Below are 230,686 nucleotides of genomic sequence, written 5' to 3'. Positions count from 1 at the left end.
TAAACGCACGGTAGAAAATCAAATTACTGTTGCTTTGAAATATATACGTGGTCACATTAAAGATATAGCCATGCTAATGGTGATACTTTTGCACTGGTAGCGCCTTCCTTCTTCTTTATCCTTGTTATAATTAACCAGGTTGTAACTAATAACGAACCTTTCTTTTAATTTCATTAAACCTCTTGGTAAAAAAGTCTCGTTTAACATTACAGCAATCTTCCATCCTGATTTTTTCATACATAGTTAAAAGCAACTCACTGTGCGGATTTACACGACGCATAAATTCATGATCAACATACAACAAATATTGCATGTAAAGTGTATATGCCTCATTAAAAGGAGTTTATGATTTACTTTTGGGCTTGTTTTTTTACGTTTGCTATACATCCGTTGTATCATTCGGAACAAATATGAGATGAAAGATTTCATTGCTCTTATACCTTTACCATCACCTAAAAAGAAGAAATTATTTTTTACTGACTGTATTGGCAGTAAGTTCAATCCGGTACATATCCGGTGAGGCTTATGGCGTTACTGGTAGATGAGAAATGAAAAGGATGAATCCTTTTTTTTTAACCACTAACTGCAATCGATTGCAAGTAGTTGAATTGACAACAAAACCAATTATAAATTAATATGAGAAACAAGTACTATTAACCACTCCAAAATTAGCTGTATACTACTGCACTTTCAGCATTGCTGGGTGCCTGCTGTTCTACAGCTCAGCCTAATTATTAAACCAATAAACAAAATTATTATGCAAAAAAACAGACTTACTATGTTATGGAAGTCAATGCTTATCGCCTTAGGGATTTGCTTTATTTCCATTCATATTTATGCACAGTCCAGAAACATTACAGGTACAATTGTAGACGAAAAAGGCGAAACTTTGGTTGGCGCAACCGTTAAAATAAAAAGCGGATCGTTAACCACCACAACAAATGTAAACGGCCAGTTTACGCTTAATGTACCACCAAGCGAAACCGCCCTTATTGTGACTTATATTGGTTATACCGATCAGGAAGTTTCTATAAATGCACAGAGTAACAATCTCCGTATCCAACTTACCTCCAATGCCCGTAATTTAAATGACGTGGTGGTGGTGGGTTACGGCTCACAGCGCAGAAAAGATGTAACCGGATCTGTTACCTCGGTTTCTGAAGCCACACTTGAAGAAGTGCCTGCACCTAACTTAATAGCCCAATTAAAGGGGCGTGCTGCCGGTGTGACTATTGTAAATAACAGTTCAACCCCGGGCGCTGCAGGATCTATCCGTATCCGTGGTAACCGTACCATTACCAGGGGCAGCAACAGCAGCAGTGACAATGCTGATGCTCCTTTGATCGTATTAGATGGTGTGCCTTATAATGGTAGCATAAATGACTTTAGCCCTGACGACGTTTCGAGCATTGACATCTTAAAGGATGCCTCTGCAACAGCCATTTATGGTTCTAGAGGTGCGGGTGGTGTTATATTGGTGACTACTAAACGCGGCCGCACCGGCAAAGCAGTTATTACCTATGACGGCTATTATGGTATTTCGAGCATTTTGGGTAAGTATAAGTTGTTTAACGGGCCTGAATTTGCCCAGTTTAAGGCAGATGCCGCTACTTATGCACAAACTAATCCTGGTCAAACCGGTTACGGCCTTACGCAATCGGAAAAGGATGCCTTAGCTGCCGGTATTTCTACCGATTGGCAAGATCTTATTTATCAGCATGGTTCTATAAGTAACAACCAGATCAATATTTCTGGCGGTAGCGAAAAGACCCAATTTGGTGTAGGGGCCGGCTATTTTACTGAAACCGGTATTATACCAAACCAAAATTTTAAGAGGGCAACGCTCCGCACTACTATCGATCACCGTATTAATGACCGTATCAAAGTAGGTGTTAACTCTATTACTACATTATCTTACTCAAACACGCCGGGTGGGGGTAACGTACCATTCAATTTGGCGCGTTTAACGCCGCTGGCATCGCCATACAATGCTGATGGTACTTTGAATTTACGTCCGGCATCCCAAACTCTTGATGCTACTCAAGTAAACCCTTTAACGCTCATTACCCGGGCCGATGATATTGTTGCCCGTAACAAACGCTTAAGAACCTTTAACAGCCTTTATGGGGAAGTAAACATTTTTGACGGATTAAGATACCGCCTGAATGTTGGTTTAGATTACCGTACTGAAAATGGAGATGGATATAACCCCGCAGGTACGCTTGTAAATGCAAATGATGGTCAAAGCTCAAGCAATGGTAGCTTTTCCTCAGGTTATAATTACTCTTACAACATTCAAAACTTGCTGTATTACGATAAAACCTTTGCCCAAAAACATAAGGTAAGCTTTACAGGCTTGTTTGAAATTAACAAAGAGCAAAACAGGAGCAACCGCTTTACAGTAACAGGTATACCTGCCGATTATATTGGTAATACCAACTTTGGCTTAGCCAGCGGTACTATCTTAAGCGATGTAAATAACAACTTCTTTTCAGAGCGCGGACTTGTATCTTATATGGGCCGGCTGAATTACGGTTTTGATGATCGTTACCTGGTTACAGCCACAGTGCGTGTGGATGGTTCATCAACCTTATCACCTGGTAATCAATACTTCACCTATCCGGCTTTAGGCTTGGGCTGGAACATTACTAACGAGCAGTTTGCAAAACCATGGAAGGTTGTATCTAACCTAAAATTGCGTGGCGGCTATGGTATATCAGGTAACCGTAATGTTGATCCGTATACTACATTGGGCTTGCTTTCGGCCTCTGCTTATAACTTTGGGCAAGCGGTTGCTGGTCAACAATTAGCCTACTATGTGTCTACACTGGCCAACAACGCGTTGGGCTGGCAGTCCACCGCACAGTGGGATGTTGGTTTGGACTTTGGTTTACTTAATAACCGTATTACTGGTGTTATTGACGTTTATGATCAAAAAACGAAAGACATATTACTGCCTGTAGCTTTGCCTGCTAGTATTGGTGCGGGTGAAACTGTTAAAAACCTTGGTAAAACACGTGGCCGTGGTTTGGAAGTAACTTTAACAACCGTAAACTTTCAATCTAAAAACGGTTTTAACTGGAGCACAGATTTAAACTGGTTTTTTAACCGCGAGGAGATCACGCAGCTTACCACGCCGCAAGAGTTAAATAACGTAGGTAATGGATGGTTTGTTGGACAGCCTTTAAGCGTTATTTATGATGTTAAAAAGATAGGCATCTGGCAAACTGAAGACAAGAATAACGGCACGCTTGCCCGGCAAACCTCTCCGGTGCAAATTCCGGGACAAATAAGGGTTGAGGATATAGATGGTAACAACAGAATAGACGCAAATGACCGTCAGATTATAGGTAATTTCCAACCTAAATGGGAGGGTGGTATCACTAACCGCTTCAGCTATAAAGGCTTTGATTTATCGGTTGTTATCAATGCGCGTATAGGTATGAAAGTGCTGGTTCCGTATCTTTCAAATGATGGTTCGACCAATGGTTATGCATTTTTCATGACCTCACGTTTAAATCAGGTAAAGGTGAATTATTGGACAGCCAATAACCCAACCAACGAGTTCCCCGCACCTGATGCAAATAATCAGGCTTCTAACTTTTTATCAACCCTGGCTTACCGCGATGGCTCGTTTATCAGAGCCCGGAGCATAAACTTTGGTTATACGGTGAGTCCTGCTTTTATTAAGAAAGCTGGTTTAAGCACCCTGAGATTTTACCTGAATTGTACCAACCCATTCATTATTTATTCGCCACTGGTTAAATCGGGCTTGGCAATGGATCCTGAAGGCAACGGTTATGGTGGTGCTGTGACTGGCTACAGTTCACCTAGTAATCAGGTTAGTGCTCCTACACGTCAGGTAAGTGTTAATATCAATAACCCGTCTACGCGTCAGTTCATATTGGGTGTAAACGCCAGGTTTTAATCAATTAAAAGAAAATTATTAAAGAATTCAGATATGAAAATTAATAAGATAGTAACCTACACGCTGTTGTTGTGCACAGCGCTTTCGGGCAATGGTTGCAAAAAATTACTCGAAGAGCATCCCCAATCTTCTGTTGTTCCTTCGTTTTTTAATACACCCGCCGGAGTTTTGGGTGGTATAGCTGGTGCTTACCAATTGTTAAGAGCCGGAACCTACGGTACTGAAGGTTTCAACACACAATTAGTAGCCGGTACAGACGATCACCTATCAGGTGCAGGATCAAGCAGCAGGTTAAACACCTATAATGGCTTAGTGGGAGACGATGCAAGTGCTGGCTGGAGTAATTTTTACCAGGCTATTAACACACTGAACGGTGTGTTGGAGTATGGTACAAGTATCGATTTGCCAGATGCTACACGCAAGAGCTACCTTGCACAAGCCAAGTTTATGCGGGCTTTCTGTTATTTTATGCTGGTACAGCAATATGGTGATGTGCCCTTACACACCACCTTTATTACCGTGCCTACTCAGGCCGATACACGTGCACCTGTAGCCGACGTTTATGCTCAAATCATTAAAGACCTAAACGAGGCGTCAGCAGATTTGCCGAATACCGTAACAGCGCCTTTTTTAGGCAAAGCTGCTACCAAATCAACTGCACTTTTCTTATTGGGCAAAGTATACCTTACCCGCGGCTGGTTAAATAACACACAATCTGACTTTCAGCAGGCTTATGACATTTGCAACGGTATTATTACCAACAAGGGCACTTACGGGCTTGATTTGTGGCAAGATTACGCTGATGCCTTTAACCCAGCGAATGACTACGGTAAAGAAACCATGTTTGTGAGCGATCATACTATTGATCCTAAATATGGTACTTTTAATTTGGGTGGCGCTGAAGCCAGCGGCCCTGTAAACCTGCAACCATGGTTTTACAACTTTAATTACCCTACCTTCAGCGCTGTTAATACCTTTAAAACAGCTGCAGGTGCTCTTTCAAGCAGCGGCTCGAGCGGTATGGTTAGAGATGTGCCCTACGGTCGTCCGTTCATCCGGACCCGGCCAAATACCGACCGCTTAACAACAGGCCCTAACGCAGGCAAACGTTATATTTTAGACCAGGCTTTTGTTAATCGTACAGCTGACGCCAGATATGATGGTACCTTTTTTAAGGCTTGGATATCTAATACGCCACTTACCAATGAGGCAAATGCAGCAAACAATACCCGTGGTATAACCTACAGTATGGTACCCGGTGTAGATACGGCCATTTATATGCCCGATTTTGAAGTAACAGGTGCACCTCAGTTCATTGGTACCCGTCCGTTTAAGGGCATTGTGATTCCGCCAAGTTTGTGGAACGCTAACTATTTTCCTTCGGTAAGGAAATTTATGGATCCGAGCCGTGCTCCGGCTAACTTTAATGATCCATCTTCACGTCCGGTTGTGATATACCGTTTTGCTGATGTGTACATGACAGCTGCCGAAGCAGCCTTTAAATTAAATAATTTAGGTAATGCTGCAGCAATGCTTAACGTGATCAGGCAACGTGCCGCCTTCCGTAAAACAAATACAGCTACCGAAAATGCTGCCGCTGTCACAGCTATGACTATTACGGCCGCTAACGTTACACTTGATTTTATATTAGACGAACGGACCCGCGAGTTTTATGCAGAAACACAAAGGTGGCTTGACCTTGTACGTACCAAATCATTAGTTAGACGCGTGCAAGCCTGGAACCCCGAAGCGGCTCCTTACATCAAAGATTTCCATGTGCTAAGACCCATACCTCAATCTACTCAGATTGACCGGGTTGTTGAAGGTGCTAAAATGCCTCAAAACGCTGGTTATTAATGATAAATAAGAAAGGCCTGTCGGTTAAGACAGGCCTTTCTTATTTTAAGCCCTTGGCCGCCTAGGCCTTTTTTCTTGTTCTTCGAATGGTTTTCGACCAGGTTTGTTATTGCCTGATGAACCAAAGGTTGGCGGACGGCTAAACCTGGGCTTTGGGGCCACTGGTTTGTCCTCGCTAATTTTAACAGTTAATTCTCTGTCGCCCATTCTTTCGCCATCCAGTGCAATAACCGTATTTTCTGCATCGTCAAGGCTTTCCATTTCTATAAAGGCATATCCTTTGCATTTACGGGTCTGTTTATCCCTAACAATTTTTATGGTGGCAATATCACCATGGGGCGCTATGAGTTTGGCAAGATCCATTTCTGAGATCTCTAACGGAAAACCGCTTATAAAAAGTTTTGTCATTTCTGATAAGGCTGGTAAACAATCCTAAAGTTAAATAAAATGTACACCGATTAGCATGAGTAAACAATTAGTTACATCGGTAAACCTGCAACGTCTGTTGCCTGGGTAGCTTGCTAGTTATAAACGTTGGAAAGTTCAAGTTATTCTGCAACTAATAAACAGCTTTATGTAAAACAATAACCTGAAGAATAGTTTTAATTATGTTACACTACTTAAATTGAAAACGCCTCGATGTTAGCATTTTGATACATTTCGAAAAAAATATGCATCATGCGTAGAGGGAGGATTCTCTTATAGCACTTAAAGGAAATTTGATATTATAAGGTACGTCTACAAACTAAAATAGTTTTGGTTGTAACCTGGCATTTATAGGACCGATACTTAGATGGTTTAGAAAATTGAAAGTTTTTAAGAAAACTATAAGTACCCTAACGATGCGAACTTTTATCGATCATAAAAAGGACTTATCCGTGATTTTTGGAGATATAGCAATGGAGGCCTAGTATTTGAACAATAAACGCATAGCGAGCCCATTACGGGTACCCGTGAGTTGTGCAAGGATTATTCTCAGCATGAATAGTTGGAGTTCATTTTAAAGGAATTGCTTCCGAGCATCCAGTATGCAACTGGAGGCGTTAGAACTCATTATGATTTGGTTTACGGCTATTAAGTGATATCTCCGTCAGGCGTTCATTTTGCCCCGTACATGCTCTTGAAAATTATTTCACAGTATTCGTCGTATGGAAACAATGATAGCAACGGTTAAGATTGATAATGTTGGTTCTGTTGCAATTCTTTATAGTTTAATTAGTCTTAGGCGCCTCATTAGCACTGCCGTTTTGGTAAAGTATAACTTTCGTCACATTACCACTTTTGTCTTTAATAAATTCTAATTGGGCATCTACTACCTTCATGAAAAACTTACTTGCAGTTTCTGGAAACAGTCCTATTATTTCCTGGCCGGTTAAGCGAACGTATAACTGTTTGTTTTCGGTAAAAATAGTCAAAACCGCCCCCGGGGCAAGGGTGTAATTGCCACAATAACTCTGTAGCGTGAAATCCTCTAATGCTATATTTTTTTCTGTCTTGGAGCGGTATAATCCTTTAAAGCCATAAACCTTGGCTACGCTGTTAATAATTTCAGGAATCAACCTTGTATTAACCGAATTAGTCATTACCACTACGCCATTACCATTGGTCAAGCTCCCAAAGTACTGACTATAAAAACCATAGGTTAACCCATCGTGTTCAAAGTACTTTTCGCCATCAAAGTTATCAATAAAAACGCCCAATGCCGCCCTTTGGTCTAGGTAAGGCGTTAACATTAATTTAGCAAAGTGTGAATTTAAATAAGTACCCGGTTTGCCTTTATAAGCTTCTTGAATCGCTATAATGTATTTTGCCAAATCCGTTGGCGTTGTCCACAATCCAGCCGCAGCTTTTTCAGGGTAAAGATGAAACTTGCCTTCGATCTGCTTCCCGTTATCATAATAACCCGTAGCGACAACATGAGTTCCTTTTTTATTTGGGACAGCAAACGTACTGTTTACCATATTTAAACGCTTCAACACCTCGTTTTGCATATATCGATCATAGGTCTGGTGAGTAACATCTTCAACTATCAATTGTGAGATAGTGGTTCCTCCACCAGAATATTCGTGCCTTTTGCCAGGCGCAAAAATCGAATGTATAGCTGTTGAATTTGCGGGTTTTACGCCTCGGATTACCTGCAAAATAGATGGAATAGCGTCATTTTCGCTGTAACCGACAAATCCTGGGACGTTCAACTCCGCCGTATGACTTAACAGGTTAGCGAGCGTTATACTATGCCCTTGCGACAGTGAATCATACGGGAATTTCCATGAGATTAGGTATTTATTAATATCGGTGTTTAGGTCAACACTTCCCGTTTGAACCAGCTTTAGAATGCCAATGGCATTTATAGACTTGCTAATTGAACCCGCTTGAAAAAGCGTCTGGTTGGTCACCGGTGATTTTGCAGCGGCATTGGCTAAGCCATAGCCTTTCGCCCATTCGAGTTTATAATTATTAATTACTGCAATGCTCACTCCCTTAACGTTATAATGCGCCATCCGTTGCCAGATCGTCCACCCCTGAGTGTCTTTTGATCTGACAGGGCCAACTAAGCTTCTTTCAACTAAATTTATTCGCTGCTTAATTGCCTTCGTTTGAGCACTGGCGGTTAAGCCCGCAAATGCTGTTAAAAGTATAGTTAGTGATAAAAGGTTCCTCATTTGATTTGTTTAGATTGACATGAACGCCGGTGCTCGCATAAGCAATACGACATTAAACATATAACAATCTAGTGAAGAGCTTGAGGCGTTTAACATCATTTAACATATTATTTGCTATTTGAAACATTTACAGGAAAACAGCAGAAAAAAATGCAAAGGGTGTACAAGTTGCAGCAACAAAAAGCAAACGAAGCTAGCAGAACTTAAAACCGCCCAACCTTAACAGGCAATGAAGCTGAAGTTTCACTAAAAGCGACTTTCACAAATGAGAGGTCTTAACATGGCAAACGATAACTAAACCTTGGAAAATCTCAGGCTCCGTTAGGCAATAGTTTGATATCGTTTATGCCATACTCTAATTTCCAGCGTTCTATTACTGGTTGTTCGAGTTGAATCTGCCGGTATTCATCCGGTGCCATAATGGGCACGCCGTATACGATCGGATATCGGCGTTGGCAGTGCAAGCAGCTCAATATGCCTTCCACAATGTTTTCGTTAAGGCCTTTAGCCAATACCTGTAATTTCAAATCCTGCTTATCGAAAGGGCAGCAAAGCTTTTCTATGGTTTTCAGTTGCATAATTATTGGTTGTTAATGCCCAGGGCATCTTTATAGATTTGTACTTGCTGTTGGGGTTCATCAGCGCTCAAAATTCCTGATATAACGGCTACCCCATCAAAAGGCGTTTCTTTCTTTAATGTTACCAGATTGGATGGTGTTATTCCGCCCGAAACAAAAATAGGTATGGTAGTAATAGAGCGTGCCTGCCTAACGGTGGCTGGCATTACAATATCACAGGTGCCTGCCGATGGCGAAGGGAACATGGCGCAGAACGAGACATAGTCCAGTTGTTGTTCGTTTGCCCATCTTACGGTGTCCAGGTCATCAGAACAGGTTATACCAGCCATGAATGGTCGCCCGACAGATGCTAGGATCGAATTGTAATTCGCAGGTATCGTATCAAAATGTACACCATCAATAAAGGAAGTCGTCATCAGTAGTTGCCAGTCTTCATTAATAAACAACGGTACATCGTAGGGCCTGCAAAGCGCTGCAATAGCTTCTATCAGCTTAAACTTGTCAGTCCCTTCGGTCCAATTATTCCATATTTGCAGGGCACTTAAGCCACCGTGTAGCGCCGCTTCCAACTTTTGTAGCAATAGGCTTTCAGGCATAGCCGGGTCCAGTACTAGGTATACGCCACCGGTAATCTTAAACTCTTTCTTCATCATTTCCATCCGTTTTTATAGGCTGAAAAGAAAGCATTCCAATAGGGGTCTGTGCTATAGTAAGGCATTTCCTCTTCTATACCGTTCTTCACCAATTTGCAGCCATGCTCTTTGGACGTAAACTCACCAACTATAGTTGCCTTGATATGATGCTGGGCCAAGCGTTTCAATACGTTTTCGGCATGATCGTTCTTGGTAGCTATGATCATGGATCCGGCACCTATGCAATAACGAACATCTACATTAAACAGGTCACAAATTTGTTTTTGAGTTTGACCAATTGGCAGCAGTTTATCATGTACAGTAACGCCATTGCCTGATGCTATGGCCATTTCGTATATCGCGCCCAAAACACCACCTTCTGTCACGTCGTGCATGGCAGTCACGTCCTGGTAGTGGTACTCGGTACCCGCAGCAACCAGGGCATCAGGCAGGGAAGAGGTTTGGTAGAACATCTCGCAGCCTTGATCATAAGCTTCCTTGCCGAGTTTGCTTTTTACCGTCTCGGGAAAACACATGGCCAGGAGTGCAGATGAGGAAACGGCGCATTCTTTAGTTACAATGATTACATCGCCTGCTTTGGCTTTGCTGCTGAGCAAAACCTGATCTGTGGGCGCTGTTAGCAGCATAGTGCCACCACCCGCAATAGTAGAGTTTTGCCCTTCAATGCTGCCTGTATGGCCGCCGGTAATGGCAACACCTATACGCTTACAATACTCATGTATGAAATTCCAATAGGTAGTAAAATCCTGTTCAGTTAAATACGGTGGAAGGTTTAGTACCATTTGTGCATACATGGGTGCAAAACCGGTGGTAGCCATGTCATTTGCCATCAGGTGTACCGATAGCCAGGCAGATTCTTGCAACCCCAGAGATGGTATAAGCGATAAGGGATCACTGGTGAGCGCTAAGCCTAACCCGGCACCCATATGAATGAGCGATACATCTACGCCAAAAGCTGGCCCGCTGATTACTTCACTTCGTAAGTGTCCGCAGTGCGGCAGTATGATCTGCTCAAAACCGCCACCTGATATTTTTCCGGATAAAGACATGGAAACTAAGGCTTAATCCAAAAATTTAACATACAGGCCAAAAAAGTCACCCACGGGCACACTCCATTGCTGCACCGGGAACCACTCTGGTAAGCCGGTACAAGTCCACTCCAAACTGTACTGTCGGCCTTTCAATGCCTCACTGATCTTTTCAATCAGCATAGCAGGTGTATAAAATGTAGCAGTAACATAAAAGGGATTTTTGCCAAACAGCTGTTGAATACGCCTGCGCAATACCTTGGGCGAATTGCGATTCATCATACCAAATGCAATGCCTTGCCTGCCTACGCGTGCGGCCTCACGTATAACCTGTACCGGGTCTCGGTAGTACTCAAAGGTGGTGATGAAGGCTACAGCATCGAAGGTATTATCTTTAAATGGCATAAAGTGCGAATCGGCATTAACCAGATCACCTTCAAAAAGGTGCACAGCCTGGCCTAACATGAAGGGGGAAATATCGCCACCGGTGGCTTCAATGCCTATTTCGTGCCACCAGCGAGTAAATCGAGTGGTACCGCAGCCAAACTCAAGCAGCTCTTTTACGCGCGGGTCCTTACCCAGCAATTGGGCCATCACCTTCTTTTGCCATACTTCGGCTCTTTTGTAGCGGCCTTCGTACCATTGTTCATAAGTGTCGGTGTGCTCGCGGTTAAAAAACCACTCTTTGCGCCCCTGCCAGTTTGTGAGGCTTTGGGTCATCAGGCCAAAGCTGTTGTTTTTCTCCAGTTCCATTTATTCAAAAGGTATAAAATGTAAAAAAGCCTTGCTTCCGGAGGCGCGCACAATAGCGGCAACAGAAACAAGGCTTTAATCTTATAGAATAAACGGCACTGTGGTGCCGAAAAGATTAGTAACTAGCCTGTGCATCCCTACGCCGGTATTATCCGTATCAGGTTTCTCGGGTATTATCTCAGCCTTTTATCTTTTGGTAAAAAGCACCCCGTGCAAGTATGTTAACAAACATAGCTAATTATTTCAAGGTTCCCCACTTTTCTTCATACTTTATCTGAAATGACCTAAGCGCCAAAAGAAAAGACTGCAATATTTGATTTGCAGTCTTTTTGCTTTAAAATCGACTGGGCAAGAAAAAGGTGGAAGACCTTATGTTTCCACCTCGTTTGATATTTGGATATAAGATTATGAGAATAGACCATGCTCCATGGAGGCCTACCGACTATCAGCCGTTAATGCTTTTTATCTTTATTCATTTTCGCTTTTACACCAGCTCTGTAATTGTAGGTTTTAGCATTGCTGGCTTTCTTTTCGTGAAATGCGGCTCCGGGAGCATCATCATCTGCTTTTGCTTTGGCAGCTTTCTTTTCGGCAACATCAGCCAATGTGCGTTCCTTTTCAACAATCAAATTTTCCGGTAATTCTCCTAAGGGAATTTTTTGGCCAGTGGCTTGTTCAACTTTTTTGACTAAGCTTAGTTCAATATCCGTAGCGAATGTGATAGCCATGGTTTCATTTTCATCATCTGGCGAATCTTTGATCATCCGGCCTATATAGGTTTCTTTTTCAGTCGGCAGTTCAAAATGAATCAGGAACGGGATCTCCTCCAGGTCCAGTTTCTGTTCTCCATCGTTAACCACAATCAGCACCCGGGTAGCGGCATTTTTAAACTCATGCAGCGATGTAAAGCCATCCATCTCAAAAAACCACGGGTTTAATAAAGCCGCTGTGCATCTCCGGTCGCGCAAGCTCTTGTAAAGTTTTTCTGCCGTTGGGCGGGTGTTTACAAACAGTACCACTTTGGTGAACAGGTCTTCATCCTGCATAAACAGGTTCAATAGATTCACTTTCGTGCCAAAGTTAGGCAGCAGGTATAATAGCTGCGAATGCATATCATACTGCGGCTCTCCTATTTCTTCAACCTCAACAGTGGCCGGTTGCCTCATGAAAGGCGTTATCATTTTGTTTAAGCGCTCATGTAGTACTTCAGTAAAAACGAGGTGCTGGCATTTAGGGATGCTATCAGCCAGTTCGGTAACGGGTAATTGCAAACCTTGCTTAACCATCAGTTCCGCATCATCAATAACCAGCAGTTCTATTTTATTGACATCCAAACCTAATTTAAGGTAAATGGCACGCGCTCTGTCGGGTGTTGCAACCACAATATCTGCACCATCGGTCAGGGCATTCATTTGGGCTTCCATGCCAGGAGCGGCAAATAGAGGAACTATAGAAAGCATTTTATTTTTGTTGAGCTGACCGATTTTAGCTATAACCTTTTCTACCTTTTCTTTATCAGGTACCAGTATCAAAACTTTCGGTACACCATCGGGCGTATAGTTAAACTTATTGAGCGTGGCTAATATATAGGTAGTGGTTTTGCCGCAACCTTCGGGGCCAACTGCAATTAGGTCCTGACCGCCGTTAATACGCGCCAATGTTTTTTGCTGAATCTCTTTAGGAGCTACGAAACCTGCTTCATTTAAAGATTGTACTAACCCTTTTTTTAGCTTCAATTTATCTAACCACGCCATATCTAGTATTTTAAAAATCCCGCAGGGGGCTACAAATCTATCCTTTTTAAGGCGCATTTTTAGGTCCGGGCTTAAATTGGCTTAAAAAGTAATTTAATATCAGTTGTCCTTTGGATAAGTCTATGGAGTGTTCGTTAGGTATATCAAAAATCCTGGTTACGCCATAAGCAACATCTCTACCCAGTCGATATTTTTCTACAAGTGTACGTAACAGCAAATCAATTTATTCCTAATTATCAAATAGTAGGTCGTGAGAAAGCTCGATAACGAATAGAATGGAAGTGGACCAAGTAAAGGAAATGACTTTTGAAGGATCTTTTAGTGTTTCATATGATGAATTGATTTTAAAGCGAGAATCATCAATATAAACTATATCAAATGTATCGTTTCCGTATTTCCATACTGGTTGTATTGAACACTTATAGAATAATAATTAAGTTTTAATCTATATGGTTAAAAGCGTTTTCTAATCATGCACTTTTTATATAAATTATGCTTAAATACTTGCCTTTATGTTAATATCGTGTTAAATTACCTGTGTTATTCGGAATGCTGTCCTCTACGGTTCCTTCTGAGTGGCTTTGTTTGATTGAGTGTTAACTATTAAATATGAATCCTAACATAGGAAATCTCTACAAAATTGCAAATCAACCTATACGCACTATTATCGGTTTGATGTCGGGAACATCATTTGACGGATTGGATGTTGCTTTATGCGAATTTACAGGTACCGGAACTAATACTTCTGTCAAAGTAAAAAACTTTATTACCAAAGAATATAGTGCTGAATTTAAGGAGGAAATCAAATCTATTTTTGCCAAAAAAGAGGTTGATCTGAAGAAGACCACTGTACTTAATGCTTTTATCGGATGTTATTATGCCGAACTTATACAAGAGTGTCTTACGGAATGGGAAATCAGCAATAAAGAGGTTGATCTGATTGCCAGCCATGGGCAAACCATCTTTCATGCTCCCAAACACCTTCATCCTCATGATGGTTACGGTAATGCTACTTTGCAAATTGGCGACGCCGATCACCTGGCGGTAAAAAGTGGCATTATAACCTTAAGTGATTTTCGCCAGAAACATATTGCAGCCGGCGGTGAAGGTGCACCGCTAGCAGTTTACGGAGATTACCTCATTTTTTCGGATGCTGTTGAAAATCGCATTATGCTTAACGTAGGTGGTATAGCCAATTTTACCTATTTACCAGCAGGCAAGGCCGACCAGTTTTTTTCAACCGATGTTGGACCTGGCAATACCCTGATGGACCAGTATGTGCAAGCAAACTATCCTGGGTTATACTACGATAAGGATTCAGAGCTGGCTTTACAGGGCAAAGTAAATCAGGTATTGCTGCATGCGTTACTGGATCACTCTTTTTTTGTTGCACCATTTCCTAAAACCACCGGCCCCGAGTTGTTTAACTTAGCGTATCTTGATAATGCCATGCATAAGTCCGGCCAGGTCAATCTTTCATCAAATGACATTTTAGCAACGCTGGCATGTTTTTCTGCAAACGCAATAATTAATGCCATCGAAACGACAATAGCAACAACCGGTAGCTTTGAAATTTATGTAAGCGGAGGCGGAATGTACAACCCGCTTTTGATCTCTTATATTGAAAAGCATTTTTCTAAGAAAATCAAATCAACAACGTATCTTGGTATAAACCCGGATGCAAAGGAAGCTGTACTCTTTGCCTTGTTGGCTAACGAAGCTGTTGCAGGTAATGCTGAAAGTTTAAAAAGCACGGTTGGTATCCCTCGAGTATTTATGGGAAAAATAAGCTTTCCTCAATAAAATTGCATGTATAATTAAAATTAACCACCCCTAATATGAAACAAATCTTACTATGTCTAAAAACAGCGAGAGTCCTGTCGGCTGTGTTTGTTATGCTCTGTTTGGGGCAAATTGCTTTGGCGCAAAATAGGCAAATTATAAAAGGCGTTGTTAGAGATGCCCGGGATAAAGAACCTGTTATAGGCGCGGTAATCAGGCTGAGCGGAACTAATCTGGGAACCGCAAGCGATGTTAATGGCGCATACACCTTAAATGCAAGTGTGCCTAATGGCAATTATGCTGTGGTCGTTTCATTTACGGGTTACCGGCCGGTTACAAGGCAAGTCACCCTCAACCAAAACCCAGTTACGATAGATATTGAGCTTTCTGAGGATGCATTAAATTTAAATGAAGTAGTAGTGACCGGTACCGGAGCCGCTACCAGCAAAAAGCAATTGGGTAATGCGATCTCCACCGTATCATCAAGAGATCTGGAAAATAGCACGGCTACTTCTATAGACCAGGCTTTGGCGGGTAAGGTTGCCGGCGCGCAAATATCACAAAACTCCGGCAACCCGGCTGGTGGCATAAGTGTGCGGCTAAGAGGAAACAGTACTATTGCAGGTTCAAGCGACCCTTTATATATAATTGATGGTGTGATCGTAAACAACAGTTCAAGCGAATTGATAGATTTGGGCGGCTATTCGCAAAACAGGCTGGTAGATATTAATCCTGCCGATATTGACCGCATTGAGATCATCAAAGGTGCCGCAGGTGCGGCTATTTACGGTTCAAGGGCAAGCAATGGTGTAGTGCAAATCTTCACGAAAAGAGGAAAATCAGGCGCACCAGTAGTGAATATTTCTACGCAGTTCCGGTCTAACTCGTTGCGTAAAAAACTGAAATATAATCAATATCCTTTCCGGTTTGCAAATACGACGGCTACCGATCTAACGCAGGTTCCTGTTGAACGTTACGACCTGCAAGACCGCATATTCCGCAACGCTTACGGTAACGAAACCAACGTGTCGGTTTCGGGCGGTACCGATAATACGCAGTATTACATGAGTGGAAGCTATTTAGGTAATCAAGGCATTATCGACAATTCAAATTTTCAAAGAGGTACAGCCCGTTTAAGACTTGATCAAAGGTTTAACAACTGGATTAAAGTATCCCTTGGCCTAAATTATAGTTTAAGTGGCAGCAAGGAAATACCTAATGGTGGTATTAATGAGGCATATGGCGCGTTAACAGGCTTTATTTTTGGTAATAATTTTGTAAATTCAGATCCGAACCCGGTTACCGGAATTTATCCAACACTGGCACCGGCCGGTTTGTTGCGTACCAATCCGCTCGAAGCGATTAACAGGTTTGATTTTAGTCAAAAAACCAGCAGGCTCATAGGCGATTTACAAGTGAATATGACGCCGGTAAAAAACCTGTCTATCAATTACACATTAGGTTACGACAACTCCACCCAACTGGCTACCGGTTTTATTCCTATTGGTAACACATCACCCTCGTTCAGCACAGGTTTTGCACGCAGGGCAGATCGAATTGCTTTATTATTGAATAACGACCTTAATGTAAGTTATAAAGGCAAACTCGGCGACTTTGAGTTTACCACAGCGGCGGGTGCCACAGCTCAAACCGAGCGCGTAAGCACTGCCGGTATTACAGGCACGCAATTAAGCCCCGGAAGTCGGGTAGCATCCAGTGGAACAAATCTGATTGTAACCGACATCCGGTCAACATTAAACATATTAGGTTTTTATGCACAGGAAACCATTGGTTTTAAAGGCAAGTTGTTTTTAACAGGTGCCATACGTAATGATGTGGCCTCCTCTTTTGGTAAGGACAACCGGTGGCAATATTACCCTAAGGTAAGTGGAGCTTATCTGTTGTCAGAAGAAGATTTTTGGAAGAACTCTTCAATCGGTTCGGTAGTTTCTACCTTTAAATTAAGAGCTTCCTATGGGCAATCAGGTAATTTAACAGCTATCAATGCCTATGATCGTTTAACCAACTATAATGCTGCTTTATTAGCAGGCCTTCCCGGCGTATCTGCGCCGTTCCAGTTAGGCAATGCTACTGTTAAGCCGGAACGCCAGATCGAAAAGGAGATAGGCCTTGATGCAAGTTTATTTAATAATCGTTTAGGTTTTGAATTCTCTTACTATGACAAATCGGTTAAAGATTTATTGCTGCTGGTAAATTTACGGCCATCAACGGGTTACCTTTCGCAATATCAAAATATAGGCAATATGACCAATAAGGGCCTGGAGTTGTTAGTACGTGGGATTCCTATTCAACGCGAAAAGTTCAAATGGAACACTTCTGTGATCTTCTCTAAGAACAAAAATAAGGTGTTTGATATTCCGGGAGGTTTGTTAACCTTCCCTGGTGGTTTTGGTCAGGTTGCTGCGGTCGAAGGTTATCCGCTAGGGGCTTTTTATGCAACAGCTTTTGCTCGCAATGCCGACGGATCGTTATTGTTAACGCCTGCAGGTCTGCCTCAGCGTGAAACTACAGGTCGTAATGCTGCCGGTCAGCCAACGGGAACTATTGTAAACCGGGTAATTGGAGACCCTAACCCGCAATGGACCGGCTCTTTTATTAACGAATTCAACGTTGGCAAAGACTTTTCGTTTCGTATGCAGTGGGACGCTTCTTATGGGGGTGAGGTGTTCAATTTCACTAAACGTGTAGGCGACCGTGATTTATATGGTGGCTTGGCAGGTTACGAGCCAGAGCTGAGAGGTGAAGTGCCCAAAGGAACTTCAGCAGCGCTATTTCCCATCATGGAAAACTGGATTGAAGACGGTTCGTATTTAAAACTCCGCGAAATATCAGCTTCTTACAACCTGCGATTCAGATTCCTGAAAAAGAGGATTTTAAGGGTTACGTTATCCGGTCGAAATCTTTTGTCTATTGACAAATATAGTGGCTGGGATCCTGAAACCAATGCCGCAGGCCAAAGCGGAGCCGTACGCGGCTTCGATTTTGTGGAAGTGCCAATCCCGAGAACAATTGCTTTAGGGTTCAACTACAGTTTTTAACGTTATCAAATGAATTTTATGAAAATCACCTATAAAATACTAACCGTTGTGATGCTCGTGTTGGCATCATCATGTAAGCTCGATCAGGTAAATCCTAATGCCGCGGCCGATGAGCAGGTTTTAAGTTCCAGGGAAGGTATCATTGCCTTAAGTATAGGTTTAAGGCAGTATTATTCAACTTCGGGGCTAAGCAGCATTATCCTGGCCCCAAGCACAACATCGCGCGAGATGAAAGGCTTTGCTACTTTTACTACTGTTTTGGAACTTGAAGCCGGTGGTTCGGCCCTGCCTACGGCCAATGCCGGTATCTTAAATTACTGGTCATCTATGCAGCGGGAAATGACCATGTGCGAAAATGTGATTAACAACGCCCCGCAAATCTCTTCTATCGAGCCATCGCTTTTAAGTGGCATAATGGGGCAAGCCTACCTTTTTAAGGCAATGGCTTTAGCAGAACTTGCCATGGCGTTTCCACAAGCAAACATCAATACCAGCACATCGGCTCCGGTACAATTTGTGCCCCGCGAACAAGTTTTTGCAGAAGCTATCAGGCTATTAGATCTTGGTGTTGCTGCGGTAACTGCAAATACGCCTAACGCGAGCTTTGGAACAACTGTGGCAGGACCTGATTTTGATTTGGTCAATACACTTTATGCCATGGAAGCCCGAATTAACCTTATGGCTGGAAATTATCAGAAGGCTTTAAGCAATGCAAATTTGGTAGACCTGACCAAAACATCGAGGTTTACTTATACCACACAAAGCCCTAATCCGCTTAATACACTATTCAACATAACCAAATCATACGTACCACGTGATAATTTTGGCCTGCCCGCCAATTTATATTACCCGGGCGATCAACGTTACAACTTTTACTTTAACGGTATAAAAACCACTATTGGCGGTGAAGTAACGGTTGGCTTAACCGGTTTTGCGGCCTCGCCGACTACACCTATACCGGTATATTTAAATGATGAAATTAAGCTCATCAAAGCCGAAACCATATTACGTTTAAACGGATCGGTAACCGACGCGCTGGCACAAATTAACGCGGTACGCACGCAAACCTCAGGTGATTTAAATGGTGTAAATGCAGGTTTGCCTGCTTATAGCGGCGCGGTAACAACTGATGCCTTGTTGCTTGAGGTGTACAAACAGCGTTGTGCGGAACTTTATTTAAGCGGCCTTAAATGGGAAGACACCCGTAGGTTCAACCGCCCGGCACCACCAACAGACTTAAGTGAGCGCAACCGAATATTTTATCCTTACCCAGACCAAGAGCGTTTAAATAATCCGAATACTCCGGCAGATCCGGCTATATAGTAACTGCTTACAAAGGAGAGAAGGGGGTTCCCTTTTCTCCTTTTATTTTTTGTGAAAATGAAAAAGGGACTTTTTGTTTATTTGGTGTTGCTCATCAGCGTTGCACAAGCGCAAGATCATCTTACTAACTTAAAAAAGCTTAATAAGCTCCATGAAGCAGAAAACAACATCGTGTTGTTTAATAACGGCTCGAATGCTATACCTGTTAAAGAGCTGCCTGACCTGAATATTGCCAGCGTACATGTAAACTACAGCGAGTTTGGCGTGTTTGATAGTTTGGCCAACAAGTACTGTAAAGTTACCGGCTTAACAGCCGATACGTTAAAAGATGCTGCCGGGTACTATGCACTGCACGATAAGCTTAAACTGTACAATATGGTGATAGTTACGCTATCAGATAGGTCGCCTTTTAACAATTCTCTCCGTAATCTTATAAAAGATATAGAAAGCTATACCCGAGTTGTAGTAGTTTTAACAGGACCAGGAAAAAACCTTGGGTATCTCGATCAAATCAAGTCGCCGGTAATTTGGTATAAGAACGATACTCCTGAGGGAGCATCTATTGCAGCCCAACTCATTTTTGGCGGGGTTGCGGTGCCCAACCGACTTACAGAAAATTTTAGTAAAAAATTTATTAAGGGCAGCGGTTATACGGCAACTAAAATCCGCTTAGGGTATTCGCTTCCCGAAGCGGTAATGGTGAATGCTGATAAACTGAATAAAATAGATTCCATAATTGCCGCAGGTATTGCAAGTCATTCGGCACCTGCAGTAGTGGTGTTAGTAGCTAAAAACGGCGAAGTAATATTTAACAAAGCTTATGGTAAGCACACCTATAACGGAAATGAAGTAACAAAGCTTACCGATATTTTCGATATGGCATCTATTACTAAAGTTACGGCAACCACACCGTCTATCATGCACTTATATGAGCAGCATACAGTGGGGCTGGATTCGCCTATAAGCAAGTACGTGGCTTTGCTCCGAAATATCCCTGATAAAAAAGATGTTACCGTACGCGAAGCTTTGTTGCACGAAGCCGGTTTTACGCCCTACATCAAGTTTTACGAAAAGCTTAAACAACAGGATCTAAGTACCGATTCTTCAGCGGCATATCCTACCAAGGTAGCCGATCATTATTATTTGCGGGCCAACTACTTCAATGAGGTTATGTGGCCGGTAACCCTGGCATCAAGCGGTAATACCCGTGGCAAGTTTGTTTACAGCGATCTGAGCATGTACATGATGAAGGAAGTTTTCGAAACCGTAAGCCATCAAAAATTAAACGAATACGTATTAAGCAATTTGTACCGCCCCTTAGGTATGCAAGCAAGCGGCTACTTACCACGCAACCGTTTTAATATAGATAGAATTGTGCCCACAACCGAAAATGATAATTGGTTTAGGAACATGCTGGTTCAGGGCTATGTGAATGATCCGGGTGCTGCTATGGCTGGAGGAGTAGAAGGCCATGCCGGGCTTTTTTCCAACGCCAATGACCTGGCCATTTATTACCAAATGCTGCTTAATAAAGGCACCTATGGAGGCAGTAGGTATTTTGACAGTACAACAGTTGATTTGTTTACTTCCCGTCAGTCAAAAACATCATGGCGCGGGCTGGGTTTCGACAGGACAAACAAAAGTTCGGCTACTGATAAACGGTCTGAACTGGCTTTTGGGCACAGTGGTTATACTGGCACCTACGTTTGGGTAGATCCTAAATATAACCTGGTTTACATCTGCTTAACCAACCGGGTTTATCCGGACGACGGGAAAACATATGGACCGGCAAAAGTGAATATCCGTTCACTGGTGCTGGATGCCTGTTACGATGCCATTACCGATAACGATAAAAAAGAAATACATAAATAGGCCAATTTAGCTAGGGTACATTTACCCTGAACCTCCGCTCTTATATAGCAGCGACTCGAGAAATATCTATAAACATGGAACTAACTACAGAAGAAGAATCTAAATACGATAATTTGGAGGAGTTATCCCTTGCTGAATTTTAGAAAGCATAATAACAAAGATCAAAGCATGCCTTTAGCTTTCTACAAATAGCAAAAGATGGTAAGGTTAGAGTTATGTCGTTGATGGTAAACAGCGGTTTCCAGAGTATTAGGTAACTCGGTGCATAAAATCGAATTTTAGCACCAAAATAAAAGCCTGCAATTATGTGATCTGCAGGCTTTTATTTGTTTTTAACACGGTTATCTGCGGAGAGGGCGGTTCAGAATTTTGTATGAAAATTGCCTCTAATAATGCTATAATGCAGGTTTTGCAAAATAGGTCTCGCTAAAAACCTGCTCAAATTATATTACTTCTTCACAATCTGATGATATAAGTTCAAATTGTTATCCATAAAAAGGTGAATCGAATTATTCAGGTTTGTGAATGAGCAGCTCAGAAATAAGCGAGCTGTTCATTGATAGAACAAGGGTTATATTGGTTAACTGACTAGCTATAAATGCAGTTTGCGTCGGTAGCAGTTAAGTTAAAGTCACCTAATCAATTCTTTTATAAATGTGATCAATTAGTTCAACTTCAAACGTAATTGATTTCAATATCGTTTCTATAACTCTTTTTAGCGCTCTCAATAGCTGTTACCAGACAGAGTTTAGCTCTAATGAGCAAACTTTTTGAGCAATACAGCAAATAATCAAAGCTAGCATCATCGTAATTTGCGCTCATAATCAGGATGTGTCGGTTTAGTCTTGTTTGCAGCTTACATATCTTGTCGTCAGGGGGCTGTCTGTTTGTGCATCGCAAAGGTTCTTACTATTGAACGTTATTGTGGTGAAGATTTGATGGGCAGCGACTTGGCATTCTAAGTTTAATATAAATTAAATCATAATGAAAAAAACGACGGTAGGTCTTATACTCATTTTAACAGCTTCCACTATTGCCTGCTCGGTTTCAAATCGGCTGCCCTCTGATAACAAAATGAACAAGTATCCAATGTGGACCGTGAATAATTGGAAAGGCGTAACCTGGGGAGGGGCGTGGGATAAATGGCAAAAAGAAGACGGCGGTTATGACGCTGCAGGTGTGAAGAGTGATGTTGATGACATGAAGTATGCCGGCGTGCATTGGGTGCGTATGACTTTTAATCCCAGCGAATCTTACGAAAAAACAATTGACCCTAAGGTTGATGCGGCTGTGAATGCAGGCATTAGTATATTGATGCGCTTTACTAAAGGCACCCCTGCCAAAACTTATGGCACCGAGGAACAGGAAGCTGCCAACGAAGCATTTTTAAAACAGACCGTTTTACGGTATAAAAACCGTATCAAATACTGGGAAATAAGTAACGAACCTAATTTGGCCGAATCCTGGGATATTGGAAAGCGGGTAGGTGAGGGATCGGGCGATCCTAATACGCCTTATAACCAAGGCGTACATAAATATGTGTTGCATTTGAAACGCTGTTATAAAGCTATTAAATCTGTATATCCTGAGGCGGTAGTATTGATGGGTGGCCTATCAGAATGGCATATGGAAACGTTTATGGATAGGTTCACTGCTGAAGAAGGTTACCTATATTGCGACGAGGCAAATGTGCATCCATACGGTCCAACGCCGGCTGCGGTAATTGATCGTTTAAACGCCTTTAAGCAAAAAATGAGCATATGGCCTGGAGCGCATCGCAATAAACCTATTTGGATTACTGAAATAGGTTTTCATACGCAAACTAATTGGCCAAACAACCCAGGCAGGGTAGCCAGTGAGGAAGATAAAGCAATTAACCTGACTAAAGTTATGCAGTTGCTCCAATCAAATCTATCGCCACGCAGACCTATATTTTGGTATTGCCTTAACGAAAAAACTAACAATCCGGGCTATGGCTTAACTTTTAAATATTTTGCCGATAGCAACCTTCAGCAGAAGCGGCTTCCGGCAATCGAGGCTTATAAAGCAATCTCGGATAAATAACGATTGGCATTATCATATGAATTAGCCCGGCGCCTTAGTGCCGGGCTTTTTATTTTAAAAAGGATCAATTTTTAAAATAGTGCTGAAATAGATTATTGTAACGAGAATAGGTTGGTTAGAGCAAGTATTAGGGTCGGTTGAGCAAAGGTTGTTTTTAAGTAATCATTTTATTTGCTCTGTTTCTTAACCAAATACTTAACCAGACATTTCAGCCCGGTTCTCAGCCCGGCTCTAATGTTAAACCATTTTAAATTATGAAAAAATTACTTCTACTATTGCTGGTGGCGGCTTGCCTTGTTGCATGCAAAAAAAACCTTACGTCATTTGAAACGGAAAATGCTGCCGAAAGCAAACGATTCAAGACGATGGATCTTTCCGGGTCAAGTTTTACAACGAATAATTGGAAGGGTGTTACATGGGGCGGACCATGGAACAAATGGGGAACAGACACTACCGGTACTGGATTACCAGACATCGGGCCGTACAATCTGGATGGAATCAATTCTGACGTTGATGACATGCATGATGCCGGTATACACTGGGTACGTATGAGCTTCAAAGTAGGACAGGATATGGAGCGCGATATCGACCCGAAAGTTAACGCAGCCGTGAGTGCCGGGCTCAACATACTAATGCGTTATATGAAAGGCCAACCATTTAGAAGTTACGGTACCGAAGCACAGGAAAGTGCCAATGAGACTTTTTTAAAAAATGTTGTAGCGCGTTACAAAAGCAAGATTAAATATTGGGAAATTCACAACGAGCCTAACTTGACTAATCAATGGGATTTAGGAGACCGTGTTGGTGAAAATTCTACCGATCCGAATACACCTTACAATTTAGGTGTGCACAAATATAATTCGCACCTCAAACGCAGTTACAATGCTATTAAAAGCGTAGACCCTTCGGCCACGGTGATAATGGGCGGATTATCTCACTGGACCAACCATTATCTCAACTTTTATGCCCGCATGACGGCTGATAGCGCTTACGCCTATACCGATGGCATCAATATTCACCCTTACTCAACCAATGCAACAGGTGTTATGAATGTCATACGCGCAACAAAGAGTGCAGCCAGCACCTGGGGGGCATCTCACAAATCGGTTTGGGTAACCGAGATTGGCTATCAAACATCCTGGACAACTTTAACCAGTTATGTAAGCAGTGAGGCCACTAAAGCCAGTTACCTTACTGAAACCATGGATTCACTTGTGGCTAATTTATCGCCTATGCGACCTATATTTTGGTACAATATTCATGAGCCATCATCAGCTACCGGTTTTGGCTTAGAGCAAAAAACCTTAAGCAGCGGCACGGTATCTGCTACTAAACTTGCTGCGCATACTAGTTATAAGGCCATGAGTGACGGTGCGACAGCCATTACATTAGTTAGCGAAGATTTTGAATTTGGTAACAGTCCTAACCCTCCAGATTTCTGGCAAATTACCAATGCCAGCAGTACCGCATCTGAAGTGCGTTATACCGGCAGTAATTTGGTGTTGCGCTTATCGGATAATAATTCGGCAGGAACCACAAAAGCACGCAAAACTTTCACTACATCAAGCGGTATAATTACATGCGAGTTTAAGTTTAACGAAGCTGATGTAAATAAATACACCCGTTACCGGCTTATGTATGGCGGTAACGACTTAATTGTTTTAGGCACTGTTTATAATGGTACCACTACCCAACTTAATTACATAAATGCATCAGGTACCAAGACTGGGCTGCAAAATATTAGTGCTAATACTTGGTACACAGTGAAAGTTGTGGCCAGCACCGCAACCGATCAAGCAGACATTTATGTGAACGGCGTATTAAAAGCGTCGGGGGTTGCTTTTAACAATGTTACTACCAACATTAACGCTTTCGAAGTGGAGACCGGTAATAGCTACACAGGCGCCGTTGCCATGGTTGATGACATTTACATCAGGAAATAGATAAATAAAACCGGGCAATTATGTTGTTTTCGGAGAGCTGTACGGGTGCCTGTAATTAAAATGTGAAAACGGAAGAACCACCTACTAGCAAATCATTCAAAACGACGTAATTGCCGGGTTTAATTGAATAAACTTATAAATCAAGAAACTTTATTCGACCCCTTACCCTCTAATTGCTGTTGAAATTGAGATGGCGTTACACCAAACTCTTTTTTAAAGATAGTAGTGAAATACGATTGCGATAGTATACCTACCCTGTACATTACCTCGGTAATCAATACATCCTCATGAGTCATGATCTCTGTGGCTTTTTTTAACCGTAACGATCTGATGAATTCGTTGATGGTTTGCCCTGTTATGTCTTTTATTTTTTTGTAAAGTTTGGTTTTGCTGATGCCTATCTCCTGGCATACCCAATCTACGTTCAAATCCGGATCTTCCAGTTTCTCTTCTAGCAAACTCAGCAGGTCATTCATAAATGCCTTGTCTTTAGAGGTGTGTACCAGTTCGCGCACTTCAACCTGGTAATCTTTATAATACCGTTCTTTAATTTTTTGGCGCTGCTCAAACAAGTTTTTAATGGTGATCAATAAAAGGTTGGTATTAATGGGTTTACTGAAGTAGTAATCAGCTCCCGACTCAACACCCTGTAAACGGGACTCAATAGCATCCTTTGCGGTAAGCATGATAAACGGTATGTGACTTGTTTCAAAATCAGCTTTAATGGCAGCACAAAATTCAATACCATCCATCACCGGCATCATTAAATCGCTCATAATCAAAGCAGGCGATTGTTCTTTAGCTTTATCTAGGCCCTCCTGTCCATTTCTAGCTTCAATGATTTGATAAAAAGGCTGTAATAGCTCTTTAATATAAGCACGCAGCTCTGCGTTATCATCTACAATTAATACTAACGGTGAACTTTGGAGTGTTTGATCAGTAGATAATTCTAAAGTATCTGATGCAATTTTGGGCTTATACAAAAGTTCTTTATACTTCATACTTTCCAACTGTACACCTCCTTCAGCAGGGTGTTCTATCCACATTTCGCTTTGGCTATAGTCGGCTGGGTGGCATGGCAAGGCTACAATAATATTAGTGCCCTGGTGGCGCTCACTGTTAACCAACAAGTATCCTTTGTGTAATAAGGTTAGCGTTTTAACAAAAGCCAACCCCACGCCCGAACCTAAATGGCTATCTGTAATGCGATAATAGCGCTCAAATAGGTAACTGATGGAATCTTTAGAAATGCCGATGCCCGAATCGCTTATGCTGATATACAGATACTTTTTTGCTTTGTAGTCGTTATCAATTTTAAAGGTGTTACTATAAGGTGTTGTAAAGCCTTCTAACGATGCTAAAACTTCGATATTGATATGACCTTGCTCGGGGGTGTATTTAAAGGAGTTGTTGAGTAAGTTGAGTAATATTTTTTCAACCACTTGCCGGTCAAAATAGGCGTTATTAAAATTAGCATGCTTTTTTACAGTGAATTGTATTTGATGCTGCCGGGCTAAATCTTCAAACTCAAGTGCAATCTCATCAATAAAAACCGAAAAATTGCTTTCCATAACCTTCAGCTTTAATGCACCTGATTCTGCCTTTCTAAAATCCATTAATTCGCTGATGAGTTGCATTAAGCGGTTTGCATTGCGATGTATGGTGTGGAATTGACGGGTAAATGCCGAGCCGGTATCTTGTTTTAAAATTTGTTCTAACGGTCCGAGTATCAAAGTAAGCGGCGTCCGAAACTCATGCGATATGTTGGTGAAAAACTGCAATTGCAACTGGTGCATTTCTTCACGCTTTTGCTCATGTATTGCCCTAAGTTCAGATTTTCGCCTGTAATAGAGGTATAAGAAGATAGAACCAGTAATGCTAAGCCCGGCTAGTAATTTAAACCACCAGGTAAGCCAAAAAGGCGGACGAATGATAACGTCAACCGAAGCGGGCTGCGTGTTCCATTTACCATCGGGCGTACTGGCTTTTACATAAAAAGTATATCGTCCCGGATCAAGGTTGGTATAAGTTGCCTTACGTTGCGTACCTACTTTATTCCATCCCTTGTCAAATCCTTTTAAAAAATAAGCGTACTGTGTTTTTGCCGGTGCTACATAATTTAAGGCCGCATATTCAAACGAAAATACAGATTGATTATAATCAAGCGTTACCCTTTCAGCTTCGGTAATAGACTTATCAATAATTTTATCTGATGTGCCAGCCTTGATGCTTTTGTTAAATATCTGCAAATCGGTGATATATATGGGATAGCGGTAAGGGTTGCTGGCTATACTATCGGGGTTAAAAACATTGAACCCTTTAAAGCCGCCAAAAAGCAATTGACCGTTTCGGGTTTTTAAGCAGGCATTTTGACAAAATTCCAATCCCTGAAGCCCATCTGCATCAGTATAGCGTTTTATATAACCGTTTGCCGAATTAAAGCTGATAAGACCATTGCTTGTACTTACCCACAGGCTGGCGTTTTTGTCTTCAATTATTGCCTGTATTTTTTCGTTCATTAAATATTGGTGGGTGGATGCTAAGCCAAATTGTTTTTTTGCCGGATTAAATAAGTAAAGCCCATTACTGCCTACCCACAACCGATGTTTGGTGTCTGTATAAATTGTGCGTATGCTGCCAGTCTGACCTTCTTTTACATTATAAAAATAGTGTGTGAATTGCCGTGTTTGAAAATTAAGGCAGTTCAAACCCCCGTCATCCGTTCCGAACCATAGGTTGTTTTGGTAATCTTGATTGATGCTTACTACGTTGTTACCAATAAATTCGGTTTGGCTGTTAAACGATTTAGTGATGCGGCTAAACTTTTCTGTTTTGGGGTTAAAGATGTTTAAGCCGCCATAGAAGGTAGCAACCCATAAATTTCCCTGTTTATCCTCAAAAATACGCCAGACATTATTTGAGCTAATCGAATTTGGATCACCATCGCGATGAACGTAGCGTTTAAAGGTTCCGTTAGCCGGGTTGTACAGGTTAAGGCCTCCACCCCAGGTGCCTACCCATATATGGCCCTGCCGGTCTTGCATAATATGCAAAATTGCGTCAGAGCCTATGGTGTTTTCTTGCTTTGCGTTGTACCGGTATTGTTTGAATTGATCGGTTAGTGGGTTCCATAAATTTATGCCGCCGCCATCGGTGCCTACCCAAATGGTTCCCGACTTGTCTTCAAAGAAAGTTTTGACATCCTTATAGGAAAGCATTCCTGATGCTGAACCCTGTGTATAGGTTTTAAATTTGTAGGTATTTGACCGGTAGATGTTAGCACCACCACGGTGTGTGCCTATCCAAATATTGCCTTGTCTGTCTTCAAATAAAGCCGAGGCAGTTTTCTGAGAAAGGCTATAAGGCTTGTTAGCGTTATTTTCATACCTGCTAAAAGTTTTCGAAGCCGCATTCCATAAGTTAACACCACCATTTTCGGTAGCTATCCAAACCTGGCCTTTACTGTCGCACAAAATACTTTTAACTACATTATTTGACAAGCTGGCCGTGTTATATTGCTGGTTAATATAATTGTGAATTTGATTGGTTTGGCGGTCATAAACAAATACACCATTACCAGTGGTGCCTATCCACAATTTATTTTGTTTGTCAACTTCAATAGTTTTAATGCGCAAGGTGGCTACCTCATTTAACCTCCCCGTTGGCTTTAGGAATTTTTTTGATTTTATGTCGAAGGATAATACACCGTTGCCATCGGTCCCGATAAGCAACCGGGCCAAAGTATCCGGATGTATACAGGTTACGGTAGGAGAGGATTTACCACTTGTTCGAGGCAACACATAGTATCGGAACGTGCCGTTTTTCCAATCAAACCGGTGCAGCCCCGCCGCAGTACCTAGCCACAAATAACCCCATTTATCTTCGCTAATACAATTAATGATATTACTAGTCAGTTGTCCTTTAGTTGTGTGACGCGTGTAGCGGATGAATGAATTAGAGTTTCGGTTATATTGATTTATGCCGTGCTCGGTAGCCACCCAAAGGCGTTGCTTACTGTCTTCAAAAATTTGAGTGATATTACTATTGCTAAGGGTATGTTCGCTGGTGCCGTTACTTTTAAAAGAGGTAATGCGGTAGCCATCGTAAAGGTTCAGGCCATCTTCGGTACCCAGCCAAATGTATCCCTTGCTATCTTGAAAAATACTGGTTACCGTACTGTTCGACAGGCCCTGCTCACGTGTCAGATAGTCAAATTTTATTTCAGGCAATTGAGCAACCACGCTTTTACTAGTGAGCATTACACAAAGCATAAGCAACAAGCCCACAATGCCTGCATTTTTAATGTACGCGTTCAAAAACATAAGAAGCAAGAAATTGGCAAATTGGCCAATAGCAGGTTTATAATTTGTAATAATGCAAATTACACAAAAAATTACGAATGTGTAATTGAGGCGTGTTACGTATCACTCAAATAGTGCCTTTATCGTATCAAAATGCCTTTTTCTGGTCATCAGGAATATCTTTTAGGTCAAATCAGCAAATAAAAGGCTCAACAGAGCAAGCTGGTTAATTTCGCAATAAGGTAATTTGCGACATAAACCAATTAAAAACGCGAACCTGCTAAAAGGTGCAGTATCTTACTTACCTATTTTGCATGCGTATGCCTTAACCCGATGAGGGCTATAAGCATGTTGCAGGCTCACTAAAAAAAATTATATGAGAAAAACTTTACCAGCGTTTTTTCCATCAGTTTTTACGGCTTTTTCGGTAGCCCTTTTTTTAACAGGTATTGGCGCATCAACGGCCTATGGCGCAGGCCGCTTTGCAGAGCACAATAAACTAGTTAAGGACGGCGGGGATACGAAAAAGGTGAAAAAGCGAAAAATGATTAAGCCGATAGCCGACACACCTTTGGTACTAACGCCTGCCTTAACAGATACAACTGCCTACTATTCTGTGTTGTTTCGCAGGCAATTGAAACGCACCAGTATTGAGTCGGTAGGCGAAGTTTATAATGCCGACATCCGTAAAACCATTGCCGCCAATTTTGGCACCATGATAACCGGCAGGCTTGCGGGCCTCTACACACAGCAAACATCCGGAGCACCTGGTGGGGATGATGTATCGCTGCAGTTGCGCGGTCGTAATCCGGTTGTACTAATCGACGGTACACCTCAAAGCTTTTCATCAATTAATGCTGAGCAAATTGAGTCGATTACCGTTTTAAAAGATGCGCTTTCTACCGCAATGTACGGCTTGCGGTCCGCAAACGGACTTATCTTGATCACTACAAAAAAAGGCGATTCCCGCAGTAACACATTCTCATTTAATGCCCTGCAGGGTGTAACCCAACCGGTAAGCAAGCCTAAATTTTTAGACGCTTATAATTATGCCACACTTTATAACGAGGCTTTGACCAATGATGGCTATGCTGCTGCATATTCCCCTGCCGATTTGGAAGCCTTCAGAACCGGGAGCGACCCCTTGGGTCACCCTAACGTAAACTGGCAAAATGAGGTTTTGCGCAGCCGGGCAGCCTTTAGCAGCTATGATTTATCTGCTTCAGGAGGTAACAAAAGTGTACGCTATTTTGCCGATTTAAACTACTGGAAACAGCAAGGCTTTTTTAAAACGGATGCTGATCGGAGCTACAACACCAACGCAGATTATAGACGATACATTTTACGCACTAATGTTGAATTTGATATCAACAGATACTTATTAGCCAGTGTAAATCTATTTGGCCGGATACAGGATTTTAATGAACCCGGCGCTACTACCGAAACCATTTTAACCAACCTGCGCAACACGCCAAACAGCGCTTATCCGGTTTTTAATGCCAACGGCTCTCTTGCTGGCAATCTGAATTTTCAAAACAATATTTACGGACAGGTTTTTCAGTCGGGTTACCGCCCCTCAAACAGCCGCGATTTTAAGTTTGATGTAGCGCTGAAGGGTAATCTCGACCCTTTAATTAAAGGTATGTGGGCAAAAGCACTGGTTGCCATGCGCTCATACAGTTTAGAAGATGTAAACCGCAGCCGCGCGCTTGTAGTTTATGAGCCGTTGGCTGGCGCTAATGGCACTGCCACCTATCGGCAATACGGAAACATTGCCGACCAGGTAAACACGGCTACCATCAACACTCAAAACAGATTGAATTACACCGAGCTATCATTAGGGTATGATAAACATACCGGTGTACACCAGTTTAACGGTTTGCTGCTGGCCAATAACGATGTTCGGTCCATTAATAGTGATGTTTCCATACGATATGTAGGTCTGTCAGGTAATTTGTCTTACAGTTATAATGTTAAATATCTGGTTCAGGTATCTGCCGGCTACAATGGCTCTAATCATTTTGCTCAGGGCAATCGTTATGGTTTTTTCCCGGCTGTAGGTTTAGGCTGGGTTATTAATAAGGAACAGTTTTTAAGCAATACCCGCTGGTTAAATAACCTGAAGCTGCGGGCAACGTATGGCAAAACGGGTTATGATGCTTCCGGCTATTATGAGTACGAGCAGTATTATACATCAGGCAGTAATTACAATTTGGGCACAACTCCCACAACAGCCACCGGTTTAACGCTGGCTAACCTGGCCAACCCAAACCAAACCTGGGAAAAAGCCAATAAACTGAATATCGGATTAGATGCCGCCATGCTTAATAATGCAGTTACGTTTACCGTCGAATATTTTAACAACAAATATTACGACTTATTAGTAACCCGCGGCGGCAGCAGTAATTTGTTCGGTATAACCTATCCGGATGAAAACCTGGGTCAAAACCGCTACAGCGGCTTTGAGTTTCAGGCAGCCTATCAAAAGCAAAGCAAGTATTTTGGATTTTATGTATCACCCAATTTGACCATACAGCGCTCAAAAGTACTTTTCCAGGATGAGGTGACCTATCCTTACAGTTATATGCAGCGTACCGGTCAAACTGTTGGGCAAATTTATGGCTACCTGGCCGATGGATTGTTTCAAACACAAGCCGAAGCCAATGCGGCCGCTAAACCTTTTTCAACTGCGCGTGCAGGCGACATTAAGTACCGCGACATCAATAGCGACGGCGTTATTAACTCGTACGACCAAACCGTAATAGGCAACAAAGGGCCGCTTATTTATTACGGACTAAACCTAGGCGTGAATTGGAAAGGCATCGATGTATCTGCCTTGCTACAGGGCGTAAGCAACAGAAGTTTGATTGTGGGTAATACTGGAGTGGCTGGTTTGCCGCAAGGGGTGCCCGCCAGCAGTTATTTAATACCAGCTAACCAGGTTTGGGAGTTTCAGACCAACGGACGAGGACAGGCGTACGAAAGCAATTTAAATCGTTGGACCCCGGCTACCGCCGCTACAGCTACATATCCCAGAGCATCGGTAGGCACTAATTTAAATAACAGTCAGTTATCATCGTTTTGGGTACGCTCCGGTAATTATATGCGCTTAAAAAGTGTTGAACTGGGTTATACCCTGCCTTTACAGCTTACTGGTAAAATAGGGTTAAAACAAGCCCGCATTTATATCAACGGCTACAATTTATTTACGGCCACCAAACTTAAGGACGTTGATCCGGAGGGTTTCTCGGGCCTGTATCCGGTGCAGAAAATGTTTAACGCTGGTATAAACGTAAAATTTTAAAGCATTCACATGAAAAAATTATATATAGCTATAGCTTTTTTAATGAGCTTAACGGCTTGCAAGAAAGCGCTTGACGAGCAGCCGCTTGAAAAGATTACAGAAGACTATGTATTCGATGCCCGCGATTCTGTAGGCACACAAGCGTTGCAGGTTCTAAATGATATTTACAGCAATCTGCCCAATGGGTTTAACCGCATTGATGGTAACTTTTTAGATGCCGCTACTGATGATGCAGTATCATCAAGGGTTAATGCTGCAATTGTTAATCTCGCACAAAGCCGAATATCACCCACAACAAACCCTGATGATGCCTGGGCAAAGTATTACACGGGCATACGCAAGGTAAATCAATACATCAGCAAAGTAACCGTTATCCCCAATACCAACGTTAAGTTTTGGGTAGCCGAAGCCAAAGCCTTACGCGCTATATTCTATTTTGAATTACTAAAACGTTATGGGGGAATACCATTACTGGGCGATAGAGTTTATACACTGGCTGACAACATACAGGTAAAACGTAACACGTTTGCAGAATGTATAAACTATTTAGTAGCCGAATGTGATGCACTGTCACCACAACTCAGAACCGAAGCGCAAATTAACGCCAACCCGTCTGACTTTGGACGTATTTCAAAAGGAGCAGTGCTGTCATTAAAATCCAGGGTGTTACTTTACGCCGCAAGTCCGCTATTTAACGGCGGCGTGGCAGCCGGCGGAAATGCCGAACAGCGTTTGGTAGCGGGTTACCCTACCTATGATGTTACCCGTTGGACTGCCGCCGCCAACGCGGCCCGCGAGGTGATCAATTTGGGTAGCTACAGTTTGGATGCCTCATTCACTAACGTGTTTACCGCACGTAAAAGCAACGAAACTATTTTATCTTACCTCAGGGCAGTTACCAACGACCTGGAAGTAAATAACGGACCTGTGGGTTACGGCGTGGGTAGTACCGGTCAGGGCATTACCAGCCCTTCACAGGATTTGGTTGACGCATATCCTATGCTTAACGGGCAGCCTATTAATGAATCGGCTACTTATAATCCGGCTAACCCTTATGCCGGCCGCGATCCGCGTTTAGCTAATACCGTATTAACTAATGGTACTCGGTGGCTTAACCGCAATGTAGAAACGTTTGAAGGAGGCTTGGATAAACCTAATCGTGGTAACCAGGTACAAACACGTACGGGCTATTATCTACGTAAATTTTTAGGCAATTTTACCAGTGCCACTCAATATTCTACCCAAAACCATAACTACCCTATATTCAGGTATACCGAAATACTACTCAACTTTGCCGAAGCTTTGAATGAAAGTGCTGGTCCTACAACTGAGGTTTATAAGGCCTTAACCGATATACGCAAAAGAGCCGGTATTACTGCAGGCGCGGGCAACCTATATGGACTAAAAGCAAATATGACGCAAAACGAAATGCGCAATGCGATTAAGCTTGAACGCAGGATTGAATTGGCGTTTGAGGAACACCGCTACTGGGACTTACGCCGCTGGAAAGATGCTGAAATGGTATTAAACCGCAACGTGAATGGAGTTTCTATCACATTGAATTCCTCCACAAGTGTACTTTCTTACCAAAGTATTGTTGCCGACAAAACCATATTCTCCGCTCCTAAAATGTATTTGTATCCTATCTCTTCCGCCGAAACTGCGAAGAATAACCTGTTGGTACAAAATATTGGATGGTAGTGCTTAAAACCAATTGTAAATTTATGAGAAGACTATATACATTATTGATTTTAATCATCTGCTCGGTGCAGGTATGGGCTCAGCAGCAGGTGAGCGGAACGGTAAGCGATGCAAAAGGCGCCTTACCCGGCGTAACCATATTTGAAAAAGGTATGCCGCAAAATGGTGCCATGGCTGATAACGACGGACGTTTTAAAATAACCTTGAAAGGTACAAGCGGTACGTTGGTTTTTAGCTTTGTAGGTTATTTAACCAAAGAAGTTAGAGTTACCGGCAGTAACCTTAACGTAACCTTAGCAGCCGATGCCAAGGGGCTTGAAGAAGTAGTAATTGTGGGCTATGGCACGCAAAAAAAGATAACCAACACAGGCGCGGTAAGTGCTATATCAGGTAAAGATATCAGGCAAACGCCTTCGGCCAGTTTGCAAAATACGCTGATGGGGCGGGTGCCGAGTATAACCACGCAACAACAATCGGGCAGGCCCGGTGCCGATGGCGCCAGCATTCGCATACGTGGTATCAGCACTTATGGCGAGGGCGGCGGTAACCCGCTTATCATTGTTGATGATGTAGAATATCCTGGCCCGATAAGCGAGATTGACGCCGACCAGGTAGAAACCATATCAGTTTTAAAAGATGCGGCCACTACCTCCGTTTATGGGGTTAAAGGTGCAAACGGCGTTATCCTGATTACTACGCGCCGTGGTAAAGCTGGCGGTGCTAAAATGACGTTACGGAGCGAACTGGGCTTTCAGGTGCCAACAAAGTTACCCCAGTATTTGGACTCTTATGAAAGCGCCCGTTTAACCAACGTCGCTTTAGTAGGTGACGGTGGTACCCCGCGTTTTACCAATGCCGATTTAGAAGCTTTTAGAACAGGAAGCGACCCCTACGGCCATCCCAATATTGACTGGCTTAAAGAATTGCTCAGACCCAACACCATTCAAAGCCGCACTAACCTCAACATACAAGGTGGTACTGAAAAAATGAAGTACTTTATTGCAGGTGCTTATTTGTATCAGAATGGTGTAGTAAAGGATTTCGGGTCACCGGATGATATTCAGAATAACTATTACTACAAGCGCTACAATTTCAGATCTAATATTGATGTACAGCTTACTAAAACGCTGTTGCTGAACTTTGATCTTTCCGGAAATTTTGGCGAGCAAAATGTGCCGCACAGTTTAGGTAAAAATGGTGCCTTTACCAATAATATATTTTTAGAGATAAAAGATTATACGTCATTGCCGCCATTTGCTTATCAAATTTATAACCCCGATGGAAGCTATAGTTATAATCCGGCTTATCCTACCAGTATCGTTGGCCGTTTGGCAACCGGCGGTTACGAGCGCGATTACAATACCGATATTTTATCGAACATAAAGCTTACACAAAAATTGGATTTCATCACCAAGGGATTATCGGTCAGAGCGCTTATTGCCTATAATTCGAGATACGGTTATGCTCGTGATTTGACTCGCACCTACTTTCCTTCTTATATCTACAATCCGGCAACCGGTAAATATACACCCTATAATAACGGGTCGGCTTATGTAACCCGGCTTGAAAATTTAAGTTTGGCTTACAGCGCCAATGCCAATGCTTATAAACGGCTTAATACACAGTTTTCATTAAACTATGATAACAGGTTTGGCGACCACCGTATCTACGGTTTAGCTTTATTTAATCAATACAGCAATGTGCCTACTAGGGCAACATCCACAACCACCTATTTAGATGTGCCTATTAACTTTAGAGGTGCCACGGGCCGTATCGGTTATGATTACAAACAACGTTATCTATTAGAATTTAACGGCGCCTATAATGGTTCGAGCCAGTTTCCGTCAAATAGCCGATTCGGATTTTTCCCGTCTGTTTCGGCCGGTTGGAACATTGCCGAAGAAAGCTTCATGAAAAACAGTAAGGCGTTGGATTTTATTGGTTTGCTCAAGTTAAGAGGATCATATGGTTTAGTGGGCAGCGATGCTTTTACAGTTAGTGGTGATTATGCCTATCTGCAAACGTACCCACGCAGTGGCAGCGCCAATATTGGCGAAACACCTAACGCCGTTACACCCATTGTAGAAGGTCCGGCCGGGTCTGACATTACCTGGGAAAAAGAGCGTCAGCTAAATATTGGTATAGATATGACCTTATTTGATAACAAACTTAACATTACGGCTGATGTGTTTAACCGTAACCGATATGATATTTTAACCACCCGGCGCGATATTCCGGCTTTATTTGGTAACACAACCAACGCTGTAAACATAGGCCGGGTACGTAACAGGGGTTTTGAGGTGGATGCCCGTTATAACGGAAAAGCCGGTAAAGTAAACTACTTTGTGAGTGCTAATATATCAGTGGCCAAAAACAAAATCTTATACCAGTCTGAACCTAACCCGGCATATCCGTGGTTATCGTTAACCGGCTATCCGGTGGGTAGTATTTTGGGTTATAACTGGATAGGGTATTATCAAAGTGCCGACGAAATAGCCAATCCTAGTGTGCCTAAGCCGGTAAGTTCGGTAGTAGTTAAGCCAGGCGATTTAAAATACGCTGACTTAAACGGAGATGGTATTATTGATGTAAACGATCGTACAGTACTGCAATATCCAAACCTGCCCAATACTATTTTGGGTATGACTTTCGGATTTACTTACCGTAATTTCAGCTTTTCCAGCACGCTGCAAAGCGGTCTGAATTATAGCCTGCAGGGCGGATCGGCCGAGGTAAACCCGTTCCAGAATAATTTCCGGAAACTGCACTTAGATTACTGGACGCCTGAAAATACGAATCCCAGTTATCCACGTTTAACCGCCGTTTCTAACAGTTTGAATAATGCGCTTAGCTACGTGTCCGATTATTGGTACCGCCGCAGCGATTACCTGCGCCTTAAAACAGCCGAAATTTCTTACAGTTTACCCACTGCATTAATTAAGAAGCTGCATGTACTGGAAGGCGCCCGTATTTACGCCAACGGTTATAATCTATTCACCGTAGCGCTAAAGGGCAAGAGCAAGTTTGATATAGACCCCGAATCGGTTTCGGGTACAGGCAACGAGGGTACATATCCTCAGCAAAAAATTTATAATCTGGGCATTCAGTTATCATTTTAAAATTGAGATCATGAGAAAATATCTTTTATATATAGCAATTGCCGGGGTAGTAGCGGCTTTTTTCTCTTCATGCAGCAAAACAGGTATTCTCGACCCGAAATCGACTACGGATCTGAATAACGAAACTGTTTTTGCAGACAGTAGCCGAACTATTGATTTCTTGTTTAACCTTTATGCCGATGCCGGTTACACCTTTTCGTGGCGGCGTTTCTCGAACACAGCAAGCCTGGCCGAAGGTTCTGATGAGGCACATGGCAGCTATAATGGCCCTACCATCGTATATGTGATGGTGCTGAATGGCTCATTAAATGCACAAAGCACCAGTCCGTACGCAGATGCATGGACCACTGCCTATGAACGTATACGGTCAGCTAACGTATACCTGGCTAATGTGGATAAAAGCCCCATATCTGCCGCTTTAAAAGCACAGTCAAAAGCCGAAGCCCGATGCTTACGGGCTTGGTATTATTCGGTACTCCTTAAAAATTTTGGTGGCGTGCCGCTATTGGGCGACAAAGTGTTTGGCGCAGCAGACGTAATAGACGTGCCGCGCAATTCTTATGATGAATGTGTTAAGTACATTGTTTCGGAGCTTGATGCAGCCAGTCAGGTATTACCGGTTAATTATACTGCGGCTATTGATTATGGCAGAGTGACCAAAGGTGTTTGTCTGGCTATCAAGTCGAGGGTATTGTTGTTTGCGGCAAGTCCGCTCTTTAATGGCGGTAATATAGGCAAAACGCCGGAACAGCGCCGCGTGGTTGGTTATGAGTCTTATGATGCAAACCGCTGGCAGTTAGCTGCCGATGCTGCCAAAGCAGTAATGGACCTGAATGTTTATTCGTTGTATGAGGATAACGTTACGGCACCCGGTTATGGTTTTTCAAAAGTATTCTTAATGCGCAAGAACAGTGAGTACATCTTCAGCGGTATGCAAGCGCTCAATAAACTACTCGAAACCAATTTTGCGCCCCGTACCCGCAGCACATTTTCGGCAACGCCACGGGCAGTGCCCTCACAAAATTTAGCTGAAGCGTTTGGTATGCGTAATGGCAAAGCCATTACTGATCAAACTTCGGGCTATGATGATAAAAATCCGTTTGTTAATCGTGACCCTCGTTTTAACTATACATTCATTTACAATGGGTCGCTATGGTATTTAGGAAGTGCAGCCAGCAAACAACCGGTTTACACTTACGTAGGTGCACCTACAGACGGGTACGGGCAGATTGTTTATTCCACCGGGTATTTCTGGCGCAAAATGATGGATGAGAATACCTCTGGATCCAGTGGTGCCAATACCGAACGTTGCCTGCCACTCATTAGGTATGCCGAAATTTTGATGAACTATGCCGAAGCCAAAAATGAATTGGGCGATGTAAGTGCCGCTTATGATCAAATTAAAATAATAAGAAAACGGGCCGGAATATTGCCAGGCGCTGACGGTTTGTATGGGCTTAAGCCTAACATGACGCAGGCAGAAATGCGCCAGCAGATTTATAATGAAAAGATGGTGGAATTTGCCTGGGAAGATCATCGCTATTTTGATGTACGCCGTTGGAAAATAGCGACTCAAACTCAAAACGTCGTGCTTAAAGCCATGAAGATTACCCGGGTAAATGCCAGCAGTTATACCTATGAAGTGGTACCGGTTAATGCTAACAGCCAACACATTTTTAACGAAGCCAATTACTTTTTTCCCATCATGCAGTCTGAGATATCAAAAGTTCCTCAGCTGATTCAAAATCCAGGTTATTAATGACAGCTTCTATACGAAATAAGAGTGCTATAATGATGGTCATGCTAGCATTTACAGTGGTAATAGCTACAGCGCAGGTAACCGGTGTAAACCAACCTCCACAAGGTAATATGGCGGGCTGGACACAAGTGTTTTTGGAAGACTTTAAAACAGATGTTCCGTTAGGCGCCTTTCCGGGAAACGCTTATGGCAACAAATGGAGTGTATACAAAGACGGAACTGGAGTAACCAACCTGCCGCCTACCGGCAAGTACTATCCTTCAAAGGTGATTAGTGTTAAAGATGGCATTCTACGAGAGGATCTGCATACCGAAGACGGTATCAGCATGTCGGCTGCAATAAGTCCCCTCAAGGATGGAGCTTACTTAAGTCAGTTGTATGGTAAGTACAGCGTGCGGTTTAAGTATGTAGCAGCACCAGGCTACAAGTATGCCTGGTTGCTTTGGCCCAAAAGCAACAACTGGAATGATGGTGAGATAGATTTTGCAGAGGGGCATGATCAAAACGCATCAGCAGCTTTTTTACATTTTGAAGGCGCGCCACGTAAGCAAGACGAATTCAAAATACCCGAAGTGGATATGAGCCAATGGCACACCTTCAGTTGCGAGTGGACGCCCGGAAAAGTAGTTTTCAAATTAGACGATAAGATATTCGGCACATCTGAAAGAGCGGAAGTCCCCACTAAACGCATGCGCATGACCTTGCAATCCGAGTCGTGCGTGGGTTCACCGTGTCCTGACGCAGGCGCACGGGGCCTGGTTGAAATTGATTGGGTTGCCATATATGCCAAACAATGAAAAAGCTGCTATTATACCTTTTCTTATTTATTCAATTGAGTAACTGCGCTCATGCGCAGGAATTGATGGTGATCAAATCAGCCTACCTGCACGTGAACGATACCGTTCGTTTGTATAAACCCAAACAGTACGCGCATGGTCAAACCTACCCTACCGTTATCTTGCTACATGGGCATGGCGGCAACTACAAGGCATGGGGATACCTGGCTAACTTACAAAACCTGGCCGACGAATACGGGTTTATTATAGCCTGCCCCGACGGTTTACGCAGCAGTTGGTTTATGAATGCGCCCGACAAAAACGGTATGCAGTGGGAGAGCTTTTTTATAAACGAGTTCTTCCCCGAACTGAAACGCAAAGCCAGCGTAGATACAGGTAAAGTTTTTATTACCGGTAACAGCATGGGCGGGCATGGCGCTATGTGGCTTTTTTTGAGGCACCCAAACTTGTTTTTAAGTGCAGGAAGCACCTCCGGCGTACTTAACCTGCGCTATTCATCTTACAAAAACAAAAGCCTATCCGAAATACTGGGTGCTTACGCCGAAAATAACAAGCAGTTTGATGAGTATTCAAGCATCAACCAGCTAACCGCAGAAAAGGTAGGGGGCAAATATTTGATTTTTGACTGCGGCACCGAAGACTACCTGTATCCAGCCAACAAAAAGTTTAGAGAGCGGTGTGACTCGCTAAAAATAAAAGCGCTGTTTAGCGCCCAGCCCGGACGCCACCAACCTAATTACTGGAAATATACTATCCTCAACCACTTCAGATTTTTTTCGGCACTGGTAAAAAAAGAATTGCCCGATCAGGACTATGTGAAACCGGTTAAACCATAAAATATACATGTCAGTAAACAGAAGAAAATTTATTGAAACATCTGGCAAAGCGCTGGCAGGTACTTTTCTGTTACCTCATGCCGCTCTTTCAGCAATAAAAGAACCAAACAATGGTATGCAAACGGATGCCTTGAAATCGGTAAAAGCCATTGCACCTAAACGTATTCTGTTGCGTTCGGCTTGGGCGGTTTCAAACATTGGTGATATAGGCCATACGCCTGGCACACTGCATATATTGGAAGAGCACCTGCCTGATGCTGAGGTTACCTTATGGCCGGTTATCATAAATGCCGAGGTTGAAAGCATGCTGCTCCGGCGCTTTCCCAAATTAAAGATTATCAAGGGTAATCTAACTTCAGGCGAGGGCGCTCCGCTGAATCCGGATATTTTACAGGCTTTTGAACAAACCGATTTCTTTTTATACAACTCGGGCATGCACTTTAATTACGGCCTTTTCAACTACGAATGGAATGGCTTGATGGGTTTAATGAGTCAGTTTTTCATTTGTCAAAAGCTTGGTAAGCCTTATGGTATGTTTGGCCATTCGTTTGATTTGTGGGCCCAGCCCAGCCCTTATGTATTTGCATCCGTGCTTAACAAAGCCGCTTTTATTTATTGCCGCGACGGGGAATCGTTAAAGTATATCAAGGAAAATGGTATTAAAGCGCCAGTAATGGAGTTTGGCCCCGATGGATGCTTCGGCATTGATACCCTCGACGAGCAAAAAGGTTCAGCCTATTTAAAGACGAATGGTTTGAAGGAAAATGATTTCATGGCGCTCATTATCCGAAGCTATACACCTAAACCCGAAGCTACCGCAAACAACAAGGATAAATTAAACCCCTACCAACCTACGCCCGAGCAGCAGGAGTTGGACCGTGCGCGATTTGCCAAAATTAATGCACTGGTTACCGCCTGGGTACGCCAAACAAAAAAGAAAGTTTTGTTGGCTCCCGAAGCCTTTAAAGAAATTACGGCAGCCAAAGCCTTGGTGTACGACCAGCAGCCTGATGACGTAAAGCCCTACTTGGTTCACCGCCATGAGTTTTGGAATGCTGATGAAGCACTATCGGTTTATAAAAGGGCCCGGGTAGTGATGGGAATGGAGCCGCATTCGCTCATTATGGCTTTGGCTGTAGGCGTGCCCGTCATACATACATGCCCGTTTAGCTTTGGTAAAAAGGGCTGGATGTTTAGAGATATTGGCCTGCCTGAGTGGCTGTTCGATATAGATAAGGACGACACCGCTACTATGCAGCAAGCCTTATTTCATATTCATAACAACCACACGGCAGCACGCAACAAAGCGGCCAAGGCCATGCAGTTTGTAAAGCAACGGCAAAAAGATGCCATGCAGGTACTCAAATTATCTATCAAATAAGGAAATGGAATTAGTAGAGGTTGAAACCAAAATAACAGACAAGCGCATATGGCCATTGCTATTGCAAGCGCCGGTTATAGTAGCGGCGCTGGGTTATTTTGTTGATATATACGATTTGTTGCTTTTTAGTATTGTACGTATCTCCAGTTTGCAAGGTATAGGTGTGGCCAGCACCAACATGATGCGCGACGGTATTTTATTGATAAACGTGCAGATGATAGGTTTGCTGTTGGGTGGCATATTATGGGGTATACTGGGTGATAAAAAGGGCAGGCTTTCTGTACTGTTTGGCTCTATACTTATTTATTCTGTTGCTAACATAATGAACGGTATGGTTACCAGCATCACACAATATGCCATATTGCGTTTTGTTGCCGGTGTGGGCCTTGCCGGCGAACTTGGGGCAGGCATAACGCTGGTAGCCGAAATTTTACCTAAAAAGGTGCGGGGTTACGGTACGGCTATGGTAGCTTCAGTAGGTTTATTGGGCGCCGTACTAGCTTACTTCGTAGCTAAGTATTTTGACTGGCGAACAACTTATTACATTGGCGGCGGCTTAGGCATGCTATTGCTGCTGTTGCGCATAAGCGTTGCCGAATCTCATTTATACCAGGCTACCCAGCAGGCCAAAGTAGAAAAAGGCAACATCCTGGTTTTGTTTACCAGTGCCAAGCGGTTTTTTAAATACATACGCTGTATTGCCATAGGGTTGCCTATATGGTTCGTTATTGGTATCCTGATCACCTTTTCGCCCGAGCTGAGCCACGCTATGGGGCTTTCCTTCACGGCAAGTTCTGGCACTGCTGTAATGTACTGCTATATAGGTATGGCCATTGGCGATATTAGTAGCGGGCTGGTTAGCCAGTATTTGAACAGCCGCAAAAAAGCGGTGGCGCTTTTTATGGCGTTTACGATAATCAGCATTGCGCTTTATCTCACTTTTTCATCAGCCAGCTCCACTTACTTCTATGCAATATGCCTGGTTGGCGGTTTTTCAATTGGTTTTTGGGCCATGTTTGTTACCATCGCGGCCGAACAGTTTGGCACCAACCTGCGATCAACCGTAGCTACTACGGTGCCCAATTTTGTACGGGGCGCTGTAGTGCCGCTTACTTACTTTTTTCAGCAATTGGGTACGGCCACTAACTTGGTTACCAGCGCCTGGATAGTGGGATTGGTAACCCTGGCGTTGGCAGCCTTGGCGCTATGGCAAATGGAAGAAACTTTTGGCAAAGATTTAAACTATACTGAATAATGGCACCACTAGTGAATAAAAGTCTTTTAAGCTTCTTAATGGTATTAGGGTGCTTCTTCTATGGGATCAATGTATCAGCGCAGGTGTCGGTGAATGAGGTGCCGTTAATCGGAGCTGAAGTGTTTATAGAGCCGGGCCAAAATGAAAACGATGTAGACACCTGGTTTAAGCGGATGAAAGAGTGTGGCATGACTATTACCCGCATACGCATGTTTGAAAGCTATATGCACAAGCCCGACGGTAGCTGGGACTATAGTTTGTTTGACAGAGCCTTTAAAGCCGGAGAAAAATATAATATTAAGATATATGCCAATTTATTTCCGGCTACTGATTTTGATGATGTGGGCGGCTTCAAGTTTCCGCGGAGCGAGGCGCACTTAAAAAGTATCAGCAATTACATCAAAAATCTGGCTGGGCATTTTAAACAATTTAAATCGCTTTATGGTTGGGTGCCCATTAACGAGCCTGGATGCGGGCATTACCCTAAACAGGAGTTTACCAATTTAAAACTGGCCGAGTGGAAGAAACTGCAGCCCGTAGCCGCTTTTAACAAAAACAGCTATGTGCATTTCGATTTTGCCGACGAACGTTTTTTGGTAGATTATAATACGTGGTTTTTAAAGTGGCTTACCGATGAAATACATAGGTATGATAATGGTCGCCCGGTGCATGTAAACAACCATGCCATTTTTAAAAATGCAGCCGAATACGACTTTCCGAAATGGCGTACTTTTTTAACAAGCCTGGGTGGCTCAGCCCATGCAAGCTGGCATTTTGATTACTTTAAACGCAGCCAGTATGCGATGGCTTTGTCAGCCAACAGCGAAATTCTGCGTTCAGGAGCGGGTTCAATACCTTGGTTGATGACCGAACTGCAAGGCGGAAACAATACTTTTAGCGGTAACCAAGCCATGTGCCCAACCAGTCAGGAAATAAGCCAATGGATTTGGACTACATTGGCAACAGGTAGTAAAGGTGCTATATTTTGGTGCCTAAACCCCCGTATGTCGGGCATCGAAGCTGGTGAGTGGGCTCTGCTCAACTTTCAAAACCAGCCGAGTGATCGTATGCTGGCTATTGGTCAAATCACTAGCACCATTGGTGCTCATGCACAGCTGTTTGCAAACGCACAGGTACAGGAGTCGGGCATCAATATCTTGTATGTTCGTCAAAGTATGTGGGTGGAAAAGAAACAATCGCTCGATTTTGCCAACGATTTTGAGGCCCGAAAACCCGGAGCGGTTATGAAATCGGCACTAGCCTATTTTGAAGCTCTAAGTCAGTTAGGCTTACAGGCCAATATGAAAGAGATAGCCGAGTTTGATTTTGGCAGCGATGATTATACCGGTAAAACAATCATTCTGTCTAACCAAATTGCTATACCCACCGCTTATTATTCCAAACTCAAAAGCTTTGTACAAAAAGGGGGTAAGTTAATTGCGGATGGCTCAACCGCTTACTACAATGAAAATGCTATCTGTGTAATGAATAATAAATTTCCGCTTAAAGATTTATTTGGAGGAGTGATTAAAGAGTACAAAATGCGCGACACCTTATACAATGTAAAGTTGAACGGTTACACACAGGATTTTAAAGCACATGCCTGGCAAGGTTACATTGAACCCGCTACGGGGCAGTCGTTAGGTAAGGTCGGAAACGAGGTAATCGCATTAGAAAACACTTACGGCAAAGGGAAAACACTTTGGATTCCCTCACTATTAGGATTGGGAAGCCGGCTGCAAAACGACTATAACAACTTAGGTAATTTGCTTTGCAATGAGGTTAACTTAAAGGATGTTGCTTTTCGTTTTCCAAACCTGGAAAAAGATATGATGATGAAAACCCTGAAGTCAGGCAATAGCTACTTAACGGTTATCATTAACAAATCAGGACAAAAAAAGGAGCTAACGCTGGCTGGTTCAAAAAGTGAGTATAAGTCTCAATTATTGTATACTAACTCGGGCGGTGCTGTAAACGGCAAGGTAGTTTCTATATTGCCCGAGGAAACTTTGGTCATTAAATGGGATAAGAATTAAGTTAATGCGCTTCAATTACTACTTCAAGCTGTTGCTTTGCACCCTGCTTGTCTGCATAGGGCAGGTAAAATTGCATGCTCAGGTTATTGAAAAAATAAACAGTAACTGGTTTTTTTACAAGGGTGTGTTTACTAACCCCAACCCCGCAATAGGTGAAATCAAGGCTGTTGCAAATCCTGTAAACTTGCCACATACCTGGAACCGCGAGGATGCTTTTGGTAAATACACAGCCATGTATAAAGGTGCAGGGTGGTATTTCAAATTCTTAAACATAGCAGTACTTCCGCAAGAGCGTATTTACCTGAAGTTTGACGGCGTATTGCTCACCGCCGAAGTTTATGTGAATGGTAAATTGGTAGGTAAACATGCAGGGGGCTATACAGCGTTTGTACTGGATATTACCGATTACGTCAATCATCAGCAAGAGAATGTAATTGCGGTAAAGGCGGATAATAGTCCAAACCCGCAAGTGGCCCCTCTGTCAGGAGATTTTACCCGTTACGGAGGCATATATCGTAATGTGTGGCTCATCAAAAAAAAGGCTTTGCATATAGCCTACACTTACGGTGCCGAAAATGTACAAATTACTACTCCAATAGTAAGTGCCGAGACAGCGCAAGTAACTATTAAAGCGCATATAGTTAACGAGGGTAAAGCGACAGCTAGCGTAAGCGTACGCAATTCTTTGTATAGTCCGGATGGAGAGCTTCTATCAACCCGCACTTCTAAGTTGAATGTTAAATCCGGAAAAGAAACTGGTTTTAGTACAAATATGCCTAATATAGGCAAGCCCAAACTGTGGCACCCCGATCATCCCTGGCTATATCAGGTAAAAACGGAGATTGTGCAAAATGGTGAAGTACGTGACGTAGTATCCAATGCTATTGGTATACGCTGGTTTAAAATTACGCCCGACAAAGGCTTTTTTCTGAACGGCGAACCGCTAAAACTAAACGGGGCCTGCCGGCATCAGGATGTGGAAGGTTTGGCCAGCGCACTTCCTGATGAGCGGCATGAACAGGATATGAAACTGTTAAAGCAAATGGGCGCTAACTTCACCCGCCTGGCCCATTACCCACAGGATAAAGCAGTACTGGATGCTTGTGACCGTTTGGGGTTGCTGGTATGGATGGAAACCCCCAACGTGGATTTTATTGATACGTCGGCCGCTTATGCTGCAAACAGTAAAAACCAGCAGTTGGAGATGATCAGGCAAAATTTCAATCACCCATCAGTGATATTCTGGGGTTTTATGAATGAAATTTTGATCGGTCTTTTCCGGCACTACACAGACTCGGTTTCGCAACACAAAGCTATCCGTCAAACGCAGATTCTTGCGAAAGAGCTTAATCAGCTCTCTAAAACAGAAGATCCTGCTCGATTAACCGCTATAGCCTTTCATGGCGATGAGGTGTACAACAAGTACAATCTGGGCAATATTACTGATGTGGTTGGATGGAATTTGTATTCGGGCTGGTATGGTAATGATTTTGCTGCATTTGACCGGTTTATTGACGAGCAGCACCAACGCTACCCCAAACGGTCACATATTATTAGCGAATACGGTGCGGGAAGTGATGGGCGTATCAACACTTTAGCCCCCGAGCAGTTTGACTTTAGCATGCAATGGCAGCAGCAGTTTGTAGAGTATTATCTAAACGCTATGCAAAAGCGGGATTGGCTTGCTGGTTCGGCCGCCTGGTTGCTGGCCGATTTTGGTAGCGAAGTGCGCGAAGAAACCATGCCACGTATAAATAATAAAGGCATTGTATTTTTTGATCGCCGTAAAAAAGATGTGTTTTATTATTACCAGGCATTTTTTCAAAAAAAACGGCCTGTACTACATATTGCCACCCGCGATTGGCCGGATAGAAAAATGCAGGCCCAAGAAGGAAATAATAATATAATAAACAACGAAATAAAGGTTTATACGAATGCCCTCAATGTGCAACTATATTGCAATGGGCGTTTAATAGGCGAGCAGCAGGTTAAAAACTGTTCGGCTGTATTTAAAGTTCCTTTGAACTCAGGCCAAAATCAATTGATGGCTCAAGCAGTATTCAACAATGAAAAAGTTGTTGATTATGCTGGTGTCGACATGCAAATCAGGCCGTTTCAGCTTAAACAAGACACAGCTTTTTCTATTGGCATTAACTGTGGGAGTAATGTATGGTACTATGATACGGACAGGAATTACATTTTTGAACCCGATAAGCCGTATCAGAAAGGTAATTGGGGTTATATAAACGGCGATGTTTACCGCCCGGTAGCCAACCGTATAGGCCACCAATTGCAAATTGCACAAACCCGGCAAGACCCCCTTTATCAAACGCTTAGGGTTGATGCGCAAGCTTACCAGTTTGATGTAGCCGACGGTGAATATGAGGTGACCTTGGAGTTTGTCGATCCCGGCGTAGCACGAAACACATTGATTAATGACATTGGTACGCAGGCTCAACAACAAAGCCAGAAGCGAATATTTAGTGTTGTTTTAAACGGAAAGGTTGTCATTAATAATCTTAACCTGCTGTACGATTTTGGAACACGTGTGCTGGTACAACGATCATTCCTATTACAGGTCTCGGAAAAAAAGGGAATTAATATTGCATTTCAAGCCTTACAAGGCAAGCCGATCATCAATGCTATACGCATCCAGCGCCGTTAAATATCGTTGTTTTCAGTTAAGCATGAGTTGACTGCAGAAAAATCTACTTCTTATTAGCATTAATTCGTTTCAGCAATAGATATGGTTAAATCAGCAAATGAGTCTTTTTTCAAAACAGTTTATTTGTTTAATCCGCTGCGGGTATAATCTGAGCCGGTAGCGGCAATTATAAACCAATCAACATTTTAAACAACTATGAAGGAATTATTCAGCATGCTGGTGGCATGTTGCTGCTTGGCAGTAGCGTGTAAAAAATCGGCAATTCCCGACAACAATGAAGAGGTTGCCGGCAATGGTAAAACTGTTGCAACCTTTACTCCTCCCTTAAACGACTTAACCAAATGGAAAGGCATGACATGGGGTGGCCCCTGGCAAAAGTGGGGTGGTGGTACCGATGCAGGCCCTTACAATGCCGCTGGTGTAGCCAGCGATATCGCTGACTTGGACGATTTAGGCGTTGACTGGGTGAGGTTAGCATTTAAAGTAGGCCAGTCTTATACCGCAACTGTAGACCCGAAAGTAGATGCTGCGCTTGAAGCTGGAGCCAGTATTTTAATGCGTTATTCAAAGGGCGCTCCTGAAGGAGATTACGGTACCGAAGCACAAGAGATTTTGAACGAAAACTTTTTGAAAGCAACCGTTGAGCGTTATAAGGACCGGATTAAATACTGGGAAATTGGTAATGAGCCCAACCAGGCCAATTCTTGGGATTTAGGCGATCGTGTAGGCGAGGGATCAACAGATCCAACTACACCTTACAACGTAGGCGTGCACAAATATATCCTACACCTGCAACGAAGCTATAATGCCATTAAATCGGTTGATCCTAACGCTGTAGTGTTACTAGGCGGCCTCTCTAATTACCATTTTGAAGCCTTTATGGCCAGGTTAAAAGCCGAAGGTGCCTACGCTTATATGGATGAGTTAAATTTTCATCCTTATGCTGGCAGTCCGGCTGGTGTAATCAGTACGTTAAATGAATTTAAGGCCCTACAGGCCTCGTGGCCATCGCCGCACAACCAAAAACCTATCTGGATAACTGAAATAGGTTATAACAGCAATCCTAACTGGTCATACACTTCTAATGTGCCCGATGAGGCTACCAAAGCCACTTACTGTACGCAAACTATGTATGCCTTGGTTAACAACCTCAATCCAATCAGGCCAATTTTTTGGTATAATTTGCATGAGTCGAGTTGTGTAAATGGCTTTGGCCTTACTCAAAAGTGTATAAGCGGCAGCACGCTCCAAGTAACCAAGTTTGATGCCTATAATGCCTTTAAAGCGTTATCATACACTAACGTGCCAGGCGGTACGGCAGCTACCGTGCCATTTACTGATGATTTTAACAATCAAACAACGAGCAACGCACCTGCTAACTGGTTGGTGTTAAATGGCTTAAGCACCAATGCGGTTATTGCTGATATTCCATCAGCAACTAATAAAAGTATATTGCTTACTGATAACAGCAGTTCGGGCACCGTATCGGTCAAAAGAAGTTTTAATGCGCAGTTTAATACACTTAATATTGAGTATAAATTTAACGAAAACAACACTAATAAATTCAACCGTTATCGCGTGCTGTGTAATGGCGTAGTACCTATAGAGCTGGCCACTGCGTACAACAGTACCAGTAATCAGTTAAGTTATGTGAACGCATCTAACACCCGCGTAGCCGTTCAGCCTGTTTCGGCTAATACCTGGTATACCGTTAAATTAGCTATCAACATTGTCGCTCAAACATTCGACATTTATGTAAACGGAACTTTAAAGGTTTCGGCAGTGCCGTTCAAAGCTAACGCAGGGTACATCGACTCATTTTCAGTCGAAACAGGCTCTAGCTACACAGGTATTTCTGCTTATATTGATGACCTGAGTATAACAAATTAACATCATGAAAAGAATCACACTAATCTGTACCGTCATTTTATTTGCCAGCTTATCATTTGCGATTGGTCAGGTGTCAGCAACAAAATCTATGGAAATATACCTGCTTATGGGACAGTCTAACATGGCTGGCCGAGGACCGATAACCGAGGAACAAAAAAATGAGGGTAACGATAATGTGTTTGTACTTAACCAAGACATGAAGTGGGTGCTAGCCAGGCATCCACTTCACTTTGATAAACCTAGTGTAGCCGGTGTGGGGCCTGGATTAACTTTTGGCATCCAAATGGCAAAGGCTCATCACGGCGTAAAAATTGGCTTAGTGCCTTGTGCAGTAGGAGGTACCCCAATTGAACATTGGATACCGGGAGCTTATGATACGGCCACCAAAACGCATCCTTATGATGATGCCGTAGCTCGTATAAAGGAAGCAATGAAGTATGGCGTAGTAAAGGGCGTAATATGGCATCAGGGTGAATCTAATTCGAGTGTTGATAAGGCCAGCCTATATTTACAGCAAATTGCAGAATTAATATCCCGTATCCGCGACTTAGTCGGCAACCCAAATCTTCCCTTTGTAGCAGGTCAAATAGGCGAGTTTCACAAAAATGCTGAATTTTTCAACGCGCAGATTGTTAAACTTCCGCAGACTGTAAAAGGTACGGCCGTTGTAACAACAGAAAGCTTAGCCCATAAGGGTGATCACCTACATTTTGATGGCCCGTCTGCACAAGAATTGGGAAGGCGCTATGCAAATAAGTTTATAGCTTTGGAAAATAACAAATAAGCTCTATCCAAGCAGAAGTATTCGTCTCAGCTATTAATGGAATTTCAGATATTGGTTGTTATTAGTTTTAGGGAAGAGTTAAAACTTCCAATAATACTGTTGTAGTATACTAAGTTCTACGCACTTCGCTTAGAGTGTACCGTATAAACAAAAAAACCGCTCGTTGGCGGTTTTTTTGTTTGGCGGAGAGGGAGGGATTCGAACCCTCGATACGCTTTTGACGTATACACACTTTCCAGGCGTGCTCTTTCGACCACTCAGACACCTCTCCCTAAAAAGGTTTGCAAATGTATAATAATCCGGCTGTAAACGCAATAAAAAAGCGAAGCCTTATAAAAGGCTCCGCTAGCAAAACTTCAACTAAATATAACCCTATGCACACCTGCAACCTTCAGGCAAACACATTAGTATGACTGCTCTCTATATCATTAGTTTAATGTGTCTCAAAATAACGTTGTTTAAACAGTTTCCTGAAAATAATTTTGCCTATGTTTGCGCCGGTATGCCCCAATGGCATGTGTAGTACAAACAGGTTGCTAAGTTTTCAATGCTGAACCTTAAAGAGATTAAAAAGCCTATTGCTGCCGAGATTGATGTTTTTGAGGAGAAGTTCAAGGCATCGATGCAAAGCTCTGTTCCGTTGCTTGATCGCATTACGCATTACATAGTAAAGCGAAAGGGTAAGCAGATTAGGCCCATGTTTGTATTTTTTGCAGCCAAGCTATGTGGAGGTATTAACGAAGCCACCTATCGGGGTGCCGCCCTGGTCGAACTGGTTCACACTGCGTCGCTAGTGCACGATGATGTGGTAGATAACTCTTACCAGCGCAGGGGCTTTTTTTCCATTAACGCTTTATGGAAAAACAAAATAGCCGTTTTAGTAGGTGATTATTTGCTTACTAAGGGCATGCTGCTTTCCTTGGATAATAACGACTTCGACTTGCTTAAAATTCTCTCTAATGCGGTTAAGCAAATGAGCGAGGGCGAATTGTTGCAGGTAGAAAAAGCACGAAAAACCAATACTGATGAAAGTGTTTATTACGAAGTGATTCGCCAGAAAACAGCGTCATTGATTGCCTCTTGCTGTGCTTGCGGTGCTGCATCTGCCGGCGCCGATGCAGAGACGATCGAGAAAATGCGTCTTTTTGGTGAAAAGATTGGTATTGCATTTCAAATTAAGGATGATATGTTTGATTTTGGTACCGATGATGTAGGTAAACCTCTGGGTATTGATATCAAAGAAAAGAAAATAACTCTTCCGCTTATTTATGCGCTTAATAACGGTCCAAAAGCCGAGCGCAAGCGCATCATCAGTTTGGTAAAGAACCATAAAGATGACCCGGAAAAGATTGCGCAAATTATCAAATTTGTGCAAGAAACCGGCGGATTGACCTATGCCGAAAGCCAAATGCAGAAATATCAAAACGAGGCATTCGACATTCTGAATACCTTTGAGCCAGGCGAGGCACGTACAGGGTTGGAGCAGTTAGTAAGATATACTACCGAGCGTAACAAATAGTTTTGAGAGCCAAAATGCAAGAGCAAGAAAACAAGTGTTTTCTGCTCTGTTCGCTTAAAATCTTATGAGATCCTGGCTCTGTCTCTTAGTTTTTCTCTCTCGCTTCTAAATAAATTTCAGCTTTCCTTCGGCGCATTAGCCTCATTACGAAAAGTATCTATCGTTGTAATATTTTCCAGTTTAACCGGTTTGCCGCTACGGGCCGATTCATAAATGGCTTCCATTATTTTATGGTCCTGAAGGCCTTCTTCACCAGGTGTGTAGGGTTCTTTGTTTTCCATAATGCATTGGGCAAAGTGGTCCATTTCCAGAGCAAACTGCTGCTTTTCGCCTACAATAATATTTTGCTTAATCTCTTGCTTACCCTGCGCTTGCGAGGCTTCAATTTTTAAGCCGTTATAGTTAAAGGCAGGGTCCATGCCAAACCAACCACCGTTATCGGCATAGCAGCGGTAATGCTTGGAGTCGTGCACACTGTAGGCAGCCGTATTATTGGCGATGGTACCGCTTGGGAAATACATTTGCCACATTATTTTATCTTCCACTTCTTTAAAGCGCGGATCGTTGGCATCGGTATGCATCATAGCCGATACCTGGTAAGGTTCCTCTCCTGTTAAATAACGGTTGGTATTAATGCAATACAAGCCAATGTCGGGTAATGAACCGCCGCCGGCAAGCGCCTTCTTTAAGCGCCACTGATTAGGGTCGCCGATGTTTTGCACGTTTACGGAGTTAATAACCTTTACCTTGCCAAAGTGCTTCTCGCGTACCCACTGCATCATCAGCTTATTATGTGGTTCGTATTGAATGCGGTAGGCAATCATTAACTTTTTGCCGGCTTTTTTACAAGCCTCAATCATGTTTTGTGCCTGCTTGCTCGAGTTAGCCATTGGCTTTTCGCAAAGTACGTGCTTACCCGCCTTTGCAGCTCTTACAGTAAATTCTTCATGCATACTATTGGGCAATACAATGTATACGGCATCTATCTCGGGGTTATTTTTTATCTCATCAAAGTTTTGATAGTTGTATACATTTTTTTCGGGGATGCCGTGTTGTGCGGCTACTTTTTTGGCTTTAGCCGCATCGCCGCTTACCAATGCAACCGGCTTAGCGTAGTTACAGGAACCAAAAGCCGGCATAATCTGTCCCATGGTTAGTTCGCCTATGCCTACAATAGCATAACCAATACGTTCTTTTGGGGGTAGCATGGTAGCGCCGCTTTCCTGCTTACGCTCGGTAGGGGCATGCTGACTGGGTACATCAACTCTTATGGTATCTGCTAAAGCTTTGCGGGTGCCGGCGCCACTCATATTTTGTGCCTCAGCAGTGCATGAGGCCAGCTCGCCAATAACAGTAGCTGCAACAAGGCCTTTACCGGCCGTCTCTAAAAATTCGCGGCGGTTACAACCGGCATCAATGCCGGTTAAAGACTGCATAAGTTGGTTAATGCTTTTCATTATAGCAATGGATATTTACTATTGGTTTTTAATATTGCTTTAATCACAAATTGAGTAGGGGCTTTGTTTGGATTGGATTATTTTTTAGGATGGTATAATTAAGGTGTTCAAACTTTAAGCGCAGGTACCCTGTTAGTAATGTTTCGGCGTATGCTTTGATTATAGGGTATGCTTATTAAATTTACCGTCTATGAGTATTTTTGTTGAGGGATTAACCAAGCTTTATGGTGAGCAAAAAGCAGTTGATGGTATAAGCTTTACGGCAAAGCCCGGAGTACTTGGGTTTTTAGGTCCTAACGGAGCCGGCAAATCAACTACCATGAAGATGCTAACAGGCTTTATACCGCAAACATCGGGCAAAGCAAGTGTATGCGGGTTTGATACGGCTACCCAATCTATAGAGGTAAAGCGTTGTATTGGCTACCTACCCGAGAGCAATCCTCTATATACGGATATGTATGTTAAGGAGGCATTAGGCTTTGTTGCTGATATTCATCATTTGAATGAATCGTCCAGGCGTATTGCACAAGTAATTGAGCAAACCGGGTTAGGCCCTGAGCAGCATAAAAAGATTAGTCAATTATCAAAAGGCTACCGGCAACGGGTAGGCCTTGCCCAAGCGCTTCTGCATGATCCTGAAGTTTTAATTTTGGACGAACCCACCTCGGGTTTGGACCCTAACCAACTCATTGGCATCAGGCAGCTGATCAGAGATTTAGGTGCAACCAAAACCGTAATCTTGTCAACGCATATTATGCAGGAGGTGGAGGCCACCTGCAGCAAAGTTGTAATTATTAAAAAAGGCAAAATTGTGGCCGATGATAGCCTGCCCGGCTTAAAGGAAAAGCACAGTGGTAAGAGCCTCGAAGATATATTTATCAGTTTAACCAATTAACAGCAAATTGGTAAAGAACTATAAAGAAAAAGGCGGTTATCAACCGCCTTTTTCTTTATACATATATTTTATTTGAATGTAAAACGTAGACCGAGTCCGAAGCGTGCAGCTTCAAAGCCGGAGCCGTGATTAAGCTGAGCCATTGGGCGCCAATCGAAGTTTAAGGCAATTGGTGCTTTAGGAATTTTGTAATCTAAACCAACCATAGGGCGTAACATAACTACAGTGTAGTTTTCATAATAGCCATCTACAAAGGCAAACTGAGGGCCTAAGCCTACATACCATTTCAATTCACGAGCTTCGGCAAAGGATTGATGATACTGATAGTAGCCACCCAGCCATACCGTATTGTCGCTAAACAACAAGTCGGCTTGTACGGCATCTTTACCGGTAAAAAAGTGCTTGTAAGTGGGGCCAACCAAGGTAGAGCCATCTCCAAAATCAATTCCTAAACCTAAGCTGTTTTTGTAGCTAGATTGTGCAAAGCTTTGCGCCGTTGATAGTCCAAGTGCTACTGCGGCTAAGAGAAAAATTTTTTTCATAATGTGTAGTGTAAGATTGAAATTTGGTTTCAATTAGCAAAATCTATACCACAAGCGCCTCACTTATTTAAATATTGATGACAATAGCTCATTAGCCATTTATGATAATATTTCTAAATTTGCCCCCCATTTAACACTTTACATTATCATCATGAAAAAACTATTAATGGTTGCTATTACAGCAGCCGGTTTATTAACCAGTGCATTCGCACAAACTAAATCAGCTTCAACAAGCGGTCCTAAATTAAGCATTGGTCTTGACTTTGGTGTTCCGACCGGAAACTTTGCCAACGGTACTAGCATAGGCTTTGGTGGTAGTGGTAAGGCTGAAATACCGGTAGCATCAGCATTCAACTTTACGGTTACTGCAGGTTATATTAGCTACTATTACGAAAAGCCTTATAAAGATGCCTTGAAAGCTTTAGGTGCTGATACTTACTTAGGCTTTGTTCCGGTAAAGGTAGGTGGTAAGTACTTCTTCTCGCCAAATGTTTATGGAGAGGCAGAAGTAGGTGCACGTATTGGTACTAACATGAGCACCGGCACTGCATTTTTATATGCACCGGGTTTAGGCGTTTCTTTCCCGGTTAGTGATAAGCATGATATTGACTTTGGCGCTCGGTACGAAGGCTGGTCAAAAGACGGTGGTAACATCGGTCAGGTAGCTTTCCGTATTGCATACAAATTTGGCTTATAAGTAATATAATGCTAGAGAAAAGGCCCGGCTGCAAATAAGTAGCCGGGTCTTTTGTTTTAAACAGATATGTGTTTAATTTGACCACTTATTTCCAGAGATAAACTTTACATGAAAAATTATTATTTCCTGCTGGCTTTGCTGCTTTTTAAATGCATGCCGGCCGCAGCCCAGGAACGCACCAACACTATGGCGCTAAGTATAGGGCCCGAACTCAATATTGCTCAACGCAGCGCTTACAATATAGGCTATGGTGTTTCGGCTAAGTTTGAATTGCCTGTGCTGGCCAAAGTAAATCTGGTACTTACGGGCGCGTATAATCGCTTCAGCTATAAAAGTTTTCTGATAGGAAGCGCTATTAAACCCGGGGCCGACAGCTACATTCCCTTAAAAGGCGGTTTTAAATACTACCTCGACCCTCGCTTTTATACCGAGCTTGAACTGGGAACCATTATTGCCAACAATACAAGCACTAACTTTAATGGCAGCGGAAACCTATTCACGTATTCTTTAGGTACCGGTTTCCTGATTCCGGTAGGAAGCAGTAAAAGCAATTTACTTGACTTGGGCCTGCGATATGAAGACTGGTCTAAAAATCGTTTGCAGCAATTTGCCATAAGGGCAGCTTATCGTTTTGGTTTTTAGAGTGGTAAGTGAAAATATGCCGTGTTGTCTTTAATTGTAAATATCTATTAATAAGCAAGTTGTGTTTTCAGGGAGAGACAGTTGGCTTTTTAGCAAACAACTTTAGGCGCTAAACTATTTTATATCCATATATGTTCAGCATCCTCAAAAAAGAAATTAGCTCATACCTTAGTTCGCTGGTGGCTTATGTTACCATAGGCGTGTTTTTGCTGGTGCTGGGCTTGTTGCTGTGGGTATTCCCCGAGTCGAGCATTTTAGAGTATGGATATGCCAGCCTGGAAAATCTTTTCAGCACTGCACCCTATCTCTTCATGTTTTTAATTCCGGCCATTACCATGCGGTCATTAGCTGAGGAGCGCCGCGAGGGTACGCTGGAACTGCTGGCCACACGCCCGTTAACCGATTGGCAAATTGTGCTGGGTAAATATTGGGCTTGCCTGTTGTTAGTTGTGTTTGCCCTGTTGCCTACGTTAATGTATGTATATTCGGTATCGGTGCTTGGCAATCCACAAGGCAATCTGGACACCGGTGCTGTAATAGGTTCATACATCGGTTTGTTTTTGCTGGGAGCGGCATTTGTAGCTATAGGGTTGTTTGCATCCTCAATTAGCAAAAACCAGATTATTGCTTTTACTATAGCTGTTTTTTTAAGCTACTTCTTTTACAGCGGCTTTAATTCGTTAAGCGGACTATTGTCATTACAAAATACTAACATACAAAACGCTGGTATAGCTGCACATTTTGATGCGGTGGGGCGGGGTGTTTTAAGCTCCGGCGATCTGATATACTTCATTATCCTATCGGGCATATTTTTAGGTTTAACCTTACTGGTAATAGCCATGCAAAGGCAAAAGCCGTTAAAGTATACGGCTGTACCAATATTAGCAGCAGTGTTGCTGGTGTTGGGCATACTATCGCAATTTATTTATACTCGTATCGATTTTACTGCCGATAAACGTTTCACCTTATCAGATGTGAGCCGTAACATCATGGGCAATTTAAAGCAGCCTCTTCATGTAAAGGTTTACTTGCAGGACAAAGAGTTGCCTGGTGGCATGCGCCGTCTGCAACAGGCTACGCGCGATATGTTGAACGATTTACGGGCCTATAGTCATAATGGTTTTACGTATGAATTTGTAAATCCGCTTGAGGGATTAAACCAACAGGAACAGGAGCAAACCATGCAGGATTTGCAGGCTCAGGGTGTTGAGGCCACCAACCTTAGTGTAAAAACAGACAATGGCGTATCGCAAAAGATTATTTTTCCGGCTGCTTCGGTTGGTTCTGGCAACAGGCAGGTAGGGGTAAAGCTGCTGCAAACACGCATTGGCCTATCGCCGGATGAAGTGCTGAACAACTCTATACAAAACCTGGAATACGCTTTTACATCGGCCATTAAAAAGGCAACCAGCGGTGGACGTCCGCGTATTGGATTTACCGACGGGCACGGGGAGTTGAACGATATGCAGCTCAATGATGCTTTAAAAACGTTATCGGATGGATTTGAAGTTGGCCGGGTTAATTTACAGAGCATTCCGTTTAACAACCTTAAATTGCTTAAACTGCTGGTGGTGCCCAAGCCTCAAAAGTCTTTCACAGAAGTGGAAAAGTTTAAGCTGGACCAATACCTGATGCAGGGCGGCCGCATTTTATGGGCTATTGACCAGGTAAGTGCCGAGTTGGACAGTATGCGCGGACATGGAGGCGAGCAACTGGCATTCAACAAACAGCTTAATCTGGATGATCAGTTGTTTCGTTACGGTGTACGTATTAATTATGACCTAATTGCCGACTTAAACTGCGCACAAATACCTGTAAGTACCGGTAATGTAGGTGGGCAGGCACAAATACAAATGCTGCCCTGGCTCTTTTACCCGGTGTTTATGCCGCTGGCAAAGCACCCGGTTGTTAAAAACCTGGAAGGGATACGCAGTGAGTTTGCCAGCACCATTGATTTATTGCCGGTTAAAGGTCAAAAGCAAACAGTGTTGCTAAGTTCATCACCTTACAACCAAAAAATTACTACTCCGCATGCCTTATCGTTACAGGCTCTGGAGCAAGAGCCTAATCCGCGCGATTTTCAAAGTGTGCCAAAGGTAACCGGTGTGTTGCTGGAAGGAAGTTTTGCGTCTAACTATACTAACCGGCCTGTGCCGGAAGGCGTAACGGAAAGTATCACCATTTTAAACACCAGCAAGCAGGCCAAAATGATAGTATTGAGCGATGGCGATATTTTCAAGAACCAAATAGGTAGCGATGGTTCACCTTTTCCATTGGGTTTTGATCGTTATAGTCAGCAAACATTTGGCAATAAAAACTTGCTCCTAAATATAGCAGATTACATGACCGATGACTCGGGCTTAATCAGTTTACGTAATAAAGAAATTAAATTACGATTGCTAAACCGTGCCCGGCTACGTAACGAAAAAGTTTACTGGCAGGTTGTGAATACCGTGGTGCCGTTGGCTGCTGTGTTGATATTTGCAATTTTTCAACATTATTACCGCAAGCGTAAGTATGCTCATTAAATTTTATACTTTTGGGTTGATTAAAATTGTTGTATGAGATTCATTGTTTCGACATTAACATTACTGAAGCAATTGCAGGCTGTAAGCGGTGCTTTAAGCAACAGTACCGTGTTGCCTATACTGGAAAACTTTTTATTTGAGATAAAAGACGGCAACTTAACCATATCGGCCACCGATTTGCAAACCAGCATGACCACGTCATTATCGGTTGAAGCTAAAGAGAATGGTCGTATTGCAATTCCATCGCGTATTTTACTGGATACGTTAAAATCACTACCGGAGCAACCTATTGCTTTTTCGGTTGATGATAAAACTTTTGCCATTGAAATAAGTGCCGGCGACGGTAAGTATAAGTTGAGCGGCGAAAATGGTGAGGACTTTCCTAAAATTCCGGTAGTTGAAAACGCTTCATCAGTTAACCTGCCTGCTTCTGTACTGGCCGAAGCTATCAATAAAACCATATTTGCCGTAAGCAACGATGAGTTGCGCCCGGCCATGACGGGTGTTTATTGCCAGCTGTCAACCCAATACTTAACCTTCGTATCTACAGACGCGCACAAACTGGTGCGTTACCGCCGTAAAGATGCGCAGGCTGCAACCAACACCTCGTTCATATTGCCTAAAAAGGCTTTAAATCTGCTAAAGTCTGCCCTCCCGTCTGATGATGTGAACGTATCGGTAGAGTATAATAATACCAGCGCTTTCTTTAAGTTTGGTAACATTAACCTGGTTTGCCGCTTAATTGACGAGCGTTACCCCGACTATGAAGCCGTTATACCGCAAAGCAATCCTAACAAAATGACTATTGACCGTCAGGCGTTTTTGGGTTCATTGCAGCGTGTGGCCATTTACGCTAACAAAACCACCCACCAGGTGCGTTTAAAAGTTAGCGGCAGCGAGTTAAACATATCATCAGAAGATATTGATTTTGCCAACGAGGCACATGAGCGTTTAAGTTGCCAATATGAGGGTGAGGATCTTGAAATTGGATTCAACGCCCGCTTTTTGATCGAAATGCTTAAAAACCTGAGCAGTGAAGAGGTTGCTTTACACATGTCGACCCCTAACCGTGCCGGCTTATTACTGCCGCAGGGTGGTGATGAGAATGAGGATGTGTTGATGCTGGTTATGCCGGTAATGCTTAATAGCTATGCTTAAGTTGTAAACTTAAATTATAAATCCAAAATGAAAGTCCGGTTATACAACCGGACTTTTTAGTTAAGCTTATATAACAAACTTTAAAAAAAGCAGTTATAAAACAAATGATCAGGAGGTTATATTTTATTGGTGCTCTTACAGTATTAACACTGGTATTAGCGGCCTCATGCGTAAAAAACGATCCGGTTGTGCCTGTACAAGCAACTGTTAACGTAAATGTAATTAATGCTATAAGCGATAGTGTTATTGTAAACTATTACCTGAACGGTACACGCCTGAGCAGCTTAACGGGTATTTTTCCGCTGGCAAGCAGTGGTAACACTTTACTGCCAAGGGGTAACCAGGTAATTACTATAAAGCGCTTGTACAATAACCGGCAAATAGATGCGCCTGATACACTTTTCACTTTTCCGGTACGGTTGGATTCGATTGGCAGCTCGCAACGCTACTCGTTGTTTTTGGGCGGTGTTAGCCGCAATACGGCCTTTAAGATAATTGATACGTTAGAGAGCGATCCCGCCAACGCCAAGTTAAAGTTTGTTGTAGCGTCGCCAGCGGCGCCGGCATTGAAGGTTTATTTGAATGACACTTTAAGGTTTACAACTACTACATTTAAATCAGTTAGTAAATTTATACCGGTAGGTAACGGAAAAAAGGAAATCAAGATATTTACTACTACCGGTACCGACCCATTATACAAGGGCACTGTTATACTTAATGTTAGCAACTCGTATACTTTATTTAGTTCGGGTAGTGGCAAAGGTTTCAGGGCCGGTTTACTCACTAACAGATAGCACTTGATGGCGATGTTTAAAAGTAAAAATATATTCTACAGCGTGTTTGCGCTGAACCTGCTGGTTTTGGTTTTGCCTTTGCTCTCCTCTTGCGGAAAGAGTGATACGGTTAATCCTACCGGTTTAAATGTGCAGTTGCAGGTAATTAATTTAAGCCCCAATTCATTTCCGGTTGAATTGAATATTAACAACCTGCGGGTAAACTCTTATTACCGTTATAATGCAACGCCGTCATACTTTTATTTAACCAATACAACGCAGCCCCTGCAAATACGTTCAACCAGGGCTGGCGATACTGTCTCCATCTTTAGCCGAGACACCATTCAATATCAGCCTAACACCCGTTACTCCTTGTTTTTTATGGGCTTATACGGCGACCCTGAGTACAAATTACGCTCGCTGGTAACTGCAGACGATACTGAACCACTGCCTGAAATTGGCAAAGGTGGAAAGGTGCGATTTATTAACGGTTCGCCACGCAGTGGTACCGGTTTTGATATTTGGGCCAATGGGGCCCCTGTTATTAAAAATGCTGCATTTGGTAAAGTGTCCAACTACGTGGTCCTCCCACCTGGAAATTATACCTTCAGGGCATATGCAACCAATACATCAAATAATAGCCTGGGCGAAATAGCAAACATTACTATACAGGACGGTCGGCTATACACATTATACTCACGCGGCATAATAGGCCGTGCACTTACTGATACGGCTGCATTTGGTATGGCGCTTGTCCCTAATAATCCTACAATTATAAGATAGTACCGAAGTTAGAGGCTAACGTTTATTTACGCTCTTGCTTCAACCAAGCTTGATAGGCAGCTTTTCCACGTTCAAATTCTTCAGCAGTTGAATAAAATCTATGAGACTTGTCTTTTTTCTCCACATTTAAAACGTAATAAAAATAGCTTGTGGTGGCAGGATAAAATGCGGCTTTAATGGAGCTTTCAGAAACCGACGCAATAGGGCCGGGGGGAAGCCCGGCAAACTTTCTGGTATTATAAGGCGAATTTGACTCCAAGTCGCTTTTGTTAATTATCCCATCCCAACGATTTTCCATCTTTGCTATATAAACAGCAGTCTGATCTATCCCAAGCGGCATTCCTTTTTCAAGGCGGTTATAGATTACTGAAGCTACCATAGGTCGCTCCTCGTTCAATCGCGATTCTGTTTCGATAAGAGAAGCAATGGTAATTATCTGGTGGGGTGTCAGTTTCAATTTGATGGCGCGAGCTGTGTACTCCGGCTTCCAAACCTTTTTAAACTCCCCAACCATTTTCTTAATGATAGCTAGAGTAGTAACAGAGCGTGGGAAATCATAAGTGTTTGGATATATATAACCTTCAAGGTTTTTAGCTTGCGGGGCTATATCCTTAATGAGTGAAACATCCTCCATAAGTTTCAATGCAGCATTTTCGCCTGCCTGTTGATTTTGGGAGAACTTCCCGGCTATTCTTTTAGCAATATCAAAGCGAGTAAAACCTTCCGGAATAGTTAATTTTATATTTCGAAGCTTTCCATTTTTCAGTTCTCTCAGTACTTCAAGCGGGGTAATTGGTGAATCGAATTGATATTCACCCGCCTGCATCTCATTGCCGGTACCAGTAAATTTCAGATATATTTTCAGCGGTGTTTGGGCAGAAAGAATTCCTTCGGAGGTAAGTTTATTGAGTATCTGACCGGGCGATGAGCCATGTGGGATTTGTATATACTGGTTATTCTTATGGTGTGCATGCGGAGCATTCAGAGATTTATGAATCCAGTACGAAAAAACAATGATTCCAAGAATCACTATAACACTAAGAATCTTTAAAACTTTCATTGAATAAACCTCAATTCGATTACCAACCGTGTTTAATATCGGCTCTAAGATAGGATAAGTGCCTTAAAATCCAAGGTTTCTACTATCACCTTCCCTTACGTGGACCTTTCTTCTATTTATGAGATAGCTTCTCATCTTAATATTGCTATTTTTGCTTCAAACTTTGAGCTTTGGAGATTATAAAAGACCTGATAGATTTTATTTTGCACATTGATAAGCATTTGGTGCAAATTACCAGCCAGTACCAGGCCTGGACCTACCTTATCCTTTTCGTAATCATATTTGCCGAAACCGGCTTTGTGGTAACCCCATTTTTGCCCGGCGACTCGTTGCTTTTCGCAGCTGGTGCATTGATTGCCACTGGTAACTCAGGTCTGGATATTTTCCTGCTCACCATCATCTTAATTGTGGCAGCATTTTTAGGTAATACGGTTAATTATCAGTTAGGGCAGTTTTTAGGCGTAAGGGTATTTAAGCCCGAAAACAAGGTGCTCAAGCTGGACTATTATCTTAAAACTAAAGCGTTTTTTGACAAGCATGGCGGCAAGGCTGTTATTTTTAGCCGCTTTATGCCTATTATACGTACCATAGCCCCTTTTGTGGCTGGTGTTGGCCGCATGCCTTTTGGTCGTTACAGCTTGTATAACATTGTAGGCGGCGTTGCCTGGATTGTTACCTTCCTCTTTTTGGGATATTTGCTGGGTAATGTGCCTTTCTTCAAAAAGAATTTTTCGTTGATTGCTTTGGGTATCGTAGCTGTATCATTACTGCCGCCAATATGGGCGGCCTTACGGAGCAGGTTTACCCGCACTGCTGCTTAAAGGCGGCACTGGTACCGGTTTGTTTACCAACCCAAGGTCAGGTAACTTTGTAATCTTACCGATTTTATACAGGGCAACTTCATGAGCTAATCTTTGCTTGGTAACGAGATTAGGTACTGGGTCTATTAGTTTGTAGAGATCAGGCTGGCCGGCATCAACCCATGCCGAATACCAGTAGCTGCCTATATTAAGCACAGCCACCCGCATACGGCGCTGTACCATCCCCTTAAGCAGTGCATGGTAGGCGCGGCAGTAAGCGGCCGAGTAATCTTTCACCTTCCGTTTACCTCTCTGTATTATCTCATACTTTTTATCGGCCGGAAAAGTCTTATCTAACTGGCGCTGTAAGCGTAATACGGAGTCGACGCTTTTGTAAGAGCTGCGGCACAGAATAAAGGCTTGCCAAAGTGGGTTTTCCAGGTACCGGGCTTTACCAACATAGTAATAATAGCTGTCGCTGAATTGTTCGGGCAGACGGCTTTCCCATAGCGAGTGTATGCCCTCCTGATGGGTAAGCTGCCCATCGTGGTTTTGCGTAGTATGTAGGGGCACGCAGGCATCGGCTACATAATGACCCAAATAGGCAGAGTAATGTAATATAGCACTGGTGTCTTTATTCTTAAAGGCATCAACCAGGCGGTAATAATTGTACTGGATGGTCCAGGGTAGGGTGCCATACTTATATAAGGTATCCGCTGTGTATTTCTGTATAGCATCATTCCACTTTTGCGGTACAGTGTGAAAAGGGTCTTTCCCAAAATGATCGGCGTCAAAATAGTGCCGGGGTATTTCAGTCGAGTCAACATACCGGCGTTTATCGGCACTGGTGGCATGTTCGGTTATGTAAGTGATGTTAGCCTCATAAAAACTGCTCATACCTTTGGGTAAGGTAAAAACAGCTAGCCGGTTAATGCGATAATGTGCATAAAAGCCCCATGATGCACACATAAAAACGAGTAGAACCGCTGCAAAAAATCGCACAAAGATTTTCAATTGTTAAGGCGCTGCTTTTAAAGGAATTAAATGCCTAAAGGTCGTTAAGATGTTATTTAAGCAGCAAGTTACAAAAAAACAATATACTACCACTTTAAGTTTTACGTATATATACAAGCACTATATGGCTCTTGAGCCTGTTTATTTTTACTTAAATTTCATCTATGAAAAGATTTCCTACTGCTTTAAAGCAAACGCTACGTTATGCATTTGTTGGTTTATTGGGCCTGTCGTTGCTATCATCATGTAAAAAAGACGATCCGTATGATTTTAAGGATACGATAACTGCAGATGTAAACCTGATTAACGCCAGTCCGGATGCCACCGCAGCCCGCCTATATGTTGATGATGTTTTACGTACACCTAATGGTGTAAATTATGGCGATGCTTCTGGCTATAATAAAAGCTTTCTGGGCGATCAGGACGTGGAAATCAGGTCGGTGTCGGGAGAGGCTGTATTAGCCAGCACCCACGGGCAATTTGATGCTTATGCTAGCTACACTTATTTTTTGGTTGGGCAAAACAGCGGCCTTGGGCTTGTTATAGTAACCGATGATTTAGCCGCACCAAGTGCTGGCAAAGCTAAAATACGTTTTGTAAATGCTGCGCCTAATGCGAGCAACGCAACACTAAATAATGGCAGTACGGTACTGGTAGGTCCGCAAAATTTTAGAGGCATTGCACCATCAACCGAAGTTGCCGCTGGTAGTTACACGTTAACTGTTGCAAGTGGCCTTGTGCGTTCTGCAACAACAACCGTTAATCTGGAAAGCGGAAAAATTTACACCGTTTATGCTAAAGGTTTGATCGGCACTGCTGGTGCTTCGGCATTTGGTGTAGGTGTATTTGTGAATAAGTAATACGTTAACCGGCTTTCAGTCAGTATATAGGCTTTTCTGGATATTAAACTGCTCTGTGAAAAAAAAATTAAATGACGCTTGATAGTTTTATTTTTTTGAAATATATTTGCAGTCCGAAAAATAATAAGACAATTAGCTAAAAATGGCAAATCATAAATCAGCAATTAAAAGAATCAGAGCTAACGCTGCGAAGCGTCTGCGCAACAGATACCAAGCTAAAACTACCAGAAATGCTATCAAGAAATTAAGAGGCTCTACTACAAAAGCTGAGGCAGCGCCTTTATTAACGACAGTAATTTCTATGCTTGACCGTTTAGCTAAGAAAAACGTTATTCACAAAAATAAAGCATCTAACAATAAGTCAAAACTGACTAAATTTGTTAACGGCTTACAATAATATTCATTTTTGTAATGAAGAAAGGGCTGCATTTATGATGCGGCCCTTTTTTGTTTTAAATTATTTTTTGAATAGCTTACAGCCGTGGATACATATGAAACTAAAATAAGTATAAAGGCTTGGGCAGAGGAAGACCGACCGCGTGAAAAACTAAACAGCCAGGGCAGGCGGGCCCTTAGCGATGCCGAACTGATTGCCATACTAATTGGTTCGGGCAGCCGTACCGAATCGGCCGTGGAGTTGAGCAAGCGCATTTTACACCACTACGATAACGATCTGCAAAAACTGGGTAAAGTTTCGGTAAGCGAGTTATCTAAATTTAAAGGCATCGGCGAGGCCAAAGCTATTTCTATAATTGCAGCCCTCGAATTGGGCCGCCGGCGGGATGACACCGAAGTAAAAGTGCCCGAAACTATTAACGGCAGCCGTAGTGTATACCAAGTAATGCGCCGCCACTTGGTAGATCTTAACCATGAAGAGTTTTGGATTCTGCTGCTTAGTCGCAGTTGCAAAATCATAGGCAAAGAACTTATCAGTAAAGGCGGCCTTTCGGGTACTGTGGCCGACCCCAAAATTATCTTCAGCATAGCTTTGCAGCATCAGGCATCGTCTATTATCATGGCGCATAATCATCCGTCGGGCAACCTAAAACCCAGCCAGCAGGATATAGATTTAACAAAAAAAATTCATCAGGCAGGCCGTATTCTTGATATTGGCGTACTGGACCATTTGATTATTACCGATGGCGGATATTTTAGCTTTGCCGATGAAGGTTTATTGTAAAGTATATAATTCTTTAGGGTAAATATATATTCTTGTGTAACAATATATTCTACCAACGGTGAGATATGCACAAATCTCGTTTTCGTTTGTTATCGTATGTTAATATCTTATAAGTTAAAAACTAACTCCTTCATGAAGTTTGGGGCTAGTGCTTTAAGTAATAAACAAGTTATGCAAGTTACGGAACAAGAAGTTTTTATACAGGTTGGAGAATTGTCAAAAGACGTTTATTTTATATACGATATTGCCCGGAAAGAATTTAATTACGTTAGCCCGGCCTTTTCAGCGGTTTGGGGTATTGGTGCGGCTAAGGCCGTTAAAAATCCGTTGGTAATGTTAAATGTGGTGCATGACGAAGATCGCGAGCATGTTTTGAATTGTTTAAATGATTTTAAAAATACGCTTAAAGAAACGCAATTCACCTTTAGAATTAATTACGACGACGAAGCTTTTAAACATCTATGCGTAAGTCTTTACCCCATTAAAGAGCAGGGTGGGTTAACATGTGTTGCCGGCATAGCTGAAGACATCACCATAACACAGCAAAATATTTTCTATACAGAAAAGATTAACGCACGCAAAAATTCAACATTGGAGATACTTGCGCATGATTTAAAAGGACCGCTCGGCACTATAAGCATGATGGCTTCTTCCATTAAACGGGAGGCGCAGCTCGATTTAAAAGATAAAGAGCGAATACTACAGGCTGCAATGTTCATACAGGATATGTGTGCCCGCAATATCGCTCTGATACGCAGCCTCGTTAATCAGGAGTTTCTGGAATCGGCAGAGGTGATGCTGCGTAAGGAAAGGGCCGACCTGGTTTGGGAAATACGCGATGTGATACGTAACTACCAGAGCGCAGAGCAGCATCTGGCCAAGCGTTTTATACTTACAAGTCGGCATGAAAAGTTGTTTATACAATTGGATAGTCTGAAATTTATGCAGGTTATCAATAATCTTATATCAAACGCCATTAAATTTACACCAGATAATGGTAACATTGAGGTGAGTATTGAAGACAATGCCGACAGTGTGTTGGTTACTATTGCAGACAATGGGATTGGTATACCCGGCCATTTGCAACCCTACTTATTCGATAAATTTACACGAGCCCGCAGACCCGGTTTGCGTGGCGAAGAACCGGTTGGTTTAGGTATGTCTATCATCAAAACCATTGTTGAACTGCACGGCGGCGATATAACTTTTGATAGTGAAGAAGACAAGGGCAGTCGTTTTTATGTAAAAATACCCAAAAAATAGATTTGCGCTAAACGCATTTTTTTTGTCTTAAAAGACAACTTTTTTCGTATTGTTTACGTAAAAAGACCAAAGTGATAGCGTATAGATACGTTCTTTGCTGATTTAACTACCTGATTTTTTCGCTGCTACATTAAACTATTACTCTTTTTTTCCATCTTGTATTCATAGTTATAAGTTGTATGTCAGTTATTTTTTTGGAAGATAAAATGCGTAAAGTAGCTGAACAGGAAAGCCGGGTTCGGAAAAGTGTTTTCAGGCATTGGGAGGCTGAGCGCAAGCGCATGGCCGACGTGTTGCAGGAAGATATTGCACAGCTGGTTGCTATTGCCAAAATAAAGCTATCTGAGAGTAACGCGGTTGATGTAGACAATTGCCTGGCTATGGCTTTAAAGCAACTGAACCGGTTGTCGTTTGAGATGAAGCCACAGATATTGGAGCATTTTGGATTAGCCGCCGCTTTACAAGAACTGATTGCCCATAACGTTAGCGCTGCAGCCGATTACAGCATTACGCATGTAACCGAACTGCCCGACGATATGGACCCGTTAATGGAGGCAGCGATTTTCAGGCTAATACAAGATGTGCTGGGTAACTTACTATCACTTAAATTGCGCACCCTGAATTTTGAAATCAACCGTGAGGACGAATGCATTGCTATTAAAAGTCTGATTACTGTTGATTCGTTCAACGGCGAAACATCATCCAGGCTAACTGAGCAGGCGCTCACAAAAAATATTGTACATATAATGTATTTATTTGATGCTGAAGCTACTTTCCTCTTCCACAACGATTATAAGGTCGAAATGACCATACATCTTAACGAAAAACATTTGCACTAACTTTAAAGAAAGTGTGTTAAAGTCAGATGTAAAGAGAGACAACAACTACAGCTCCGCATAAATTTCTTTACGCTAAGGGTAAGCTGAAGTAAAATGTTGACCCTATACCTACCTGGCTATCCACCCAAATTTGACCGTCGTGCCGCTGTATAATTTCGGCGCACAGGTAAAGGCCAATACCGAAGCCTGATATGGTTTGTGTGTGCTTACTATCAACCCTGTAATAGCGTTCAAAAAGCTTTTCGGTATCCTCAGGCCTTATACCCATCCCCTCATCTTTTACGCCTACACGTATATTGTTATCTATTACAAGGCAGTTTACTTCAATAGTTTTGCCTTTAGGTGAGTATTTCACTGCGTTGCTAAGCAAATTCGAAATTACAGATCCAATTTTGTCCCGATCGGCATTTATTGTAACTTCCTCACAAGGCAATAAAAATATTTGGTGACTATGAACCGTTAACCTGTTCTCATCAACTATCTCTTTTACCAGTTCATCAAGTCTGAAAGGTGCTTTGTCCAGATGTATTTTGCCGGCTTCTAATCGTGATACGTTTAGAAACCCATTGATAAGTGTTCCCATCTTTTTTACCTGCACATTTACCTTATCAAGGGCATTTGCGGTGAAAGCATCATCAGCCTTGGTTGCCCTGGCATGTAGCATTTGCACGTAAGCGCTGAGCGAGGTAAGCGGTGTTTTCAATTCATGGCTTACCATGCCAATAAAATCGTTTTTGCGTACCTCGTCCTGCTTTTGTTCGGTAATATCCATCAGCACTCCCGAAAAGTAAGCCGACTTGCCTTGCGTGTTCTGGTTTAATTTTCCGGCAGCCCGTACCCAGCGTAGCTTTTGATCGTGATAGCCAATTACCGGGTGTTCTACATGATAACTATCGCCACGGCTTATTGCCCTGTTAACGGAAGTTTCCACGTAGTGGCGATATTCATCAGGTATTTGCTCAATTATTGTGTGGTAGTTAATGGCATCGTTGGCATAAAAGCCCAGAAGTTCTTTGCATCTGGCCGATGCAGTAAACTCATTAGTTTCTATATTCATATGCCAGGTGCCTACCTTAGCTGCTTCTACCGAAAAGCGTAGCATTTCCTCGGTTTGCTCTACCTTTTTACGGGTCAGCACCTGTTCTGTAACAATATTAGCTACCAATACAATGCTGGTAGTTTTGCCTCCATCGTCCTTAAGCGGGTGATATACAAAGTTGGTATATACTTCTTCTATTACGCCTTTATGCTCAAGTAGCGCTTTTACCTCGTTACCATAATAAGGTTCGCCGGTTGTATATACGTTGTCAAGTATGTTTAAAAAGTCCTGTCCCTGTAGTTCAGGTAACGCTTCGCTTAACGGCATGCCAATAACCTCGCTGGTTTTGCCCCAGGCCTCCAGCACTTTATTGTTGGCGGCTTCTATAATTAAATCTCTCCCGGTTAGGAGTGATATCGCAATAGGTGCATCGGCCAGCATATAACGTAAACGTGCTTCGCTTTCTGCCAGCCTGCTTACAATCTCTTTTAAGCTATCACGTGTGGCAGCTAATTCTTCATTGGTCGACAACAACTCTTCATTAGCCGAGGCCAGTTCCTCGTTGGTCGACATCAGCTCTTCATTCAGGTTTTGCTGCTCAACGTAGCTTTTTTCGAGTAGCTGCCTGGTTTGTACCTTATCGGTTATGTCTTCAGCGGCAACAATAATTCCGGTTACATTGCCCTGATTGTCAAATATTGGGTCATAATAAAAGCTTACATACTTTTGCACAGACTTACCGCCAATTTGCAGGTAAAATACTTCTTCTTCTTGCCCGTAACCTTTTCCCGTTTCATAAACTTGCTTCAAAAGCTTAGGAAACGGCTGCCCTTCAAGTTCTGGCAGTACTTCCAGCAGGGTGCGGCCTGTAACTTCATCGATGGTTTTGCCCCATAAATTCACCAGTTGCTGGTTAGCAATTTCAATAAGCCAATCCCGGCCATGCAGTATCATCAGCGCGTAATGGGCCGACATGACCATGTTGCGCAGATTGTTTTCGCTTTCTTCGATCCGTTGGCGTGCTACTACCTGCTCAGTAACATCGACCGCTGATTGTATTACGCCGGTAACTTCACCATTCTCTAACAATGGTTTATAAAGTATATTAAAGTAACCCGTGCCCTGCTCGCCATTTCGGTTCAATAATACGGCTTGCTCATAACCTGTCCATTCTTTGCCATTCTGGTAAGTTTGCTCAAGGCGTTCAATGATTGCCTGCCCGGCTAATTCGGGCATAGCATCAAATAAGTTTTTGCCGATTATGGAGTTATCTTTGTCAATTAACAGCAGCATAGGCGGATTAACAACCTCTAACCGCATATTCGGCCCGCGGGTCACCATTGTTGGAACGGGGCTTTGCTCTATCAGGCTCCTGAAACGTGCTTCGCTTTCAGCTAAATCTTTAGTGCGGCTAAATACACGCTCTTCTAATTCTGAATTTAACGCAGCCAGATGAATCTGCGATAAATGCAGTTCATCATTAGTGGCGCTGAGCTCTTCATTAGTTGTAGCCAGCTCTTCATTCAAAATCTGCTCACGCTGCAGTGCGCCGCTTTGCTCATAAGCAAAACCGTTATTTAAAATAGTGCCCACATATATGGCCACTGAAGTTAAAAAGTGCCGGTAATCACTATCCAGTTTTTTACGGGGAGACAGGCCCATAACTAGGTAACCCGTAATTTTAGCTTCATCACGACTGATTGGCGCAATTAGCGCCTCGCGGCAGGGTTCGCCCCATATGCTTTGAACAGCGTGAGGCAAGTATTTATTCAGGTCGGGTATGTGTTCAGCATTGCCAGAACCGTTGCTATAATGATGAGGCCAGCTTACACTTAACCCGTCATTTTCTGCAATTCCGCCGCTTGCAACTAATTGAGGCTGAGTATTTTTGTTTTCGGTTGAAAATAGCAGGTAAAATGGAATGTCTTCCTGGCAATTATTTAAGATGTTTTCAACATCTGCAACAGCCTCCATAAGGCTATGCGACTGATTAAGCTGGTTTTGCAAACGTTGCAAATGTTGATTACGCCGTTCATTGATTACCTTGTAAGTAGTTTCAATTACAGCATTAAATACGCCGCCAATTGTACCGTCAGTCGCCATAATAGGCGATAGGCTGTAATCGAAATAGCATTCCTCGGTATAGCCATAGCGGTGCATGAGTAGTAAAGCATCCGGCTGGCGTATAGATTCGCCTTTGGTTAATACACTTTTAAACTGTGCGTCCAGGCCGTCCCATATTTCAGGCCAAACCACAGCCCCCGGCTTTCCTAGTGCCCATGGGTGCTTATCGCCGGGTATGGTGCTCCATGCATCGTTGTATAGTAATGTAAAGTCGCTACCCCAGTAAATAGCAATAGGGAAGCCCGAATTAAGACTGATGCTGACAGCCGCCTTTAGGCTTTCGGGCCAAGTATCGGGTGTACTTAAGACAGATACTGACCAATCAGTGGTGCGGATCAGTTCGCCCATTTGGCCTCCGCCCAGCAAAAATGAAGGTATGTTTAACACAAGTTAGTTGATGTAATTAATAAAACAGCTAAAACATAGTACACACAATTCAATTACAAACACCCGAAAATAAAAAATGTTGCATGGGGTTTTAAAACAAAAAAGGGTAACATTTTAACGAGGCCAAGCATTTAGTGGCTATCATTAATCAACGCATGAAGAAAAATTGCCTTAGAAATCTAACTTTAAGCCCCCAGCTTTAATTTTTTAAAGCAAGAATGTACAAAAGCAAATCAATCTTACTGTCTCATAAAAAAAGTCATTTCATGTACTCACAAAATGACTTTTTTTAAAAGATTAACTGACTACCGCCACGCCTTGTACTGGTTAATCAAACCATTGGTTGAGGCATCATGAGTGTTTACTTCATCGGCTGTACGCAACTCTGGCAGTATTTTGCCTGCCAGTTGTTTGCCTAGTTCCACACCCCATTGGTCAAAGCTATAAATGTTCCAGATGATGCCTTGCACAAAAATTTTATGCTCGTACATGGCAATCAATGAGCCTAAAGCTCGCGGTGTGATTTTTTTAAGCAGGATAGAGTTGGTAGGGCGATTGCCTTCAAAAACTTTAAAGGGAGCGAGCTTTTCAATTTCTTTTTCGCTTTTGCCGGCTGCTTTTAATTCGGCTACCACTTCTTCATAGGTTTTGCCATTCATTAATGCTTCGGTCTGGGCAAAAAAGTTAGACAGTAACAACGTATGATGCTCGCCTACCGGGTTATGGGTTTGTGCAGGTGCAATAAAATCGCACGGTATCAATTTAGTGCCCTGGTGTATCAGCTGGTAAAATGCATGCTGCCCGTTGGTACCCGGTTCGCCCCATATGATAGGGCCGGTTTGATAATCAACCACCTCGCCGTTACGGTCTACATACTTGCCGTTGCTTTCCATATCGCCTTGTTGAAAATACGCAGCAAAACGATGCATGTATTGGTCATATGGTAAAATGGCCTGGCTTTCGGCACCGAAAAAGTTATTGTACCAAACGCCTAGCAGAGCGGCAATTACTGGTATGTTCTGCTCAAATTCGGTAGACTTAAAGTGGTTATCCATAGCATGAGCGCCGCCTAATAAAGCTTCAAAGTTGTCGAAGCCTATACCCAAAGCTATAGAAAGGCCAATGGCACTCCATAAAGAGTAACGACCGCCAACCCAATCCCAAAAGCCGAACATGTTTTGTGTGTCAATACCAAATTTTTCAACAGCCGCAGCATTGGTTGACAGGGCTGCAAAGTGTTTCGCAATATCAGCCTCGCTGGCGCCATGGTCTAAAAACCACTGGCGGGCCGTATTGGCATTAGCCATAGTCTCCTGCGTGGTAAACGTTTTAGAAGCGATCAGGAAAAGTGTCGTCTCGGGGTTAAGCGTCTTTAGTGTTTCGGTAATGTGCGTACCATCAACGTTTGATACGAAGTGCAGGTTTAAACGTGTTTTGTAAGCTTTTAAAGCCTCAGTTACCATTACAGGTCCCAGGTCAGATCCACCAATGCCAATGTTTACAACATCGGTAATTTGCTGGCCGGTATAGCCTTTCCAGGTGCCGGCAATTACTTGCTGGCTAAAGGCTTTCATGTGTTGTAACACAGCATTTACGTCGGGCATTACATCGCTACCTTCTACCAAAATTGGTGTATTGCTTTGATTGCGTAAGGCAATATGCAATACCGGGCGCTGCTCGGTTGCATTGATTACTTCTCCGGCAAACATAGCATCAATTGCATCATTTACTCTACACTCTTTTGCTAACTGTATTAACAACGCTATACACTTATCATCTATACGGTTTTTCGAGTAGTCAAACAGCATATCTTCAAAGTAGATAGAAAACTTCTTAAATCGCTGTGTGTCAGACGAAAATAGCTCTTTAACATTAGTGGCCTCTAGGTCCTCAAAATGGTCGGTAAGGTACTTAAAAGCCTGGGTGGTGGTAAAATCAATATTTGGCAGCATAATTGATAGATTGTTTAAGCCAAAAGTAAGCTTTAAAGTTTGCTTTAACCAACCAAATAGTTTTTAATAATAAGGTACTTAACGTTTAAAATACACACTAATCTTAGTGTTTTAAGTACACCTTTTAATTAAGATTTTTTTAATTTTTTTCGATAAAAATTTTGATAATTAAAATATTTATTTATTATATTTGTTTAGTTCATAACCTAAGTGCCGAAACGTCATCATATTATTAATCTGCTTAAAAACATTATTTGCCATGTTTGAAAAACTTTTTTTGCTTGTTAAGAATAACGCCGGGGCGGCTGTTATCAACAATCCGGTAATTCCTGCCGGTTCACGCGAAGCTGTGATAAACGAAGCTTCAAGTTCAATTATCGAGGTTTTAAAAAACCAGATGGAAAATGGACGCATTGGTGACCTGATTAAATATTTTCAGTTTTCGGGTACCTACAATGAGTCATTAGTTACCAGCATTATTAACAAGTTTGCAAACAGGCTAAACAAATTTTACAGCATTGATATGCCATCTGCACAAGCGGCAGCTCATTCACTTATACCAACAGTGATGAGGCAACTGGTGCAACAATCAAAAACTCAGCAAACCAAAGAGTTTGCTTTGGGCAATATGCTGTCTCAGCTAAATGGTAACCGTGCCGATTTAAGCGGCCTGGTTAACCAACTGATGATTGCTTAAGCTTATTTGCAGATTTTAATAATAGAAAGGCTTGTCTTAAACCGACAGGCCTTTTTTATGTTTACGCTATTAGGTTTTAACTATATTTGCTACCATGACAAAAGAACAAGTACAGGATTTAAGGGATAGAACAGCTTCCCTGAGGAGGCATCTTTGACATCGATAAAAAACTTGAAGAATTAGCAAAAGAACAGGAAATAACAGTTAGTCCGGAGTTTTGGAATGCACCTAAGGAAGCCGAAAAGGTATTGGCATCTATAAAAGTGAAAAAAGTTTGGACAGACGCCTTTCAGAAAGTTGTATCAACGGTTGATGATACTGGCGTACTTTATGAATTTTACCAGAGCGGTGATGCTACTGAGCCCGAAATGCAGGAACAGTTTAATGCGGCACTAAAAGCTGTAGAAGAACTGGAATTTAAGAACATGCTATCGGCCGAGGAAGACCAACTGAATGCCGTTTTACAAATTACAGCCGGTGCCGGTGGTACCGAAAGCTGCGATTGGGCCAGCATGCTCATGCGTATGTACATTATGTGGGGCGAAAAGAACGGCTACAAAGTAAGTGAGCAGGATTACCAGGAAGGCGATGTAGCCGGTATCAAAACTGTTACCTTGCAAATTGAAGGTGATTTTGCCTACGGTTATTTAAAAGGCGAAAATGGAGTACACCGTCTGGTGCGTGTGTCGCCGTTTGATGCCAATGCCAAGCGCCATACATCGTTTGCCTCTGTGTATGTATACCCGTTGGTTGATGATACTATCGAAATTGAGGTAAACCCTGCTGATATTGAGTTTGAGACATTCCGCTCGGGCGGCGCAGGCGGGCAAAACGTAAATAAGGTAGAAACTGCCGTACGTTTGTACCATAAACCATCAGGCATTGTTATTAAAAACCAGGAGTCGCGCTCGCAATTGCAGAATAAGGAAAATGCGATCCGCTTACTAAAATCTCAGTTATATGAGATTGAAATGCGTAAGCGTATGGAAACCAGTAATGCTATCGAAGGCAATAAAAAGAAGATTGAATGGGGTTCGCAAATACGCAACTACGTATTGCACCCATACAAACTGGTTAAAGACTTACGTACCGATCACGAAACATCCAACGCACAAGCTGTGTTAGATGGTGAATTGGACGACTTTTTGAAAGCCTACTTAATGGAATTTGGCGGACCCAAAAGCTAAGCTGATTTAAGAGCAAAAAGTAAAAAAAGGGTGTCATCCCGAACGATAACGAGAAATCTTGTACAAGCAATTAGCGGTGTATTAGATATCTCGCTATTTGTTCTGAATGGCATTTTTTGTTTTATATTAGCCTCAACCAAATTCGATAAACCAACTATGCGAACCAAACTCCTAACTGTGTCTTTAATGATGCTTGGTACATTAACATTTGCGCAAAGTACTCAACCCATAAAGCTTTATCCTAAAGGTGTTCCAAACAGCAAGGCTGCACCAGCAGCTTATGCCGAAAAGAACGAGAATAGCAGGGTAAGCATGGTTACCGATCCGGTGCTTACACCATTTTTTCCGGAAAAGGGAAAAGCTAACGGCGCGTCAATTATTATTTGCCCTGGGGGCGGCTATTCCAGACTGGCTATAAATCATGAAGGTACCGCTGTAGCCAAAAAGTTTAACGAAATAGGAGTAACGGCTTTTGTGCTTACCTACCGCCTGCCCAGCGATGCCATAATGCTTGACAAAACTATTGGTCCGCTACAGGATGCACAGCGTTCTATACAACTGGTGCGCCAGCGTTCTAAAGAATGGGGATTAGATACCGGTAGGGTAGGTATCATCGGCTTTTCGGCAGGTGGCCACCTGGCTTCAACCGCTATTACGCATTTTAACAAAGCCGTTATTGATAATAAAGACAACGTTAACCTGCGGCCAAACTTCGCCGTATTAATGTACCCGGTAATCAGCTTTACCGAAATAGCTCACAAAGGCTCACGCGAAAACCTGATTGGCAAAACACCAACGCCCCAAATGGTTGACCTATACTCGAACGAAAAGCAGGTAACCGCACAAACGCCACCCACTTTTTTAGTACATGCGCAGGATGATAAAACCGTGCCTGTAATGAACAGCATTGCTTTTTACGAAGCCATGGTAAAAGCCGGTGTAAAAGGAGAACTGCACCTGTACCAGGCCGGCGGCCACGGCTTTGGGCTGGTAAACAAAACAACTAAAGACGAATGGTTTAACGGTTGTAAAAGCTGGATGGATGCTAACGGGTGGTTAGGTAAGTAGTGAAATTTACATTAGTTAATTTGATTACATTGCGGTATTCATGAAATCATGTTTATCCGGCAAGATTTTTAGTTTTTTAATTTCTCAAGCATGTTAGCCCCTAAAGATATATTAGTTGTTACTACTTCAACAATTGAAGGCAGATCTATTAAAAAGCACGTTAAACCTGTAACCGCACATATTGTTGCCGGAACGAATTTCTTCAGCGATATGTTTGCCGCTTTCAGCGATTTTTTTGGTGGAAGATCCTCATCATATCAGAAACAGCTTACCTCCCTTTATGATGAAGCGATACATAGCATTAAGTTGGCCGCTTATGAAATAGGTGCTAATGCAGTTGTAGGTTTGAGTATAGATATGGATGAGATATCGGGAAAAAACAAATCTATGTTTATGTTAACAGCTATTGGTACGGCTGTAGTTTTAGAAAATAATGTTGTTGTAACACCTGCATTTGAGGAGGATGAGAAATTTGAAAATGTGAGTTATGAGAAGCTCAATAATTTATACAGGAAGCGCGATTATTTGAAGAAAGCCCAGGAGGATAATTTAACCTTTAATGATGACAGTTGGAAGTTTTTTACTGATAACAGGATGGAAGAGATATTTCCATTCCTTATAAAGAAATATCAAACAATGGTTACGGGCGTACCTCAAAATGAGCTTAAAGATTTTTATGACAGATTGCTAATGTATATTGACGCTTTTCCAGAAGAAAAGAAAGTAGCATTAGTTTATAGTGCAATCTTGACAGAAAAGAATAAATATAATCTTGCTCTGCTTAGCAAAGTAGTTAATGATCTTAATTTGTTAGATCTAAATTACGCACATCAAGTGATTGGGCATGATGATTTTAATACTCAAAAAATAGGGTTGCAAATTACAACCTTTAACAAACCATTCTATAATCGTGAAGATATTGAACTTTTTAACGCGATTAAGGAACAGATAGCATCTAATTTTAAGGAACGCGGAACCCGTACAACTAAAAAACAATTGTTATCTTCTAAAGAGAGGGAAGTATGGATATGCGAATGTGGTAACACAAATGATGTTCCTGGCTATAGTGCTTACTGTGATGGTTGTTTCAATGATATTTTTGGTTTTAAGGCGAATGATGTCACTCCGGCTAAAGCAGCAACTAGCATAAGCACAAAAGTAGAACTAATATCAGAACTGGTAGGGTAAGTTCGCCTACGTTATTCAAAACCGTTTCAAATACACCGCACTTACCAATTCACCATATGGAATTTGAGCCGGCTTATCTAAACTAAACCAGGGTGAGCCGTTTTGCAATATTTGTATGTTTTGAGCAGGCATAAAGCTTTGTGCCAGTAAGAATCTTTTCTGATGATTGACCTTGTTTATCGCCACATTCATCACTATAAAACAATGGCCTGGCGAACCACCCTTGATGAACACATCACCTATATTCAAATCATTAGAATTAGTAACCGGATGCAGCTCTTTTTCGAGCGATAGGGTGCCGGCGTAGGAGAATACCAAATTCATATACTTCAAAAAACTGGCGTAACTGTAATCTTTTGCAGCCTGCTTTTTCCAAACACCGCTTTGCTGATAACGGTACCCTTCGGCAAAGTGAATAAAATCGCATTTAAACCCGCTGGTAAAATTAAAGCTGATGGCTTTGTAGTCTTTTTTACTGTATAGGTACTCTGCCCTTAAGCGCATCACGGCGTCGGCGCACTGCTGTAAATCCTGGTTGCCAATGCTCATGTTGAGCACAGCAGCGGTATAAGGGTTTGTACGGGCAATAGTGCCTGTGTAGGTGCGGGTAGGAGTACCTGCCGGCTTAAGCGTTCTGTTTTGAAGCCATTGTGCAAAAGAACCAGGTTGCACCGTTATCTGCTGATAACTTGCAGGTATTTTAAAATGGCTAACTACGGTGTCGATTTTTATAAATGCCGAAGTAATGAGTAATAACAGGGCAAGAACTAGATTTTTCATAAGCGAGCGGCTTGTGTAAGTGCTTGATAAGGGTTATAAGGAACCGGCAAATTGCCCGTTAAATTAAATGCTGAAAAATGCAAATGTGTAGGAGAGCGCTGTTTGTAAGCATTAAAACCCGTACGGCCTACTTCAGCAATTTTCTGCCCGCGCTTTATGATATCGCCCGGTTTTACAAAAACGTTGCGGTTGTGAGCATAATAAGTGATTATGTTTTGTTGCGGGTGGTATAGCCAAATGTACCTGCCGCCTCTCAGATCGCTTTCTGCATCCCAAGTATTACTACAGGCCAGCACTAGGCCATCCGCAACGGCCAAAACGTTTACCGGCAACTGGGTATGGTCGTCCAGGTCGTCATGATTGCGGTCATCAATAAAAATATCATGCGCGGGGTGGGCAGTATGTTTGTTGCCGTCAAAGTAATTATAACCTTTGTCATTGTATCCATCGCCATGAGTGCCACCAATATCACGTGCAGAGTATCCGGCGAGTGGGAACACCCATTTGTCGTCTGTTGAAGGGTTATAGACGGCTTTAATTTTTGTTATCAGGGAACTAAAGCTATGCGCTGCTTTGTTGCGATTAATGCTGCCGTTTGTTACCTGTGAGTTCAGCTTATCAAATGCGTTGCAGTACTTAAAAAGTTTGCCTTGCTGGCCGTAAGTATATCTCGACACTGAAAGTAATAGCAACAAATTAAGTAAGAAAGCTTTAGGCATAAGATATTGGTATGCCTAAAGTTACAAAATATCTTGCTTATTGCAATACCGCCAATAACTCGTTAAGTTCCTGCACTTTCTCTGCAGATCCGAGTTGTTCGTACGAGCTGATGAGATTGCGCAAAATACGGCGCACAATGTCAGTATTACTGCAGGGTTCGTAAAACTGTTTATCTATATTCAGGTTCAGTTGTTTCAGGAACATATCTACATCACGCCTGCCAAAAATGAAACCTTTATTGAAAGCATTAATATAAAACAGTACCCCGCTTTCAAACTCCGATTTGGCCGATTCATCCATGTAAGCCAGTATGAAGTGCTGCGGTAAATTGACGCCATAAATAGGTATATCCAGCTTTTGGGCCACTACCGAGTAGATAATAGCCAGCGAGATCTGATTGCCCTTCTTAGTTTCCAAAACCTGGCTCAGGTAACTGTTTTGGGGATCCTGGTGATTGGTGGTATTACCGCTAAAGCCATATAGGTTATATAACACGTGGTTAATGAGCTTAACCTGGTCAGATGGACTGCCCTCAAACATCATCTGCATCCATATATCACGTTTAATGGCTTCAATCTGGTTAATAACTTTTTGTTCATCCAGATCGGGATATTGGTATTTATTGATAATAAGTGCGCCGCGCAATAAATCAAAAGCACCGCTCTGATGCCAGAGTTCCAGATCGTTTTTCACAATGCTAAATTGTATCTCGTGCACCAGGTTGGCTATGCGATCTTGCTGTACGCTATCAAAAGCCTGTTCCCAGGCGCTTTCAAGGTAGGTGATAGCAGTAGGACCGTATGACAATAGTTTTTCGTGCACATGCTCAAAGACTTCCCGGTCCGGGTCATCCAGTAGTTTTATAAGTGAGTTTATTTCAGCTTCGTTAATCATGTTGCCTATTCCTTCCAAATAATAAAGCTTTCTTTATTTTTACAACCATGTTTAAGCTAAAGTTTGCGCTAAGCCATTTTTTGCATCAGCGTAAGGCTATTAACCGCCATAGGTTGCACTCGCCGTTTGTATATCGGCTGGTTGATGAAGTAATTTACGATTTTTCGAATAAAAAAGTATATGCTGAAATTGAAAAAGAATCACAAGGAAGCAAAAAATTAGACGCAACAGACAAACTCCTGTACCGTTTGATAAATGATGCTAAGCCTGCTACTTTATGGATAGCGGGGCGCCACCAGCGTACCGACAGCTCAATTATACAACGTGCGGCCCAAACAGTACTGATTAAAAAAATTGACAATGCAGCCGATTGGCGCGACACCATAGCGCCTGATGTAATTTTTTTAGATACGCAGCTCAACCCGCAATCAACCATGGATTATTTTAACAAGCTGCTACCCCGCATACATGCCGATACTTTGCTTATAGTGAAAAATATTAACGAAAATATGCTTACCAAAACATCATGGAACATTATGCAGTCGCACGCTAAGGTTACTGTATCTGTAAATCTGTTTTGGTTGGGACTATTCTATTTTAGGCCGGGCAAAGTGAAGGAAGATTTTCTGATTAAATTTTAATGGAAGACAAGCATCGGGTGTTTTAAGTGATAATAAAACTCAGCGGCATCTGGTGGCCGAATAACCTAAGTAACATGGGGCTTTTTAGCCAATCGCTTTGCAAGCGTATTTAGAACACCATGTTCGCCTCGCTCCGGCATCAAAAACCACAACTTATTTTTTAAAACGCTTCTCCCAAACTCAGGTAAAAGCCTTGCTGTCTTTTTTCGCCGGCGGGCTTTTGGCCCACACCGTAGTCTATACGCATGGTAAGGCCTTTTTCAGTATCAAAAAAGTAACGCAGTCCGCCGCCGTAGTTAGGTTTAAACTGGTCAAAATTCAAGCTGTTTTTAAATACGGTGCCCGTGCCTGCAAAGCCGGCAATGCCAAAGCGGTCGCTTATGCGGTAGCGTAGCTCAGTTTGGCCGGCCAGCATATTTTTATCGCGATAGCGCCCATTGTAATAACCGCGCATCATTTCATCGTTTCCTAGCTCGGGTAGTAAGTAAAACGGTGTTTGGCTACCCAGCAGGCTTTGGTCTTGTATGTTAAAGCCTAATACCAAACGTTTGCTCAATGCAAAAAACTGAGCATACTCTATATTTAATAAGCTGCCCTGATAAGCATTATCAGCAAACAGGCCATGCATTACGTTCAGGTAGCCGGTTATATGCATACCCTTAGTGGTGTAAGTGTTGTTATTGCGATTGTCGAACGTAAGGCTTGGGCCGGCGTAAACGCCCGCGCCGCCATTGCGGTCTTGCGGTGTTAAACGGGCTTCGAAACTTTTGCCGGTATTTTCTATGCGGTACTTGTAATCATAAGCGCCCAGCACATAGCCTATGTAAATGTGCTCACCTAAGCGCTTTTCTCCTAAAAAGTTTACCTTAAACCGTTTTTCACTAATTCGCTGCTCGTCGGTTTTCCGGGTATTATCGCCAATGCCATAAAAATTAAACGGAAAATTGATGTAGCTGATACCTGCCGTGTAATGATACTTGTTTCGCGGTGTCCAGTAGCTACTGCTTAAGCTTACACGCTGCTGGCCCTCGGTAGTAAAAGTAGCATAAGCAAAAATGTTAGATACCCTGGTGCGCTTACTGCTGTCTGTGTAAAAAGAATAGAGGGTAGATGCACCCACCTCCAGTCCGGTTTCCGGAGCTGAACTCAGTACCGGCAGCAGAAAGAAGCTGGCGCTGCGCGTGCTGTCTTTCTCGAACAACATTTTACGAACAAACCTGGGCGTTATCTTTTTGATGAAAGCGGGCTGTGCGTGTGCGCTAAACGTACCTAAAACGAGTATTAGAAAAGCTATAATATTTTTTTTCATGAACGGCGTAGGGTTGAATAAGTACAAAGGTAGGTTTATTGTTTGCAGATTAACAGTTACAAAGTGCGGATAACAGTTTTAAAGGAACCCGATAGTGCCATATTTTTTGCATACATTTAAATAACATGACCCTGTAACCCAATGCCTGATCCTCGTAAAATAAAAACGCCCGGTGTATACGTGCCCGAAAAGATGATCTTTCCAAATTCGGTGATTCAGGTAAGTACTGCTGTGCCTGTATTTATCGGATACACGCAAAAGGCCAACGATGGTAAGCAGTCACTTCTCAATAAAGCCACCCGTATTACGTCCTTAAAACAGTATGTGCAATTTTTTGGCTCCGGGCAAGGTGTTTTATTAAAGTTTGCTATAACCGCAGCACCCACATCTTGGCCTGTGCCTAACGCACCGCATGTAACCATTAACGGAGGCGAGCAAGCTGTTCAAGCAAATGCGCCATCTTTTTACCTGTACAACGCTATCCGGCTGTTTTTTCAGAACGGTGGACTCGCTTGTTACATTGTTGCTGTAGGTAATTATCATGAAACTATCCTGCTGGAGCATTTTAAAACCGGTTTGAGCATATTATTGGATCAGGCAGAACCTTCATTGCTGGTAATGCCCGATGCTTTATTATTACCGCATGATGATTTTTATGCATTGGTACAATTGGCTTTGCAGCAATGTAAGGAGATGGGCAGTATATTTTACCTGGTTGATGTATGGGGAGGTAGTACTATGGCCGATGTTAACGTTATTGGTTCCGGATCACCCTTAGATGTTATTACCGACTTTAGAACCAATATAGGCGCTGATGCCCTTAGTTATGGTGCTGCCTACTTTCCATGGTTAAATACCTCTGTTGTAAGTGCTGACGAAATAACCTTTGCCAACCTGCCCGATTTAGATACTTATATTGAAACAGATGCATCTCATCAGGCGGCCTATCATGCAGTTAAAACCGCATTACTCAACGCAGCCTATGCGTTGCTCCGAGAGGATAACGCTATGCATAATGAAGCTACTATAGCAGCGGTACAACAGGCGCATTTAGCATTGCTAGCCGTTAGTTTAAATTATAAGCAGCTTATTGCAGCAGCTACTGCTGCTGCCAACGTACAGCCTGCGGCAGGGGCTTTGGCCGGCGTATACGTATCTAACGATTTGAGCAAGGAAGTATGGAAAGCACCGGCAAATGTTAATCTTGCAGGGGTTATCAAACCAACGCTTTATATAACAGATGCTGTACAGCAAATATTAAATGTGAGCACTGCCGACGGCAAGTCGGTTAATGCAATACGCACATTCCCTGGGCGGGGCGTACTGGTGTGGGGTGCACGTACGCTTAACGGAAATAGTAATGAATGGCGCTATATAAGTGTTAAAAGAACGGTGATGATGATTGAGCAGTCGGCAAAACAGGCATTACTCCCTTATGCTTTGCAGCCCAATAACGCCGATACTTGGATGAAGGTTAAAGATATGATGTACAATTTTTTATTAGGCCTGTGGAAGCAAGGTGCATTTGTAGGTACATCGCCCACCGACGCTTTTCATGTAAGCGTTGGCCTGGGTACTACCATGACCGCAGCCGATATAAGCAATGGTGTACTGATGCTCGAATTGATGGTTGCTGTGACTCGTCCTGCCGAATTTATTTACATAAGGATTAAGCAGCAAATGCAAAAACCATAGCATTTTGGGCAATTGTAGCGAGTTATCGTAATCCTTTCAATTCTTAATCCCATCTTCTCAATCTTAAACAAATTACCTACTTTTGCGCCTGATTTTTAATTGATTGGATGATGGATATTACTAGAGGACCTATATCTCAGTTTATTGAGAAAAACTACCGGCATTTTAATGCAGCCGCATTAATGGATGCTGCCAAAGGATACGAAACCCACCTGCTTGAGGGTGGTAAGATGATGGTTACCCTGGCCGGCGCTATGAGTACAGCGGAGCTGGGTATTTCGTTGGCCGAGATGATTCGTCAGGATAAAATTGCGATTATTTCTTGCACCGGCGCTAATCTCGAAGAAGACATCATGAACCTGGTTGCGCACTCACACTACAAACGTGTGCCTAACTATCGCGACTTAAGTCCGCAGGACGAATGGGATTTGTTGGAGAATCATTATAACCGCGTAACGGATACCTGTATACCTGAAGAAGAAGCTTTCCGCCGTTTGCAAAAGCATATTCACCAGGTTTGGAAAGATGCAGATGACACAGGTGAGCGTTATTTTCCGCATGAGTATATGTATAAGATGCTGCTAAGCGGCGATTTGGAGCAGTACTACGAAATTGACCCGAAAAATTCATGGATGCTGGCTGCGGCCGAAAAGAACCTTCCAATTGTGGTACCAGGCTGGGAAGACTCAACCATGGGTAATATATTTGCTTCATACGTAATTAAGGGGCAAATTAAAGCAAGTACTATGAAGAGTGGTATTGAGTATATGGCTTGGTTGGCCGATTGGTATGTAAAGAATTCGGATGGCAAGGGCATTGGCTTTTTCCAGATTGGTGGTGGCATTGCCGGTGATTTTCCAATATGCGTAGTGCCTATGCTTTACCAGGATATGGAAATGGAAAACATTCCTTTTTGGAGCTATTTCTGCCAGATATCTGATTCCACTACATCATACGGGTCATACTCGGGTGCGGTGCCAAACGAAAAAATTACCTGGGGCAAGCTGGATATCCACACACCTAAGTTTATAGTAGAATCTGACGCTACCATAGTAGCACCGCTGATATTCGCCTGGTTACTAAAACAATAAAATAGATTTTCAAATCTGCAACTCCCCGTTGCAAGAAAATTTATTTAAATACAACGAAAATAGCCCTCTGATAAATCGGAGGGCTATTTTTTTAACTAGTTTAGACTGATTATAAATTAGAAACAAGTGTCACTAATTTGTCAGCCATAGTTTATAAAATTTTACTTTTGTGGACTGAAAAAAGCGGGATACCTACGTCTTTTCAGTTTATAAAGTATCACACACATACAAATTATCTAGCATAAATACGCTTTATGAGAAAATTCTCATTACTTCTTAAACAGTTTTCAAGGTCGGTTTTACTGGTAGCGGGCTTAACGGCCATGGGCTTTAATGCCCTTGCTCAAGGTGATGCTGCCAAGGGCGAAGCTTTATATAAGGCGAAATGTACCTCATGTCATAAACTCGATCAGCGTTTAACCGGTCCGGCTTTAGGCCCTGTGATGACGTCTGAGACTGACGACAAGTGGTTAACCAAATGGATTCAGAACAACCAGGCTTTAATTGCCGCTAAAGATCCAAAAGCGCTTAAGATTTACAACGAGTACAACCAGGCGGGCATGAACGTGTTCACTGAGCTGAGCGATGGTGATGTGGCTAACATTATTACCTACGTTCGCGATGAGTACAAGAAAATGCAGGCAACTCCTGCCGCTGGTGGTTCTGCCAACGCTGCAGGTGCCGGTGCTGCTGAGGGTCCAAGCAATGCATTGATTTTCGGTTTGATTGCCGCAGTTGTTGTAGCCTTAATCGTTATCCTGGTTCTTAACCGTGCCATCGGTACTTTAGAGCGTTTGATCTTAAAACGTAAAGATCTGCTTCCTGAAGAGGATGTAGTAGAAGAGGCTGTTGCTGTTGATCGTTTTGCTACCGTTAAAAGGTTGGCTAAAAATAAGAAACTGGTATTCTTCTTCGTATTAGCCGGTACCATCGCTTTAGGTAGCTGGAGCTGGGTAACCATGTGGAACACCAACGTTCATCAAGGATATCAACCCGTACAACCTATTAAATACTCACACGAGTTGCACGCAGGTGTGATGAAGATTAATTGTCAGTACTGTCACTCAAGTGCATATAAAGGTAAAAATGCAACCATACCATCACTAAACGTGTGTATGAACTGCCATAAGGTAGTTAAAACAGAATCTCCTGAGATACACAAAATTTATGATGCATTGGGTTATGATCCGGGTACGCAGAAATATGATACCACTAAGGCTCGTCCTATCCAGTGGGTGCGTATACACAACCTGCCTGATTTTGCTTACTTTAATCACTCGCAGCACACTAAGGTTGCAGGTATTCAGTGCCAGAAATGTCACGGTCCTATTCAAACCATGAAAGAGGTTTATCAATATTCACCTCTTACTATGAAATGGTGTATCCAGTGCCACAAGCGCACCGAAACCGGCTTTAAAGGCAATGCTTACTACGACAAAATGGTTGAAGTGCATGATGCTTTAAAACGCGGCGAAAAAGTAACCGCTGCAGCATTAGGAGGTTTGGAGTGTGCTAAATGCCACTATTAATAAATTAAGAAACTTAGCAATTTACAGTTTATAAAGCTTAAATGGAAAGCAATAAAAAATACTGGAAAGGTTTAGAAGAGCTGAACAACACGCCAGAGTTTGTTGAATTAAACAAACATGAGTTTGCTGAGCCTGTTCCGATTGAGGAAGTGCTGAGCGGTAACGGTTTAACCGGTAAAACGCCGCGTCGTAATTTCTTAAAAACAGTTGGCTTTGGTATAGGTGCCGTTTCACTCGCCGCCTGTCAGAAAACACCTGTTCACAAATCTATACCTTACTTAATTAAACCCGAGGAGGTAACTCCTGGTGTAGCTAACTATTATACATCCAGCTATAATGGCCATGCTATATTAGTTAAAACCCGCGAAGGACGCCCGATTAAAATTGAAGGTAACCCTGGTGATGTATTAGGGCAGGGTGGTGTTAACGCACAAGTACAGGCTTCAATATTAGACCTGTATAACGTTGCCCGCTTAAAAGGCCCTATGCAAGATAATGGCGACGTAGCCTGGAGCCAGCTTGACGATTATGTTAAAGCTGAACTGGGTGCCATTAAAGCAAGCGGTAAACAAATCCGTATCGTAACCTCAACAATTAACAGCCCTTCAACTTTAAGGGTGATCAGCGATTTTATCGCTCAATATCCAACTGCTAAGCACGTTACTTATGATGCGGTTTCTTTAACCGGTATCATTCAGGCTAATCAAAATAGCTTTGGCAAGGCAGTTTTGCCACGCTATAGCTTTGACAAAGCCGACGTGATTGTAAGCTTTGGTGCCGACTTTTTAGGCCCATGGATTTCACAAGCAGAGCACATGCGCCAGTATGTGTCAAACCGTAGCCACGAAGCTTTGGAAGGCAAGAAAATGTCACGCCACATCCAGTTCGAAGCCCGCATGAGCTTAACCGGAAGTAACGCCGATGTTCGTGTGCCAATTAAACCCTCTGAAGAAGGTGTTGCCTTAGTTAGCTTATATAATGCTATTGCCGGCACTACTTTACCAGGTACTAAAAAACTGACAGATAAAGCTACAGAGAACGCTGTAATTATAGCCGCTAAAGAACTGGTTGCTGCCAAAGGCCGTGCACTGGTTGTAGCAGGTACTAACGATGTAGCTTCACAAATACTGGTTAACGCAATAAATTCGTTGCTGGGCAGCTACGGTACTACGATCGATTTAGACAACCCATCATACCAATACAAAGGTAACGATGCCGAAATGGTGGCCTTTGTTGATGAGATGAAAGCAGGCCAGGTTGGCGCCGTGTTATTTTTAAATGCCAACCCGGTATATAATTATTACCAAAGCAGTGCTTTTGCAGATGCTTTGAAAAAAGTACGTTTACGCATTTCATTTGCTGAAAGCAACGACGAAACAGCTGCACAATGTAATATAGTAGCGCCTAACAGCCACTACCTGGAATCATGGGGTGACGAGAATGCTGTTGAGGGTTATTATACCATTGTACAACCAACCATCAATAAGGTATATGACAGCCGTAAAGCTGAAGAAAGCTTACTGGTGTGGTCAAACAACCCGGTTAAAGATTACTATACATACGTACGTAATACCTGGAACACTACTCTATTACCTCAAGGAGGCTTTGCCGGTCAGAACGGCTGGGAAAGCTTACTGCAAACCGGTTTTGTAAAGGCTGCTGCTAAACCAGCGGGCACTTACACTTTTAGCCGCGATTTGAACGCTGTAGCACAAACCATTTTGGGCCAGAGCGCCAAGTTAGCTGCTGGTGAAGGTAAATTGGAACTGGAAGTTTTTGAAAGCAATACAGTACGTGACGGTAAATATGCCAATAACCCATGGTTACAGGAGTTACCTGATCCAGTTTCGAAAGTTACTTGGGATAACTATGTTGCTATATCTCCTAAAACAGCTAAAGAATTAAAACTGGAAGAAGGAGATGTAGTAAAAGTTACGGCTAACAATTATTCAACAGAGTTACCAATACTATTACAGCCAGGCCAGGCGCAAGGTACTATCTCTATCGCTTTGGGTTACGGCCGTTCAAAAGCTGGTAAAGTAGGTGATGAAGTGGGTAAAAACGCTTTCCCTTTCTTAAGCTTTGTAAACGGTACTTTCCGCGGCACAGCAATTGCTAAACTGGAGGCAGTAGGCGGTGATAAAATTGTGTTGGCACAAACACAAACTCACCACTCGTATGAAGGTCGTGATGTAATTCGCGAAACTACATTACAGCAGTTCCTGAAAAAACCAGAAGGCGAGAAAGAAGAGAAAAAAGAAACCTACGATTTGTGGAATGATTACGATCGTCCGCAATATGACTGGGTAATGGCTATAGACTTAAACGCTTGTACAGGTTGCGGTGCTTGTGTTGTAGCTTGTAACGCCGAAAATAATATTCCTGTTGTAGGCCGTGATGAGGTTCGCCGTCGTCGTGAGATGCACTGGATCCGTATTGACCGTTATTATAGCTTTGACGAAAACGGCCATAACGTTACCGAGGAAAAAGAGATCAACAAACTGGAAAACCTGGATAACGTATCTGTTACCTTCCAGCCCATGCTTTGCCAGCACTGTGATCACGCACCTTGCGAAACTGTTTGTCCGGTTTTAGCTACCACGCACTCATCAGAAGGTTTAAACCAGATGACTTACAACCGTTGTGTTGGTACACGTTATTGCGCTAACAACTGTCCTTATAAAGTGCGTCGTTTCAACTGGTTCAACTACTGGAATGATTCACGTTTTGAGAACTATATCCAAAACGATTACACAGAATTGGTATTAAACCCTGATGTTACTACCCGTTTCCGTGGTGTAATGGAGAAATGTACTTTCTGCGTACAACGTATACAAGCTGGTAAACTAAATGCCAAATTACAAAAACGTCCTTTACAGGATGGTGATATCAAAGTTGCCTGTCAGCAAACCTGCCCTGCCAACGCCATCATATTTGGTAACAAAAACGATCCTAATTCACAAGTATCTAAAGCCTTGAAAAGTGAAAGAACTTACTATGTGCTGGAAGAGTTAAACGTTAAGCCAGGCATCGGTTACCAAACCAAAGTAAGAAACAGAGACGCAGTAACAGAAGCATAAATTATAAAAACACGAGATTATTATATACTATGGCATCTCACAGTGAAGCAATAATCAGGGAACCGTTAATTACGGGCAAGAACATTACCTATGCCCAAATTACTAACGAGGTTTTACTCCCTGTTGAAAATAAACCCAACTTGGCCTGGTGGATCGGCTTTGCCTTAGCATCTGCCGGCGCAGCATTATGGGTATTCTCTATTAGCTGGACTTTTTGGTTCGGTGTAGGAGAGTGGGGATTGAACAAAACAGTGGGCTGGGCCTGGGACATCACCGGTTTCGTGTGGTGGGTAGGTATCGGTCACGCCGGAACGCTTATCTCGGCTGTATTGCTGATATTCCGTCAAAACTGGCGTAACTCTATCAACCGTTCTGCCGAAGCAATGACTATTTTCGCGGTTATTTGTGCGGCCACTTACATCTTTGGTCACATGGGCCGCCCTTGGTTGGCTTACTGGACTTTACCACTGCCTAACCAGTACGGCTCGCTGTGGGTAAACTGGAACTCGGCGCTGATGATGGACGTGTTCGCGATCTCTACGTACTTCTCCGTATCGTTGATATTCTGGTACACCGGTTTATTACCTGATATTGCAAGTATCCGTGACCGCGCTACAGGCCTACGCCGCCGTATATACTCTGTTCTTTCTTTCGGATGGACAGGTTCAGTAAAAACCTGGCAGCGTTTCGAAACCGTGTCATTAATCCTGGCCGGTATTTCAACACCGCTGGTACTTTCGGTACACACCATCGTATCATTCGACTTTGCCACATCACTGGAGCCAGGATGGCATACTACCATCTTCCCGCCATATTTCGTTGCGGGCGCGATCTTCTCAGGTTTTGCCATGGTGCAAACCCTATTGCTGATTGCCCGTAAGGTTTTAGGTTTGGAGAACTATATCACCATGTTCCACATCGAGTCAATGAACAAGATTATCTTGTTAACCGGTTCAATCGTGGGTGTGGCTTATATCACTGAGTTTTTCATCGCCTGGTACTCAGGTGTTGAGTATGAGCAATATGCATTCATTAACCGTTCAACTGGTCCGTACTGGTGGGCTTACTGGAGCATGATGACCTGTAACGTAATTACACCTCAGCTCTTCTGGTTCAAGAAAATCCGTATCAACATCCCGTTAGCATGGATATTATCAATCATTGTTAACATCGGTATGTGGTTTGAGCGTTTCGTAATCATCGTTACCTCCCTGCACCGTGATTTCTTGCCGTCAAGCTGGGTAATGTTCTATCCAACCTGGACAGACGTAGGCATCTTCGTAGGTTCAATCGGCTTGTTCTTCACAATGTTCCTGTTATTCATCCGCGTGTTACCATCAGTTGCTATGGCCGAGGTTAAACTGTTGCTGAAAACATCGAGCGAGCAGGCTAAAAAGAAACTGATTGATGACGGCCACCTGGAGCCGGAGCAACAGGCAGATTATGTTAAAGCATTAGAGAAATACGACAGTGTTGATTTAACTCAATACCAAAAAGCATAACCATGAGCAGCACTAAATTTATATTAGGATGTTTTGATGACCCGGACAATATGATGCACGGGATTGAGAAACTACAAAAAAGCAGTATCCCTATTTATGACGTTTACACCCCAATGCCAATCCACGGTATCGAGGCTAAATTAGGCGTTAAGGAATCACGTTTAGGTTATGCAGCATTTTGCTTTGGCTGCCTGGGTGGTTCAGTGATCTTTAGTATATTATATTATACGCTGGTGCATGACTGGCCATTAAACGTAGGTGGTAAACCCCACTTTGCTATGCCAAACTTTGTACCCTTTACCTTTGAGTGGACTATCTTGTTCTCGGCCTTTGGTATGGTGTTTACATTTTATGCCGCAACTCACTTGTTTCCGGGCCGTGCTCCGCGCGTAATGGATTTGAGAGCAACAGACGACCGCTTTGTAATAGCCATTGATGCTAAAGGTAATGTACCGCATGATGATATAACCCGCTTACTGGAAGAAGCTGGTGCAGTTGAAGTTAAGCATAACGAAAGGAAATATGTTAGCTATGAGTAAAATAAGAATATTTGGTGCAACAATAATGGCTGTTGCTGCAACGATTGTAGCTACATCCTGCAAAGATAAAAGAAGCACCGGCTGGCAATATGCTCCGAATATGTATGAGCACATTGCACCTGAATACGATCAACCGAACAAAAACTTTAAAGACGGTAAAACCGCACAACTACCTCCTGCAGGTACAGTGCCTGTTGGCTTTACCCGTTTCGATTATCCAAATACAAGAGCTGGTTACGACCAGGCATCTGTTGAGGTGAAGAACATGCTTGCACAAACGCAGGCAAACTACGCCGAGGGTAAGAAATTATACGAGTCGTTCTGCTCACCTTGCCACGGCATGACCGGTCAGGGTGATGGTACAGTAACCCAGCACGGTTACCCGCCGCCGCCTTCGTACTCAAAAGGAACATCTTCTCGTGGTGGCGCCATGAAAGATCTAAATGACGGTAAAATTTACCATACTATTACTTACGGTGTAAACGCAATGGGCTCATATGCCTCGCAGCTGGCACCAGAAGAGCGCTGGAAAGTAATTATGTATGTTCACCATTTGCAAACCTTATAATTTTATAGCTTAAATGAGCACTCATCAACATAGTTTTAACGAACGTTTTGAATTTGCCGGCAAAGCTAAAACCTTCAGCCTTGTAGGTATTGTAATAGGCATTGTAGGTGTACTAGCAGGCTTTTTCGGAGGGGAAAAAGGCATTCAAAACACTTTCTCTAATCTACTGCTTTCAAGCTACTATTTTGTAGGCGTTTGCGTAGCTGGTGTATTCTTCCTGGCTTACCAGTACATGGCGCAAGCCGGCTGGTCTGTTAGTTTCTTACGTATTCCGCAGGCATTTGCCCGTGCTTTAGGTGTAGCTGTTGTCATATTATTAATAGTGGTTGGCGCCGGTTTGTTGGTAAAACATCCCGAAATGCACGAAGGCCATAAAGTTATGGCACCTTATCTGTACGCGCACTGGGCTACTCCAGGCTTGTCAGATCCTAAAAGCGAAATTTATGATACCATCATCGCTGGTAAGTCGGCTTTCCTTAACGTGCCTTTCTTTTTTGGTACTTTAATTGTATTGCTGGGTCTTTATACCTGGTTTGGTAGCCTGCTAGTTAAATATTCAAATAATGAAGACGCGTTAGGCGGCATGCTTAACTATAACAAAAGCTTCAAAATTTCGGCTATCTTCTTAACTATTTTCGGTTTTACCTTTCCCATATATGCCTTTGGTGCTGTTATGTCATTAGAAGCACATTGGTTTTCAACTATGTTTGGTTGGTATAACTTGGCTGCAGTGCACGTAAGTGGTTTAGCGGTAATTGCATTAACGTTAATTATCCTAAAAGAAAACGGTTACTTCTCTTGGGTTAATGAAAGCCATTTCCATGATTTGGGTAAACTGATCTTTGGTTTCTCCATCTTTTGGACCTATGTATGGTTTGCGCAGTTCTTCCTTACCTGGTATGCTAACATCCCAGAGGAAAGTGTGTACTTCTATAAACGTTGGGAGCCTGAGTACAAATGGTGGTTCTGGTTAAATATTATACTAAACTTCCTGGCACCATTGTTACTGTTGATGAAGAACGATAGTAAACGTTCAATGAACAGAATGAAAATTGCGGCCATCATTATCATCATCGGTCACTGGCTGGATTACTACCTGATGATTATGCCAGGCACTATCGAAAAAGAGCACATGTTCGATTTGGTAGAGTTTTTACAAGACATGGCAATTTTTGCAGGCTTTGCAGGTTTATTTACCTTCGTGATGTTGAACGCTTTAAGCAAGTTCGAATCGCTTATTCCTAAAAAACACCCGTTCCTGGAAGAAAGCCTTCATCACCACATTCAATAATTGCTTACCTTTGCAAATCATTATAGAATTCCAAATCATCGATAAAAATGGCATTCAAGCATCTAATAAATTATAAAAAGTTCTTATCGCTGGTAGCGATGGTGCTGCTGCTAGGTACTAACCTGGTGATGGCGCAAACTGCCAGCTCAAATGCTACCGCTACCGATAGCGGCGACACTTCATCGCAATCGGCTGGTATGTGGAGCACTGTTGGTTACTACGCGCTGTTATTTTTAATAGTTTGTATTGTTGTAGCTATTGTAGGCAAAATATTGAAGGTTTATGACCTCACCTTGCAAATGCAGGGTAAAAAGGGCATAAACTGGAATAATGTAATGGCCGTTGGCTTCCTGATTTTCCTGGTTGCAGGTTTGGTGGGTGTGTACTACTCATTTACCGTACATGGCAGCATGATTTTAGGTGATGCTTCCTCTGTACACGGTAAAACGCTGGACACAATGTTCTGGACTACCTTCCTGATCACCTTTGCGGTATTCCTGCTTACACAGTTCTTATTGTTCTTCTTCGTTTTCAAATACAAAGGGTCTGACAAACGCAAAGCTTACTATTACCCGCACAATAATACTATTGAAAAGATCTGGACTGTTGCTCCGGCAATTGTTCTGACCATACTTGTAGTATTTGGCTTCTTAACCTGGCGCAAAATAACCAACACGGTTGATGCCAAAGGTGAGCCAGCATCTTTAAATGTTGATGTAACCGGTCACCAGTTTGCCTGGGAGCTGCGTTACCCAGGTAAAGACGGCAAATTGGGCAAAAAGAATATTAAGCTGGTTAGCGGCACCAACAAACTGGGTCTGAGCTACGACGACAAGAACAGCTTTGATGATATACAGGCAGATACATTAATGTTACCTGTAAACAAGTCAGTTCGCTTAAACATTATTGCACAAGATGTAATACATAGTGTTTATATGCCAAACTTCCGTGTACAAATTAACGCTGTACCTGGTTTACCTACCTACTTCAAATTTACGCCAACTAAAACTACAGCCGAAATGCGTTCTGAGTTGGATCAGCCTGACTTTGACTATCGTTTGTATTGCAACAAAATTTGCGGTGGTAGCCACTTTAACATGCAGAAACTGGTTGTTGTAGTTAGCCAGGCCGAGTATCAAAACTGGCTTGCCAGACAAAAGCCTTACCTAAGCTCTGAATTGAAAAAGGAACTTAAGTTAGCTGACAACCCGCTTTACAAGCAATCACAATTACAAAACCGATTAGCGTCAATTAATTAATCAAGAGATAGCGATTATGTCAACATTAGCAGTTCAGGATCACGGCGTAGGACATCATGATCACGATCACGAACATCACCATAACGAAACTTTCCTGACGAAGTACATCTTCAGTCAGGATCACAAAATGATAGCCCGGCAATTTTTAATTACCGGTATCATCATGGCGGTTATTGCCATGATACTGTCTATCCTTTTCCGTATTCAATTAGCCTATCCGGAAAAAGCGTTCCCTTTACTGGAAACTTTATTAGGTCGTTTTGCTCCGGGCGGACGCTTGGATACCAACTTCTACCTGTCGTTAGTTACTATACACGGTACCATCATGGTATTCTTTGTATTAACTGCAGGTTTGAGCGGTACCTTTAGTAACTTGTTGATTCCATATCAATTGGGAGCACGTGATATGGCATCGCCTTTCATGAACATGCTATCTTACTGGTTGTTCTTTGTAGCAAGTGTGATCATGATGGCGTCTTTCTTTACCGAAAAAGGTCCGGCCGGTCCAGGATGGACGATCTATCCGCCGCTATCTGCCTTACCTAAGGCAATGCCGGGCTCAGGTGCCGGTATGACTTACTGGTTAATCAGTATGACCTTGTTTGTTGCTTCACAGCTTTTAGGAGGTATCAATTACATTAGTACTATCCTAAACATGCGTACAAAAGGTATGGATCTTTGGAAAATGCCTTTGACTATATGGGCTTTCTTCCTTACTGCTATCCTGGGTGTATTAGCGTTCCCTGTACTTGTTGCCGGTGTTGTTTTACTGATTTTTGACCGCAGCTTTGGTACTAGCTTTTATTTATCAGACATAGTTGTTCAAAACCAGCAAACTGCGTTTGAAGGTGGTAGCCCAATCTTATTCCAGCACTTATTCTGGTTCCTGGGTCACCCTGAAGTATACATCGTAATTATGCCGGCTTTAGGTATATCATCCGAAGTTATTGCAACCAACTCACGTAAGCCAATCTTTGGTTATCATGCCATGGTTTACTCCTTAATTGGTATTACAGTTTTGTCGTTCATTGTATGGGGTCACCATATGTTCGTAACGGGTATGAATCCGTTCCTGGGCGGTGTGTTCATGATCACCACATTGATAATTGCGGTACCATCGGCTGTAAAAACATTTAACTACTTAGCTACCCTATGGCGCGGTAACATCCGGTTTACGCCGGCCATGCTGTTCGCTATTGGTTTGGTTTCTTTCTTTATCTCAGGTGGTTTAACAGGTATTTTCCTGGGTAACGCTGCGTTAGATATTAACCTCCATGATACTTACTTCGTGGTAGCTCACTTCCACTTGGTAATGGGTTCGGCGGCTATTTTCGGTATGCTTGCGGGTGTTTACCACTGGTTCCCTAAAATGTTTGGCCGTATGATGGACACTAAATTAGGATACCTGCACTTCTGGTTAACCTTTATTGGTGCTTACCTGGTGTTCTTCCCAATGCACTTTATGGGCTTGGATGGTGTACCACGTCGTTACTATTCATTTACTGAGATTGAATCGTTGAAACAATGGGTGTCTGTAAATACATTCATCACTTGGGCGGCTATTCTGTCGGCGTTAGCACAAGTGGCTTTCTTATGGAACTTCTTTTACTCGATCTTCTTCGGTGAAAAAGCGCCTCAAAATCCATGGAACTCTACAACATTGGAGTGGACTACACCAGTTGAACATATTCACGGTAATTGGCCTGGCGAAATTCCAACGGTTTACCGTTGGCCGTATGATTATAGCAAACCTGGCCATGATGAGGACTTTATCCCTCAAACTGTGCCTTTCTCACAAACATTAAGCTCTAACTTGCCACACGATTTTGAAGACAATCCGGTAAAATTAGAGTCGCATAAAGACTGGGTTGAAAAACCAGGCGAAGTAAAAAAATAAGAATTTAACATTCTGATGATTTAGGGTATCTGTATCGGAAGTATTTCCTAAACAGGTACCCTAATTTTTTAGCACATAAATGAGTAAAACAACAAACAAAGCAAGATTCAGACAAACCTCCCTTATCGCTATTGTTTTGCTTTTTGTTTTGATACTTGCCGGAGGTGTTGTTCGCAGCTCCGGGTCGGGTATGGGCTGCCCGGATTGGCCTAAATGCTTTGGCCGCTATATACCACCTACCGATGCCAGTGAACTACCGGCTGATTATAAGCAAGCTTATGTAGCTAAACGAGCTGCCAAAAATCAGCGGTTTGCCAAAACGCTTGATGTGTTTGGCTACAATGAACTGGCTAACCGCATACGGCAGGACAAGTCGATACTGGTACCGGAGGAATTCAACGCCGCCCGTACCTGGACGGAGTATATTAACCGCCTTGTAGGCGCCTTATCTGGTGTGTTTTTGTTATTAGCTGCTGTATTTTCTTTCAGTTATGGTGCCGATAACAAATGGATACCTATACTCAGTATTGTAAATTTAGTTGTAATCATTTTTCAGGCTTGGCTAGGATCTATTGTGGTTTCAACTAATTTAGTTGATTGGATTGTGACCGTGCATATGCTGCTGGCGCTGGTTATTTTAGGTTTAACCATTTATACCTACCACCTGGCTAAGGTGCACGGTAAACCATACATTAACACTAAACCGTTAATCAAGATTATTGCCGTAGCTGCGGTTTTACTAAGCGTGCTACAAATAACCTTTGGTACCGAGGTTAGAGAAAAAATTGATGAGGTTGCCGATCATTACCAGGGTGTTTACCGCGAACAATGGGTTGAAAAAGCGGGGCAGATATTTAGTACACACCGCGATATGGCTTTGCTGGTTGTGGTATTTAACGTGATGCTTTATGCGCTCATTAGGCGCAACTTTAATAGGCATTCGGTACAGCAGCAGCTCATGAGCTTTATATTTTTGATGATTGTGCTGCAAATAGGCGTGGGAATAGCCTTATCATACTGGGCCTTGCCACCGGTTGCACAAGCGTCACACATTGTGCTGGCCAGTTTGGTGTTTGGTGCACAATTTTACTTATTGCTGAACTTTACACGTTCGGTTAAATATACGGAGGTACGTAAATGAGCTTTTGGAAAGACTTGATAAAGCTGGTTAAGTTCAGGCTTACCTTCCTGGTAGTATTCTCGGCGTCAATTTCCTTTTTAATTGGTAGCCAGGTAAATGGCTTTGTAAACTGGGTTAATTGGGCAAAATTAATTGTAGGCGGCTTTCTGATCACCGGTGCGGCCAACGGCTTTAACGAGATCATAGAAAAGGACCTGGATCGCCTCATGACACGTACGGCTGACCGCCCTCTACCGTCTGGACGAATGACTAACGGACAAGCACTAGTACTAAGTCTGCTTATGGGCATCTTTGGTACCTATTTGCTCGGAAGCCTTAATTTGTTAACCGGTTTTCTGTCGGTTTTTGCTATTATATTATACGCTTTTGCTTACACGCCGCTAAAGCAAAAATCGCCAATATCGGTTTTTGTTGGTGCTATACCCGGTGCGTTGCCACCGCTAATTGGCTATGTTGCGGCGTTTGTACATCCAAAGATAGACCAGGTGGCGTTGATATTGTTCGGTATACAGTTTATCTGGCAATTCCCTCATTTTTGGGCTATTGCCTGGGTGCTGGATGATGATTACAAATTGGCCGGGTTCCGATTGCTGCCTACCGGCAAGCGTAACCTTATCAGCGCAGTAATAACTTTTATATTTACACTGGTATTGGTGCCGGTAAGTTTACTGCCAACCTTCTATGGTTATGGCGGTTATTATGTAGGCGGCGTATCGTTAGTTTGTAGTTTAATATTTTTGTATCAGTCGTTTATGCTGATGCGTACACTCGAGATTAAATCGGCCCGGCAGTTAATGTTCGGTTCATTTTTATACCTGCCTGTGGTGCAGTTAATGTTTTTGTTTGATTTTATAGTGAAAAAGTAATGATGGCTCGGTTTCAACAAGATAGAGATAAGTTAGACTTAACCCCCAAACGGTTCAATATGTGGCTGTTTGTGTTTTCGTCGTTTATGTTCTTTGCAGCGCTTACAAGCGGTTTTATTGTTTATATTGGTGGTAAGGGGCATGCAATGCTCGTTAAACTACCTATTGAATTCCTGTACAGTACAATAGTTATTGTATTGAGCAGCATAACCATGTTTGTTGCTTCGAGAGCAGCAAAACGCCTGCAGTTTAAAACGCAGCAAACCTTCCTTTGGATAACCCTGTTCCTGGGGCTTGCCTTTTTAGGGTTGCAGGTTTACGCATGGTATGTACTGGCTTTTGTGATGAAGGTGTTTTTCGTGAACCCCAACGCATCGCAATCTTTTATATATGTATTCTCAAGCATGCACTTACTGCACATTTTAGGCGGATTGGTGTTGATTATTATAAGCCTTGTAAGTACATATCGCAAAACACCACAGGTGATAAATTTGTTCCGTATGGAGATGTCCTCAATTTTTTGGCATTTTCTCGATATTATATGGATTTATCTCTATGTTTTTTTACTTTTGAACCAGAATTAATCATCCTACACAATAAGTACAAATGAGTACAACAGCGGTTACATCACCTATAGATGAAGTGAAAACAACGCCATGGGCTGGCGGACGGTCGCCGTTTTCGGTTGAATACGGCAAAATGATGATGTGGTTTTTCCTGTTATCAGATGCATTTACTTTTTCATCCTTATTAATTGCTTACGGCGCATTGCGTTTCAGCTCAACCAGCTGGCCTGCTGCCGATCATATCTTTCAATCCGTACCCGGAATGATTGAGCACGGCGCTCCATTAGTGTTCGTTGGTTTAATGACGTTTATCCTCATTATGAGCTCGGTTACTATGGTACTGGGTGTTGAGGCCGGACACCGTGGCGCACGTAAAGAAGTTGCAGGCTGGTTAATTGCTACCGTTATTGGCGGTTTCATGTTCCTGGGCTGCCAGGCGCTGGAGTGGCAGCACTTATTCCATGAAGGTTTTAACTGGGGTAAAATTCCTCACGAGATAAAAGAGTTTTTCCCTGAAGGGGTAACACCATCAGCTGTTTACACACAACAGTTTGCAAACCTGTTTTTCACCATAACCGGTTTCCATGGTTTTCACGTATTTAGCGGTGTAATCATTAATATCGTTATCCTGATCAATGTGCTGGCTGGTACTTATGACCGTCGCGGAAGCTACCTGATGGTTGAAAAAGTAGGCTTGTACTGGCACTTTGTGGATTTAGTATGGGTATTTGTGTTCACCTTCTTCTATTTAGTATAATTACAATTTAATCTGATTTTAAACATGTCATCAGAAACACATACAGAACATCACGAAGATCATGCAGCGCATGATACCATGACCCGTAAAAAAATCTGGCAGGTATTCTTTGTACTGCTGGGTATTACGGCTATAGAGTTTTTTATAGCGCTTTACATGGTGCCTCATGAGATCATCAAAATAAATGTCGCTAACCCAATATACATCGTTTTAACTTTAGCTAAGGCGTTCTACATTGTTGCTTACTTTATGCACTTAAAGTTCGAAAAAGTGGGCTTAATGTATTCTATACTGGTGCCAACGCTGTTTATCATCGGTTTAATACTGGTGCTAACCAACGAGAGTCACCACTGGGTTGACTTAAGGTTTTGAGAGGTTAAATGAACGACCTGCCATTAAAGGTAAAAAAATTGATAATCCTGGTGCTCATTTTAGCGGTACCGGGATTTTTCTATTATTTACTAACCGTAAAAGGTAAAAACCGGTACAAACCTTTACCGCATTATGGCCCTAAACAAGTGGCCAAAACCGGTCATAAATTTCATGGTAAATATATTCCGGATACTATTTACCACACCATTGGCAACTTTAGTTTAACTAACCAACTAGGTAAGACCATATCATCAAAAGATTTTGAAAGCAAGGTCTTTGTGGTTAATTTCTTTTACTCCAATGGTCCTGCGTTAGTAGGTGCTATGGAAAAGAACATTGACCGCCTCGCCGGCGCTTATCGCAAAAACCGTATGGTTAAGTTTGTAAGCATCACGGTCGATCCTGATCGCGATACTCCGGACGTGTTATTAAAGCATGCTAAAAAGCTGGGCTATGCTGCCGATAAGTGGATCTTTTTAACCGGCGACACTAGTACTATTTACCCGCTTGCCCGCAATGGCTTTTTAGAGAACGCTGTTAAAAGCGGCGGCCAGTTCATATTCAGCAACAAGCTAATTTTGATTGACGCCGATAAACACATACGAGGTAAGTATGACGGCGCCTCACTACAGGATGTAGTTAAGCTGAATGACGAAATTAAAGTACAGATAGCAGAAGAACTGCGCAAGATAAAAGCTCCTAATTAATGAATGTTACTGATAAATTTATATTCCGGTTTGTAGCCGGCATATCCATATTTGTATTTGTTGTAGTTGTAATACTTAACCGTAAGGTACTGCCTGCCCCGGCCGTACCGGCCCATTGGCTGTATTTCTTTCCAAAACTCAATGCAGTGCTTAATGGTACATGTAGTATACTGCTCATGATCTCATTATATTTAATAAGGCATAAACAAGTTGTGTGGCATAAACGCGTTAATATATTAGCATTTTGCTTATCGGCTTTGTTCCTGGTATCGTACATATTGTTCCACTGGCTGGGGCACGATACCATGTTTGGTGATATTGACGGTAATCATGAACTGTCGGATATGGAAAAGGCGGCGGTAGGTAACCTGCGGTACTTTTATTACGCTATATTGATAACACACATTATACTGGCAGCGGTTGTATTACCTTTAATACTGCTTAGTTTTTACCGTGGTTTACAAATGCAGGTTGAAAGGCATAAGAAGCTGGTAAGATGGGCATTCCCGGTGTGGTTTTATGTAACCGTTAGCGGCGTAGTGGTGTATATGATGATTGCACGTTATTACAATTTTTAGACAAAGAATTAAGTAATTTTGGACCGATGAAGAGCGCAAAGATTTTATTCTACAGCTTGTGTTTGGGCTTGATGCTGTTAGGTATACAGCCGGCTGCTGCACAATGTGCCATGTGTTCGGCCACCGCCGAGGCCGGCGTTAAAGATGGTAATACCGAAGCCAATGGCCTCAACAAGGGTATATTATATTTACTGGCTGCCCCCTATATTGCCGTTGCCGCAGTAGGTTACGTATGGTATAAAAAGTACCGCCGTAAGAATGTGGAAATGAATATGGGCAAAGAGAAATTTCATTTAAACTAAAACAATCCGGTTAAAGCCGGATTTTTTTTATAAACCAGTTTACCTATGGCACAAACACCACAATTTACTGCAATGCTACAGGCAAGGTGCCCCCGGTGCCGAAGGGGCAAGATGTTTAAAGGTGCTATGTACAGCTTTGGCGGTAACAGCATGCTGGAAGAGTGCCCGCACTGCGGTCTGCACTTTGAGATTGAGCCAGGGTACTTTTACGCAGCCATGTATGTAAGTTACGCCTTTAACGTGGCCGAAGCAGTTACCATTGCTTTTATAACCTATTTTTTAACCGGAAATATGGAGTCGCCCTGGTTATACCTCAGTGTAATACTGGGTGGTGCGTTTTTGATGGCGCCGTTTAATTACCGTTATTCAAGAGTTATTTTATTATATTGGCTGTCGCCCAAGATACACTACCAGCCCTATTTAGATACTGATGATCTATCCTGATACTTTTAAATTTTTAACAGATCTGGTCCGCAATAATAATCGCGAGTGGTTTCAGGCTAACAAGGAACAGTATGATAAAGCACACGCAAATGTACTAACCTTTACCGATGAGCTGATTACCGAATTAGCAAAGGCTGATACCGGCGTCGATGCCAAACTCAACTCCAAAAAATGCGTAATGCGCATTTACCGTGATGTGCGGTTTAGTAAAGATAAATCACCCTATAAATCACATTTTGCTGTAGGCAGGTTAACCCAGCATAAGGTAGTTGAAATTGGTTTTTACTTGCAAATAGAACCCGGAAAATCTTTTGTAGCCGGTGGCTATTGGCTGCCTCAGGGCGAACACTTAAAAGCCATAAGGCAGGAAATTGACTACAACGCCGCCGAATTTAAAGAAATTATAGACGCGCCAACGTTCAAAAAAAATTTTGGTGAGTTCAGGGACCAGGAAAAGCTGAAGACCCTGCCGAAAGGGTATGATGCTGATAACGAAAATATTGAACTGCTCAAATTAAAAAGCTTCATCGCTTATCGCGATTTGACCGATAAAGAGCTTACCGGCCCTAATGCTGCAAAAAACATAGCTGCCTTATGCGCCCAAATACATCCGTTAAACATCTTTTTAAATAACGCTATTAACTAAATACGCAACATACCTGTATCATCATGAAAATTAAGTATCTTTTATTAGCCCTTACTATGGGGATGGCATTGCACTCGTGTAAGGTAATGTCGCCTAAGGCATATAAAGCGCTTGTAGCCGGTCGTGATTCGCTGCAAAGTCGCACCACAAACTTGGAAACCGAGCTGGCACGCCTGCAAAGTGATACCGCCCGCTTGCACCGCGAACTGGCCGACCTGCAACGCAACTATAATGCGCTAAACAGCAGCTACAATGCCAATTCAACTCAATTAAGCAAAGTATCAGGCGACTTGCAAAAGCGTGAGGCCCGCCTGCGTGAGGTTGAAGAAATTTTACGTAAACGCGATGAGGCTACAAATGCGTTAAAAAATAAACTGCAGCAAGCGTTGCTGGGCTTTCAGCAAAGCGGCCTTTCGGTTGATATCCGTAATGGTAAGGTCTATGTATCATTAACCGACAAATTGCTTTTCCCTTCAGGTAGTATTGTGATTGATGAGAAAGGTAAACAAGCTTTAAAGCAACTGGCTGCCGTTTTAAATAAGGAGGCCGATATTAACCTGGCTATTGAAGGTCATACCGATAACCAGCGTGTGGTAAACCTTGGCCAGATCAAAGATAACTGGGACTTGAGCGTACTACGTGCTACATCGGTAAGCCGCTACTTAACAGAGGTTGAAAAGATTGATCCGCATCGCATTACGGCTACGGGTAAAGGTGAGTTCCAGCCAATTGACCCGGCTACAACTACCGAGGCCCGCGCCAAAAACCGCCGTATAGAGATTGTACTGACACCGAAACTAGATGAACTGTACAATTTGATTAGCACACCTGCAACAAAGTAGGTACTTAAGAAAGCATAACCCTATGTCATTTCGAGCGTAAGCGAGAAATCTTTGTACAGCGACATTGCATCGATGTACCAGGCTTCTTATTACAGCTCGAGATGACATTTTTTTTGACACTGTTGCGAATAGAATCAAAAAATTTAATCCAGTAACCTATCGTTAATTATTTCGTGTAAAGAAAGCGACAAATTTCAACCTTTTTTGTTAGTACTTACATATGAAGACTTACGCGATCCTTTCCGATATTCACGGCAATTCATTGGCCTTACAGGCGGTATTGAAAGACATTCAATTAAAGCAGGTAGATACTATCATTAACCTGGGCGACCATGTTTTTGGTGCGTTAGAGCCTGAGGTTAGCGCAAAAATTATACAGCAGGTTAATATGCTGTGTATTAGCGGTAATACCGACCGCGAAATATTGGAGAGTCTGGATAAACCGTCGGAAAAGGAGAACATGGAAAGGGTTAAAGCCGACTTGTCGGTACAAACGATTAACTGGCTGAAGAATTTGCCCACAACCGCAATTTGCGATGACCTGTTCTTTGTTTGCCACGGCACGCCCGAAAGCGATAACGAGTACTTTCTGGAGAAAGTGACAGCCCATGGCGTATTTGTTTATAACGACGAAGAACTAATTGAAAAGACAAAGTACATTAAGCAACGCATTATTTTGTGTGGCCACTCGCATGTTAACAGGGTGGTATATCTTTCTAACGGAAAAATTATACTAAATCCGGGTAGTGTTGGGTTGCCCGCTTACTTAGGTAACGGGGAAAATCGTTTTGCCATGGAATCAATGACACCACATGCAAAGTACGCACTTGTAAGGGCTGATGGTGACTGTGTTTTTATTGAACAAGTGCTTTGCCATTATAATTGGCAGCGGGCTTCTAAGGCAGCGCTATTAAACGGCAGCGAAAAGTGGGCGCAGTTTTTATTGCACGGCCGTATGCCCAAGGATTTACGGGTAGCTTAAGGAGCAACAGCATGAGTAGCAGTAGCAGTTTGAAGGGTAAACCTGAGAAAAACTGCTGCTGCTACCCGAACTGCTACCGATTAAAACGGACTATTAAAGTCTTCGAAGCTTGGTAATAACTCGTCTTTGGGAGAAAGCAATACTTCTTTCGTATCTATACCCCAGCCAATAGCTAATTTGGGGTCGTTCCAAATTACACCAATTTCAGATTCTTTGTTGTAAAAGTTAGTTACTTTATAAGTGAAGATGGTATTATCTTCCAAAGTTACAAAGCCATGCAAAAAACCTGGCGGAACCCAGAACTGTAAATGATTGGTACCACTCAGTTCAACTGTTACATGCTGGCCATAAGTAGGTGAATTTTTACGGATATCAACCGCAACATCCAATACCCGGCCCTGCAGCACACGTACCAGCTTGCCTTGAGCAAAAGGATCGGCCTGCCCATGTAAACCTCGCAGCGTACCCTTTTGAGAGAACGACTGGTTGTCTTGTACAAAATCGGCTGTAATGCCGGCCTCTGCAAATTTTTGTTTGTTAAAGCTTTCGTAAAAGTATCCGCGGTCATCCGGAAAAATACGGGGTTCAATAATCAACAGTCCCTCAATGGCTGTGGTGGTAACTTTCATGTGATGGAAATATATATTTAATTGACAGATTTCATTAAGCTGTTAAAAAGCACATAGCGGTTTTCAAACTGCTGGTGGTGCCGGGTATGCAGATGGTGTAAATGCCGCTCTTTAAACAATTGATACTTTTGTATATCGTCGGTTAGATACTGTATGCAGTAAGTAACTCCCTCATTAGGCGAGTCGAGCACCTGTAGTATTTGGTGGCCGGTAAAATAGCCGGTGGCCAGGGCGGCAGGCAAATGTTCTGTTTGCATCCATTGCAGCCATTCCTGTTCGGCACTGGCTTCAACTACAAACGTTTCGTTATAAATAATCATCGGTAGCAAAAATATAAATTATGAAGCGCTATCAGCCTTATCGCCCCTTAATATTCTGAAATGTTTACGGGCGTTCCCAATCCATACACTGCCCGGGTAATCGGTAATAATTTTTTGAAAATACGTTTTGGCCGCTTCCTTGTCATTAAGCTGTTCTTCATAAATGGTGCCCAGCATGTACACCGCATCATCGGCCCAAAGGTCGGCAGGATGATTAGCCACAATCTCCTTTAAATTTACTGCAGCAGCCTGGTATTCCTTCTTTTGCAGAAATAACCGTGCCTTGGCCATCAATATATCATCCTGTAAGGCATTGCCTGGAAATTTCTTGTCAATACTATCCAGTGTAAGCATAGCTTTATTGGGCTGCTCAGCAAAAATCAGCAGATCGGCCCGTGCGTACATTTTTAAGGCGTTGCCAGCGGTGTCGGCCACCAGGTTATCGGCTATCAACAAGGATAAATTAAGGGCATCATTAGCGATTAGTTGTGAGGTGGCAGCTTTTAGAACGTTCAACTGCCCTTTAGCCCATTTAAAATCGCCGGTGTAGTAGGAGAGTTTAGCATTGCGGTAGTTAGCATCCTGCGCCATCGGCGTGCCGGCGTACGCCTTTTCTACCTGGCTGTAAATCAAGGTAGCTTCCCAGGGCTGGTTGTTTATCAGGTAAACATCGCCCAAATCCAGCTTGCAACCGGCCATCAGCTGCGGGCGCAGGGTTTTAATGTTTACCGCTTCTTCGAGCAATTTTTGCGCTTCATTAAGCTTGTGCAGTTTAAACGCTTGCAGGTTAGCCAGCTTTTGCATGGCAAAGGCCGTATTGGCTGTACGGCCAAATTCGGTCAGTAAATCAGTGTAATCTTTTTCCAGACTCAGCAAATCTTCTTGTACGTACTTGCCGGATGTTATCTTCAGGTTCTTGGTATTAACCAGTTCTATTTTTGAAGGTATATAAAGCTCATCGGTACGGGTGTTTTTAGTGAGGAGGTATTCATAGCCTCGTATAGCGGCATCATAAGCACCGTTAGCTACCAGCGTTTGGCAAAGGTCAAATATATCATTACCGTTATTGCTTTGCCTGCGGTTAAGCGCTATAGCCTGGTTTAACGCCTGGTCATATTCTTTTTGTTGCAGGTACTGCCAGGTAAGCAAATTGGTATAAATAATTTGCTGCGGGTCTTTTTGCAGGCGTTTTAACAGGGCCACACGCAGCAAGTCGTAATCGGCCTCGCCCTGGTACACGGTAGCCAGCGTATTTTGCGCCTGGTTAAAGTACATAGGATTTACCGTGAGCAGGTTCAGGTATTCTTCAGTTAAAGCGGCTTTATCGCGTTTTATGCGGTAAAGGCTGATAAGCTCCATGGCAAACAACTGCTCGTTTTGTAGTTGCTTGCGGCCTTGTTGTAGTATTTTTATGGCCAGGTCAAAGTTTTCGGCCTGGTAAAACTGGGTGGCCAGGGAACTGATAGCACCGGGCTGGGCGGGCAGCTTTTTAACCAGATCGCTGTATACATCGTTAGCTTTATCGGCACGGCCTTGTTCAGTATAAATTTTACCCAGTGTTATGGCATACTGATTTTCTGCGGGATATTTGCGCATCATTTTTTTAGCTGCGCTTTCGGCCTCATCAAACTTCTTTAAGCCAATGAGGTTATCCGTGTACAACGAAAAGTAAGTTTCGTTATCCTGCTTATAAAGCCGCTGGTAAATATCGGCCGCTTTCTGAAGTTCGCCGTTTGATGTATACTGCCTGGCCAACTGCAGATCATTATCCTGCGCATGCAGGCTTGTGGATAATGCCAGGAGTAAAACAATAAGCCAAAAGCTATACTTCATGTTACCAAAAATAATAAATTGCGGGCGTAGCTAGTTATATCTTTACCAATAGTTTATGCCTTTACTAACGGGTAAAATTATAGTGACATTGTTAAGCAGACAATATAATTTATCTAATTTGACCTGATTGAAAAAGCAGGAGACTGATTACACTATGTTAAGCCGTTCAAAGTTTGTGCTCATATTGCTGATACTCGCGCTGGCGTTTTCGTGCCGGCAAAAAGAACAGAGGCAGATTCCGATACGTGATTTTTTTAAAACGCCAGAGAAAAGTTTCTTCAAAATATCGCCTGATGGTCAGTACTTATCTTACCTAAAACCATATAAAGATAAGCAAAATCTGTTCATCCAGTCGCTGGCCGATGGTAAGGAGCGAATGGCTACCTCATTTACCGATAACTCAGTCCGCGATTACTTTTGGACCTACAATAACCAACTCGTATTTAACCAAGATTTAACCGAGGCCGATGAGTTTAAAATGTATGCCCTGGATGTAAACACACTGCAAACCCGTACGCTACTTACGCAAACCAAAACCCGTATTAAGTTGCTCAACCGTAGCCGTAAACAGCCAGATGTGGTTACCATTATTATGAATAAGCGCAACCCTGCCAATTTTGACGTTTATCATCTGAACATTAAAACCGGAGCGCTTGACCTGTATATTCTTAACCCGGGCAATATTACCGAATGGTACCCCGATAATGATGGTAAGATACGTTTAGCAAAAGCATCAGACGGGGTTGATGAAACCATATTATACCGGGCAAATGAGCTTTCGCCGTTCAAAGCCATTATTAAAAATAATTTCAAAAACCGGGTAGATCCTATAGCTATAACTTTGGGTGGAAAATCTTTCTACGCCGTATCTAACGTGAACAGGGATAAAACAGCGTTGGTTGAAATTAATGCCGAAAACGGCCGCGAAGAGAAAGTGGTTTATGCAGGCAGCAAGGCCGATATAATGGATGTTGGTTACTCGCGCAATAAGCACCGCCTGGAGTATGCGGGTTGGGAAGACGATAAACCACATAAGTATTTTCTGAACAATGAAGCCAAGAGCATTTATACCGATCTGAAGCAAAAGATCAAAGGCGGCATTATTCGCTTTGTTGACCGTGATACGGCCGAGGCCAAGTACATCATTAATAGCTATACCGATCGTAACCCGGGTACATATTATATGTATGAACGCAGCGGCGGCAAACTAACCCAGTTAAGCAACTTAAATACCAGCATAAAACCGGGCGAGCTTTGCGTAATGAAGCCCGTGGCTTACAAAGCCAGTGATGGGATGCTGATTAACGGCTACCTTACGTTGCCACTAGGTGATAAAGCAGAAAACTTACCGCTGATAGTGATGCCACACGATGGGCCATGGAGCCGTAATGTTTGGGGCTATAATGCCGAAGTGCAGTTTTTGGCCAACCGGGGTTACGCCGTGTTTCAAGCTAACTACCGGGGTTCTACCGGTTACGGCAAAGCGTTTATGAGTGCCGGTTTTAAACAGGTGGGTGGCAAAATGCAAAGCGATTTGAGTGATGGCGTGAAATGGCTTATTGACCAAAAGATTGCCGACCCTAAAAGGGTGGCCATCATGGGGGCCCGCTTTGGTGGATTTTCGGCCTTGTACGGTATCTCGTTTAATCCCAAACTTTATAATTGTGCGGTGGTGCAGTACGGGCTTATTAACTTTTTTACTTATCTAAAAGATATACCTCCGTTTTTTAAGCCACGCCTTCAAATGACTTATGAAATGGTGGGCAATCCCGAAACAGATGCCAAAATGTTCAGGGATATATCACCGGTTTTTCATACCGATAAAATTAAGGCTCCTTTACTCATCTTTCAGGGTGCCAAAGACCCACGGGCTAACATTAGTGAGATTAACCAGTTTGTGCGCGAGCTGCAAAAGCGTAACGTACCAGTTGAGTATGTACTTAAGGAAAATGAACGTATGTTCTTTAAAAGCGAGCATAACCGTATGGATATGTACGAAAGGATTGAAAAATTTTTGAATAGCAACATGAAAGTTAAGCCCTAACTTATCATGCCCATGAAAGCGCATAATACAGTTTATCAAAAAAACTTCTCGCTTATTGCAGCTTTTTTGATTCTTATATCCATTACTTTAGTTGTAGCGCTGGTTATTGCTTACAACTTTACCTACCGGTATGTGGAAAATGAATTCAATTCGCGCAAATTGGATGTGCTGGAACAAACTATTAAGCCCTATAACGATTTTTTTCAGAACCGCATACCCGAAATAACCTCTTATCAAGGCTTTTTGGATTCATCATCTGCGGCCAATTATGCCCGTTCGGTATTTCAGGATTATCCATTTGTGAAACTGATCAGGTATGATGAGATAGCTATTGGCAGCCGGGCTGGCAGCGGTATGGGCATATCGGTTAAAGCTGTTTATGAATACCAAACCGGTAAGAATGGTATAATTGGAGCCAGGCAGCGTGTAAATGCCGACGATGTGGATTTTAGAACCATGGCGGCCAAGTTTAATTACTACATCGTTCAGGCTGATACTTCACGCGTGCCCAGTCAGGATGAAGTATACCGTACCTTTTATGATGTAAGACCCAGCAAGATCAGCTACCTCAACATCCCGCGTCGCGAAGACATAAAAATTTACCGCGAACTGCAAAAGGGCAGAAATACGGCCGCTTACTATAAGCATAACATGATGACGTTTATGCTGGATGTTTACACCATAAAGCTCAGAAATACGCATCCGGAGCTGTATCAGCATATATCTGTGCAACCTGTAGTGTACGATCCGCTGAATAATGATAAAAATGAACTGCGAACAGAGGTAGCTTTCCCGGGTGCGTTTGCCGATTATAAGTTATACTTCCGGTCGGCTAAAGGGCATTTATCGGATGAGATTAACCGCCGGTTCATGCCAACCGGCGCCATTGTACTGTTGATTTATGTTTTTTTGGTTTTAATAGGCTGGCTTATTTACAGGAACCTTAACGTTAACCTCAAGCTGTTCAAGCTTCAGTACGACTTTATTAACAACTTTACACACGAGTTTAAAACACCGGTGAGCGTAATAAAAATAGCCGGCTCCAACCTGCGGGGCGAAGGCGAACTAACCGAGCGGCAACGCAAGCATTACGGTAAAATACTGGATGAGGAAGCCGATAAGCTAAATGAGCTGATGAACAAACTGCTTTCGTTTACGCAGATCGAGAACCGGTCTATCAAGTTGAATAAGGAGGAGATTAATCTGGACCAGTTTGTTCAGAAATACATCAATACTTTTAGCATTAAGTATCCTGATTTTGAAATGGGGTACAAGGTTGAGGGTATTTATAACTTTTATACCGACCCGGTGCTGATGGGTAGTATTTTTCAAAACCTGATAGAAAATGCTTATAAATATTCTAATCCCGGGCAAAAAGAGTTATTTATAAGTATTGGTTACGAAAAGCGTAATATTGTTTTTTCGTTTGCCGACAAGGGTATTGGCATACCTAAAGACGAGATTAACAATATATTTAAAAAGTTTTACCGCATCGAGAATCAGTATAACCAGAACGGAAGCGTTGGCCTGGGTTTGGCTTTTTGTAAAGAACTGGTTAACTTTATGAACGGAGATTTGCAGGTAAAGAGTAAAGTAAATGAAGGCTCAGAGTTTATAGTAACCTTGCCTTACGAAAATTAGATCATGAACACAGAAATTAAGATTGCCCTGGTTGAGGATGACGAGAACTTACGCTTTTTGGTAGCGGAGCGTTTAGAGAGCGAAGGTTACAAAGTACTGGAGGCTGCTAATGGTAATGATGCCGAAAAGATAATACTCGAAAATACACCTGATATTGTATTGCTGGATTGGATGCTGCCTGGCATACAGGGTTCTGAAGTTTGCAGCAATATACGCCAAAAGGGTTTTGATAAGCTGGTAATTATGATGACGGCCAAGGCGCAGGATATCGACAAGATCGAAGCCTATAATTTCGGCGTGTCCGATTATATCACCAAACCATTCAATATGGATGTACTGGTGGCCATGATTGATAACAAGATCAAATTCTCACTGAACAACGATAAATCCGAAGTGCACCGCTTTGCCGATATGGAGCATCATCCTAATACGCACTTGCTGGTAAAAGCCGGTAAAAAAGTTGAGCTGACCATTCTGGAAAACCGCATTTTGCTTTACTTTCTGAAAAACAGAAACAAGGTAATTAACCGCGAAGAGCTCATGATGGAAGTATGGGGCTACAACGCTGATGTAAATACCCGTACGCTTGATATGCACATTGTTCGCTTACGCAAAAAGATAGAAAACAACCCCGATTCGCCGCAGTACCTGCAAACTGTTAGAGGAGTAGGGTATAAGTTTGCTTACGAATAGGGGAGGTTCCGTGAGAGATGATTGATCATCTCTCACAGAGCTGTAACGTCTACTTAAAAGCGCTTATACACACTGCTCAATATAAACTTTCCGTAAAAAGTTTTCTTATCTATCGCTTCATACTCATAGCGCTTAAAGCATGCTTTTACATTGGGGAGTTGCCTTACTTCTACGGCACTCCATATTTTAAAAAAAACATACATCGTTGTTAGCATTAACCTTTGCCATAAAGGGCCGGTAAGCTGAAAATCGGTGTTCAACCATAAGCCCCGTGGCTTTAGATGCTGGTGTATCTTGGAGAAGGCAAACGATAAATCCTGTTCAGAAAAATTATCAAAAAGAAAGGCTGTTATCACAACGTCAAAAGGTCGATCAAGACTATAGTGCTGTATATCTGCTTCAATAAAATGCACCTCGTTTTGGGCGGTATTTCTTTTACGCGATAGCGCTAACATATTGGCCGAAATTTCGATGTAAGTAATCTGTAAACCTGCAGGGTGTAAGCGGGTAAGGCTTTCCAGTATTTCGCCTGTTCCGCCGCCAATGATCAGGATGTTGCTTTGAGGTTCGATGAGCTTCAGAAAATATTCTTGCGCGCTCATTTGCGCCTGCCCAAATACCAGTTTTGATAAGCGCTCGTAAAACCAGGTAGTGTTATCATAGTTGGCAGCCATATTAAGCAAGCTTAAATACTACCAGCGCTACGTATTGCAGTATTAGTACGCCATCCAAGTAAAAAAAGTAGTAGTACTCGTTACGTTTCCAGGTCGATTTAAAAATAAGCCAGCCGGTTAATATGGCTACAGCTGTTAATGCGTAAAAATCGCTCGTGATCCGGTAGTTGCGAAGCAGTAACAGCAACAGGATGTGCCCGGCCAGTAGGAACTGGCAAAATAAATAAGCCTTTTTTTCGCCAAAAGCTACCGGGATGGTTTTTAAGCCGGCTATACGGTCCTGAAAGAGATCGCGTATGTCAAAAGGAACCGTAAGGGCGGCAATGAACAGGAAGCGTTTGGCTAAAATGATCCAGGTGCTGCCGGCCGGTATGTAGGCATGCGTTGTATCTTGTGCCTCAAATATAGGCAACAGCACACAGCTTAATGTCCAAACCAGGGTAATTAATATAGCCTTTAAGCCCGGTACATTTCTAAGGCCAGATTTACGCCCTTTGTTGGCAAATAAAGGCAAGCCATACCCAAAGGATAATGCCGCCAAGCCTATCAATAATATTTTTGATGAAGTGGCTAACAGGAAGAACAATGGAATTAAAGACAGCAAAGCAGCAATGGTGATAGTAACCATTAAGTGATGATGCTTGAAAAACCAGCGCACTCGCTTATAAGGTGAGTTTTGTGGCTGCTTGGGGCGGATAATTAATATGCAGAAATTATACAGCCCTAACGTAGACGCAAAGAGCAAGGCCAGTACAGGGTACACCGGCTTGGCGCCTACAATATGAAAAGTAACCAGCCCCTGCGCTACGGCACAAAGCGCCATAAACACATTGCTAAACAGCAAAGCATCAAAGGCGGCTTGTACAAACTTTTTCATTATTGATGCAATGATAAGCAAGCCGCTTTTGTTTAGAAAGAAATTAAGGCGAAAAGTATCTTTTATTAAGATTTATGTTGTTGTGGATCAGGTCCGGCCTTTAATTCAAAAATAGTAATCTCCGGCAAAATACCTACCCGGCCCGGATAACCTAAAAAGCCGTAACCAACATTTACGTACAACTGCTGGTTGCCCTCATGGTACAAGCCGGCCCATTCTTTATAAACAAACTGGATAGGGCTCCACTGAAAATGTTCGGTTTGTACGCCAAATTGCATGCCATGCGTATGGCCCGAAAACATCACGTCGACCTGCGGATAATGTGGTAACACCTGTGCTCGCCAGTGCGAAGGGTCATGCGAGAGGAGGAGCTTAACCGGTAAATCGTCGGTATTTTTCAGCGCCTCGTCCAACTTGCCGTATTTAGGGAAACGGCTTAAGGCTCCCCAGTTCTCTACTCCTAAAATGCCAATTTCTTCGCCATCTACTTTTAGCCGGCGGTTTTCATTTCGCAGCAAATCCCAGCCCATATTTTTGTGAGTAACCAGCAAATCGTTAAAGTTTTTTTGCTTTGCGGCTAAGCTTGGCCAGTCTTTGTAATCACCATAGTCGTGGTTGCCCAGGCTGGAGTAAACGCCCAGGGGAGCTTTCACTTTGGCAAAAATGTCTTGATAATTACGCATTTCACTGCTCACAGTATTGACCAGGTCGCCAGTAAAGAAAATAAAATCTGGCTTTTCGCCTAATAACATTTCCACTCCGCCTAAAACAGCTTTTTTATTGTAAAAGCTGCCCGAGTGGATATCTGACAGTTGCCCCAGCTTTATGCCGTCGAAAGCTTTAGGCAAATGAGGTAAGTAGAGTGTGCGCCGCTTTACCTGGTAATTGTATACACCGTTCACAATGCCATAAGTTAAACCAGCCAGCGGCAAAGATCCGGCAATTAAACCGGCCTTCAACAAAAACTCCGACCGCGTTATATTATCGGGCTTAGGCTGGCTTGCCGGAAACTCGGGCTCGGGCTTATGGCGTTTGTGTGCCCACCAGAGCGATAAGCGACGTATATCGTCAACCAGTAAAAATGGTAAAAAGCATACTTTGCAAAACAGGGTTAAAAAGAAAAGCAACAGCACAGCACCTTTAAAGCCTAAATTGAATTTTAGAAACACACTGGCTATTACACCTGCAACCAGCAGTAATGAGAATACCCAGTATAATACTAAAAAGCTTTTAGCCTGTATAAAGCGCCACTTTTTAAAGCCCTCGCGCAAGCCATTGGTGATATAAATATCAGCCAGGAGTAGGCCAATGCAAATTATAATTAAAGTAGGGGCTTGTCCCTGCATGTGATGGTATGAAATTATAAGTATCAAAACAGCCCCCTGCCTTTGGCAGGGGGCTGTGCAAATGTATTAAATTCTCGCTTCAGGAATACCTCGTAAAGAGGTATTAATAACGATCGTCATCCTGATCCAGATCATCTTCATCAGGCTGCATGTTAAACAGGCTGTCGAACATATCTGAAAATGCAAAACCGTTATCCAGAAAACCTTTGCTTACTTGTGAAAACTCAGCCAAGCCATGTAGAACAAATTCCATCAGCAGTAATTGCTGATTTTCGCTCAAACGCGGGTGGAACTGTTTGATGATATCTTTTAAGCCGGTTACTGAATTTAATGCTTTTTTGTACTCGGCCAGTGGTAAATCATCTACCAGCGATAGCGTATTGCCACTTGCAAACCAATTGATCACTTCGGCGAACGGATTTGCTTTTTTGCTCTTTTTTGCTTTCTCCGGATCCGGGAAATATTGCAGCAAGAGTGTTTTTACCGCTTTGCCTATCAGAATATTAGCCACTTTTGCAGGGCCTTCCAACTCACCCTCATACACCAGTTCTATTTTACCGGTTATGGCAGGTATAACGCCTAAAAAATCGGATATGCGTACGAAGGTATTCTTCTCCCCATTGATAATCATGCGCCGTTCGGCGTTGCTGATCAGATTCTCGTAAGCTGATATGGTTAAGCGTGCTGATACGCCCGACTTTTTATCAATGTACTCCGAGTTACGCGCCTCAAATGCAATTTGCTCAACTAGGTCTTTAACCAGTCCGTCGGCTTCTACCAAATTGCGCTGTTCGGCTGTAAGCAAAGCTTCCTGCTGGGTTATTTTGCGCGATATCTCAACCGTACGGGGGTAGTGGGTTAGTATCTGGCTTTCAATACGGTCTTTTAACGGCGTAACTATGGAGCCACGGTTAGTATAATCTTCCGGGTTGGCTGTAAACACAAACTGCAAGTCTAACGGCAGGCGCAGTTTAAAGCCACGAATTTGGATGTCTTTCTCCTGCAATATATTAAATAGTGATACCTGTATACGCGCTTGCAAATCGGGCAACTCATTTATTACAAATATGCCACGGTGCGCACGCGGTATTAACCCAAAGTGAATAACGCGCTCATCAGAGTAAGTCAGTTTTAAGGTAGCTGCCTTAATAGGGTCAACGTCGCCAATTAGATCGGCAACGGTAACATCTGGAGTGGCTAGCTTTTCGGTATAGCGCTCTGAGCGGTGTACCCATGCAATAGGGGTATCATCGCCTTTTGTTTCTACCTCATTGTGGCCGTACCATGATATAGGTGCCAGTGGGTCATCATACAATTCTGAACCGGCAATGTAAGGCACATATTCATCCAGCAGGTTTACCAGCAAGCGTGCAATACGGGTTTTGGCTTGTCCGCGTAAACCCAGTAGCAAAATGTTATGACGCGATAAGATGGCAGTTTGCAGATCTGGAATTACAGTATCTTCATAACCTATAATACCCTCAAAACCACCGTCTTTTTTTTGTAGCTGTGCTATTAAATTCTCTCTCAATTCTTCCTTAACCGACCGGCTGCGATAGTCTGTCTGTTTCAGCTGGCCAAGGGTTGTTATTTCAAGTAATTTGCTCATTCGTTTTGTTGTACGGAAGACCGTGAGTCGGCAGGTCCGTTTTGCTTGTATGTTGTTATTTTGTCTTCGGACTAACGGACTCACCGACTCTCCGAACACTTATTATCTTACCGTTTTGCGGCGGTTTTTAATGTAATCTTCAAATATGTATTCGCCCAACCCGGTTAGCGAGCTGTAAAAAGCCCGGCCACCGTTGGTTTCGGTAAACTTGCGTACAAATTGCTGCAGGTAAGGGTCGCGCGCAATCATAAACGTGGTGATAGGTATTTTAAGGCGTTTACACTGTGCAGCCATATTTAAGGTCTTGTTTACCACTTTACGGTCCAGGCCTATGCTGTTCTTGTAATATTTTGTACCCTCCTTTAAACAGGTGGGTTTACCATCGGTAATCATAAAAATTTGCTTGTTGTGCGTTTTGCGTCGGCGCAGCAAATCGGTAGCCAGTTCTAAACCAGCATAAGTGTTGGTATGGTACGGGCCAACCTGCAGGTATGGTAAGTCTTGCAAGGTGATAGGCCAGGCATCATTACCAAATACCACAATATCTAATGTGTCCTTAGGGTACTTGGTACGAATAAGCTCGGCCAAAGCCATAGCTACTTTTTTAGCCGGCGTAATACGGTCTTCACCGTACAAAATCATTGAATGCGAAATATCGATCATGAGCACTGTTGAGGTGAGGGTTTTGTAATCCATTTCCTCCACTTCAAGGTCGCGCTCGGTCATCATAAAATCGCCAATGCCATGATTAACTTGGGCGTTATGAATAGACTGCGTCATGTCAATCTGATCCAAACTGTCGCCAAATTCAAACTCACGGCGTTCAGAGTTCTTTTCATCGCCCTGGCCTGACTGCGGGGAACGGTGGTTGCCTTTGCCCGACTTTTTAAGCTTGCCGAAAATCTCTTCGAGCGCCGACTGGCGAATGCTTTGCTCTGTTTTAGCCGTAATGTTAAACTCCCCTTTTTGCTGATCTTCTGATAAGTAGCCTTTTTGTTTCAGGTCATCAATAAAGTCACCCATGCCATATTCGTCATTAGTGATATTGTATTGCTTATCCAGTTCATTCATCCAGGTTAAAGCTTCGCCGGCATCGCCCGATGTATAATTGAGCAACTCCATAAAAAGCTTTAATAACTCATCAAACCCGCCTTTCGGAATTTCACGGGGTGTATATTTTGAAAACCCAAAACCACGCATAGGTATACCTTTCTTAGAATAAATTAACGGAAAAAAAGTGGTTAAAGTTTACCAATAATAACCGCAATCGTCAGAATTTGTGGAATTAACAGAATTAAATGACAATAGGTGATAAAGACGGGAGCTAAGAAACAAGATACAGGAAACAAGACTTGACCAGTGTAGCAGATCTTACGGATTGGCTCATGTCAACCTTGGCTTCCGGTTTTTGTTTTCCTGCCCTTATCTAAAACAGGTTATCAGGGTAAACTGGATTGGCACCGCGCTGGCTGGCTACAAAGGCGCCTATTTTGCAGGCTTTTTCCAATATTTGCGGAATGGGCTGTGCTAACAGTAGGCCGGCTACCAAGGTGGCCAGAAAAGAGTCGCCCGCGCCTACGGTATCTTCTACCTGCACCTCAAAACCCGGGTGTTCGTAAAACTCCTCATCATGCCATATAATAGCGCCGTTCTGGCCGCGGGTAACACAAATGGTATTAGAGTGGAACTTCTTGTGAAATTCTACCATTTTATCCTTCAGGCTACCATGCGTGCTGTGGATAAGTAAGTTGGCTTCATCCTCATTCATTTTTACAACATTGGCCAGGGCCGCCAGCGTTTCAATAGTATCTAAGTCATAATGAGGCGGGCGCAGGTTTACATCAAACACTCTTAGCGGTATAGTAAATTCACTTAGCAAATTCAGTAGCGTAGTGCGGGTAGCCTGTTCACGGCTGGCCAGGCTGCCAAATACAATGGCTGCCAATTGCCCGGCGTCGTTCAATAATTCGTCAGTGGGTTGTATGTTATCCCATGCTACCGGCTGAGGGATTGTATAGGTAGCCTGGCCGCTGGCATCAAGCGAAACGGTAACTTCACAAGTAGGCAAATGCCTGTCCCTTTGTATGTACTGAAGTGGTACGTTAGCTTTCTGAAGTTCAAGCAAAAGCTCATCACCCGAGGCATCGGCACCTACACGGCTTACGATGTAAGTAGGTATGCCCTGTTGCGTTAAATGTTGCGCTACGTTGAGCGGTGCGCCACCTATTTTTTTGCCGTCTTCAAAAGTGTCCCATAAAACCTCGCCGAAGCATAGTACCTGTTTGCTCATAAATTTTTAGCAGATGAAGTGTAAATCTAAAAGATTTGGCGGTGAAATTTGTTTACTTTAGTTTTTATGAAAACACGGTTGCTTTTGGGGTTTTTGCTAATGCTTGCCTTAAATGGTTTTGCGCAAGACAGGCCGGCCATTTTAAAAGTACTGGAAACCCAACGGCAGGCCTGGAACCGCGGCGATCTGGAAGGCTATATGCAAGGTTACTGGAAATCAGATTCGCTATTATTTGTAGGAAAAAGCGGTCCCAAATACGGCTGGCAAACTACGCTGGATAATTATAAAAGCGGCTACCCTGACAAAGCCGCGATGGGCCAGCTTGTGTTTAAGATATTAAAAGTGCAGTTACTGGATAAAACCAACGCCTTTGTACTCGGCGGCTGGCAACTACAACGGGATAGAGATGCACCCGGCGGCTACTTTACACTCCTGCTCCGTAAAATAAACGGTGAGTGGAAAGTAGTGGCTGACCATAGCTCTTAGTAGAGCTAAGAAGCAGGACTTTTCCGTCATAGTGAGACTGAAGTGATCTTAGTAAAGAGATTTAAGTCTGACGGCCTAAACTTTTTAAGGTACGCAAGGTTTTTTGTGAATGAATGAAGTTCAGAAAAAGCCTTTTGATATAAACGGCATGCTCAACCGTATTGCGGAGCTTATGGTGCAATATCCTAAGGCGGCTATGTTTCAGTTATACGAGGAGGGTTTTACTTCACTGTTTGAACAGTTACTGTCCTGCATTATTAGCATCCGTACCTTGGATGAGGTATCTATCCCCGTATCAAAGCGATTGTTTGCTAAGGCCCGAACGCCGCGGGAACTGCTTAAACTATCACCGTTGGAGTTAGAAGATGTATGCATGGGTCCTCCTATAACGGACAAAAAGCTTATACTATGCTGAACATTGCTCAAACGGTGATTGACCAGTACAACGGCCAATTGCCAGCCGATTATGAACAGCTTACCAGCTTAAAAGGTGTTGGACCGAAGTGCGCCAACCTGGTTTTAGGCATAGCTGCCCAAAAGCCAGCCATAAGCGTGGATAGCCACGTGCACCGGGTGGTTAACCGCTGGGGATACATTCAAACCGCTCAGCCCGAAAAAACTTTATCGGCTTTAGAGAAACTAGTGCCGCAAGACCGCTGGATTGATATAAATCGCCTGCTAATGCCCTTTGGTAAGTTTCATTGCACCCATAACCTGCCTAAATGCTCAATTTGCCCGGTGTTAGATTATTGCCGGCAGGTTGGGGTAACTCGGCATCGCTAAGCTTAATCGGCAGCATTAATCAACATCGGAACTAATTGGTTGTACCGTCCGTATTGTGCCATATCGGCTAATAGTTTGTAGTACAGTGAGCTGTCTTGATTGATGAAAAATTTCTTGTTTTTGCGGATGGACGGAATGGTACCTATCAAAGTACCAATGGTAGCGCCGGTAAACACATAGGCAGCGTTGTCAGAAAGGGTCGAAGTTTTATAACCGTAGTTACTGCTAGCAGGATTGGTTTTATCCTCGTCAGCCTGGGCAGCCAAATTGAGTGCAGTGATACTACCTATTAACGCCGTACCTAAAATTTTTGACCCTAATGAACCAGTGTGTTTTTTAACTTTAATTTCTTTAATATCTAATGCGTCTATATATAATACATCATCGTTCAGTACAATACCAACACCGTGATTGTATACACGCTCTAAAATGCCGGTTTTTGTACCCTGCGTTGTGTATACCTTTGCTTCATAAAGTACAGGATTTTGTGCCGTTTGTGCATGTACAAAAAGGCAGTTAAAACACAACAGCGCTAAGCTAAGAAGCAGTTTTTTCACTAAAGTATTATTTTTCATCCTTTTAACTTACCTTGGCTCGCCTGCTGCTAAGGCCTTATTGGCACGTTTAACGGCAAGCTCTTCTTTCCAGTCCATATAACGTTTCTTGTAGCGTTTTTTCATAAAGCTGTCCAGTTCGCGCTGAATAGTAAGGTTGTATAAGCTTTTGGCTTTTATACCCCATGATTTATCCCAGGCGCGCAGCGATATAGAAAACGAGCCGTCCAGATACTTCATCCAGTGCCAGTAGCCGGTTGGCATAAACAGGGTGTCGCCATGTTCAAGTACGGTTTCCTGCCCTTCGATGCCGTCCAATGCCGGGAATTTGCTGAAATCCGGATTTTCTATGTCGTAGTCCTCCAGTGCATAAGTAGCAAACGGAATGCGGTATAAACGCTCTTTCCACTTATAGTCAAACAGCATAACGTGTTTGCGCCCATTGAAATGGGTATGAAAAATATGGGCCAGATCTATATCATAATGCAGGAAGGTTACCGAGCCTGCACCACCAAAAAACATGTTAGGATATTTATCTAAAAAGCCCCCCATTAGGTCGGTAGGCGAGCGGTAGTCATCCAGCAAACCTGGTGCATGCTTAATCGGGTCGAATAAAAAAATACGCAGGTCGGTTGGCTCTTTTTGTATCAGGTCAATGTAATCGCCAAATTTCATTTCGGCAGCTGAGGCATTGATGGCCTTGCTAGGGTCGGCTTTTGAGCTGTCATATAAAGGCACTACCTGATCGCCAACGGTTTCTTTCAAATATTCAAAAGTCCATTTTTGTAAAGCAGGCCAGCTTTCGGTAGCCTTGCGAATCACCAAAGGTTTACGCGGATTTAAATAATTTTTTATGAAATCTTCTTTACTAATATTATCAACCCGGTCAATCTGAGAAAGTATTAAACCCATATCATTCACATCAATTTAACATACAAAGTTAACTAAATTTAAAAGTGCCTGCCCAATAACTTTATTTTTGATGTGTTACTGACATAAAACAACAAAGCCCGGCGCTCAAGGCAGCCGGGCTTTTATAAGCTAAAATTAAGGGATCTGGCCTCAAATTAATTAGGCATCAGTACGGTATTTACAACATGTATTACGCCATTCTTTTGAAATACATCGGCAATTGTTACCCATGATTTACCGCCTTTTTCGTCAACTAAATACAGCTTTTTACCGTCAACCATGGCGGTTAATGTACCGCCGCTTACAGTTTTCAGTTCGGCTTTACCGCCGCCTGCTTTAACTTTGGCCATTAGGTTAGCAGCGCTTAAGCGACCGGCTACTACGTGGTAAGTTAACACTTTGGTTAGCGTTGCTTTGTTTTCAGGTTTTAGCAGGGTTGGTACGGTGCCGGCAGGCAGTTTATCAAAAGCCTCATTAGTAGGTGCAAATACAGTAAACGGACCAGTGGTTTTCAACGTTTCAACCAAACCGGCAGCTTTAACAGCGGCAACCAGTGTAGTGTGATCTTTTGAATTCACGGCATTATCAACAATATCTTTATTAGGGTACATGGGCGCACCGCCTACCATTACTGTTTGTGCATAACTTGCAGATGCGGTTGCCATAGCTACTAAAGCAAAAGCCGCGATAAATAATTTTTTCATAGTCTCAAAGATTTATGTGAGTATGTAGCAAGATACGGCTGCCTGTGCTGTTCAGATTTTCAATTTCGGGATACTTGTTAACGCTTTAAGGTGTAAGTAGTTGCGGCTGAATTTAAAACCGGTAGCCGTTAATTCTCGTATAGGGCGGCTGTTAAAAGAAGAGTTCGGCTGCAATATGATCAGCGTAAAGTTTGCCGGGCTGTGTAAGTGTAAGGGTTTGCTGCTGCTGCATAAGCCAGCCTTTATGAATAAAGGGTTGCGCTTCTTTTAGCACAATAGCGGACGCCCCGCTTTGTATACCATTTAGGGTATCAAGGTTTAAACCCCACATGGTGCGTACCGAGGTCATGATGTATTCGTTCAGTCGGTTTTCGGGCGTTAGTTCTTCCACTTCGGCCGGAATGCTGTTGGTGCTCAATGCTTTTAAGTAAAGTGCATTGTTGGCTACGTTCCATTGCCGGGTGTTGCCGTTATATGCGTGTGCCGACGGGCCTATGCCCAGGTAAGGCACACCTGTCCAGTAATTGGAATTATGCCGCGAGTACTGCCCCGGTTTACTGAAGTTAGATATTTCGTAATGCTCAAAACCTTGTTGTTGCATGCGCTCCATAAGCCGTATAAATTGCTCGGCACTTTGCTGGTCATTTATGGGCGGCGTTTGTTTCTTTTTGACGAATGAAGCGAGGGCGGTGCGTGGTTCAACCGTTAATGAATAGGCCGATAGGTGAGGTACATTCATTTCAAATAGCACGGTCATATTATGTTCCCACTTAGCTGAAGTAAGCAATGGGTAACCATAAATTAAATCTGCGGTGATGTTGTCGAAGCCCGCATCCTGCACCCGTTTTACAGCTGTTTCAGCTTCCTCTGCGCGGTGTGCGCGGTTCATCCAAGCTAAATCTTCATCAAAAAAAGATTGTATACCTATGCTAAAGCGGTTGATGGCGGTTTGCCGTAGCGCCAGCACTTTTTCTTTGGTTAAATCATCCGGGTTGGCTTCGAGTGTAATCTCGGCATCAGTGTTAACTTGGTGGTGACGTGCGATAGTATCCAGCAAAAAACTAATCTCGTCCGCATCTAACACCGATGGGGTACCACCGCCAAAATAAATAGTTTCAATATTTGCGCCGTTAAGATAATTTTGCTGCAGGGCTATTTCTTTGCCCAGCGCTTCCACAATCTCCGTACGGTATTTTTGCGAGGTGCTGAAATGAAAGTCGCAATAATGGCAGGCTTGCTTGCAAAACGGAATATGAATATAAATACCTGCCATGTGCGGCAAAGATAAGATTTAAGACAGGCAGTAAGCAAAGTGTGCGCGTCACTTATCTGTAAGATGTTTGTAAGCAGGAAAGCTTGCAGCCTCCAATTACTTGTTTTTCTTAAATGCGGCTATAACAATTAGCCTTAAATGATTGATTTGAGGGCTGATTTTTTTTAGGTACTTTTGCAGCTTAATAGCCCGGCTGTTTAGTACTATGCGGTATATTGCATTATGTTTATTATTATGGTGTGTGTGTGGATTAACTGCGTTTGGCCAAACGGATAGTACCATATACGCCCAGCCCGACAGCGTACCGCAACGCCGCTACTATCAACCGCCGCCTGCAGCCGCCGGCCTGCTCGATTCTGTTGCCAACGCTCTGGCTAACCGGCAACGCTTTATCGGCGATTCATTGTCGCTCATTTATATTAAGCAACCCGATTCGCTTCGTCACAACCAGTTTTTGGATAGTATGTTCAAAACGCAGGTTTATAGTGAATACGGCTTTTATAAACAGGCAGGCAGTGTAAGAAGTATTTTGCGTGAAGGCAGCACCCGCCGCACGCGCGACCAGTGGGTAATTGTAATTATTGTAACCTTACTGGTTTACATGGCTGTATTAAACCGGGCCATGAGTAAGGATATCAGGAACGTACTGCAGTCCTTTTATAACAATCGCATTCTCTCCCAGGTAAGTAAGGAGGAAAACCTACTTAATTCATGGACGTTTTTGGGGCTCTTTATATTGTTCGGGGTTACTTTTGGCCTATTTCTGTACCAGCTTACCGCTTACTATGAGGTGTTTTATAGCATTAGCGGAGTGCAATTATTTGGTTCGTTTGCGTTGCTAATTATTGTTCTATTTGCTGTAAAGCTGCTCGTATTACGTTTTTTAGGTTTAGTTTTTAACGTAAATCGTCTAGTAGGCGAATATACGTCGATCTTATACCTTACCTATTTTAATATCACCTTCGTTTTTTTGCCCGTGTCGCTTTGTTTTAGCTTGCTGGCTGCGCAATATATACCATATGTACTGGGCGTAGCTTTGTTGCTGGTGGTTGTTATCTTTGTGTGGCAATATTTAAGGAGTAGCGTAAATATTATTTCAAACTTTAGATTTCATAAATTTTATTTATTTATCTATCTTTGTGCCCTCGAAATTTGCCCCATTTTGATATTGATTAAGGCACTGAACAATTAGACACTTAGGTAGTTAGAAAGAACAAATTGGAAGACAGAAAGAAAAGGGTTAAGAGTATATTGGTTACCTTGCCCAAACCTGAGAACGACAAAAATCCATACGCTGAGCTGGCTAAGAAACTGAATCTTAAAATTGATTTCAGGTCTTTTATTCACGTGGAGGGTGTACCGGCTAAAGATTTTCGTAAAGAAAGAATTAACCTCGCCGACTTTACAGCAGTAATTTTTACCAGCCGTAACTCGGCCGATCACTTTTTCCGTATTTGCGAAGAAATGCGTTTTGAGGTTCCGGTTGATATGAAGTACTTCTGCTTGTCAGAAACCATTGCCCTTTACCTCCAAAAATACATTCAGTACCGTAAACGTAAAATCTTTTTCGGTAAGCAAACTGCAGCCGATTTGGCAGAGGTGTTGAAGAAGCACTCAGGCGAAAAGTTCCTATACCCATGTTCGGATGTGGCTGCTGAAGAAACGCAGAAGTTCCTGACGGAGAACGGTTACAACTTTACACCGGCAGTGCTTTTCCGTACGGTATGTAGCGACCTGAGTGATCTTGCAGAGGTATTCTATGATGTAATCGCTTTTTTTAGCCCATCAAGTATCCTATCGCTTTATCAAAACTTTCCCGATTTTAAGCAGAACAATACCCGTATTGCTGCCTTTGGCGCTACTACACACAAGGCTGTTTTAGATGCAGGGTTAATACTGGATATTCCGGCACCTACACCTGGCGCTCCTTCAATGACAATGGCCATTGAGCAGTATGTAAAGCAAGCCAATAAGTAAAAATCTTGAGTTTTTTGATCTAAACACCGCAACCTTGCTGGTGCTTTGCCCGTATAAGCCCGTAAAGCTTTGAGAATGTGCTTCTAATTATTATTTTCGACGAGTAATAATGTAAGCTACAGCTTAAAGCTTTAAGGGCATTTTTTATTTATAGATTTAAGTATAAACCTGATTGGAATTTAATTTCAACAGGTATATTGGGGCTTTAAAAACAGACTATTAGATTAAGCACAAAACATGAAGACACGTTACTTTCTTTTGTTATTGTTAGCAGGGGCGATTTTGAGTGGTTGTGGTACAGGCAACAAAGGAGAGGTGTTGGGTGTACGCAGCAAACCTTTCCGAGCAGAATTACCTGCTGGCATGGTTTACATACCGGGTGGTTCTTTCCTGATGGGTCAAACTGATCAGGATGTTACTTTTGCCCAAATAGCGCAAACTAAGCAGGTTACGGTATCTCCGTTTTTTATGGATCAAACAGAGATAACCAATAGCCAGTACAAGGAGTTTGTAAACACCGTACGCGACTCTATTGCTATCACCAACTATTTAAACGACGATAAGTATTACGTCAAATCCAAGGATGCATCTGCCAATGGCAAAAAATACATCAATTGGGATTATGTGAAAAAACATCCGGTCTTTCGCAGTGGTAAAGGTAAAGGGCAAGCCTCAAACGCAGGTAAGCTCGATGGTATGTATTACCAAGGGGATGATCGTGTGTTTGACCGTAACGAGATTGACGTACGCCAGTTAAAATATAACTACGCCATGATGGTGTTACGTAATGCATCCGACCAGCGCTTTGACAAAACCAAAAAACGTTCAGATTTCATTTTACGCGATACTGTTCCTGTTTATCCTGATACGCTGGTTTGGTTAAATGACTTTTCTTATGCGGCTAACGAGCCAATGGTAGAAGGTTATTTCTCGCACCCATCATACCAAAATTATCCGGTAGTAGGCGTTACCTGGCGTCAGGCACGTGCTTTCAGTATTTGGCGCTCACGCGTAAATGATGCAGTTAAAGATGCACATGGACTTCCACACCGTTTGCCTTACAGCTTGCCTACCGAGGCTGAGTTTGAATACGCATCGCGCGGTGGCCGTATCGGTACCGATTACCCTTGGGGTGGTCCGTATATCAAAAATGCTAAAGGCTGTTTACTGGCTAACTTTAAACCCGGCCGTGGTAATTATACTGATGACGGCGGCGCATACACCGTAAACGTACGTTCTTATTTCCCTAATGATTATGGCTTGTACAATATGGCCGGTAACGTATCAGAGTGGACACAGTCTGCCTTTGATGAAGCGGCTTCAACCTTTGTGCATGATATGTCGCCTACATTTAACTATGAGGCCAAAGCCAGCGACCCCGAAGTGCTGAAACGTAAAGTTGTACGCGGCGGTTCATGGAAAGACATTGGCTACTTCCTGCAAAATGCAACCCGTTCTTACGAGTATCAGGATACCGCAAAATCTTACATTGGTTTCCGCTGTGTATCACACTTCGTAGGTCGTGATTTCCGAGACAAACGTTAATATTCGCTCAAACACTCAAATAAACATACATCTAAAAACTACAAACAATTTAATTAATTATGGCTGGCAAGAAAAAAGGAAAATTTGGAATTGGTAACATTGTATCTATTGGTGCATCCGTGGTAATCGTCGGATTGTTATTTAAGATACAGCACTGGCCTTTTGCCACAGTTTTCATTACAGTTGGTTTATTAACCGAAGCATTCCTATTCTTATTATTGGGTTTACAACCTGAACCTACCGAAGTTGACTGGACTAAAGCATATCCTGAATTGGCTGACGATTATACCGGCGAGCCAGTTAAACGCGCTGCTGCGGCTCCGCAACAAGTAAGCACCGGCCATACTGCTGCATTAGATAAAATGCTTGCCGACGCTAAAATTAATCCCGAACTGATTGGTACACTAGGCGAAGGCTTAAGAACTTTTGGCGATAAAGTGGCCAGTATTTCTAAGGTTGCCGACGCTGGTGCAGCTACCAACGAGTTTGCTACTAAATTGAAAGCAGCAGGCGCAAGCTACGATACCCTTAGCGTTGCTTTTTCTAAAGCTTCTGCTAACCTTGAAGAAATGGCTAACTCTAACATTGATTCAAAAGCATATCATGATCAGGTAAACAGCCTGGCCAAAAATTTATCGGCCCTTAATGCTGTTTACGAACTGGAATTGCAAGATTCAAGCGCTCACTTAAAATCGATGAACAAGTTCTACCAGAACCTGTCTTTAACCATGAATAACTTCAACGAGTCATTAGATGATTCAAAACAGTTTAAAGATGAAGTAGGCCGTTTAGCTAAAAACTTAGGCTCATTGAACTCTGTATACGGTAATATGCTGGCAGCTATGAACCAGCCACGTGTTTGATAATTTAAGTAATTAACCTTTTGAAAATTTATTTAAATTAACAACTAACAACACATGGCTGGAGGTAAAGAAACCCCAAGGCAGCGGATGATTGGCATCCTGTACTTGGTTTTATTGGGCTTAGTGGCACTAAACGTGCCGGATAGCTTACTTAACGCATTTAAAAATATTAGTGATAGTTTATCTTCATCAAAATCAAACGTACAAACCGGTATTGATAATACTTACGATGCTTTTGAGAAGACCAAACTTAAAGAGCAACCAGATAGAGCAAAACCTATATACGATAAAGCTAAGCAGGCTAGCCAGGTGGCTAAAGAGCTTGACGACTATGTTGAAGGTCTGAAAAAAGTGCTTATTGACAAAGCCGGTGGTTTTGACGAGAACATTAACGACTGGAAAGGCCGTGATAACCTTGACATCTCTGCTGAAGTGATGATTAACGGTAAAAAGGGCGAGGAGCTACGTAAAAAAATTGACGAGACCCGCGAAAAGTTACTAAACCTGCTTGATCCTAAAGACAGAACTTCAACAAAGTTGTCTTTATCAGCTGATGCGCCAGAAGCTAAAAAAGGCAACGCAAAACTGAAATGGGAAGAAGCTTACTTTGGTGATGGTATTCCGATGGGTGCTGCCATGACTTCATTAACTAAGGTACAGGCAGACGCTAAAAATGCTGAATCGGAAGTTGTAAAGAAGATTTTAGGTAAAGTAGACCAGGCGGTAGTTAATCTGGATAAATTTGCAGCTGTTGCTGTAGCGCCAAGCAGCTACATTATTGCTGGTCAGCCCTATAAAGCTGAGGTGTTCTTAACCGCGTCTGATTCAAAGTCTAACCCTGATATCTCTGTAAACGGTTCGCGTTTACAGGTAAGTGAAGGCCGTGGTACTTATACCACCGGTACAAGCGGCGAAGGTATGCGTACCTGGGTAGGTACCATCCGCGTTCGTCAAAACGATGGTACTATTAAAGAGTACAAAACAGCTCCGCAACAATACCAGGTGGCCAAGCCATCAGCTACAGTTGCTGCCGAGAAGATGAATGTGTTATATATCGGTGTAGCTAACCCATTATCGGTATCTGCGCCGGGTATTCCAAAAGACAAGCTTCGTGTAAGCATGTCGGGCGGATCGGTAAGCGGTTCTAATGGTTCGTTTACTGCTCGTGTAACTTCACCAGGTACAGTTAATGTAACCGTATCGGGCGAAGCATCTCCGGGAAAAAATCAGGTTTTAGGGTCAACTTCTTTCCGTGTAAAACGTATACCAGATCCGGTAGTGATGTTTGGCGGTAAAGATGGCGGTCAAACTTCAACTGCTAACTTAAAAGCGCAGGATAGAGTGTTTGCAAAACTGGAGAATTTCGAATTTGATGCGAACTTTAACATCCAACGTTTTAACCTGTTGATATTGAAACCACGTCAGGATCCTATTTTACTGTCAACCAGCGGTAACCAATTATCAGGTCAAATGCGTGCCGCTATGGCCAGCATTGTACCGGGTACCCGTGTGGCATTCACCAGTGTAATTGCTGTTGGTCCTGATGGTTCACAACGTGGCTTGAAAGACATCATCATTAGTGCAAATTAAAAAAACTTAAAATATGAGACGGAAGATTTTTGTGCTGGGGCTATTGAGTTTAATTTGTTTGAGCACTTACGCTCAAAGGCGCGGCACCACACGTAAACGTACAACTAAAGCAGCAACGCAAAGTAATGTAGCTAATACAACATTTAATGCACAGCCTGCTGTTGATACGGCTAAAAAAGCTAAGCCTTTTGAGCGGCCAATGGATGGCTATTACAAAAAAGCCAACATTTTAAGTGCCCGCGTTACTCCATATGCTAACCTGCGCGAAGCTGACGTTGTGTATTCTAAGCGTGTTTGGCGCGAGCTTGACCTGCGCGAGAAGATGAACCAGTACTTAGGTTCGCCTAAGGCAAGGTTAATTGATGTGCTGATGGAAGCTGTAGATGCCGGTGAGCTTACTGCTTACGATCCTAACCCGAGTAAGGATGATCCTAACGGCGACGGCTTTGCCGTGCCGCTTACCCCAGGTAAAGCTAAAGCCCGCCTGGCAGATAGCGCGGTAGTTGATCAATTTGATGCGCAGGGCAATAAAATTGGCTCTAAATTACAAGCTGGTGATTTTAACCCTGATAGCGTAATTCGTTTCCGTATCAAGGAAGACTGGGTTTTTGACAGACAACGCTCAATTTTTGAGCCGCGTATTATAGGTATTGCGCCTTTAATGAAAATTAAGGCTGCTGGTATCGATACTGATTTTCAGCCTGTTTTCTGGATCTACTTCCCAGAAGCGCGCCAGGTATTAGCTTCTAAAGAAGCGGTAAGCCGCAACAACGATGCCACCGGTTTAAGCTTTGATGACGTGTTTATGAAACGCTTATTTGCCAGTGTAATTGTTAAAGTATCCAATCAGAAAGATGAGCGCATAAAAGATTATGCGCAAGGCATCGATAAACTTTATGAATCTGAAAAAGTAAAGAAATCGCTGATGGATTGGGAACTTGGCTTATGGCAGCACTAATCAAAAGAGTTGATGGTTAAGTAATTGCTTACTTACTCACATCCTTAAATAACAAAAAGCCCTTGCTGCATAGCAAGGGCTTTTTTATTACTTAGCACTTATTACTCGCTGGCCACGGCCTCATCCTGCTTGAAATAGTTAACCACTGCCTGCGCCTGTTTTAGGTTTACAACTTCCTGTAGTTCATCAAGGCTGGCTTCTCGAATTTTCTTAACAGACTTGAAGTATTTAAGCAGCTTTTCGGCTGATAGACGACCAATACCAGGTACAAGTTCCAGCTCTGTGGCTAACGTGCCTTTGTCGCGTTTTTTACGGTGGGCAGTGATACCGAAGCGGTGTGCCTCGTCACGCAGTTGCTGTATTATTTTTAATGACTCGGAGCGTTTGTCAAGGTATAAGGGGTACTGATCGCCTGGATAGAAAATTTCTTCGAGCCGTTTGGCAATACCTATCACAGTTAACTGTTTTTCGATGCCCAACAATTTTAAACTCTTTAAAGCGGCAGAAAGCTGGCCTTTGCCACCATCAATAATCACCAGTTGCGGTAATGACGTGCCTTCATCCAGCAACCGGCGGTAGCGGCGGAACACGGCCTCTTCCATGGTAGCAAAGTCATTGGGCCCCTCAACCGTTTTTACATTAAAAAAGCGGTAATCTTTTTTGGAAGGCCTGGCATCTTTAAATACCACAATGGCCGATACCGGGTACTTACCCTGAAAGTTTGAGTTATCAAAACACTCAATATGACGCGGTAGCTGGTTCATGCGCAAGTCTTTCATCATTTGCGTAAGCAGGCGTTCGGTGCGCACATCGGGATTTAATTTCTCGTATTGCTCCAGCTTATCGCGTTTAAAGAAATGCACATTCTTTTGTGATAAGTCAAGCAATTTTCTTTTTTCGCCCAGTTTGGGTACCGTAAACTTTATATTGTCATCAACCAGTTCAATCTCAAAGGGCACAATAATCTCTTTCGATTTGCTGTTAAACCGCGTCCTAAACTCAGATATAGCAAAAGTCAGCAATTCAGCATCACTTTCATCCAGCCGCTTTTTTAACTCTATGGTTTGTGTTTGGGTAATTGTACCGTTCATCACTTTCAAAAAGTTCACAAACGCATGCTTCTCATCAGAGGCGATACTAAATACGTCAACATCGGTGATAGACGAATTAACAACAGTAGATTTACTTTGATAGTTGATGAGTAAATCATATTTGCGCTTTAACCTGTGCGCCAGTTCAAAGTCAAGATTGGAAGCGGCCCCTTCCATGTCGCGTTTCAGATCTTTCAGTACACTACCAATCTTTCCATTCAATATATCCATTATTTCGTTGATGCTACGGTTGTAGTCATCTTCGGTTTGGTAGTTTTGGCAGGGGCCTTTACAATTGCCCAACTGATACTCGAGGCAAACCTTAAATTTACCGGCATTAATGTTTTCGGGCGTTAAGGCCAAATTGCATGTGCGTAACGCATAGGTTTCGCGTATTACACCCAATATGGTATGCATCATGCTTACCGAAGGGTAAGGTCCTAAGTATTTGGAGCCATCGCGCACAATATTACGTGTCCAGTAAATGCGGGGGAAACGCTCGTTTTTAATAACAATCCACGGGTAGGTCTTGTCGTCCTTTAAATCTATGTTGTACTTAGGCTTGTGCTTTTTAATTAAGCTGTTCTCGAGCAGCCAGGCATCTACTTCGGTATCAACAATGGTAAAGGTAATATTGCGGATTTTTGACACCAATACCCGCGTTTTGGAACTAAGCTGGTGATCTTTAACAAAGTAAGATGATACCCGATTGCGCAGATCTTTAGCCTTACCAATGTAAATTAGTTCATTACTATCATCCCAGTATTGGTAAACACCAGGTTTATGCGGTATCTTTTTTAATGCTTCTTTATAGTCAAACATATCATCCTCAAACCCTTTAATGGCGAAGCACAAGAGTTGTTAACATCTGTTAATAAATGTAATTACGTTTACTTTTGTTTCAACTGTAGCACAATACAAACGCCCATTCAAACAAAATTTGAACGGGCGTTTGTATGAAGTATTGTTTACGCTACGGCTTAAAAGCCCAATTTATTGTCTACCTCGGCTGTTTCCTGTTGCTGCTGCCCGTAAGCATTACAATCCAGCGTAACGTTGATGCCGCTTTTAGGCTGCGCAAAATCAATATTCTGCTTAATGCCTAAGGAGGGGTTGGCATAAATCTTCTTCATGTACAATGCAAAAACAGGAAGGGCAGAGTTGGCGCCCTCACCCAGGTTAGTAGAGCGGAAGTGAATAGCCCGGTCTTCGCAGCCCGTCCAAACACCGGTTACCAGTTGAGGGGTTATCCCAATAAACCAGCCATCGGAGTTATTTTGGGTAGTACCGGTTTTACCGCCAATGGGATTACGTAAGCCATATTTGCTGCGTAAGCGCCAGCCTGTACCTTCATCAACCACGCCTTTTAACATATAGGTCATTACATAGGCTGTTTGCGGATTCATGGCTTGTACAACGCGGGCTTTATGGTCATATAACAAGTTGCCGTTCTTGTCTTCAATACGCAGTAAATAGGTAGGTTCCGTCCACAATCCTTCGTTAGCAAACACGCCGTAGGCACCGGTCATATCATATAATGAGGCATCAAACGTGCCTAAACAGATAGACGGATAAGCCGGAACATTGCTGGTAACGCCCATCTTTTTAATCAGGTCAGCAACGGGCTGCGGCGTAACTTCTTTCATTACGTGTGCCGTAACCCAGTTTTGCGAACGCGCCAGTGCCTTGCGCAAGGTGATCATGCCATGTACAGTCTCTGACGGATTTGAGCCAGGTGCCCAGGGTTTACCATAATTGTAAATGGTATCGGGTACGTTATTCACCTGCATACATGGCGAAAAGCCATTCTCGATAGCTACCGAGTAGGTAAACGGCTTGGCAGTTGAACCTACCTGGCGCGTACCCATCTTTACCTGGTCGTATTTAAAATGCTCGTAGTTGATGCCGCCCACCCATGCTTTAACATAGCCTGTGGTAGGGTCCATGCTCATCATGGCGTTACGTAACAACATTTTACAATATACTACCGAGTCAACCGGTTTCATGGTGGTGTCAATATTACCATGCCAGGTAAATAAATTCATACTGGTTGGCGTGTTAAAATCCTGCCTGATTTCCTCGTCAGACTTGCCCTGTTGCTTTAAAGATTTATACCGGTCTGAACGTTTCATGCCCTGATCCATCAGCATACCAAAATCCGGAACACTTTTCCATAAGCTGCGGCCGCGCCAGTGCTGGTTAAATTGCTGCTGCAGCTGTTTCATGTATTCTTTTTGTGCCTCTTCGGCATACTGCTGCATGGTGTAGTTAAGGGTAGTGTATATTTTTAATCCGTCGCGGTCTAGATCGTAAGGCGTTCCGTCAGATTTATGCAGGTCTTGCTCGTTCAGTATACGTTGTACATCCTTTTTAAGCACCGAGCGGAAATAAGTAGCCAGACCTTCGTTATGGTCACTCGGGTGGAAATTTAGGCCCAGCGATTTGCTTTTGTATTCTTCTGCCTGGCCATCGCTTAAATAACCCTCTTCGGTCATGCGGCGTAATACAAAATTGCGACGGGTTATAGCATTTTCGGGGTGGCGTATAGGTGAATAAATACCGGGACCGTTTACCATGCCAATGAGCAAGGCGGCCTGATCGGGTGTCAATTTATCTGGCGTTGTATTAAAGTAGGTAGCCGCAGCCGAACTAATGCCAAACGTATTATACGCGCCAAAATCTACCGTGTTGAGGTACATGGTAATGATTTCTTCCTTGGTATAATTGCGCTCCAGGCGTACGGCAATAACCCATTCCTGTAGTTTTTGCCTGATACGGGTAAGACGATCATGCGAACGCTCTGAAAAAAGATTGAGTGCCAGCTGTTGCGTAATGGTACTGCCACCTTGTTTTTTACCAATTAAGTTATAAAAGATAATGGTGAAAGCGCGGCCAAAATCAATACCTGAGTGATTGTAAAAACGATTATCCTCAGTGGCTACCAGTGCATGTATCACATTTGGCGATATTTGGCTGTAACTTACGTTTGAGCGGTTTTGCACGTAATATTTACCCAAAATCTTTTTATCAGATGACATTATTTCAGAAGCCTGGTTACTTTTTGGATTCTCCAAATCGCGGAAAGAAGGTAGGGGACCAAATACGCCAAAGGCAGTAAGCGCTATAATTAATATAAAGAAGGCCAGACAGCCCAGGGCTATTTTCCAGATGAGCCAGTTATAACTGCGTATTTCGGGTTTAGAGAGCTTAACAATCATGCTTAAAAGTTTTTCTGATAGTACTCAACGTAGCTATCCAGTAATTTTCGGTCGGCTAATTTATCCAGATTTTCTTGAGTGATGATAAAAAAGCTGTATTTATCGGCCGGCACCTTCATTATCTGCGGCATTAACGGTACAATTTTGCGCGCGTAGGCTTTAGCATCCTCTAAGTTATTAAAACGGCCCACATAAATGAGCTGGTTATCTGTCCCTACAGGTTTAAGCTGGTGCTTAATAGCGCTACCCTGGTAACTGGTGCGGTTAAACTGCCCAACCCCAAACCTTGATGAAGCCAGGTTGGTAGTACCGCTGTTTACATTAATGGCAAAGTAATAATTTGTACTATCGCGGTTATTGAAGATAGATGGAGCAGCCGGCGGCGGTGTGCGAGGTGTTGCAGCCGCATTTACGGAGAGCGGCTTAACAACTGGCTCTGTTACTGCAGCTTTTTCAACCGGCTTTGCCACTGCGGGCTGGGTTGGTTCCTTAACCGCAGGTTGCGAACGGGTTGCTGCTGCCAACGGTTGCTGCACAACCGGAGCTGGTATAAAGCTGGCGGCGTTTGGGTCGCTGTCAATAATGGCAAATTTGCGGGCAGCCATTTCGGTTATGTTGGCGTCAATGTAAGCCAGGTGCTGTCTTACTAAAGGCGTAATCAGTTCATCATTAGCATATTTATTTACTATCTGAAGTAATTCGCTCTGGAATGGTGTTACTTTTTCCTGATGGCCCGATGCTATAGCGCGTAAATAGGCAATCTGTGCGGCAAACTTGTTATCAGGGTTTTGTTTCAGCAAATCATCGGCATGGATAATTACCTGTGGGTACTGGCGTGCTGCATACTCATCATATAGCTTATTATAAAAATAGCTTAGCTCAGCATCCTGATCGTTCATGCGGCGGGCATAATCCGGGTCGGTAATGACCTTGGCATAGGTGCTTTGCGGAAACTGCGCAATGAGCATGTTTTTATACTCGTCTGATTTCGTCTTATCTACATCAGCATACAAACGGTACAGGTTATAGTAGCTGGCCGCTAAATTTTCATCTTTAGGGAAACGCTTAACCAGCTGCTCATAAATGGCAATAGCCTCTGGTTTGTCGTTCAGCACATCGCGGTAAAATACGGCCAGATCCAAGTATGCATTATATATACGCAGGTTAGATTGCGCCATTAAAGCCGGTGTAAGCGGAATGTTTTGCTCCAGCTGCTGGCGGTAATTGGTGGTTACCACATCGGCAGTGCTTTTTTGTGTTAAGCCGGGCAGTACGGCAGGGTCAACGTTTTGTGTAGTATTTAAGGTATTGGTGGTAATGTCACTATTATAACGTACGCTTCTGCGCCAGTTATCTTCTAACTTGCGGTTGCCCCATTTGCGCTTAAAATCCGTAAACCCCTGGCTCACCGCGTTTACATTGTTAAAGTAAAACCCGCTTCCGGCGTTAGATGGGGTGCCTTGCACAGCCGTATTGTCATCTAACATGGGTTGCGCATTGGTGGTGGTGTATGGAGAATTAGCGTTTGTGTTGTTAGCGGCTAACTGCTGCCCTTGTACACGGGTAAGCTCAGCAATACGTTGTGCGCGTGCCGGCTCATCTAATTTGGCTAAGGCTTGCAGGGTATCTTCACGGGCAATGGTTTGCAGCCTATCGGCCAGTAGTTGCAAGTTATCGGCCTTTTTGCGTATGGTTTGGTACCCAGGATAATTGGGTGATAAATTGAGTAGGGTGCTATCATAGTATTGCTTGGCCTTCGCATAGTCGCCATTGGTTTTAAAGCTAATATCGGCCAGGCGCAAATAGCTCAAACCTTTTTGTGTTTGATTTTTAAGGCTGCTCTTAATAGACTGGTTATAGTTTTTGATCGCTTCGTCGGTCTTGTTATCGGTAAGGGCCAACTCGCCCAACTGGTAGTAGATCTGATCGGTAAACTCTTCGTTATTTTCGTTACGCAAAAGGCTTTTAAGGCGGTCGGCACGGCTCAGGTGGCGGCCGTTTTGGGTATCCTCAATGCGGATGCGGTTCAGCTCAGCATTAAATGCCATTATAAACGGGGCATTACTTTTAACAACTCGTGTGTAATTGGTATAAGCATCGGCGGGTTGGCGGGTGAGTTCCTGTAGTTGCGCCAAAATAAATGTCCACCTTAAGCGTAGCTGGTTTTGCTTGCTTAGTTCAATAGCCTTTTGCGCCATGTTAATGGCCTCCGGATAGTTTTGTGCTGCTGTGTAATATTGTAGGCCGGCAGCGTAAATGTAACCCGTTTGGGTCTTTGTTTTTGGCGTAGCATTAAGCAAAGCGGTATCCAGTACGTTTTTAGCAAGACCTAATTGATCCAGATATACATACGAGCGTATTTGCCAGGCACGCGCCTCTTGCACCAGGTCGGGTTTGTTGGCAAACGAACGGATCACATAACCAAAGTACTCTACGGCATTAAAATAATCGGCATTTAAATGGGCTGCCTTACCCAACAACAAATAAGCATCGCCTATATAATGGCTCTGTTCTTTAATACTAATAATGGCGTTAGCTTTAGCAACAACTGCTTCCAGGTCTTTATCGCCGGTTGCCAGGTGCGATGCCGTATCCTGATAAACGTTTAACAACTGATCGTAATCATCTACAAAGGTAGTGGCATAGGTTTCCTGCTTCTGCCTGAGCAGCTCATTGGCGTTAAAAAGTATATTATAACGTGCGGTTAAGTTTTGTAGTCCGCGATTTACGGCGCTTTCCTTTTCGAGCGAACAGCCAACCACCAGCACAAGCAGGGCGGTAACCGTTAGCGGCATTATTTTTTTGATATCCTTGAACACTAAATCGGGTTTTATAAAAAGCCTGGCTAATTTACTAAATACTATGTAACCGTTTCATAAATTTGTAGGCTAATAATAGCATTAGCTACAATACCTTAAATGAATAAGCCTGCTAACGATTATATAAAGTATACGGGAATTGCGTTTCAAATGATTGCCATAATTGGTGTTTTATCATTTGTGGGATATGAAATTGATAAACGCAGCGCACATGCTACGCCCTGGGTTACGGCGGCTATGTCACTGGCCGGAGTTTTTATTTCGTTGTACCTGGTCATCAAATCCGTTAAAGATTGAAAAGATTTTTTATTGCCTTTGGTATAACCACCCTGGCCATTGGGCTGCCACCTGCGCTGATCAATTATGCAGGTAACGCGGCCTGGCTTATCCCCGGCTTTTGGCTCATCTTCCAGTTTTTTTCATCACTAACATTCCTAATTAGCCTAAGTGTGATATGGGCTCAACAAAAAAACGGCACACTGGGCGGACAAGTGTTTTTAGGAGCCACTACACTAAAACTGCTTTTGTGTATGACAATAGCCCTTATTTACACGCACAGATACAAGGTAAACGACATTGTTTTTGTACTCAACTATTTTTATCTATATTTCTTATACACAGCCTTTGAAATTTACAGTTTGTTGAGTAACTTGCGCGTCCAAAATAAAAAGTAAAAATCTCGCAATTAATGGATTTTAGGCACATTTTGAACTCAAAAAAAATATTCCTTCGGTTAATTTTAGGTGTTCTTTTTACACTAACCACGTGTAAAACTTTCGCTATACAACACGAAGAAGCATCCGCAGAGGCTAAAAATGCAGAACAGGAAGCCTTCAATCCAACCACTGCAATTCTGGAGCACATTGCCGACTCGCACTATTGGCACTTGTGGGGTGAAACATCATTGCCGTTGCCAATTATTCTTTTTACCGACAAGGGAACTGAATTTTTCTCGGCAGCAAATTTTCACCACGGGCATGAGGCTTATCAGGCTAAGTTCTATACCTACAAACTGGTAGAAGATAAGATAAGGGTAGTAAATGCCGCCGGCGAAGTTGATAAGGAAGCCTCAAAGCATGTTTACGATTTCTCGATCACGAAAAACGTATTGGCTATGTGGTTAGCCGGTATCATATTGTTCGTGATCTTCTTTACTGTTGCCGCTGCTTATAAAAAGCGTGAAGGTAAAGCGCCAAAAGGTTTGCAATCGCTTATTGAGCCGGTTATTATGTTTGTGCGTGATGAAATTGCCCGCCCTAATATTGGTTACCGTTACCAGCGTTATATGCCTATTTTGTTAACCATATTCTTCTTTATCTGGATCAATAACCTGATGGGCTTGATTCCGATATTCCCAGGAGGTGCTAACGTTACAGGTAATATTCTGCTTACGTTTGTAATGGCTTTCATTGTATTAATAGTGGTAAACTTCAGCGCTAACAAATACTACTGGAAACACATTTTTATGCCGCCTGTACCGGTTTGGTTATATCCTATCATGATCCCGGTGGAGCTGATCGGTGTAATCTCTCGTCCGTTTGCATTAATGATACGTTTGTATGCTAACATTTCGGCAGGTCACATCATCGTGTTGAGTTTGATATCGTTGATCTTCATTTTCAAAACGTTGTGGATTGCGCCGGTATCTATCGTATTCGTACTGTTTATGGATGTGCTGGAGTTACTGGTAGCATTTTTACAAGCGTTTATTTTTACCATGCTTACTGCGCTGTTTATTGGTACTGCAGTTGAGGAGCATCACCACTAATTTGTAAATAATTATACACTATATTTAACTTTTAAATTTAACAAACATGACTGGAAGTATTGCTGCATTAGGTGCAGGTTTAGCGGTTATCGGTGCAGGTATCGGTATCGGTCAGGTAGGTGGCAAAGCCATGGAAGGTATTGCTCGTCAGCCTGAAGCTTCTTCAAAAATTCAAACTGCAATGATCATCGCTGCCGCTCTTATCGAGGGTGTTGCACTGTTCGGTGTGGTAGTTGCACTGTTGGGTAAATAATCATCCCGGCAAAAAATAAAACCTTACTTGCAGCGGTTGGCGGCAGGTAAGGTTTTTATAAAGTTAAAAAGTGTTGTTTAGATAACAATATTCAATAAATGGAACAATTATTCGAAGGTTTATTAAATGATCATTTAGGCTTTGTGGTTTGGGCCGCAGTAGCATTCTTAATACTGTTGTTCTTACTGAGCAAATTTGCCTGGAAGCCAATTATGGCCGCTATCGGCGATCGTGAGCGTTCAATTGAGGACGCTTTATTGAAAGCAGAGGCAGCTAAGGAAGAAATGGCGCGTTTAACCAATGAGAACGAGCAACTGTTAAAAGAAGCCCGTGCCGAGCGTGATTTAATTTTACGCGAAGCCCGCCAGCTGAAAGATCAGATAGTGAACGAGGCTAAAAATGCTGCTAATGTTGAAGGTGCCCGTATGATTGAAAATGCACGTCTTGAAATTAACAGCCTTAAAGCGATTGCTATGGCCGATGTGAAAAACCAGGTTGCAACCTTATCTGTAGAAATTGCAGAGAAGATTTTACGCAAAGAGATTTCTGATCAGCAAGCGCAAGATGCATTAGTAGCCGATTTATTAAAAGAAGTAACGATAAAATAAGTTGCGAGTTTAAAGTTGCGTATTGTAAGTAATTACAACGGCAGCCGATAACCACCAACCGACAACTCAATAGAATGTCAGAAATAACAGTTGCATACCGGTACGCAAAGTCGTTGATTGATTTGGCGGAGGAAAGAAATGCTTTAGAAGCCATTAAGGATGATATGGCCTTTTTTGTGCAAACAGTTAAGGCTAATAGCCAACTGCAAGCTGTGTTGCGCAACCCTATTGTTTCGCACGATAAAAAGACAAAAATACTGCAGGCCATATTTACTGGCAAGGTAAATCCTAATACCGACGCTTTTTTTAAGATTATGGTGGATAAAAGCCGCGGTGAGATTTTATATCCTACAGCCCAGGAGTTCTTGAATCAGTATAACCTTAAAAAGGAAGTAGTAAAAGCTACAGTAGTTTCTGCAGCACCGCTTTCTGAAGCTAATAAGCAGCAAATTATCAGCGAGGTGAAAAGCCTGGGTGGTAAAGAGGTGCAATTGCTGGCTAAGGTTGATGCATCGTTAATTGGTGGTTTTATATTAACTGTAGGCGACCGCCAAATTGATACATCAGTTTCAACAAGCCTGCAGAAAATGAGAAAAGAATTCGCCCAAAAGGTGATACAATAATTTATAGACACTTATACTAAAAATAAAACATTAAAATGGTAGAGGTTAGACCAGACGAAGTATCGGCCATCTTGCGTCAGCAGTTGTCGGGCTTTAAGTCAGAATCTGAATTAGAAGAAGTGGGTACTGTGCTTCAGGTAGGCGACGGTATTGCCCGCGTTTATGGCTTAACAAAAGTTCAATCAGGCGAGTTGGTTGAATTTGATAACGGCTTGCAAGGTATCGTACTTAACCTGGAAGAAGATAACGTGGGTGTGGTATTGTTGGGTAAGTATGACGAAGTAAAGGAAGGTGATACCGTTAAACGTACCAACAAAATTGCCTCTTTAAAAGTAGGTGAAGGTATGCTTGGCCGTGTGGTAAACACTCTGGGCGAGCCAATTGATGGCAAAGGCCCTATTGCCGGTGCTACTTATGACATGCCTTTGGAGCGTAAAGCTCCTGGTGTTATTTACCGTCAGCCGGTAACTGAGCCATTGCAAACTGGTATCAAAGCTATCGATGCAATGATTCCTATTGGCCGTGGCCAGCGCGAGTTGGTTATTGGTGACCGCCAGGTTGGTAAAACTGCGGTTTGTATCGATACCATCATCAATCAAAAAGAATTTTATGCTGCCGGCCAACCGGTAATTTGTATATATGTAGCTTGTGGTCAAAAGGCATCAACCGTTGCCAATATTGTACGCACGCTTGAGGAGAACGGCGCTATGCCTTACTCCATCGTTGTAGCTGCCAGTGCTGCTGAGCCTGCTCCAATGCAGTTCTTTGCGCCATTTGCAGGTGCTGCTATAGGCGAGTACTTCCGTGATACCGGTCGTCCGGCACTGATTGTTTATGATGATTTGTCTAAACAAGCTGTTGCTTACCGTGAGGTATCATTATTACTTCGCCGTCCACCGGGCCGTGAGGCTTATCCTGGTGACGTGTTTTATTTGCACAGCCGTTTGTTAGAACGTGCGGCTAAAATCAACGCAAATGATGAGATTGCCCGTGAGATGAACGATTTGCCAGATTCAATCAAACACCTGGTAAAAGGCGGTGGCTCATTAACAGCATTGCCAATCATCGAAACACAGGCTGGTGACGTATCTGCCTATATCCCAACTAACGTAATTTCAATTACCGACGGTCAGATATTCCTGGAGTCGAACCTGTTTAACGCAGGTGTGCGTCCGGCTATCAACGTAGGTATTTCGGTATCACGTGTGGGTGGTAATGCGCAGATTAAATCCATGAAAAAAGTTGCCGGTACCTTAAAGCTTGACCAGGCACAATACCGCGAGTTAGAGGCTTTCTCTAAATTCGGTTCTGATTTGGATGCGGCTACTAAAAACGTGATCGATAAGGGTGCCCGTAACGTAGAGATCCTTAAACAAGGTCAGTACTCACCGGTATCTGTTGAAAAACAAGTTGCCATTATTTACATCGGTACTAAAAACCTGATGCGTAACGTGCCTGTAAACAAGGTAAGGGAGTTTGAAAGCGAGTTTACCAGCCAGCTGGAAATGCGTCATCCTGAAGTTTTAGCAGCCCTTAAAGCTGGTAAATTTGATGACCAGTTAACCGGCGTACTGGAAAAGGTAGCTAAAGAACTAACAGGAAAATATTAATATTTAGATAGGAGATAGGAGACGTGAGTATGGAGACAAGATTTTAAATCCTTGTTTTAAGCTCACATCTCATATCTCTATACTTACATCTCAAATAGATGGCTAATTTAAAAGAAGTAAGAAACCGTATTGCATCTGTAAACTCAACGCAGCAGATTACCAAGGCCATGAAAATGGTTTCGGCAGCTAAGCTGAAGAGAGCAACCAATGCTATTGTTCAGTTGCGTCCCTACGCTACTAAACTTAAAGAAATGCTGGCTAACCTATCGGCCAGTATTGAAGATGGCGCATCACCTTATTTGCAGGAGCGTGAGCCTGTACGTGTACTGGTGGTAGTGGTATCATCAAACCGCGGACTTGCAGGTGCTTTTAATACTAATGCCATTAAAGCTGCTAATAACATTATTGCTGAGAAATACAGCGAGCAGTTGAGAGCAGGTAATGTATCTATAGTAGCCATAGGCCGCAAAGCGCAAGACTATTACTTAAAACGTAATTACAATGTAATTGGTGATAATAATGAAGTTTACAGTGATTTGAACTTTATTAACGTATCGAAAATTACAGAGTCGGTTATGCAGGGCTTTGTGAATGGAGATTATGACCGCGTTGAGCTGGTTTATAACCACTTCCGCAACGCTGCTACGCAGTTTTTAGTAACTGAGCAGTTGTTGCCTGTGCCAAAAGCAGAAAGCGAAGATAAAACTAAGAGTGCTGCCGAACAAACCGATTACATATTGGAGCCATCGCAGAAAGCTATTGTTGAGCAGCTGATTCCTAAGAATATTAAAATACAGTTGTACCGTGCCGTTCTGGATTCAAATGCTTCTGAACACGGCGCACGTATGACGGCTATGGACAAGGCGACTGAAAATGCCGGCGATCTGTTGAAGGCGTTAAAGCTTTCATACAACCAAGCCCGGCAAGCCGCAATCACCACTGAGCTTACTGAGATTGTGAGCGGTGCTGCGGCATTATCAAACGGATAATTATAAACTTAAATATGTGTTTAAAGCCCCGAACTCTCGGGGCTTTTTTCGTTTCCGGCAGGCAAGGCGTCAAAATTTTAGCTAACCGCATCTGCGCCTGATGTGCGTTTGCCATTCGTTAGTAGTATCTGGACTATTTTGCTTACGTAACAAACTTATCACACAAGCCAAGCATAGGTTACTTTTTTGGGTCTCGGTGTATCAATAACAAAACCTTTAAACTTAACCAAATGAAAATGAGTAACTTATTAGTGCTCCTGGCCGCGCTTTGCCTGCTGGGAGCCTGCAAAGGGAAAAGCAATTACGAACCCGTTAACAATAGTGCAAGCAGCTCGGCCGATACGGTTGCAGCCGACAGTACCACTACAAAATTGGTTAAAACGGCCGACATGGATATGAAAGTTAAAGATGTTTCGGCTGCCAGTGAGCACATTGTGAATCTTACGAATAAATTTCATGGCATGGTAATGCATCATCAAATGCAGTCAGAAGAGGTTAGATCGCAAGATATGCTTTTGAGCAGCGACTCTCTGCAACGCGTAACTGTTTTGCATACCACGGCGAGTATTGCGGTCAAGATCCCGTCAGATAGTTTAGAGCAATTTATGACACGTGTTGGCAAACTTGGGCTACATGTAAAGGCCAGGCGCATGGACATTGAAGATCGCACGCTGGATTACCTGTCGTCGCAATTGAAACTAAACAGTCGTACGCAACTCATCAGCCAGCAAAAGACAGGGAAGATAAAAATTAAAGACCCAGCAGCCGTATTGATGCTAAAAGATGATATGGTGGATGAAAAGATTAATAATAAACGTATTGATGACGCTGCTCGTAACAGCGTGGTTGATATGAGTCTTTACCAAAGCGACGTAGTTATGAAAGAGAACATTGCAAACGACGATCCGGGCGCTTACCAAATTTCATTTTTTAAACAGTTTACATTTGCTTTGGCGAATGGCTGGCAGTTGTTTGCATCCTTCATAATAGGCCTTACCAACCTATGGGTTTTCATATTAGCTGGGGTAGGTGTATGGCTGTTGGTAAAGCGTTATGTAATGAAAGATGCCGTGCAGATAAAGCCTGTTAAAAATATGCAATGAGTTGCCCGATATTAGCTAAACATTTTTATTTTTGCGACAACATAATTGAAATCACTATGAGCTCGATGGAAAAGGCAAACTCAATCAATATCTATGCAATTTTAACGGTTGCCATCATTGTGGGCACTGTAGGTGTATTTTTCCGTTTCTTAGACCAAGCTTTTGGTCACGGATTTTTATTCACCAGCGTTTCAAACATCATCTTAGTAATTGGTATTTTAATTGCCTTGAAAGGTGTTTTTGCAATTTTAAAAGCGTAACCACATTTTAATCTATAAAAGAAAAGAGCTTTCTGATAATTTCAGAAAGCTCTTTTTTATTTTTTCATCTTTACTTGGGATGGTACCCTGCATCATTCAATACCTTCTGTGCATCGGTCATTGCTAATAACTGCTGTAAGGTGGTATCGGGGTGTTTAATCATGTATTGACGGACAATGCGCCAGCCGGTCCAAACAGCCAGCTTAGGTGCCGACTCGTTTTTTTCACCAAGGCCGGGCGTAAAGGGAGCTTCGTTAAGGTATTTCTGCAGTTTAATGTAATCAGTTTCGTATAACAGATTTTCTTCCAAAAAGTAACCCCATACATTGCTTTCAAAAGCCTGGCACCACTCCAATTGTTGCCTGGTATAACCAATTTTTGTAGTGTCGGGCACATCAGGCAACAATTGATCCATCAGGTACATCATTTTGCCCTCGTAAATCATTTTAGCCAGTAAAGATTTATCGTTGCCGCTCTCGGGGAACATGTCTTCACGTATAATACCCTCAATTATTCTTGGCACCATATTATCAGGCGTAAACCGGCGCGAAAGGTAATGTGGAAATGTATTAACCAGCGCCGGGTAAAATTTTGATTTTGCACCCAGGAACATATCGAGCCCTACTCCAAAATAACCATTCCCCAATGTGGTTTGCGCCTGAAAACCTGAAAAGTAAGCATATACCTTTGGCAGTTGTTTAGCCGGAAAATAATATTTAATACGTTTGAAAGCATCGGTCAACCCTTCTTCTTGCTTATCCAGGTTAGGATAAACCGAGTCAACCTCATGTTTCAGATCCATATATGGCTTTCCGCTAACCACCTGCCGGAGGTCGGCAAAGTAGTTGGTATCAGCAATGTTGCCCACTTCCAGTATACGTTCTATATAATCCTGGTAAAAAGCGCCATATTTTTTTTGAAGTACGGTAACCTGTTGCTGCATGGGCCGGGTGCGGAGCATATCAAAGTCGTGATCAAAACGCTCAATATGTACTTCGAGCTTAATGTTGCTGATATCAACCTTATTCTTGTCCTGCTTGCAAGCCGTTATCAAAGTTGCCGCTAAAAAAAGCGCATAAAATTGTTTTAATTTGCCGCTGTAGAGTATCGTCATATTACTTTCAACAAAATTAAAGGTTTTGGGTTGCAATTATTATTGGCAACTCCATCTAATAAATGCATACTATGAAAATTGCACTCGCACAACTAAATTACCACATTGGTAATTTTGACTCCAATACCGCTAAAATTATTGAGGCTATCAATACGGCACGTCAAAACGGAGCCGATCTGGTGGTATTTGCTGAGCTATGCCTAAGTGGTTATCCGGCCCGCGACTTCCTGGAATTTAAAGAATTTATTGGCCTGTGCGAGCAATCGGCCCAGCAAATCGCTGCGGCATGTGAAGGCATTGCTTGCATAATTGGTACCCCAACACCTAATAAGTATAAAAGCAAGGGCGGCAAGGACTTGCATAACTCAGCGTATTTTATTGCCGATGGTAAGGTGCAACAGGTAGTTAACAAAGCGTTATTGCCAAATTACGACGTATTTGATGAATATCGCTACTTTGAGCCTGAAACAGAGTTTCAGTGTGTAGAATATAAAGGCCGCCGCATAGCGCTTACTATATGTGAGGACTTGTGGAATACTATAGAAAACCCGCTGTACATTACACGGCCAATGGATAAACTGATAGAGCAAAAGCCCGATGTAATGATAAATATTGCAGCTTCGCCGTTTGCTTATAACCATGATGAAGAGCGCATTGCCATTTTAGGGAATAATGCAAAGCGTTATAAATTGCCGCTATTTTACGTAAACCATATAGGAGCCCAAACCGAAATTATTTTTGACGGTGGCTCACTGGTTTTTGATAGTGATGGTAATTTGGTGGACGAGCTACCTTACTTTGAAGAAAAGCTGGCCTACTATACTTTAAACGACGACGCTACCGTTACGCCTGCCCAGCCGGCAACTTTAATGCCCGAACGACAAAGCGACATCGAGCAGATTTATCAGGGCTTGATACTCGGCATTCGTGATTACTTTTATAAATCAGGTTTTAAGCAAGCTATATTGGGACTTTCAGGCGGTATAGACTCTGCAGTGGTTTGTGCTTTGGCCGCCGAGGCTTTAGGCGCTGAGAACGTGATGGCCGTGCTACTGCCATCTAAATACTCAACCAGCCACTCGATAACAGACGCCGAAGATCTGATTAAGAATCTGGGTTGCAAAACGGAGACCGTAGAAATTAAGAATATTACCGATGCCTTTGAAACCGCCCTGCACCCACAGTTTGACGGCCTGCCGTTTAACATTGCCGAAGAAAATTTGCAAGCCCGCAGCCGTGCGGTGGTATTGATGGCAATGTGTAATAAATTTGGTTACATCTTATTAAACACCTCTAACAAAAGCGAGGCAGCAGTAGGTTACGGCACCCTTTACGGTGATATGTGCGGCGGCATTTCCGTTTTGGGCGATGTATACAAAACGCAGGTTTACCAACTGGCTAAATTCATCAACCGTAACAGCGAAATTATCCCCGAAAACTCTATCGTTAAGCCACCATCAGCAGAGTTGCGCCCCGATCAGAAAGATAGTGACTCGCTGCCCGATTACGATACGCTGGATACCATCCTTGTGGAATATATCGAAAAGCGCCTGTCATCAGCCGAGATCATTCAGTCGGGTTACGATGAGACAACGGTACGCCGGGTAATTAAATTAGTAAACACGGCCGAACATAAGCGATACCAAACACCGCCCATTTTGCGGGTATCGCCCAAAGCTTTTGGGATGGGCCGCAGAATGCCTATTGTAGGCAAGTATTTATCATAGTGAGCTAATTACAGAAAAATTGTGAAATTGGCCTAAAGCATTTAGTTGCTAACACCATAGGCTTGTTACCTAACACTATAAAAACAAGGAGGCCGGTTGATGATAACCGGCCTCCTTTGTTTTATAACACCTCTTTACTTTATAATAATCACCTTGGCACTGTAGGCTTTCTCTCCAAGCAATACGCGTAGAATATAAGTTCCGGCTGGTTGGTTGGATACGCTGAAAGTGGTACTGTAACTGCCGGCCCGTATACTGGCTTTATTACTGTAAACCGTTTTGCCCAGTGTGTTTACCAATGATAGTGTCATGTCGCTGGCAGCATCGGCTATAAAGCTCACATTAAGCTCCGTAGTGGCAGGCACCGGGTAAGCCGACAGTCTGATGGCGGTTGGTGTATTGGTTGCCGCATCGCTCTTTATATAAGTATACACAGGCGATATAGCTGTACAGCCGGTTACCAATACATTTTTTAATTGGTAATTGCCGCTCTGAGCGGGCACATAGGTTTGACCGGTAGCACCGGGTATGAGCACGCCGTTTAAATACCACTGGTTGTTAGCCGTAAAGTTTGATACCAGCGTAGTGCCGTTTTGAGTAATTACCGGACTGGCGGCTACAACCGGAACCCTGGCTACCGAGGCACAGCCGGCACTGGCTACCTTCATATCAAAAAAGTAATAGTAAAAGCTCCGGTAGGCTGTTGTATCTGATGGGTTAGTGGCTAGCGTTGCGTTATTGCGTGTAATGGCAAAAATATCATTACCAAACGGATACCCGCTTACCCCACCATTACTACGATAAAGGGTAGCGTTGTTAGCGTAGGTTATGCTTAAACGGTAAGATCCTGGGTCGGGTAATAACAAGTTCAGGTTGTAAACCTGGCCTTGGTCGGCCAGGTCATCGGCTTGTGCGCCTGCGGCCGGTGTAGTGCGGGTAGCGGTAACGTTAAGCACCGTGCGGCCCACCTCTTCGCCATTTGCGTTGCTTGCGGTTATAGTTACCCGGCCCGAATTGCCAACATATAAGCGCGCACTTTGAATAATAACGGGTATTTTAGTAGTTACGGTTACAATTTGGCCAAACTGGTTATAGCTGCCGCCACTAAAGGCATATTTGGTGGCCGGCCCTACGCTTGCGCTATAGTCATTTAAAGCTGCATAAAAAGTTTTGTTAGCAGGTGCAGTTTTGGTAAAAGTAGTTTGCCCCACTGCTACCGGAATACCGCCGGTAGGCGTAGCGTACCATAATACTGCGCCATCACCTGTGCCCGATAGTAGGTATTGCTGTGTATCATCACAATAAACGGCAGATAGGTTGGTAGGTACAGGCGTTGAGCCAATAACTACTGATGCTGTAACTGTATTGTTGGCTAAAATTGGATCATTGTTCAACAATACTTCGGCCGTTACCGTGTATGATGCACCTGCTACCGTAGTGTAGGTACTGTTCAAAATAAAATCATCTTCGGCAGCCTGCGGTAAAGTGCCGGTGTACGTTTCGGTTAAGGTGGTAACCTGCCCGCCGTTGGCCGGCGTGATGGTTACCCTGACAGGGATGTTATTAATTTCGGACGTACCAAAGTTTTTTAACCGCACACTAATGCGCGAATTTCCTGCACAACCACCGCCTATAGCACTGTTACTTACCGATAGTGCACCGGCATCGCGCGCCGCTTGCATAAATTGTACCCGGTAATCTTGCGTTTCGCCTTTGCTGTAAGTTCCGCAAGGCGTTATGGTATTAGGATCGCTGGTTTCATTTAAAACTACGCGCATCAGGCTGTAGTTGCCTGGTATCACATCGGGTGGCACGGTTATCTGGCCGGTAAACGTACCTGTGCCGTTAATGTTATTGCTTGTAGTAACGGCCAGTTCGGTAACAGGGTTAAAAGTACCATCGCCGTTCCAGTCTACAAATACTTTAGCGCGTTTGTCAAAATTGGCGCCACAGGTACCCAAAGTTATGCTTACAGAATAGCTACGACCTTTTTCGAGTTGTGCAGTGAGACCGGTAAAATTTGAATAGCCGGTGCAGCCTGCAGCCGGTGTATTGTTGATGTTCGATAGGGTGAAATTATTAATACGCGAGTCGGCGTTCGAAGCGGGTGCTGATGTGCAATACTCCGCGCCGCCAATGCCGGTAATAACCATGGAGTAAGGCTGTGAGCCGGTTGTTAAGGTGCCTTTATGGGTAACCGTTATGGTATAACGTTTACCTGGAACCGCGTTTTCGATATATACCTGCTCTATGTTGTCGCGTATATTATTGCCGCGTGTGGCAGCGGCTGACGGATTGAGCGGATCTAAAAGCCAGGCGTTATAGGTAGTGGTACCATCGGTTACTTTTACATCCAAATCGTTCACCAGTTTTGGTGTGCGGTCGTTTATTGTTCCATCGGCCGAAACCGTGCCTTGCTGGTCTGTCCAGGCAATGGTTACACTAAATGGACCATTGCCCGATGCAGTAAAAGCACCTGTAAAAGTTTGCCCCTGGGTAAGTGTATTTTCATTGATCTGGCTTTTGGTGCCGCGGTCGGTTATAGCTTGTGCTGCCTTTTGCATATCCAGTACACCCCAGCCAAAAATATAATCGGGCCCAATATTACCGGCATCGAAAGCGGTATGGCAAACCAGTGCCTTCAAAGTAGCCGAGCGCATAAAGGCATTGCTATTGCGCTGGCTGTACAACTCTTGCAATAGATATAATGAACCCGTAACATTTGGCGTAGCCATGGATGTGCCCGACAGTGTAGTATAAGCAGTTGGGCTGCTGCTACTGGTTGATAAAACCGCATCGCCATCACCACAAATATCAGGTTTAATACGGCCATCATCAGTTGGCCCAATGGCACTAAAGTACGCTGCCACAACCTCTTGCCGGGTAGTTGGACCGTAAGGCAACTGGTTAACAGCACCAACGGTTAAAACATTTTTAGCATTGCTAAAACCGGGTATTACATCATACCCCGTATTACTGCTAATGCCGGCCGGACGCGGGCCTTTATTTATCAGCGTTGGGTTTGTGCGGCTGGTATAGCCCCAATAATTAGCACCATCTGCCGGACCGGGGTAGCCTCTGCTGTTTCCAGATGCGCTTACAATTAAATAATAGGGCGCGTTTACGGCCACCTGGTCAAGGCTGCGCGATTCGCTGTCATAAAAACCGAATTTGTAATCCTCAGTATCGCCGGGTAAACCGTACCATTCCCAGCGCGCTTCATCCTCATCATAATTCCATCCCGCTAATGTGCCATACGAGTGGTTAGACAGTAACAGACCGGTAGCCGCTGCTGTTGTTATCTCAGCTACGTCATTATTAAAATCGTACGATTGCAGTGTTGAGGCATTAAAGGCCATGCCTTTCGCAGGTGCATAAAGTCCTTTGGCTATCATGGTACCAGCAACGTGTGTAGCATGCAAATCTATAGCGGCTGCTGTATTGCGCAAGGTAATCGTCTTACCGGCGAATTCCTGGTGACCGGTATATACCGAACCACCATCCCATATGGCTAATTTACCATTAAGCAGTGTGCTGGCGCCTGAAAGATTGAGGCCGGTAGTGCCGCCTGGTTGTACTGTATTAGTACGTGTGGTGGATGCAGCTATAACATTGTTATAAGTTTTATAATAAATAGGAAAGCCTAAGCGATTTAATCTTTGCAAGGAAAACACCGTGCCGCTTTTGGATACTTTGCGGGTAGGCCAGTTAAATTGCGGCGCTGCGCTTAAGGCTTTTTGTAGGCTGGTGGTGTATGTGCTTTCGAGCTGGGTGGCCAGTTGGTCCAACTCTGCCTTCTTGGCTGCAGTAACCAAGGGCTTTTGCGCCATAACGCCGGCACTAAAAAGCACCAGCAATAACGCTCCCGAAATACTTTTAAAGTAGTAGTTTATATGCATATTGTAATTTAGTAGCCTTACCGGCGGGGATGGTAAAGCAGGCGTAAGTTAAGTATTATGCGGCAACATTTTACTGCCGGATATTTACCTTAAATTTACCTTTTTATAACTATCAGATTTGTACAAAATATGCCGACATTAAAGATGATGTTAAAACTTGCAGCTATAAATATGTTAGCCTTACTGTCGTGTTCTACGCACAAAGCGCAATCACAGGCACGAGTTACAGAGGGGGTTGAAGGTTATATCTACCGGTTGAGTGGAAACCAGATGCCCATGAAAGGAAAAGCATCTGGTGGCAAGGGCAAAGGCGTGGTGCGTGAAGTATGGATTTACTGGGCCACCAACACACAGCAAACGCAAGGCAATATGCCATTGTTTACCCGGGTGAACGGCCGTTTAGCCGTTAAGGTTAAAAGTGATAGTACAGGCCATTACCAGGCGAAGTTACCAGCGGGAAGTTACTCTGTTTTTGTAAAGGAAAGCAACGGGCTTTTTGCGGCTGAGACTGATGGCCAAGGGATATTAAACCCGGTTAAAGTAGAAAAGGGAACGGTAGCAAAGCGCGATGTTAGGATTACGCTGGATGCTGCATTTTAATTGAAAGAGTAACTCAATCCTTTGTAATGCCAGGCATTGTTTGAGGCGATTTAAAGCATAAAGTTGCTGCTGTTTCAGGATATCACTTTTTTGGAAGGAAGAGATGCAGCAATAACCTACAAAAAGCAAAGGGGGCTTTGTAAAGCCCCCTTTGCAGTGATCATTAAATAGCAGAATTTTATGAACGCACAGGTAAGCGTTTAAAAATGTCTTCTACAATTTTTGGCAGTTGCGTCATCACCTTTTGTGGGTCGCGGCTTAGCTCGCCGGCGCCGTAGCCAATCCATACCGGCTCATGGGTACGGGCATCGATCAGCTCAATTGACAGTACACCTTCTTTAAAATGTTCCTGGCTTGGATAGGCATAACCACCGCCCCAGCCGCCGTAAAAATACGGGCTAAAACGGCCACGGAAACCCCAGCCGCCCCAACCTGGTCCCCAGCCCCAACCGCCATAATAAGGCGAGTAGTAGCTGGTACGGGTACCGCGGTCAACAATGGTATTAAAGCGTACCAATAAATCGGCACGGCCCTCTTGCAGGGTTAAACCCTTGCTTTGCAAATTGCTTACGGTAGCATCCTTAATTTTTTGCATCGCCTCCGGGTTGTTGTAATACCGGTTATTGTTCACGTAATTTAAACGTGCGCCTAAATCGCGTTTATTAACTAAAACGCTGTCGGGCTTGCGTGCTTTAAGGAGCGGTGCAAAAGCAAATGATTTGTACTGACTCAAACTAATGTCGTCTTTTCCGGCGGTGTAGTACCTGTAATTGCTACACGCCGAAAAGGCAGTGATGACAACCAGCAACACTGCTATATTTAGTATTCTTTTCATGATATAATTTTGCTAATGTAAGTTAGACAAAACCCGAGCCAAAGGTTTAATGGTTGTTGCAACTTTTTTTCTTAAAAATCAACGCTGTTTAACCGCCGTTAAAGGCAACTTTTTAATGATGCCGTTTACCACTTTAGGTATATCATTTGTGGCTTGTGCAGGGTTATCTACCTCGCCTACGCCATAGCCCCGCCATATAACTTTGCGGGTTCTACGGTCAATAAGGTCAATAATTAATGTCCCTTGCTTATAGGGTACGCGCTCAACATCATTGCCTAAGTAAACCTGGTACGGAGCGCTGTAAGCATAATAGTAAGCACGGCGGCCATGGTAATAACCCAGCCGCGGGTAATAACCGCCGCCAGCGTAATCATAAACAGGCTGGTCATAGATCCGCTCTTTCTCGTCTAACATAATCATATAGCGCACCAGTAAATCCGGGTTTTTGCCTTTCAGTCGCAAGCCCCGCTCCTCTAAATCTGTTGTGGCAGATTCATGTATGCGCTGGTCGGCAATATCATTGTTAAGCGCTGCATTGCGCGTTTGCTTAAGCGGCGGCAACCAGGCAAAGGTGCGGTACTTGCTTAGTGTGGTGGCGGTGCCACCTACGGAGTAATAAGAATAGCGTGAACATGCTGTAATGAGGCTTATTGTCATTACAGTAATGCTCAGAAATATTATCTTTTTCATGTTTTGTTAAATAGTAAATGCACTAATTAAAGTGCTCAATCAGGAAATTTGTTTTCGTTAGAAGAAAGGGTAGCATGAAATTCCCGGTCCAACAAAAAAGCCCGCATGTAAACAACATGCGGGCCGGTTTATCATGTAAACGAAATTTACTTAAATGTATACTTAATACCTAAACCCGGAGCCAGGTCAAAAAACGGACCGCGGGCTAATTCAACGCGTGGGTTAAGATCCAGGCTAATGGCTATAGGGCTTTGCGGAATAATGTACTCTAAACCTATTACACCATCGGCACCAAGTAAAAGGCCGCTCTTGTAGTACTCGTCGTCGCCGCCGTATCTTTTGTAGTAGCCATCACCAACGGCACCTAAGTGGGCACCTGCACCGTAATAAAACTTAAGTTCAGCTACATCAAAAGCAGTTTGATGTATTTCGTATAAGCCGGTTAGTACCACACCATGTGAACGTATGCCTAAAATACCCTCAATGGCGGTATTAGGTTTCATAAAGTATTTGCCGGATATGCCGTTCTCGTAGCCGCCAAACTTTAAACCCACGGCCCCTCTGTAATCTTGTGCACTGGCTTTCTGTTGCAACAGCATTATAAACGCTGCAATAATTAATAATAGAGCTGTTTTTCTCATGATGTGATTTTTTACTTAACGGCAAATTTCGGTTTTTGTGCCCTTAAGGGTTTAAAAAAAGTTGACTTAATTATTTTGTGGCTGATTTTTAACCACAAAAACGCCTCTTTGACTGTGGCGTATTAGGATAGTTTAATGCTATTGCATTAACTTAGTAAAATGATCACCATCGTTACCACAACTTCAAATATCCGCATGCAGATATGCAAACTGCTTTCCTTTATGATCACCGCAAGCTTGCTGACCACCACAGCTCAAGCGCAAAGCGAGCCCGATGCCTATCACAAAGGCATGGTGGTTTGTGCCTATCCTGATGCTGCACAAGCTGGTTTATCTATACTTAAAAAGGGAGGTAATGCCGTTGATGCTGCCGTGGCGGTGCAATTTGCGCTAGCTGTAACGCTGCCACAGGCAGGCAATATTGGTGGCGGCGGCTTTATGGTATACCGGTCTGGCAAGGGCGAAACCAATACGCTCGATTTTAGAGAAAAAGCGCCGGCAGCAGCCAGTGCTAACATGTACCTTGATGCCAACGGAAACGTTATACCTAATAAAAGCCTGTATACCCACCAGGCTGCCGGTGTTCCTGGCTCTGTTGACGGCATGGTGCAGGCCCACAAAAAGTATGGCAAGTTAAAATGGGCAGAGCTGGTACAACCCGCAATAGATCTGGCCCGTAAAGGCTTTAAGGTAACAGAGCACCTGGCTAATGACCTTAACCGAAACAAGGCCGATTTTAATCGCCTGAATGCAGCTGGCAAAAATTACTTTACAAAAGATACACCCTGGAAAGCAGGCGATATACTGGTGTTGGAAGATCTGGCCAAAACACTAACCCAGATCCGCGATAACGGTCGTGCCGGTTTTTACGAAGGCTCCGTTGCATCTTATATGGTTGCTGAAATGAAAAAGGGTAACGGCCTCATTACTCAGGCCGATTTGGATAACTACCATTCCGTATGGCGTAAAGCGGTAACCGGGCAGTACAAGCAGTACAAGGTTATCACTATGCCGCCACCATCAAGCGGAGGAATTGCCTTATTGCAGTTATTACGAAGCGTTGAGCCTTTCCCCTTAACACGTTGGGGCCACAACCAAGACTCCACCGTTCAGCTGATAACTGAAGCGGAGCGCCGCGTATATGCCGACCGTTCCAAATACCTGGGCGACCCCGATTTTTATAAGGTACCGGCTGATAGCTTACTAAGGCCGGGCTATATTACCAATCGCATGAAAACTTTTAATTGGAACGCAGCCACACCAAGCAGCTCTGTACAGCCCGGCAGCTTTGCTGGCTATGAAAGCGACCAAACCACGCACTACTCTATTGTTGATGCACAGGGCAATGCCGTGTCTATAACCACTACGTTAAACGGCTCGTTTGGGAACAAGATATTTGTAGCAGGCGCCGGCTTTTTGCTGAACAACGAAATGGACGACTTTAGCGCCAAGCCAGGTGTACCTAATATGTTTGGTCTTATTGGTGGTAAAGCAAATAGCATTCAACCAGGTAAGCGCATGCTATCGTCCATGACGCCAACTATTTTAGAGAAGGATGGCAAACTGTTTATGGTGGTAGGTACCCCCGGAGGTTCAACAATTATTACTTCGGTATTTCAAACCATTCTGAATGTTGTTGAATTTGGGCAGGATGCTCAGCAGGCGGTAACCTCCAAACGTTTTCATCACCAGTGGTTGCCGGATGAAGTGTATATAGAGGATGAGTCTTTGAACGCCGACGTAGTAAGTAAGCTGCAGCAAAAAGGCTACAAGATCATCAATCGGGGCGGTATTGGCCGTGTAGATGCTATTGTGGTTACACCAAAAGGGTATGTTGGCGGTGCCGACCCGAGGGGGGATGATACTAAAATGGGTTGGTAAGTGATGAGGGTAATACTAATAGCTACGCGTTGGCGGAGATAATTAACTCCAGAGAAAGCCTGTTGTAATAGGCAAATAATGAGATAATAGATACTAAGGATTAGGATTTCTTGAGGGTTATTTTAATATTAAACTAGCCCTTGAAACCATGTTTTTTGTAGATTTATATAAATTTTTTAGTGATTAATTACGGTTGCGACGACTTGATATAAAATTATTCTTTGAAGTTTGTTACTATATTAGAAGTGGAATTTAATAGCCCAATTTTAATGAGCGACGAAAATCAAAACGAACCGTTTGACATTGACAGAATAATGCGAGAAGCCGACGAGTCAATGGCTCGTATGGCTAAAATGGAGGAAGAAGGAACCGCTGATATAGTTAAATACTTTGACCGAATACACGACAAATTATTTGACTTAAACAATATCTTGATAGCTGGATATTTTGCCTTAGTTGCTATCAATCAGCAGGTATCAAAAGGGATAATTTTTGTACCTGTAGCTAATCTCTTATTTTTAATATATGTGGATTATCGAATGATGGAGAAAAGTCGGCTGCAATCTCAAATCACTAAAGTAAGTGCGGCCGATAGGGAAAGATACGGAAGAATGATTAATAACACAAATCTATACTCCTTACTAGTTATAGCGACCACTCTTACAGTTACGCTCGTATTGATTTATGTTTTGTACCAATTCAAGACTCCGATACAAGTCAAATCTTAAATTTTTTTGGCAATTAATTACGGTTACCGATCATCATCATATAATATTATCTCTATTATAAATACCTGCTATACAAAGTGTAGCAACTAGATATGATATATTTGTTTACTACCAACCCGCCACTAACTAACTTAGTATTTAAACATTGTTTATGTTGATAAATATAAATTATTGTTGAAAAATGCCAACACTATTAGCAATTCATTTAATTATATTTGTGTTATTAAATAACCTAATTGTTTAATCTTAACATTAAATTCAATGAACAAAAAACAGTCATCTTCGAAGATTGCTACAGTAGCTTCTAAAGTGCTGCAAAATCCAAATTCTTCAAATGTTTCTAAAAAGTTAGCTGGCTCTGTCTTGTCACAAGCTAGTGGTAAAAAGAAATAATATAGCAAGAAGAACTTTATGAGGCAATTTTAACTGCCCTTGATGAAGAATCAAGGGCTTTAGTATTATCAATTCGAATAGGCTGAAATATTTTTTGTATAGCACTTTCATCATATATGGTCAATCCACTACCATCAGCACCGAATAGTCCTTTTCGAGTCATAGAGTAATAAATCCTGCCAAACGTTAATGCATCGCCAAACTGTTTGGTTTGTAATGCAATGATGTAACGTTCCAATGCTTTTGCGGTATATGAAAACTTGAGTACGAATATCCATAAACCAGTGTGCCACCAATAACCATACCCACTACAGCTCCGATAATCTGACCACTTTCAAAGTTTCCAAATTTTATAAATGCAATGGTTAACAGCATCCATATAGGTATAAATCCGATGCGTACAAAGTTGGTTGTAGATTTTAAAGATTTAAGTTGAAGTTCTAACATGAAATAAGGTTTAATTTGATTTTCCACTACCATTACAGCATGGACATGTTTTATTCCCTGATGCTGTACAAGCACTGCTGTGTGAATCTGGTCTGCAATCACCGTTGAAATGATTAGAGGGGTCGCTACAATATCCAACTTTCCTTTGAAAAATATTTTGCGTTACGAAGAGGGCGATACAATTAAAGTAATCAATAGGAGGGACTGGAAGTTTTGGAAATTTGAAACCGAAAATACGTACATAACTACAAGACAAGAAACTGGCAGTAATAAAGCTGCGGCCATTTTAGAAATGGAGGACACCGGAGTGCATGTAACTTACCACTTCGTAAAAAATAACGATAAGTGGAAACTGGATGTCATTGAAGATGAATCGACCTGACAATGTCCTGCGTTAGGGATAGTAGCGGATACCGGCTTTGTGGTTAAGGCCGGTGCAGTATGAGCGGATAGCCCGGCCCGTAAGGGAAGCGCCTTTATAAGAATCAAGATGCTTATTTTTGTTTGAGATGCTTGGTCCTCTTATAATTTTAACAATTCCACACCTCTTGCCCACACCCCAATTTTAACTACCTTTGGTAAGCATGCCTAGTAATGTGAAACATCAGCACGAAACCATTGATTACCTGTTAAAGATTGTATGGCAAAATATGGCCAACCGCTATAATCAGCTCGTGGCCGATTTTGGCATAACCCAATCCATTGGTTATGTGCTCATTAATATCGATGAAAAAGAAGGTACCACCGTATCGCAGGTGGCGGCGCTGCTAGGTTTAAAGTCAACCAGTTTATCGCGTATGCTTACCCAGCTCGAAAAAATGGATCTTATTTACCGGCAATCTAACGAGGGCGACAAGCGCTCCGTTAAAATATATTTAACAGCGTTGGGTAAAGAAAAGCGCCAGATGGCCCGCACCATTGTAAAACAGTTTAATGCTTATTTAAATGAGCATATCAGCGAAAAGGAGAAGCTGCAGCTTACTAAAGCGTTAAAAAAAATAAATCAGCTTACGTTAGATTATAACCCCGAATAATACGTTAGTGTGGTAATCAATCTTCATGTTTCATTTTCACGTCGCTTTACGTATTGCTTTTTAAATGTTAAAAATTGTTAACCTGCCTTATTTATTCTTTAAAAAGGTAAATTTGCCGATTACTAACAAGGTGATGAACAGGTTACTATGGTTTTGTTGTTGTGTATTGCTTTTTACGGCATGTAAAAAACAAGATGACCCTGCCGTAATAAACCCCGACCAGGCTGCTACCGACGATCAAGTTATTCAGAAATATATAACCGACAATGGTATAACCGGCGCAAAGCGGGTAGAAAACGTACTGGGCAGGCCCGATACTATAGGCGTTTGGTATGTGATAGAGAAACAAGGGCCGGTTAATACCCTGTATAGTTTAGCCAGTAATATAACAGTAGGCTTTACAGGCCGTGAGTTAACATCGGGGCGGCAATTTGCCAGTACCGGTGATGTACACCCGGCTTACCGCCTGGGCGAAGTGATAAAAGGCTGGCAAGTTGGCTTACCCAAGGTTTACAAGGGTGGCATAATCAGGTTACTGGTGTCATCGCGCTATGCATACGGGCCTTACCGGCAACCGCTGTTGGGACTGGATGCCAATGCGGTACTGGATTTTAGGATAGAAGTATTTGATGTAACGAACTAATAATTTAAATGAAACAATCTTATTTAGCACTTTTTTTATTGTTAACCACCGGGCTGTTCTCTTGTCGCAAAGAGGGTAATGATGTTGACATCAAAACCTACGATGAGCAACAGATACAAGCTTACATAAAGGCTAACAATCTAACCAATATGCAGCGCGATAAATCGGGCGGTGTTGATACCACCGGTACTTATTACCAAATATTAGGTCAGGGCAAAGGCACTCCGCTTGAATATTCAGACCGTATATTTTATTTATGTACGCTGAAATCATTAGACGGGAGGTTCGCATTAACCGATACCATCTTAGGCTCTACCATACAAGGTATTTACAGCAGGGCTTACAGTCCGGTTGGTTATATAGTACCTGAAGGGTTGCGGCTTGCGGTTAAAAATTTAGTTAAATACAAAGGCACCCGTGCACGCCTTTTAATACCCTCTCGTTTAGCTTACGGGCGCAGCGGGTTGGGTACCGGCAGCGGCCGTTTACCCGGTAACGAAAGTTTGGATGTTTATATTAACGTTGTAAACAACCAGGATGAGTACGATGATTACGTGATATCGAATTACTTAAAAACAAATAACTTAACTGGTTATACACGGATTAACACTGGCGAATACACCGGATTGTACTACAAGGTAACCCGGCAAGGCACAGGTACTGATGTTATAAAACCTACATCAACCGTAACTTTACAGTATACAGGAAGACTTGTAAACGGCCCTTACCTTAGTCAATATATTTTTGCGGATGGAAATGCTGAAGGCGGAAACTCCGTCGTATTGCAGGAGCAAATGCCTGGCTGGGTCGGCGGCTTACCATTTGCAAAAGCTGGTGGACAATTATCTCTATTTATTCCTTCAAAATTAGGTTATGGAGTTACCGGCTCGTCTAATGGAACCGTATCTCCTTATTCTATCTTGCATTATGAGTTTACTATTTTATCGGTAACTAATTAAACTTTTGCTACTGCAGCCCGGTAAGTTTTAAGCGCACGCTCTTTACCTCCGGGATTATCAATAATGGGTTTTGGATATTGGCTGGTGCCATATTCCGGAACCCATTTTTTTATGTATTCAAATTGGGGGTCAAACTTTTTAACCTGTGCCTCCGGATTAAAAATCCTGAAGTAAGGCATTACATCAGTACCCGAACCGGCTACCCACTGCCAGCTACCAATATTGGTGGAGGCTTCGTAATCCAGTAATTTACGGCCGAAGTAGTGTTCGCCCCAGCGCCAGTCTATCAGTAAATGTTTCACCATAAAGCTGGCGGCTACCATACGCACGCGGTTGTGCATAAAACCGGTGGCATTCAGCTCCCGCATGCCTGCATCCACCAATGGATAACCGGTTTTTCCCTGGCACCAAAGTTCAAACTCTTTTTCATTGTTACGCCATTGTATACGGTCAAAAGCGGGCCGGTAGGCGTGCTGTGCAGTGTCAGGAAAATGATCCAGCGCCATCATGTAAAACTCGCGCCATATCAGTTCGCTCAACCAGGTTTGTTCGCGCGTAAAAGCAGCACGTACAGCATCTCTTATACTTATGGTACCAAAACGCAAATGTATGCCAATGTGTGAAGTGCCCTTTTTGGCCGGAAAATCGCGGTTGCGGGCATAATCATCAATAATATGTTCATACTCCGTAGCGGGAAACTCTATCGCGCTTTCCACAAAACCCATGTCATTTAAGGTAATTGCCTGTAATGGTGCCGCGGAATACAGGTTGTTAAAATATTTTTCAGTAGGGTATGATTTTAAATAGAAATCATTCACGGTCCGGAGCCAACGTTTTTTGTAAGGTGTAAAAACGGTATATGGTTTTTGATCGTCCTTTACCACCTCGTCACGCTCAAAAATTATTTGGTCTTTAAACGTTTTCAAGCTTATACCACGGCTTTGTAACAGTTCGCCAATATTGCTGTCGCGTTGTTTGGCATAGGGCTCATAATCGCGGTTTGTGTAAACCCTGGTTACGTTATACTCATTCAAAATTTCTTCAAATGCTTCTTGCGGCCGGGCGTATTTAATGAGTAGGCTGCTACCTTGCTGCTCCAGTTCCTTTTTTAATTCAATTACCGCATTGTAGATAAAGGTAACGCGTGCATCGTCCCGGTCTTCCAGCTTATCCAGAATGTCGCGGTCAAAAACAAAAAGACACAGTACGGGGTTGGCGCTTTTTAGGGCATAATATAACCCGGCATTGTCGTGTAAGCGTAAATCGCGCCGGAACCAAAATAAGGTAACGGGGTTTTGATCAGGCATAAATATCTCTTAGCGCGTTATCTATGTTATTGTACTTAAATTGATAACCGGCATCCTGTACTTTTTGGGCCGAAACGCGGGTGCTTCCTAAAACTACAATGCTCATTTCTCCAAAAATAAGCTTTAGCACGGCGGCAGGTACATTGGGTAACCATAGCGGCTTGTTAAATTCTTTGGCTACTGCCTCCGTAAGTTGCTGGTTGGTAACCGGGTTAGGGGCAACCATGTTATAGGTATCGGGGGTTAAGCTGCCTTCAACAGCTTGTAGGTATATGTCTACTGCATCCTGTATATGTATCCACGGAATGTATTGTTTTCCGCTGCCTAGCGGCGCACCCAAGGCATGCCGTACTGGTTTAGCCAGTTGCGGTAAAGCCCCGCCCTTGGTTGTGAGTACTACACCAGTTCTGAATTTGGTAATGGTAAGGCCAAGCTCCTGCCCCTCATCAACAGCTTTTTCCCACTCAATACAGCAGGTGCTTAAAAAATCATGCAGAGGTACGCTATTCTCAGTTAACCATTCGTTGCCACGATTACTATAGTAGCCGGTAGCCGAGGCCGAAATAATGTGCCTTACCTGATGATTGGTATTTTGCTTTAACAAGCCGTAAATAAGCTGAATAGATTGGGTGCGGCTTTCTATAAGCTGTTTTTTGCGTTCTGCCGTCCAGCGTTTATCAGCTATGCCTGCACCGGCTAAGTGTATTACGGTATCAACGCCGTTTATGCAGCTGGGGTCTATCTGGCCTTTGGCAACGTCCCATAAGTAAGTTTTAACATTTGGGTTTTTACCTGGGCTACGGCTCAGGTGACTTACCTGATAACCTTTAGCCAGCAATGCTTCTGTTAATGGGTTGCCAATAAGGCCGGTACCACCGGTTATTAAAACGTGTTGCATGGGCTGAGTATTGATGATATATCTACGAACTTACTTGTATGCTGGTTTGCAAGGCATCCCTCAAAGTAAGTAAACGCAATGGGATTATGCTTTTAATGGCATCATCGCGCGAAACCAGGTCAAACTTTAAATTCTCCACCAGGGTTTTAGCGTGCGAGTAGCTGATGGGTGTTAAGTAATTGAGCCAGTAAGAAGATAGTGCTGACGATACCTGCGGCACAGTCACAATTTTAACTTTACGCTGCCGGCAAATTTCGCCGTGCATAAGCAGCATATCTTTAAACGTCAGAATATCCGGCCCGCTGATGTGAAATTCGCTGTTGAAGGTATCCTCGTTAAGAAGACTACCCACCAGATAATCTATTACATTATCGGTTGCAATGGGCTGTTCTTGTGCACGCGCCCAGTTGGCAGCAATAATAATAGGCGATTTTTTTGTAAGCCCTTCCATCAGTTCCAACGCTATACTGCCTGTGCCTACAATCATGGTAGACTTTAATATAGTTATGGCAGCATCACTGGTGCGCAAAATATCTTCCACATGCTGGCGCGATAAACCCGCCTGGCCCAAATGGTCGTCGATTTCACTTAATGAAATGATTTGTTTGCAGGCGGTTTGGTCAACGGCCTGTATAAAGTTTTCGGCCGATAGCGCCTCCAAACCAGCAAAACCTGATGTCTGGGGCAGGGCATTTACCAGGTAATATGCTGCGTCAACATCGGTAGGCAGTGGTTCCATGCTGCGGCTACGCAGCAAATCGCCCTTTATCAGGGTTACCTGGTCGGCATACGGGCTTTGTTTCTGAAAAAGTTTCGGATCGCGTACCTGGCACACAATCTCATGGCCTTGCTGCAACAAGGCTGGTATCAACCTTGCTCCAATATAACCATTGGCACCTGTAAGCAGTATCTTCATACAATAAAAAGCAACAACGTAAACGGCCCGGAGTTTTAAAATTATGGTTTACGTAGTTAAATTGGTCTTTGTTTGAGCCGGCTTAAGTCAATTCGAAGCACAAATCATAAGGCGTTACAGCAAAAAAATATTGCTGTAACGCCTTATGATTATAGCGCAAAAAATGCTTAATGTGCTAACACTACGTGCGGCTTGTAAGTATCCGTCTTAACCTGGGCATTTAATTCGTGCAGAATATTGTACAGGCCAAAGTTAGTGCGGTTAACGTATATGAAGTGCTTTACACCGCGCGCCTGCTTAAATTCGGGCATTTTAGATATTTGCTCGCCAAAACCATACAACTCATCAAAGAACGCCGTTTGGCCAAAGTCAAAAGAGCTGCTCATATAAGGTTTGGCAAACAAGCTAATCATTTTGTGATACATGCCGTAATAGAACTCAATTTGTTGGGCGCTATCATTAGGTAAAATCATTTCCAGTTTACGGAAAGCTTTGATGGTTTCTTCCTTATTATCGAGCAAATTGGTTGAGGTAAGCGAAAAGAAAGGGTAATAAAAGTCCTCCGGCATTTCTTTGATGCACCCAAAATCGATTGTGCCCAACTTGCCCTCTGGTGTAATCAGAAAGTTGCCGGGATGAGGGTCGGCGTGTACGGCACGCAATTCATGCTGCTGAAAGTTATAAAAATCCCATAAGGCCTGGCCAATTTGGTTGCGCAGTTCTTGTGATGGGTTTGTTTGTAAAAACTCCTTCAGGTGCTGGCCGTCAATCCAGCTCATGGTGATAATGCGCTTGCTCGAAAGCTCAGGGTAATAAGTAGGGAAAACAGTGTTATTTAAACCAGAGCACGCATTGGAGAACTCAATAGACCTGCGAACCTCCAACTCATAGTCAGTTTCTTCGAGCAAACGTTCCTCAACCTCGCGCATGTAAACATCCAGCTCCTTTTCGCTCATGCCCAGCAGCCGGAAAGCAAAAGGCTTAACCAGTTTAAGGTCTGATGAAATGGAATCGCCCACACCTGGGTATTGTATTTTTACGGCTAACTTTTTTCCGTTTAACTCCGCACGATGTACCTGGCCAATGGAGGCGGCATTTGCAGAACGCAGATTAAACCGGTCATAGATCTGCTCGGGCGACTTGCCAAAATACTTGCGAAAAGTTTGCACGATAAGCGGACCCGAAAGGGGAGGAGCGTTGTACTGTGATTGCGAAAACTTATCTACATACGCTTTGGGCAAGATGTTTTTATCCATGCTCAGCATTTGCGCCACCTTAAGTGCACTGCCTTTTAACTCACTCAGCGATTCGTAAATATCTGCTGCGTTATCCTCATTCAGTTCCGTACGATCTAAATTCGGGTTAAACAGCTTTTTAGAGTAGTGCTTTATATAGTTGCCACCTACCTTAAATCCGGTCTTTACAAATTTTGCCGACCGCTCTACTTTACTGGTAGGTATGCTGTTTTGTTCTTTCGCTTTCTCGTCGCTCATATATTTAGTTTCTATCAAACAGTGCCGCCACCCGGCGTTCTGTAAGGCCGGTATAATCGTCTATTAACAGGTCAACCGGTTGTAACTCGTCGGCCTGGTGTGTTGTGGTTATACCTACCACTTTCATGCCTGCTACGTTGCCCGCTTTAACACCCGATAGCGAGTCTTCAAATACAACGCAGTCTTTGGGTTTAAAGCCTAAGCCTTCGGCGGCTTTTAAAAATATCTGTGGATGCGGCTTAGGTTCGCTTACATGTGGCCCGTCAATTATCACATCAAAAAAGTGCCGTACCGGCAACAGGCTCATTACAAAATCAATATTATTAATAGCTGCCGATGTAGCCAGCGCTATTTTAACACCAGCATTTTTTAATTCTGTTAAAAAGCGCTCCAATCCGTTAATTGGCGCAAGGTAAGGGGCGTATGCTTCCCGGTAAAGCCGGCTTTTTTCATCAAAAAGCTTCTGCATATCGTCCTCATTAAACTCATTAAAAAACTCGCGCATAATGGCAATACCGGGTCTGCCGCTCAATTTTTCGTTATAAAGCTTATCGGTAACTGGCGGGCGGTTATATTTTTCAAAAAGATCTTTCCAGGCTTTAAAGTGGTACGTATTGTTGTCTATTAACGTGCCGTCCATATCAAAAATAGCAGCGTATGATGTCACTCTGATTTCGGATTTCAAATATTTAAATTTGGATTTGTTATCGTTTCACTGAAAATTAGTGGCTTAATAAATTAAAAGATAAAGACAGCCGAACCTTACGAAGCCCGATCCACTCAGAACCCCATCTTTTCTTTAAAACCGCCGTTTTTGGCTAAAAATTTACCATAATCGAGCAGGTTATCAATAGGCGAGCGCTGGAAAAGGTCGAATGTTACGTTAACGCCTTTTTCAATCGCCTCGTCGGTTTTTTCAAAGGCTGCAGAGTTGTCGCCAATCCAAAACTTTAACACAAAGCCAAACTGTATCCACAAGGCATCCTTGTAACGGCTCGAGAAAAATTTACGATCGGTTAGTTCGCCGGTTTCCAGGCCATCACGTAAAATTTCGTCTGCAAAACTTTCAAAAATGGTTTTCAAATTATCCAGTACACGGGGTGCGGCCAGGCCACGGGCGTGCTTGCGGTAGCTGTATATAGCAAAGCTTCGGCTGCTCTTCAATAACTCGAAAAAGCTGTAAAAAAACGACAGCGCCTTTTCACGTGATGAATACTGCGCCCAAATATCCTGCGATTTAACTTCGGTAACCGTTTTACGGGCAAACTCAGCCCATACATTTTGCTCAACAGCTTCAAATGAGCCAAAAAAGCGGTAAAACTCTTCTTCGGTCATGTCATTATTTTTGGCGAACAAATACACAGACTTAGGTTCATGCCCCTCGGTAAGTACGTAATCTATGTATGCGGCCTGTATGCTTTCGGTAGTTGCCATGTTATCTTGTTTTGGTAATAATCTAATGTACGCTTTATTCGGTAAGCTTGTGTCAGTATTGCGCAACAACTTGCTTGTTGCGGGCATTACTTCAGTGCAGACATGCCACCATCTACAGATATGATTTGCCCCGTCATCCAGCTGCTTTCATCAGAAAGAAGAAAACGAGCGGCCGATGCCAGGTCATCCGGCTTACCAATGCGGCCCAGCGGGTGGCGTTTGTTAGAAGCTTCTTTCTTTTCGTCGGTGTTGAGCAGGCTGCCAGCCAACGGTGTATCGGTAAGCGAGGGTGCAATGGCATTAACCCGTATATGCTGTGCAGATAGTTCGGCCGCTAAGGATATAGTTAAACCATTAACCGCTCCTTTTGCCGAAGCAATACTGGTGTGAAAACTTAACCCAACCTTAGCCGCAACCGTGCTGAACAAAACAACCGAACTTTGGCCCGCACTGCGTAAAGCTTTTAACGATTGCTGAATAACGCTAACCGCACTTAATACGTTAATGCGATAATCGTTGAGAAAGTCATCAGCGGTTAGGCGGTTAAAGGGTTTTAAAGTAATACTGCCGGCTGCATAAACCAATCCGTGCAACTGTGCGGGCAGCTGGCTTTCCAGGCTGGTAACATCGCCAAGTACATCCATGCCAATGTGTTGAACACCTTCCAGCCACTGCAGCGACGAACTACGCGACAGATTGATTACATTTGCACCATCATGCAACAGTTGCTTAACCAAAGCTAAGCCTATACCCGAGCTTCCGCCCACTACTAATATGTTCTTGCCGTTAAAGCTCATCTGGCTATCGTTTTAATTGTTGAAGATGCTGTAACATACGTATTGCTAGTTTGTTCAGTTTGATATGACTGCGCTTAAAAAGCCTGCTAAAGCTAACCTGCCACAAAAAAAATGTGCTGTCTGCAACCTGCCTTTTACTTGGCGAAAGAAGTGGGAAAAGTGTTGGGATGATGTCAAATATTGTAGTGACAGGTGCAGAAAAAATAAATAATTAGCATTTTTGTATGTTAATTTAGACTGATTTTAAAAATGAGTGAAAGAATAATACTGGTTTGGTTTAGAAACGATTTACGGGTACAAGACAATGAAATATTGTTGGAAGCCACCCGTAAAGCCGATAAAATACTACCGGTATATTGTTTTGATCCTCATTATTTTCCGGCAGATGGTGTTCTTAAAACGGGCAATTTCCGTGCGCGGTTCTTACTTGAAAGTGTGGCTGATCTGCGTAATAATCTTCGCAACCTGGGCGGGGAGTTATTGATTGCTAACGGGAATCCGGCCGAGGTAATTCCGCAATTGGCTGAGCAGTACCAGGTAAATGAAGTTTATCATCACCGGGAGGTAGCTTTTGAAGAAACTAACGTCTCGGAGGAAGTAGAAGCGGCTTTATGGAAAATGAAGCTCAATCTTAAGCACTTTATTGGCCATACGCTATATCATAAAGAGGATTTACCTTTCCCTATTAAAGACATCCCCGATAGCTTTAATACCTTTAAAAAGAAAGTTGAGCGCGACAGTAATGTGCGCCCGTCGCTGGCTACGCCTGAGGTTATCCAAACACCGCCTATTGCCAATGCCGGCGAGTTACCTACCCTGGAACAATTGGGCTTAAACGAGCCGGTTGATGATGCACGCGGGTACCGTTTTACCGGTGGCGAAACCATAGGTTGGCAACAGTTAACCGGGTTTTTTACATCGGGCAATCACGCTCCGGCTAAAGGTGGCCGTTCTACAGCCTCATCAAAACTTTCGCCGTGGCTGGCGTTAGGCTGTATTTCGCCCCGGCAGGTGTATTGGGAAATTGTAAAGCATGAACAGAACACGCACAATCATCCGCTTATGCTGGAGCTTTTGTGGCGTGATTATTTCAGGTTCATGTTTAAAAAATACAGTCGCAAGTTTTTTGACGCCGAAGGTTTTAAAAGTGAAGCGCCCGAACTGGCCGCTGACCAGGAAGAGCTTTTTGAGCAATGGAAAGCTGGCGCAACTGGCGTACCTTTCATAGATGCCAGTATGCATGAGTTAAGCGCAACCGGCTTTATTAGTAACATAAGCAGGCAGGCGGTTTCTTATCATTTGGTAAAAACGCTTAAGGTGAACTGGACCTGGGGCGCAAAATGGTTTGAAGAAAACCTCATTGATTACTCGCCTGCGAGTAATTGGGGTAACTGGGCTTACATTGCCGGTGTAGGCAATGATCCGCGCGAAAACCGCTACTTTAATCCCAAAAGTCCGGCCGAGCTTGATCCAAAAGGAGAGTATGCCAAAATATGGCTTGCCGAACAAAAGGTTGCTTAATTTGAATCTGACAGGTAACCTGCTTTCTTAACAATTTCTACAACTTGATGCACTAAGTGCTTTAAAACTACAATGTGCTGTGGCTGTTATTTACGCATGGCCAAAATCCTCCGTTTAATTCTTGGCGATCAGCTAAACAGTAATCATAGCTGGTACAGGCAGGTTCATCCTAACGTGACCTACGTTATGCTCGAAGTGATGCAGGAGCAGGCCTATGTAATGCACCACGTGCAAAAGATACTTGCGTTTTTTGCAGCCATGCGCAACTTTGCACACCAGCTTGCCAAGAAAGGCCACCAGGTTATTTATGTAAAGCTCGATGATGAGTATAATCTGCAGGATTTCGAAAATAACATAACGCGTATAATACAAAAAGAGCAAATTACCCGCTTTGAATACCAATTACCAGATGAGTACCGGCTGGATGAGCAGCTTAAGCAAATTTGCACGCGCCTCAGTATCGAAACGGACAGTGCCGATACCGAACACTTTTTGACCGAGCGCCTGGATGTACAAAACTTTTTTGGCGGTAAAAAGCGTTACCTCATGGAAGCCTTTTACAGGCACATGCGCGAAAAATTGCACATTTTGATGAATGGCGACGAACCTTTGGGCGACCGCTGGAATTTCGACGCCGATAACCGTAAAAAATACGATGGCAAAGTTCCGCTTGAGCCACCGTTGTTATATAACCATGATGTAAGCAGTCTTAAGGGCATGATTGATCAAATGGAGGTGCGGTATTTTGGCGAGGTAGACGCCGCACATTTGGTTTGGCCGCTTTCGCGGCAAGAGGCCTTCAAATCGCTCGATTACTTTTGTGAGCACCTGTTGCCGCATTTTGGAACCTATGAGGATGCCATGTTGCAGGAGCATATCAGCTTGTTTCATTCGCGCATGTCGTTTGCGCAAAATGTTAAATTAATATCGCCGGTAGAGATCGTGACCCAGGTGCTGCAGCATTACCAGCACAATAAAGATGTGATTAGTTTGGCGCAGGTTGAAGGTTACATTAGGCAGGTGATTGGCTGGCGCGAGTTTATGCGGGGTATATATTGGGCTCATATGCCTGGGTATGATGAAAAGAACTTTTTTAACCATCAAACCGAAATTCCGCACTGGTTTTGGGATGGCAAAACTAAAATGAACTGCCTGAATAAATGCATCGGTCAATCGCTTAATGAGGCATGGGCACACCACATACAGCGTTTAATGGTTATTGGTAATTTTTGCCTGCTGGCCGGTATTAATCCAGATCATGTAGACGCCTGGTATCTGGGCATTTATATTGATGCCATACAATGGGTAGAGATTACTAACACCCGGGGCATGAGCCAGTTTGCCGATGGTGGTATCATAGGTTCAAAGCCTTACGTGGCATCTGCAGCCTACATCAACAAAATGAGCGACTACTGCAAGCATTGCCATTACGATTATAAAAAGAAAACAGGAGATAAGGCTTGCCCATACAATAGCCTGTATTGGAACTTTTTTGACCGCAATGCGGAAAAGTTGCAAAACAATCCTCGCATAGGTATGGCTTACGTTACTCTCAAAAAAATGAAGCCTGATGAGAAAGAAAAGATCATGCAGCAGGCCGAAACCTATCTGGAAAATTTAAACGATCTATAATTTCAAACCGCATCTTTCATCACTGTTGTTACAATACACTTAGCGTTGTAAATCCCTTATTAAACCCTATCAGTGGCTGCTTATGCTCCGGTAAGTAAGGGCTACTACTGAGCATTCTACGCTTTTTTGTGTAATTGATTTACGCTGACTTTGTTTTAAAAATGACGAGTAATAGCTATATGATATGCAGAATATAGCCGATAGCTTTATGATTAATTGAGAGGGATAAAGTGAGGTATCTGCCGCATAAATTAATCTAAAATCAATTATAAATTTTATTAAATCAATTAGTTATGAAGAATGGAATGGAGACAAATGGTGTGCATGAAGAAGTGGAATACACCGGCAGATACCTCATTTTGCTACCCGATAAAAATTCGGAAAATCACGTAAAAAGTTTGAACGAAGCCTCTGGTTTAAACCTGCTCAGTTCAACCGAATTTGAGAACGAAATTTTTACCGAGGAAGATCTGGCCGGCTCGGATGGTATTGTGCTGGATAAATTGGGTATTGCCATTGTAAACTCAGTACCCGATCAACTGATGGGCATTAGCGCATTGGGTACAGATGAAGATCCGGTAATTGTAGAACCAGAACGTGTGGTGTATGCATTTGGCAATAACTTAAACCAAAATTATTTAAAAGGTTATGTTGATGCCGTAAATAATATGGCTTCGGAGCTTTTAATGGAAGAAGAAACCGAAAGCGACGGAGAAAGTACAGTAGAATCGGTTGGCAGCACCTGGGGGCTGCAGGCAACAAATGTTATACCTACCATTCTTTTAAGAAAGTATTCGGGCCAGGGCATTAAAGTAGCCGTGTTGGATACCGGATTTGAATTTAATCACCCCGATTTTGCCGGTCGAAACATTATTCAACAAAGTTTTGTCTCCGGCCAAACCAGTGCCGATGGTCATGGACATGGCACCCATTGCATTGGTACGTCCTGTGGCCCGTTAAACGTAGTTAACTCTCCGCAACCCCGCTATGGTATAGCCTATAATGCGTCTATCTGCGTAGGCAAAGTTTTAAGTAATGCTGGCAGTGGCGCCGACGGTGGTATTTTAGCGGGTATTAACTGGGCCGTTTCACAAGGTTGTGCGGTAATTAGCATGTCGCTTGGCGCACCTACCAATGCCAGTGCTTATTCGGCTATTTTTGAAACAGCCGCCGCCCGTGCGCTTAGTTTAGGTAGTTTGATCGTTGCCGCCGCCGGTAATGATTCTAACCGTGCAGGCGGGGCAATTAAGCCGGTTAGCCACCCCGCCAATTGTCCTTCCATTATGGCCGTTGGTGCCTTAGACAGCAACATGAAAGTAGCTAATTTTTCCAACGGTGGCATATTTACCCCTCAGGGTTCGGTAGATATTTCGGGGCCGGGTGTTGGGGTGTTTTCATCCACTAAACTCCCAACCAAATATGCTACCATGAACGGAACCAGTATGGCAACGCCGCATGTTGCGGGTATTGCTGCGCTTTGGGCAGAATCTGCAGGCGTAAGAGGTGCCGCATTATGGAACAAACTAATACAAACTGCTAAAAGGCTGAATTTGCCTGCCCGTGATGTAGGCGCTGGGTTGGTTCAAGCTCCTTCAAAATCAATATTAGTGCCAACACCGATATTTACACCTAAATTGCCACACAACTTAGAAAAAGCATAGCCATATGAAAACTTACCTGGTAAGTACAGACCCGGACATGTTCAATGCGGTTGTTTCAGTATTGAAGCAGCAGGGTATAGCTATCACCAAACAAATGGATGTAATTGGCATCTTGTCGGTTTCTTGTCGGCCGGATCAGAAAGCAATTGTAGAGCAGATACCTGGCGTAATGGCAGTAGAGGAGGAAGGAACATCCTTCGCGCTGTAATTAGTGTCAAAGCTTAGGCGCATGTTAAAAAGCTATTTATTAGCCATTACAAAAATTATATGCAAAAGGGGTTGCCGGCAAACCGGTAATCCCTTTTTCTATAAATAAAGAGGCGACCTCAATAAAAATATGTTAGGGTAGTAGCAGATACCGGCCTGTGGCTAAGGCTGCAGGCGTATAAGCGGATGACCAGGCTTACCGCGAAACGCCCAATGAGGCTTAATTACTTGTCTGCTTAACACTAATCTTGAAAAACTCATGTCTGCAAATGCCATAATATACAAAAAACAAAACCAAAAGCAAATTAAACCGTGTAACTTACATCTTATATTCTTAGTTTTGTACCGTTTTACAGATTGGTATTCAGATGGATCGTCTCACTTATGTTAATAGCGGAAACGCTGCCTATATAGATTCCTTATACGAAGCATATAAACAAGACCCCGAATCTGTTGATTACGGGTGGCAAAAATTCTTTGAAGGCTTCGATTTTGGACAAGGATCAGCACCTAAAACTGCAGATGCAGCTAATGCAGGTGCTCCCGAGCATGTTTTAAAAGAAATAAACGTGCTGAACATGATAAACGGGTACCGTACACGCGGGCACTTGTTTACTAAAACCAACCCCGTTCGCGAGCGTCGCAAATATTTTCCGGGCAAAGAACTGGAAACCTTTGGCCTTACCGAAGCGGATATGGACACCGTGTTTAATGCCGGTGTTGAAGTAGGCATTGGGCCTGCTAAGCTGCGTGATATTCGCCAACTGCTGGAAGACACTTACTGCCAGTCTATAGGTGCGGAGTACAAATACATCCGTAATCCAATAAAAGCCAAATGGTTTGAAGCGCGCATGGAAACCAAGCGCAACCAGCCATCCTTTACAAAAGAAGAAAAAACACGCATGCTTAAAAAGCTGAACGAAGCCGTAGGTTTCGAGAACTTTTTAGGTACTAAATTCTTAGGCCAAAAGCGTTTTTCTTTGGAAGGAGCAGAAGCGTTGATCCCGGCACTTGATTCGGTTATTGAAAAAGGTGCACAATTGGGCATTGATGAGTTTACCATTGGTATGGCTCACCGTGGCCGTTTAAATGTTTTGGCCAATATAATGGGCAAAACCTACAAAGAGATTTTTTCGGAGTTCGAAGGCAAGAACTATGATATGGAGTCGTCATTTGGTGGCGATGTGAAATATCACCTTGGTTTTTCTACAGATGTTCAAACTTCGGCTAATAAAACCATACACCTGAGCCTATGCCCTAATCCATCGCACCTGGAAACAGTTGGACCGGTGGTTGAAGGCATCACTCGTGCTAAGATTGACGCCAAGTATAATGGCGATCATGATAAGATTGCACCTATTTTAATTCATGGCGATGCTTCTGTAGCAGGCCAGGGTATTATATATGAGGTGCTGCAAATGGAAAAACTGGATGGTTATAAAACCGGTGGTACTGTTCACCTGGTTATTAACAACCAAATTGGTTTTACCACTAACTATAAAGATGCACGCTCGAGTACTTATTGTACGGATATTGCCAAAACGGTACTATCACCGGTTTTTCACGTAAACGGTGATGATGTTGAGGCCCTGGTTTATGTGATTAACATGGCTATGGAGTACCGTCAGGAGTTTAACGAGGACGTGTTTATTGATATTTTGTGCTACCGCAGATTTGGCCACAACGAGTCTGACGAGCCTAAATTTACACAGCCTACTTTATATAAGGCTATTGAAGCGCATCCAAATCCGCGCGAAATTTATTACCAGAAGTTACTGGCCGAAGGCAGCATTGATGCTGAGACCGCTAAACAAATGGAAAAAGCTTTCAAGGATTTGTTGCAGAAACAACTGGACGAAACCAAGGCCGAAGCCCGCGTACAGGGTAGTAACCCAATGTTTGCCGGTTCATGGCAAGGTTTGCATTTACCTACCAAAGAGGAGGTTTATGCCACTACCGATACTGCTGTAAGTGAAGCTGACCTGCTGGCCATAGGCCAAAGGTTAACCGAACTGCCGTCTGATAAGAAGTTCTTCAAGAAAATTGAGAAATTATTTGAGGACCGCCGTAAAATGGTGAACGAAACCAAAACTTTTGACTGGGCTATGGGCGAGTTAATGGCTTATGGCACTTTGTTAAAAGAAGGCCACCCGGTTAGGCTAAGTGGTGAGGACGTTAAGCGCGGAACCTTTTCACACCGCCATGCTGTGGTTACCCTGCCCGATACCGACGAAGAATATACACCGTTAGATACCTTGGGTACTGAGGCTAAATTGTCTATTTACAATTCATTACTGTCTGAATACGGTGTTTTAGGTTTTGATTACGGTTATGCCCTGGCCAATCCTAATGCGCTAACTATTTGGGAAGCTCAGTTTGGCGACTTTGTTAACGGCGCTCAAATTATAGTTGACCAATACCTGGTAAGTGCAGAAACTAAATGGCAACGTGGTAACGGTTTGGTAATGTTATTACCACACGGTTATGAAGGCCAGGGACCTGAGCACTCATCTGCGCGTATTGAGCGTTTTATGGAGCTTTGTGCCGATAATAACATTCAGGTAGCCAACTGTACCACACCAGCTAACTTCTTCCACATCTTACGCCGTCAATTGCACCGCGATTTCCGTAAGCCATTGGTGATCTTCTCACCAAAAAGCTTACTGCGCCACCCGGCTTGTGTGTCTAAAATTGAAGAATTTACACAAGGTAAGTTCCAGGAACTGATTGATGACAGCTTTACCACAGATGCTAAAAAGGTAAAACGCGTACTGTTCTGCAGCGGCAAAATTTATTACGAACTGTTAGATAAACAGCAGGCCGACAAACGCGACGATGTTGCCATTGTACGTGTGGAGCAATTATATCCAACACCTGTATTGGAAATGGAAGCTGTTAAGGCTAAATACAGCAACGCTAAAGAGTTTTTCTGGGTACAGGAAGAGCCTGAGAACATGGGTGCATGGCCTTACATGCTTCGCAAGTTCCGCAAAGGTGATTTGCAGCTCGACGTAATTTCACGTAAAGAATCATCGAGCCCTGCCACTGGTTATGCCAAGCAACACGCCTCACAGCAATTGTACATTATTGGCAAAGCTTTCGAAGCGCCGGTGAGCCAGAACCAAAAAGAAAAAGTAAAATCAACAGCCAACAAAATGGCTGAAACTAACGCAGACTAAAACAGTAGCCAGAGGCCGGTTGAGAGGGCGGGGAATAAAAGATTTTAACTTTTTATTCCGGCAAACTCGCAACCGGCATCTTAGCTCCTAAATAAAACCTACAACATATAAAAAATATGAGTTTAGAGATCAAAGTTCCGCCGGTTGGCGAGTCGATTACCGAAGTAACCCTGTCGCGCTGGATTAAAAAAGACGGCGACGCAGTTGAAATGGACGAAGTAATTGCCGAGTTAGAATCAGACAAAGCCACTTTTGAGTTAACAGCTGAAAGTGCCGGAACTTTAAAAACTGTAGCAGCCGAAGGTGATACCCTGGCTATTGGCGCTGTAGTAGCCAGCATTGAAGCCGGAGACGCTGCTGCAGCATCTCCAGCGGTTGATAAAAGCACTGCTGCCGCTACAGACGAAAGTGCACCAGGCCAGCGATTGGATAAACCTAACGCAACTGTTGCAGAAGTAGCCGAAGTGCCTGGTGCAGAAGCTAAAACTATAGAAATTAAAGTTCCGCCGGTAGGAGAGTCTATCACCGAAGTAACCCTGTCGCGCTGGATTAAAAAAGATGGCGATCAGGTAGAAATGGATGAAGCCATTGCTGAGTTGGAATCAGATAAAGCTACATTTGAACTGACTGCCGAGAGTGCCGGTACCCTAAAAACGCTTGCTGCCGAAGGTGATGTATTAGCTATTGGTGCCGTTGTATGTTCTATAACCGGTGGCGGTGCTGCACCTGCCGCCGCTGCGGCAAGCGCACCTGCCGCATCACAGCCTGCTGCTGCAAGTTCGCAGCCGGCAACACAAGGTGGTTATGCCGCTGGTACACCTTCACCTGCTGCCGGTAAAATTCTGGCCGAGAAAGGTGTTAGTCCTCAAAGTGTAAGTGGTTCTGGTGTTGGTGGCCGCATTACTAAGGAAGATGCTTTAAACGCACAGAAACCAGCTGCTGCTGCACCTGCTGCCAAGCCTGCTGCTGCACAACCTGCCGCTGCTCCTCAGGCCTCAGGCCCACGCGAAGAGCGCCGTGAGAAAATGTCTAACTTGCGTAAAACAGTTGCCAAGCGCCTGGTAGCGGTTAAAAATGAAACCGCTATGCTAACTACCTTTAACGAGGTGGACATGCAGCCAATTATGGAGCTGCGCGGCAAATACAAAGATAAATTTAAAGAGAAACATGGTGTAGGCTTAGGCTTCATGTCTTTCTTCACCAAAGCGGTTTGCGTGGCCCTGCAGGAGTGGCCAGCCGTTGGTGCCCGTATTGAAGGCGAAGAAGTAGTATACAGCAACTTTGCTGATATCTCTATCGCTGTATCGGCTCCAAAAGGTTTGGTGGTTCCTATCATCCGTAACGCTGATGCTATGAGCCTGGCCGAGATTGAAAAAGCCGTAGTAACACTGGCCGGTAAAGCCCGCGAAAACAAACTGACTATTGAAGATATGACCGGCGGTACCTTTACGATCACCAATGGTGGTGTGTTTGGTTCTATGCTGTCAACTCCAATCATTAATGCACCGCAATCTGCTATCTTAGGTATGCACAATATTATTGAGCGTCCGGTAGCTGTTAACGGACAAGTGGTTATCCGCCCAATGATGTACCTCGCCCTATCATACGATCACCGTATTGTTGACGGCCGCGAATCGGTTAGCTTCCTGGTACGCGTTAAGCAGTTACTGGAAGATCCTGCACGTTTGCTGTTAGGGGTTTAATTATTGAGCTATTCATTCTTAAGCATATCAAAAGTCCGGCTTGCCGGACTTTTTGTTGTTAATAACTTTGCTTAGTCTATGTATTTCATGTAACCGCTATCTGCCCAATTTGGCTAACGGATTAATTGCAAGAAGGGGTGAATTACAGGATGATTTAAATAAATAGCACTTATCAAATCTGCATTGTACACTTAATTAGGGCCTTGTCATATAAATGACGTAAACAATACCGACCTTAATCCAGAATGCAAGCGGTAGTTTTACGGCAAAATCAATTAAGATGAAAAATAGTTATTTGGCTAACCAAGTAAAAACTTTGCGAACAGAAAAAGGTTATTCACAGGAATTGCTTGCCCAAAGAACAAATTTGAGCTTGCGCACCATACAACGTATTGAAAGCGGGCAAACAGAACCGCATGGTGATACGCTTCAGCGGCTTGCAGCAAGTTTAGATGTTAATGTGGCCGATTTTTGGGAAGGTAATTCGGTATTAGACTTGTCCGAGAATAAGCCATATCTTGTTCTTATCCATTTATCGGCATTGAGCTTTATCATATTCCCGCTGTTAGGTGTTTTGCTGCCCTTTATTTTATGGACGGTAAAGCGTAATGAAGTTAAAGACATTGCACAAACAAGCAAACGGGTATTAAACTTTCAAATTACCTGGTGTATATTATACTTCCTGATATTTGCCTTTATATTGGGGAATGTATTTTTCCACTTCAATATTCGATTGCCGGTACATTTCAGTTTAAGTCCCGAAATTTTACTTCTTTTTTTTCCAGCGTTTTATGGGTACAACATTATAATGGTGGGCATCAATGCCATACTCCAATTTAAAGGTAAGCGGCTGTTCTATATGCCGGCTATGAAGTTATTTCGATAAAGGAGAACTATTGATGTTCTTTTGCCTGGCTGCATAATAAATAACCAGTCCAACTACAAAAGCACCCATACAAACCAGCGTGGCTTTAGGATTAGCCATAAAAATGCTGATGGTTACAAACCAGTATACCGCAATAAAAATTATGGGTACCAGTGGGTACCATTTAATAGTATAAATACCGGTACCATCTAAATGCCTGGTGCGCTTTCGTAATATAAATATGGCAATGGCTGCTGTGCTTAACCCAATGCACTCAAAAAACATAGCATAATTTAATACTTCACCAAAAGAGCTTACAAAAAACAGAATCAGCAGAATGGTACCCACAAAAAAGCTCATGCCAAACTCCTGTGCCTGGGTACGTGGATTTACCCGCTTGAAAATAGCTGGAAGCACGCCATCGTCGGCCATGGCATAGTATACTCTGGGCACCGACATGATATTGACGTTTACATAAGCCATTACCGATATAAACATGAGCACGGAGGTAATTCTGGCACCCAACTCTCCAAAAACAACCGAAGCCATCTTAGCAGCCAAGCCCGTATTTTGCTGCAGGCCACCCATGCCCAGCACCCTGTAGTAAGCAAAATTTACCACCATATAAACAGCTATCACTATAGCTATGCCCGCAAATATGCCCTTCGGAATGTTCCGCTTGGCATCAATCACATCTCCCCCAAAATTAATGGTTTGCTGGTAGCCGGTGTAAGTAAAAAATACAGCCACCAAACTTAACCCGAACGAAGCGATAGGATTGCCTGCAGGCAAAGCAGCTTTGGTGATCACAGTGCTATTGTTGCCCATAAAGATAGCCAGGCACAGCAGCACAATCATGCCTACTTTAAAAATGGTGAGCAGGTTTTGCGTACGGGCACTGGTTTTGATACCCAAAAAATTAATAAAATAAACCAGCAATACCATTGCAATAGTTGTGATACGGGTGCCTGTAACGTTCTGCATGCTTTGAGGCAGTAACAGCGGGTTTAGGTATTCTGCGCCAATTAAGGCCACGGCAGCTACCGATGCGGTGGTTGCTAATACCGCTATCCAATTTATCATAAAGGCAAATGCCGGATGATAGCAATAAGAAAATAGTTTATAAAAGCCGCCGGTATTAGGGTAGCGGGCACCTATTTCGGCAAATGTTAGTGCGCCGCACAGCGTTACTAATCCACCCACAACCCAGGCGGCAAAAAACAAGGCAGGGCTGCCGGTACGTATAGCAACTTCGCCCGGCGATTTAAATATGCCTGTGCCTATAATGAGGCTGATAACGATCATAGTAAGATCGAACCGGCTAAGTTTAGGTTTAATACTCATTATAGCTTTGGATACTTGATTTTTAATTTTATATTATACATTTGTTAAAACCGAAGCCTGATGCTTGGCAGGTAATAATAAACAAAACGTTTTGCCGCATTGCAACTAATGAAGATTATTATTCAGCAAATTAGCAAAATATTGGCACTTACTGTGGGCGCATTATGCCTGGCAGGCTCAGTTGTTACTGCCCAGGTTAAAAAACACAGCAAGCCCAAAGCTGCCAGCAGCACCATAAAAGCTCCAGTTACTAATACGGCGCTGTCTGCATTCCTCAAAGAAGCGACTAATGCCGGTATCGAGTTTAAGGTACCCGCACATTTTAAAGAAATACCGGCCATTAATAACGAGAACTTTTCTTTTGATTACGCCATGGTCATGCCCAGTCAGGATTTTGAGGTGTGGCTTCAGGTGCACTCTTTAAAGCAAAACTGGTCGAGCTATGAGCAGGTAAAAAATATTACAGGCAAAGCGCTGGCTAATCCGGATTCAGCGTACCTGGATGCGGCCAAGGCACATGTAGCAGCCATGAGCGATGAAGACGACAAGTATTTTGTGCGCTCATTAACATCCGAGGTGCTGCAACAATATAATGCCGATGCTGGAAAAACTTATTTCTTCAGCCTTTCAAATTTGCCCGAAACCAAGCAATATAAGTACGCGTTGCTTATAGCTATACAAAAGCATCATACCGGTTATATGCTGGCTGTTTGCCTTACTAATCAAAAGGGGCCCGAATTTTTCAGAAACATCAATAAAGCGCGCGATTGCATCAAGTTCAAGTAGTTCAGCTGCGTGTTTTTGCCAATTATTTTAGTATATTTGGAATGGAAATACAAGCCATTCGCAATGGCTTTTCTATCTATTTATGGTGTTTACTATCACCTGTTTAACCCCGATATTTGAACATGGCAGAGATAAATTATAGTGAAGACAGTATCCGTTCGCTCGATTGGAAAGAACACATCCGCTTGCGTCCGGGTATGTACATCGGTAAACTGGGCGATGGCTCGGCTTATGACGATGGTATATACGTACTGCTTAAAGAAATTGTAGATAATTCTATAGACGAGTTTGTAATGGGTGCCGGCCGTACCATCGATATCAACATGAGCGACCATAAAGTTGCCGTTCGTGACTATGGCCGCGGTATTCCGTTAGGTAAGGTTATTGATTGTGTTTCTAAAATTAACACCGGCGGTAAGTATGACAGCAAGGCTTTCCAAAAATCAGTAGGCTTAAATGGCGTGGGTACCAAGGCGGTAAATGCCTTGTCGGCAGCATTTACAGTACAATCCTACCGCGATGGTCGCACCAAAATTGCGGAGTTTACCAAAGGCGAACTTGTAAGAGACGAGCCTGAGAAAGAGACCAGTCAGCGCAACGGTACAGCAATCAATTTTTTTCCGGACGAAAGCATTTTCCGTAACTACCGCTTTATACCGGAGTTTGTGCAAAATATGATCTGGAACTATGTGTTCCTGAACGCAGGGCTAACCATTAATTTCAACGGCGAAAAGTTCTTTTCGCAAAATGGCCTCCGCGATTTGCTGGAGCGCAAGACCGACCCTGATACCATACGTTATCCAATCATCCACCTGAAAGGTGAGGACATTGAGATAGCCATGACCCACGGTCAGCAATACGGCGAGGAATATTATTCGTTTGTTAACGGACAGCACACCACGCAGGGTGGTACGCACCAGGCAGCTTTCCGCGAGGCCGTGGTAAAAACCCTGCGCGAGTTTTATAAAAAGGAATTTGACGCGTCGGACGTACGCTCATCTATAGTAGCGGCTATTGCCATTAAAGTGCAAGAGCCTGTTTTTGAATCGCAAACTAAAACCAAGCTGGGTTCACAAAACGTAGGCCCGGATGGGCCTACTGTGCGTGGCTTTATCAATGATTTTGTAAAGACAGAGCTTGATAACTTCTTACATAAAAATCCGTCGGCTGCAGATGCTATATTGAAACGTATACTGCAGTCAGAACGGGAACGTAAGGATATTGCAGGCATCAAAAAGCTGGCTAATGAGCGTGCAAAAAAAGCATCGCTTCACAACCGCAAACTGCGCGATTGTAAACTTCACTTTGATGATACCCATGAGCGTAAGCAGGATACCACACTGTTTATTACAGAGGGTGACTCGGCAAGTGGCTCTATCACCAAATCGCGTGATGTATTAACGCAGGCGGTGTTTAGCTTAAAAGGTAAACCGTTAAACTGTTTTGGCTTAACCAAAAAAGTGGTTTACGAGAACGAAGAGTTCAACCTTTTACAACATGCGCTGAATATTGAGGATGGGCTTGATGGTTTGCGTTACAACAACATTGTAATAGCAACTGATGCCGATGTTGATGGTATGCACATCCGTTTGCTCATTATGACCTTCTTTTTGCAATTTTTCCCGGATGTGGTTAAAGCAGGGCACGTATCCATCTTACAAACGCCACTCTTTAGGGTGCGTAACAAAAAAGAAACCATCTACTGCTACAGCGATGAAGAACGCCGCAATGCGATAGCTAAGCTGGGTAACAAACCTGAGATAACCCGCTTTAAGGGTTTAGGTGAAATATCGCCCGATGAATTTGGCTTGTTCATAGGAAAAGACATGCGTTTGGATCCCGTGATACTGAAAGATGCCAACGTAAAAGGTTTGCTGGAGTACTTTATGGGTAAAAATACTCCAACGCGTCAACAGCATATTGTACAAAACCTGCGTGTAGAAAAGGATGATGAAACCATTAATCCGCTTGTAGCAGAGGCCGAAGTACTTGTGGCATAAGCTAGATACACAAATATTTAAGGGTTTGTAAGTTGCTATTGCTTATTTAAAATATAAGTGGTAACTTATAAGCCCTTTTTTGATGGAGTGGTGCTTATAGTATACGAGTAGTCCATCCCAGTCATTTTACAACAAGGGGTTTATCTGAAACAATGATTAACCACGAAATTAAAATTGCATTTGAAGAATATAACAGCTTCGACGAGCTGAACAAAAAAGACCAGGCCCTATGTCTGGAAGCCGTTAAGGCCCTGAAGGGCTCACACTCTCCTTACTCAAACTTTAGCGTAGGCGCGGTTTTGCGTTTGCAAAGTGGCCGTATTATTTATGGAAGCAACCAAGAGAACGCCGCTTACCCATCGGGCCTGTGTGCTGAACGCGTGGCACTTTTTGCCTGGGGCGCAAATTACGCTAATGATCCTATTGAAAGCCTGGCCGTAACTGCTTACACAGCGAAGTTTGTAATTAATAAACCTATCACACCTTGTGGTTCCTGTTTGCAGGTACTGGCCGAGTACGAAAAGAAACAAGCTCAACCTATACGCACCTTGCTTTACTGCCAGGAAGGCTCTGTGTGGGTTACCAATGGTGTTGAAAGCTTTTTGCCGTTCCTGTTTTTTGAGGATCGGCTGGTGACTGTGCCTGTATAGTAGGAGTTTAAAGTAGCGTATTTATTAAAAGATTGTCAAAGTACTCTTAATTTTATCATATTAGTTTGAATTAAAACTATCAAGTATTTAACTTTGTTGTTGTTAAAATTTTAATAATGGCAACAGCGGCACAACCTGCAAACTCATTAGTTGAATATGGAGCCAGGCGCGTTATCATTACCGTTACCGCGGTATTTTGCGCGCTGCTCGAGATAATAGACACCACCATTGTGAACGTAGCGCTTAACGATATGCGCGGCAATTTGGGTGCTACTTTAAACGAAATAAGCTGGGTAATTACCGCCTACTCGCTGGCCAACGTAATCATCGTACCCATGACCAGTTGGCTATCACAGCAGTTTGGCCGGCGCAACTACTTTGCTGCATCGGTTATACTTTTTACAGTATGCTCATTTTTGTGTGGTAACGCCACCAATATTTGGGAGCTAGTATTGTTTAGATTTTTGCAGGGCATAGGCGGCGGTGCACTGCTGGTAACATCGCAAACCATCATAACCGAGAGCTGGCCGGTTGAAAAGCGGGCGATGGCGCAAGCCATTTACACCTTAGGGGTTATAGTTGGCCCCACACTTGGCCCGCCGCTGGGTGGTTACATAGTTGATAATTTTTCATGGCCATTTATATTCTACATAAACATCCCGGTTGGTATAATTGCCGCTATACTTACCCTGCAGTATGTGCGTAGCCCAAAGTATGATGAAAAGAGGCCGGCCAGTGAGGTAGACTGGTGGGGCATAGGCCTGCTTACAGTAGGTATTTCTTCATTACAATATGTTTTAGAAAAAGGCCAGGAGGAAGATTGGTATAGTAGCGAGGCAATAACTATTTTAACGGTAACAGCAGTATTTGGTATTTTAATGTTTATATGGCGTGAGTTGAGCTACAAGTACCCCATAGTAGAGCTGCGGGTTTTAAAGGATAACAACCTCCGTATAGGTGTTATACTCTCATTTGTTATGGGTTTCGGTTTGTTCGGGTCTACCTTTATTATTCCCTTGTATACGCAATCCTTGTTAGGGTGGACAGCCCAGCAGTCAGGTATGCTGCAATTGCCAAGTACTTTGTTTGTGGCAATTATGATGCCGGTTGTAGCACAGTTAATTCAGCGTGGAGTGCCTCAAAAATATCTGATTGCTATAGGTATGGCAATCTTTTTTATCTACAGCTATATGTCATACCTCATCATCACGCCATATACCAGCAGTGCAGATTTTTTTTGGCCACTCATTGTACGTGGTTTTGGGCTGGGCTTGTTATCGGTGCCGGTGAGTACCATGTCTTTATCCACGTTAAAGGGTAAAGAGATAGGACAGGGGGCTGCGTTTTCGGGCATGATGCGCCAATTGGGCGGCTCATTTGGAGTGGCCGTTATCTCTACTTTTGTATCGCGGCAAACGCAGGTTCATCGTAGTAGTTTAATAAGTCACCTTGGCGTGAATAGCCTTGATGTGCAGCAGCGGTTATCGCAAATGGCCGGCGGTTTCAGAACCAGAGGTGCAGATAGCATTACAGCGCACCGAATGGCATTAACAGCTATGGACGGCTCGGTAAATAAGCAAGCAACCTTACTATCTTACATGGACGTTTTTTTATGGGTGGGCATAATGTTCCTGGTTTTTGTGCCTGTTGTACTGCTTTTTGTTAAAACGGCCAAAAGTAAAGTAAGCCTGGCCGACGCAGCCCACTAAGCAATTGGCTTATTATATTAGATTTGCTACATCATGGTAACAGCAGCTGAGACTAGCAGAAAAACAGAATTAACATTTGAACTTGGACGTGCTATGCACGAGCTGAGAAACTATATTCGCCAGCATATACAGCTCAAAATAAAGGAGAATAATATAAGCATCACTTTTGAGATGCTCGAGGTAATGTCGGTGCTTTGGAAAAAGGACGGCATTAACCAGCAGGAGTTAGCCGATGTAACCTTAAGAGATAAATCGAGCATGACCTATTTGATTGATAATTTGGTTAAGCGCCAAATGGTTAAACGGATGGAAGACGAAAATGACCGTCGTAACAAGTTGATTTATTTAACCGAGCAAGGCACCGCTTTAAAGGGACAGTTACACCCATGGGTGGCCGAAGTTTATGAAAAGGCTACGCTAGCCATTGATATAGAAGCTTTACAACAAAGTGTTGTTCTGTTAAATCAAATGATTGGTAATTTAAAAACCGATTAGTTTGTAAGCTCAATGCATCCGTAATACATGAAGATGTTAAAAGCATACCTATATTAACTGTAAGCAACAGGCTGTTTAAGACAAAACCTAATAAAATAAAGAAGCCGCTCTCGCAGCGGCTTCTTCATGATTAACTAAAACTATTAGCGATAAAAACTAATTTCTTATTTGAATACTGAGTACACGTTGGTAATTTTCCAGCCATCACCAGTGTTGGCCATGGTTACATAATTAGTACGGGTAAAGTTTTCATATTTCATGTCTACTTTTACAACGCTCATGTCGGCATTGGTTTCTACTTCAGTAGTGGTGGTGGTACAGGCTTGTTGGATATCTTTGTTCTGATCGGCAAATTTAAGCATGTCGGCTTTGTCAAAACTTACTACTTGTTTGCCGCGCAGCGTGCTGAATTTTGCAGTTTGGTCAATTACGTCTTTTAAGCCAGCATTTTTTCCTTGAGTCATGGCATTAACGTAAGTAGTAATGGCGTGGTTTTTTGTAAGTTTTGCAGCTACTGGTTCGTCAGCTTTTACTACGCTGGTAACTACTAATAAGGCTAAGCCCAATACAATTGTTTTTAAGGTGGTTTTCATATCTTTATGTTTTAATGTGTTTTATAAATTTGTTTTATATCCATAAGACACACCCAATTACCGAAACGTTACAACTATTTTTATTATAGTTGAAGATTTAACAACTCTTTAACATTTATCCCTTCAAAGTGAAGTTATAGTAAACACTAATGCGCTTTAAGTAATAATATGATAATCTTTACTGCTATAATTTTAAAATTTGATGATAAGGGCGAAAAAACCGGATGGACATATATCGATGTACCTGCAGATATCGCGCAACAAATTAAGCCCGACAATAAAAAATCTTTCAGAGTGCGCGGGCAGCTGGATAGTTTCCCTATTGCTGGTGTAGCACTCATGCCCATGGGAAACGGCAACTTTATACTCACCTTAAACGCCGGTATGCGTAAAGGTGTTCGTAAAAGTAAAGGTGCAATGCTGCAAGTACGCCTCGAGGAGGATGTTGATTTTAAACTAATAGTACCGGAGGATTTGCAAGAGTGCCTGGCCGATGATCCGGATGCGCTGGCTTATTTTAACAGCCTGCTTGAATCACACCGGCGCTATTTTGTGAACTGGTTAAACAGCGCCAAAACCGAACCTACCCGCACCAAACGCATCATACAAATATGTAACGCCATGGCTAACCATATGGATTATGTGCAAATGATAAGAGCCGGGCGAAAAGAAATTTATTGATTGTGTTTTAACCGGTAACGGCGGGTATAATCATACAGCGTGGTAATCTTACCGGCACTAAAAAGTGCATCATTTACAATGTCTACGGAGTCTGGCTGGCCTTTGGCAGTAATCCAGGTTTGGGTGTAACGTAGTGTTACCCGTTGCTGCTGCCCATCTTTACTTACTACAGATTCCCAGTCTTTTATTTTAAACTTAAGGTTTTTGTGTAGTTGGGCATTTGCTTTAATCAGATACATAAATTCGCTGCTGGGGCCTTTATACATACCACCATCGTAAAAAACGGCTAAATTTTCAGTAATAAATCGTTTTAACGATGCGGTGTCACCGCTTTCATAAGCTTTAAGCGCTTTTAAGGCAATTAGAATATTTTGTTTATTTACGTTTATACGCCATTGGTCTGATTGTTTAATTTGATAGGCATAGTTAACTGTGTCGTTTAAATAAACGGCTTGATTTTTAGCAACAGGCGCCTGGCAGGAAAGCAATAGCAATACTGCCGCCCCTAATAAAAGGCATGGCTTAGTCATCAATAATTGGTTAGTACAATTAAAACACCCTTTATGGGTATAGGTTTACAACAGACTGTAAATCAATGAAAAATTTGGCAAAATAAATAATATATTCATCCCCCAAAGCATATTAATGTTGGCCGCTATATAGGTAATTTGCCTCGTTTTTAGTATATTTGGCTAATATTTTTAGCAATTGATTAACCCGGATAATGTTTAAAAAGATCATTCCGTCTTTTTAAGTTTTTAATATGTCAGATAATTTAGATTCTAACGAAAAGCTTCATAATATCATTCCGCTGGATGGCTTGTACGAGAACTGGTTTCTTGACTATGCTTCTTACGTTATATTAGATCGTGCCGTTCCGCATATATATGATGGTTTAAAGCCAGTACAACGCCGTATACTGCACTCGCTCAAAGAAATGGATGACGGGCGCTTCAATAAAGCAGCAAACGTAATTGGTAACACCATGAAGTATCACCCCCACGGTGATGCGTCTATCGGCGACGCCATGGTACAATTAGGCCAAAAAAATCTGCTTATTGATTGCCAGGGTAACTGGGGCCATCCCATTACCGGCGATTCGGCTGCTGCCCCGCGTTACATTGAGGCACGGCTTTCCAAGTTTGCGCTCGATGTTGTTTTTAACCCCGATACTACCCAGTGGCAGGCTAGTTATGACGGCCGTAACCGCGAGCCTATTACACTGCCGGTGAAATTTCCGCTGTTGTTGGCACAAGGGGCAGATGGTATTGCCGTAGGTTTGGCTACCAAGATTTTACCGCACAACTTTGTTGAGTTGATTGACGCGGCTATTGAGGTACTAAACGGCAACCGCCCTAACCTGTTACCCGATTTCCCGACGGGTGGTATGGCCGATGCCTCCAATTACAACGAAGGGCAACGCGGCGGTAAAGTGCGCATACGCGCCAAAATAATGGAGCGTGATAAAAAGACGCTGGTTATTACCGAAATTCCGTTCAGTACCAATACCGGCGGATTGATCGATAGTATCATCAGCGCTAATGAAAAAGGTAAGATCAAGATCAAAAAGATCGAAGATAATACCACCTGGGACCCGGAGATTATCATTCACCTCGCGCCAGGCATATCGCCAGATGTTACGATCGATGCCTTGTATGCTTTTACTGATTGCGAAGTATCCATATCGCCCAATACCTGCGTAATTTTTGACGATAAGCCGCACTTTATGAGTGTGAATGATGTGCTTATTCAAAGTGCCAACCATACACGCGAGCTGCTTAAAATGGAGCTGGAGATACGCTTGCAGGAACTGAAAGAAAAAATATTTTTCAGTTCGCTGCTCAAGATCTTCATTCAGGAAGGCATGTACAAGCACTCCGACTATGAAACCTCCGGAAACTTTGATGTAGTAGTAGAGGTATTGAACCGTTTGTTTGAGCCTTTCTTTCCGCAGTTTTACCGCACCATTTTACCAGAAGATTATAAGCGGCTTATTGATAAGCCGATGAGCAGCATTACCCGCTTTGACGTAAAGAAAGCCGATGAGCAGATGAAGGCGCTCGAGAATGAGATCAAAGAGGTAAAGCATCATCTGAAGCATTTAACTGATTATGCCATTGCCTGGTTTACCAAGCTTAAAGAAAAATATGGTAAAGACCGTGGCCGTAAAACTGAACTACGGACTTTTGACCGTGTAGAAGCCGCACAGGTAGCGCTGGCCAATGTTAAGCTCTACGTAAACCGCGAAGATGGCTTTGTTGGTGCCGGACTGAAAAAGGACGAGTATGTATGCGATTGCTCAGATATAGATGAGATCATTGTATTCCGGTCAGACGGCAGGTGCATCATTACCAAGGTACAGGATAAAGTTTTTGTGGGTAAAGATATTATTCACGTTGCCGTATTTAAAAAGAACGATGAGCGTACCGTATATAACATGATTTATAAGGATGGCGAATCAGGTACTACGTTCATCAAGCGTTTCTCGGTAGTAGGTGTGACCCGCGATAAGGAGTATGATTTAACCAAGGGTACCAAAGGAACAAAAGTCTTATACTTCTCGGCCAATCCTAATGGGGAGGCTGAGGTGGTGAACATACAGCTTAAGCCGCACTCTAAGCTTAAAAAGCTACAGTTCGACGAAGACTTTGCTGCTATAGCAATTAAAGGTCGTAGTTCTATAGGCAACCAGGTTACCAAATATCCGGTTAAAAAGATCCTGTTAAAGAGCAAAGGTGTATCTACACTGGCCGGGCGCAAAGTTTGGTATGATGATATACTGAAACGCCTGAATGTTGATGGCCGGGGCCGTTACCTGGGTGAGTTTGACGGTGAAGATAAAATACTCACTATATTGAGCAACGGCGTGTACGAATTAACCAGCTTTGATCTGAATAACCACTTTGACGACAAAATGCAGATTATCGAAAAGTACGATCCTGAAAAGGTATACTCGGTAGTGCACTATGACGGTAAATCCAAAAATTACCTGGTTAAGCGTTTTATATTCGAAAATACGGTTATTGGTAAGCAAGGCAGCTTCATTAGTGAAGAAAATGGCTCAAAGCTCATACTCATATCAGGCGCGGCGCAGCCGGTGGTTAAGGTAGAGCAGTTAAAAGGTAAAGCACAGGTGCTTGAGCTGGTAGAATTAAATCTTACTGATTTGATTGATGTAAAAGGCATGAAAGCTATGGGTAACCGCCTTTCGGCACACGTGGTGCAAACCGTACAGCTGATAGCCGAGCATGACGACGCCGAAGATGTGCCCGACCCTTCACCCGCATCAGTAGCCGACACACAGGTGCTGGCCGATGTTACGCAGGAAAAGGAGGAGCCCGATACTAATCCTGAAACTGCTGCCAAGATCATAGGCTTGGAAATTACTAATCCAGATGATATAGATTTAAGTAAAGGACAATTAGGATTGTTCTAAAACAAAAAAGAGGGACCGTAAAGTCCCTCTTTTTTGTTTATGCGATTGGAGCCGATTACAGGATCAGGATCAACACTAAAATGATGATAATGATAGCACCAACTGAGAGATAGATACCACCACCGGTTGCAGCAGCGTTAGCTTCTTTTTTCAGGTCTTTTAATTCAGCTCTTAAGGCTTTGCGCTCTACTTTGCTTAACTGAGATTTGTCCATTGAGCGGATTTCGTCTACACGCGCTTTAATTTCCTCTACGCGGGCATTTCTTTCTTCAACGGTTTTGGTGGCATAATACTCTTTGTAGTTAACGCCATTGTCGTTAGTTGCAGCTTGAGATGTAAAAGCAACAAAGCTTAACATCAAAACGGTCATTAGTAAATAAATTTTCTTTTTCATGTGATTGTAGATTAATTGTACTGATTGCAAAACTGCTTTACGGAGTATAAAGTTTTAAAAAAGTTCAACTAATATTATTTTCATGTTAAATACTAATATAATATGGAGCTTCAAACACATGCCCTTTGTCCAGCTTTTGGATGGCTGGCTTGTGGCTAATATCAACCGGTTCTCCTACCGCATCAGCGTAACCCAACCATGGTTCTATACATACAAAATCTGCCCCGGGCTTAGCCCATATGCCTAAGTGCTTATAGTATGGAAACTCCACAGACAGGGTCTCGTTATGAAGTGTCGATTTGATAGTAATCAATTTTGATTTAATATCTTTAAAAACCAAGGCATCGTCTTTGAACAGGTCGCGCGTTAAGTGCAGCTTATTGCCGTCCAATTCAATTGGCCTTGCTTCACCTGTAAAGAAGCCGTCGGCCGATAACAGGTGGCTTTCCAGTTTTTCCGTAGATTCAAACTCTAGGTAATAATCTTCATACTGGCCCTTGCCCTTAAAAGGAACATTAAATGCCGGGTGCCCACCCACCGAGAAGTAGATGGTCTTCGTATCCTGATTAATTACTTTGTAAGTAACACGAAGCGCATTCTCAATAAGCGTATATAATACCTGGAAAGAAAAGTGATAGGGATATACATCCAGGGTATCATGGTTAGAAGTCAAGTCGAGCACTGCATGCTCCTGGTCAGCCTCGGCCACCGTAAATTCTGATTGACGGGCAAAGCCATGCCGGGGTAAAGTATAACTATTACCGTCTACATGTAATTGGTTATTCACCAATCCGCCCACCACCGGGAAAAGGTTAGGGGCATGCCATGGCCAAATATCTGCGTTGGCTTGCCACATATGTTCGGTTTGGGTAGCTTTGTTATACAGTGAGGCCAACTGTGCACCTTTAGTGGTAATAGATACCTTAAGATACTCATTCTCGATAGTAATCATAGACTCGGTGTTATGTAGATAATGCTAAATTACTAATTTAATCATCATCGTCGTCACCTTTCTTTTTGGCTTCGAGTATTACAAAAGCGCTTCGTTTGGGTGCCGGCATAACAGCTTTTTCGCCTTTTACGTATTTCCAAACCACCTCGTTAAGCTCCAGGTCGGGTATGGCGTCCTCTTTGGCAAAGTTGAAGAATTCCGACCGCTTGCTGCTTTCGTTAATAGCTACGTTGCGTTTTTCCAAATCAACAGAGGCCTGCTTTTTTAAGTAAGGGCTGAAGTCGGGCTTGGCAGTAAAGCACTCATATAAAGGAATTGCAGCAGCATCATACTGGCTCATAGGGGGTAAGCCCAATATCAACTCAATAGTACGCAATACGCCCGAAGTAGAATACATCTGGCTAACTACAGCATTTCGCTTTACATAAGGGCCTGCTATAAATGCTGGCGAGCGGTGTGCATCTACATGGTCTGGTCCGTTTTGAGCATCATCTTCCAATATAAAAACCACCGACTCTTTCCATACCGGGCTTTTAGACAGGTGCTCCAGTATCATGCCAATAGCCTGATCATTATCAGCAACTGCAGCGGTAGGGGAGTACTTGCCCTTCTTTTGCCCGCTGGTATGGTCGTTTGATATGCGTATGGTATTAAAGCGTGGTACAGCATTAATGTTTAAAAGGGAGTCAAAATCCTGGGCCCAAAGCCGGGCACGCAAAACATCCTTAATATCCATGTTAAAGCCCGGCGAGTGCGGAGCAACATGGCCTCTAAGCGATTTAATGTTAGCTTTACCATATTCGCCAAACTCGCCGTAAGTGCGATAGCTAATTCCGGCACGCTTGCAGTAATCCCAAATAAAGCCATCGCGCGGGTAAGCTGCCTGGCGCGAGCCCTCAAAATCATAAGTGCCGCCCCGGTTGCCATAGCTGGTAGGCCAGTTTTTTTCCACAAAATCGGTAGCATAAGCGGCGGTGCTCCAGTTGTGTCCATCGGCACTTACCTCGGCATTCACATAAAAATTATCGAGCAGTACAAAGTTGCTGGCTATGGCATGGTGGTTAGGCGTTACCTTTTGTCCAAATATGCACAATGAGGTATCCCCATTGCCATTGGGCATATCGCCCAAAACCTGATCATACGTACGGTTCTCCTTAATAATGTAAAACACATACTTCATGGGTGATTTATCACCAGGCTTTCGCGGAACAGGATTGCCCGCTTCGCCAGCTGCCATTACCTCTTTTTGCTTATCAAAAGGCGTATTTGCATATACTTGGTGCGTATAAGCTTTCAATTGTTCAGGCCCGGGCCGGTCAATCATCGACAAGGTGCCTTTAAACAGACCGCCAATGTACTGCTCCCGGCTATTGATAGAGCCTATATGGTGCCCGCTGTTATCTGTTTTGCTTAAAGGCTGCGGGCCGTTAGGATTAGCCATTGAGGCGAAACCTTTACCATTGGCTACTAAAAGTTTATTACCCAACACTTTTACGTTGGTTGGATACCAGCCCACCGGAATAAACCCACGGCTTTGGCTGGTACCTGGCTTAGTAACATCAAAAACAGCCAAACAGTTGTTATCGGCGTTGGCTATGTAAAGGGTTTTGCCGTCGGCAGATAAAGCGAGTCCGTTGGTAGTGGCACCGGTTAGCTTGGTAGGGTACAAAGCTGCCGAGATAGTTTCAATAACCTTTTGTGATTGGGTATTGATAACCGATACACTGTTATCATTTGCATTAGCTACGTAAAGTAAAGTGTTCTTCTTATTTAGCAGCAGCTCATTGGGGTGGCTGCCAGCTTTAATGCTTTTGATGATGCGCTGGCTCTGGGTATCATAAACGGCCACCTTCTCGCCGCCCCATAAAGATATATACAGCGTTTTTTCATCTGCAGAAAGCAGGCAGGTATAGCTCTCGGCTGCTAATTTAAGCTGATTAATAATTTGCCCGGTTTGCGGGTTAAGTACGTACAGGCTGCTATCTTCTTTGGTTACTACATAAAGCTTGGTATTGGCTTTGTTAAGGGCCATACCGGTTGGACCAACCTTATTAGGCCAGGGTTTGCCAAGGCGTAGCGTGTCGGGCTTATTTAACTTGTCGTTCTTCAAATCAAAGCGGTATATCCAGTTATCATTACCGCCCGAAGCGTAGAGGTATTTTTCATCATCACTAAAAGCCAGGCCATACCATGATTTAGCCACTTTACGCTGGGCCAGTTGCTTCTCGCTTTTTGGATCTATAAGTTGTATGGATTGCGTGCTTTGGCCATTATTGGTAACTGCCAGCAAGCGGCCAGATGATGATAGTTGGATGTTTAGTGGCAAATCGCCCAGGGGGAGCGAGCGGCCGGCAGGGCTCAGTTTCCAGCCGTTGGGCAGTAACACCTGCCCTGTGGCTGTTTTGCCCGGCAGTTGTGCACAAGCCCAAAATGAAAACAGTAAGCCTGCGCTTAAAATCAGTAGTTTTTTCATAATAGCAGAAGACCTTTACTAGCCAAAAATACTGCTTAACACGGGCAATATATGCCATTAACAAAAACTTAACAATAGCTTATTAATTAGCAAACTTAAGGCGCGATTTTATGATCGAATCGCGCTGGGCGGGTGTAAGCTTGTAATTAAAGTTAAACAAAGCGCCTTCCCAATCGCCATAAGACGGATTTGGAAGTACAATATATTTGCTGCCAAACTGCCGGGTAAGTTGTGTAGTGGTCGCATTCCGGCTTTGCTCTGCCGGATGGTTATCATACAGCTTATCAAAATCGGCCAGGTTATCGCCGCATAGCAATACAATATTATACTTGTTTAGCACCTGCAACCGGCGGCTCTCCTTGCTTGAACTGCCCAATTTAAGCATTAAGTGTTCTGTATCGGCGTTGGGCATGTTGTAGCGTTGCAGGTTTTTTAAAGTGCCGTTACGTTCGTCTTCATCGCGGTTGGTGATGTAAAATACCGTTACACCTTTGCTGGCGGCGTATTTAAAAAAGCCCGGTGCTCCGGCAACGGTGTCACAATCGGCTTTGGCGGTCCACTGTTTCCAGGTGGCTGCATCATATTCTTGGTTATTGAAAGCACGCTGTGCATCATAAGGGCTGTTGTCTAATACTGTTTCATCAATATCAGTTACTACAGCCAATGGCTTAGTGCCGGGGTTTTTAAGTGCTTCATCTAACCGCAGTTTAGCCAGGTTATAAGCCTGAAAACACAGCGCCCTGTATTCGGCCGCCCGTTGCTGCCATAAAGATGCCCATACCTTGCCGTTATTTACGGTCGAGGCACCTGGAGTAGTTACCGTAGTGCGGGTAGCACTGCAGGCAGACAGTATAGTGAGACTTATAAGAAAGCAGGAGTAGCGATTGTTCATGATAACTATTTTGTAGTGCCAAAGCTACTCAAACCGCTGCTAAACAAAAAGGTCATTGCTCCAATGAAGTAGCAATGACCTTGTGTTATAATATATGAAACCTTTACAACAACTCTGGTTTTACTTTTTCGGTGAATTGCCGGGCAAACTTGTTAAGCTTGGGCTGAATTACAAAAGCGCAGTAAGGCTTGGTTGGGTTATCATTAAAATAGTTTTGATGATAATCTTCGGCCTCGTAAAATTCGCCGATGGGCGTTACCTCAGTTACAATTGGTTTGTCAAACACCTGCTCATTGGTGAGGCGTTCAATCATGGCTTCGGCCTGCTGTTTTTGATCATTGTTATGATAAAAAATAGCCGAACGATATTGTGTGCCCACATCATTGCCCTGGCGGTTAAGTGTGGTAGCATCATGTGTTTTAAAGAACACCAGCAATAGTTCCTCAAAGCTTACCTCGTCGGCATCATAGTTCAGTTCAATTACTTCGGCATGGCCGGTGTCACCCTCGCAAACCTGCATGTAGGTTGGGTTATCTATATGGCCGCCTGTATATCCTGACCGTACACTTTGTACGCCTTTAACTGCTTGAAAAATGGCTTCGGTACACCAAAAGCAACCGTTGCCAAATGTGGCTTTCTGTAAGTTCATAACCTTAGTGTACGAAAAGTATGCCAGTTTAATTTCACGTCAGTCGGCTACGTGTAAGTTTGTTTGTAAGGCGCTATTTCTAGCAATGGTTTTTTATTATGGGAATTAGCTCATGATTGCCGTAAAATTAAAAAGCCGGCAAAGCCGGCTTTTTAATTTTATAGATAAGTGCTTCAATTTACAGAGAAGCCATATCTATCACAAAACGGTAATGTACATCACCAGCCAACGTGCGCTCGTAAGCTTCGTTAATCTGGCTAATGTCTATCACTTCCACATCTGACGTTATGTTATGTTCTGCGCAGTAATCAAGCATTTCCTGGGTCTCTTTGATACCACCAACCAGCGAGCCAACCAGGCTGCGGCGGCCCATAATTAGTGGGAATGCCGCCACCGGCGATGGTTCTGCAGGTGCTCCTAATAATATCATCACTCCATCCGTTTTAAGCAAAGCCAGATATTCATTATAATCGTGCTGTGCCGATACGGTGTCGATAATAAAATCGAAGCTATTGGCCAGGCCTGCCATCGTGTCTTTATCGGTGGTAAGCTTAAAGTGGTGTGCACCTAACTCGGTAGCATCTTTCTCTTTACTTGCCGAACGACTTAACATAGTTACCTCAGCACCCATAGATGCCGCAAGTTTAACGGCCATGTGCCCTAAACCGCCTAATCCTACAACGGCCAACTTATCGCCCGCTTTTACACCCCAGTGGCGCAACGGTGAGTAAGTTGTTATGCCGGCGCATAGTAATGGCGCTACTTTTTCGAGGGGCAACTTGTCTGATACGGAAAGGACGAAGTGCTGCGTAACCACAATATGGCTTGAGTAACCGCCCTTGGTAACGTACTGTTTATCCTGACTTAAGGAGTTATAGGTTTGTGTATGCCCGTTTTCACAGTATTGTTCAAGGTCGTTGTTGCAATTTGTACAATGCCTGCACGAATCAACAAAGCAGCCAACACCAACTGTGTCGCCTTCTTTAAACCGTGTAACGTTATTGCCTACACGGGTAACTTTACCCACAATTTCGTGACCAGGAACGGCTGGGTAAACTGTACCGCCCCACTCATTACGGGCGGTATGAATGTCAGAGTGGCAAACGCCACAATATAATATTTCAATCTCCACATCTTCTGCTTGAGGTTCACGACGTTCAAACGAGTATGGAGAAAGAGGTTGGTCTGCTGCAGGTGCAGCATATGCTTTTACTAAGGTCATAAATGTATTGTTTTTGCAAAAATGAACAGTTAGCGTTTAACTTTTGCTTGCGCAAAGTAATATTAAATAAAACTCAGCTATATTATGCCAGTTTAAAAAGGTTAAATACATCCGGATTTGGAGTTTTCTGCTTGATGTTTTGTGGTTTTTTCTCACTTTTCTTCACATATTTTACAACTTGTGAGCGATTGATTAAACATTGGATATAGCCGAACATTTCGCGCTAAATTGTGTATGTAAAAGCCATCATAATGGCCATATATTTTCACAATCCGAATCATCATATGCTGAACACCTACGAATTTGAAAGAGACGGGTTTGCGGGTCCGTTTCCTATCAACAATAAGCAGGAAGCCGATCTATTGGTATCCAGGGAGAAACGCTGGTCTGATTTGTTGCTGCCTTATGTAAAAGGCAGGCATACTATGAACAAAACCATTGCCGATATTGCCTCTCAAACTGAGATTATAGGCCGTATCAAAACCTTACTGGGCGACGATATACTCTTATCTGGCAGCCAGGTCATTAAACAAAGTCCGGGGGTTATACATCCATGGCATGTAGATATCGAACACCAGGCATGGAACGGCGTAACGGTTTGGGTTGCGCTCCGCAACGTAAAACCCCGGGAGTGCATGAAGGTAATATCGGGCTCGCATTTATTCGGCTTTAGTCCGGATGATTTGAAAAGCAGTGGTGTAGATACAAGCAATGATGCGGAGCTTTTACAATTGGCAAAAAGTGAAAACCCTGCTGCTGAACTGGTTGAACTCAATATAGCCGACGGCGAATTCTTTGTGTTTTCGGGCAAGCTATGGCATGCCACGCGCAATAACACCACCCACAAACGCCATGCACTGTTGTTGCAATACTGCCGTCCCGATCAAAAGGCCAGGGTATTGAACAGTTTTGCACTACCCAAAATTGTATGGCAAAAAACCGAAGCAGAGTGCCTGTTAGTAAGCGGAACCGACCAGTATAAAGTGAATAAGCTGATCAGGTATAAAAGCATCGGCAACTTACCCCGAAAGGCAAAGGCCGTAGGGGTTTATTTATTCAGGAACTTATACCAGCGAAGGCATAAACTAACTGCGGGTATGTTAAGTTACATTATAGCTGCCTTTTCAGAGCTTTTTGTTGGTTAATCAACGACAGGCGTTTAAGAGCATTGTGTCTTAAAATCGCTGTATGTGGTTGTGTGCCCTTACTTAGCTTTGTGCTTGCCTGCTGTATTAAATAAGTGCTTGTTGAGTGCGCATATATTGGATCAGTTCCCAGCTTCGTTCATCATATTCAAAAACTATTGCATCACGGCCGGCAAGTTTACGGTGAGTGTATAATCCTCTTGTTAGGATAGTGTTTTGTGGCGTTTGCCAATTACCGGCAGACATTAAAATAAAAGTGTTAACCCGTACACCTTTGTTAAATATGGCTACGCTTTTCTTTTCGGGTTCCTTGGTATTTTCGAAGTGTATCGCAGATCCGTTGGGATGATAACTGTTTTTAACTTTTAATAATCTAACCATACGCAAATCCTTCCATGCTATTGTTCTTTTCCAAAAAAGCGAATAGGCCGTAACTCCTCTTTTATCAATTATTATTAAAGGCAAAGCAGAGGAAGTTAATAGCCAGCTTTCAAAGATTAATAAAGCTAATAGAGCCGGCATATAAAGTATATTCTCTGACGTGAAGTAGCTCGCCCCGCGTTGGGCGAGTATAAATATTCCCTGCGCAATCATGCTCAAGACTATTAAAAGAAAGAGCAAGGCAATGGTATTCAAGAAAATGTTGTTAGAAAAAAGACGGTACGTTGTTTTCATGCCTATTTTACAATGCTGTTTACCACACGTCATAAAATCGGCTTCGAAGCTTGGCAACACCCTCCCATATACAAACTACACCTGCCAGTGCCAATATGGTAAATGAAAATGTTATTTGATGCCTTACCATGTATAATATGGACAGCAGGCTTGTTGCGACGCCAATAAGCAGTAAAATGATGCTTTTAATATGCCTGGACCGGAGTTGCGCGCTGGTAAGGGGTATTTGCTTAACAGGTCCTTTCCGGTGCACTTGGTTTTTTACCTGCGCAATTTTTCTGAATCCGGGCGATTGCTTTTCAAAGTCGCCGGCGTATCCGGTCAAACTATATTTTACATCGCCCTCAAAGTTACCACTGATGGGTTTGGCTTTTTTTTGCTCTATACAGCTTAGCTGCATCATAAGCGTGTCGATAAATTGCTCTATCCCTGAAAAATCAGCTAAAGCAATAATATCAAGTTCCAGGTCATCGCCGGGTTTAAGGTGCTGGGTAAGGTAAGTTATAAAGTCGCTAAACAATTCGGCCACATGCGGAAAGGAGCTTTGAATGAACGGAACGGCCGCTTGTGCATTTGCTATGGCCTGTGTGCCCGGCACTTTAATATGGGTAGCTCCGGGATGAGCATCCATGTACTGCTCATAAGCAGCTTCATCTTCCCAAGCCTCGGCGGCTTTTCTAATTTCCGGAACTTTCGCTTGCAGATCTGACTTGCTGATAAGCGTGAGCCAGAAAAACGGAATCATGTTTTTGATTTCGGCCAGTACTTCGCGATGGCCGTTGGTTGACCGAAAAAGGTAAGTGCGTTGACTCATGACAAAAGCTTCAGCTATAGTATTATAACCGCTAAACTTCAGCTTTGTTCAGCCAGTGTTTTGGATATGTATCCTGGCGCTTTTATCGGCTTACAAAAAAAGCCGGTCTCTCAACCGGCTCTCTCTTTTATGGTGTTGTCTTTCTCGAATCCTGCATCGGGTTGCCGCCGGTGCTGGCGCCCCGTATGGTGTTTTGCTGTTTAAAAAGCTCAAACCGGGTTGGGGTATATTGTTGCGGCCAACTGTTGTTGCCTTCGTTTATGTCGGCGGTTTCGCGGTAAGGGTCTAAACGTATGCTTTTCACCTCTTTTGTTTTGGCGAAAACCTTGGTTACGTTCAGCTCGTTGTGGCGCCAAATATAAGCCGATATTTTTTCCAGCTCTTTGCTGCCGTCGGCATAAGTCCACTCAATAAACAGTGGCATAGGCAGGCCGCCCTTGTTGCTGAAGCTTAGTTCGTAAAAATAGTTTTGGCTATCATACAATTTGCGTTCTTCGGGGCTTAAGGCATTATACATGGCCTTGTAGCTTTGCTCGGTCATAGGTGTGGCGGCAAAGCGGTCCCACTTACTGTAAAAATCCTGCAGGGCAGTATCGGCCTCTACGGCAAAACGGGTACCGGCAGCTTTATTACGAGTGGTGCTGATATTGGTTAAATTACGGTCAAACTGAGCACGGTCGTAATTGCCTTCTACCTGCGGGTTTTTGGTGTTAAGGCGGTAGTATTTTACACTGTCTATAGAAATATCAACCGGATCGGTTCCATAGAACCAGCCGCGCCAAAACCAGTCCAGATCCACGGCCGAGGCATCTTCCATGGTGCGGAAAAAGTCCGACGGGGTAGGGTGGTGAAAAGCCCAGCGCTTGGCGTAAGTTTTAAAGGCATAGTCGAACAGTTCGCGGCCCATTACCGTTTCGCGCAGCACGTTCAACGCAGTAGCAGGTTTAGCGTAGGCATTTGGTCCAAAACGCTGTATGTTCTCCGAGTTGGTCATGATAGGCTCCAGCTCGTTTTTAGGTAGTTTCATGTAATCTACAATCTTGTACGCCGGACCACGGTTAGACGGGAAAGTAGGATCCCATTCCTGCTCGGTTAAGTACTGGCAAAAAGTGTTCAAGCCTTCGTCCATCCAGGTCCATTGGCGCTCGTCGGAGTTCACGATCATCGGGAAGAAGTTGTGGCCCACTTCATGAATAATTACGCCAATCATACCATTTTTAGTAGCCTCGCTATAAGTGCCATCTTTTTCGGCACGGCCGTAATTAAAGCAAATCATGGGGTACTCCATACCGTTGCTGGCCTCAACGGATGTAGCGCAAGGATATGGGTAAGGAATGGTGTATTTTGAATAGGTTTTCACTGTATGCGCTACTACCTTGGTGCTGTAACGGCGGTAAAGTGGATAAGCCTCAGGCCCGTAAACCGACATAGCCATTACCTTGCGGCCACCATCAATTTGGGTAGCCATAGCATCCCACACCACCCGGCGTGATGAAACCCAGGCAAAATCGCGTACGTTTTCGGCATGCCAGTTCCACACCTTGCGTGCAGTGGCATGGCCTTTTAAAGCGTTGCGGGCTTCTGCTAATGTTACCACCTCAACTGGTTCCTTGTACGAGGTTTGTGCCTGCTGCCAGCGTTTGTACTGGGCCGCGCTCAATACCGCGCTGTAGTTAGAGCACTGGCCGGTAGCATCTACCACGTGGTCGGCTGGTACGTTAATGGCTACTTTGAAATCGCCAAAGGTTAACGCAAACTCGCCACGGCCGGTGAACTGCTTGTTTTGCCAGCCCTGAAAATCGCTATACACGGCCATGCGGGGGTACCACTGCGCCATCGTGTACAGGTAGTTCTTATCCTCGGGGAAGTACTCGTAACCACCGCGGCCACCAATGGTTAGGCGGTCTGATATGTTGTACCACCACGCAATCTTAAATGTGAATTTTGCGCCCGGTGCCAAAGTTTGCGGCAGCTCAATGCGCATCATGGTTTGGTTAATGGTGTATTTAAGCGGATTGCCGGCGGCATCTTTAGCGCTCACAATATGGTTACCCAAATCGAGGTTGTGGCCCATAATGCTTTGCAGCTGGCGCAGGCTCATTTTATCCTGCATACGGCTCTCGTCAAATTTGGCGCTTTCGGCATCTTTTTTATGCTCATTCTCGTCAAGCTGTAACCAAAGGTAAGTTAACGGGTCGGGCGAATTGTTATAATAAGTAATGGTTTCGGTACCGTCCAGGCGCTGCTTGTCATCATCCAGCTTGGCCACAATATCATAGTCAGCTTTCTGTTGCCAGTATTTGGGCCCTGGAGCGCCCGATGCCGAGCGGTACATATTAGGGTCGGCCAGGTAGGTGCTGCCTAACTGTTCGAACTTATTGCCGTGGTTTGAGCCCGGGTTGTTTTGAATTTGCTGGGCTTGTGTTGCAGCAGAAAGCAAGAGTGAGCCCGCCAGTAAGTAGTAAAATTTTTTCATCGAAAATGAATAAGAGCATAGCGCTCAATGCACATAATTAACGCTATGCCAAATATAGCAGATGACAGGAATAATGTCCATTCGCGCCGCTGAATTTTAGCGATATTGAGTAAAATAAATGATACGATTAGGATGCAGAGTACAATGAGCACCTGCCCAAACTCCAGCCCTACGTTAAAGGCCAGTAATTGGGCCGTAATATTGGTACTGCTTCCTAACAGGCTTTTTAAATAGTTTGAAAAGCCTAATCCGTGTATAAGGCCAAAAAACAATGCCAGTATGTAAGACAGCCGCACGGTGGTGTTTGATCGCTTCTTTTTAATGATATTAATTAAGCTGGTGATAACAATGGTAACCGGTATCAAAAACTCAATAAGCGACGTGTTAACATGTATAATGTTCAGTGCGCTAAGGGCCAGGGTAATGGAGTGGCCTATGGTAAAGGCGGTAACTAAAACAAGCACTTTACGCCAGTCAGACAGTAAATAAGTGCCGCAGAGGACCATCACAAACAGGATATGATCGTATCCCTGCCAGTCGCAGATGTGCTGCCAGCCCAGCTCAAAATATAAAGAGAAATCGTGCATCGGCTCAAAATAAAAATTACCAATAATAATAACTTAATTTGTGCAAAAAGCGAATAACTTTATACGAAGATGTTACAATGCCTGATAGTTGCTTTCCTGAACGTTTTCCACCCGTTTTATGTAAGCGTTACCGAAATAAATCATAACGCCAAAACGCAGTCGATCGAAATTAGCTGCCGCATGTTTTATGATGATTTGGAGCATGTGCTTGAGAAACAATACCGTACGCAACTGGATATTGTAAAGCCTAAAAACAAGGAACAGCTTAAGCAGATGCTGAACGATTATATTCATAAACATTTGATTGTTAAAGTGGACGGCAAGGTGCTTAACCCCGCCTTTTTAGGATACGAAATTCAGGAAGATGGTGCCTGGAGTTACCTGGAGGTAAAAGGCATTAGCAAGGCTCAAAAAATTGAAGTGCACGATGACCTTTTATATACCGAACATGACGAGCAAATAAACATGCTGCACGTTATTGTTAAAGGCGAGCGCAAAAGCACCAAGCTGGATAACCCAAATGCAAATGCTAATTTTAGCTTTAACTAAACAACCGACCAATTATAAACCTGTTATGATAAACCGTTACTTCAAAATTTTAACATCAGTTACGCTTCTGTTCATGGCTGTAATGAGTCATGCCCAAACCGGCCGCAAAGTAGAAAACTTTAATACCGGCTGGACCTTTCATTTAGGTGATGCCGGCGGTGCTGAGCAAGCCAATTTTAAAGATGAGCAATGGCGTAAGTTAAACCTGCCGCACGACTGGAGCATTGAAGGAACCTTTAGCAAAGATAATCCTGCTACGCCCGAGGGCGGCGCGTTGCCGGGTGGCATTGGTTGGTACCGCAAAACGTTTACCGTGCCGCAAACACTGCAAGGCAAGCAGGTATATATTGATTTTGATGGAGTTTACCAAAAAAGCACCGTTTGGATCAACGGGCATCAGCTGGGTTTCAGGCCTAATGGTTATATCTCCTTTAGGTATGATTTAACGCCTTATCTGAAATTTGGCGGGCAGCAGAATTTAATTGCCGTAAAAGTTGATAACAGCGTACAGCCTAACTCGCGCTGGTACAGTGGGTCGGGTATTTACCGTAACGTTTGGCTGGTAAGTACCGGCAAAATAGCTATTAATCATTGGGGTACTTATGTAGTTACGCCGCAAGTGAGCGCTGCAAAAGCTACCATTAAATTTGCGGTGAGTCTGAAAAATTCCACAGGCGCTAAACAAAGTATAGAGATCAAAACACGTATTTTAGATGCGGCTGGTGCTACTGTTGCTGCTTTTGGCACAATTGATTATCAGTTAAACGACACTGCCGGTACGCATGTACAAGAGGTAGTTCTTAACAATCCGCGTTTGTGGTCAACAACTAACCCTTACTTGTACAAAGCGGTTACCCAAATAATGCATAACAAACAGGTGGTTGATACTTACACTACACCGCTGGGTATCCGTTATTTTAGCTTTGATAAAGATAAAGGCTTCTTCCTGAACGGTAAGAATATGAAGATGCTGGGCGTGTGTAACCACCATGATTTGGGCAGCCTTGGTGCCGCTGTTAATATGCGTGCGTTAGAGCGCCAGCTGGAGATATTAAAAAGCATGGGTGTTAATGCTATCCGTACTTCGCACAATGCGCCTGCACCTGAGCTGTTAGACCTGTGCGACCGCATGGGCTTTTTGGTAATGGACGAAGCATTTGACGTATGGCGCAAGGAGAAGGCAAAATATGACTACCATTTATATTTCGACGAGTGGCATACCCGCGACCTGGCCGATCAGTTATTGCGCGACCGTAACCATCCCAGCATTATTATGTGGAGCGTAGGCAACGAGATACGCGAGCAGGCGGATAGCACCGGGATAGCTATAGCGCATGATTTGGCACGTACCGTACGCCAATATGATGTTACCCGGCCAATTGTTACGGCTAACGACAGGCCGTCGAGCGGAAATTTCATCGTAAAATCGGGCGAGTTTGAACTGGTAGGTTACAACTATCACCACCGCGAGTATGAAAAGTTTCATGAGACTTTCCCTGGCAAGATATTTATTGGTACCGAAACTACATCGGCGCTGGAAACCCGTGGCGTGTATGATATGCCGTCAGACAGTATACGTCGCTGGCCAAATAATAAGGATAGCCAGAACGGGGTAGGGACGATGAACGAAGATTTTACCGTATCGGCTTATGATAACGTTTCGGCGCGATGGGGCTCTACACATGAGGAAACCTGGAAGCTGATTAAAAAACATGATTATCTGAACAGCATGTTCATCTGGACAGGTTTTGATTACCTGGGCGAGCCTACGCCTTACAGTTGGCCGGCACGCAGCTCCTATTTTGGTGTGATAGATCTGGCCGGATTTCCTAAAGATATTTTTTACATGTACCAGGCCGAGTGGACCAGCAAGCCGGTACTGCATATTTTTCCGCATTGGAACTGGAAACCGGGCAAAACGGTTGACGTGTGGTCCTATTATAATAACGCCGATGAGGTGGAACTGTATCTGAACGGCAAATCATTAGGCATCCGCAAAAAAACAGGGGACGACCTGCATGTAATGTGGCGTGTGCAATACCAGGCTGGCATGCTCAAAGCGGTATCGCGTAAAAATGGCAAAGTAGTGTTAACCCGCACCATTAATACTGCCGGCGCTCCGGCTCGTATAGAGCTGGTGGCCGATCGCAAACAAATAAAGGCGGACGGGCAGGACCTTTCTTTTGTGACGGTACGCATATTGGATGCTGCCGGTAACGTGGTACCCGACGCCACCAATCAGGTTAATTTTAACCTGCAGGGTAAAGGCTTTATAGCCGGCGTTGATAACGGCGACCCACTAAGTCATGACCCGTTTAAGGCAAATTATCGCAAGGCGTTTCATGGTTTGGCGCTGGCCATAATTCAATCGGCTGGTAAGCAGGCGGGTACAATAACACTTACTGCAACGGCTGATGGATTGCCCGCGGCCAAATTAATATTACAGGCTAAATAAGTATTGTTTACAAAAGCTTATTACAATGAGATTTAACTCAAAGCGTGATATATGGATAAGCATAGTGGTGTGGGGCGCTATAGCTTTGCTGGCATCCAGTGGTGTAGAGATTGTGCAGCATGGCGGCGCCGAGCAATGGTTTGTGTTATTAGTTGCGCTTATAGCAGGTATGCTGTTATGGATGTGGCTGGGTACTTATTATGTTATTGAAGATAAGGAACTGCAATACCGGTCGGGCCCGATAAATGGCATTATCGATATTGGCAGCATTCACACCGTTATTACCGGTAAATCTCAGTATGTAGGCCTTAAGCCGGCGCTGGCAGCAAAAGGATGTATCATCAAATACAATAAGTTTGATGATATTTATATATCCCCTAAAGACAAAGACTTGTTTATAGATGAATTGCTTAAAGTTAACCCGGCAATTGAAGTGGTAAAGGATGGTCACGCAATAAAGGCAAGCCATCCCGGCAATTAACCTGTTTTATTTGCTCTCAAGCCGTAGGTATTCGTCATCCTTTTTTTCAGGGATTACCTCTTCGCTATTCTGGATAATGGTTTTGATAACGTCGTCAAGCTCCTTAACAGAAATATCGAGGTATTCAAACAGTTGTTTGTCGGGGTGATCTTGGCTGCTTTGCAGCACCAGGTCTGTTAAGCCTAAAATGCGGGCTAAAGGCGCTCTAACTACATGCGATTGCATGTGCGATATTTCTCTAAGTTTAGCGTTTTGCTTCTCAATGGCCTGGGTATATTCTAATTGCGCAGTGATATTACGTGCCATAACCAGCCTGGCTTTTTTGCCCTTAAACGGAATATTGCTGCATCTTACTTCGGCGTAAAACAAGTCGCCGTTTTTATGCCGGTGCACAGTATTTACTAACGAAATGGTTTTGCGTTTTGATGATCTGTCTAAAAATGCAGTCAAATCATTAAGTTTTTCCTCAGGGCGGAGTTCCTTGATAGACATGCTTAAAAATTCCTCGCGCGAGTAGCCGTATCTTCTTATAGCCGCATCGTTTACTTGCAGCAACTGCAAGGTTTCGGTGTCAAATATCCACATCGGCGATGGATTCTGCTGAAAAAGACTCTTGTAATGCGCTTCCGACTCTTTTAATACTTCATTGCGTTGTATCTTTTCGGCCATTTCTGTTTGCAGCTCATTCATCAAGCGGGCCTCTTGTATAAAGGTTTTTTTTACCCCCCGTATAATATGACTGATTTGTACCACCACAGCCACATTCAAAAACATAAAGTTAAGTGCGTAAACGATCCAGAACGGCAAGGTGTACTTAACACTTAGGGGCGAATTGAATAGTTTGAAATAAATGATACATGCAAAGCTTATATAAAGACAAGCGTTAACAGCAATGGTACGATAAGCAATTCGGGATGAAAATTGAAGCGTAATGTAAACGCTTAAGGCCAAAAAGTAGATAGCACCGATACCAAATGATCCTAGTATGGTGGTTAAACATATAGCAACCGCGTAAAGTACTACGGCTACAAAGGCCTTTTTAAAAGCCAGTTTAAAACGGTTGCTCAGCGTTATAAAAGATATGGAAGTAACGGCCAATCCGTCCATAAGCGGTATAAATAGATGCCCTTGCAGGTATGCAGCAATCATACTCGGAACCACAGCAAGTAAGCTTAGCGGAAGCGAAAAGACAATGAGATTTACAAAAAGGCGTTCCTGCCAGTAGCTTATGTCTTTAGTTTGATATACGGGCATCCCCGTTATCGCTCTATCGACAAATAATTTGTACTGGTACCATGCCCCCTCAAGCGGGTTTGAGAAATTGCGAGCTTTTGTTTTCAACTTTAAACACTAATAGTAATAAATGAGCAGCTTACAATGACCTAAAGACACGTATATCGCTTTTGTTTGTTACAAAATTATACTTGAGCAAATGTTAAATTAAACTTTTTAATATATAAAATCAAAAACAAAAATACGTAATACATTGCAGCTTACCGTATTTAATATAGACTAATATGGTTATAGCTTACGGCTCTACACCTGTTATGTTTATTTGCAACTGTTTCCACACTTAGTATTAACAACAAAAGCCCGATGTTACCATCGGGCTTCGCCACATCCAGTAGGGTCTTTTATGTTACTGGTACTGTATATAAATAGGTTGCGGTTTGTATTTCAACACTTCTTGTGGCGTTAGCATATGATGCGGCGCTTTTTTTAGATCGTTTTTGTAAAATAATTTAAAGCCGGTGAATTGTACGGGTTCCGGGAAGATATGGTTGCGGTAAGTGCCCAATTTTAAATCCGGCTCGCCCCATCCATCCATGTCAATAACCACCTGAACTTCTGGGCGTAGTTTAATGTTTTTATAATTGGTAACCATTTTACGTGTAAAACGGTGTACAATTAAAATCTTAGGTGGCAGATTGTATTTCTTTACCAAGCCAGCTAAGTATTCACTTGCATAGTTAACATCAGCCGCATCGTAAGTACCAATTTTGCGGCCAGGCTTGCTTCCGTCTTTCATCGAAAATTCGGGGTCCATACCAAAGTGCACTTGTGGCATAATCAGGTACTTCTCTAACTGAGGTAACTCCGAGCGGATATTACTCAACGCCACCTGCACATCTAAAAATACAATTGCATTTGATTTTTTGGCTAAAGATAATACCGTATCAATTTGCTTAAATGGCATGCGGTAACGGAACTTGCCATCCTTGCCGCCATCACCTTGTGCAACTACTGCAATGTAATGCAACGCGGGTTGTACAGGTGTTTTTGGGTCGGCCTTTTCCCAGTTCCTGACTTCTGTTTTTAGCTTAGCCAGCATCTCTTTAGGAGGTAGCTCACCTAAAATACCCATCTTTTTAGAGAACAGGTTGCCATAAAAGGCTACTATGCGCTTAAACGGCAATATAGCGCCCGGAACAGGGTAGGGTTGGTTTTTAACCGGCCAGTGCCCTGTAGTATCGCCATTAGCCAGGCGCTTATTCAAGCTGTCATACAGTGCCTTGTCTACCGGCTGATAGGCTGGCTTGGTAGTATCTGTAGCAGAAGTTGTCGAAGCAGTTGTGGTGGTAGTTGTAGAGGTGCTTACTTTTCCGGCTTTGCTGTTTTCTGTGCAGTTAGATAACAGGAGAAGTGAGGAAAGTAATACCGTGGAAGAGAAAGCAAAAGCTTTAAAATTACTCATAAAAAATAGCCTGAAGGCTGGTATCTTGTTGTGTAAAATATTTTAGTTACAATAAAATTTTTTGCTTGTTATGGCGTTGTAAATATAACTATTACGCCAATAAGTTTTACGCAAATTGTAACTTAAATTTTATAGAACTTTCCAAAAACCCCTAGCGGCAGCTTTGAACCTGCAGTTGCCTGTAAGTAAAGTTCTCCAATTTCGAGGTTTTGCACTGCCGGAAATGCACCCTTAATTAAGTTTTCGACAATAACTGAAGAGAAACCCAGCGAATAAGTGTTGAGTATTAGAAAGTGTTCTTCCGGGTCAAGCAGTTGTACAACTTCCTGTAACATTTCGTTAATCTGGTCTTCCAGCTTCCATTTTTCGCCATTAGGACCATGACCATAAGCCGGCGGATCTAATATAATACCGTTATACTTTTTGCCGCGTTTTAACTCGCGCTTTACAAATTTTAAGGCATCCTCCACCACCCAGCGTATGTCTTTCAGCCCCGATAGTTCCTGGTTTTCGTTAGCCCAGGTAACCACTTGTTTAATCGAATCAACATGCGTGGTATCGGCACCTGCTGCTTGGGCAATAAGCGATGCACCACCTGTATAGGCAAACAGGTTAAGTACTTTTGGCTTTTGCGTTTTAAAGCGCTTTACATTCTCGGCAATATAATCCCAGTTAACGGCCTGTTCAGGGAAGATGCCCAGGTGTTTGAACGAGGTAAGCGCCATACGCATTTTAATGGTTGCATGGTCGTTTTTGTATTCTATGTGCCAGCGGTCGGGTGTGTTTGAATTCTTTTTTACCCATTCACCTGCCGTGGCCGAGCGACCCTTAAAGCGTATATGGTGCAAACGCTGCCATTCTGTTTGCGGTAGCGCTTTGCTCCACACTGCCTGTGGCTCGGGTCGTATTAGTATCACCTGCCCAAAGCGTTCCAGCTTTTCAAAATCGCCGCAATCAATCAGTTCGTAATCTTTCCAGTGCGAAGGGGTAAGGAGTTGGATCATTGTATTCAGTAGTCTGTTATCAGTTGTAATGTGTTAGCTGGGACAAAGATAGGTAATATGTTGTAAGGATAATTATAACACCGGTTTAGACGCAACTAGTTAGGGGGGCAAAGTAGCTGTTGCGCAATCAAGCGCAATATACTTCGGCAGTATAGCCGCGGATAATAATTATAGTAATACTTATTTTATAAGTTTCAGAAAAGTTAATGTGGAGTTACGTTCTGTGTCTTCTTTTACTTATTTCAGCCATTAACGCGTGTGCCCAATAGAGAAAATCGGAGTGAAGTGGTAAGCTTCTGAACATCAACAAATTATTTTTTATTGCGTATAAAGCAAAAATGAGATATTAATAAATAGTCAATACGCCTATGAGGACATATTATTTTCACCTCTTTCGTAAGCTTATTTCGAAAGATGTTAGTCTATTGAACTGGACGCGTTTACGTATTCTATTTGCCTGTATTGCTACCTTTTGTTTATTAACTGCTACACTGTTTATTATCTATCTTTTTAATGCGCCTAATTTGCTGTTATATCGCGTTGCGTTCTTTTTCGCATTATTTGTAACGGCAATGTATCTGTTTTGGAGCAACAAAGCCTGGCATGTGGCTGCCCATTTTTTTCTGACCAGTCTTACACTTTTAATATGGACCAATGTGTTGCTGGTACATCAAAGTCTTTATGTAATTAATATTCAATATTGCTTGCTGGTAATTGCCGCCGGTTATTACATTTTGGGTTCTAAAATCGGTCTTCGATATGCAATTGCAGCAATATTGCCCGTGCTGGGAGATGTTTTCTTTAATGACTTTTTAAACGTAGATATCCCTTCAAGAACAGTGAATGTTAGCTATGCCGGTTACGCAATCGCGGCTTTGTCTAATTTTTCGCTTATTCTCTACATCCACAATCTTTTTTTTAAGTCGCTGGCCAAATTCAAGAAAAGGGAAACGTCCTTTAAACGACACTTGGAGCAGGCTTTGGAATATTCCCGTGAGCAAGCCTTAGCAAAAACTAACTTTTTAAATACGATGTCGCATGAAATCAGGACACCGTTGAATGCTATTGTAGGTATGAGCAACCTCTTACTCTCGGGCAGTAAATTACCGGAGCAGGAAGAAAACTTACAGGTTCTTAACTTCTCGACTGAGAACCTCATGGCAACTGTTAATGATATTATAGATTTTAACAACCTGGATAACGGACAAGTACAGTTGCAAAACAAACCGTTTTCGTTATATCAAATTGTTACCAATGTATGTGGCACATTCCGTGAACAGGCAGCGCAAAAAGGTTTAAAGTTTAATTGTATCATCGATGAGAAGTTTAAAGGTTTATCGGTTTACGGTGATGAACTGCGTTTGAGCCAGGTGCTTTTTCATCTTATTGGTAATGCAATCAAATTTACGAATGAAGGCTTTGTTAGTATTGAGGCTATCTGTAACTGTGATAACGCATCTGAAATTGAAGTGAGCTTTAGAGTGAAGGATTCTGGAATAGGTATTTCTGAAATGAAGCAGCAACAACTGCTGGATCCATTTAAAAGAGAGCTGCCCCGCACCCAGCGCCAATATCAAACCACCCTTGGGGTAACCATTGCTTACCAGTTGTTAAAACTGCATGGAAGCCAGCTCGAAATAGAAAGCATAGAGGAAAAAGGTTCTTGCTTTAGCTTCGCCATTATTTATAAAGTAGCTGCACAGCAAGAAGTAGCAGATACACTTGTAACCGCATCTGCTAATGTGGATCTGGCCAAACTGAAAATACTTGCGGTGGATGACGAAAAGTTGAATTTGATGGTGGTTAAGAAAGTACTGGCCAAATGGGGAATAAAAGCAGATGAAGCGGTGAACGGGAAGGCGGCGTTAGAAACGTGTATGCAAAATGATTATGATGTGGTGCTTATGGACATTAATATGCCGGTAATGGATGGATTTGAAGCTTCTAAAGCTATAAAGAGTATAGAAAAACCCGACTTTGTTGCACCACGTATTATAGCGCTCACGGCATCGGTAGGTACGGCTGTAGATGAGGTTATGAAGTTTCCGTGTATTGATGACTGTGTTTTGAAGCCTTTTAAACCAGAAGATTTACAAAAAAAGCTTTATGAGGTTAAGTACGTTTCAGGCTAAGGTTACACTGTTATCAGTGTTTTGAACATTAACCACATTTAAAGTCAACATTACTTGGTACGTCAATCATTTTAGCCGCTTAGCTGTTCATACACTCAATGATCTTTTTATTTGCAGCTGCGGGTTTTATTTGGGCATTTATCATGCTGATGTTTGCACCACTTTGGCAAAAGGCAATATGCTTTATTCCGGTTTGTATTTACGGTGTACTGTACATACATCCGGCTTTTGCTTTCGGTTTAGCGTTTTCAGTTATACCACTGTTGGTTGGTGATATACAGATTGTACCCGATGGTTTACAAATGGATGGTGTTTGGAAGTATTTAGCTTATTTGCCATCTGGCATGGTTGCCGTAATAGCTTTATATATCATACATCCTTATTTTGATAAAAGCGATTGGCTGCGTGCAATAGGTGGTTTTACATTTGCCCTAGTAATGGTAACCTGGGGTTTGAAAATTTTAGTGATCGATCCCATCTTGCTATTTGTGAACCGCATAGGAGCCTCTGAAGTAGAAACACTAGAAAAACAATTCGTAAAGTTGGAGCAAAGGTCAAGACATCGGAATGCAAATTATTTTATTAAACTATATGCTTATCCTGAATTAAAAGTTTCAGGACTTTGTTACCTATATGTTTATTTCAGAAATCTTGCTCCGGGCGACATCCTGAAGTTTAAGTTTAAGAGAGGGCGCTTGGGTATCAAATACATGAGTGGCTTTCCGGTGATACAGCGCGTAGTCCATTGATGTTACACTAAGCGGGAGGGCGATTGCCAACTTTTGCGTTATTTGCTTATATCAGTCTGTGAAGAAAATGTTGTTGTAACATCTTTCTCATTGCAGGTACAACCATGCTTAAGCGTTTTTATAATACGATTTGAGCTGTTAACATTACTGTTGTTAACCATTGTTTACAAATTCTTGTAACACCGTGGTGCAATAAAACGTCTCTTATAATATGAAATACCTAATAGGCTATTTATCACTGGGCATATTATCCATGTACGTTGTTGCATTCAGGCATTCTTCGTTTTGGAATTATCTGCTCGATGACTCACGAGATTCTGTACTCCACAAACTCCCCTTTAAGGAAAAAAGAAGGTATTACGCCATGGCCTGTTTAATTGCAGTATTGATCTGGCCATTTATGGTGGTTAGGATGCTTTCAAACGATAAATTAGCGTAACCAGAATTGATTGGCGATGGAAGTTGGCACTCAGAATTAATAGTGCCATAAGAAAGCCATAAGTGTACGGTAAAAATTACCTTACACCTATGGCTTTATATCGGGAGCTAATTCCTATAACTTTTCTTTCGCGGCTTGGGTAAACTTACTGGCAAATACAAAGTCATTCAGTTCCTGGTTATCGGTATGGGCAATGTCTTTGTTAGTGCCTTCCCACCATTTTTGACCCTGATGCAAAAAGATGATATGATCTCCAATACCCATAACGGAGTTCATGTCGTGCGTTACAATTACTGTGGTAATTTTATATTCCTGGGTAAGTTCATTAATTAACTCATCAATTACAATGGATGTTTTAGGGTCGAGGCCCGAGTTGGGTTCATCCACAAACAGGTATTTCGGTTCCATTGCTATAGCCCGCGCAATGCCCACACGCTTTTTCATACCACCTGACAGCTCGGCCGGAAATAGCTTATTCTTATCTTTCAGGTTAACACGTTCAAGACAAAAATTGGCACGTTCCTGTTTTTCCGACTGGCTCATTTCCGAAAACAGGTTTAGCGGAAACATAATATTCTGCTCTACGGTCATAGAATCGAATAAGGCTGAATTCTGGAACAACATGCCAATTTCTTTACGTATCGGAACACGTTGTTCAAAATCCATACCGGTGAAGTCCTGCCCGTCGAAATTTACATTGCCTTTAGTAGGTTCATGTAATCCCACAATACATTTAAGTAAAGTAGTTTTACCCGAGCCCGAACCTCCTATAATAAGGTTGTTTTTGCCCGCTTCGAAAGTAGCGGTAATGCCTTTAAGTACTTCGTTCTCACCAAAAGTTTTATAGATGTCTTTAATATCAATCATAACATTAACGAAGTAACCATTAAATCAGCAAATAGAATAAATATACAGCTGTACACCACGCCAGTAGTGGCCGATTGGCCAACCTCAAGCGCACCGCCCGAGGTATAAAAGCCCTGGTAAGCACAGATAGAAGTAATGATAAATCCAAAGCAGGTTGCTTTTACCAAGGCAACCTGAATTATTAACGGGTTAAAGCCATCACGTAAGCCGGCCACATAATCAGTGGTGGCAATGTCGCCTGTAACGGCACAGGCAATGTAACCGCCTAAAATACCAAGCACCATGGAGTAAATAACCAGCAGGGGCACCATAATAATGCCTGCTATAATTTTAGGTGCAATAAGGTAACCAGGGGCATTAACACCCATAATTTCTAAGGCATCAATTTGCTCGGTTACCCGCATGGTGCCAATTTGTGAGGCAATGCTGGAACCAACCCGGCCGGCTAACACTAGTGCCGATATAGTTGGGCTAAACTCCAGTATGGTGGAGTCGCGCGAGATGCTGCCCGCAATACTGCGTGGTACAAGCGGACTGGCCAGCTGAAATGCTACTTGTATAGTTGCCACAGCGCCAATAAAAACGGATATGATACTGATAATGCCCAGCGATCCGATACCGATAGATACCATTTCGCGCATGACCTCGGCCCAGTAAACCGAAAATTTTTCGGGCTTACGAAAGCTCAGGCGGATTAACAGGATGTATTTGCCTAGAGTTTGAAACATGTAAACTTTTAAATATGCTGTTAAAAATACATTTTTATCATTAAGCTTTACGGCTTAACTATATTGTGTTACTTTAAAATTATGGAAAACGCTCTCATTACCGGTGCTACACAAGGCATAGGCCGTGCAATTGCAGTTGCATTTGCTAAACAAGGATTAAACCTTGCAATTTGTTCGCGCAAGGTAAAAGATTTAGAAGAATTAAAGCAAGAACTGCTTTTGGTTAATCCTAACATACAGATTTACACACAAAAAACCGATTGCAGCAAAAAAATAGAGTTATTGGATTTTGCCAGCCGGGCACAGCAGCAATTAGGCTTTATAAAAGTGGTGGTTAACAATGTAGGCATGTTTTTGCCATCCAGTGTTTTAGATGATGGGGACGATGCCTTTATGCAGCAGATTAATACTAACCTGATGCCGGCTTATGAGTTATACCGTTTTTTTGGTAAGGAGATGATTGGTAGGCGTTTAGGGCACATTTTTAATATATGCTCGGCTGCATCTTTACAGCCGGCAATAAATGCCGGTACTTATAGTGTAACAAAAGCTGCACTGTACAGTCTTAATATTGTAATGAGGCTCGAAATGCAGGCTCATAGCGTAAAAGTAACTGCCGTGCTGCCAGGATCAACATTAACAGGTTCATGGGCCGGAACGGAGGTGCACCCCGAGCGGTTCGTAATGCCCGAAGATGTAGCAGCTGCAGTATTAAACGCTTACCAAATGAGCAAAGGCGCTAACGTAGATGAGATAGTGATTAAGCCGGTTTTGGGCCAGTTATAATTAACCATTTTAAAATACTTAACAATATGAATAGTAAAAGACTTTACCGCGATGAACTGAATAAAACAGTTGGCGGTGTATGTAAAGGCCTGGCCGATTATTTCGACATAGATGTTTCTATCATCAGGGCATTGTTTGTGCTCGCTCTGGTGCTTAAAGGTTCTGGCGTGTTGCTGTACATTGTTTTATGGATAGTATTGCCCAAAAAAGAGAATTATATAGCCCAGCCGGGTGTAGATTACACCGTGCCACCGATGAATCCTGAAGCCGAACCTGCACAGCCGTTTGTTTATAAAACCAAAAGTAAAAGCAACTTTAGCTTGGTAGCTGGTACTATACTGATTGTACTGGGCGGTATTTTATTGCTGGATGAGTTTAACATTATACCCGATTGGGATTTTAGCCATCTGTGGCCCGTGCCACTGGTTATCATTGGTCTGATGCTAATATTCTCTGCCGGCAAAAAGAATACTACAAACCCTAACCCTCCAATTGCATAAGATATGAAAAACGACAGATTATTTTCGGGCCTCGTGCTCGTCATTATAGGCGCCGCATTTTTACTGCACAATTTTGGTGTGGTTGATTTTCACTGGTATAACATTGTTCGCCTTTGGCCTATATTTTTGGTGATTGGTGGCATAAACCTGTTGTTGGCTAATACCCGTACAGTATGGGCAACCATTGTAAAAGTTGGTGTACTGGTAATCGGTTTAGGCTTTGTGCTTTTCAGTAATGCAGGCCGCCGCCATAATGATAGCTCATTGTTTAACTTTCATTACAATGTGGATGACGATGATGACAACGATGTTGATTTAGACATAGATGATGATAAGGATGACGACATTAAAGCACTGAAAGCTAATGCAACTAATGTTTTTCAGCAACCCTATACGGCCGATATTAAGCATGCGCGTTTAAACGTAAGCGGTGGTGCAACCAGTTATGTCCTGAATACATCAACCGATAGTTTGTTTAAGGCTGCCACACGTGAGTATTATGGCAACTACAATTTAAGTACCTCTAAAGAGGACTCAGTTACCGTGGTAGATTTTGATATGGATAAGCACAATCAGCATTTTCGCTTAAATGGCGGCCATATGAACGTTGCACAAATTAGCTTAAATACGGCACCAATTTGGGATCTTAATCTGCGTGGCGGCGCTGCAAAAGTCGATTTCGATTTAACACCCTACAAAGTACGAAGCCTTAATATTAGCGGCGGTGCAGCATCATGTGATATTAAAATGGCAGCCAATCTGCCTCTTACTGATGTTACGGTATCTACCGGGGCTTCTGAAGTTACTATCCGGATTCCTAAGAACGCGGCTTGCGATATAGCTGTATCCAGTGGCCTGTCGTCTAACGATTTTGATGGCTTTACCAAAATAAGCAGTAGCCACTATACCACACCAGGTTTTGAGGCTGCTAAAAATAAAATTTACCTGAAACTAAAGGGCGGCGTATCCGACTTCAACGTACGCAGGTATTAATAATACTTTCTTTTTTGACTGATTGATTGTAAAGCGGTTGTAGTTGTAAAACTTCAGCCGCTTTTGTTTTATGCAAATCTGGATTTGCAAAAACTACAATTTTGCATTAGCCATCACGGCCAACAGGAGGGTGCTGTTTAGTACAACAACCGGCATTAAAAACAAAAAAGCGTGTACTGGCTAGGCACACGCTTATAAGGATTTGGAAATTACTTACACCGCATCAGACAATGAACTGAACGTAAAATCGCGAATTTTTAAGGGCGGTATCAGCGCGTTAGTGCCGCTTTCGCCGCTTACTGTGCGCTCGCTTTTGCCCAGAGCTTCCAGGTTGTTGAGCATTATAACCGGGCTCTCGTTAAAGCGGAAGTTTTTTACCGGAAATTTGATCTGGCCATTCTCAATGTAAAAAGTACCATCGCGGGTTAGGCCCGTGTAAAGCAAAGTTTGAGGGTCAACCGGGCGAATGTACCAGAGGCGGGTTACTAATATACCCCTTTCTGTTCCCTTAATTAATTCTTCTAAAGTTTGCGTGCCGCCTTCCATAATCACTGCATCGGGGCCGGGTATAGCTTTAACACCTTTTTTTTCGGCCCAATAACGGGAGTATGAAAGATTTTTAACAACACCTTTTTCTATCCAGTTTATTTTTTCCATTGGGCGGCCATCGCCGTTCCAGCGGGCGGTAGGTAGTTCAGGGTGTGATGGGTCTGAGTAGATGTTTACGCGTTCGTCCACCAGCTTTTCGCCCAGGCGGGTTTTGCCGCCCGGCAGGCTTAAAAAACTGCGGCCTTCATCGGCGCTACGTGCATCCAGGCTACCAAATAATTGCTCTAATAATACAATGCCGGCAGCCGGCTCCAAAATAACAGTATACTTACCAGGTTCCAGTGCCTTGGCGGTAGCAGAGCCGGTTGCTTTTTTAGCTGCAATTTTTGAGAAGGCAAGCGTATCCATCTTGCTTACATCGTTAAAAGCTTTGGTTGCGTAGCCTGACCCTTTGCCATCGGCTGTGCGCAGGGTTACCGAAAAGTTAATATCAGTTGCGGTGGTGTAAGCAAATAATCCTTTTGAGTTGAGCAGGGTTGAAAAGCCTGAGCTGTTTTCCAGGAAACCTGCAGCGGTAAGGTTATTGTCTTTAGCTACCTGCAAGCTTTGCTGCACCATATCGGCCCGCTGTTTGGGTGTAATGGCGGCAGTAGCTGGTACAAAACGAGGGGTTGGTGGGCCGTAAGTTTGCGGACCTAAAAAGGGCATAAACTCTGGATTCTCGGGCGCCAGCTGGGCCAGCTCTTCCGAGCGGCTTATTGCTTTTTGTAATGATGCGTCATCAAATTCATTGATGGTAGCAGTGCCCAGCTTTTTGCCAAAGGCCGATGATATGATCATTGTGCTGCGGTTTATGGCACCACTGGTAGATACAGAGTTACGGGCATAGCGAATGTTGGATGAGTCGCCCCCGGTGAGTACTATTTCGCACTGATCGGCTTTTGAGTAGCTCAGCGCTTTCTTCAAAAGCTCACGCGCTTGTTCTTCGGTTAATATAGCCATGATAAGTTTGTTAGATTTTACGTGCTGTGTTAATAATGTTTACCCCATTAAAACGGGCTGTTGACGAGCCATGTGATACGGCGCTTGATTGGGTTGGTTGCCCTTTACCGTCAAAGAACGAACCACCCAAACGGTAATCGCTCTGGTCGGCAACGGCCGAGCAGGAGTTCCAGAATTCCTGGGTGTTTGATTGATAGGCTACATCGTTCAGCATACCTACAATCTGCCCATTCTTGATTTCGTAATATAACTGTCCGCTAAACTGGAAGTTATAGCGTTGCTGATCTATAGAAAAAGAGCTGTCGCCAATAATGTAAATACCCTTTTCGGTATTCTTGATCATGTCGGCCACTTTAAGTGGCGTTTTGCCCGGTTGCAGGCTGATGTTTGGCATACGCTGAAACTGTACCGACGACCAGTTATCGGCATAACAGCAGCCCTGCGATTCGGTTAAGCCAATAATATGGCCCTGATCACGTATGGATTGGTAATTAACCAGCACACCGTCTTTAATTATGTCCCACTGTTTGGTTTTAACGCCTTCATCATCATAACCCACAGCACCAAGTGAACCAGGCTGTAATTTATCGGCCACAATATTCACGTTCTTGCTGCCAAACTGGAATTTTTTAGACTGCCATTTGTCCAGCGTTAAAAAGCTGGTACCGGCAAAGTTAGCCTCATAACCCAGTACCCGGTCAAGCTCCGAAGGGTGACCCACCGACTCGTGAATGGTTAACCAAAGGTGTGAAGGATCCAGTATTAAATCATACTTACCTGGTTCAACTGATTTGGCTTTTAGCTTTTGTTCAGCTTGTGTAGCGGCGGCGCGGGCATCTTCCAGCATATCGTAGCGGTCACGGTACAAAACGGTAGGCGCACCTTTCATTTTGTCACTTTCGCGTGGCATTACGTACTCGTACCCCATGCCGCGTGGTGAGCTTAACGACTGGCGTGTTTCAAACTTGCCGGTCTTCGCATCAATTTTGGTTACTGAAAATAGCGGCCAGATACGGTGTACGTCCTGGTCTATATAAGAACCATCGGTAGAGGCGAAGTATTTTTGCTCATTCACCAGAAACATTATGGAATTTACATAGTTGGCTCCGGCTTTCAAGGCTGCATCGTTTACGGATAGCAATAAGTCGACCTTTTCTTTAATAGGTACCTCAAAGGCATTTCGTTCAATAGGCGCTTTCCAGCTCACCTCGCCATAGCCTTTTTGCGGCAACAACTGCACCGGCTCGCTTAGCAACCGCGCATTTTCTTTGGCAATGGCTACAGCTTGTGCGGCGGCTTTGGCAATACTGTCGGTATCTAACTTATCGGTAGCGGCAAAGCCCCAGCAGCCGTTGGCCAGCACCCGTATACCCATGCCATAAGATTCGGTGTTGACTATATTTTGTACTTTGTTTTCGCGCGTAATCACATACTGGTTCAGGTAGCGGCCTATGCGCACATCGGCGTACGTTGCTCCTTTTGATCGGGCGGCATTCAGTACTACATCAGCCATACGCTTTTTGGTGGCCACATCAACGCCACTTTGCAGCATCGCCTCCGGCGAAACTGGTGCGCCGAACACCGGTACCCGGCTCAGCATAGCCCCACCGAAACCCATCCCGGTGAGGTAAAGGAAGTTTTTTCTGTTCAATGTCTTTTTTGAATAGTTGATTGGTTCTAATGTCTTACTATATATTTAAACGTCCCTCCCTAATTTGGGGTCGGGGTGCTTGTATATTCATCTGTTGGAGTTACTTGTCAAAAAGCTATGCAATTATTAATTCTTCCCCGCCCTCCCGAGGAGGGATGCGAAATGTCTTTAACTTTCTACCCTAATCTCCTCGCCGTACTGATCACATTTACCTTATCAAATTTGGTGGTTGAGCAGCCATGCGATACAGCGCTAACCTGTGAGGGTTGGCCTTTACCGTCAAAGAAAGATCCGCCCATACGGAAATCGCTTTCATCACAAATGGCTGAGCAAGAGTTCCAGAACTCCTGGGTGTTGGCCTGGTAGGCGGCACCTTTAACCATGCCTAAAATTTTGCCATCTTTAATTTCATAACAAAGCTGGCTGCTAAACTGAAAGTTGTAACGTTGCTGATCGATAGAGTAGGAGTTACGGCCAAACATGTATAAGCCTTTCTCTGTATTTTTTATCAGTTCGGCAACCTTCAACGGCGTTTTGCCTGGTTGCAGGCTTACATTTGGCATACGCTGAAACTGCACATCGCTCCAGGTTTGGGCATAACAGCAGCCTTGTGAAGCGGGCAGGCCTAATATGTGCGCCTGGTCGCGCGTGGCCTGGTAGTTAACCAGCACACCATCTTTTATTATATCCCACTGTCCGCTCTTCACACCTTCATCATCATACCCAACCGCACCAAGTGAACCGGGACGTGTTTTATCGCCTACAAAGTTTACCATCTTACTGCCAAACTGGAATTTTTTTGATTCCCATTTATCAAGCGTTAAGAAGCTGGTACCGGCAAAATTGGCCTCGTAACCCAGTACACGGTCAAGCTCGGTAGGATGGCCAACCGATTCATGTATGGTAAGGAACAGGTTGGTGGGATCTAATATCAGGTCATACTTACCAGGTTCAACCGGTTTGGCTTTAAGTTTTTCTTCCAGTTGAGCTGTGCCTATACGCACATCCTCCAGCATGTCATACCGTTTTTTATAAATCGGGAATATGCCTTGTATCTTTTCTTTTTCGTCGGGTATCAAATACTCAAAGCCCATACCTACCGGGGCGCTCAATGAGTTGCGGGTTTCGAATCCACCGTTTTTAGAATCGGTTTTAGTGATAGTAAAGGATGGCCATAACCGGTGAATATCCTGGTCAATGTAAGAGCCTTCGGTTGAGGCAAAGTATTTTTGCTCATTAATCATGAACAGGTTATTGTTAATAAAGCTGGCTCCTGCTTTTAACGCCACATTATTGGCAGCCAGTAACAGATCAACCTTATCCTTAACCGGTATTTCAAAAGCGTTCTTTTCAATTGGTGTTTTCCAGCTTACCTCGCCATAACCTTTTTGCGGAGCAAGTTGCACCGGCTCACTTTGCAGGCGTGCGTTTTCTTTAGCTATAGACACAGCTTGTGCGGCGGCTTTAGCAATGCTGTCATTATCCAGTTTATCGGTAGCGGCAAAGCCCCAGCAGCCGTTAGCCAGCACCCGTATACCCATACCGTATGATTCGGCACTGGTTATGTTTTGCACACGCAGTTCGCGGGTGCTTATAGATTGATTTAGATAACGGCCCAGCCTTACATCGGCATAAGTGGCACCTTTGCTTTTAGCAGCATTAAGCGCTACATCGGCCATGCGTTTTTTGATAGCGTTATCAACCGGTTGTAAAACCGTATCATGAGGTACCGGCGAGCCTATGACCGGGAGGCTCTGTAACAGTGCAGCGCCCATGCCCATACCGGTGAGGTATAAAAAGTCCTTTCTATTCAAAGCAGTGGTATTTGATTGCGTAATATAGTAATATACGCGCAAAAATCACTGCTTAAAAACGCCTGAATCAGGCAAAATTTGCCTTTGAGATGGATGTAACTGCATGAACTTCTTATAGCAGTTATTCAGGTAATTAACCAATACAAAATCATTGGCCCGGTAGATATTTACAGCAGGCGTATAACGGCGTACGAAAGCCTCCAATTCGGTGCCGCGGAGCGGTATGTAATTAGAAACGTTGGCGGTGCTGAATACTTTGGCTATCTGTGTTTTGGTCTCTTCATTTCGGAGCATTTGTTCCTGCCGTTGCTTGCGACGCTCATCCTTTTTCCAGTACCAGAGCCTAAAGGCTACCCCGCCTTTGAAGTTGCCAGCCCGATCGGTTTGGTAAGCAGTGGTTTGCCCATGAAAGTAAGGGTCTAAAAATATCAGGCTTGGTCCTTCCATGGTTTTTACTTCGACGCCGTTAAGCATATGTTGCTGTGGTAGCAGGAACACTTCAAAGTCATTAAGTTTAGTAATAAGCAATGTGTCGTTCTGGTAGGCGAAGCCTTTAAACAAGAGTAAATCGTTTAGGCTAGCTTTAATAATGAACTTGCCCTTATTATCGCTAACCGCGCTTTGTTTGGTATTAAGATTTTGCACATGTATACCAGCCAAACCAACACGGGTCTTATCCTCTAATACCCTGCCTTTTACAGCTTGTTGTCCATAACTCAAAAAGGCGGCAAGGCAGAGCGCGACGCATAGTAGCAAGCTAAATTTAGGCATGCTTAAAATTAGTGTTTCAAGGCTGAAGCGTTTGTTAAAAAAGGTTAAAAAGAAAAAGCCGTTCTGGCTGGCAGAACGGCTTATAACATTGGCTTTAGACGTGATTACACCGCGTCTGAAAGTGACGTAAACGTAAAGTCCCGAATCTTCATCGGCGGTATCATGTAACTACGGTAACTTTCTACACTGATAGCACGCTCTGGCTTGCCCAATGTTTCTACGTTGTTTAACATGATAATCGGGCTCTCGTTAAAGCGCATGTTCTTAATAGGGAACTTAATTTTGCCGTTCTCGATATAAAAAGTGCCATCGCGGGTTAAGCCAGTTAGAGCCAGTACCTGCGGGTCAACCATACGAATGTACCATAAGCGCGATACTAATATGCCGCGCTCTGTACTTTTTATCATTTCATCCAGTGTGGCCGTGCCGCCGTCCATAATAATATTGCTTGGACCAGGCATTGGTTTTACACCTTTTTTCTCCGCCCAATAGCGCGAATAGCTTAAGTTTTTAACTACACCATTCTGTATCCAGTAAGTTTTTTCTAAAGGTAACCCCTCGCCGCTCCAAGTGCTGGCCGGCAGGTCGGCGTTAAATGGATCAGAATAGATATTTACTTTATCGTCCATTAGTTTTTCGCCTAAACGAGTGCCTCCGCCTCGCTTGCTCAGGTAACTGCGGCCTTCATCAGCACTGCGTGCATCAAAACGGAACATGTTTTCCATCATGTACACCGCCGCTGTGGGTTCCAGTATAACGGTGTATTTGCCTGGTTCAATGGCACGTGCGCCTATGGAGCCATTTGCTTTTTGAGTGGCAATCTTAGTAGCGGCATAGGTGTCCAGCTTACTTACATCGGTAAAACCGCGTGCTGCATAGCCCGAACCTGTTCCTTCTTTATTACGTGTGGTTACCGAGAAAGTAACATCGGTTGACTTGTTATAGGCAAACAAGCCTTTGTTGTTCATGGTGGCATAAAAGCCCGTAGTATTTTCTAAAAAGCCTGCTGCCTCCAAACCGGCTTCTTTTGATGCTTTTAAACTGGCTGCAACCATTTCGGCGCGACTTTCGGGCGTCATGGCTGCAGTTTTGGCATTATAGGTGTTGGCTTCGGCAAAAGTTTGGCCGCCCAAAGGTGGCATATGCTCCGGGTTTTCCGGAGCCAACTGGGCCAGTTCTTCTGAGCGGCGCACCACTTTTTCTAATGAGGCGTCATCGAACTCATTGATGGTAGCGGTTCCGGTTTTTTTACCGAAGGTTGAGCTTACCGCCAAACCCAGGGTGCTGATATCGCCTGCAGTTGATACGGCGTTTAATGCGGTACGGATGTTGCCGCCTTCCTGACCGTTTAAGCCTATCTCGCATTCATCGGCTTTTGAGTAACTGAGCACTTTCTTTAATAAAGCCTGTGCTTCTTCTTTGCTAAGTATTGGCATATGCTGATTATCCGATTCTACGTTTAGTGTTTATAACATTTACTCCTTTAAATAACGAGGTCGACGACCCGTGCGATACGGCGTTCGACTGGCTCGGCTGACCTTTGCCATCGTTAAACGCGCCGCCCAGTCGGTAATCGCGCTCATCGCAAACTGCAGCCAGTGAGTTCCAGAACTCCTGGTTGGTAGCCTGGTATGCCACGTCGTTCAGCATGCCCACAATCTGCCCGTTTTTAATCTCATAGAACAACTGGCCGCCAAACTGGAAGTTGTAACGTTGCTGATCGATAGAGAATGAACCGTTACCTACAATGTAGATACCTTTTTCGACCTTCTTAATCATTTCGGCCACGCTAAGCGGTGTTTTGCCCGGCATTAACGATACGTTAGGCATGCGTTGAAACTGCACGTCGGCCCAGGTTTGAGCGTAGCAGCAGCCTTGTGATTCTTTTAGACCCAGCATGTGTGCCTGATCGCGTATGGCCTGGAAATTAACCAGTGTGCCGTCTTTTACAATTTCCCACTGTTTAGGTTTAACGCCTTCGTCATCATAACCTACAGCGCCTAAGGAGCCTTTCTGGTTTTTATCGGCTACAACATTCATGTTAGTGCTACCGAATTTAAAGTTGCCCGATTTTAACTTGTCTAAAGAAAGGAAACTGGTGCCTGCATAATTAGCTTCATAACCCAATACACGGTCTAACTCGGTAGGGTGGGCAACCGACTCGTGAATGGTTAACCAAAGGTGCGATGGATCCAGTACCAGGTCGTATTTGCCTGGCTCAACCGATTTTGCTGATACCTTTTCAGTAGCATTTTTGGCGGCGTTTTTCACATCCTCCAGCATATCGTACCGGTTTCTGTAACGGGTAACAACGCCTTGCATTTTTTCAGCTTCCGATGGGGTTAAGTACTCATAACCCATACCTACCGGCGAGCTTAAGGCGGCGCGCGTTTCAAAAGCACCCTTAGCTGGGTCTATCTTGGTAACGCTAAAGTTGGGGTACAAACGGTGTATGTCCTGGTCGATGTAAGAGCCATCGGTTGAAGCAAAGTATTTTTGCTCGTTAATAGCCAGTATGGTCGAATTTACAAAGCTTGCACCACCTGCTAATGCTGCACCATTTACAGCCATCAGCAGATCTACCTTTTCCTTAATAGGAACCTCGAATGCATTTTTCTCAATTGGGGTTTTCCAGCTTACCTCGCCATAACCTTTTTGCGGAGCCAGTTGTACCGGCGGACCGCCAATTTTAGCATTAGCCTTAGCCACGGCAACGGCACGTTCGGCTGTTTTGGCTACACCGTCTTTAGTTACGGTATTGGTGCAGGCAAAGCCCCAGCAACCATTTACTAACACGCGTATACCTACGCCGTACGATTCGGCGTTGGCTACGTTAAGTACGCGGGTTTCGCGGGTGATAACAGCCTGGTTGAGGTAGCGGCCTATGCGAATGTCGGCATAGCTGGCACCTTTAGATTTAGCCGTGTTGAGTGCTACATCAGCCAGTTCTTTTTTAATGCGCACATCAACCTGCTCCAGTGCCTGAGCCGGATCGATTGGGCTACCGAAGGATGGCAGGTTGGGCAGCATTAAGGCACCGGCACCTACACCCGACAGATAAATAAAATTTCTACGTTTCAAGGTTTAATCCTCCTTTTAGTAATTAGTTGGTATGAGTTGTTTAGTTTTTTAGCTTATAAATTTACGCTCGATCCATAAAAAGGTACAAGACGCTAATAAAAGTAAATAAAAAATCAGTTTAGGAACCTCAATTTTTATTTTTTGCTGTATTTGTTTTGTTACAGCCACCTTTTTTTGCTGAACTGCGGCAAATGTTGACGTTTCAGCTATTCTTTTAAGCTGATTTAAGCTCCTCCAGCCTGTTTTTGTATAGTTGTACCACCAAAATGACGGCCCATTGCCTGAATTTGCCACCTGCCAACCTGTTTTATGAGGCCAGTAACTGAAATTCCATTCGTAAGGGATGGCTGCACTTTGCTCAGGCGCTATTTTTTGGCCATTGATGATCACATCTTGGGGCGGTACCGGACTTTGCAATACTAGCCTCACCTGTTCGTTTTCTGATGGCAATGCCGATGCAATATGCCAGCTTTGTAATGGTGGTAGTTTACGGGCAGATTTACTAATGAGCAGCGACCATAGCGCCGCATAATCTGTTTTGTTGCCAGCCAGCAGCCAGCTATAAGTATGATTTAAAGTAGTTAATATTACCTTACCAGCGCCGGCCAGCGCTATGCCAGCCAGTTCGTGGCGTTGTGCATCAGTTGCCAGGCTTTGGGTGTTGTTACGATAATTAATGTATGCTGCGTCAATTCCTAATTTGGCTGTTTTACGTGTCTGGCCCTGTAAAATCAGCTGCACTAAAGGCTGTTCTTTTACAGCAACGGTGGTAACAGGAAAATCGCGTTGCAGCCATGAGGCAGCCTTATCTGAGCTATCGGCCCGAACAATAACGCCTAATCCTTTTTGCGTTACCTGTTGCTTCAATAGTGCTCCTTCTGCAGCAGTGAGTGATTTTAGGGCAGAGAGATCGCCCAATACTACATCAAATCTATCTAACACACCGGCTGAAAGCTTTTGTAAGTTCAATTTATCAAGGTTGGTGTATTCTTCACTGATTTTATCTTTACTAATCACAGAGCGGCTGGCAACCGCGTAGCCATTTTCGCCCAACCAGTTTTTAAGGAAACGTGTTTCAAAGTTGGGAGCCGCGTTCAGCATTAACACTTTTAACGGGCTAGTCGGTTCAATCTGAACGGGCAAATCTTCTACAGCTAAGGTATCGTTACCAGCCAAGGCCAGTAACTGGTAAACAACCCGCCCCGTTGGTTTAGGCACTGTGCTAAGTTGAAAGCTGGTTGTTTTAGTGGCCGGCAGGATAATAGAATCCAACACTGTATTCAAACCTTTGAATAAGAATTTAACAGGTTTCTCTTCATTATTTTGAAAGATGCCTTGTACCAACAACGACTCACCCGTTTTTAACGTGGCTGGCCAGCTTATGGATTGGAGGCCAGCAGGCCGCTTTGGCGGGCGATAACCAATCGGCGAATTACTTAACAATTCTAACTCATTAGCTGTTAGGCCATAACCTAAAATTCTTACACCAGTAAAAGCCGGTTTGTGGTTTCTTAACTCTTCTAAGCTGCCGAGTAGAATCGATTTTTTGTAACGTTTTTTGATGCTGGCATCGGTGGTAAAAACTGAATCGCTACTATTTATATCATCGGTGTTAAATCCGTCTGTTAAAAGCACAGCATTGGTTGTTTGTGCAGCGGTTTGTGTGGTGCCGTTGTAAGTTACAGGTAAAGCTATACAGCCAAGGGCAGCCACCGCCAGCCATACAGCCAACAAACGCCAAAATAAACGCCTGCGGTCGGTACGGCGATATTCCTGCCAGCTAAAAACAAGCGCTAATACAATACAAATAATACTGACCGATATAATCCAGTTCATGCTTGCTTACCGGTTTAAATTTTGATAATAACGTTGAGCCAAACCCATGTCGGCAGTGGTTGACGCAGGATAAGGTGAAGTTTTACTGGATGGTAAACTTTTTTGTATAGCCTTTTCAATCATACTGCGGTCGGTCGGCTGTACAACATTGCTGGTTAAAACACGTCGTAATGCGCCAACCGCTTTTAAGTAGATGCCAGGTTGTGCCGACGCCCGTACGGCTAACTGCTGCGCGGCCAGTTGCAGTATGCGTTTATCGGCCAGGCTTAGCGCCCGATGTTTAGACTGCTCCAGTATGCCGGCTGCTTTTTTCAGTGTTTCATATTTATCCGTCCCCGGCTTTGACTTTTGCTGATTAACTGGTGAGCCGATTTTGGTGAGGTCGCCACTCAGGCGTTTTTCGGGTTTAAGCGGAGGCGGGTTGTAATTGGTTTTGGCCACAAATGAGCGCGATTTTTGCTGCAGGTCTTTTAACAACCGTAACGCTTTATATTCAAACGGCAGTGCTTCCAGGGGTTTGTAAAGGCGCAGGCGCAGTTCGGCTTTCCACATTTCGTTCAGCGTAGCCTTTAATTGCGCTTTTACGGCAGGTTCCAAAAATGTGGCATCTTCTGCGTTATCATGCTTATCGGTGTAAGCATCCATCACCATAGCGGCGTTGCCAAAATTTTCTGCTTTGCCAAGTTCATCATGTTCATTGTCTTCATGACTGCCTTCTTCTTCATCTCCTAAAAATTTGCCATAGCGCAGGCGCAGCATTTTTTGATCGGTGCCTAAATCATTACAACGGTTTTTAAATGTGGTTACGCCAATGCTGTCTTTTTCCTTCAATAACTTTTCGGTGTCCAGAATAATTTGCCGCTGGCTTCTGAAATATTCGGGTTTTATGTTTGCAGCTGCCACCAATCCGTCCATGCTGAGTAGTTGTGCTGTGTCCTGTATGGATACAATGAGCACATCCGTGCGGTTTTTTTGCTGATGTGTATCCTGTGCCTGCACGTAAAAGTAAAGTTCATCACCGGGTTCCATGTTCAGCTTTGGTAAATCAATAGTGCGTTGCAGATTGTATTGCCGGCTGTGCTTTCCGAACGATGTATTGAAGCTGAAAACCGTATCCTTAAACTTTACAGACTCGCCGCTGCCTTTAGCCACTGTAGCAAAAATCTGAGCACTGTTAACGCCATAATCATCACTTAAATTGGCATTGATAATAACACGGGGAAGCTCGCCAGCATCAATATGGGTATATTGCCGGGGCGATTTAATGTGAATGGCCGGTAATTCATCCTTTACCACCTGTATTTGATAAAGGTCGGATAGTTTGCCATTAATACTTACCTGGTAAAAACCAGGTTTGCTGAGCAGGCGTTGTGCCGTCCATTCAGTGGACTTTTGGTGCGTTAATGCCAGCTTTTCATGTTCATTGAACAGGAGCGTTACGCTTTTAACGGCAATGTTAGTGCTGATGTGCCAGGTTACTATTGCGCCTTCTTCGGCAATAATGGTAAATTTATCCTGCTGGCGTGCTGGCTTGCCGGTATATGCGGGCGGCATTATTTTTAACGCTACACCATCGATTTGCGGCAGTACCTTTTCTGGCGGCGCAGTGTTTCGAACAGTCTGTTTGCTGTCGCCAAAGTAGTAACCTCCTTTTGCTGCCGGCCAGTGCTTACCCAACCAAAGCATGCCCGCGCTTAAAATTAAGGCTAATGCCAATAATCCTGCAGCTTTTTTTACCCGATGCATAACCAGCGGCGGCTGGCCCGGCAGGTGCACAATCTCCTGTTCCACTTTGGAGCGTTGCAGGCTCTCAAGCAAATTTAATTCCGCGGCTGGTTTAATCACCAGCGCACTGCTTTCTTCCAGCTGCGGGTAAGTAACATTCAAATAACGGCAAAGAGTAGCCAGGGTGGTATTCCATGGCCGGCGGATGGTTGCCAGTATGCCCATAACAACCATGAAGGATACTATGCCACACCCCACAGCACGTGCTTGCAATGGGCGATACAAAATGCTGGCTATTAAAAAGGCGCAGCCTGTAGCCAGCAAGGCATCGGCCAGTAACTGATAGCCAACGTAGCGCTGCTTTAATTGCTTTATTTTATGTAATGCGGCCTGTTCCATTTAGGCGTTATGAGTTTGAGGTGTGCGATGGGCCAGCCAGCGTTCGGCAGCAAATACTATAACCAGCGCCAGCCAGAAATAGCGGCCGAGGCTTTTGTTTTCAGCCGGCTTACCAGCTGCGATGGTGTGCGTTGCTGAAGTGATAACCGGCATATATTGCTGGCGGCTTAATATTCTTTTATCTGAATTGGGCTGGTTTGCCTGGTGGCTTGCCTGCATTAATTGAAGTAACCATGTGGGGAAGGCATTGCTCCAAACCAAGTTATTCCAGGCCGGGTTGAAACGGCTGTAAAAGCGATAGATGCTGGTTTTACCGTACTGCTGTGCAGATAATATGGGTTTACCAAAACCATCCCGCCATATACTAGGGTCTGGACTATCTCCGCTCACGGCTTTAAATAACTGCACTTTACCTTCATCAGGCAGCGCGGTTGAAAAGTAGCCCGCGTTACTCATTAAAGTGTTTACATTTAAAATCTTGCCTTTTTGGTAAGCAAAGATGTGATTGCAGCTTTTTATTGCCCGATGGTTAAGCGTCTTGTCCGACAGCCAGAAGAGCCACTGCGTTTGTGGAGAGATCTGACCCGGGTTAGTAATTATCCTCAATACAGTTTTACGCTGTGTA

The 230,686-nt window shown here is 43.3% G+C and carries 193 protein-coding genes, 1 tRNA gene and 1 riboswitch (2 of these 195 cut by a window edge); of the genes, 118 read left to right on the top strand and 76 right to left on the bottom strand.

What is annotated here, in order from left to right; translation table 11 throughout:
• The 3 genes from ABDD95_RS17690 to ABDD95_RS17680 all read left to right on the top strand — a co-directional run.
• Window positions 1-100, top strand: the final stretch of a protein-coding gene (locus tag ABDD95_RS17690) for a sigma-70 family RNA polymerase sigma factor (protein ID WP_345948668.1). It extends 476 nt beyond the left edge of the window; 100 of the gene's 576 nt are visible here — the last part of the coding sequence; its start codon lies off the left edge, out of view; its stop codon occupies window positions 98-100.
• Window positions 101-757: 657 nt separating this feature from the next.
• A complete protein-coding gene (locus tag ABDD95_RS17685) occupies window positions 758-3,928 on the top strand; it encodes a TonB-dependent receptor (protein ID WP_345948667.1) in 3,171 nt (1,056 codons plus the stop codon).
• Between the two features lie 33 nt (window positions 3,929-3,961).
• Window positions 3,962-5,785: a RagB/SusD family nutrient uptake outer membrane protein gene (locus tag ABDD95_RS17680; protein ID WP_345948666.1), complete on the top strand. Its 1,824-nt coding sequence runs from the start codon at window positions 3,962-3,964 to the stop codon at window positions 5,783-5,785.
• Window positions 5,786-5,830: 45 nt separating this feature from the next.
• On the opposite strand, the gene ABDD95_RS17675 is transcribed toward ABDD95_RS17680, so the two are convergent.
• From ABDD95_RS17675 to ABDD95_RS17645, 7 genes are all read right to left on the bottom strand, one after another.
• Window positions 5,831-6,193 (bottom strand): RNA-binding protein, encoded by a 363-nt coding sequence (locus ABDD95_RS17675; RefSeq protein WP_345948665.1) that lies wholly within the window; start codon window positions 6,191-6,193, stop codon window positions 5,831-5,833.
• An 803-nt stretch (window positions 6,194-6,996) separates the two neighbouring features.
• The gene (locus ABDD95_RS17670; protein WP_345948664.1) at window positions 6,997-8,262 is read right to left on the bottom strand and encodes a serine hydrolase; all 1,266 of its coding nucleotides are present in this window, start codon (window positions 8,260-8,262) and stop codon (window positions 6,997-6,999) included.
• A gap of 497 nt (window positions 8,263-8,759) precedes the next feature.
• Window positions 8,760-9,026 carry a Trm112 family protein gene (locus ABDD95_RS17665; RefSeq protein ID WP_345948663.1) on the bottom strand — a complete coding sequence of 89 codons (267 nt, stop codon included), beginning with the start codon at window positions 9,024-9,026 and terminating at the stop codon, window positions 8,760-8,762.
• Window positions 9,027-9,028: 2 nt separating this feature from the next.
• The gene (locus ABDD95_RS17660; protein WP_345948662.1) at window positions 9,029-9,679 is read right to left on the bottom strand and encodes a thiamine phosphate synthase; all 651 of its coding nucleotides are present in this window, start codon (window positions 9,677-9,679) and stop codon (window positions 9,029-9,031) included.
• Window positions 9,676-10,728 carry an AIR synthase family protein gene (locus tag ABDD95_RS17655; RefSeq protein WP_345948661.1) on the bottom strand — a complete coding sequence of 351 codons (1,053 nt, stop codon included), beginning with the start codon at window positions 10,726-10,728 and terminating at the stop codon, window positions 9,676-9,678. The genes ABDD95_RS17660 and ABDD95_RS17655 overlap by 4 nt, the downstream gene beginning before the upstream one ends.
• 12 nt (window positions 10,729-10,740) lie before the next feature.
• Window positions 10,741-11,460, bottom strand: a complete 720-nt coding sequence (locus ABDD95_RS17650; RefSeq protein ID WP_345948660.1) for a class I SAM-dependent methyltransferase — start codon at window positions 11,458-11,460, stop codon at window positions 10,741-10,743.
• A 117-nt stretch (window positions 11,461-11,577) separates the two neighbouring features.
• Window positions 11,578-11,681: riboswitch (TPP riboswitch) on the bottom strand.
• 231 nt (window positions 11,682-11,912) lie between these two features.
• Window positions 11,913-13,214, bottom strand: coding sequence for a DEAD/DEAH box helicase (locus ABDD95_RS17645; protein WP_345948659.1), 1,302 nt, complete (start codon window positions 13,212-13,214; stop codon window positions 11,913-11,915).
• Window positions 13,215-13,823: 609 nt separating this feature from the next.
• Here ABDD95_RS17645 and ABDD95_RS17640 point away from each other — a divergent pair.
• The 6 genes from ABDD95_RS17640 to ABDD95_RS17615 all read left to right on the top strand — a co-directional run bounded on the left by ABDD95_RS17640 (window position 13,824) and on the right by ABDD95_RS17615 (window position 25,257).
• Window positions 13,824-15,017: an anhydro-N-acetylmuramic acid kinase gene (locus tag ABDD95_RS17640; protein ID WP_345948658.1), complete on the top strand. Its 1,194-nt coding sequence runs from the start codon at window positions 13,824-13,826 to the stop codon at window positions 15,015-15,017.
• A gap of 35 nt (window positions 15,018-15,052) precedes the next feature.
• Complete coding sequence (locus ABDD95_RS17635; RefSeq protein ID WP_345948657.1) at window positions 15,053-18,055, top strand: SusC/RagA family TonB-linked outer membrane protein; 3,003 nt, start codon at window positions 15,053-15,055, stop codon at window positions 18,053-18,055.
• Between the two features lie 18 nt (window positions 18,056-18,073).
• Entirely contained in the window at window positions 18,074-19,378 is a 1,305-nt protein-coding gene (locus ABDD95_RS17630; RefSeq protein WP_345948656.1) for a RagB/SusD family nutrient uptake outer membrane protein, read from the top strand.
• 57 nt (window positions 19,379-19,435) lie between these two features.
• Entirely contained in the window at window positions 19,436-21,250 is a 1,815-nt protein-coding gene (locus ABDD95_RS17625) for a serine hydrolase (protein WP_345948655.1), read from the top strand.
• A gap of 984 nt (window positions 21,251-22,234) precedes the next feature.
• On the top strand, window positions 22,235-23,314 hold the full coding sequence (locus ABDD95_RS17620) for a glycosyl hydrolase (RefSeq protein WP_345948654.1): 1,080 nt from the start codon (window positions 22,235-22,237) through the stop codon (window positions 23,312-23,314).
• Window positions 23,315-23,568: 254 nt separating this feature from the next.
• On the top strand, window positions 23,569-25,257 hold the full coding sequence (locus tag ABDD95_RS17615; protein ID WP_345948653.1) for a hypothetical protein: 1,689 nt from the start codon (window positions 23,569-23,571) through the stop codon (window positions 25,255-25,257).
• Between the two features lie 140 nt (window positions 25,258-25,397).
• Here the strand turns inward: ABDD95_RS17615 and ABDD95_RS17610 are convergent, their stop codons facing one another.
• Window positions 25,398-29,579 (bottom strand): two-component regulator propeller domain-containing protein, encoded by a 4,182-nt coding sequence (locus ABDD95_RS17610; RefSeq protein WP_345948652.1) that lies wholly within the window; start codon window positions 29,577-29,579, stop codon window positions 25,398-25,400.
• A gap of 355 nt (window positions 29,580-29,934) precedes the next feature.
• On the opposite strand from ABDD95_RS17610, the gene ABDD95_RS17605 reads away from it, so the two are divergent.
• From ABDD95_RS17605 to ABDD95_RS17550, 12 genes are all read left to right on the top strand, one after another.
• The gene (locus tag ABDD95_RS17605; protein ID WP_345948651.1) at window positions 29,935-32,862 is read left to right on the top strand and encodes a SusC/RagA family TonB-linked outer membrane protein; all 2,928 of its coding nucleotides are present in this window, start codon (window positions 29,935-29,937) and stop codon (window positions 32,860-32,862) included.
• Window positions 32,863-32,871: 9 nt separating this feature from the next.
• Entirely contained in the window at window positions 32,872-34,563 is a 1,692-nt protein-coding gene (locus tag ABDD95_RS17600) for a RagB/SusD family nutrient uptake outer membrane protein (protein WP_345948650.1), read from the top strand.
• A gap of 23 nt (window positions 34,564-34,586) precedes the next feature.
• On the top strand, window positions 34,587-37,682 hold the full coding sequence (locus tag ABDD95_RS17595; protein ID WP_345948649.1) for a TonB-dependent receptor: 3,096 nt from the start codon (window positions 34,587-34,589) through the stop codon (window positions 37,680-37,682).
• 10 nt (window positions 37,683-37,692) lie between these two features.
• Window positions 37,693-39,441 carry a RagB/SusD family nutrient uptake outer membrane protein gene (locus ABDD95_RS17590; protein WP_345948648.1) on the top strand — a complete coding sequence of 583 codons (1,749 nt, stop codon included), beginning with the start codon at window positions 37,693-37,695 and terminating at the stop codon, window positions 39,439-39,441.
• Window positions 39,442-39,482: 41 nt separating this feature from the next.
• Window positions 39,483-40,238: a glycoside hydrolase family 16 protein gene (locus tag ABDD95_RS17585; protein ID WP_345948647.1), complete on the top strand. Its 756-nt coding sequence runs from the start codon at window positions 39,483-39,485 to the stop codon at window positions 40,236-40,238.
• Complete coding sequence (locus ABDD95_RS17580; RefSeq protein WP_345948646.1) at window positions 40,235-41,074, top strand: alpha/beta hydrolase family protein; 840 nt, start codon at window positions 40,235-40,237, stop codon at window positions 41,072-41,074. Before ABDD95_RS17585 ends, ABDD95_RS17580 begins: the two co-directional genes overlap by 4 nt.
• Window positions 41,075-41,081: 7 nt before the next feature.
• The gene (locus tag ABDD95_RS17575) at window positions 41,082-42,455 is read left to right on the top strand and encodes a polysaccharide pyruvyl transferase family protein (protein WP_345948645.1); all 1,374 of its coding nucleotides are present in this window, start codon (window positions 41,082-41,084) and stop codon (window positions 42,453-42,455) included.
• Window positions 42,456-42,459: 4 nt separating this feature from the next.
• Window positions 42,460-43,710: an MFS transporter gene (locus tag ABDD95_RS17570; RefSeq protein ID WP_345948644.1), complete on the top strand. Its 1,251-nt coding sequence runs from the start codon at window positions 42,460-42,462 to the stop codon at window positions 43,708-43,710.
• On the top strand, window positions 43,710-45,746 hold the full coding sequence (locus ABDD95_RS17565) for a beta-galactosidase trimerization domain-containing protein (RefSeq protein WP_345948643.1): 2,037 nt from the start codon (window positions 43,710-43,712) through the stop codon (window positions 45,744-45,746). Before ABDD95_RS17570 ends, ABDD95_RS17565 begins: the two co-directional genes overlap by 1 nt.
• 4 nt (window positions 45,747-45,750) lie before the next feature.
• Window positions 45,751-48,411, top strand: a complete 2,661-nt coding sequence (locus ABDD95_RS17560; protein WP_345948642.1) for a glycoside hydrolase family 2 TIM barrel-domain containing protein — start codon at window positions 45,751-45,753, stop codon at window positions 48,409-48,411.
• A gap of 195 nt (window positions 48,412-48,606) precedes the next feature.
• A complete protein-coding gene (locus tag ABDD95_RS17555) occupies window positions 48,607-50,301 on the top strand; it encodes a glycosyl hydrolase (RefSeq protein ID WP_345948641.1) in 1,695 nt (564 codons plus the stop codon).
• A 4-nt stretch (window positions 50,302-50,305) separates the two neighbouring features.
• On the top strand, window positions 50,306-51,085 hold the full coding sequence (locus ABDD95_RS17550; RefSeq protein WP_345948640.1) for a sialate O-acetylesterase: 780 nt from the start codon (window positions 50,306-50,308) through the stop codon (window positions 51,083-51,085).
• Between the two features lie 180 nt (window positions 51,086-51,265).
• On the opposite strand, the gene ABDD95_RS17545 is transcribed toward ABDD95_RS17550, so the two are convergent.
• Window positions 51,266-51,356, bottom strand: a tRNA-Ser gene (locus ABDD95_RS17545).
• Window positions 51,357-51,632: 276 nt separating this feature from the next.
• On the opposite strand from ABDD95_RS17545, the gene ABDD95_RS17540 reads away from it, so the two are divergent.
• Window positions 51,633-52,604: a polyprenyl synthetase family protein gene (locus tag ABDD95_RS17540; RefSeq protein WP_345948639.1), complete on the top strand. Its 972-nt coding sequence runs from the start codon at window positions 51,633-51,635 to the stop codon at window positions 52,602-52,604.
• 116 nt (window positions 52,605-52,720) lie between these two features.
• Here ABDD95_RS17540 and ABDD95_RS17535 read toward each other — a convergent pair whose 3' ends face one another.
• Window positions 52,721-54,061, bottom strand: a complete 1,341-nt coding sequence (locus ABDD95_RS17535; protein WP_345948638.1) for a Gfo/Idh/MocA family oxidoreductase — start codon at window positions 54,059-54,061, stop codon at window positions 52,721-52,723.
• A 190-nt stretch (window positions 54,062-54,251) separates the two neighbouring features.
• On the opposite strand from ABDD95_RS17535, the gene ABDD95_RS17530 reads away from it, so the two are divergent.
• Complete coding sequence (locus tag ABDD95_RS17530; protein ID WP_345948637.1) at window positions 54,252-54,956, top strand: ATP-binding cassette domain-containing protein; 705 nt, start codon at window positions 54,252-54,254, stop codon at window positions 54,954-54,956.
• Between the two features lie 68 nt (window positions 54,957-55,024).
• On the opposite strand, the gene ABDD95_RS17525 is transcribed toward ABDD95_RS17530, so the two are convergent.
• The gene (locus ABDD95_RS17525; RefSeq protein ID WP_345948636.1) at window positions 55,025-55,498 is read right to left on the bottom strand and encodes a hypothetical protein; all 474 of its coding nucleotides are present in this window, start codon (window positions 55,496-55,498) and stop codon (window positions 55,025-55,027) included.
• A gap of 151 nt (window positions 55,499-55,649) precedes the next feature.
• On the opposite strand from ABDD95_RS17525, the gene ABDD95_RS17520 reads away from it, so the two are divergent.
• The 6 genes from ABDD95_RS17520 to ABDD95_RS17495 all read left to right on the top strand — a co-directional run bounded on the left by ABDD95_RS17520 (window position 55,650) and on the right by ABDD95_RS17495 (window position 62,079).
• Window positions 55,650-56,195 carry a hypothetical protein gene (locus ABDD95_RS17520; protein ID WP_345948635.1) on the top strand — a complete coding sequence of 182 codons (546 nt, stop codon included), beginning with the start codon at window positions 55,650-55,652 and terminating at the stop codon, window positions 56,193-56,195.
• Window positions 56,196-56,303: 108 nt separating this feature from the next.
• Entirely contained in the window at window positions 56,304-56,837 is a 534-nt protein-coding gene (locus ABDD95_RS17515) for a hypothetical protein (protein ID WP_345948634.1), read from the top strand.
• A gap of 131 nt (window positions 56,838-56,968) precedes the next feature.
• Window positions 56,969-59,365 carry a gliding motility-associated ABC transporter substrate-binding protein GldG gene (gene gldG / locus ABDD95_RS17510; RefSeq protein WP_345948633.1) on the top strand — a complete coding sequence of 799 codons (2,397 nt, stop codon included), beginning with the start codon at window positions 56,969-56,971 and terminating at the stop codon, window positions 59,363-59,365.
• A gap of 33 nt (window positions 59,366-59,398) precedes the next feature.
• Complete coding sequence (dnaN, locus tag ABDD95_RS17505; protein WP_345948632.1) at window positions 59,399-60,523, top strand: DNA polymerase III subunit beta; 1,125 nt, start codon at window positions 59,399-59,401, stop codon at window positions 60,521-60,523.
• A 104-nt stretch (window positions 60,524-60,627) separates the two neighbouring features.
• Window positions 60,628-61,317, top strand: a complete 690-nt coding sequence (locus ABDD95_RS17500; protein WP_345948631.1) for a DUF4397 domain-containing protein — start codon at window positions 60,628-60,630, stop codon at window positions 61,315-61,317.
• A 12-nt stretch (window positions 61,318-61,329) separates the two neighbouring features.
• Window positions 61,330-62,079 (top strand): DUF4397 domain-containing protein, encoded by a 750-nt coding sequence (locus tag ABDD95_RS17495; protein WP_345948630.1) that lies wholly within the window; start codon window positions 61,330-61,332, stop codon window positions 62,077-62,079.
• A gap of 22 nt (window positions 62,080-62,101) precedes the next feature.
• On the opposite strand, the gene mltG is transcribed toward ABDD95_RS17495, so the two are convergent.
• Window positions 62,102-63,139, bottom strand: a complete 1,038-nt coding sequence (gene mltG, locus ABDD95_RS17490) for an endolytic transglycosylase MltG (RefSeq protein ID WP_345948629.1) — start codon at window positions 63,137-63,139, stop codon at window positions 62,102-62,104.
• A 170-nt stretch (window positions 63,140-63,309) separates the two neighbouring features.
• Here mltG and ABDD95_RS17485 point away from each other — a divergent pair, with 170 nt between their 5' ends.
• On the top strand, window positions 63,310-63,960 hold the full coding sequence (locus ABDD95_RS17485; protein ID WP_345948628.1) for a DedA family protein: 651 nt from the start codon (window positions 63,310-63,312) through the stop codon (window positions 63,958-63,960).
• Here ABDD95_RS17485 and ABDD95_RS17480 read toward each other — a convergent pair.
• Window positions 63,928-64,836 carry a zinc dependent phospholipase C family protein gene (locus ABDD95_RS17480; protein ID WP_345948627.1) on the bottom strand — a complete coding sequence of 303 codons (909 nt, stop codon included), beginning with the start codon at window positions 64,834-64,836 and terminating at the stop codon, window positions 63,928-63,930. The genes ABDD95_RS17485 and ABDD95_RS17480 overlap by 33 nt on opposite strands.
• A 281-nt stretch (window positions 64,837-65,117) precedes the next feature.
• On the opposite strand from ABDD95_RS17480, the gene ABDD95_RS17475 reads away from it, so the two are divergent.
• The 5 genes from ABDD95_RS17475 to ABDD95_RS17455 all read left to right on the top strand — a co-directional run bounded on the left by ABDD95_RS17475 (window position 65,118) and on the right by ABDD95_RS17455 (window position 69,095).
• Window positions 65,118-65,813, top strand: coding sequence for a DUF4397 domain-containing protein (locus tag ABDD95_RS17475; RefSeq protein ID WP_345948626.1), 696 nt, complete (start codon window positions 65,118-65,120; stop codon window positions 65,811-65,813).
• A 142-nt stretch (window positions 65,814-65,955) separates the two neighbouring features.
• Window positions 65,956-66,210: a 30S ribosomal protein S20 gene (gene rpsT, locus ABDD95_RS17470; RefSeq protein WP_345948625.1), complete on the top strand. Its 255-nt coding sequence runs from the start codon at window positions 65,956-65,958 to the stop codon at window positions 66,208-66,210.
• Between the two features lie 84 nt (window positions 66,211-66,294).
• Window positions 66,295-66,993 (top strand): DNA repair protein RadC, encoded by a 699-nt coding sequence (radC, locus tag ABDD95_RS17465; protein ID WP_345948624.1) that lies wholly within the window; start codon window positions 66,295-66,297, stop codon window positions 66,991-66,993.
• Window positions 66,994-67,164: 171 nt separating this feature from the next.
• Entirely contained in the window at window positions 67,165-68,256 is a 1,092-nt protein-coding gene (locus ABDD95_RS17460; protein ID WP_345948623.1) for an ATP-binding protein, read from the top strand.
• 179 nt (window positions 68,257-68,435) lie between these two features.
• Entirely contained in the window at window positions 68,436-69,095 is a 660-nt protein-coding gene (locus tag ABDD95_RS17455) for a hypothetical protein (protein WP_345948622.1), read from the top strand.
• 67 nt (window positions 69,096-69,162) lie between these two features.
• On the opposite strand, the gene ABDD95_RS17450 is transcribed toward ABDD95_RS17455, so the two are convergent.
• Complete coding sequence (locus ABDD95_RS17450; protein ID WP_345948621.1) at window positions 69,163-72,645, bottom strand: PAS domain S-box protein; 3,483 nt, start codon at window positions 72,643-72,645, stop codon at window positions 69,163-69,165.
• A 305-nt stretch (window positions 72,646-72,950) separates the two neighbouring features.
• A complete protein-coding gene (gene pgi / locus ABDD95_RS17445; RefSeq protein ID WP_345948620.1) occupies window positions 72,951-74,597 on the bottom strand; it encodes a glucose-6-phosphate isomerase in 1,647 nt (548 codons plus the stop codon).
• 259 nt (window positions 74,598-74,856) lie between these two features.
• Between pgi and ABDD95_RS17440 the strand changes: the two genes are divergently transcribed.
• From ABDD95_RS17440 to ABDD95_RS17425, 4 genes are all read left to right on the top strand, one after another.
• Window positions 74,857-75,294 carry a hypothetical protein gene (locus ABDD95_RS17440; protein ID WP_345948619.1) on the top strand — a complete coding sequence of 146 codons (438 nt, stop codon included), beginning with the start codon at window positions 74,857-74,859 and terminating at the stop codon, window positions 75,292-75,294.
• A 94-nt stretch (window positions 75,295-75,388) separates the two neighbouring features.
• A protein-coding gene (prfB, locus tag ABDD95_RS17435; RefSeq protein WP_345948618.1) for a peptide chain release factor 2 occupies window positions 75,389-76,481 on the top strand; the annotation gives its coding sequence in 2 pieces (ribosomal slippage) (window positions 75,389-75,448 and window positions 75,450-76,481; 1,092 coding nt in all).
• Window positions 76,482-76,637: 156 nt separating this feature from the next.
• Complete coding sequence (locus ABDD95_RS17430; protein WP_345948617.1) at window positions 76,638-77,549, top strand: alpha/beta hydrolase; 912 nt, start codon at window positions 76,638-76,640, stop codon at window positions 77,547-77,549.
• Between the two features lie 90 nt (window positions 77,550-77,639).
• Window positions 77,640-78,737 (top strand): YbjQ family protein, encoded by a 1,098-nt coding sequence (locus tag ABDD95_RS17425; RefSeq protein ID WP_345948616.1) that lies wholly within the window; start codon window positions 77,640-77,642, stop codon window positions 78,735-78,737.
• Window positions 78,738-78,752: 15 nt separating this feature from the next.
• Here the strand turns inward: ABDD95_RS17425 and ABDD95_RS17420 are convergent, their stop codons facing one another.
• From ABDD95_RS17420 to ABDD95_RS17410, 3 genes are read right to left on the bottom strand one after another with little or no spacing between them, the layout of a single operon-like run.
• Window positions 78,753-79,517 (bottom strand): DUF4846 domain-containing protein, encoded by a 765-nt coding sequence (locus ABDD95_RS17420; RefSeq protein ID WP_345948615.1) that lies wholly within the window; start codon window positions 79,515-79,517, stop codon window positions 78,753-78,755.
• Complete coding sequence (locus ABDD95_RS17415; protein WP_345948614.1) at window positions 79,514-80,236, bottom strand: M23 family metallopeptidase; 723 nt, start codon at window positions 80,234-80,236, stop codon at window positions 79,514-79,516. The genes ABDD95_RS17420 and ABDD95_RS17415 overlap by 4 nt, the downstream gene beginning before the upstream one ends.
• 37 nt (window positions 80,237-80,273) lie before the next feature.
• Window positions 80,274-81,131: a transglutaminase-like domain-containing protein gene (locus ABDD95_RS17410; protein WP_345948613.1), complete on the bottom strand. Its 858-nt coding sequence runs from the start codon at window positions 81,129-81,131 to the stop codon at window positions 80,274-80,276.
• A 47-nt stretch (window positions 81,132-81,178) separates the two neighbouring features.
• Between ABDD95_RS17410 and ABDD95_RS17405 the strand changes: the two genes are divergently transcribed.
• Window positions 81,179-81,772, top strand: a complete 594-nt coding sequence (locus ABDD95_RS17405) for a hypothetical protein (protein WP_345948612.1) — start codon at window positions 81,179-81,181, stop codon at window positions 81,770-81,772.
• A gap of 160 nt (window positions 81,773-81,932) precedes the next feature.
• Here ABDD95_RS17405 and ABDD95_RS17400 read toward each other — a convergent pair whose 3' ends face one another.
• On the bottom strand, window positions 81,933-83,081 hold the full coding sequence (locus tag ABDD95_RS17400; protein WP_345948611.1) for a polymerase: 1,149 nt from the start codon (window positions 83,079-83,081) through the stop codon (window positions 81,933-81,935).
• Between the two features lie 141 nt (window positions 83,082-83,222).
• Between ABDD95_RS17400 and ABDD95_RS17395 the strand changes: the two genes are divergently transcribed.
• The 22 genes from ABDD95_RS17395 to ABDD95_RS17290 all read left to right on the top strand — a co-directional run bounded on the left by ABDD95_RS17395 (window position 83,223) and on the right by ABDD95_RS17290 (window position 105,735).
• Window positions 83,223-84,776 carry a phage tail sheath C-terminal domain-containing protein gene (locus ABDD95_RS17395; RefSeq protein ID WP_345948610.1) on the top strand — a complete coding sequence of 518 codons (1,554 nt, stop codon included), beginning with the start codon at window positions 83,223-83,225 and terminating at the stop codon, window positions 84,774-84,776.
• Between the two features lie 110 nt (window positions 84,777-84,886).
• Window positions 84,887-85,867, top strand: coding sequence for a deoxyhypusine synthase family protein (locus tag ABDD95_RS17390; protein ID WP_345952115.1), 981 nt, complete (start codon window positions 84,887-84,889; stop codon window positions 85,865-85,867).
• A 254-nt stretch (window positions 85,868-86,121) separates the two neighbouring features.
• Complete coding sequence (locus ABDD95_RS17385; protein WP_345948609.1) at window positions 86,122-87,396, top strand: cytochrome c3 family protein; 1,275 nt, start codon at window positions 86,122-86,124, stop codon at window positions 87,394-87,396.
• Between the two features lie 41 nt (window positions 87,397-87,437).
• Window positions 87,438-90,476 (top strand): TAT-variant-translocated molybdopterin oxidoreductase, encoded by a 3,039-nt coding sequence (locus ABDD95_RS17380; RefSeq protein WP_345948608.1) that lies wholly within the window; start codon window positions 87,438-87,440, stop codon window positions 90,474-90,476.
• Window positions 90,477-90,505: 29 nt separating this feature from the next.
• Entirely contained in the window at window positions 90,506-91,978 is a 1,473-nt protein-coding gene (gene nrfD / locus ABDD95_RS17375) for an NrfD/PsrC family molybdoenzyme membrane anchor subunit (protein ID WP_345948607.1), read from the top strand.
• Window positions 91,979-91,980: 2 nt separating this feature from the next.
• On the top strand, window positions 91,981-92,517 hold the full coding sequence (locus ABDD95_RS17370) for a DUF3341 domain-containing protein (protein ID WP_345948606.1): 537 nt from the start codon (window positions 91,981-91,983) through the stop codon (window positions 92,515-92,517).
• Window positions 92,510-93,085: a cytochrome c gene (locus tag ABDD95_RS17365; RefSeq protein ID WP_345948605.1), complete on the top strand. Its 576-nt coding sequence runs from the start codon at window positions 92,510-92,512 to the stop codon at window positions 93,083-93,085. Before ABDD95_RS17370 ends, ABDD95_RS17365 begins: the two co-directional genes overlap by 8 nt.
• 13 nt (window positions 93,086-93,098) lie before the next feature.
• Complete coding sequence (locus ABDD95_RS17360) at window positions 93,099-94,376, top strand: quinol:cytochrome C oxidoreductase (RefSeq protein ID WP_345948604.1); 1,278 nt, start codon at window positions 93,099-93,101, stop codon at window positions 94,374-94,376.
• A gap of 47 nt (window positions 94,377-94,423) precedes the next feature.
• Window positions 94,424-95,635 carry a cytochrome c oxidase subunit II gene (locus ABDD95_RS17355; RefSeq protein WP_345948603.1) on the top strand — a complete coding sequence of 404 codons (1,212 nt, stop codon included), beginning with the start codon at window positions 94,424-94,426 and terminating at the stop codon, window positions 95,633-95,635.
• A gap of 16 nt (window positions 95,636-95,651) precedes the next feature.
• Window positions 95,652-97,532: a cbb3-type cytochrome c oxidase subunit I gene (locus ABDD95_RS17350; RefSeq protein WP_345948602.1), complete on the top strand. Its 1,881-nt coding sequence runs from the start codon at window positions 95,652-95,654 to the stop codon at window positions 97,530-97,532.
• Window positions 97,533-97,611: 79 nt separating this feature from the next.
• On the top strand, window positions 97,612-98,673 hold the full coding sequence (locus ABDD95_RS17345; protein ID WP_345948601.1) for a COX15/CtaA family protein: 1,062 nt from the start codon (window positions 97,612-97,614) through the stop codon (window positions 98,671-98,673).
• Window positions 98,670-99,539, top strand: coding sequence for a heme o synthase (gene cyoE, locus ABDD95_RS17340; protein ID WP_345948600.1), 870 nt, complete (start codon window positions 98,670-98,672; stop codon window positions 99,537-99,539). The genes ABDD95_RS17345 and cyoE overlap by 4 nt, the downstream gene beginning before the upstream one ends.
• Window positions 99,539-100,123, top strand: a complete 585-nt coding sequence (locus ABDD95_RS17335) for a cytochrome c oxidase subunit 3 (protein WP_345948599.1) — start codon at window positions 99,539-99,541, stop codon at window positions 100,121-100,123. Before cyoE ends, ABDD95_RS17335 begins: the two co-directional genes overlap by 1 nt.
• A gap of 22 nt (window positions 100,124-100,145) precedes the next feature.
• A complete protein-coding gene (locus ABDD95_RS17330; RefSeq protein ID WP_345948598.1) occupies window positions 100,146-100,862 on the top strand; it encodes a cytochrome c oxidase subunit 3 in 717 nt (238 codons plus the stop codon).
• Window positions 100,863-100,886: 24 nt separating this feature from the next.
• Window positions 100,887-101,234, top strand: coding sequence for a cytochrome C oxidase subunit IV family protein (locus ABDD95_RS17325; RefSeq protein WP_345948597.1), 348 nt, complete (start codon window positions 100,887-100,889; stop codon window positions 101,232-101,234).
• An 8-nt stretch (window positions 101,235-101,242) separates the two neighbouring features.
• Window positions 101,243-101,941: an SCO family protein gene (locus ABDD95_RS17320; protein WP_345948596.1), complete on the top strand. Its 699-nt coding sequence runs from the start codon at window positions 101,243-101,245 to the stop codon at window positions 101,939-101,941.
• Complete coding sequence (locus ABDD95_RS17315; protein ID WP_345948595.1) at window positions 101,941-102,519, top strand: DUF420 domain-containing protein; 579 nt, start codon at window positions 101,941-101,943, stop codon at window positions 102,517-102,519. Before ABDD95_RS17320 ends, ABDD95_RS17315 begins: the two co-directional genes overlap by 1 nt.
• 26 nt (window positions 102,520-102,545) lie before the next feature.
• Window positions 102,546-102,821 (top strand): hypothetical protein, encoded by a 276-nt coding sequence (locus ABDD95_RS17310; RefSeq protein ID WP_345948594.1) that lies wholly within the window; start codon window positions 102,546-102,548, stop codon window positions 102,819-102,821.
• Between the two features lie 45 nt (window positions 102,822-102,866).
• Window positions 102,867-103,265 carry a DUF983 domain-containing protein gene (locus tag ABDD95_RS17305; protein WP_345948593.1) on the top strand — a complete coding sequence of 133 codons (399 nt, stop codon included), beginning with the start codon at window positions 102,867-102,869 and terminating at the stop codon, window positions 103,263-103,265.
• On the top strand, window positions 103,252-103,911 hold the full coding sequence (locus ABDD95_RS17300; protein WP_345948592.1) for a DUF2461 domain-containing protein: 660 nt from the start codon (window positions 103,252-103,254) through the stop codon (window positions 103,909-103,911). Before ABDD95_RS17305 ends, ABDD95_RS17300 begins: the two co-directional genes overlap by 14 nt.
• 23 nt (window positions 103,912-103,934) lie before the next feature.
• The gene (locus ABDD95_RS17295) at window positions 103,935-104,753 is read left to right on the top strand and encodes an OmpA family protein (RefSeq protein ID WP_345948591.1); all 819 of its coding nucleotides are present in this window, start codon (window positions 103,935-103,937) and stop codon (window positions 104,751-104,753) included.
• Between the two features lie 220 nt (window positions 104,754-104,973).
• Window positions 104,974-105,735, top strand: a complete 762-nt coding sequence (locus ABDD95_RS17290) for a metallophosphoesterase family protein (protein ID WP_345948590.1) — start codon at window positions 104,974-104,976, stop codon at window positions 105,733-105,735.
• Between the two features lie 80 nt (window positions 105,736-105,815).
• On the opposite strand, the gene rfbC is transcribed toward ABDD95_RS17290, so the two are convergent.
• From rfbC to ABDD95_RS17275, 3 genes are read right to left on the bottom strand one after another with little or no spacing between them, the layout of a single operon-like run.
• Entirely contained in the window at window positions 105,816-106,364 is a 549-nt protein-coding gene (gene rfbC / locus ABDD95_RS17285) for a dTDP-4-dehydrorhamnose 3,5-epimerase (protein WP_345948589.1), read from the bottom strand.
• A gap of 17 nt (window positions 106,365-106,381) precedes the next feature.
• Window positions 106,382-106,684, bottom strand: a complete 303-nt coding sequence (locus ABDD95_RS17280; RefSeq protein ID WP_345948588.1) for a DUF4286 family protein — start codon at window positions 106,682-106,684, stop codon at window positions 106,382-106,384.
• Window positions 106,685-106,702: 18 nt separating this feature from the next.
• A complete protein-coding gene (locus ABDD95_RS17275; RefSeq protein ID WP_345948587.1) occupies window positions 106,703-108,517 on the bottom strand; it encodes a tetratricopeptide repeat protein in 1,815 nt (604 codons plus the stop codon).
• 127 nt (window positions 108,518-108,644) lie between these two features.
• Here ABDD95_RS17275 and ABDD95_RS17270 point away from each other — a divergent pair, with 127 nt between their 5' ends.
• Genes ABDD95_RS17270 through ABDD95_RS17260 form a run of 3 tightly spaced genes read left to right on the top strand, consistent with a single transcriptional unit; the run spans window position 108,645 to window position 112,895 of the window.
• A complete protein-coding gene (locus ABDD95_RS17270) occupies window positions 108,645-110,561 on the top strand; it encodes a S9 family peptidase (RefSeq protein ID WP_345948586.1) in 1,917 nt (638 codons plus the stop codon).
• Window positions 110,562-110,573: 12 nt separating this feature from the next.
• Window positions 110,574-112,202, top strand: coding sequence for a HAMP domain-containing sensor histidine kinase (locus tag ABDD95_RS17265; protein ID WP_345948585.1), 1,629 nt, complete (start codon window positions 110,574-110,576; stop codon window positions 112,200-112,202).
• Between the two features lie 3 nt (window positions 112,203-112,205).
• Window positions 112,206-112,895, top strand: a complete 690-nt coding sequence (locus tag ABDD95_RS17260) for a response regulator transcription factor (protein ID WP_345948584.1) — start codon at window positions 112,206-112,208, stop codon at window positions 112,893-112,895.
• 53 nt (window positions 112,896-112,948) lie between these two features.
• Here the strand turns inward: ABDD95_RS17260 and ABDD95_RS17255 are convergent, their stop codons facing one another.
• The 6 genes from ABDD95_RS17255 to ABDD95_RS17230 all read right to left on the bottom strand — a co-directional run bounded on the left by ABDD95_RS17255 (window position 112,949) and on the right by ABDD95_RS17230 (window position 119,691).
• Window positions 112,949-113,569 (bottom strand): class I SAM-dependent methyltransferase, encoded by a 621-nt coding sequence (locus ABDD95_RS17255; RefSeq protein ID WP_345948583.1) that lies wholly within the window; start codon window positions 113,567-113,569, stop codon window positions 112,949-112,951.
• 1 nt (window position 113,570) lies between these two features.
• A complete protein-coding gene (locus ABDD95_RS17250) occupies window positions 113,571-114,446 on the bottom strand; it encodes a hypothetical protein (RefSeq protein ID WP_345948582.1) in 876 nt (291 codons plus the stop codon).
• A gap of 65 nt (window positions 114,447-114,511) precedes the next feature.
• Complete coding sequence (locus ABDD95_RS17245) at window positions 114,512-115,792, bottom strand: metallophosphoesterase (RefSeq protein WP_345948581.1); 1,281 nt, start codon at window positions 115,790-115,792, stop codon at window positions 114,512-114,514.
• A gap of 103 nt (window positions 115,793-115,895) precedes the next feature.
• The gene (locus tag ABDD95_RS17240) at window positions 115,896-117,401 is read right to left on the bottom strand and encodes a sigma 54-interacting transcriptional regulator (protein ID WP_345948580.1); all 1,506 of its coding nucleotides are present in this window, start codon (window positions 117,399-117,401) and stop codon (window positions 115,896-115,898) included.
• A gap of 102 nt (window positions 117,402-117,503) precedes the next feature.
• A complete protein-coding gene (locus ABDD95_RS17235; protein ID WP_345948579.1) occupies window positions 117,504-118,601 on the bottom strand; it encodes a VWA domain-containing protein in 1,098 nt (365 codons plus the stop codon).
• 226 nt (window positions 118,602-118,827) lie between these two features.
• The gene (locus ABDD95_RS17230; RefSeq protein ID WP_345948578.1) at window positions 118,828-119,691 is read right to left on the bottom strand and encodes a carbohydrate kinase; all 864 of its coding nucleotides are present in this window, start codon (window positions 119,689-119,691) and stop codon (window positions 118,828-118,830) included.
• Between the two features lie 66 nt (window positions 119,692-119,757).
• Here ABDD95_RS17230 and ABDD95_RS17225 point away from each other — a divergent pair, with 66 nt between their 5' ends.
• The 3 genes from ABDD95_RS17225 to ABDD95_RS17215 all read left to right on the top strand — a co-directional run bounded on the left by ABDD95_RS17225 (window position 119,758) and on the right by ABDD95_RS17215 (window position 120,960).
• A complete protein-coding gene (locus tag ABDD95_RS17225; protein WP_345948577.1) occupies window positions 119,758-120,177 on the top strand; it encodes a nuclear transport factor 2 family protein in 420 nt (139 codons plus the stop codon).
• 109 nt (window positions 120,178-120,286) lie between these two features.
• Window positions 120,287-120,592 carry a hypothetical protein gene (locus tag ABDD95_RS17220; RefSeq protein ID WP_345948576.1) on the top strand — a complete coding sequence of 102 codons (306 nt, stop codon included), beginning with the start codon at window positions 120,287-120,289 and terminating at the stop codon, window positions 120,590-120,592.
• Window positions 120,586-120,960, top strand: a complete 375-nt coding sequence (locus ABDD95_RS17215) for a hypothetical protein (protein ID WP_345948575.1) — start codon at window positions 120,586-120,588, stop codon at window positions 120,958-120,960. Before ABDD95_RS17220 ends, ABDD95_RS17215 begins: the two co-directional genes overlap by 7 nt.
• Before the next feature lie 2 nt (window positions 120,961-120,962).
• Here ABDD95_RS17215 and ABDD95_RS17210 read toward each other — a convergent pair whose 3' ends face one another.
• The 4 genes from ABDD95_RS17210 to hemW form a co-directional block, all read right to left on the bottom strand.
• Complete coding sequence (locus ABDD95_RS17210) at window positions 120,963-121,517, bottom strand: hypothetical protein (protein WP_345948574.1); 555 nt, start codon at window positions 121,515-121,517, stop codon at window positions 120,963-120,965.
• 27 nt (window positions 121,518-121,544) lie between these two features.
• Window positions 121,545-122,426, bottom strand: coding sequence for a cupin-like domain-containing protein (locus ABDD95_RS17205; RefSeq protein ID WP_345948573.1), 882 nt, complete (start codon window positions 122,424-122,426; stop codon window positions 121,545-121,547).
• A 155-nt stretch (window positions 122,427-122,581) separates the two neighbouring features.
• The gene (locus tag ABDD95_RS17200) at window positions 122,582-123,130 is read right to left on the bottom strand and encodes a fasciclin domain-containing protein (RefSeq protein ID WP_345948572.1); all 549 of its coding nucleotides are present in this window, start codon (window positions 123,128-123,130) and stop codon (window positions 122,582-122,584) included.
• A 151-nt stretch (window positions 123,131-123,281) separates the two neighbouring features.
• Window positions 123,282-124,403 carry a radical SAM family heme chaperone HemW gene (gene hemW, locus ABDD95_RS17195; RefSeq protein WP_345948571.1) on the bottom strand — a complete coding sequence of 374 codons (1,122 nt, stop codon included), beginning with the start codon at window positions 124,401-124,403 and terminating at the stop codon, window positions 123,282-123,284.
• Window positions 124,404-124,644: 241 nt separating this feature from the next.
• On the opposite strand from hemW, the gene ABDD95_RS17190 reads away from it, so the two are divergent.
• The 6 genes from ABDD95_RS17190 to gldN all read left to right on the top strand — a co-directional run bounded on the left by ABDD95_RS17190 (window position 124,645) and on the right by gldN (window position 131,336).
• Window positions 124,645-125,595 (top strand): DUF4271 domain-containing protein, encoded by a 951-nt coding sequence (locus tag ABDD95_RS17190; protein ID WP_345948570.1) that lies wholly within the window; start codon window positions 124,645-124,647, stop codon window positions 125,593-125,595.
• A 26-nt stretch (window positions 125,596-125,621) separates the two neighbouring features.
• Window positions 125,622-126,380, top strand: coding sequence for a uroporphyrinogen-III synthase (locus ABDD95_RS17185; protein WP_345948569.1), 759 nt, complete (start codon window positions 125,622-125,624; stop codon window positions 126,378-126,380).
• Between the two features lie 237 nt (window positions 126,381-126,617).
• On the top strand, window positions 126,618-127,925 hold the full coding sequence (locus ABDD95_RS17180; RefSeq protein WP_345948568.1) for an SUMF1/EgtB/PvdO family nonheme iron enzyme: 1,308 nt from the start codon (window positions 126,618-126,620) through the stop codon (window positions 127,923-127,925).
• A gap of 59 nt (window positions 127,926-127,984) precedes the next feature.
• The gene (gldL, locus tag ABDD95_RS17175) at window positions 127,985-128,788 is read left to right on the top strand and encodes a gliding motility protein GldL (protein WP_345948567.1); all 804 of its coding nucleotides are present in this window, start codon (window positions 127,985-127,987) and stop codon (window positions 128,786-128,788) included.
• A gap of 54 nt (window positions 128,789-128,842) precedes the next feature.
• Window positions 128,843-130,378, top strand: a complete 1,536-nt coding sequence (gldM, locus tag ABDD95_RS17170) for a gliding motility protein GldM (protein ID WP_345948566.1) — start codon at window positions 128,843-128,845, stop codon at window positions 130,376-130,378.
• 13 nt (window positions 130,379-130,391) lie between these two features.
• Window positions 130,392-131,336 (top strand): gliding motility protein GldN, encoded by a 945-nt coding sequence (gldN, locus tag ABDD95_RS17165; protein ID WP_345948565.1) that lies wholly within the window; start codon window positions 130,392-130,394, stop codon window positions 131,334-131,336.
• 101 nt (window positions 131,337-131,437) lie between these two features.
• Here gldN and uvrC read toward each other — a convergent pair whose 3' ends face one another.
• The 3 genes from uvrC to ABDD95_RS17150 all read right to left on the bottom strand — a co-directional run bounded on the left by uvrC (window position 131,438) and on the right by ABDD95_RS17150 (window position 138,464).
• The gene (uvrC, locus tag ABDD95_RS17160) at window positions 131,438-133,249 is read right to left on the bottom strand and encodes an excinuclease ABC subunit UvrC (protein WP_345948564.1); all 1,812 of its coding nucleotides are present in this window, start codon (window positions 133,247-133,249) and stop codon (window positions 131,438-131,440) included.
• Window positions 133,250-133,407: 158 nt separating this feature from the next.
• Complete coding sequence (locus tag ABDD95_RS17155; protein ID WP_345948563.1) at window positions 133,408-135,645, bottom strand: transglycosylase domain-containing protein; 2,238 nt, start codon at window positions 135,643-135,645, stop codon at window positions 133,408-133,410.
• A gap of 2 nt (window positions 135,646-135,647) precedes the next feature.
• The gene (locus ABDD95_RS17150; RefSeq protein ID WP_345948562.1) at window positions 135,648-138,464 is read right to left on the bottom strand and encodes a tetratricopeptide repeat protein; all 2,817 of its coding nucleotides are present in this window, start codon (window positions 138,462-138,464) and stop codon (window positions 135,648-135,650) included.
• A gap of 99 nt (window positions 138,465-138,563) precedes the next feature.
• Here ABDD95_RS17150 and ABDD95_RS17145 point away from each other — a divergent pair, with 99 nt between their 5' ends.
• The 10 genes from ABDD95_RS17145 (at window position 138,564) to ABDD95_RS17100 (ending at window position 145,678) form a co-directional block, all read left to right on the top strand.
• Complete coding sequence (locus ABDD95_RS17145; RefSeq protein WP_345948561.1) at window positions 138,564-138,761, top strand: AtpZ/AtpI family protein; 198 nt, start codon at window positions 138,564-138,566, stop codon at window positions 138,759-138,761.
• Entirely contained in the window at window positions 138,758-139,138 is a 381-nt protein-coding gene (locus ABDD95_RS17140) for a hypothetical protein (RefSeq protein ID WP_345948560.1), read from the top strand. Before ABDD95_RS17145 ends, ABDD95_RS17140 begins: the two co-directional genes overlap by 4 nt.
• 32 nt (window positions 139,139-139,170) lie before the next feature.
• Window positions 139,171-140,232: a F0F1 ATP synthase subunit A gene (gene atpB / locus ABDD95_RS17135; protein WP_345948559.1), complete on the top strand. Its 1,062-nt coding sequence runs from the start codon at window positions 139,171-139,173 to the stop codon at window positions 140,230-140,232.
• A 46-nt stretch (window positions 140,233-140,278) separates the two neighbouring features.
• A complete protein-coding gene (atpE, locus tag ABDD95_RS17130; protein WP_157540113.1) occupies window positions 140,279-140,485 on the top strand; it encodes an ATP synthase F0 subunit C in 207 nt (68 codons plus the stop codon).
• Window positions 140,486-140,583: 98 nt separating this feature from the next.
• Complete coding sequence (atpF, locus tag ABDD95_RS17125) at window positions 140,584-141,093, top strand: F0F1 ATP synthase subunit B (RefSeq protein ID WP_345948558.1); 510 nt, start codon at window positions 140,584-140,586, stop codon at window positions 141,091-141,093.
• Between the two features lie 74 nt (window positions 141,094-141,167).
• Complete coding sequence (atpH, locus tag ABDD95_RS17120; RefSeq protein ID WP_345948557.1) at window positions 141,168-141,716, top strand: ATP synthase F1 subunit delta; 549 nt, start codon at window positions 141,168-141,170, stop codon at window positions 141,714-141,716.
• Window positions 141,717-141,751: 35 nt separating this feature from the next.
• Window positions 141,752-143,326, top strand: a complete 1,575-nt coding sequence (atpA, locus tag ABDD95_RS17115) for a F0F1 ATP synthase subunit alpha (RefSeq protein WP_345948556.1) — start codon at window positions 141,752-141,754, stop codon at window positions 143,324-143,326.
• Window positions 143,327-143,424: 98 nt separating this feature from the next.
• Window positions 143,425-144,315: an ATP synthase F1 subunit gamma gene (gene atpG / locus ABDD95_RS17110; RefSeq protein ID WP_345948555.1), complete on the top strand. Its 891-nt coding sequence runs from the start codon at window positions 143,425-143,427 to the stop codon at window positions 144,313-144,315.
• Window positions 144,316-144,551: 236 nt separating this feature from the next.
• Window positions 144,552-145,418 carry a DUF4349 domain-containing protein gene (locus ABDD95_RS17105; RefSeq protein WP_345948554.1) on the top strand — a complete coding sequence of 289 codons (867 nt, stop codon included), beginning with the start codon at window positions 144,552-144,554 and terminating at the stop codon, window positions 145,416-145,418.
• Between the two features lie 56 nt (window positions 145,419-145,474).
• On the top strand, window positions 145,475-145,678 hold the full coding sequence (locus ABDD95_RS17100; protein WP_345948553.1) for a hypothetical protein: 204 nt from the start codon (window positions 145,475-145,477) through the stop codon (window positions 145,676-145,678).
• A 70-nt stretch (window positions 145,679-145,748) separates the two neighbouring features.
• Here ABDD95_RS17100 and gldB read toward each other — a convergent pair whose 3' ends face one another.
• Entirely contained in the window at window positions 145,749-146,792 is a 1,044-nt protein-coding gene (gldB, locus tag ABDD95_RS17095; protein ID WP_345948552.1) for a gliding motility lipoprotein GldB, read from the bottom strand.
• A 71-nt stretch (window positions 146,793-146,863) separates the two neighbouring features.
• Here gldB and ABDD95_RS17090 point away from each other — a divergent pair, with 71 nt between their 5' ends.
• Entirely contained in the window at window positions 146,864-148,519 is a 1,656-nt protein-coding gene (locus tag ABDD95_RS17090) for an NAD+ synthase (protein ID WP_345948551.1), read from the top strand.
• Window positions 148,520-148,653: 134 nt separating this feature from the next.
• Here ABDD95_RS17090 and ABDD95_RS17085 read toward each other — a convergent pair whose 3' ends face one another.
• The gene (locus ABDD95_RS17085) at window positions 148,654-152,418 is read right to left on the bottom strand and encodes a S8 family serine peptidase (protein WP_345948550.1); all 3,765 of its coding nucleotides are present in this window, start codon (window positions 152,416-152,418) and stop codon (window positions 148,654-148,656) included.
• Between the two features lie 171 nt (window positions 152,419-152,589).
• Here ABDD95_RS17085 and ABDD95_RS17080 point away from each other — a divergent pair, with 171 nt between their 5' ends.
• Window positions 152,590-153,018: a hypothetical protein gene (locus ABDD95_RS17080; RefSeq protein WP_352432916.1), complete on the top strand. Its 429-nt coding sequence runs from the start codon at window positions 152,590-152,592 to the stop codon at window positions 153,016-153,018.
• A 178-nt stretch (window positions 153,019-153,196) separates the two neighbouring features.
• Here the strand turns inward: ABDD95_RS17080 and ABDD95_RS17075 are convergent, their stop codons facing one another.
• The 3 genes from ABDD95_RS17075 to ABDD95_RS17065 form a co-directional block, all read right to left on the bottom strand.
• Complete coding sequence (locus ABDD95_RS17075; RefSeq protein ID WP_345948548.1) at window positions 153,197-153,853, bottom strand: DUF4136 domain-containing protein; 657 nt, start codon at window positions 153,851-153,853, stop codon at window positions 153,197-153,199.
• A 78-nt stretch (window positions 153,854-153,931) separates the two neighbouring features.
• Entirely contained in the window at window positions 153,932-154,543 is a 612-nt protein-coding gene (locus ABDD95_RS17070) for a DUF4136 domain-containing protein (protein ID WP_345948547.1), read from the bottom strand.
• Window positions 154,544-154,689: 146 nt separating this feature from the next.
• Entirely contained in the window at window positions 154,690-155,184 is a 495-nt protein-coding gene (locus tag ABDD95_RS17065) for a hypothetical protein (protein ID WP_345948546.1), read from the bottom strand.
• A gap of 159 nt (window positions 155,185-155,343) precedes the next feature.
• Between ABDD95_RS17065 and ggt the strand changes: the two genes are divergently transcribed.
• The 3 genes from ggt (at window position 155,344) to ABDD95_RS17050 (ending at window position 158,186) form a co-directional block, all read left to right on the top strand.
• Entirely contained in the window at window positions 155,344-157,065 is a 1,722-nt protein-coding gene (gene ggt / locus ABDD95_RS17060) for a gamma-glutamyltransferase (RefSeq protein WP_345948545.1), read from the top strand.
• A 269-nt stretch (window positions 157,066-157,334) separates the two neighbouring features.
• A complete protein-coding gene (locus tag ABDD95_RS17055; RefSeq protein ID WP_345948544.1) occupies window positions 157,335-157,793 on the top strand; it encodes a hypothetical protein in 459 nt (152 codons plus the stop codon).
• Between the two features lie 261 nt (window positions 157,794-158,054).
• Window positions 158,055-158,186 (top strand): hypothetical protein, encoded by a 132-nt coding sequence (locus tag ABDD95_RS17050; protein WP_345948543.1) that lies wholly within the window; start codon window positions 158,055-158,057, stop codon window positions 158,184-158,186.
• Between the two features lie 16 nt (window positions 158,187-158,202).
• On the opposite strand, the gene ABDD95_RS17045 is transcribed toward ABDD95_RS17050, so the two are convergent.
• Window positions 158,203-158,349: a hypothetical protein gene (locus ABDD95_RS17045; RefSeq protein WP_345948542.1), complete on the bottom strand. Its 147-nt coding sequence runs from the start codon at window positions 158,347-158,349 to the stop codon at window positions 158,203-158,205.
• A gap of 23 nt (window positions 158,350-158,372) precedes the next feature.
• Complete coding sequence (locus ABDD95_RS17040) at window positions 158,373-158,735, bottom strand: hypothetical protein (RefSeq protein WP_345948541.1); 363 nt, start codon at window positions 158,733-158,735, stop codon at window positions 158,373-158,375.
• A gap of 7 nt (window positions 158,736-158,742) precedes the next feature.
• Between ABDD95_RS17040 and ABDD95_RS17035 the strand changes: the two genes are divergently transcribed.
• From ABDD95_RS17035 to ABDD95_RS17020, 4 genes are all read left to right on the top strand, one after another.
• Window positions 158,743-159,015, top strand: a complete 273-nt coding sequence (locus ABDD95_RS17035; protein ID WP_345948540.1) for a hypothetical protein — start codon at window positions 158,743-158,745, stop codon at window positions 159,013-159,015.
• 202 nt (window positions 159,016-159,217) lie between these two features.
• Window positions 159,218-159,667, top strand: coding sequence for a MarR family transcriptional regulator (locus ABDD95_RS17030; RefSeq protein ID WP_345948539.1), 450 nt, complete (start codon window positions 159,218-159,220; stop codon window positions 159,665-159,667).
• Window positions 159,668-159,731: 64 nt separating this feature from the next.
• Complete coding sequence (locus ABDD95_RS17025; protein ID WP_345948538.1) at window positions 159,732-160,310, top strand: FKBP-type peptidyl-prolyl cis-trans isomerase; 579 nt, start codon at window positions 159,732-159,734, stop codon at window positions 160,308-160,310.
• An 8-nt stretch (window positions 160,311-160,318) separates the two neighbouring features.
• Window positions 160,319-161,269 carry an FKBP-type peptidyl-prolyl cis-trans isomerase gene (locus tag ABDD95_RS17020; protein ID WP_345948537.1) on the top strand — a complete coding sequence of 317 codons (951 nt, stop codon included), beginning with the start codon at window positions 160,319-160,321 and terminating at the stop codon, window positions 161,267-161,269.
• Here the strand turns inward: ABDD95_RS17020 and ABDD95_RS17015 are convergent.
• The 7 genes from ABDD95_RS17015 to ABDD95_RS16985 all read right to left on the bottom strand — a co-directional run bounded on the left by ABDD95_RS17015 (window position 161,266) and on the right by ABDD95_RS16985 (window position 168,114).
• A complete protein-coding gene (locus tag ABDD95_RS17015; protein WP_345948536.1) occupies window positions 161,266-162,576 on the bottom strand; it encodes a deoxyribodipyrimidine photo-lyase in 1,311 nt (436 codons plus the stop codon). The two genes, ABDD95_RS17020 and ABDD95_RS17015, sit on opposite strands and share 4 nt — an antisense overlap.
• Window positions 162,569-163,474, bottom strand: coding sequence for a TIGR01777 family oxidoreductase (locus tag ABDD95_RS17010; protein ID WP_345948535.1), 906 nt, complete (start codon window positions 163,472-163,474; stop codon window positions 162,569-162,571). The genes ABDD95_RS17015 and ABDD95_RS17010 overlap by 8 nt, the downstream gene beginning before the upstream one ends.
• Window positions 163,475-163,496: 22 nt before the next feature.
• Window positions 163,497-164,390: an NAD(P)H-binding protein gene (locus ABDD95_RS17005; protein WP_345948534.1), complete on the bottom strand. Its 894-nt coding sequence runs from the start codon at window positions 164,388-164,390 to the stop codon at window positions 163,497-163,499.
• 167 nt (window positions 164,391-164,557) lie between these two features.
• Entirely contained in the window at window positions 164,558-165,883 is a 1,326-nt protein-coding gene (locus ABDD95_RS17000; RefSeq protein WP_345948533.1) for an AarF/UbiB family protein, read from the bottom strand.
• Between the two features lie 4 nt (window positions 165,884-165,887).
• Window positions 165,888-166,568 (bottom strand): HAD family phosphatase, encoded by a 681-nt coding sequence (locus ABDD95_RS16995; RefSeq protein WP_345948532.1) that lies wholly within the window; start codon window positions 166,566-166,568, stop codon window positions 165,888-165,890.
• Window positions 166,569-166,663: 95 nt separating this feature from the next.
• Window positions 166,664-167,317: a TetR family transcriptional regulator C-terminal domain-containing protein gene (locus ABDD95_RS16990; RefSeq protein ID WP_345948531.1), complete on the bottom strand. Its 654-nt coding sequence runs from the start codon at window positions 167,315-167,317 to the stop codon at window positions 166,664-166,666.
• Between the two features lie 86 nt (window positions 167,318-167,403).
• On the bottom strand, window positions 167,404-168,114 hold the full coding sequence (locus tag ABDD95_RS16985; protein WP_345948530.1) for an SDR family oxidoreductase: 711 nt from the start codon (window positions 168,112-168,114) through the stop codon (window positions 167,404-167,406).
• 64 nt (window positions 168,115-168,178) lie between these two features.
• On the opposite strand from ABDD95_RS16985, the gene ABDD95_RS16980 reads away from it, so the two are divergent.
• The 8 genes from ABDD95_RS16980 (at window position 168,179) to ABDD95_RS16945 (ending at window position 178,903) form a co-directional block, all read left to right on the top strand.
• Window positions 168,179-168,325, top strand: coding sequence for a DUF2256 domain-containing protein (locus ABDD95_RS16980; protein ID WP_345955003.1), 147 nt, complete (start codon window positions 168,179-168,181; stop codon window positions 168,323-168,325).
• Window positions 168,326-168,363: 38 nt separating this feature from the next.
• Window positions 168,364-169,635 carry a DASH family cryptochrome gene (locus tag ABDD95_RS16975; protein ID WP_345948529.1) on the top strand — a complete coding sequence of 424 codons (1,272 nt, stop codon included), beginning with the start codon at window positions 168,364-168,366 and terminating at the stop codon, window positions 169,633-169,635.
• Window positions 169,636-169,731: 96 nt separating this feature from the next.
• Window positions 169,732-171,267, top strand: coding sequence for a cryptochrome/photolyase family protein (locus ABDD95_RS16970; protein WP_345948528.1), 1,536 nt, complete (start codon window positions 169,732-169,734; stop codon window positions 171,265-171,267).
• 293 nt (window positions 171,268-171,560) lie between these two features.
• A complete protein-coding gene (locus ABDD95_RS16965) occupies window positions 171,561-172,928 on the top strand; it encodes a S8 family serine peptidase (protein ID WP_345948527.1) in 1,368 nt (455 codons plus the stop codon).
• A 4-nt stretch (window positions 172,929-172,932) separates the two neighbouring features.
• The gene (locus ABDD95_RS16960; RefSeq protein ID WP_345948526.1) at window positions 172,933-173,136 is read left to right on the top strand and encodes a hypothetical protein; all 204 of its coding nucleotides are present in this window, start codon (window positions 172,933-172,935) and stop codon (window positions 173,134-173,136) included.
• A gap of 367 nt (window positions 173,137-173,503) precedes the next feature.
• Window positions 173,504-176,314 carry a 2-oxoglutarate dehydrogenase E1 component gene (locus ABDD95_RS16955; RefSeq protein ID WP_345948525.1) on the top strand — a complete coding sequence of 937 codons (2,811 nt, stop codon included), beginning with the start codon at window positions 173,504-173,506 and terminating at the stop codon, window positions 176,312-176,314.
• Window positions 176,315-176,430: 116 nt separating this feature from the next.
• A complete protein-coding gene (odhB, locus tag ABDD95_RS16950; RefSeq protein ID WP_345948524.1) occupies window positions 176,431-178,017 on the top strand; it encodes a 2-oxoglutarate dehydrogenase complex dihydrolipoyllysine-residue succinyltransferase in 1,587 nt (528 codons plus the stop codon).
• 280 nt (window positions 178,018-178,297) lie between these two features.
• A complete protein-coding gene (locus tag ABDD95_RS16945) occupies window positions 178,298-178,903 on the top strand; it encodes a DUF4870 domain-containing protein (protein WP_345948523.1) in 606 nt (201 codons plus the stop codon).
• Here the strand turns inward: ABDD95_RS16945 and ABDD95_RS16940 are convergent.
• On the bottom strand, window positions 178,892-180,226 hold the full coding sequence (locus tag ABDD95_RS16940; protein WP_345948522.1) for an amino acid permease: 1,335 nt from the start codon (window positions 180,224-180,226) through the stop codon (window positions 178,892-178,894). The genes ABDD95_RS16945 and ABDD95_RS16940 overlap by 12 nt on opposite strands.
• Window positions 180,227-180,334: 108 nt before the next feature.
• Between ABDD95_RS16940 and ABDD95_RS16935 the strand changes: the two genes are divergently transcribed.
• From ABDD95_RS16935 to ABDD95_RS16915, 5 genes are all read left to right on the top strand, one after another.
• Entirely contained in the window at window positions 180,335-181,012 is a 678-nt protein-coding gene (locus ABDD95_RS16935; RefSeq protein WP_345948521.1) for a hypothetical protein, read from the top strand.
• 122 nt (window positions 181,013-181,134) lie between these two features.
• Window positions 181,135-183,012: a DNA topoisomerase IV subunit B gene (locus tag ABDD95_RS16930; RefSeq protein WP_345948520.1), complete on the top strand. Its 1,878-nt coding sequence runs from the start codon at window positions 181,135-181,137 to the stop codon at window positions 183,010-183,012.
• A gap of 152 nt (window positions 183,013-183,164) precedes the next feature.
• A complete protein-coding gene (locus tag ABDD95_RS16925; RefSeq protein WP_345948519.1) occupies window positions 183,165-183,662 on the top strand; it encodes a cytidine deaminase in 498 nt (165 codons plus the stop codon).
• Between the two features lie 116 nt (window positions 183,663-183,778).
• Window positions 183,779-185,371 (top strand): DHA2 family efflux MFS transporter permease subunit, encoded by a 1,593-nt coding sequence (locus ABDD95_RS16920; RefSeq protein WP_345948518.1) that lies wholly within the window; start codon window positions 183,779-183,781, stop codon window positions 185,369-185,371.
• Window positions 185,372-185,404: 33 nt separating this feature from the next.
• Window positions 185,405-185,866 carry a MarR family transcriptional regulator gene (locus ABDD95_RS16915; RefSeq protein ID WP_345948517.1) on the top strand — a complete coding sequence of 154 codons (462 nt, stop codon included), beginning with the start codon at window positions 185,405-185,407 and terminating at the stop codon, window positions 185,864-185,866.
• Between the two features lie 164 nt (window positions 185,867-186,030).
• On the opposite strand, the gene ABDD95_RS16910 is transcribed toward ABDD95_RS16915, so the two are convergent.
• Window positions 186,031-186,459, bottom strand: coding sequence for a nuclear transport factor 2 family protein (locus tag ABDD95_RS16910; protein ID WP_345948516.1), 429 nt, complete (start codon window positions 186,457-186,459; stop codon window positions 186,031-186,033).
• Between the two features lie 168 nt (window positions 186,460-186,627).
• Between ABDD95_RS16910 and ABDD95_RS16905 the strand changes: the two genes are divergently transcribed.
• A complete protein-coding gene (locus ABDD95_RS16905) occupies window positions 186,628-187,140 on the top strand; it encodes a YdeI/OmpD-associated family protein (protein WP_345948515.1) in 513 nt (170 codons plus the stop codon).
• Here the strand turns inward: ABDD95_RS16905 and ABDD95_RS16900 are convergent.
• A complete protein-coding gene (locus ABDD95_RS16900) occupies window positions 187,134-187,670 on the bottom strand; it encodes a hypothetical protein (RefSeq protein ID WP_345948514.1) in 537 nt (178 codons plus the stop codon). The two genes, ABDD95_RS16905 and ABDD95_RS16900, sit on opposite strands and share 7 nt — an antisense overlap.
• Window positions 187,671-187,903: 233 nt before the next feature.
• Here ABDD95_RS16900 and ABDD95_RS16895 point away from each other — a divergent pair, with 233 nt between their 5' ends.
• Window positions 187,904-190,576 (top strand): DNA gyrase/topoisomerase IV subunit A, encoded by a 2,673-nt coding sequence (locus tag ABDD95_RS16895; RefSeq protein ID WP_345948513.1) that lies wholly within the window; start codon window positions 187,904-187,906, stop codon window positions 190,574-190,576.
• A 55-nt stretch (window positions 190,577-190,631) separates the two neighbouring features.
• Here the strand turns inward: ABDD95_RS16895 and ABDD95_RS16890 are convergent, their stop codons facing one another.
• The 6 genes from ABDD95_RS16890 to ABDD95_RS16865 form a co-directional block, all read right to left on the bottom strand.
• The gene (locus tag ABDD95_RS16890; protein ID WP_345948512.1) at window positions 190,632-190,970 is read right to left on the bottom strand and encodes a hypothetical protein; all 339 of its coding nucleotides are present in this window, start codon (window positions 190,968-190,970) and stop codon (window positions 190,632-190,634) included.
• Window positions 190,971-191,055: 85 nt separating this feature from the next.
• Complete coding sequence (locus ABDD95_RS16885; RefSeq protein WP_345948511.1) at window positions 191,056-191,922, bottom strand: aldose 1-epimerase family protein; 867 nt, start codon at window positions 191,920-191,922, stop codon at window positions 191,056-191,058.
• Window positions 191,923-191,959: 37 nt separating this feature from the next.
• Window positions 191,960-194,395 carry a bifunctional YncE family protein/alkaline phosphatase family protein gene (locus ABDD95_RS16880; RefSeq protein WP_345948510.1) on the bottom strand — a complete coding sequence of 812 codons (2,436 nt, stop codon included), beginning with the start codon at window positions 194,393-194,395 and terminating at the stop codon, window positions 191,960-191,962.
• A gap of 82 nt (window positions 194,396-194,477) precedes the next feature.
• Window positions 194,478-195,287 (bottom strand): 5'-nucleotidase, lipoprotein e(P4) family, encoded by an 810-nt coding sequence (locus tag ABDD95_RS16875; protein ID WP_345948509.1) that lies wholly within the window; start codon window positions 195,285-195,287, stop codon window positions 194,478-194,480.
• Between the two features lie 103 nt (window positions 195,288-195,390).
• A complete protein-coding gene (msrA, locus tag ABDD95_RS16870) occupies window positions 195,391-195,936 on the bottom strand; it encodes a peptide-methionine (S)-S-oxide reductase MsrA (protein ID WP_345948508.1) in 546 nt (181 codons plus the stop codon).
• A 178-nt stretch (window positions 195,937-196,114) separates the two neighbouring features.
• On the bottom strand, window positions 196,115-197,158 hold the full coding sequence (locus ABDD95_RS16865) for an NAD(P)-dependent alcohol dehydrogenase (RefSeq protein WP_345948507.1): 1,044 nt from the start codon (window positions 197,156-197,158) through the stop codon (window positions 196,115-196,117).
• Window positions 197,159-197,409: 251 nt separating this feature from the next.
• On the opposite strand from ABDD95_RS16865, the gene ABDD95_RS16860 reads away from it, so the two are divergent.
• Complete coding sequence (locus ABDD95_RS16860; RefSeq protein ID WP_345948506.1) at window positions 197,410-198,303, top strand: phytanoyl-CoA dioxygenase family protein; 894 nt, start codon at window positions 197,410-197,412, stop codon at window positions 198,301-198,303.
• A gap of 87 nt (window positions 198,304-198,390) precedes the next feature.
• Here ABDD95_RS16860 and ABDD95_RS16855 read toward each other — a convergent pair whose 3' ends face one another.
• The 4 genes from ABDD95_RS16855 to ABDD95_RS16840 all read right to left on the bottom strand — a co-directional run bounded on the left by ABDD95_RS16855 (window position 198,391) and on the right by ABDD95_RS16840 (window position 202,855).
• The gene (locus ABDD95_RS16855) at window positions 198,391-198,939 is read right to left on the bottom strand and encodes a hypothetical protein (protein WP_345948505.1); all 549 of its coding nucleotides are present in this window, start codon (window positions 198,937-198,939) and stop codon (window positions 198,391-198,393) included.
• Window positions 198,940-198,997: 58 nt separating this feature from the next.
• Entirely contained in the window at window positions 198,998-199,792 is a 795-nt protein-coding gene (locus tag ABDD95_RS16850) for a hypothetical protein (protein WP_345948504.1), read from the bottom strand.
• A gap of 127 nt (window positions 199,793-199,919) precedes the next feature.
• Window positions 199,920-202,268: a M1 family metallopeptidase gene (locus ABDD95_RS16845; RefSeq protein ID WP_345948503.1), complete on the bottom strand. Its 2,349-nt coding sequence runs from the start codon at window positions 202,266-202,268 to the stop codon at window positions 199,920-199,922.
• A complete protein-coding gene (locus ABDD95_RS16840) occupies window positions 202,265-202,855 on the bottom strand; it encodes a HupE/UreJ family protein (RefSeq protein ID WP_345948502.1) in 591 nt (196 codons plus the stop codon). Before ABDD95_RS16840 ends, ABDD95_RS16845 begins: the two co-directional genes overlap by 4 nt.
• Before the next feature lie 69 nt (window positions 202,856-202,924).
• Between ABDD95_RS16840 and ABDD95_RS16835 the strand changes: the two genes are divergently transcribed.
• The 3 genes from ABDD95_RS16835 to ABDD95_RS16825 are packed head-to-tail and all read left to right on the top strand — an operon-like array spanning window position 202,925 to window position 206,340.
• Window positions 202,925-203,404 carry a DUF6702 family protein gene (locus ABDD95_RS16835; protein WP_345948501.1) on the top strand — a complete coding sequence of 160 codons (480 nt, stop codon included), beginning with the start codon at window positions 202,925-202,927 and terminating at the stop codon, window positions 203,402-203,404.
• 25 nt (window positions 203,405-203,429) lie between these two features.
• Window positions 203,430-205,859 (top strand): beta-galactosidase GalB, encoded by a 2,430-nt coding sequence (gene galB / locus ABDD95_RS16830; protein WP_345948500.1) that lies wholly within the window; start codon window positions 203,430-203,432, stop codon window positions 205,857-205,859.
• A 25-nt stretch (window positions 205,860-205,884) separates the two neighbouring features.
• Window positions 205,885-206,340 (top strand): PH domain-containing protein, encoded by a 456-nt coding sequence (locus tag ABDD95_RS16825; protein WP_345948499.1) that lies wholly within the window; start codon window positions 205,885-205,887, stop codon window positions 206,338-206,340.
• A 6-nt stretch (window positions 206,341-206,346) separates the two neighbouring features.
• Here ABDD95_RS16825 and ABDD95_RS16820 read toward each other — a convergent pair whose 3' ends face one another.
• From ABDD95_RS16820 to ABDD95_RS16810, 3 genes are all read right to left on the bottom strand, one after another.
• Complete coding sequence (locus ABDD95_RS16820) at window positions 206,347-207,681, bottom strand: PAS domain S-box protein (RefSeq protein WP_345948498.1); 1,335 nt, start codon at window positions 207,679-207,681, stop codon at window positions 206,347-206,349.
• A 298-nt stretch (window positions 207,682-207,979) separates the two neighbouring features.
• Complete coding sequence (locus ABDD95_RS16815; protein WP_345948497.1) at window positions 207,980-209,035, bottom strand: hypothetical protein; 1,056 nt, start codon at window positions 209,033-209,035, stop codon at window positions 207,980-207,982.
• Window positions 209,036-209,157: 122 nt separating this feature from the next.
• Window positions 209,158-210,039: a class I SAM-dependent methyltransferase gene (locus ABDD95_RS16810; protein WP_345948496.1), complete on the bottom strand. Its 882-nt coding sequence runs from the start codon at window positions 210,037-210,039 to the stop codon at window positions 209,158-209,160.
• Between the two features lie 368 nt (window positions 210,040-210,407).
• Here ABDD95_RS16810 and ABDD95_RS16805 point away from each other — a divergent pair, with 368 nt between their 5' ends.
• From ABDD95_RS16805 to ABDD95_RS16795, 3 genes are all read left to right on the top strand, one after another.
• Entirely contained in the window at window positions 210,408-212,171 is a 1,764-nt protein-coding gene (locus ABDD95_RS16805; protein WP_345948495.1) for a response regulator, read from the top strand.
• A 98-nt stretch (window positions 212,172-212,269) separates the two neighbouring features.
• Window positions 212,270-212,920, top strand: a complete 651-nt coding sequence (locus ABDD95_RS16800) for a hypothetical protein (RefSeq protein WP_345948494.1) — start codon at window positions 212,270-212,272, stop codon at window positions 212,918-212,920.
• A 211-nt stretch (window positions 212,921-213,131) separates the two neighbouring features.
• Window positions 213,132-213,359 (top strand): hypothetical protein, encoded by a 228-nt coding sequence (locus ABDD95_RS16795; protein ID WP_352432915.1) that lies wholly within the window; start codon window positions 213,132-213,134, stop codon window positions 213,357-213,359.
• A 114-nt stretch (window positions 213,360-213,473) separates the two neighbouring features.
• Here the strand turns inward: ABDD95_RS16795 and ABDD95_RS16790 are convergent, their stop codons facing one another.
• Window positions 213,474-214,226 (bottom strand): ABC transporter ATP-binding protein, encoded by a 753-nt coding sequence (locus ABDD95_RS16790; protein WP_345948493.1) that lies wholly within the window; start codon window positions 214,224-214,226, stop codon window positions 213,474-213,476.
• Window positions 214,223-214,954 carry an ABC transporter permease gene (locus ABDD95_RS16785; protein ID WP_345948492.1) on the bottom strand — a complete coding sequence of 244 codons (732 nt, stop codon included), beginning with the start codon at window positions 214,952-214,954 and terminating at the stop codon, window positions 214,223-214,225. Before ABDD95_RS16785 ends, ABDD95_RS16790 begins: the two co-directional genes overlap by 4 nt.
• An 81-nt stretch (window positions 214,955-215,035) precedes the next feature.
• Here ABDD95_RS16785 and ABDD95_RS16780 point away from each other — a divergent pair, with 81 nt between their 5' ends.
• The 3 genes from ABDD95_RS16780 to ABDD95_RS16770 are packed head-to-tail and all read left to right on the top strand — an operon-like array spanning window position 215,036 to window position 217,233.
• Window positions 215,036-215,740: an SDR family oxidoreductase gene (locus tag ABDD95_RS16780; protein ID WP_345948491.1), complete on the top strand. Its 705-nt coding sequence runs from the start codon at window positions 215,036-215,038 to the stop codon at window positions 215,738-215,740.
• A 26-nt stretch (window positions 215,741-215,766) separates the two neighbouring features.
• Window positions 215,767-216,240, top strand: coding sequence for a PspC domain-containing protein (locus ABDD95_RS16775; protein ID WP_345948490.1), 474 nt, complete (start codon window positions 215,767-215,769; stop codon window positions 216,238-216,240).
• A gap of 3 nt (window positions 216,241-216,243) precedes the next feature.
• Complete coding sequence (locus ABDD95_RS16770; protein WP_345948489.1) at window positions 216,244-217,233, top strand: DUF5668 domain-containing protein; 990 nt, start codon at window positions 216,244-216,246, stop codon at window positions 217,231-217,233.
• 213 nt (window positions 217,234-217,446) lie between these two features.
• On the opposite strand, the gene ABDD95_RS16765 is transcribed toward ABDD95_RS16770, so the two are convergent.
• The 9 genes from ABDD95_RS16765 to ABDD95_RS16725 form a co-directional block, all read right to left on the bottom strand.
• The gene (locus ABDD95_RS16765; protein ID WP_345948488.1) at window positions 217,447-218,784 is read right to left on the bottom strand and encodes a TldD/PmbA family protein; all 1,338 of its coding nucleotides are present in this window, start codon (window positions 218,782-218,784) and stop codon (window positions 217,447-217,449) included.
• 10 nt (window positions 218,785-218,794) lie between these two features.
• Window positions 218,795-220,435 carry a TldD/PmbA family protein gene (locus ABDD95_RS16760; RefSeq protein WP_345948487.1) on the bottom strand — a complete coding sequence of 547 codons (1,641 nt, stop codon included), beginning with the start codon at window positions 220,433-220,435 and terminating at the stop codon, window positions 218,795-218,797.
• Between the two features lie 176 nt (window positions 220,436-220,611).
• Window positions 220,612-222,249: a TldD/PmbA family protein gene (locus ABDD95_RS16755; RefSeq protein ID WP_345948486.1), complete on the bottom strand. Its 1,638-nt coding sequence runs from the start codon at window positions 222,247-222,249 to the stop codon at window positions 220,612-220,614.
• A gap of 45 nt (window positions 222,250-222,294) precedes the next feature.
• The gene (locus tag ABDD95_RS16750; protein WP_345948485.1) at window positions 222,295-223,020 is read right to left on the bottom strand and encodes a hypothetical protein; all 726 of its coding nucleotides are present in this window, start codon (window positions 223,018-223,020) and stop codon (window positions 222,295-222,297) included.
• A gap of 104 nt (window positions 223,021-223,124) precedes the next feature.
• Entirely contained in the window at window positions 223,125-224,456 is a 1,332-nt protein-coding gene (locus ABDD95_RS16745) for a TldD/PmbA family protein (protein ID WP_345948484.1), read from the bottom strand.
• A 7-nt stretch (window positions 224,457-224,463) separates the two neighbouring features.
• Window positions 224,464-226,101, bottom strand: coding sequence for a TldD/PmbA family protein (locus ABDD95_RS16740; RefSeq protein ID WP_345948483.1), 1,638 nt, complete (start codon window positions 226,099-226,101; stop codon window positions 224,464-224,466).
• Between the two features lie 48 nt (window positions 226,102-226,149).
• On the bottom strand, window positions 226,150-227,937 hold the full coding sequence (locus ABDD95_RS16735) for a hypothetical protein (RefSeq protein ID WP_345948482.1): 1,788 nt from the start codon (window positions 227,935-227,937) through the stop codon (window positions 226,150-226,152).
• A 6-nt stretch (window positions 227,938-227,943) separates the two neighbouring features.
• Window positions 227,944-230,061, bottom strand: coding sequence for a DUF4175 family protein (locus ABDD95_RS16730; protein ID WP_345948481.1), 2,118 nt, complete (start codon window positions 230,059-230,061; stop codon window positions 227,944-227,946).
• Window positions 230,062-230,686, bottom strand: the 3' portion of a protein-coding gene (locus ABDD95_RS16725; RefSeq protein WP_345948480.1) for a BatA domain-containing protein. It continues 908 nt past the right edge of the window; the window shows 625 of its 1,533 coding nt (coding positions 909-1,533); the start codon falls outside the window, past its right edge — the gene reads right to left on this strand; its stop codon occupies window positions 230,062-230,064. It lies immediately after the preceding gene.

Source organism: Mucilaginibacter sp. PAMB04274, from assembly GCF_039634385.2.
Taxonomy (GTDB): Bacteria; Bacteroidota; Bacteroidia; order Sphingobacteriales; family Sphingobacteriaceae; genus Mucilaginibacter.
Note: the sequence above shows the minus strand (reverse complement) of the source record. Positions and strands in the feature narration are given on the sequence as shown.

Excerpts from the sequence above, each read along its gene's own strand:
- ABDD95_RS17685 (WP_345948667.1), top strand. The coding sequence starts at position 758 with ATGCAAAAAAACAGACTTACTATGTTATGGAAGTCAATGCTTATCGCC.
- ABDD95_RS17680 (WP_345948666.1), top strand. The coding sequence starts at position 3,962 with ATGAAAATTAATAAGATAGTAACCTACACGCTGTTGTTGTGCACAGCG.
- ABDD95_RS17675 (WP_345948665.1), bottom strand. The coding sequence starts at position 6,193 with ATGACAAAACTTTTTATAAGCGGTTTTCCGTTAGAGATCTCAGAAATG.
- ABDD95_RS17665 (WP_345948663.1), bottom strand. The coding sequence starts at position 9,026 with ATGCAACTGAAAACCATAGAAAAGCTTTGCTGCCCTTTCGATAAGCAG.
- ABDD95_RS17660 (WP_345948662.1), bottom strand. The coding sequence starts at position 9,679 with ATGATGAAGAAAGAGTTTAAGATTACCGGTGGCGTATACCTAGTACTG.
- ABDD95_RS17655 (WP_345948661.1), bottom strand. The coding sequence starts at position 10,728 with ATGTCTTTATCCGGAAAAATATCAGGTGGCGGTTTTGAGCAGATCATA.
- ABDD95_RS17650 (WP_345948660.1), bottom strand. The coding sequence starts at position 11,460 with ATGGAACTGGAGAAAAACAACAGCTTTGGCCTGATGACCCAAAGCCTC.
- ABDD95_RS17645 (WP_345948659.1), bottom strand. The coding sequence starts at position 13,214 with ATGGCGTGGTTAGATAAATTGAAGCTAAAAAAAGGGTTAGTACAATCT.
- ABDD95_RS17640 (WP_345948658.1), top strand. The coding sequence starts at position 13,824 with ATGAATCCTAACATAGGAAATCTCTACAAAATTGCAAATCAACCTATA.
- ABDD95_RS17635 (WP_345948657.1), top strand. The coding sequence starts at position 15,053 with ATGAAACAAATCTTACTATGTCTAAAAACAGCGAGAGTCCTGTCGGCT.
- ABDD95_RS17630 (WP_345948656.1), top strand. The coding sequence starts at position 18,074 with ATGAAAATCACCTATAAAATACTAACCGTTGTGATGCTCGTGTTGGCA.
- ABDD95_RS17625 (WP_345948655.1), top strand. The coding sequence starts at position 19,436 with ATGAAAAAGGGACTTTTTGTTTATTTGGTGTTGCTCATCAGCGTTGCA.
- ABDD95_RS17620 (WP_345948654.1), top strand. The coding sequence starts at position 22,235 with ATGAAAAAAACGACGGTAGGTCTTATACTCATTTTAACAGCTTCCACT.
- ABDD95_RS17615 (WP_345948653.1), top strand. The coding sequence starts at position 23,569 with ATGAAAAAATTACTTCTACTATTGCTGGTGGCGGCTTGCCTTGTTGCA.
- ABDD95_RS17610 (WP_345948652.1), bottom strand. The coding sequence starts at position 29,579 with ATGTTTTTGAACGCGTACATTAAAAATGCAGGCATTGTGGGCTTGTTG.
- ABDD95_RS17605 (WP_345948651.1), top strand. The coding sequence starts at position 29,935 with ATGAGAAAAACTTTACCAGCGTTTTTTCCATCAGTTTTTACGGCTTTT.
- ABDD95_RS17600 (WP_345948650.1), top strand. The coding sequence starts at position 32,872 with ATGAAAAAATTATATATAGCTATAGCTTTTTTAATGAGCTTAACGGCT.
- ABDD95_RS17595 (WP_345948649.1), top strand. The coding sequence starts at position 34,587 with ATGAGAAGACTATATACATTATTGATTTTAATCATCTGCTCGGTGCAG.
- ABDD95_RS17590 (WP_345948648.1), top strand. The coding sequence starts at position 37,693 with ATGAGAAAATATCTTTTATATATAGCAATTGCCGGGGTAGTAGCGGCT.
- ABDD95_RS17585 (WP_345948647.1), top strand. The coding sequence starts at position 39,483 with ATGCTAGCATTTACAGTGGTAATAGCTACAGCGCAGGTAACCGGTGTA.
- ABDD95_RS17580 (WP_345948646.1), top strand. The coding sequence starts at position 40,235 with ATGAAAAAGCTGCTATTATACCTTTTCTTATTTATTCAATTGAGTAAC.
- ABDD95_RS17575 (WP_345948645.1), top strand. The coding sequence starts at position 41,082 with ATGTCAGTAAACAGAAGAAAATTTATTGAAACATCTGGCAAAGCGCTG.
- ABDD95_RS17570 (WP_345948644.1), top strand. The coding sequence starts at position 42,460 with ATGGAATTAGTAGAGGTTGAAACCAAAATAACAGACAAGCGCATATGG.
- ABDD95_RS17565 (WP_345948643.1), top strand. The coding sequence starts at position 43,710 with ATGGCACCACTAGTGAATAAAAGTCTTTTAAGCTTCTTAATGGTATTA.
- ABDD95_RS17560 (WP_345948642.1), top strand. The coding sequence starts at position 45,751 with ATGCGCTTCAATTACTACTTCAAGCTGTTGCTTTGCACCCTGCTTGTC.
- ABDD95_RS17555 (WP_345948641.1), top strand. The coding sequence starts at position 48,607 with ATGAAGGAATTATTCAGCATGCTGGTGGCATGTTGCTGCTTGGCAGTA.
- ABDD95_RS17550 (WP_345948640.1), top strand. The coding sequence starts at position 50,306 with ATGAAAAGAATCACACTAATCTGTACCGTCATTTTATTTGCCAGCTTA.
- ABDD95_RS17540 (WP_345948639.1), top strand. The coding sequence starts at position 51,633 with ATGCTGAACCTTAAAGAGATTAAAAAGCCTATTGCTGCCGAGATTGAT.
- ABDD95_RS17535 (WP_345948638.1), bottom strand. The coding sequence starts at position 54,061 with ATGAAAAGCATTAACCAACTTATGCAGTCTTTAACCGGCATTGATGCC.
- ABDD95_RS17530 (WP_345948637.1), top strand. The coding sequence starts at position 54,252 with ATGAGTATTTTTGTTGAGGGATTAACCAAGCTTTATGGTGAGCAAAAA.
- ABDD95_RS17525 (WP_345948636.1), bottom strand. The coding sequence starts at position 55,498 with ATGAAAAAAATTTTTCTCTTAGCCGCAGTAGCACTTGGACTATCAACG.
- ABDD95_RS17520 (WP_345948635.1), top strand. The coding sequence starts at position 55,650 with ATGAAAAAACTATTAATGGTTGCTATTACAGCAGCCGGTTTATTAACC.
- ABDD95_RS17515 (WP_345948634.1), top strand. The coding sequence starts at position 56,304 with ATGAAAAATTATTATTTCCTGCTGGCTTTGCTGCTTTTTAAATGCATG.
- gldG (WP_345948633.1), top strand. The coding sequence starts at position 56,969 with ATGTTCAGCATCCTCAAAAAAGAAATTAGCTCATACCTTAGTTCGCTG.
- dnaN (WP_345948632.1), top strand. The coding sequence starts at position 59,399 with ATGAGATTCATTGTTTCGACATTAACATTACTGAAGCAATTGCAGGCT.
- ABDD95_RS17500 (WP_345948631.1), top strand. The coding sequence starts at position 60,628 with ATGATCAGGAGGTTATATTTTATTGGTGCTCTTACAGTATTAACACTG.
- ABDD95_RS17495 (WP_345948630.1), top strand. The coding sequence starts at position 61,330 with ATGTTTAAAAGTAAAAATATATTCTACAGCGTGTTTGCGCTGAACCTG.
- mltG (WP_345948629.1), bottom strand. The coding sequence starts at position 63,139 with ATGAAAGTTTTAAAGATTCTTAGTGTTATAGTGATTCTTGGAATCATT.
- ABDD95_RS17480 (WP_345948627.1), bottom strand. The coding sequence starts at position 64,836 with ATGAGCAGTTTTTATGAGGCTAACATCACTTACATAACCGAACATGCC.
- ABDD95_RS17475 (WP_345948626.1), top strand. The coding sequence starts at position 65,118 with ATGAAAAGATTTCCTACTGCTTTAAAGCAAACGCTACGTTATGCATTT.
- rpsT (WP_345948625.1), top strand. The coding sequence starts at position 65,956 with ATGGCAAATCATAAATCAGCAATTAAAAGAATCAGAGCTAACGCTGCG.
- ABDD95_RS17460 (WP_345948623.1), top strand. The coding sequence starts at position 67,165 with ATGCAAGTTACGGAACAAGAAGTTTTTATACAGGTTGGAGAATTGTCA.
- ABDD95_RS17455 (WP_345948622.1), top strand. The coding sequence starts at position 68,436 with ATGTCAGTTATTTTTTTGGAAGATAAAATGCGTAAAGTAGCTGAACAG.
- pgi (WP_345948620.1), bottom strand. The coding sequence starts at position 74,597 with ATGCTGCCAAATATTGATTTTACCACCACCCAGGCTTTTAAGTACCTT.
- ABDD95_RS17440 (WP_345948619.1), top strand. The coding sequence starts at position 74,857 with ATGTTTGAAAAACTTTTTTTGCTTGTTAAGAATAACGCCGGGGCGGCT.
- ABDD95_RS17430 (WP_345948617.1), top strand. The coding sequence starts at position 76,638 with ATGCGAACCAAACTCCTAACTGTGTCTTTAATGATGCTTGGTACATTA.
- ABDD95_RS17425 (WP_345948616.1), top strand. The coding sequence starts at position 77,640 with ATGTTAGCCCCTAAAGATATATTAGTTGTTACTACTTCAACAATTGAA.
- ABDD95_RS17420 (WP_345948615.1), bottom strand. The coding sequence starts at position 79,517 with ATGAAAAATCTAGTTCTTGCCCTGTTATTACTCATTACTTCGGCATTT.
- ABDD95_RS17415 (WP_345948614.1), bottom strand. The coding sequence starts at position 80,236 with ATGCCTAAAGCTTTCTTACTTAATTTGTTGCTATTACTTTCAGTGTCG.
- ABDD95_RS17410 (WP_345948613.1), bottom strand. The coding sequence starts at position 81,131 with ATGATTAACGAAGCTGAAATAAACTCACTTATAAAACTACTGGATGAC.
- ABDD95_RS17405 (WP_345948612.1), top strand. The coding sequence starts at position 81,179 with ATGTTTAAGCTAAAGTTTGCGCTAAGCCATTTTTTGCATCAGCGTAAG.
- ABDD95_RS17400 (WP_345948611.1), bottom strand. The coding sequence starts at position 83,081 with ATGAAAAAAAATATTATAGCTTTTCTAATACTCGTTTTAGGTACGTTT.
- ABDD95_RS17395 (WP_345948610.1), top strand. The coding sequence starts at position 83,223 with ATGCCTGATCCTCGTAAAATAAAAACGCCCGGTGTATACGTGCCCGAA.
- ABDD95_RS17390 (WP_345952115.1), top strand. The coding sequence starts at position 84,887 with ATGGATATTACTAGAGGACCTATATCTCAGTTTATTGAGAAAAACTAC.
- ABDD95_RS17385 (WP_345948609.1), top strand. The coding sequence starts at position 86,122 with ATGAGAAAATTCTCATTACTTCTTAAACAGTTTTCAAGGTCGGTTTTA.
- ABDD95_RS17380 (WP_345948608.1), top strand. The coding sequence starts at position 87,438 with ATGGAAAGCAATAAAAAATACTGGAAAGGTTTAGAAGAGCTGAACAAC.
- nrfD (WP_345948607.1), top strand. The coding sequence starts at position 90,506 with ATGGCATCTCACAGTGAAGCAATAATCAGGGAACCGTTAATTACGGGC.
- ABDD95_RS17370 (WP_345948606.1), top strand. The coding sequence starts at position 91,981 with ATGAGCAGCACTAAATTTATATTAGGATGTTTTGATGACCCGGACAAT.
- ABDD95_RS17365 (WP_345948605.1), top strand. The coding sequence starts at position 92,510 with ATGAGTAAAATAAGAATATTTGGTGCAACAATAATGGCTGTTGCTGCA.
- ABDD95_RS17360 (WP_345948604.1), top strand. The coding sequence starts at position 93,099 with ATGAGCACTCATCAACATAGTTTTAACGAACGTTTTGAATTTGCCGGC.
- ABDD95_RS17355 (WP_345948603.1), top strand. The coding sequence starts at position 94,424 with ATGGCATTCAAGCATCTAATAAATTATAAAAAGTTCTTATCGCTGGTA.
- ABDD95_RS17350 (WP_345948602.1), top strand. The coding sequence starts at position 95,652 with ATGTCAACATTAGCAGTTCAGGATCACGGCGTAGGACATCATGATCAC.
- ABDD95_RS17345 (WP_345948601.1), top strand. The coding sequence starts at position 97,612 with ATGAGTAAAACAACAAACAAAGCAAGATTCAGACAAACCTCCCTTATC.
- cyoE (WP_345948600.1), top strand. The coding sequence starts at position 98,670 with ATGAGCTTTTGGAAAGACTTGATAAAGCTGGTTAAGTTCAGGCTTACC.
- ABDD95_RS17335 (WP_345948599.1), top strand. The coding sequence starts at position 99,539 with ATGATGGCTCGGTTTCAACAAGATAGAGATAAGTTAGACTTAACCCCC.
- ABDD95_RS17330 (WP_345948598.1), top strand. The coding sequence starts at position 100,146 with ATGAGTACAACAGCGGTTACATCACCTATAGATGAAGTGAAAACAACG.
- ABDD95_RS17325 (WP_345948597.1), top strand. The coding sequence starts at position 100,887 with ATGTCATCAGAAACACATACAGAACATCACGAAGATCATGCAGCGCAT.
- ABDD95_RS17320 (WP_345948596.1), top strand. The coding sequence starts at position 101,243 with ATGAACGACCTGCCATTAAAGGTAAAAAAATTGATAATCCTGGTGCTC.
- ABDD95_RS17315 (WP_345948595.1), top strand. The coding sequence starts at position 101,941 with ATGAATGTTACTGATAAATTTATATTCCGGTTTGTAGCCGGCATATCC.
- ABDD95_RS17310 (WP_345948594.1), top strand. The coding sequence starts at position 102,546 with ATGAAGAGCGCAAAGATTTTATTCTACAGCTTGTGTTTGGGCTTGATG.
- ABDD95_RS17305 (WP_345948593.1), top strand. The coding sequence starts at position 102,867 with ATGGCACAAACACCACAATTTACTGCAATGCTACAGGCAAGGTGCCCC.
- ABDD95_RS17300 (WP_345948592.1), top strand. The coding sequence starts at position 103,252 with ATGATCTATCCTGATACTTTTAAATTTTTAACAGATCTGGTCCGCAAT.
- ABDD95_RS17295 (WP_345948591.1), top strand. The coding sequence starts at position 103,935 with ATGAAAATTAAGTATCTTTTATTAGCCCTTACTATGGGGATGGCATTG.
- ABDD95_RS17290 (WP_345948590.1), top strand. The coding sequence starts at position 104,974 with ATGAAGACTTACGCGATCCTTTCCGATATTCACGGCAATTCATTGGCC.
- rfbC (WP_345948589.1), bottom strand. The coding sequence starts at position 106,364 with ATGAAAGTTACCACCACAGCCATTGAGGGACTGTTGATTATTGAACCC.
- ABDD95_RS17280 (WP_345948588.1), bottom strand. The coding sequence starts at position 106,684 with ATGATTATTTATAACGAAACGTTTGTAGTTGAAGCCAGTGCCGAACAG.
- ABDD95_RS17275 (WP_345948587.1), bottom strand. The coding sequence starts at position 108,517 with ATGAAGTATAGCTTTTGGCTTATTGTTTTACTCCTGGCATTATCCACA.
- ABDD95_RS17265 (WP_345948585.1), top strand. The coding sequence starts at position 110,574 with ATGAAAGCGCATAATACAGTTTATCAAAAAAACTTCTCGCTTATTGCA.
- ABDD95_RS17260 (WP_345948584.1), top strand. The coding sequence starts at position 112,206 with ATGAACACAGAAATTAAGATTGCCCTGGTTGAGGATGACGAGAACTTA.
- ABDD95_RS17255 (WP_345948583.1), bottom strand. The coding sequence starts at position 113,569 with ATGGCTGCCAACTATGATAACACTACCTGGTTTTACGAGCGCTTATCA.
- ABDD95_RS17250 (WP_345948582.1), bottom strand. The coding sequence starts at position 114,446 with ATGAAAAAGTTTGTACAAGCCGCCTTTGATGCTTTGCTGTTTAGCAAT.
- ABDD95_RS17245 (WP_345948581.1), bottom strand. The coding sequence starts at position 115,792 with ATGCAGGGACAAGCCCCTACTTTAATTATAATTTGCATTGGCCTACTC.
- ABDD95_RS17240 (WP_345948580.1), bottom strand. The coding sequence starts at position 117,401 with ATGAGCAAATTACTTGAAATAACAACCCTTGGCCAGCTGAAACAGACA.
- ABDD95_RS17235 (WP_345948579.1), bottom strand. The coding sequence starts at position 118,601 with ATGCGTGGTTTTGGGTTTTCAAAATATACACCCCGTGAAATTCCGAAA.
- ABDD95_RS17230 (WP_345948578.1), bottom strand. The coding sequence starts at position 119,691 with ATGAGCAAACAGGTACTATGCTTCGGCGAGGTTTTATGGGACACTTTT.
- ABDD95_RS17225 (WP_345948577.1), top strand. The coding sequence starts at position 119,758 with ATGAAAACACGGTTGCTTTTGGGGTTTTTGCTAATGCTTGCCTTAAAT.
- ABDD95_RS17220 (WP_345948576.1), top strand. The coding sequence starts at position 120,287 with ATGAATGAAGTTCAGAAAAAGCCTTTTGATATAAACGGCATGCTCAAC.
- ABDD95_RS17215 (WP_345948575.1), top strand. The coding sequence starts at position 120,586 with ATGCTGAACATTGCTCAAACGGTGATTGACCAGTACAACGGCCAATTG.
- ABDD95_RS17205 (WP_345948573.1), bottom strand. The coding sequence starts at position 122,426 with ATGGGTTTAATACTTTCTCAGATTGACCGGGTTGATAATATTAGTAAA.
- ABDD95_RS17200 (WP_345948572.1), bottom strand. The coding sequence starts at position 123,130 with ATGAAAAAATTATTTATCGCGGCTTTTGCTTTAGTAGCTATGGCAACC.
- hemW (WP_345948571.1), bottom strand. The coding sequence starts at position 124,403 with ATGGCAGGTATTTATATTCATATTCCGTTTTGCAAGCAAGCCTGCCAT.
- ABDD95_RS17180 (WP_345948568.1), top strand. The coding sequence starts at position 126,618 with ATGAAGACACGTTACTTTCTTTTGTTATTGTTAGCAGGGGCGATTTTG.
- gldL (WP_345948567.1), top strand. The coding sequence starts at position 127,985 with ATGGCTGGCAAGAAAAAAGGAAAATTTGGAATTGGTAACATTGTATCT.
- gldM (WP_345948566.1), top strand. The coding sequence starts at position 128,843 with ATGGCTGGAGGTAAAGAAACCCCAAGGCAGCGGATGATTGGCATCCTG.
- gldN (WP_345948565.1), top strand. The coding sequence starts at position 130,392 with ATGAGACGGAAGATTTTTGTGCTGGGGCTATTGAGTTTAATTTGTTTG.
- uvrC (WP_345948564.1), bottom strand. The coding sequence starts at position 133,249 with ATGTTTGACTATAAAGAAGCATTAAAAAAGATACCGCATAAACCTGGT.
- ABDD95_RS17155 (WP_345948563.1), bottom strand. The coding sequence starts at position 135,645 with ATGATTGTTAAGCTCTCTAAACCCGAAATACGCAGTTATAACTGGCTC.
- ABDD95_RS17145 (WP_345948561.1), top strand. The coding sequence starts at position 138,564 with ATGAATAAGCCTGCTAACGATTATATAAAGTATACGGGAATTGCGTTT.
- atpE (WP_157540113.1), top strand. The coding sequence starts at position 140,279 with ATGACTGGAAGTATTGCTGCATTAGGTGCAGGTTTAGCGGTTATCGGT.
- atpF (WP_345948558.1), top strand. The coding sequence starts at position 140,584 with ATGGAACAATTATTCGAAGGTTTATTAAATGATCATTTAGGCTTTGTG.
- atpH (WP_345948557.1), top strand. The coding sequence starts at position 141,168 with ATGTCAGAAATAACAGTTGCATACCGGTACGCAAAGTCGTTGATTGAT.
- atpA (WP_345948556.1), top strand. The coding sequence starts at position 141,752 with ATGGTAGAGGTTAGACCAGACGAAGTATCGGCCATCTTGCGTCAGCAG.
- atpG (WP_345948555.1), top strand. The coding sequence starts at position 143,425 with ATGGCTAATTTAAAAGAAGTAAGAAACCGTATTGCATCTGTAAACTCA.
- ABDD95_RS17105 (WP_345948554.1), top strand. The coding sequence starts at position 144,552 with ATGAGTAACTTATTAGTGCTCCTGGCCGCGCTTTGCCTGCTGGGAGCC.
- ABDD95_RS17100 (WP_345948553.1), top strand. The coding sequence starts at position 145,475 with ATGAGCTCGATGGAAAAGGCAAACTCAATCAATATCTATGCAATTTTA.
- gldB (WP_345948552.1), bottom strand. The coding sequence starts at position 146,792 with ATGACGATACTCTACAGCGGCAAATTAAAACAATTTTATGCGCTTTTT.
- ABDD95_RS17090 (WP_345948551.1), top strand. The coding sequence starts at position 146,864 with ATGAAAATTGCACTCGCACAACTAAATTACCACATTGGTAATTTTGAC.
- ABDD95_RS17085 (WP_345948550.1), bottom strand. The coding sequence starts at position 152,418 with ATGCATATAAACTACTACTTTAAAAGTATTTCGGGAGCGTTATTGCTG.
- ABDD95_RS17080 (WP_352432916.1), top strand. The coding sequence starts at position 152,590 with ATGTTAGCCTTACTGTCGTGTTCTACGCACAAAGCGCAATCACAGGCA.
- ABDD95_RS17075 (WP_345948548.1), bottom strand. The coding sequence starts at position 153,853 with ATGAAAAGAATACTAAATATAGCAGTGTTGCTGGTTGTCATCACTGCC.
- ABDD95_RS17070 (WP_345948547.1), bottom strand. The coding sequence starts at position 154,543 with ATGAAAAAGATAATATTTCTGAGCATTACTGTAATGACAATAAGCCTC.
- ABDD95_RS17065 (WP_345948546.1), bottom strand. The coding sequence starts at position 155,184 with ATGAGAAAAACAGCTCTATTATTAATTATTGCAGCGTTTATAATGCTG.
- ggt (WP_345948545.1), top strand. The coding sequence starts at position 155,344 with ATGATCACCATCGTTACCACAACTTCAAATATCCGCATGCAGATATGC.
- ABDD95_RS17055 (WP_345948544.1), top strand. The coding sequence starts at position 157,335 with ATGAGCGACGAAAATCAAAACGAACCGTTTGACATTGACAGAATAATG.
- ABDD95_RS17050 (WP_345948543.1), top strand. The coding sequence starts at position 158,055 with ATGAACAAAAAACAGTCATCTTCGAAGATTGCTACAGTAGCTTCTAAA.
- ABDD95_RS17045 (WP_345948542.1), bottom strand. The coding sequence starts at position 158,349 with ATGACTCGAAAAGGACTATTCGGTGCTGATGGTAGTGGATTGACCATA.
- ABDD95_RS17035 (WP_345948540.1), top strand. The coding sequence starts at position 158,743 with ATGATTAGAGGGGTCGCTACAATATCCAACTTTCCTTTGAAAAATATT.
- ABDD95_RS17030 (WP_345948539.1), top strand. The coding sequence starts at position 159,218 with ATGCCTAGTAATGTGAAACATCAGCACGAAACCATTGATTACCTGTTA.
- ABDD95_RS17025 (WP_345948538.1), top strand. The coding sequence starts at position 159,732 with ATGTTAAAAATTGTTAACCTGCCTTATTTATTCTTTAAAAAGGTAAAT.
- ABDD95_RS17020 (WP_345948537.1), top strand. The coding sequence starts at position 160,319 with ATGAAACAATCTTATTTAGCACTTTTTTTATTGTTAACCACCGGGCTG.
- ABDD95_RS17015 (WP_345948536.1), bottom strand. The coding sequence starts at position 162,576 with ATGCCTGATCAAAACCCCGTTACCTTATTTTGGTTCCGGCGCGATTTA.
- ABDD95_RS17010 (WP_345948535.1), bottom strand. The coding sequence starts at position 163,474 with ATGCAACACGTTTTAATAACCGGTGGTACCGGCCTTATTGGCAACCCA.
- ABDD95_RS17005 (WP_345948534.1), bottom strand. The coding sequence starts at position 164,390 with ATGAAGATACTGCTTACAGGTGCCAATGGTTATATTGGAGCAAGGTTG.
- ABDD95_RS17000 (WP_345948533.1), bottom strand. The coding sequence starts at position 165,883 with ATGAGCGACGAGAAAGCGAAAGAACAAAACAGCATACCTACCAGTAAA.
- ABDD95_RS16990 (WP_345948531.1), bottom strand. The coding sequence starts at position 167,317 with ATGGCAACTACCGAAAGCATACAGGCCGCATACATAGATTACGTACTT.
- ABDD95_RS16985 (WP_345948530.1), bottom strand. The coding sequence starts at position 168,114 with ATGAGCTTTAACGGCAAGAACATATTAGTAGTGGGCGGAAGCTCGGGT.
- ABDD95_RS16980 (WP_345955003.1), top strand. The coding sequence starts at position 168,179 with ATGACTGCGCTTAAAAAGCCTGCTAAAGCTAACCTGCCACAAAAAAAA.
- ABDD95_RS16975 (WP_345948529.1), top strand. The coding sequence starts at position 168,364 with ATGAGTGAAAGAATAATACTGGTTTGGTTTAGAAACGATTTACGGGTA.
- ABDD95_RS16970 (WP_345948528.1), top strand. The coding sequence starts at position 169,732 with ATGGCCAAAATCCTCCGTTTAATTCTTGGCGATCAGCTAAACAGTAAT.
- ABDD95_RS16965 (WP_345948527.1), top strand. The coding sequence starts at position 171,561 with ATGAAGAATGGAATGGAGACAAATGGTGTGCATGAAGAAGTGGAATAC.
- ABDD95_RS16960 (WP_345948526.1), top strand. The coding sequence starts at position 172,933 with ATGAAAACTTACCTGGTAAGTACAGACCCGGACATGTTCAATGCGGTT.
- ABDD95_RS16955 (WP_345948525.1), top strand. The coding sequence starts at position 173,504 with ATGGATCGTCTCACTTATGTTAATAGCGGAAACGCTGCCTATATAGAT.
- odhB (WP_345948524.1), top strand. The coding sequence starts at position 176,431 with ATGAGTTTAGAGATCAAAGTTCCGCCGGTTGGCGAGTCGATTACCGAA.
- ABDD95_RS16945 (WP_345948523.1), top strand. The coding sequence starts at position 178,298 with ATGAAAAATAGTTATTTGGCTAACCAAGTAAAAACTTTGCGAACAGAA.
- ABDD95_RS16940 (WP_345948522.1), bottom strand. The coding sequence starts at position 180,226 with ATGAGTATTAAACCTAAACTTAGCCGGTTCGATCTTACTATGATCGTT.
- ABDD95_RS16935 (WP_345948521.1), top strand. The coding sequence starts at position 180,335 with ATGAAGATTATTATTCAGCAAATTAGCAAAATATTGGCACTTACTGTG.
- ABDD95_RS16930 (WP_345948520.1), top strand. The coding sequence starts at position 181,135 with ATGGCAGAGATAAATTATAGTGAAGACAGTATCCGTTCGCTCGATTGG.
- ABDD95_RS16925 (WP_345948519.1), top strand. The coding sequence starts at position 183,165 with ATGATTAACCACGAAATTAAAATTGCATTTGAAGAATATAACAGCTTC.
- ABDD95_RS16920 (WP_345948518.1), top strand. The coding sequence starts at position 183,779 with ATGGCAACAGCGGCACAACCTGCAAACTCATTAGTTGAATATGGAGCC.
- ABDD95_RS16915 (WP_345948517.1), top strand. The coding sequence starts at position 185,405 with ATGGTAACAGCAGCTGAGACTAGCAGAAAAACAGAATTAACATTTGAA.
- ABDD95_RS16910 (WP_345948516.1), bottom strand. The coding sequence starts at position 186,459 with ATGAAAACCACCTTAAAAACAATTGTATTGGGCTTAGCCTTATTAGTA.
- ABDD95_RS16905 (WP_345948515.1), top strand. The coding sequence starts at position 186,628 with ATGATAATCTTTACTGCTATAATTTTAAAATTTGATGATAAGGGCGAA.
- ABDD95_RS16900 (WP_345948514.1), bottom strand. The coding sequence starts at position 187,670 with ATGACTAAGCCATGCCTTTTATTAGGGGCGGCAGTATTGCTATTGCTT.
- ABDD95_RS16895 (WP_345948513.1), top strand. The coding sequence starts at position 187,904 with ATGTCAGATAATTTAGATTCTAACGAAAAGCTTCATAATATCATTCCG.
- ABDD95_RS16890 (WP_345948512.1), bottom strand. The coding sequence starts at position 190,970 with ATGAAAAAGAAAATTTATTTACTAATGACCGTTTTGATGTTAAGCTTT.
- ABDD95_RS16885 (WP_345948511.1), bottom strand. The coding sequence starts at position 191,922 with ATGATTACTATCGAGAATGAGTATCTTAAGGTATCTATTACCACTAAA.
- ABDD95_RS16880 (WP_345948510.1), bottom strand. The coding sequence starts at position 194,395 with ATGAAAAAACTACTGATTTTAAGCGCAGGCTTACTGTTTTCATTTTGG.
- ABDD95_RS16875 (WP_345948509.1), bottom strand. The coding sequence starts at position 195,287 with ATGAACAATCGCTACTCCTGCTTTCTTATAAGTCTCACTATACTGTCT.
- msrA (WP_345948508.1), bottom strand. The coding sequence starts at position 195,936 with ATGAACTTACAGAAAGCCACATTTGGCAACGGTTGCTTTTGGTGTACC.
- ABDD95_RS16865 (WP_345948507.1), bottom strand. The coding sequence starts at position 197,158 with ATGACCTTAGTAAAAGCATATGCTGCACCTGCAGCAGACCAACCTCTT.
- ABDD95_RS16860 (WP_345948506.1), top strand. The coding sequence starts at position 197,410 with ATGGCCATATATTTTCACAATCCGAATCATCATATGCTGAACACCTAC.
- ABDD95_RS16850 (WP_345948504.1), bottom strand. The coding sequence starts at position 199,792 with ATGAGTCAACGCACTTACCTTTTTCGGTCAACCAACGGCCATCGCGAA.
- ABDD95_RS16845 (WP_345948503.1), bottom strand. The coding sequence starts at position 202,268 with ATGAAAAAATTTTACTACTTACTGGCGGGCTCACTCTTGCTTTCTGCT.
- ABDD95_RS16840 (WP_345948502.1), bottom strand. The coding sequence starts at position 202,855 with ATGCACGATTTCTCTTTATATTTTGAGCTGGGCTGGCAGCACATCTGC.
- ABDD95_RS16835 (WP_345948501.1), top strand. The coding sequence starts at position 202,925 with ATGTTACAATGCCTGATAGTTGCTTTCCTGAACGTTTTCCACCCGTTT.
- galB (WP_345948500.1), top strand. The coding sequence starts at position 203,430 with ATGATAAACCGTTACTTCAAAATTTTAACATCAGTTACGCTTCTGTTC.
- ABDD95_RS16825 (WP_345948499.1), top strand. The coding sequence starts at position 205,885 with ATGAGATTTAACTCAAAGCGTGATATATGGATAAGCATAGTGGTGTGG.
- ABDD95_RS16815 (WP_345948497.1), bottom strand. The coding sequence starts at position 209,035 with ATGAGTAATTTTAAAGCTTTTGCTTTCTCTTCCACGGTATTACTTTCC.
- ABDD95_RS16810 (WP_345948496.1), bottom strand. The coding sequence starts at position 210,039 with ATGATCCAACTCCTTACCCCTTCGCACTGGAAAGATTACGAACTGATT.
- ABDD95_RS16805 (WP_345948495.1), top strand. The coding sequence starts at position 210,408 with ATGAGGACATATTATTTTCACCTCTTTCGTAAGCTTATTTCGAAAGAT.
- ABDD95_RS16800 (WP_345948494.1), top strand. The coding sequence starts at position 212,270 with ATGATCTTTTTATTTGCAGCTGCGGGTTTTATTTGGGCATTTATCATG.
- ABDD95_RS16795 (WP_352432915.1), top strand. The coding sequence starts at position 213,132 with ATGAAATACCTAATAGGCTATTTATCACTGGGCATATTATCCATGTAC.
- ABDD95_RS16790 (WP_345948493.1), bottom strand. The coding sequence starts at position 214,226 with ATGATTGATATTAAAGACATCTATAAAACTTTTGGTGAGAACGAAGTA.
- ABDD95_RS16785 (WP_345948492.1), bottom strand. The coding sequence starts at position 214,954 with ATGTTTCAAACTCTAGGCAAATACATCCTGTTAATCCGCCTGAGCTTT.
- ABDD95_RS16780 (WP_345948491.1), top strand. The coding sequence starts at position 215,036 with ATGGAAAACGCTCTCATTACCGGTGCTACACAAGGCATAGGCCGTGCA.
- ABDD95_RS16775 (WP_345948490.1), top strand. The coding sequence starts at position 215,767 with ATGAATAGTAAAAGACTTTACCGCGATGAACTGAATAAAACAGTTGGC.
- ABDD95_RS16770 (WP_345948489.1), top strand. The coding sequence starts at position 216,244 with ATGAAAAACGACAGATTATTTTCGGGCCTCGTGCTCGTCATTATAGGC.
- ABDD95_RS16765 (WP_345948488.1), bottom strand. The coding sequence starts at position 218,784 with ATGGCTATATTAACCGAAGAACAAGCGCGTGAGCTTTTGAAGAAAGCG.
- ABDD95_RS16750 (WP_345948485.1), bottom strand. The coding sequence starts at position 223,020 with ATGCCTAAATTTAGCTTGCTACTATGCGTCGCGCTCTGCCTTGCCGCC.
- ABDD95_RS16745 (WP_345948484.1), bottom strand. The coding sequence starts at position 224,456 with ATGCCAATACTTAGCAAAGAAGAAGCACAGGCTTTATTAAAGAAAGTG.
- ABDD95_RS16735 (WP_345948482.1), bottom strand. The coding sequence starts at position 227,937 with ATGAACTGGATTATATCGGTCAGTATTATTTGTATTGTATTAGCGCTT.
- ABDD95_RS16730 (WP_345948481.1), bottom strand. The coding sequence starts at position 230,061 with ATGGAACAGGCCGCATTACATAAAATAAAGCAATTAAAGCAGCGCTAC.